This window comes from Halomonas sp. WWR20, assembly GCF_054602495.1.
The window spans coordinates 57,672-288,357 of the sequence record NZ_JBTRHR010000006.1 but is presented as its reverse complement, the minus strand read 5'-3'; the positions used below and the strand labels follow the sequence as shown (position 1 = coordinate 288,357).

Genomic DNA, 230,686 nt, shown 5'->3' with positions numbered 1-230,686 from the left:
AGATCCGCCGACAGGACGGTCAGGCCATTGCCGTCCAGGGCGATGTTTCTCAGCCGGACGCCTGTCGTCACCTGTTCGATGTCGTAGAGGAGACTTTAGGCGGGATCGATATTCTGGTGGCGAATGCCGGCATTCAACGCGATGCGGCGTTCACCGAGCTGAGTCTGGACGATTGGCGCAAGGTGATCGATGTCAATCTGACCGGGCAGTTTCTGTGCGCCCAGGAAGCGGTACGCAGATTTCGCCGCCAGGGTCTGGATGTTCAGCGCTCCACGGCGCTGGGGAAGATCATCTTTACCAGTTCGGTGCATCAGGCGATTCCCTGGGGCGGGCACGTCAACTATGCCAGTGCCAAGGGCGGGCTGAAGATGCTGATGGAAACCATGGCTCAGGAGGTGGCGGCAGAGAAAGTCCGCGTCAACGCGGTAGCACCCGGGGCCATCAAGACGGAGATCAATCGTGAGGCGTGGGAGAGCGGTGACGCCGCCGAAAGCCTGCGTCAACTGATTCCCTACGGACGTATCGGTGAGCCCGAGGACGTGGCGAAAGCGGCCACTTGGCTAGCCTCCGACGATTCGGACTATGTGGTGGGTACCACGCTGTTCGTGGATGGCGGCATGATGCTGTATCCCGCCTTCCGTGAAGGCGGGTGACGCTCAACAGCCTGACACGGCTTGGCGAATCGAGGCGATGATACATGCCACTGCCTGGATGGCATGCGGATCAAGAGCAGCAGCGTGCCTGGCGACGTCGCTGCCACTGCCGGACATACCAGACGGCGCACATGGCGGCCAGCACAATGGCGGCCAGCAGGCTAAGCCAACCTGGCAGAATCTCGGCGCTAGCGGCGATTTCACCACGTATGTTCACCCCCCAAGCCGTGACCAAGGCGTTGGTCAGATAGCCGAAACCGATACTGACGCCGATGACACTGCCCAGATAGATCGCCAACGCGGCCCCTCCCAGCTCGCGACGCACGATGCCCAGCGTGGCGATGTTGGTGGCGGGCCCCGCCAGCATGAAGACCAGCACTGCGCCGGGTGAGACACCCGCCAGCAACAGGCCGGCCGCCACGGGTGTGGAGGCCGACGCGCAGATGTACATGGGCACGCCAATCAATGCCATTATCAGCATGGCGGGCAGGCCCTCGCTGAAACGAGTCAGAAAATCCTCGGGCACGTAAGCGACCACCAGGGCCGCGAACAGCAGCCCCACCAGCAACCAGTTGACCAGGTCGCCGAAGAGATCGTTGAAGGCCGTCTTCTGGCCGGCGACAAGACGTCGACGCAGGGACGCTTGCTTGCCATCGACAGGGGGACTCGACGGCTGAGCGCCCGAACATGAGGTTGAGCCAGAAGAGCCGCAGCCAGTCTCTCGCTGGGCAGGGCTAGTGCCCGCGTCGCGCGGAGAACAGCAGCTTGCCGCCCGGGGGGCAGCCGTGGAGCCATCGGGCACTGAGCCACAGCCAGTGGTTGCCATGGCCGGCGGCGAACAGCAATCCGCGGTGTACGCCGATACGTCAGCGGCAGGGGAGGCGGGCTTCGAGGCGCAGCAACTCGAGGTTGGCGGCGCGGGCGATGCCGGCTGACGAGGCGCGGATGTCGGCGAGGGTTCGCGGGTAAAGGCCGTCAGCGCTCCCGCGGTAACGGCGGTGACCACGGCGGCGACGGGGCGCATGACCGCCAGGAATGGCCCGAGCAGGGCATAGGAGATGGCGATGGAATCGACGCCGGTCTCCGGAGTGGCGATTAGGAAGGAGGAGGTCGCTCCCCGTGAGGCCCCGGCCCGCCTTAAGCCCACCGCGGCGGGAATCACACCGCACGAGCACAAGGGCAGTGGCGCGCCCAGCAGGGCTGCCTTGACCGCCGGCCATATTCCCTCGCCTCCCAGATGCCTGGCCAGTTGCCCGCTGGGGATCAGCGCCTGCATCAGGCCCGCGACGATTAACCCCAGAATCAGCCACGGGGCGGCGTCCAGCCACAGGTGCCAGAACTCACTGACAAGGGTATTCATGCATCGGTCCTCTTGTGACGGGACGATTGGCAGGCGTCGGCCTCCTGATGCTGAGGGTCGTGATGCTCCTGGCGTACCTCACCTTCGGCGAGCGCCGTCAGAATGGTGCAATCTGTCACGGCATGCGGGCCGCCGCAGCAAGCCACGGTGATGGTGGAGAGGGCCTGACGCATGCGCTGCAGTTCGGTCAGCTTGGCATCGATCTCGGCCAGCTTGGTTTCGGCTAGAGCCTTGACTTCAGTGCAGGTATGCGCATCGGCCTCGACCTGCAGCGATAACAGGTCGCGTATATCGGCCAGACTGAATCCCAGCGCCTTGGCACGTAGAATGAAGTTCACCCGATCGATATTGTCGGTAGCGTAGTAGCGGTAGCCATTGATGCCACGGTGTGGCGAGGGCAATAACGCCGCTTTCTCGTAGTAACGCAAGGTTTCCACACTGACGCCGCTGCGCTCGGCGAGCTCACCGATCTTTAGCATCTGTCATTCCAGTTGGACCATGTATCTTAAGCTTAAACCCTGAAGTGGGCTTCAGGGTCAAGCCGTTGGCGCGCTGAAACGATGGTGGCGCTTCCTATACCGCCACCATGACAGAAGCCCGAGCCTCGAGCGTTACGGCGTCGTCTCCGTATCGTTGGCGGGAGCTTCGACGGCGCCGCGCCGCTGTAGCCAGCGCGCGACCAGCCAGCATAGCGCCGCCCAGCTTGCGCCTGCCGTCCAGCCTGCCAGGACGTCGGTGGGCCAGTGCACTCCCAGATAGACCCGACTCACGCCCACCAGCACGGTAATGAAAACCGCCGTCAGCAGCAGGTAGGCTTTCAGACGCCGCTCGGGCTGGACACGAATCAGTAGCGCCGCAAGGGTCAGGTAGGTCACGGCGGACATCATCGAGTGGCCGCTGGGGAAGCTGGCGGTGTAGACGATGGAGCCATGGGGCACCAGGTCGGGACGAGGACGTTCGAAGCCCATTTTAAGCAGGGTGCTGATGATCCAGCCCCCCGACACCGATACCAGGGTGAAAACCGCAGCCCGAAAACGTTCGGAGAGTAGCAAGTAGGCGAGCACGCCCAAGGTGATGAGCGTCAGCACGCCGACTCCGCCAAGGGCGGTAAAGTCACGCCCCATCTCCTCGGCCCAGCCGGGACCGAGCGGATCGGAAAGGTCGTTCGCATTGCGAAAGGCGAGCAGAATGGCTTCGTCCAATCCACGCGTGTCGCCTTCCATGACTTCGCCGGCCAGGGCAACAAAGCCCCAGATGCCTCCTGAGGCGATGACGATACACAAGAGTATTCCCAGCTCGTGACGGCCCAGCCACGTCAGCCAGGAATAGGTGTTGCGACTCAATTGTCGGGGTTTTGATAAACGGTGCATCGAGCTCTCCCTGCTTAATATCGGCGCCTGAAAGGTATGCCAGGTGCCGGTTTCCATACTTCGTCATAACCTGCGCGCTGGCGACCCATCGTTCGGATCGGCGCTTTGGTCTACGCATGCGATGGACAAACGTCGTATTACGCCAGATGCAAGGCCTGGGCGAAAGCTTTTCCGGCAGCGGGCCAGTCTCGCAGGCGTTCCCTGGCCTGCCTGGCCCCGCTGGCGAACCGGCGGCGTGCGTCGTGGTCGGTCAACATTTTGCGTAACGCCGCGCTCAAGGCCGCGCTATCTCCGGGAGCCACCTTGAGTCCGGCCTCTTCGGGAAGCGTATAGGCCAGGGCGCCGCCATTGGTGGTGACGACCGGCAGACCGTGGGCCAGTGCCTCGGTAATCACCATACCGTAACCCTCGTAGTGTGAGGGCAGGATGAAGAGATCGGCGCTCTGATAGTACTCCGAGAGCGTTTCGGGCGGGCGCGACCCCAGCAGGCGAATGCGTTCGCCAAGGGCGTGACGATCGATCCGCGCCTGGACCTCTCGGGCATGGGCCGGATCATGCTCGAGCCCACCGATGCAGTCGCACACCCAAGATTGATCGGTGAGCTGGGCCAAGGCTTCGACCAGCACGTCGTGGCCCTTGCGGGGGGTCAGCGTGGCGACACACAGCAGGCGTGGCGTCGCGTTGTGTCCGGCGGCCAGCGGGGCGCGTGCGACACCGGGCTCGATGACACGGATGCGCTCGGCCGGGACATTGAAATCGGCAAGACGCCTGGCCGTGAAGGCGCTGGTAGCGATGACATTCTTGACGGCGGCCAGAGCGCGGGTCTCGCTGATCAGGAAGCGCTGGCGCTGAGGTTCGCCCAGGCCGGTTTCATCGGCCAGCGGGTGGTGAATCAGCGCTGTCAGGGCGAGCCGCTCATGATGTGCCTCGACGATCTCGGGGAGACCGCCGAAGGCGAGGCCGTCGATGACGACGTGGCTGCCTGCGGGCCGCTCTTGCAGTGCATCATCCAGCGAGCGGGCGGCCAGGGCGTCCGGCTCGGGAAAGCGGCCTTCGAGCCCGATGACCGATACCTGCCAGCCGGCATCGCGCAGTGCGTCGACCATACGGGCATCGTATATATAGCTTCCCGCCAGCTTGGCGGGGTCACCCGCAACGATAAAAGTCACTTCATTCATAGGTTTCCCTCGTAACCGGCCCCGGCGATATATGATTCATGCAGTATGCCACTCATTGCCGTCAAGCCGCGTCCGGCCTGCCCGAGAAGATCGAAAATCGCCTTGGCCATAAACTCCGCTGTCGTGTTTGCGCCCTTGGAACTGCGGATTGTCGTCAAGAGTCTGGAAGTCGAGCTTGGCAAGTGTCTTGGACAATGCCTGCGAGGCCAAGCCTATGCCTACCATCCGTTCCCTCTCATCGAGTTCTGGGCGCATGGGTGCTAGCGCCGGCAGGATAAGCGTAGCTGATGGGTGCCTGTCCGTGCCGCTTGCCACGCGCTGAGCGACAGGGGTCGTCATCGCGGGCGGATACAGGTATAAAGGAAACACTGTTCTATTGTTTGGATGTTGCAGATGGCTCGTGCCCCCTTCGAACTTGCCGGCACGCGTGTCGCGCCGGGTTCCCGCTCACTGATCGATGTTCCCGTCGCCAAGCTTTATACCCATGCCCCGCTGCATATTCCGGTCGAGGTGGTGCATGGCCGTCAACCCGGCCCGGTATTGCTGGTATGCGGAGCCATTCATGGCGATGAAATCAATGGTGTCGAGATCGTGCGCCGCGTGTTGCGCCTGTCATCGTTGAGCCGGTTGCGTGGCACGCTGATCGCGGTGCCCATCGTCAACGTGTTCGGTTTCGTGCAGCACAGCCGCTACCTGCCGGATCGGCGGGATCTCAACCGCTGCTTTCCGGGCAGCGAGGCGGGGTCGTTGGGCTCGCGTGTCGCGGCGCTGTTTCGTGAGCAGATCGCCGATCAGGCGACCCATATCATCGACTTGCATACCGGGGCCATTCACCGTACCAACCTGCCGCAGATTCGTGCCCAGCTCAAAGGCAACTCGGTGACTCGAGACATGGCCGAGGCGTTTAGCGTTCCGGTGATCCTCAACGCCGAGCTACGCGAGGGCAGCCTGCGTGAATATGCCCAGAACCGGGGAGTCCCGGTATTGACCTACGAGGCTGGCGAGGCGCTGCGCTTCGATGAGTGGGCCATCGCGCCGGGAGTACGCGGAGTGCAGCGGGTCATGCGCATGCTGGGCATGCTGTCCTCCGATCGGCGTCGCAGCGCGCCGCGACCGGCCGAAATATCCAATGGCTCCAGTTGGGCACGTTCCCCCATCGATGGCATTCTGCGCCAGAAGGTGCGTCTTGGGGCACGCGTGGCCAAGGGTGAAGTGCTGGGGCTGGTGGCGGACCCTTTCGGCAACGCGGAAAGCGAAGTGACGGCAGTGGCCGACGGCATCGTGATTGGCATGAGCAACCTGCCGCTGGCCAACGAGGGCGAAGCGTTGTTCCATGTCGCCCGGTTTCACGAGATCGATGAAGTCGAGAGCGCGGTGGAGTCATTCCAGTCGGATTTTGATCCACGCCCCGAACTCTCCTGAGGCCTGCCGCGCCCTTTCCTCATGAAACCGGTCTTGAATGCTTGAATTGCACCGAGAGTGGGTGAGAGGGCTTCACGCCGATTGAAGCGTCGTTTCCGGAACTCTATCCAGTGCGGCATCGAAGACCTCGAGTCCGGCACCTTCGCGGTGGGCATTCTCGGAAAGATGGCGACGGAATTGACGTCCTCCCGGACAGCCCTGAAACAGCCCGAGCAGATGGCGCGTCACGTGGTTGAGTCGCGCACCTTCGGCCAGACGCGTCGCGATGTAGGGACGAAAAGCCCGGGCCGCGGCATGACGGCTGGTGGCCGGCCCCGTCTCGCCGTAAAGGCTTTCATCTACCGCTGCCAGCAGCCACGGGTTCTGGTAGGCCTCGCGACCGAGCATGACGCTATCGACTCGTGACAGGTGATCATGACACTCCGTCAGAGTTTTCAGTCCGCCGTTGATACCGATATGCAACTCGGGATGCTGGGCCTTGAGACGATATACGCGTGGATAATTGAGCGGCGGCACGTCACGATTCTCCTTGGGAGAGAGACCGTCGAGCCAGGCCTTGCGGGCATGAACGATGAACGTGTCGCAACCGGCTCCCGCGACGCTGTCGATAAAGCGCTCGAGGTCGGCGTCTTCATCCTGTTCATCGATACCGATGCGGCACTTTACCGTCACCGGGATGGATACGGCGTTGCGCATGGCGGTAACGCATTGCGCCACACGCTGGGGATGGCCCATCAGACAAGCACCGATCAGATTGTTCTGTACCCGGTCGCTGGGGCAGCCGACGTTGAGGTTGACCTCGTCATAGCCCCATTCCTCGGCTATCACCGCACACTCCGCGAGCGCCACCGGATCGCTGCCGCCCAGCTGCAGCGCGATGGGATGTTCGATGTCGCTATACCCCAGAAAGCGCTCTCGCGGGTGACCGTGCAGTATCGCGCCGGTGGTAACCATTTCGGTATAGAGTAGCGCCCGACGCGTCAGGCAGCGGGCAAAGGCTCGGTAGTCCCGGGTTGTCCAATCCATCATCGGCGCGACGGAAAACGTCCTGTCCAGCGCGGGCCTCGGATTCTCAGCATTCATGCGGTTTGTGGCGGTTGCCATATCATTCATATCTGTTCATGTTTCAGTGATTTGGCCCTGTTTCACGTCATGTGTGGGTACGAATTTGGCACACAGGGCTTCAGCGATTTGGTATGTCGCGGAGGTTTCGCTTGGCGACGCTTAGGAGCTTGGAAGGCCTCGCCGAAAGAACGGCAGTTTCTCATACTTGGTTTGAATCCGCACCGCGATCTCTTCTGGACCCGCTGCTACCTAGGATATTCAGCCAAGCCGGCGTCAGGCTTCGCGGTGAACTCTCTTCTGCTTCTCCACTTTTCCCCTCTGCATTGAGCGTCATTTAGCGTCTGGTAGGCAGGACGTGGCGAAATAGCACCGTCAAGTATTGTTATTTTGAGTCTTGAAATATGAATTGTTCATTTAGCATCGGTCATATTGAGCACTCGAGATGCAGTATTTCCTATCACCGGGGTAGGGTTTTATATGTTGAGTTGAATAGTAAAGATGTGTAATCTTCCATGCTTTGGTTAACTTTAATTAGGAAACCTGAATGAACGAGCTCATTTACGAGGTGGGTGTGCAGCAGGTGCAGGGGGCGTTGCAGGGTTGGGAAGTACACGCACCGGACCTGCCTGAGTTCCGGGTGCTGGGCATGGGATATAGCGATGCGCTGAACAAGGCACGCGAAGCCATCGTCTTGCATTTGGCTTCGCTGCTGGCGCGGAATAAAGAGCTGCCTACGCCTGCGCCGATGATGATGCACATGCACAATGATGCACCGTTTTCACGGACAAGCTGGCATTACTTGAAAATACAGATGGGGCCTCTGCCTGAGGGCAAGCGGCGCGTGGTGGATGTGTTGCCGGACGCTGAGGGCTATATCGTAGTGGAAAAAAGAGAGTAAGCATCGTGCAGGTTTTGTGATGTTGGGGCCTGCTCATAAGCCTCCCCAACCCAGTGGCCTCAGAGCGCTCCTGTCATACAAGCGTTTCGTCGAAGAGTTTCCAACGAGCCTCAATGCATCCCAACAGGCGAAAGGAGAGTTGCTTTTCCGTCTCGATCACGTAGGTCTTCTTCCCTTCCTCTCGAATGCGTACACGCCCCGATGAGAGGCGTTCGATATGCCTGATTTCCAGCTTGCCGAGGCGTTCTATGACGTATAGGCCGTTATGCTGTAAGTCGCTGATAGGGCAGACGGCGGCAATATCCCCTTCTCCAAGAAAGTCAAATTGCTCGCCGGGGGCTGGCGTTACGAAATAACAGTGGCGTAGCAGCTCTCCTACCCTTGGAATGCTGCGAACAGCCTTACGCAGCCTGATGCTATTCGCCCCCCCAAGCCCTTGGTCCTGTATGGCATCGGAGGTATAGCCATCCATACCGTCAAGCTTGGGCGCTGTATGTCCATTCAGCCAAGGAGCAGGCTCTTGCGTACTCAAGTGAAGCAGAAACTGAGAGTTATCCGGAGATAGACTTTCCGGAGCGGGAATCACCTGAGCGGCGCTCGTGCTGTCGAGCAGGTTTTTTAGCGGGCATTCGAGTGCCTCGGACAACGCTATCAAGCGCTCATGACCAATCTGTTTGATCGTGCCCGATTCCCAGTAGGAAATGGTCACATCGGATACCCCGACTCGCCTGGCCAAGGCGGCCTTGCTTAAGCCGGCTTCCACTCTTAGCTGCTTGATTCGGTTTCCCAATGCATTCATCTGCGCATCTCGCCGTAACGTAAACGCGTTAGCATATCCAGCCAGCGCCAAAGTATGTTTCGGGTTGAACTCCGTTACCAGAACGGACTAAAAACACGAAAGATGTTCTGATATCTTATCGTCCTTTATATATTTAGAGGTGTCTTATATTCGAAAGAGAATCTACGTTAGACAAGAATTAACTCTCATATATAGACCAGTTTTCGTTTAGAAAGCCGGCGAATTATGAGGCATTCATGTCGGTGGTGCTTACGGGTATTAGCATAAGGTTAAATCGCTTCTGACGCCTTAACCTAGGTAATGAGGTGAGCTTAAAATAGAGAAAAGCGCGCCAGCTGCCTGTAGAGGCAGCTAAGAGGCGCATAAGCATGTTGCACTGAAGGCGTCATCCAGGCTTGGACGAACACATTATCGCCTAAGCCTGATGGCGGTTACACCGTCATGCCTTGCTGTTACGGTTGACGGCACACACCTGAAAGCCTCGGTTAGCTTCACCGAGCTTGAGGTGAAGCAACAGTATAGAATGCCACGTGAAGCCAAATAAGAGGTGTAATCGAAAACCAGTATTTCCATAATGGAAACAATGTTCATCTGGAATAAACAAAATGGCAACACTCGATGCGCTGCGTGTTTTCGTCGAGGTGGTCCGCGCCGGTAGCTTTACTGCTGCGGCCCGCCGCCTGGGAATTTCCAAGTCGCTGGCCTCCAAGCGTGTCGCGGCATTGGAAGAGGAACTGGGGGTAGGGCTGCTCAACCGCTCGACACGATCGTTGCGTCTCTCCGAGGCAGGGCAGATCTACTATGAACATGGGTTGCGGGTGCTCGAAGAGCTGCAATCTGCAGAAGCACAGATGCAGTCGGTCACTGCACGTCCGCGCGGTCAACTCAAGATCAGTGCTCAGGTCAGTTTCGGCTTCATGTATCTGGCGGCGCCCACCACTGCCTTCATGCGCCGTTACCCCGATGTGGCGGTAGAAATCCTCCTCGAAGATCAGCGTTTCGAGCCGATCGACGATTCGGTCGACCTGGCAATTCGTATGGGGCCTTTACCCCCTTCGAGCCTAGTGTCGCGCCCGTTATGCAAGGTGGTCTACGGGCTTTACGCAGCTCCCGAATACTTGGCGCGAGTCAATTGCCCCCTGCACCCTCAGGATATTCCTCATTACGATACGGTGTTCTACGGCAATTATGATCTTGGCGCGCATTGGCGATTTTCATTGCACGGTCAGCCACTGGATATCGAGCCGCAATCGCGCCTGGTCATCAACAATCTGCTCGGCGTCGTCGAGGCGGCCAAGGCTGGGTTTGGCCTGGCGTATCTACCCACGTTTGCCGCGCGTTCGGCCGTCGCCGCAGGGCTGCTGGTCCCGTTGTTGCAGCCCTACTGGAACGAGCATGGCAGTATGCTGGTGCTGTTTCGGTCACGTAAATATCTCCCCGACAAGACTCGCGCCTACCTGGACTTCGTGACGGAGTGGTTCCGCGAACATCTGACACTTTGATCCCGGACTGGAGGGGGCGAGGTGCATGCGTATAATGCGCGTAACGCCATCCAGCCAACGGATCAGGATATTATGACTGTTCGTACTCGTATTGCACCGTCTCCCACCGGTGACCCGCATGTTGGCACCGCCTACATCGCCTTGTTCAATCTCTGTTTCGCTCGTCAGCATGGCGGACAGTTCGTGTTGCGTATCGAGGATACGGACCGGGTGCGTTCGACGCCTGAATCCGAGCAGATGATTCTCGACTCGCTGCGTTGGCTGGGGCTGGAATGGGACGAGGGGCCCGATGTTGGTGGTCCCCACGGCCCTTATCGGCAGAGCGAGCGCGGCGAGATCTATGCCGAGCACGCACGTCAACTGCTCGACGCGGGACATGCCTTCAAGTGCTACCGTACCAGCGAAGAACTCGATGAGCTGCGCGAGACGCGTAAGGCCGAGGGACGGCAACTGGCGTTGAAACCGGCGGATCTGGCGCTTCCCGAGGAGGAGGCGGCCCGGCGCGAAGCCGAGGGTTGGCCCTATGTGGTGCGGATGCAGGTTCCCAGCGAAGGAACCTGTGTCGTGGAAGATATGCTGCGCGGCACGATCGAGGTGGATTGGGAGCAAGTCGACGCCCAGATTCTGCTTAAGTCCGACGGTATGCCCACCTATCATTTGGCTAACGTCGTCGACGATCATCTGATGGGAATTACCCATGTGTTGCGCGGTGAGGAGTGGATCAACTCCGCCCCTAAGCACAAGCTGCTCTATGATTATTTCGGATGGCAGATGCCTCAGCTCTGCCACATGCCGTTGCTGCGCAATCCCGACAAGTCGAAGTTGTCCAAGCGCAAGAACCCGACCTCTATTAACTACTACCGCCGTATGGGCTATCTGCCGCAGGCGGTGACCAACTATCTGGGACGTATGGGATGGTCGATGCCTGACGAGCGTGAGAAGTTCACGCTTGACGAAATGATGACGCACTTCGATATCCGGCGCGTTTCGTTGGGCGGTCCGGTCTTCGACCTGGAAAAGCTGACCTGGCTCAACGGCGTCTACATTCGTGAGGATCTCGATGATGCGGCGCTGCTCCGCGCGTTGCGCGAATGGGCATTCAATGAAGAGTATGTCGGAGAAATCCTGCCGCAGGTAAGGCCGCGTGTCGAGACGCTTTCGGACGTGATGCCGCTGGCGGGACACTTTTTTGCAGGGTTGCCCAATCTACAGGAGCGCGACTTCGAGAACCTCAAGCTCGAGCGTGAAGAGCTACTCCGTTTACTGCAGTTTTTGGTCTGGCGTCTGGAAGGGGTGCGCAGCTGGGACAAGGATGCGCTGCTCGGCGAAGTCAAACGACTGAGCGCGCATTTCGATCTCAAGATGAAGGATTTTCTGGCCCCGGTCTTTATCGCTATTACCGGCTCGGCGACCTCGACATCGGTAATGGATGCCATGGTCATTCTGGGGTCCGACATGACCCGGGCGCGTCTGCGTCATGCGGTGGCTCTTCTGGGTGGGGTCTCCAAGAAGCAGGCCAAGCGCTTCGAAAAGGAATTCCGCGACCTTTAGGCCCGATAATGACGGGACGGTGTCTGATGCAGCCCAAGGCTGGGTTGCATCAAAAAAACGTTGACGTTTCAGCCTTCTACTCATAAGATGTGCCCCGTCTTCACGAGATGCGGGGCCTTAGCTCAGCTGGGAGAGCGCGACGCTGGCAGCGTCGAGGTCACCGGTTCGATCCCGGTAGGCTCCACCACCTTCTCGTCGTCATATGCGTCCCATTCGTCTAGTGGTCTAGGACACCGCCCTTTCACGGCGGTAACAGGGGTTCGAACCCCCTATGGGACGCCATCTCCTTTCGTATATTTCCCAAGGCGCCTAGCGTCTTTTTTTGTGTCCTCTCCTCATAAATCTGCGGCTTCCGGCTTGACAATTCTGCAAGTTGTCCACGTCTTTCGGCTTGTCGGCATGGCTTGTGCACAACTTTCAGTTTGATGTTCCGTATCGTTTCCTTTGTATAAAAACTTCTTTAATTTCAGTAAGTTAAATATGGTTAAAATTTGACCAATTTAAGCGTAACCCTGCTGTCATGGGATTTTGACGCGGTTGTAGAAAGGTTTTTAACAAGGTTATCCACAGAAAGTGTGGACAACGTTCCTACGGGTTGCGTCGGGGCAGCAGCGTAACGAAGCGAATGCGCACTGATGACAGGCAAACGTGAGTACAGGGGGGACGTCTGGCGCAGTTCCGTGACACCGCACCAGCAAAAACAGTAAGGCCGCCCTGGTCAGGGGCGGCCAATAGATACGTGAAGCGGTTTGCAGCGATCTTACTTGGCAGGATAGTCGCGCTGGGGGTGGCCAACGTACAACTGACGCGGACGGCTGATCCGGTAGCTGTTGCTGATCATTTCGTTCCAGTGGGAAATCCAGCCGATCGTACGGGCCAAGGCGAAGATGACAGTGAACATGTTGGTGGGGATGCCGATCGCCTTGAGGATGATGCCGGAATAGAAATCGACGTTGGGGTAGAGCTTGCGCTCGATGAAGTACTCATCTTCCAGGGCGATCTGCTCGAGGCGCTTGGCAATCTTGAGTTGCGGATCATCGGCCATGCCCAGCTCGCGCAGGACTTCGTCGCAAGTCTCCTTCATGACCTTGGCCCGCGGATCGAAGTTACGATATACGCGATGTCCAAAGCCCATCAGGCGGAACGGATCGTCCTTGTCCTTGGCCTTGTCGACGAAGCGCTGGATGTTCTCCTCGGAATCGTCGCCGATTTCGTCGAGCATGTTGAGTACAGCCTCGTTGGCACCGCCATGTGCCGGCCCCCATAGTGCGGCGATACCGGCACTGATACAGGCGAAGGGGTTAGCGCCGGTGGAGCCGGCCAAGCGTACCGTAGAGGTGGAGGCATTCTGCTCATGATCGGCATGCAGCATGAAGATGCGATCCATGGCTTTGGCGAACACTGGGTTGACCTGATAGTTCTCGCAAGGATTGCCGAACATCATGAACAGGAAATTCTCCGCGTAGTTCAGGTCGTTACGCGGATACATGAAGGGCTGGCCGATATTGTACTTGTAGCACATCGCCGCCAGAGTCGGCATCTTGGCAATCAGGCGAATGGCGCTGACACGGCGCTCTTCGTACTTGGTGATGTCCAGGTTGTCATGATAGAAGGCCGCCAGGCCCCCTACGACACCGCAGAGGATCGCCATGGGATGGGCGTCGCGGCGAAATCCCTTGTAAAAATTGACGATCTGCTCGTGAACCATGGTGTGGTTGTTGATCGTCCGCTCGAACTGCTTATATTCCTCATCGGAAGGCAGTTCGCCGAACATCAATAGATAGCAGAGCTCCACATAGTTGGAGTTCTGGGCCAACTGATCGATGGGGTAGCCGCGATGAAGCAGGATGCCTTGAGCGCCATCGATGTAGGTAATGCCGGATTCGCAAGACGCGGTAGAGACGAAGCCAGGATCGTAAGTGAAGAGGCCTTCGCTGGTCAGGCTGCGAACGTCGATGACATCCGGTCCGGCAGAGCCGGAGTAGACAGGGAATTCAATGACCTTGTCTGATCCTTCTACCGTCAACTGCGCTTTTCTGTCAGCCATTATGGCCTCCTTTTCACATAAGTCTTTGTCTTGCTTGCCAGGCCGGCGAAATCAGTTCGCCCACTATAGGTCCACGGAAACGATTGTCAATTAGCGCTAAGGGCACTCTCCGGGGCTGAATGGCCCGTCTGGAGCCCTTGGCATCGCTCGTATTGGCGGGGCCATACATCAGCATATACCAGCTCATGCAAGTGCTTGCGGTAACTTATCGACCGCTATCGATTTGTCATCCCCCCCCCCAGTCCCTATAATCATCCCCCGCGCGACTGGCAGGATTCAGGCTTGGTCGTGCCGCTTGGCTTGCGACCGAGACCCTTCCTCAAACCACCGCCCGTTCGGGCTCAGCCCGAAACAGGGCCAAGAGAGTGTGTAAAGAGCCGTGAATAGCAAACGACCCGTAAATCTCGATCTTTCCACCATAAGATTCCCACTTTCTGCGCTGACATCCATTACTCACCGTGTGACCGGTATCATCCTGTTTATCGGTTTGATCTTCGGCTTCTGGGCACTCGATGCTTCGCTGTCCTCCCCCGAAGGTTTTGAGGCGGTACGTGACACTTTGGCTCATAACTTCCTGGCCAAGCTGGTCGCCTGGGGGCTGCTGTCTGCACTCGGATTTCATTTCGTGGCCGGCATCAAGCACCTGTTGATGGACGTCAACATCGGCCTTGATCTCAAGAGCAGTGAGCAGAAGACGCAGATCACCGTGGTGCTTAGTGCAATTCTAGTGATCCTTTCAGGAGTCTGGGTATGGTAACCAACATCACGAACTTTAGTCGTAGCGGTGTGTCCGATTGGCTGATCCAGCGTGTCTCCGCCATCATCTTGTCGATCTACACCGTTTTCATGGTGGGTTACCTGCTGCTTCACCCGGGACTGGACTACTTTACCTGGAGCCACCTGTTTTCGCAGACGTGGATGCGCATCTTCTCTCTGCTGGCGTTCATTTCGCTGGCGGCACACGCCTGGATTGGCCTGTGGACCGTGTCTACGGACTATCTCAAGCAGACCGGAGTCCGCTTCGGCTTTCAAGTCGTCGTAATCCTGGCCCTTTTCGTCTTTCTGGTTTGGGGCATTCAAGTCCTGTGGGGAGCCTGATCCATGTCCAATATGCGTAGCCTGACATTTGACGCAATCATCATCGGTGGCGGTGGCTCCGGTCTGCGTGCCGCGCTCGAGCTGGCCAAGTCCGGCAAGAAAACGGCGGTGTTGTCCAAGGTTTTCCCCACTCGCTCCCACACGGTATCCGCGCAAGGCGGGATTACCTGTGCCATTGCCTCGGCGGACCCCAATGACGACTGGCGCTGGCATATGTACGACACCGTCAAGGGTGGCGATTACATTACCGACCAGGACGCCGCGGAATACATGTGTTCCGAAGGTCCCAAGGCGGTGTTCGAACTCGAGCACATGGGCCTGCCGTTCTCGCGCTTCGACAATGGCCGTATCTATCAGCGCCCGTTTGGCGGTCAGTCCAAGGATTTCGGTAAAGGGGGGCAGGCGGCGCGTACCTGCGCAGCTGCCGACCGTACCGGTCATGCCCTGTTGCATACGCTGTATCAGAACAATCTGAAGAACAACACCGTTTTCCTCGACGAATGGTACGCCATCGATCTGGTCAAGAATGCCAATGGCGACGTGGTCGGTTGTATCGCGCTGTGCATCGAGACGGGCGAAGTGGTGCACGTCAAGTCGAAAGCCACCGTGCTGGCCACGGGAGGCGCGGGCCGTATCTATGCCTCGACGACCAATGCCCTGATCAATACCGGGGACGGCATCGGCATGGCACTGCGTGCCGGCTTCCCGATGCAGGACATGGAAATGTGGCAGTTCCACCCGACCGGTATCGCCGGCGCCGGCGTTCTGGTGACCGAGGGGTGTCGCGGGGAAGGGGGCTACCTGATCAACAAGGATGGCGAACGCTTCATGGAGCGCTATGCGCCCAATGCCAAGGATCTCGCCGGCCGCGATGTGGTCGCGCGTTCCATGGTCATGGAGATTCTCGAAGGACGTGGGGCCGGCGAGAAGGGCGACCACGTGTTCCTCAAGCTCGACCATCTGGGCGAGGAAGTGCTTGGCAAGCGTCTGCCGGGCATCGTCGAGCTGGCCAAGACCTTCGCGCATGTCGATCCGGCCAAGGAGCCGATTCCGGTGGTCCCGACCTGCCACTACATGATGGGCGGCATTCCGACCAACGTCCATGGCCAGGCGATCATGCAGGATGACGACGGCAACGACCGTGTCATCAATGGTCTGTTCGCCTGTGGCGAAGCGGCCTGTGTCTCGGTGCACGGCGCCAACCGCTTGGGGGGCAATTCACTGCTCGACCTGGTGGTGTTCGGACGTGCCGCCGGCATCTACATCGAAGGTGCGCTCAACGAGGGGATCGAATACCTCGATGCTTCGCAGTCCGACATCGACAGCGCCATGGCGCGTCTCGCACGCTGGGAAGAGTCCAGTGGTGGAGAAACCGTTCCTGAGCTGCGTGCCGAGCTGCAGAGCATCATGCAGAACGCCTTCGGCGTGTTCCGCCAGGAAGACAACATGCAGGAAGGCGTCAAGCAGCTGGCGGAACTGCGTGAGCGGATCGCCAAGGCGCATCTGGGCGACAAGTCCCATGCCTTCAATACCGCGCGCGTCGAGGCGCTCGAACTCGACAACCTGCTCGAAGTGGCCGAGGCTACCGCCATCTCGGCGCTGGAGCGCAAGGAGAGCCGTGGCGCCCATTCCCGCTATGACTATCCGGATCGCGACGACGTCAACTGGCTGAAGCACTCCATCTACTTCCCGCTCGAGAAGAAGCTCGGCAAGCGCGATGTGAACTTCACACCCAAGACTGTCGACACCTTCGAGCCGAAAGTCCGTACTTATTAAGGGGGTTGTCCTCAATGCTTCAGGTATCCGTTTACCGTTACAACCCGGAATCCGACTCTGCGCCTTACATGCAGGAGTTCCAGGTCGACACCCAGGGCCGTGATCTGATGGTCCTCAATGTGCTGGAAATCATCAAGGAGCAGGACAGCTCCATGGCCTACCGCCGCAGCTGTCGCGAAGGCGTCTGCGGTTCGGACGGCATGAACATGAACGGCAAGAATGGCCTGGCCTGCATCACCGCACTTTCCGACGTGGTCAAGGACAACAAGCTGGTGCTGCGTCCGCTGCCCGGCCTGCCGGTCATGCGGGATCTGGTGGTCGACATGGGGCTGTTCTACAAGCAATACGAACGCATCCAGCCCTACCTGCAGAACGATACCGCACCGCCGGCCATCGAGCGTCTGCAGTCACCCGAAGAGCGCGACAAGCTCGACGGCCTGTATGAATGCATCCTTTGCGCCTGCTGCTCGACGTCCTGTCCGTCGTTCTGGTGGAATCCCGACAAGTTCGTGGGACCGGCGGGGTTGCTTCAAGCTTATCGCTTCCTGGCCGATAGTCGTGATACCGCGACACGTGATCGGCTTTCCGAACTGGAAGACCCGTTCAGCCTATTCCGTTGTCGCGGCATCATGAATTGCGTGGCGGTATGTCCCAAGGGGCTGAATCCGACCCGTGCCATCGGCAAGATTCGTGAGATGTTGCTGTCGAATGCCACTTAAATCGCAGCGCATAGCTTGCTATGATTGGTGTTTAGCTTACGTCTGCGGTCAAATGCCGCAGGCGAAGCCGGCCTAAGTGTCAAAGCCGGTGCCATGCGCACCGGCTTTTGCCGATCATAAGGGCTGATGTCGTTCCGATGAACGCTACCCTGCCATTGGTGGCAGGGCCAGAGTGACGCCGGCGCGGTCCGGCCGTGTCAGGCGCCGACACCACCCCATCAGTGCAGGGTGACCGAGAATGCAAGAAGGCATAATGGAGTTGATGTGGCGCTCTTCCCATGTCAGTGGTGGGAATGCCCACTATGTGGAAGCGCTCTACGAGCAGTACCTCGTCGATCCTAATGCTGTCCCCGACGAATGGCGCAACTACTTCGATCAGTTGCCGCGTCCGGAAGGCAGTCCCGCCCAAGATGTGCCCCTGAACCCGATTCGCGAGCAGTTCTACCAACTGGGTCAGAGTCGGCGTCCCGCGCAAGCGTCCGGCGCCGCCGACAGCAGCGAGAACAAGAAGCAGGTCAAGGTGCTTCAGCTGATCAATGCCTACCGTTTCCGGGGGCATCAGAAGGCTGAGATCGACCCGCTTGGGCTGCGTAACCCGGCGCCGGTGCCGGATCTGGATCTGTCCTTTCACCAGTTGTCCAAGGCCGACCTGGATATCGAATTTCAGACCGGCTCGTTATTTCTGGGCAAGGATCAGGCACCGCTCAAGGAAATCCTCGACGCGCTGGAGCAGACCTATTGCCGCGCTATCGGCTGCGAGTTCATGCATATCGTCAATACCGAGGAGAAGCGCTGGCTGCAACAGCGTTTCGAATCGGTACGCTCGAAGCCGAACTACAGCGCTGACGTGCGCAAGCATGTGCTGGAGCGTCTTACCGCGGCAGAGGGGCTCGAGAACTACCTCGCTTCCAAGTATCCCGGAACCAAACGCTTCGGCCTGGAGGGGGGGGAATCCTTCATTCCGATGATGGATGAAATCATCCAGCGTGCCGGCAATTACGGCACCAAGGAAGTCGTCATCGGTATGGCCCACCGTGGCCGCCTGAACCTGTTGGTCAATATTCTCGGCAAGAGTCCTTCCGAGCTGATCGACGAGTTCGATGGCAAGAAGGTCATCGAGAAGGGCTCCGGCGACGTCAAGTATCACCAAGGGTTCAGTTCCAACGTGATGACGCCGGGCGGTGAAGTGCATCTGGCGCTGGCCTTCAATCCTTCACACCTGGAAATCGTCTCTCCGGTGGTCGAGGGTTCCGTGCGGGCACGCCAGGATCGCCGCGAGGATTCCGAGGGCAACACGGTGCTACCGATTTCGGTGCATGGCGATGCCGCTTTTGCCGGCCAGGGCGTGGTCATGGAGACATTCCAGATGTCCCAGACCCGCGGCTACAAGACCGGCGGCACGCTGCACATCGTCATCAACAACCAGGTAGGCTTTACCACCTCGCGGCCCGAGGACGCCCGCTCGTCCGAATACGCGACCGACATTGCCAAGATGGTCCAGGCGCCGATCTTCCACGTCAACGGCGACGATCCCGATGCGGTGCTGCATGCCACGCAGGTCGCCATCGATTATCGTCAGCAGTTCAACAAGGACGTGGTGCTCGATCTGGTGTGCTATCGCCGCCGGGGCCACAACGAGGCTGATGAGCCCTCCGGCACCCAGCCGTTGATGTATCATAAGATCAAGACCCACAAGAGCTCGCGGGAGATCTATGTCAACCGTCTGGTCGACGAAGGGGTGATTTCCGAGGATGACGCCAAGGCGCTGATCGAGAAGTACCGCGACGACCTGGTGGCCGGCAATCATGTCGCCAATGCGCTGGTCAAGGAGCCGAACAAGAACCTGTTCGTCGACTGGACACCGTACCTTGGCCATGAGTGGAGCGGCGACGCCGACACCTCATTCGACATGAAGCGGATGCAACTGCTCGCGCAGAAGATGTGCGAGATTCCCGATGGGATCCAGGTGCAGCGTCAGGTCGCCAAGATTTATGAAGACCGGCGCAAGATGCTGGCCGGGGGGATGGCGCTCAACTGGGGGTTTGCCGAGACGCTGGCTTACGCCACGCTGCTCGACCAGGGCCATCCGATCCGTCTCACCGGTCAGGATACGGGGCGCGGCACCTTCTCCCATCGCCATGCGGTGGTGCATAACCAGAAGGACGGACAGACCTGGGTGCCTTTGCAGCATCTCAAGGAGGGACAGCCGCGTTTCACTATCCACGACTCCTTCCTCTCCGAGGAGGCCGTGCTGGGGTTCGAGTACGGTTATGCCACCACGGCGCCCAACTCGCTGATCATCTGGGAAGCCCAGTTCGGTGACTTCGTCAATGGCGCCCAGGTGGTGATCGACCAGTTCATCTCGTCGGGTGAGTCGAAGTGGGGACGCCTGTGCGGACTGACCATGTTGCTGCCGCACGGTTACGAGGGGCAGGGGCCGGAGCACTCCTCCGCACGCCTCGAGCGTTTCCTGCAGCTGTGTGCGGAGCACAACATGCAGGTCTGCGTGCCCACCACGCCGGCACAGATCTATCATCTGCTGCGCCGTCAGGTGATTCGCCCGCTGCGCAAGCCCTTGGTGGTGATGTCGCCGAAGAGCTTGTTGCGCCACAAAGAGGCGACTTCCACCCTGGAGGAGCTGGCGCACGGTAAATTCCAGATGGTGCTGCCGGATGTCGCCAATCTGGAAGCCGAACAGGTCAAGCGCGTCGTGCTCTGCTCCGGCAAGGTGTACTACGATCTGGCGAGCTATCGTGCCGAACACGAGCGTCGCGATACCGCTATCTTGCGTATGGAGCAGCTTTATCCCTTCCCCAAGGAAGAGCTGTACGAAGCGCTCAAGGGCTACACCAATCTTGAGCAGGTCATGTGGTGTCAGGAAGAACCGCTCAATCAGGGCGCCTGGTACCAGAGTCAGCATCATTTGCGAGTCGTTGCTGACATGCTCAAGGAAGGTCTGGGGCATGGCTTGCAGTTTGCGGGGCGTCCGGCTTCAGCGGCGCCCGCGGCGGGCTATATGTCCGTACACGTCGAACAACAGCGCCAGCTGGTGGACGATGCCTTCAATATGTAAAGCGTCCACCTGGACTCGAGAGAGAACACACTAAGGAAACCAAATGGCTACCGAGATCAAAGCGCCCAGCTTTCCAGAATCCGTTGCTGAAGGCACCGTCGCCACCTGGCACAAGAAAGCCGGCGACAGCGTCGAACGCGACGAGCTGATTGTCGAGATCGAGACCGATAAGGTCGTTCTCGAAGTGGTAGCACCGGAAGCTGGTACCCTGACAGAGATCAAGGTCGAAGAGGGTGAAACCTGCGATTCCGAGCAGGTACTGGGACTGCTGGGCGAGGCTCAGGCCGGCGGTTCCGCAAGCAGTGGCGATGAGGAAAAGCGCGACAGCAAGGCCGCAGAAAAGCCCGAGGCCAAGGCCGAGCAGCCCGCTGAAAAGCCGGCAGCGGGCAAGAGCCATGACGTCAAGGCGCCGAGTTTTCCGGAATCCGTCCAGGAAGGAACGGTCTCGACCTGGCACAAGCAGGTAGGCGAGGCGGTCAAGCGTGACGAGGTGCTGGCCGACATCGAAACCGACAAGGTGGTGCTCGAGGTCGTGGCGCCGGCGGATGGTGCGCTGCAGGAGATCAAGGTACAGGAAGGCGAGCAGGTCGAGTCCGAAGCGCTGTTGGCGATCTTCGCCGAAGGTGCGGGTGAAGCCGCCGGCGCTTCTGCCGAGTCTCGCGACGAACCCAGTGAAGCAAGCGCTGCCGATGCGGGCGGCGACGAGGAGATCGGCGACAGGATCCTGGCGCCGGCGGCCCGCAAATTGGTGGCCGAGCATGATCTTGACGTGACCAAGATCAATGGCACCGGCAAGGGCGGGCGCATCCTGAAGGAAGACGTGCAGAAAGCCATCGACGAAGGCAGCGCCAAGAAAGCGGCGGCCAAGCCGGCTGCAGCGCCGCAGAAAGCGGCAGCGGGCGCGCCGGCTTTCGAAGGCGAGCGCCCCGAGAAGCGCGTCCCGATGAGCCGTCTGCGTCAGACCATTGCCAAGCGTCTTGTCCAGGCCCAGCAGACCGCGGCCATGCTGACCACCTACAACGAGGTGGACATGAGCGCGATCATGGCGTTGCGCGCTCAGTACAAGGAAACCTTCCTTAAGGCGCACGACACCAAACTCGGCTTCATGGGCTTCTTCGTCAAAGCCTGCACCGAAGCGCTCAAGCGCTTCCCCGACGTCAATGCCTCCATCGATGGCACCGAGCTCGTCTATCATGGCTACCAGGATATCGGTGTGGCAGTGTCCACGCCGCGGGGCTTGGTCGTGCCGGTGCTGCGTGATACCGACAGCATGAAGCTCGCCGATGTCGAGAAGGGCATTGTCGACTTCGGCAAGCGTGCACGCGACGGTAAGCTGGGCATCGACGAGATGCAGGGCGGCACGTTTACCATCACCAATGGCGGTACGTTCGGCTCGCTGCTTTCCACGCCGATTCTCAATCCGCCGCAGACGGCTATCCTGGGCATGCACAAGATCCAGGAGCGTCCCATGGCTGTCGACGGTAAGGTGGAAATCCGTCCGATGATGTATCTGGCACTGTCCTACGATCACCGCATGATCGATGGCAAGGACGCGGTACAGTTCCTGGTGGCGGTCAAGAGCCTGCTCGAGGATCCGGCGCGCTTCCTGCTGGACGTATAAGCGCAAGCCTCAGCGAAGACATACGACGCCACTGGTTTAATTGAAGCAAACAGGAAGATTTCATGGCCGACAAATTTGATGTAATCGTCATTGGTGCAGGCCCCGGCGGCTACGTCGCTGCCATTCGTGCCGCGCAGATGGGGCTGAAAACAGCCTGCGTCGAAAAGTGGGTCAATAAGGAAGGCAAGACCGTACACGGCGGTACCTGCCTGAATGTGGGCTGCATTCCGTCCAAGGCACTGCTCGAAACGTCGCATAAGTTCGTCGAGGCTCGGGACCACTACGACGAGATCGGCCTCGAAGTCAGCGATATCACGCCCAACGTCTCCAAGATGCTGGCTTTCAAGGATCAGGTCATCGCCAAGAACGTCGGTGGTATCAGCGCCCTGTTCAAGGCCAATGGTGTCACGGCTCTGGAAGGTACCGGCAAGGTGGTCTCCAGCAAGCAGGTCGAGGTGACCGGCCAGGATGGCGAAAAAGCCGTCTATGACGCGGACAATATCGTTGTCGCTTCCGGATCGGTACCGGTCGAGATTCCGCCGACGCCACTGACGGACAACCTGATCGTCAGCTCCACCGGCGCCTTGGAGTTCACTGAAGTTCCTAAGCGCCTCGGGGTCATCGGCGCTGGCGTCATCGGCCTGGAGCTGGGCAGCGTATGGAGTCGCCTGGGCAGTGACGTTACCGTTCTCGAAGCCATGGACAGTTTCCTGCCGATGGTCGATCAGGCGGTCGCCAAGGAGACTCAGAAGCTGCTCAAGAAGCAGGGGCTGGACATCAAGCTAGGTGCTCGTGTCACCGGCGCCGACATTGGCGAAAGCGAAGTGACCGTCAAGTACACCGATGCCGCAGGCGAGCAGGAACAAGTCTTCGACAAGCTGATCGTGTGTGTCGGACGACGTCCCTATACACAGAACCTGCTTGAAGAGAATGTCGGCGTTAAACTCGACGAACGCGGCTTTATCTTCGTTGACGATCAATGCCGTACCAGCGTGCCGGGCATCTTCGCCATCGGTGATGTCGTCCGAGGCCCGATGCTGGCGCACAAGGCGTCCGAAGAGGGCGTGATGGTGGCCGATATCATCGCTGGTCATAAGGCCGAGATGAACTACGATGCCATTCCCAGTGTCATCTACACGTCTCCGGAAGTTGCCTGGGTGGGCATGAACGAGCAGGAGGCCAAGGCCGCCGGTATCGAAGTCAAGACCGGCTCCTTCCCGTTTTCCGCCAACGGCCGGGCCTTGGCCAACAATGCTTCCGAGGGTATGGCTAAGGTCATCGCCGATGCGCAGACCGATCGTATCCTTGGGGTGCATATCGTGGGTCAGCATGCCGGCGAATTGATCGCCCAGGGCGTCATCGCCATGGAGTTTGGCTCCAGTGCCGAAGATCTGGCATTGACCTGCTACGCTCACCCCACGACCTCCGAAGCGATTCATGAGGCCGCATTGGCGGTGGAAGGGCATGCCATCCACATGGCCAACCGCAAAAAGCGTAAGTAAGCATTTTCAAGGTTTTAACTGACGCGTCTGAATGACCCTGACGCGTCGCGTCCGGCGGGATGCCGGACGCGAACGGGGGTGGCACGGCATTATCCGTTGCAGCGAGTCGTTGCAGCGCGCCGCAGCCACCGTTCGAGTCACATGCAACCAATGGCATGACACGATGAACCTTCACGAGTATCAGGGCAAACAGCTGTTTGCCGATTATGGTCTGCCGGTGTCCAAGGGCTTTGCCGTGGACACTCCCGAGGAAGCTGCCGAAGCCTGCAGGAAAATCGGCGGCAACATGTGGGTCGTCAAGGCCCAGGTTCATGCCGGTGGCCGCGGTAAGGCCGGTGGCGTCAAGCTGGTCAAAAGCGCGGAAGAGGCCAAGGCCTTCGCCGAGCAGTGGCTAGGCAAACACCTGGTGACTTTCCAGACTGACGAGAAAGGCCAGCCGGTTGCCAAGATTCTGGTCGAAACCTGCACCGATATTGCCAACGAGCTGTATCTGGGCGCAGTAGTCGATCGCGCCTCGCGTCGCGTAGTTTTCATGGCCTCTACCGAAGGTGGCGTGGAAATCGAGACGGTCGCCGAGGAAACGCCTGAGAAGATTCTCAAGGCCGAGATCGATCCGCTGGTCGGCGCGCAGCCCTATCAGGCGCGTGAGCTGGCGTTCGCACTGGGTCTCAAGGGCGATCAGATCAAGCAGTTCACCAAGATATTCCTGGGCCTGTCCAAGATGTTCCATGACAAGGACCTGGCGCTACTCGAGATCAATCCGCTGGTCATTACCGAGCAGGGCAATCTGCACTGTCTCGATGCCAAGATCGGCCTCGACGGCAACGCCCTGTACCGTCATCCGGATCTCCAGGCCATGCGTGACCCCTCCCAGGAAGACGAGCGTGAAGCGCATGCTCAGGAATGGGAGCTCAACTATGTGGCGCTGGAAGGCAACATCGGCTGCATGGTCAACGGCGCGGGACTGGCCATGGGTACCATGGACATCATCAAGCTCAACGGCGGCCAGCCGGCTAACTTCCTCGATGTCGGGGGTGGTGCGACCAAGGAGCGCGTGGCGGAAGCTTTCAAGATCATCCTCTCCGACACCTCCGTGAAAGCGGTTCTGGTCAATATCTTCGGCGGCATCGTGCGTTGTGACATGATTGCCGAAGGCATCATCGGCGCTGTCGAACAAGTTGGCGTCAACGTACCGGTCGTGGTCCGTCTGGAAGGCAACAACGCCGAGCTGGGGGCTGAAAAACTGGCGTCCAGCGGTCTGAACATCATCGCGGCTACCAGCCTGACTGATGCGGCACAGCAGGTGGTTAAAGCGGCGGAGGGCAAGTAATGAGTATCCTGATCGACAAGAACACCAAGGTCATCTGCCAGGGCTTTACCGGTGGCCAAGGGACTTTCCACTCCGAACAGGCAATCGCCTACGGTACGCAGATGGTCGGTGGTGTGACGCCGGGCAAAGGCGGCCAGGAGCATCTGGGCCTGCCGGTATTCAATACCGTCAAGGAAGCCGTCGAGAAAACCGGCGCCCAAGCCTCGGTCATCTACGTGCCGGCAGCGTTCTGCAAGGATTCGATCCTTGAGGCGGCCAACGCGGGCATCAAACTGATCGTCTGCATCACCGAAGGCATTCCGACCCTGGATATGCTTGACGTCAAGGTCAAGTGCGATGAGTTGGGTGTACGCTTGATCGGCCCCAACTGCCCGGGCGTCATCACGCCGGGTGAGACCAAGATCGGCATCATGCCGGGGCACATCCACAAGCCGGGCAAGGTCGGTATTGTCTCTCGCTCCGGGACGTTGACCTATGAAGCGGTTAAGCAGACCACCGATCATGGCTTCGGGCAGTCTACCTGTGTGGGGATTGGCGGGGATCCGATTCCGGGCTCCACCTTCATCGACATCCTCGAGATGTTCGAGAAGGATCCTAAGACCGAAGCGATCGTCATGATCGGTGAAATTGGCGGGACTGCGGAAGAAGAAGCCGCAGCCTACATCAAGGCCAGCGTCACCAAGCCCGTCGTCTCTTACATTGCCGGTGTCACTGCGCCTCCTGGCAAGCGTATGGGCCATGCCGGCGCCATCATCGCGGGTGGCAAGGGTACTGCCGACGAGAAGTTCGCCGCACTTGAAGCGGCTGGCGTCAAGACTGTGCGTTCGCTTGCACAGATCGGCGATGCGCTGAAGGAAGTTACCGGCTGGTAAGCCTCTGACAACTTTCACTGAAGCAAGTAAGGGCACCTTCGGGTGCCTTTTTTATTTTCTGTAAAACTGATTCGGTTAAAGTTCCTAATAACCTCTGGACTCTTCAGGGCGCGTGCATAGCTATAAGCGCTGGCAAGTGTCGGTATGGCTTCGACATTAAGCCGCGAACTTGCATAACTTATCAAGCTTAGAATAAGCGCTTTTATGGATTGTCAGAGCCTTGAATAGAAGCGTTTGTTCTTCCTGAGGGAAATATTCAGGAGCCTAGAAGCCGCAATGGGTATCTTAACGATACCTGATGGTTCGCAACATGGTGAACCTGGTAAGCTTTGGTTGCCTAAGATTTGTCGGATTATGTAGATTTTTAATATCAATAGCATTATTCGATTAATGCATTAGTCCATTAATTGAATTGTTTTCACTGTTTTTTCGGTATTAGCAGCCAAGTTAAAAGGTCTTTTTTGGGTAAATCTACCTGCAATATAGTTAAAGAAAGCGTAGCCTAGCTGAAGTGAATGGGCATGGGGAGAAGTCCTTAGTGCGATGTTCTATTTACATATGGATTTTTTCAAAGGCTTCGGGGAATGCCATTGCAACCTCGGGGCGGTAGCGTGTTTTCAGAATAAATTTGCTTGATTATAGATAGCTAGGGAGCCAGAAAAATAACTATATGGGTAAAGGCTAAAAATGTAGACAGTACTGATAGATATGAAAGTTTATAAAGCCGCCAAGTATATGTTTAGCTAAGTTCATGGGCTTTTCTACTTGGCAGATTAGGGTAAAGTTGCTAAAGCAATTCGAGATATATGTAACATGAGAGATATTGCTGGTTTGTGTTTCTCGCTAGCCGATAAATAAATATTTGAATAAATTCCTATTTTAAAATTCGCTTTAGGTATTCTTATGTCCAAGATTCCGCCCTTACCCCGTGATGCTCAGGATAGCGATGACATGGCTCTCGGTCGTTTGTTTCGGTTAATGGAAAACCGTGTTCCGCAGAATACCCCAGCGCCGCGAGTTAGCCAAGATGACAATGGCATTGATATCGGCCGCCTATTCGGGATATTACTAGATTATAAATGGGTAATTGCAGCAATTACATTATTATTCATGATTGCGGGTATTATCTATGCCTTGTTGGCAACACCCATTTATCGTGCTGACGCCTTAGTACAGGTCGAGAGTGCGGCACCTTCGGCAAATCCCCTCTCTGAAGTCACTACCTTGCTTGGACAGGATCCTCCCTCTCAGTCGGAAATCGAGATTATTCGTTCACGTATGGTACTGGGTCGTGCAGTAGATATTCTTAATCTCGATCTACAAGTCGAGCCGGTCCGGTTACCTGTCATTGGCAACTTTCTGAGCCGTATCGGTATTGAACGCCCCGTTCTCAGCGCTAGCTGGGATGATACTTGGGCAGGAAACATGCTACAGAGCTACGCCTGGGCAGACGAAGCGATTCATGTCGAGGCGATGCCTGTCACTGACGCCTACCTTGATAAAGCCTTTACCCTCGAAGTGCTCGGTGATCAACGCTATGCCTTGAGCTATCAAGGAGACCGACTAGGCGATGGGCGTGTTGGGGAAGCTGCAGAATTTCTAGACGGAAATGTGAGCCTGACGATCGATAGCCTAGAGGCTCCTCTAGGGGCTACGTTCAAGCTCACCCATGCCCGGCGCCTGAAGACAATTACCGATCTGAGAGAAAACCTAAGCATCAGTGAACAAGGCCAGGACACGGGGATTCTCAACTGGGGCTTGACGAGTCCGATACCAGAGCTCGCGGAAACCACACTGGCTACCATTGCCGATATCTATGTGGCGCAGAATATCCAACGTCAATCAGAAGAGGCCCGCAACAGTTTGGAATTTCTGAATAGTCAGGTACCGGCTATTCAGGACGAATTACGCGGAGCGGAAACTCGACTCAATGCCTATCGGACGGATCGCGATAGCGTCGACCTCTCTCTTGAAACTCAATCCATTCTAGAGCGTGTCGTCAACCTCGAGGCTCAGCTCAACGAACTGGAATTCTCAGAAGCAGAAATTTCACGGCGCTTCACTCCTAGCCACCCTACATATGCAGCTCTGTTGGAAAAAAAGGCCCAGCTTCAGAAGGAACGAGCCAATCTTGAGGCCAAGATCAATGATCTTCCTGAGACGCAGCAGGAAATCCTGCGTCTACAACGTGATGTCTCTGTGACTCAGGAAGTTTATGTACAGCTACGCAACAAGGTTCAGGAGATGCAAATCGCTGAAGCTAGCACAGTAGGTAATGTGCGCGTGCTGGACGACGCCGAGGTTTTCCCTGAGCCGGTCGAACCCAACAAGAAACTCGTGGTGGTAATAGCGACTTTATTGGGTGGGATGGTGGCAGTAGGGCTGGTGCTGTTGCGTGCCATCTTCAACCGCGGTGTAGAAACACCCGAGCAGCTTGAAGCGTTGGGACTCCCTGTCTATGCCACTGTTCCGCGTTCCGAAGAGCAGGACAAACTCAATCGTCGTATAAAATGGGGAGGGAAAGGCCATACAGTCATTACCGGCTTACTGGCGGCACGGAGCCCCACTGATACTTCTATAGAGGCGTTGCGTGGGCTTCGTACTAGCCTGCACTTCGCTATGCTAGAAAGTGATGATAATCGCTTAATGATCACCGGCCCCAGCCCAAGCATAGGAAAAAGCTTCATTACTATTAATTTAGGGGCTGTATGTGCGCAGACGGGCCAACGTGTATTAGTTATCGATGGGGATATGCGAAAAGGGCATATCCATAATGTATTTGGTGAGCGCTCAGAAGGAGGGCTTAGCGAAATCCTCTCAGGACGCCAGGTAGCGGAGGATATGATCCGTCCAGTCAAGGGCATGGAGAATTTACATTATTTATCAAGGGGTATTGCTCCTCCAAATCCTGCCGAATTACTTGCCTCTTCGCGCTTTACGGAGTTTCTTGATAATATAAGTCAAGGTTATGATCTGGTTATTATCGATTCACCACCGGTGCTTGCCGTGACTGATGCCGCGATCATCGGTAAGCAGGTGGGCACATCTCTGATGGTTGCACGCTTTCAGCTAAATGCACCTAAGGAAATTGAGTTAGCCGTACGCCGTTTGGAAACCGCTGGGGTAACGGTCAAAGGCGCAATACTTAATGCACTTGAACGCAAAGCAGCTATGGCATACGGTTACGGGTATTATAATTATTCATATAAATAATCCTAAGTTCGAACCATAGAGCTGATTAGAGTTATTTTTTATCCAAATGCAACCTTGCCTAATGAGTTGTTGGCAAGGTGCATTTTTCACCTTGCACGTGCAACAGAAAAAATTAAGCGGTATAACATAGCATTTTTTAGGTACAGTATGATTTATGAGCGTTAAGAAATTTATAAAAGAAGCCGCCAATAATAAATTTTTTAGAAATGTAGCGATTGTTGCTTCAGGTGCTGCAGGGGCTCAAGTAATAACGCTGATTTCAGCTCCCTTAATTACTCGCCTTTATGGTCCTGAGGCGTTTGGGATTTTGGGGGTTTTTATGTCTGTATTGAACATTTTGGTCCCTATAGCAGCGTTAACTTACCCAATAGCAATTGTGCTGCCTAAGGAGGAAAAAGATGCTGAGGGAATAGCCTGTTTATCATTTTTTGTTGCATTAAGTATGAGTGGGCTAGCAACCGTAATATTATCGTTATATGGGAATTATTTTATAGAATTGTTAGGCATGCAGAAAGCGGGGGGATATTTGTATTTTATCCCTGTTGGTATGCTTGCATTTGCATTTTTACAAGTTGCACAGCAATGGCTAATAAGGAAAAAAGAATTTCTGCTTAATGCTAGAGTGAGCATAGTCCAAGCGGTAATTATAAACATAACAAAAATCAGTGCCGGATTTATCTATCCAGCTGCTTCCATTCTTATTGTTATATCGGTATTTGGCGCAGCTCTTAATTTCTTAATGCTAATGGTAGGTGTTAGGAATAAAAATATTAAAAGTTTTTCGATAACTTCATTTAGCCAACCAAAAAGCATCATAAAAGTAGGAAAAGCCCATAAAGATTTTCCCTTATATCGTGCACCGCAAATGTTAATTAATGAGATTTCACAAAACTTCCCGGTGTTGATATTATCTATGCTTTTTGGACCAGCTTACGCAGGCTTTTTCACTCTCAGTAAAACTGTCATGATACTACCAGTAAGTTTAATAGGTAAGTCGGTTGGAGATGTACTGTACCCGCGTATTAATGAGGCTGCCCATAAAAGAGAAAGTATTAGTCTTCTTTTAAGGAAAGCTACTTCGGTCTTAGTGCTGGTTGGAGTCCTTCCTTTTACAATAGTTATAATTTTTGGGCCCCAAATATTTTCTATAGCTTTTGGCAGTGATTGGGATGTTGCAGGCCAATACGCGCAATGGTTAGCATTATGGATGTTTTTTATGCTTATAGTAAACCCTAGCGTTAAAGCCATGCCTATATTAAAAGCACAACGGTTCCATCTTGTTTATACTTGTTTGTTAACTATCATACGCATATTGGCGATGCTGGTTGGATACTATTTATATTCAAGTGATCTATACGCAGTTGCTTTGTATTCTCTCTGTGCTGTTGTGGGAAATATGCTGTTGATATTTATTATAGATAGAAAAGCCATACAGTATGATATTAGTAACAGGCTTTCGCAGCCAGATTAATATCCAGATAACTCATGGTTTACAGAGAAGTAGTCAGCCATTGTGTATAGCGTAATCTAATATGGGGCAGGAAGTTATGATGGAAACAGATATTGAAGATTTATTTGTTTCAGTAGTTATTCCCACATATCATGATTGGGATCGCTTGAAATTATGCCTAAACGCCTTGGCTAGGCAAACTTACCCGGAAAACAAATTTGAAATAATTGTAGTAAACAATGATCCGGAAGATGCTCCGCCTGAGTTATTAGAGAAGTGCTTGTTAATAAATGAACATAAGCCAGGATCATACGCTGCAAGAAACACTGGAATTGGCCTAGCCAAGGGCGATGTTATAGCTTTCACTGATTCAGATTGTATTCCTGACAAGGACTGGCTAGCACGGGCAATAGCACAGTTAAAAGAAAGTAACGTAGAGCGAGTTGCGGGTCATGTAGAAATTTTCTTTTCTAATGAAAAAGCTAATGCTACTGAGCTATATGAAAAGGTGGTGGCTTTCGATCAGAAAAATAATGTTAGAAATGGTGTGTCCGTAACAGCAAATCTCATTGTTTACCGGCGGGAATTCTTCAACATAGGGTTTTTTAACGAAAACCTAATGTCTGGAGGGGATTTCGAATGGAACCACAAAGCAACACAAGCGGGATTAAGTATTGCCTATGGTGAGAAATGTATAGTCCTTCATCCAGCTAGGAGTTCTCTCAGAGAATTAAAAAGGAAGATCAAACGTGTTACATGTAGCACGGTAGCCTATAATAAAAGGCCGAAATTTTTCCTCTTACGTGCATTCGCCCCTCCTATAAATGATTTTTTAAATATATGGAAAAAGAATGGCATGAATGTAAAGGAAAAAGCCTTAGCTAGCTATATCGCCTATCATATCAAATTATATCGCTGCTTTGTCAGAGTAAAGTTTCAATTAGGGTTAGAAAAGTCTTCGCGAGTTTAATGATTAATAGGTGAAATGTGAAAAAAGTAAGCGTTTACATCCCGACTCACAACAGACCTAACTTTCTAAAAAGAGCTCTAGACTCTTTGGCAAGTCAGGATTACAAGGAATTTCAAGTCCTTGTCTGCGACGACGGATCAAGAAAGGAGAATAAAAAAAAAGTAATCTCTATTATTAAAGAATACAAAGATAAATTTGATGACTTGGTTTTCTTTGACGAGTTAGAACCAAAGGGAGCATGCCATGCAAGAAATATTATGATTAATGCTGCAGATGGTGAATATATTACAGGATTAGATGATGATGATGAGTTTGCATCGGATCGTCTGCGTATGTTTATAGAAAGTGATCTGATCCATAACTATGCATATTTAAGTTCAGGAAGGATAGTCAACGATGGTAAGGCACCCTTCAAATCTATAGAGATAAAAGGTGAGATTAGTTTGGAGGATATGCTATATGCAAACGTTGCAGGAACTCAAATATTCACTAGGACAGAATATTTGAGAAAGATTGGAGGATTCGATATAAGCTTCCCTTCGTGGCAAGACTATGACATATGGTTAAGATTAACCAAAGAAATAGGAGGTGGCTATAAAATACCAGAATACAATTATATTCTAAATATAGACCATGAAATGGGAAGAATCACTAACTCCCAGAAGGTAACGGAAGGCTATTTAAAATTTATTGAGAAACACAGCGCGATTTTAGAAAGAAAACATTTAAAGTCACTGACTGTACAGAACATAATAAACAGCATGTCGCCCTTAACGGTTAAGGACATAACAAAAAACTTAGATACTAATACGCTTAACCCAATATTCAAATATTGGATTAAAGAGCATTGGCCATCTCTATTTGTTTTCATAAGAAGTTTAGCTAGGCCTATAAATTCTCGGCCTTGATGGAAAATTCAATACAAAATTATGATGCACAAGAATTAATTATTAATAATGTGTTCTGTTGTGATGTGAATTATTTATACTTTGCGAGTGATGTAACATTGCCTTGGCCGCATGCTGAATGTGGCGTGCTCATCTATTAACATGACGGCAAACTTATGTTTCACGAAAAAGATTTTCAAGAAAAATACTTTAGGAAGTCGATGATTGTAATATTGATCTCTTTCATTTTTGGGATCATATATTATTTATTGTTACCAATTATTTTCGCTGAATTTTTCCATCGGCAAGGTTATCCGTTTAGTGGAAATTTAGTTTCGTATGTTGCCAGTGTGGATTTAAGCTCATATTTTTTATTTATTGCTTTATCCTTTATATTCCTTTTTTTTGGGCTGTGCAGTTCCAGATTTATCTACATTAAACCCAGCACTAACAGAATTATGAACCCTGGTGGTGGATTTATCTTAATAACTGCTTTGTTAGTTTTTTTGCAAATATATTCTATGTACGAGCTTAAAGAAGGGGCGTTTAAAGGTTATGGTGTAGTGAACTGGAATGACAGGAACAATGCTAAGAGTGTTATGTCGGGGCTGAATTTAGTTTTCTTGTTTTTCTCCATGTATTTTTTTCTAGGAATGAGTCTAGATCGCAGTTTAAAAAAATATTACTTGTTTTATACGCTTTTGTTGGTAATCAACTCCATATTTCTTTTGGGGCTTGGAGGAAGGCTCTACGTTTTGCCAGTGTTTATTGCTTATATGTATCTTTTCTTGCTTAATTCCAAAAGCGGATTTTTTTCACCACGCTTAGTAATTTGTGTTTTACTGTTTTTTGGCATCGCTATCATCATGCTATGGATTGGTGTAGTTAGGCTTGGTAACAATTCCAGTGCAGGTAGGATGGTTTATGTTCTGCTAGGTGAATCGCTATATAATTGGTTAGGAGCTGGCAGCTTCTTGATTTATAATAAGATGCCTTTTTTTGAAATACCATTTGGGGTATTAACGGCTTTTATTGGCTTTGTTCCGACAATGCTTTGGCCTGCGAAACATGAATTCCTAGCAACTTTACCTAGTGAATACTATATACGTTCCGAGCTTGGTGGCCAGTCTTTAGTTTACAGTATGGTGACTAACTTTGGTCTCATAGGTATGCTTATAGCGTTCTACCTAATTGGGTTTGTCTTGTTCCTCTTAGCCAAGAAAGGACAAAGTAGTTATTTATGGAAAACTTATTTTATACTATTGTTGAGCCTGGTTCCCTTTATGCTGTTTCGTGACCCATTTGTTGTGTTCTTCAAGAACGCGATATTCAATGCTCTTATCATGCCAGGTGCTATTATATTTCTTTCTAGGTTTCGGTTTGTCTCTCCTCGAATTACATCTGTAAAAAGAAGTTTAATGTGATAGTTGCTTTTGCATGTTTGAACATGTGTATGCCAACTTTTTTAGGTGCAAGTGTATTTAAATATTAATAGCTTGCGCGCTGTCGGCTAGTGTTCGCGCTAGTTTTTAAGTTTTGCTAACGTACAAATAAGCTAACCGCATGTTTAAGTTTGAGTTAATGGTCTAATGCTACGGGGGGAGGTATGATAGTATATGATAATATTATTTCAACGATAAATAGAAAGGGTGGTATAAAAGTAGGGGGGGTTTCAATCCTTTTTAATGAGATCATAAAAAGGTTGGGAGAAAAATCAATAGATTTTAAAATTATTGATTTTGAGGATGGCTCCACCAAAAGATTGTTTGAGCGCTATCGCGATTGTCGGGTCCCATCAAGCCTGCTTAGTCCTAAGACCATCTTTCATTCCACGTACTACCGTCTTCCTAAGGAAGCGTTGAAAACCATTACTACCGTACATGATTTTACTTACGAAAAGACAATTACTGGTCTGCGGAAGAGAGTGCATTCCATACAGAAAAATCATGCTATACGGAATAGTGAAAAAATCATATGCGTATCTGAAAATACAAAGAATGATCTTTTATATTATTTGCCTGACATTTCTGAGTCGAATGTTCATGTGGTTTATAATGGTGCGTCAAAAGGATTTTATCCTATAGCGCAGCGTCAGTACCGAGACTCAGTTGTTTACGTAGGACGGCGTGGAAGATTTAAAAATTTTGATTCCGTTGTGCATGCGCTTTCTTTAATGAAGACCGTAAGATTAGAATGCGTAGGAGGAGGGGATCTAACTAAAGAAGAAATTAATTTTTTAGATAAAATGATTCCCAGACGCTATGAGCATTTGGGGTCGATCAGTGAGACAGCGCTAAATGAGACATATAACAGATCGATCTGTTTGGTTTATCCGTCTCTCTATGAAGGTTTTGGTATCCCTATAGTGGAAGCAATGCGTGCCGGTTGTCCTGTTATCGCCACTAACTCATCATCAATCCCAGAAGTAGCCGGCGACGCAGCCATTTTGTTAGAGAAATCAGACCCATATGAGATAAAAGAAGCCATTGAAACACTAATAAATAATGAAAGACGTAGCTTGTTAATAGCGCGTGGGTTAGAGCAGGCTAAAAAATTTGATTGGGATATAACCTTCGAGAAAACAATTAATGTTTATGAGGAAATGCTTGATGAGGAAATATCCGCTACTAAAAATTGATTAATGTATATAACTGAAAATTATTATTGATATTTTTGTTTTAAATATTAATTTACAAAGGTGTTGGGTAATGTCTAAACGAGCTCTAATTACGGGTGTCACCGGGCAAGATGGTTCCTATCTCGCTGAATTATTGTTAGAGAAAGGCTATGAAGTGCACGGTATAAAACGGCGTGCTTCTGCCTTTAATACACAACGAGTTGACCATATCTATCAAGATCCACATGTGATTGACCAGAATTTTGTTTTGCACTATGGGGACCTTTCAGACAGTTCTAATTTAACGCGAATTATCCAACAGATACAGCCGGACGAAGTTTATAATTTAGGTGCTCAGTCTCATGTTGCAGTAAGCTTCGAGGCACCGGAGTATACGGCCGATGTAGATGCAATGGGGACTTTGCGTATATTAGAAGCGATTCGCCTTCTTGGCCTAGAAAGGAAGACGCGTTTTTATCAGGCATCAACTTCGGAATTGTACGGTTTAGTTCAAGAAACTCCCCAGAAAGAAACGACGCCTTTCTACCCGCGTTCCCCCTATGCTGTAGCCAAGTTATATGCTTATTGGATCACGGTAAACTACCGAGAATCTTATGGCATGTATGCTTGCAATGGAATTTTATTCAATCATGAATCCCCTAGGAGAGGGGAAACATTTGTTACCCGTAAAATTACGCGAGGTCTATCTAATATCTCCCAAGGTCTAGAAGAATGTCTTTACATGGGTAATATAGATGCGTTACGCGATTGGGGGCATGCTAAAGATTACGTGCGTATGCAGTGGATGATGTTGCAGCAGGAGCAGCCGGAAGATTTTGTCATCGCGACTGGAGTTCAGTATTCAGTACGGGATTTTATTCGGTGGTCAGCCGCTGAGTTAGGAATCGAGTTGCGTTTCGAAGGCGAGGGCATAAAGGAGCGGGCCGTCGTAAATAGTATTATTGGAAATAAAGCCCCCGCTGTAAAAGTTGGCGATGTTATTGTACGTGTAGATCCCCGTTACTTCCGGCCTGCAGAGGTGGAGACACTTTTAGGTGACCCAGCTAAGGCTAAACAGAATTTAGGCTGGGTTCCGGAAATTAGTGCGCAGGAAATGTGCGCTGAGATGGTAAGGGAAGATCTTAAAATAGCGCAACGTCACGCATTACTTAAACAACATGGACATTATATACCTGTAGCAGTGGAGGGGTAAATATGGCAAACAATCTCGACAGGACTGTTTTCATCGCTGGCCACCGTGGCATGGTAGGATCAGCGATTTTGCGCCGGTTGGAAGTGCTGGGCTATCGCAAGATAATAACTGCGGGGCGAGAGGAAGTAGATTTTTTGGATCAGAAGGCCGTACAGAGTTTTTTTGAGAAAAATAAAATTGATCTTGTCTACTTGGCAGCAGCCAAGGTTGGAGGGATCCATGCTAATAATACATACCCAGCAAGTTTTATTTACGAAAACTTGATGATCGAAGCCAATGTTATACACGCTGCGCATATTAACAACGTTCAGAAACTATTGTTTTTAGGGTCTTCTTGTATTTATCCTAAAAATGCTGAACAGCCAATGGATGAAGAGAAGTTACTTACCGGGACTCTTGAGCCGACCAATGAACCATATGCGATAGCTAAGATAGCGGGGATAAAGTTATGTGAGAGCTATAATCGCCAGTTTGGACGTGATTATAGAAGCGTAATGCCTACTAATTTATATGGCCCCAACGATAATTTTCATCCTGAAAATTCTCATGTCATCCCGGCATTAATACGTCGATTCCATGAGGCAGCGGAGCGTAAGCAGCATGAAGTGATCATCTGGGGTACTGGCAAGCCCAAGCGTGAGTTTCTACACGTGGATGACATGGCTGCAGCAAGCGTATATGTCATGGAGCTGGATGAAGCTGTTTATCATGCAAACACACAGGCTATGCTTTCACATATTAATGTCGGTACAGGAATAGACTGTTCTATTAATGAGTTGGCCAGTACTATTGCCAAGGTCACCGGTTTTACGGGGAAATTGAGTTTTGACACGAGCAAGCCGGATGGAGCTCCACGTAAGTTAATGGACGTTTCACGGCTTAAGGCGCTTGGCTGGCAGGCCAATATTCGTTTAGAGGACGGGCTCCGGGATACCTATAGCTGGTATACTAATAATATACTTAACGCAAAATGTGGTTGATCTGTTCAGATTTAGTCAACGTAATTTATTAGGCATGCAGATTGCTAATTCGGATAATTGATGATTCGTTTTTTGGAATATTAAAGCAAGCTTGCACCAATATTTATTGCTAACTGCCACCTAGCGCATAGATTAAATTTATTGCCAGAGGGAGGCGTGCTCTGCTCATTTGAGTTTTGCGCGATACTAGATGAAGATCTTAGTTTACGGCATTAATTATAGTCCGGAACTTACAGGGATAGGCAAATACAGTGGTGAGATGGCACGGTGGTTAGCTACTCAAGGCCATGAAGTTAAAGTAATAACGGCGCCGCCTTATTATCCAGAGTGGAAAATAAAGGAAGGCTTTCACCGGTATGGTTTCAGTAAAAGCGTGGAAGATGCTGTAACGGTTATCCGTTGTCCTCTGTATGTTCCCGTAAGGCTGACCGCGCTAAAGCGCTTACTTCACTTGGCTAGTTTTTCATTGACCTCAACATTTGCTATTGTAAAACAATGGCGTTGGAAGCCGAAGTTAATTATTTTGGTAGTGCCCACGCTATTCTGTGCGCCTCAGGCTTTACTGTTAGCCAAGGCTACCGGAGCAAGGACTGTCTTACATGTACAAGACTACGAAGTTGATGCGCTTTTTGGTTTAGGCCTCGCAAAGAATGAATTTCTTAAGAATTGTGCTTTCGCTATAGAAAGAAAAATTCTACAGATGTTTGATAAAATATCAACGATCTCGCCGAGTATGCTAAAAAGAGCTAGGCAGAAAGGAGTGAAAGAAGAAAAATTGTTATTTTTTCCCAACTGGTCGGAAACGGCGCGTTTCAGAAACGTCTCTCGATCCCCTTCACTATTGCAACGGTTAGGGGTAGATCCAACCAAAAAAATTTTGCTGTACTCAGGCAATATAGGAGAAAAGCAAGGACTTGAAAGTCTGATTGAAGCGGCCAAGCGCCTAGAAGATTATAAAGAAGTGGTTTTCCTTGTCGTGGGTGAAGGCGCGGGAAAGGCACGTTTGGTAGAGCTTAGCCGGAAATATAGTTTAACAAATATAGTTTTTGCACCTTTGCAACCATATGAAGATCTGCCTATGCTTCTTGCCTCGGCCGACTGTCATTTAGTCATCCAACGACGAGGTGCCGCAGATGCTGTGTTACCCTCAAAGCTTACTAATATTCTTGCTGTAGGCGGTAATGCAGTAATCACTGCGGATCCTGATACAAGCCTCGGCTTGCTCTGTAGTGAATATCCGGGTATTGCCATATGTGTTGAGCCAGAGTCTATAAGTGCTTTGATCAAAGGCATAAATTACGCATTGGATATGCCCGAAAAAAATAATATCGCTACCGGCTATGCTAATGAGTTCCTTGATAAAGAAAAAATTCTCTCTCGATTTATTTCAGAAGTTTAATATGTGGTTAGAAGATGATACATACCGCACTGTAATAGATTCGACGCCATTAGTGTCGATTGATTTCATTGTACAAAATGCGCAAGGAAAAATTTTACTGGGGAAAAGGCTAAACCGTCCCGCACAAGGGTACTGGTTTGTTCCTGGCGGGCGTGTCCTTAAGAATGAAACCCTCGATAGGGCTTTCCAAAGGCTCTCTTTAAATGAACTGGGGATAACCTTTTCTCGTAAGCAAGCTAAGATGTTAGGCGTATATGAACATTTTTATGAGGATAACGTATTTCACTCTTCGTCAAAGGGGGCAAGTACGCATTATATTGTTCTTGGATATTGGTTGATACTGCCTCACGAGCAGGAGCTAGCTCCTCCACTATCTCAGCATGGAGAATATCATTGGTGGGCTCCGGAAGAAATGAAAGGTTCTAAAGTGATCCATGAAAACACACATGCCTATATAAAAGAGTTACCATGCAGATGAGTTTCATAGTTAATTAACCGAATGGATATTAAACACTGCTTATCGCGGCCTGGCTTCTTATCGTTAATGCTTCTACTCCTTTTCATGATTGGAGCATTAATCCCCGGGGAGTTGCGTGCCTCTTTCGAAGCCTGGATGGGGCTACCATTTTCCGTCCCTCCCGTTGCGCATATGCTGCTCTTTGTTGGGATGTCTTTCTGCATTCTCTGGGCCTACCCCCGTGCTCGGTCATGGCTGGTGCTGACCGCCATGCTAGGGCTTGGCGCGCTTGTGGAAATCATTCAGTTCTGGATACCTGGGCGCGAGCCCGATCTGCATGACCTGGAGTTGGATATGGTGGGAGCCGTGACGGGTATCCTGATCTATAAAGCTATTGTTTATTTACGTTTCCAGCATTCCTGATTGTGGGCAGGCTTGTGGATGCATGGCTTATCGTAACCTGGCCGGGGCTGACGGGATGAGAGCGATCCCTATCAGGACTGTCATCGTAAAGTAGGGTGGGTGTGGTTATTTCAAAATGATTAATTTTTTATTTCAACATGGAGAAGGCTTTGTTACTTTGATGAAGATGAAGGAGAACAAACTCGAATAACGTTGCGCCGCTTGAGTGAAGCATACCGCATGTGCGGCGCTGTCCGGCACACTATTGGGGCGGCGATGAAAAGTCAGACAAAATTAGCTGGATGGCAGAAAGAGCCATTCTTTTATCTGCTTCCTTTATTAGTTTCCTTGGTAGTTGTCAGCGTTGTTTATGGCATTCATCTTTACAAAGATGTTCCTGTCGAACTAATGATGCAGGATCCTAGCGCTGCAGCTGGGGTGCCTGTCTATATTGGTTTCATGTCCCAGTTGGGTATTTTTTTCTGGGTAGCTGCGGCAACTTCCTGTCTGTTCAGTGGGCTGGTCCTGCTCAGACAAAAAGGCGAGCGCAGGATATACCGTTTCATGCTGGTGTCGGGCATGTTTTGTTTGATGCTGGCTGCCGACGATATCTTCATGCTTCATGAACATGTCATACCTCGAGCGGGTGTCCCAGAGACGGCTGTTTTTTCGTTCTATGCATTGGCCATGCTCACCTATTTGGTCGGTTTCTTTCCTCTATTAATCAATACAAGATTCTGGCTGCTAGGGATTTCCCTCTCATTTTCGGCCGTTTCCATTGTGATGGATCTGTTATTCGAGATCGGAGCCGGGGAGGATATCGCAAAGTTTGCGGCTCTTTGTTACTGGCTGGCGTATTTTTCATTGACTGCTCTGCAGGCCGTGGAAGGGCGTTTGGATCATACTTTGCGCAGAGAAGTGACAATAAGTGCGATGCTAGGACGTTTACTGGAATCGGGCAGCATTCTGTTCAGCTTTAATCGGTTGAAATGAACACGGTTACAAGGCCCCGCATGTCTCAATCTCGCTAGGCACAAAAGCCCACCATCAGGTGGGCTTTACGTTTAACTGCTTGGGAGGACGGTTTCTGCCTAGATAAAGGAATCGAGAGCACTGAGGCCTAGCAGCTCGACATCAATATCGTTGCTGCCCCCATCGCTAATCGTCATGGAATCCAGCAGCTCATTTCCTGACGTCTCCGCTTTGAACAGAAACGACTGGCTTGAACCGGCAGCAAAATTATCATCAAGTTCGAAAGTGTAAGTATCATCATCCTGCGAAACCAGCGATGCTCCCTTGAGACGTGAGATATTGGCATCAAGTTCGAAGCTGACAAGCGCATCGTCCATGTCTTCGTCAGAAGCATTGGCAATCTCGACGGACATGACATAACCCGATTGCCAGTGACTCAGCGTCTCCAGATGCGCCGTGATTTCCAGCGAGGCGCTGTCATCTTGTGATGACGCGTCGCTATCGGAGGAGTTTTCTTCGGTTTCGTTATCCTCTGACGACTTTGCGGACGCTTTCTCCGATTTTTCTTCCGACTTCATGCTGGCTAGCTTGGCCGAACTCTGCTCATCCTCATCCTCGTCATCATCCTTGCTTTTATCATCGCTCGATGAAGAAGAGCCTTTCACGAACGCACTATCTTCGCTGTCAATGATCTCGGATGCCTTGGGTATCTGAAGCTTCTTGCCATGCGAGGTGTCACGCGAATCCACATCCAGCACGGTCCCATCGCCGAAGACGACCTGTTCGACATCGTCAAGCGTATCCTTGCCGGATGATTTCTCGACGATGACCTTGCCGTTCTTGAAGCTCACGTCATCCTTGTCGTAGTCCTGCTGATATAGCGCCGTATCGTCGCCATCCCCGCCATCGATCGTGTCATCCCCCCAGTCACCTTCCGGGCCGCCTTGCAGGATGTCGTCTCCGTCACCGCCGCGCAGGATGTCGTCACCCAGGCCACCATTAAGATAGACCCCGTTATCGGCGCCCTGGATTTCATCATCTCGGCGTGAGCCGACGACATATTCGAAGGTCACGTCGTTGGCATCGTTACCGGTAATCGCGCCGAAGCTTTCTCCGCCCAGATTGATCCATAGCGAGGGTGACATCTTGTCGGCTTCGGCGTCGCGAACCGACTGCTCGACCCGGACGGTATTGTCGTGGTCCTGTCCGCCATGGAAGTTGATATCGCGATCGGTCGAGGTGACCTGGATATCGTTGCCTACCGAGGAGCGCCAGGAGGCAAACAGCACGCCATGGCGCATGCCCGAGTCTTCCAACTGGGTGAAGGTGCCGTCGTAGCTCTCGCGTAATTCGTAGCCATAGCCGTTACCGCCGCTGCCCTTGTTGAAGGAGCCGTGAGCGCCCAATTCATCGGCTTCAATGTCCAGGGAGAGCGCTATCTCGAAAGCGACGGAAGGCCCATTGATGACCTGAACGTCGGAGATTTCACTATCGACCGTGCCGTTGAATTCCACCGCGTGGTAATCCTTCAGCCCGGAGCGTGTGTTGCTGAAGTCAGCGCTGTCTGGCGTGCCGAGCTCATATTCCACCGTGAAGCCTTCTAGGGTGACATTCTCCACGGCATCGATACGTTCGACCTTGGCTTCACCGCCTTCGAAATCGAAGTGCACGCCCCGGTCGAGGGTAACTTCATTGCCATGGACAGATTCAACCTGGGCCATGCTCGTACGCAGAGGGGCGTTGTCTTTCTGCCATGATCTATCGCCGATCAAATCGAAGAAGTCTCGATCGTTGTCCTGCCAGATACGCACCGTGTCGCCAACCTCAAGTTCATGGCTGCCTTTCAGCGACAGGGTACGGTCATTATCATCGGCATCGTTTTTCAAAGAGCCGACAAAGTGCGCATCCTCACCCTGAACATAGAGGCCATGGTCATTATCATTGTCGAGTGCCTCGTCAGTGAAGGTGATCGTGGTCGCATCAGAACCGGCTCCCGCGAGCGATACGTCGGAGCGCGTAATGGTAATGGAGTCATCAAAAACGTAATCACCCGCAGCCAGCTTCACCGTAGCCCCTGAAGGAGCCTCGTTAAGCATTTTTTCAAGTTTGGCGGCAGTAATCTCGGTTTTGGCGGTGAGGGTCTTGCTGGAACCTGAACTCATACAATATCTCTATAAGACAATGCTAATATTATTGGGCGTGAATTATTACTTTCTCGCCGGGCTATGCCACTTCGCTGGGAAGACGCTCGTAAGAGAGGCGGCGTCCAATCAATGACTGAGGCTTGTTTAGTCCTGCGTACGATGCGAATACCGGGTTCCATTGCGCAGTATTCGAAGTGGGCACTTGGCCCTCAAGCTCATGTTCTTTATTAGCCAGCACTTGGCAACGAAGCGGATGCTACTGAGGCAGCGGAGCGGGGGCAAGGTAGATTACGTATTGGAGACGACAAGCCTAAAAAACGTTACTTGACGGATTTTTTAAAAATTCTTTTATTTTTCAATTGGTTATCGAATAAAGCAGAGCTGGAGCAAAAGTGTGACGTCAGAAATGCCAATGTTGACCGCAGGTTAGGGGGTTTGAAGGCTAAGTGTTAGCTTGCTAGGTAATGCGGTGTGTAAAAATAATGAAGTTTTTTGTCACAAATATGTTTACCATGCGCCTGAGGGGACGGCATGCACTTGAAGGCGCGGCAGGCACCTGAGGGCAAGCCAAGCGCCGCTTGGGCTTTTATGCCTATTCGCGCCATCAGACACTGATTCTGACGTAATGAATCTGATACCCTTGGCAACCGATTGGGTACGTCGGGCATTGACCGCCGCCCTGTTCCCCGTTTTACCCAGGTCCGCTCTGTAGATTGCGGCGAAGCTGAAACCGGTGAAGAACAGTCAGCCACTGAATTTATTAAAATAAATCAGTGACTTATTCGGGATGGAGCCCGAGGCTGTTACAAAGCCGTTTCCGCAAGCGTCGATCTGATCAGACAGACTGTAACCGATTTGATAGTGAGCACCTCCATGGCCACTCCTAAGAACGCCACTGACCTGCAGCTCGCGCTGAAAGCCTGTAAAAGCTCGTTTCTTACGGTGGGGTTTTTCAGCATGTTCATCAATTTGCTGATGCTGGTTCCCCCTCTTTATATGTTACAGGTCTATGACCGAGTCATCTCCTCGCGCAGTGAAGACACACTGCTGATGTTGACGCTGGTGGTGGTGTTCCTGTTTGCAGTCATGGGCTGTCTGGAAATGGTCCGCTCACGCATCCTGATCCGGGTGGGCAATCGTCTGGATACCCTGGTCAACCAACGGCTTTACAGCGCCATGTTTCGCAAGAGCCTGGCGGTGCCCGGCCAGCAGACCGCGCAGCCTCTGAGCGATCTGACCAACCTGCGCCAATTTCTCACCGGCAATGGCCTGTTCGCCTTCTTCGACGCCCCCTGGGTGCCGATCTATATTGGCGTGCTGTTCCTGTTCGACTTCTGGTTCGGCGTGTTTGCCATCTTCGCGGGCATCGTGTTGCTGAGCCTGGCCATCGCCAACGAGAAGGCCACCAAGAAATTGCTGGCCGAGGCCAATGCCGAGCACATCAAGGCCCAGGATCTGGCCAACAGCAACCTGCGCAATGCCGAAGTGCTGCATGCCATGGGCATGCTACCCGGCATCATGGGACGTTGGGCAGCCAAGCATCACGTGTTCCTGTCTCGGCAGTCCCAGGCCAGCGATCGCGCCGGAGTGCTGACCAACACCTCCAAGGTGTTGCGCATGATGTTCCAGTCGCTAATCCTGGGGCTAGGGGCACTGCTGGTACTCCAGGGCGACCTGACGCCGGGCATGATGATTGCCGGCTCCATCCTCATGGGCCGGGCGCTGGCGCCTATCGATCAGATGATCGGCAGCTGGAAGGGCTTCGTCAGCTCACGCGGCGCCTATCAGCGGCTCAACGAACTGTTCACCCAGATTCCCGCCGAACAGCAGCGCATGTCGTTGCCCGCGCCACGCGGCGAGATCAGCATCGAAGGCGTCGCCGCCGCGCCACCGGGGGCCAAGCTGGCTGCCATTCGCGGCATCAATTTCGATGTCGCCAAGGGCGAGCACATCGGCATCATCGGGCCCAGTGCGGCGGGCAAATCCACGCTGGCGCGCGTGCTGTTGGGCATCTGGCCCTCGCAAGTGGGTAAGGTGCGTCTGGACGGTGCCGACATCAGTCAGTGGAACCGCGATGAGCTAGGCCCGCATATCGGCTACCTGCCGCAGGATATCGAGCTGTTCGACGGCACCATCAGCGAGAACATCGCCCGTTTCGGCGAGGTGGATGCCGAGAAGGTCGTCGCAGCCGCCCAGAAAGCGGGCGTACATGACATGATTCTGCGCCTGCCCAATGGCTACGACACTTATATCACCGCCGCCAGCGGTGCCTTGTCCGGCGGGCAGCGTCAGCGCGTAGGGCTGGCGCGGGCCCTGTACGGTAACCCGGTACTGGTGGTGCTCGACGAGCCCAACGCCAACCTTGACGACAGCGGCGAACGCGCCCTGGGCCAAGCTCTGCTGCAGCTCAAGAAAGAAGGCACCACGCTGTTCGTCATCAGCCATCGCACTAGCGTCCTCAAGAGCGTCGACAAGTTGCTGGTGCTCAAGGATGGCCAGGTGAGCATGTTCGGCCCGCGCGACCAGGTCGCTGCGCAGTTTGCCAAACCCTCCGGTCAGGCGGGCAAGCAGCCCGGCCTGGCGTCGCAGCCGGCCAGAGCGGCCGGCAAGCAGCGGCTCTCCGCCATTAACGGTGGAAGTTCTTCGACGGATACCTCGCAGGAGCAGAACTGATGGCTGGAAATGAGCATCTCCCCAGCATCGACGTGACGCCGCAGCCCGCCAAGCGGCAGGACGTCATCGAAGACTCATCCGGCACCAAGCTGCCGATCAGTGACAAGAAATATCGGCGTCTGGGGTTCATTGTCCTGCTGGTCGCCTTCGGCGGCTTCGGCGGCTGGGCGCTGGCGGCCAACCTGGCCGTGGCCGTCGTCGCGCCGGGCGCCGTCTCGGTCGAGTCGTTCAAGAAGACCATTCAGCATTTCGAAGGCGGTATCGTCAGCCAGATCCGGGTCAGTGACGGTGACCACGTCGAAGCAGGTGATACCCTCGTCGTGCTCGACAATACCCAGGCCCTGTCGCAACTGCAGATTGCCCAGTCGCAGTACAACATCAACCGTGCCAGTGAAGTGCGCCTGATGGCGGAGCAGGGCGGCGCCGAGACCCTGACCTTCCCCGACGAGTTGCTCGACAGCAACACGCCGCGGGTCAAGGAAGTGCTTGCCGTGCAGCGCGGCCTGTTCGTTGCCCGGCGCCAGGCGTTGCAGGGCACCCTGGATGCGCTTGACCAGCAGATCGTCCAGATGAAAGAACAGATCGAGGGACTCCAGGCGCAGATCGGCATTAACAAGAAGCGCGTGGCTTCGCTACGCGACGAGGCGGCTGACTTTCGATCGTTGTTCAAGGAAGGGCTCGGCGACAACCAGCGTTTGCGCGAGCTGGAACGGCAGATTCTTCAGTACCAAGGCGAAATCGCTCAGCATCAGTCCGAAATCGCCCGCCTGAAATCGCAGATCAGCGAGAACGAGGTGCAAAAGCAGGTACGTCTGCAGGAATTTCAGAAAGAGATCGGCGAGCAGCTGCGCCAGGCGCAGGCGCAGATCGCCGACGCCGAGGAGCGCATCACCGCGCTCAGCGACCAGGTTCAGCGCACGACGGTGAGCGCGCCGGTCTCTGGGATCGTGGTGGGCCTCAAGGTGCATACCATCGGTGCCGTGGTGCGGGCGGGAGACCCGATCATGGATATCGTGCCTTCGGGTGACGGCTTCGTCGTCGAAGCGCGTGTTCCCGATCGCGACATCGATAACATCTACCCCGGCCAGTTCGCCGAGATTCGCTTCAGCGCCTTCAATCAGCGCCTGAGTAATGTGATCGAAGGGGAGGTCGTCAACGTCTCCGCGGACAGTTTCGAAGATGAAGCCACTGGCGCGCGCTACTACAAGGCACGGGTCAAGGTGACCGAGGAAGGCAAGCGGAAAATGACCGAAAACATGCAGTTGCTCGCCGGCATGCCGGCGGAAGTGATGATCCGCACCGGTGAGCGTACCTTTGCCAGCTATATCGCCAAGCCGATTACCGACATGCTGGCTCGCGCGATGCGGGAGGAATGATGCGTCCCCGCAATACACTGGAAGGCCTTTATCGCTGGTTGGGCGGTGCATTATTGATTGCGGGCGTGGGTGTGGCCCATGCCCAGCCCACGGAAGTGGCAAGCGGGGCCGTGCCCAGCGATGTTTCGGCGCCGCTGCCGGCAGGCGGCCAGACAGACGCCGCGCCACGGGCGTTGCCCTCCTTGCCGCGGCTGTTCGCTCTGGCGCTGGAAAACGATGCCGATCTCTCGCGACAGCGCTTCGAAATGCAGGCCACCGGCCAGGAAATCCCCAAGGCCTGGGCCGGCCTCAAGCCCCAGGTGGATGCCAGCTACTCCTATATCTATCAGGACTCGAGCAACATTTATACCGAGAACCCCGAGAACTACGCCCAGAACGATCTTTACGACGAGCGTGTCTCCGGAGAGCTCACCGAGGATTACTGGCAGGTGCAGCTCACCCAGCCATTGTTCAGCCTGGAGCGCTGGCGCCAGGTCGGCAAGGCCAAAGCGCAGGTGACGGCGGCGGAGTTGCGCTTTGCCGTGGTCGAGCGCGATCTCGCCCTGCAGGTGATCGAGGCCTATCTCGACGCCTACCTGGCCTCGCGCAAGCTCGGCCTGCTCGATTCCAAGCGTGAAGCGCTGGCGTTGCAGAGCCGGCAGGCACAACGCGCCTTCGACCTCGGCGTGGGGGATCGCATCAATCTGCTGGAATCCCAATCGCGGCTGGATCAGGCGGTGGCCGATCAGGTGCGTGCCGAGAACGAGCTCGACAACGCCCTGAGCGTGCTCGAACGCCTCACCGGCGTGCTGCCGGATTTCAGGGGATATACGCTGCATAACTTGCAGGATGTCGCCATCGACACCGACTGGGGCAGTCCCGACGCCTGGCTGCAGCGTACGGCGGACAATGTGCAGGTGAGGCTGGCCGAGCAACAGCAGCAGGTTGCCGAGGCCGACGCCGACGTGCGCCGCGCCGGATATTACCCTGAAGTCAATCTCAACCTCAGCTACTCCGACCGCAACAGCCCCGATGAACTGCGGGCCAGCGAGGACGCCCGTGCCAGCGTCGAGGTACGCCTGCCGATCTACCGCGGCGGCTATACGTCCGCCAACGTCCGCCAGAGCGAGCTCTCCGTCGATGCCGGCCGCGCCGCCGTTAACAACGAACGCAATCTCGCCCAGCAGGAAGTTCGTCAGCGCCTGCGCGGCCTCAGTGGCGATGTCCGTCAGCTACAGGCGCTCAAGCGTTCCATCGAATCCAGCGACCTGTTCCTCGAGGCCGCCGAGAAGGGCGAGCAGCTCGGCCTGCGCGATCTCGTCGACGTACTCGACGCCCGCGCCGACCTGTTCGATCTGCGTATCCAGTTCGTCGAAGTCATCCGTCAGTATCTGCTCGACAAGCTGAGTCTGGAAGCCGCGGCAGGCGGACTCGAGACCCAGGACCTGCAGGAAGCCATGCTGCTGCTGGCCAGCATTACCGATGGGACGGAGGACGCGGGTGGGGCAGTAAGTCAGCGGGTAGCGGCTCCGTAAGCATCCCGATATGTTCTTTTACACACTAACAACTGGTCATTGAGGTTCGCTCTCAGGATAATGTCGCTCACGGTTATGCAGGGTTTGTCATTGGCAAACCCCAATGCTTGGAGCTTTCATGATTCTTCCTGTAATACTGTCTGGTGGGTCCGGTTCACGTTTGTGGCCGGTCTCGCGCGAACATTACCCAAAGCAATTTCTCAAACTCAACTCCGACTCGTTGACTCTGCTACAAGAGGCCGTAAAGAGAACCGAAAGTATTGAGCATTGCTTACCCCCCATGATGGTGTGCAACGAGCAGCATCGATTCCTGGTCGCTGAACAATTGCAGGAAATAGGCGTTACACCTTCACGAATATTGCTTGAACCTGAAGGGCGTAACACCGCGCCGGCATTGGCCCTGGCAACCATGGCTTCGCTGGAAGTAGGGGAAGACGTACAGCTATTGGTTATGCCGGCCGATCACGTCATCGAGCGGCCTGACGCGTTCATCGCAGCGGTTGAACAGGGGGGCGTGCTGGTCGAGGCGGGAAACTTGGTCACCTTCGGTATCACGCCTCATGCTCCCAATACGGGTTACGGTTATATTCGCAAGGGCGAGGCATTAAACGACGGCTACCGGGTCGATGCCTTCGTCGAGAAACCGAGCCTGGAGCGGGCCGAGCAATACCTGGCAAGTGGCGATTATCTGTGGAACAGCGGCATCTTCCTGTTTGGAGCTCGGCAATACTTGACCGAACTGGCCGAGCATGCACCGGACATTCTTCAGCATTGCGAGGCCGCTTATGCCGAGCGTCAGGAGGATCTGGATTTTCTGCGCATCGGTTCAGAGCACTTCAAGGCCTGCCGAAGCGACTCCATCGACTACGCCGTCATGGAGCATACGCGCCACGCCACTGTCATCCCCATGGACCCCGGTTGGAGCGATATCGGCGCTTGGGATGCCATTTATGCGCTTCGCGCACCTCAGTCCGATGCCGAGGGCAATGCTACCCAGGGAGATGTCCTGCTACACAACGCACGCAATAACCTTGTGCGCAGTGAATCACGCCTCGTAGCCGCGGTAGGTGTAGATGACTTGATCATCATCGAAACCGACGATGCGGTCCTGGTGACTGATCGCCATAACGCTCAAGATACCAAGCAGATCGTCAATACGCTCAAGTCGCAAAAACGCAGCGAATACCACACGCACCAGCGTGTTTACCGTCCTTGGGGACACTATCGCACTATGGTGATCAGCGAGGGCTTCCAGGTGAAGGAAATCCTTGTCAATCCTGGCCACACGCTTTCCTTGCAAATGCACTATCACCGTGCCGAGCACTGGATTGTCGTCCAAGGAACGGCGCGCGTGACTCAAGGCCGAGGGCATGGCAATACCGAGCCCTTGGAGAGCTTCCTGCTCTCAGAAGATGAGTCTACCTACATTTCACTGGGCACCGTTCATCGGCTGGAGAATCCCGGCAAGATTCCTTTGCGGCTAATCGAGGTGCAAACGGGGAATTATCTAGCCGAAGACGATATTGTCCGATTCGATGATGTCTATGGTCGGGTGGAAGCTTAAAAAGGACCGTTATCCCGACTTGGTAGCTATTAAGTTCTGCCTGATAAAACAACGAGCGATGCTTCGCCTGAGTGAGCGCAGACATTTTCAGGCAGGACGTAGCGAGCTACTCTGGCGGAGTAGCTCGCTCGCTTCGCTCGAAGGAGGAGGGTTCCCTTTATGTGTTCCTACCTGGTTACCGGCTCATTCGGCTAGCGGCTTCAGAATGCTGACTAAAGTGTCAGCCGATTGTTCCCAGCTATATCGACGAGCCTGAGAGGGGCCTAGCGCAGCCAACTCGTTGCGCCTTGGCTCGTTTTCCAGCGCCTCTCGTAAAGTGTCCCGGATGTTATCGATATCAAAGGGATCGACATAAAAAGCACGCTCGCCTGCGATTTCCTCCATCGCACTATCCCGGCTGGTCATTACCGGAACGCCACAGGCCATCGCCTCGGCGACGGGCATTCCAAACCCCTCGTAGACGGAAACATAGGCCATCAGCCCTGCCGCTGCGACAATCTTGGGCAGGTCGGCCTGATCGACATACCCTAACCTGATCAGCTCACCCCGCCTCTCCAAGTAGGCAATATCGGCATTAAGGTTAGTATCGTTCCAGCCCTTGCCTCCGATGCATACCAGCGGCCATTCATGGCGAAGCTTGTCGGGTAAACCTTCATAGGCCTTCAGCAAGCGTGACAGGTTCTTGCGGGGTTCGAGAGTCCCGACAGAAAGAATGTATTTTTCAGGCAGGCTGAACCGTTGGCGTACATGCCTGGCCTCTTCGGCACTGATAGGCTGGAACTCCTTGTCTGCAGCAGGCGAGACGATAGACATCTGGGAAGCCGGGACGCCTAGTTCCGTTCTGACGGCGTCGAAAGTGAAGCGCGACACTACGATGATATGCGATGCCCTTTCGATGGAGGGGCCGAGACGCGTAGTGATGTAACTCAAGCGAGTTGGAGGGTGAAGCTCAGGATGGACCAGGAAGGAGATATCATGAATCGTCAATGCACTGGGGCCTGAAAACGGCTTGAGCACGAAGTTGGGTTCCCAGTACACATGATTTTGAAGTTTTTCGGTTATTTTCGAATAGCGATAACTCTTCCAGCGATTCACGACTGCGCGTGCCGCCGGAGCATTTCTCAGCAACGGAAGTAACCGCTGTGCCAACTGATAACCTGGGACGGACGATGACTTGCCCATATCGATGTCTTTCTGCATGTCCGTTTCTAGCAGGCCCCTGATCTGCGAAGACGTCAACTCATTGGTATACATAAGCGCCGTCAAGGACTCGACATCATCATGCCTCAATAAGTATTTGCCGATCTGGCGTGTGTAGTGCCCTATGCCAGTCACGGGAGGGGTCAGGCTATCCAGGTCAATAAGAATTTTCATAACGGGTCTTTAGTGGCATGGGCGATCCATCGCAGGCGACTTAGCGAGTTCGCTAGTCTAACCAAGATAGGGCTGGAAGGGGAATCGTAGTGGTGGGCTAATCCTGCAGACGAGGCTATTCCTGGTGTGTGGGTAAACGGTTTTAAGTAAGCAGAAGGTATCCCGTTGTTAACCTCAAAGCATACCTACATGTTTTCAGGCCTATCGTATAGCCGGGCTGGCCCTATCGAAGCAATGTACCTGTATAATGCCCGCCCTTGGCATCAAGGGGATGGCTGTGCCTGAGAGAAAAGGCATGAGCGGCCTGAATTCTTTTTTCACTCCCAGGCCGGGGAGCAATAGGACATGCATATCATATGACTGCGTTACCTTTCCTTCGCCGAACTCGTGCGGCGTTCCGCACCGAGCTGCCTTTGATCCTGTATCTCGCGCGCCAGGATCTCGTCGATCGCCATTCCGGCTCCTTGCTCGGCGCCACTTGGACCTTCATCGCGCCGTTGGTCAATATCCTTGTCTTCGTGCTGGTATTTTCAAGAATCATGGGAGCCAAGCTAGAGGGCTACGGCGCCGAAATCGATCAATACGCCTACAGTATTTATCTGATCAGTGGTGTCCTGGCCTGGACAGCCTTTGCCAATGGCCTGGGCCGTATCACCAATCTCTACCGGGACCAGAGCCACCTGGTCACCAAAGTCAACGTCTCGTTGTTGGCGCTCCCTTTCTCAGTGCTGCTGGCAGAAGCGATCGTCTATGCCATTAGCATGGGTTTCTTCGTCGGCTTCCTGTTGTTGATCGACTTCCCGCTGTCAGCCTATTGGGGGCTGGTCCCCTTTGTCTTCGCCTTGCAGTGCCTGTTCGTTTACGCCGTGGGGCTGGGGCTGGCCGTCATGGCAGTCTATCTCAAGGACATCAAGGAAGTGGTCGCGGTCGTGCTGCAGGTCTGGTTCTGGATCACGCCGGTTGTCTATGTCGTCGATATCTTGCCATCTTGGGCGGTCGGATGGATGAAGCTCAATCCTTTCTTTACGTTGGTCGGCGCCTATCGCGATCTGATCATGTATCAGCGTCTGCCCGACATGCTACCCATCTCGCTTTTTGTCGTTATATCCGTCGGCATACTGTGCCTGTCACTGTGGCTGTTGAACAGAACCGAGCGCGACCTGCGAGACTGTCTATAGGAGGGGGCGATTCATGATCGACATTCAAGGTCTCAACAAGACATTCAAACTGTTTCACCGGCCTCTTGATCGTTTCCTGGAAGCCGTCACCAACAAGCGTCGCCATACCAGTTATCACGCCTTAAAGGATATTTCCTTTCAGGTGGCGCCTGGTGAAGTGCTTGGTGTCCTTGGCCGTAACGGGGCCGGCAAGTCGACTCTGCTCAAGTTGCTGACAGGCGTGTTACTGCCAGACAGCGGAACGATCCATATCGACGGGCGCGTCACGGGGCTTCTGGAGTTGGGTACCGGCTTCAACCCGGAACTCACCGGCCTGCAGAATATCACCGCTAACGGTTTGATGTTGGGCATGACCCATGAAGAGGTCGAAGCCAAGCGCGACGCGATTGTGGAATTCTCCGAGCTTGGTGAGTATATCCATGAACCGTTGCGGACCTACTCCTCAGGCATGACCATGCGCCTGGCGTTCTCCGTAGCCATTCATGCCGACCCGCGTTGTTTTCTGGTAGATGAAGCTCTTTCCGTAGGGGATGGCTACTTTCAGCAAAAGTGCATGAAACGCATACGCGAATTCAAAGAGAATGGCGGCTCGATCCTGTTCGTTTCCCACGATCTCAACGCGGTCAAGATGCTATGTGACCGAGCTCTGGTCATTGAGGGCGGTCATGTCATCTTCGATGGCAACGCCGACGATGCGGTCAACCGCTATAACCGAATCATGGCCAGGCAGGCCGAGGAGGAGGAAGGGCGGCACATCGAGCGTCAGCATGGTGCCTATGGTAGTGGCGAGATCCGTGTCACTGATGGCGAACTGCTCGGCGACGATAGCCGGAGCGCGACCGTATCCAGCGGAGAAACAATCAATGTAAGCCTGATTCTTGAAGCGACACAAGATATCAGCGATGCAACATTGGGCTTGCTGGTACGCGACCGTTTTGGTCAGGACATCTTTGGCGTCAATACCTTCCAACTGGGACAGAGCATCTCTATGCAGGCAGGTGAACGCCGTCAAGCTCGGTTACGGTTCAAGGCCGATATCGCGCCTGGTAAGTACACCGTCACTGTCGCCCTGCATAGCCGTGAACACCATCTCGAGGATTGCTATTGGTGGTATGACAGTTATCTACAGTTTGAAGTCGCCGGTTTCAAAAAACATTTATTTTCCGGGGTTTGCCGACTGCCGATGGAAATCCAGATGCTCCCGGTTGAAGCGAGCAGCGTAGCGGATCAGGAACGCTAGAAATATTAGGAAATACTCTCATGCCACAGTCATTCGATGACATCGATAGTCTTATCGGTCGATTAAAGGCCGTAGCGCGTCAGGTGGACACGGAAAACATCAGTGTCGAGCCTCCCTCTTTCGCTTATCGGAGCCGTCTGAATGAGCTATTAAAGGAAGGCGGCGACCCGTTGACTGTCAGTAATGCCCATTGTCCCCGCTTCGAGGAACTCATCGCACCGCTGCATAACGATGAAATCTTCCTACAGCGTGCCTATCGGGTAGTGATGGGACGCAATGCCGATCGTGACGGGCTACGCCAATACCTTGCCGAGCTTCCCCGAGCCGGGCGTCTTTATGTCGTTGCCGATCTGCTTTGCTCCGATGAGTCACGTGCCTATCTTGATCGAAACGGCGTAGTTATTCCCCGGCGTGGAGCGCTTACGCTACCGCTTCGAATGGCAGGGCGGCTCGGGCCTCTCAAGCGCTTGGCCCGGCCAGGGTTACGTCTCGCGTATCGGCTGGCGGGCATCATGCTGCGCTCCCGGCTGCAATTGATGGAGCGTGTTTCCGTACTTGAGAAAGCTCGGGGGCGGCAGGATAGCCTGATGCGCGACGTGCTTCTCGAGTTTGATGGAGAACTGCAACGACAGCAGGCGGTTTTCGAGCGAGAGGTCGAAGTTGGCAGCGCGCGAGACGAGCACCTGCAGCAACATGATCAGCGCTTCGATCGCAGTGAGCAACGCTTGAATGAAGTGGAGCGCCACCAGCCGGCTTTGTGGAGTGCTCTACAACACCAGCGTCGTACCGTTGAAAGGCTCGTGGAGTTGCCAAAGGAAAGGCTGGCGCAAGTCGACGGGGGAAGCCTATCCAGTGATCTCATCGATGCTTATTACCTAGCCTTCGAAGATGCCTGCCGAGGCAGCGAAGCGGCGATTACGGCGCATCTACTTCAATACCAGCCTCAGTTGGATGTAGCCATCAGCGTAGGTAGGCGGGCATTGGATCTGGGTTGCGGGCGCGGGGAATGGCTGGCATTGCTTGCCAAACAAGGCTTCGAACCTCGCGGTATCGACTTGAATATCGCCATGATCGAACATTGCCGTGATGCCGGTTTTGAAGTTGAACATGACGATATCGTCAATGGTTTGCGACGTCTGCCCGATAACAGTCATGCGCTGATTAGTGCCTTTCATATTGCCGAACACCTGCCGTTTGACGTGCTCTATGCCATGGTCGATGAAGCGCAGCGTGTGTTGGCACCCGGTGGCGTGCTGATTCTCGAAACGCCCAATCCGGAGAACGTACTGGTGGGCAGCCATACGTTCTATCACGATTTCACGCATCGCAATCCGCTCACACCCACCTCGATGACGTTCCTGCTGACCTATCATGGTTTCGCTGACGTCCAGGTTCGGCGTTTCAATCCTTATCCCGAGGAAGCCAAGGTGCCCGGCAATGATCCTCTGACCGAGCGCGTCAATGGGCACCTCTGCGGCCCACAGGACTTCGCGGTGATTGGCGCCAAGGCCGCACCTGCCGATACGCTTGAGGAACAGGAACAGGAACAGGAACAGGAACAGGAACAGGAACAGGAACAGGAACAGGAACAGGAACAGGAACAGGAGCCGAAGGCGAAGACGCGTCGTAAAGCGCCGAAGCGGCAGGGCCAGGAGGCAGACAAGTGAAAGTACTGGTAACTGCCAACCTGGTGCCGTTCATGCGCGGTGGCGCCGATTATCACATCGAGGGCGTGGCCAACGCCCTGCGCGAAAGCGGGCACGAAGTCGAGCTGCTGCGGTTTCCGTTTCGTTTCCAGCCCGAAGCCGACATCCAGCACCTGATGGATTACATCGAGACGCTGGACGTGACGGCCCCCAACGGGGTGCATATTGACAAGACCATCAGCCTGCAGTTTCCCGCCTATGGCGTGACGCATCCCGACCAGACTGTCTGGGTCATGCATCAGCATCGTGCCATGTACGAGCTATGGGAAGAAGCAACGGCCAACGAGGAACAGCGCAAGCTGCGCGACAGCATCCAAGCCTTCGACAACCGCCATCTGGCGCGTGCCAACCGGCTCTTCGCCAATTCACGACGGGTGGCAGAACGACTGCAGACCTACAACGGGCTCACCGCCGCGCCGCTTTATCATCCGCCGTTCCATGCCGAACGGTTCTACTGCGACGACGACTGGGGATACGTGTTCTGTCCCAGCCGTCTGGAAAGCCTCAAGCGTCAGGATCTACTGATCGAGGCGGCACGCCATCTTACCACTCCGGTACATATCCTGATCGCTGGCGAAGGCGGCCAACGGGGGCGTTATCAGGCACTCATCGAGCGTTACCGCCTGCAAGACCGGGTGCGTCTCACCGGGCGCTTCAGCGAGGCGGAAAAGCTGGCTTGGTACGCTCATAGCCTGGCGGTGTTTTTCGGCCCGCGCGACGAGGATTACGGCTATATCACTCTGGAGGCGATGCTCTCCGGCAAACCCGTCATCACCTGCGAAGATAGCGGCGGCCCGGGCGAGTTTGTCGAGCATGGCGACACCGGCTGGATTTTACCGCCGCAGCCCGAAGCGATCGCCGCCGCCATCGATGAGGCCTGGAATAACCGTGCGCGCACGGCGGAAATGGGGCGCAGTGGCCAAGCTGCCTATCACCGCGCCGGAATCAGCTGGCAGCAGGTGGTGGAACGCTTGCTGGGAGGGCCGGCATGAAGATAGCCCTCATCGCACCCAGTGCCGTTCCCTTCACCGTCGGTGGCGCGGAAAAACTCTGGTGGGGGCTGCTGCACCACGCCAATCAGCTCAGCGACCATCAGATGGAACTGATCAAGCTTCCCAGTCCTGAGCGCAACTTTCCCGAGTTGATCAGTAGTTACCAGCGTTTCGCCGAGCTGGACCTGAGCCACTTCGATCGGGTGATATCCACCAAATACCCAGCCTGGATGGTTCACCACCCGCAGCATCACCTCTATCTGCAACATACGCTGCGCGGCCTGTACGACACGTATCCCTGGCCGCAACACGCAGCTCACGACGCTTTCACTCCCGAGGCTTGGCCCGGCGAGAAGGCGCGCCAGGGAATCCGATTGCTGCGTCGTCATCCCAAGGTGAAAGGTCTGCAGCGGCTCCTTGAGGCGACGCCGGAGCGGGCCCAACTCCCTGAGCTATTCGAACGCATCCAGGCATTGCTGATTGACAACTCGCTTCCCGGCAGCGTCCGCGACGGTCTGTTCGCCTTTCCCGGCCCGTTGACCCGCGCCATCATCCACCACCTGGATGCCATCGCACTGGCCCCGGGCAACATCTCTCGTTATGCGGCGATTTCACGCAACGTCACCCGGCGTGCCGACTACTTCCCGCGTGGCGTGCCCATCCATGTCATTCATCACCCTTCCGACCTTCCGGTGTTTGAAGGGCGTAACAGTGACTATCTCTTCACGGTTAGCCGGCTCGATGGCCCCAAGCGCATCGATCTGCTGCTGCGCGCCTTCCTGCAAACCGATATCGATATCGAATTGCGTATCGCCGGTACCGGCCCCATGGAGGCCGAGCTCAAGGCCATGGCCGCCGATGATTCGCGGGTGCGCTTTCTCGGCTTCGTCCGCGACGCCGACATCGTCACGCAGTATCGCGATGCGCTAGCCGTACCGTTTCTGCCTTATGATGAAGACTATGGCCTGATCACCGTCGAGGCGATGAGCGCCGGCAAGGCCGTGATCACCTGCGCCGATGCTGGCGGCGTCAACGAATTCGTCGAACATGGCGTCACCGGCTGGAGCGTGCCGCCCAACGCCGGCGCGCTCGCTGCGGCACTCACCGAAGCCGTGGAAGATCGCGAGCGCACTCAGCGCATGGGAGAGCTTGCCCGCGAGCGTGTAGCGCATGTCATCTGGGCCGATACCGTGCGTGAACTGCTCGGCGACACGCCGGCGCCCGAGGGCGCCGACCCCCGTTTTCCCGTCGTCAAGGGGATAGGCGAGGGCATCCATTGGCTGGTGCTCAACACCTATTCCGTTTACCCGCCGATGGGCGGGGGCCAGAACCGCATGTACCACCTCTACCGGCATGTGGCCCGTGAACTTGGCATTCGCGTGACACTGCTGGTGTTGGCGCCGCCTGGCACTGAGGAAGGCCGACGGGAGATCGCCCCCGGCCTGACAGAGCACCGCGTTCCTCTGAACCGTGCTCAGATCGAAAGGCAACAAACGTTGGGCCACGCGCTGCAGGCCTCCGTTGACGACATCGCAGCGATTCGCGGTTGGGAGGAAAACCCTGACTTCATCCGGGCACTGCAGGAGTACGCGCAAACCGCGACGCTGGCAGTGTGCGCCCATCCTTATCTTGTTCACGCCCTGCAGGCTTACTATAACGGCCCCTGGGTCTACGAATCCCACAACGTGGAATCCGATCTCAAGCGGGCCATTCTGGCCAAGGCGCTGCAAGAAGGCATTCCCGAGGCGCAAACTGCCTTGGACGAAGTCGACGCTGCCGAGCGGCTGGCCTGCGAAGCTAGCCAAACCGTGCTGGCCTGCGCCGAAGGCGATCTTGAAACGTTTCGTCAACGCTATGAGTTACCCGAGGACAAGGGCGTCGTTGTCGCCAATTGTGCGGATCTGGAGCGGCTGCCCTTTATCGATATGGCTGCCCGGCGGCGTTGGCAGCTGCGCTTGGGTCAGCACTCTCCGGTGACGCTGTTCCTGGGCAGTTGGCATGGCCCCAATCTGGAAGCTGCCGACTTTATCTGTCAGCGCCTGGCGCCGGCGCATCCGGGCGTCATCTTCTTTCTGGCTGGCAGCCTGTGCCAGCATCCGGACTTTCAATACTTGCCACCCAACGTGCGCAGCCTCGGCCGGGTCAGCGATGCCGAGCTACGCGTGTTGCTGGCCAGCGTCGATGTGGCGCTCAATCCCATGTTCAGCGGCTCCGGCAGCAACTTGAAGATGCTCGACTACACCGCCAGTGGCGTGCCGGTACTGACCACCCCCTTCGGCAATCGCGGGCTCGATTTCCCTGATGAGGCCGTCTGGATGGCCGAGAAGAACGACTTCTCATCTGCCCTGCAAGCCTTATTGGCCAGCGAAGACGTCCACCTTCAGGCCCATGTCAGCCTGGCCCGGCAGCGTACGGAAAGCTGTTTCGCTTGGCCGAATGTCGTTCGGCCGTTGGCTTCGCTTCTCGCATGCTGATTTACTGACAGGTTTCGCTTAAGCCTATCTCAACTCGAGGCCAGTGCCGTAAGGTACTGGCTTTTTTTATTGCCAAAATGCGCTTTTTTGCTTTGCTAACCAGTCCCATATGATCTATTGGATATGTAATAAAAAATAACCATTGATCTTGATCAACATAAAAGCTTTCTTCTATTGATTGTTACAGAAATGTGTCCATTACCAAGGTAGGGTTGGCATATTTAAAAAAATAGACTACGCATTGAAGTGGTGACTCGCTGATTTTGAGCTTCGATAGGCCTTGGCCAGCCACGTTCAGATACGGGATGATGAAAACTCATTCTCAAAAATAGGAAAAACGCACCTAAACGGCACTATTTCGCGAAGAGTTAGCCGATCGCGAGGGGTGAAATGGTTTTTTGTTTTTTAAATCAGTAAGTTAAATGTTAAGCCAAAAGGGTTACTAGAGTAAGCATTTACTCTCGCCAAGCTCGCTCATTTAGGCTAACCTCAGCCCTGTCAGCGTAAGCCCTGCCAGTGGGTAACGCAGGCAAGGCCTCGGTGGGGAGGGGAATGAGATGATTTTATTCCCGGCTTTGCATGAATTTTCGCATTGACTTGACTGTAAATTCGCAATTACATTAGCCACTAACCGCGCCCTGTTGCAGTGGCCTATGTGAAGCGTATTGCTGATACAATTCGCAACAAGATCGCTGTAGGGGTGTGGCTCACTGAGCCGGGCTCGAGCGCTCAAGCAGTGAAGATGGCCGGCGTTACTAGGCCGCCGGCTTTGAAAAATCAAGGAGACTATAGTCCCATGGCTACACAAGCATCTGAGAATTTCGTACAACAGCTTTACGTTGCATATTATGGCCGTCCGGCTGACAGTGCGGGCCTACAGTACTGGGCGGAGCGTGCTGACGAGCAGGGACAAGGTGCGATTGTCAACGCTTTCGGTGAGTCACAGGAATTCCAGGAAGAGTTCGGCGATCTCTCCAACGAAGCGCTGGTCAACAACCTGTATCAGCAGCTGTTCAGCCGTGATGCAGACGAATCCGGCTTGGCCTACTACACCGGCGTGCTGGAGTCTGGCGAGAAGAGCCTGTCTGAAATCGCGCTGACTATCAGCAATGCGGCTCAGGGTTCCGATATGGAAGTCCGTGACGCACGCGTTGAAGCGGCAGACGCCTACACCGCTAAAGCCGGTGACAACTACGATGTCGACGTTGCCCAAAATCTGCTCCAGGGCATCGATGCCACCGATACCCAGGCCGATCTAGAAGCGGCACTGGCGCAGGTCGAGAACCTGCCGACGCAGTCCGGCGGCGACGGCCAGACCTTCACGCTCACTGCAGGTGCCGATCAGCTGACCGGTACTGCGGGCGACGATACCTTCCTGGCAACTGGCCTGTCCCTGTCTTCACTGGATACCATTGATGGTGGTGCTGGTGTCGATACCCTGCGTATTGAAGCAAATGCTGTTGGTAATACTGGTTATCCGGAACTTACCAGCATCGAGGCCGTTGAAATTGTCGGTGCTAGCGCTGGATCTCTCAACAACGTTAACGTCAACGAGTTGTCTGCTGACCTCGAAACGCTCAACTTCACTCGCGTAGACGAAGGTGCACCTCTGACCGTTTCTGGTTTGACTGAAGCGCAAACCGTTAACGTTACGCAGCGCGACACAGACGGTAACGGCACGCTTGCTACAAGCACTGTCACTACCAATGTGGCCAATGGCTCTACTGTCAAGCTGGGCGTCAATGCTAGCAATGTCGCTCTGACTACTGCTGTTGCGGCTTCTAACAGTGCCGATGCGGTCGACACGCTGAACCTGACCACTACTGGTGAGTCCACGGTTGCCGTTACTAACGCAGCCGATCTCCGCACTGTCACTGTCAACGCTTCCGATGAGCTTGATCTGACCCTGGCCAACTTGGGCGATACTGGTTCTGTGGAGGAAGACGGTGCAGTGACAGTAGACGCATCCGCTTCAACTGGCGACATTGATCTGGACCTTGCTGGTTCCGATCAAGTTTCCAGCGTTACTCTGGGTGCCGGCGACGACACCCTCAGCGCTGCTGATGTTGACCTGAGCGATGGCGATGTGACTCTGGCCGGTGGCGAAGGTCGCGACACGTTGACGCTGGCTAGCACACAGGACGTAACTAACCTGTACAACGCCAATTCAGCGACTGTTAGCGGTTTCGAAGTCCTGGATATTTCGGGCCTCTCTGGCACGCTGAACAACGGCACTCTGACTAACGCTGGTTTTGAAGCACTGGAAATTTCTGACGCAGATGGCGGCACTGTTGAAGGGCTTACAGAAGAAACTAGTGTGACGCTGCAGGACTCAGATTTTAAAGCGGGCGTTACTGCCGATCCGTCTGCTACTCCGCCGGTTGTAGGGGTTGCTGAATCAGGCCGTGACACCATCACCCTGGACGTGAACGGTGCTGCTGATGATGATGACGCCAGCTTCGGCTTCACCGTCATGGGCCGCGATGGTGCGAACGCTGGTTATGATGTCACTGTCGATGAGGTTGAAAACGTTTCCGTTCAGACTGTCGATGCCGACGCCGACACTTACCAGATGACCGATCTGGACCTGAGCGCTGACGCGGTGAAAACCCTGTCGATCTCTGGTGCCGAAGCTGTTTCTTTCAATGGCAGTAGCCTGACTACTCTCGAGTCTATCGACTTGAGCGGTGTCACCGCTGACTCGGATGCTGACGCTGGCGAATACGCTTCTGAAATCCTCGGTCTAGAAGATGGCGTTTCTGTGACTGGCTCTGCGAACGCTGACAAGATCAGTGCCGCCATTGATGGTGAAGTTGAAGCCGGTGCCGGTGACGACTATATCAACGTCGATAACTCAGCTACCGTCACTGGTGGTGAAGGCGACGATACCTTCAATCTTTCTACCTACACCAATGACGTGTCCGCGACCAACTTCGCCACCATCACTGATTTCGAGGAAGGTGATGTGATCGACTTTGGCACGGCTGTAGACGGTTTCGAAGAGACCACTGTGACTACCGCTCCGGGCGTAACTGCTACTTTCCAAGACTACTTGGATGAAGCCGCGTCAGGTTCAACAGTAGGACAGGTGAATTACTTCGAGTTCGACGGTAACAGCTATCTTGTTCAGGATAACGCTGCCGGTGCTACCTTTAGCGCCACAGACGGCGATCTGCTCGTCGAACTGACTGGTAGCGTTGATCTGACCGGTCTGCAAGCTGTCAGCAACGGCAGTTCACAGGTCGAAATCGCCTAATCCACTCCCACGGATTGGATGCATTCCCCGGCTCGCCGGGGAGTGTCAAAGCGAGAAGTAATACCGAACCCCGTCTCATTGAGGCGGGGTTTTTTGCTTAAGGGCTATTCGGTGACGGATAAAGCCACCGGTATTCTGCAAGCAATTGACCAGTAACTATTTCATTCCCGCTAAGCTGTGTGTTCACTATCAGTGTCAGTTGAGCCATCCCAGCTACGAGGTAAATTCATGGGCGATTGGACCGACGGTTACGTCTCGGATATCGAATATACCTACGGCTATTTTCACGAGCTCAATCCGCTACGCATCAAGCTGGCCTTCCTGAATGCCGGACTGGCGTTTCCCGAGGTGGGCACCGCCTGCGAATTGGCTTTCGGGCAGGGCATGAGCATCAATAGCCATGCCGCCGCGACCGTGGTCGACTGGTACGGTACCGACTTCAACCCCTCCCAGGTAAGTTTCGCGCAGGAGCTTGCTGCCCAGGCCGGATCCGGCGCACAGCTCTTCGATCAGGCGTTCGAGGAGTTCTGTCAGCGCCCCGATCTGCCGGACTTCGATGTCATCGCCCTGCACGGTATCTGGAGTTGGGTGTCCGATGCCAACCGCAGCGTTATCGTCGACTTCATTCGCCGCACGCTGAAACCCGGCGGGGTGGTCTACGTCAGCTACAACACTCAGCCCGGCTGGGCGGCCTTTGGCCCCATGCAGCACCTGCTTAGGCAGCACGGTGATACCCTGGCCGCCCCGGGGTACGGCTCGGTATCCCGGGTGGGTGACGCCCTGGCGTTCGCCGAGCGCCTGATGGCCGTCAACCCGGCCTACGCCAAGGCCAACCCACAGGTCAAGGAGCGCCTGGATAACCTCAAGGGCAAGAACCGCCAGTACCTGGCCCATGAGTACTTCAACCGGGATTGGCACCCGATGCACTTCTCGACCACCGCCGAGTGGTTGGCACCCGCCAAGCTGAGCTACGCCTGCTCGGCGCACTTGCCTGACCATGTCGACGCGATCAACCTCACCCAGGAGCAGCAGGCGCTGCTCAAGCAGATTCCCGATTCGGCATTCCGCGAGGACGTGCGCGACTTTATCGTCAACAAGCAGTTCCGGCGCGACTACTGGGTCAAGGGCCTGCGGCAGTTATCCGCCCTGGAACAGGCGGAAGGGCTGCGAGAGCAACGTGTCATGCTCACCACGCCGCGCAGCCAGGTCGCTCTCAAGGTCAAGGGCGCGCTGGGCGAGGCCGACCTGAGCACCGCCGTTTACACGCCGCTTCTCGACCTGCTGGCTGATCACCAACCCCAAAGCCTGCAACAGATCGAGCAAGCCCTGCAGGGCACGATCAACCTGGCCCAGCTCCGTCAGGCTGTCATGCTGCTCACCGGGGCCGGGCATCTGTCCCCCGTGCAGGACGAGGACACCGCTAGCCGCGCCAAGCCACGTACCGATCGCCTTAACGAACAACTAATGAAACGTGCCCGGGCCAGTGCCGATATCGCCTATCTTGTCAGCCCCGTTACCGGGGGCGGTGTCGCGGTGCCCCGCTTCCAGCAATTGTTCTTGCTGGCCCTGTCGCAAGGTCACGAACAGCCCGAGCACTGGGCGCAGTTCGTCTGGCAGCTACTCGCCGCTCAGGGGCAACGGGTCGTCAAGGAGGGCAAGCCACTGGAAAGCGCCGAGCAAAACCTCGCCGAACTCACCGCCCAGGCCCAGGATTTCGACGCGCATCGCTTGTCCCTCTTGAAAGCCTTGCAGATCGCCTGAACACAGACCCCTACAGAGTGCCCAACGCCAAACACCTGCACTTTAATCTTACCAGGAGACACAATGAGTCAATGGACCGCGGTATCCCGCACTCAACACGCTGAAACGAATTTCTGGCCTCGCCAGGGCTACGGCTTCGCCGCCCAGGAACAGGTCGTGCCGATTCTGGACGTCATCCTTATTGAGATCGATGCGGATTAGCAGCGGATTTTCAGACAAAAAAACATTAAAAGAAGGGAACGGTAAATGAGAATTAGTGAAGGGGTGGTTTTTGCTGCTGCGGTGATGGTATCCATCGATACCTATGCTTTTGATGAAGCCGATGCTTCTCGTCTTGTGCAACGGTTTAGCGAAACGGTTGCCTGCCAGATCCCGAACTCGGCAGAAAGCACGCCGCTGCAATACAAGGCCGTACAGGTCAGGCAGGGGATGGATGAGGTGGACGGGTTCGGCGCCCAGTATATCGTTTACTGGGAAGGGGATTATGGCTGCTACGGCGGTAATGGAACGCAGCGCCCCAATTTTACGGTCGTCGAGCGGAGTGGGTTTGGTTCTGCCGATCCTGTCGTCAAAACTGAATACACGATGCCTGAACTGGATCTTGTCCGCGTTACGGATTTTCATGTGGGCGAGAGCGAGGGGGGCGTACACATCGAAGGGGTGGCGTACGGCCCTGACGACCGTCAACACGATCCGAGCAAACCCGTTGTGTATGATGTCGAGCTAGGGTTCAGTGGCTTCGAAGCTGTCTCGAAGGGCAATTGATCCCGGTAATCGGGTGAACGTCACCTCACTCGTGAATGGCTTTCCGTGAGGGCCTGGGAAACACCGTGCGTGACAACACCGGCGAGAATCGAGGCCGCTTCTCCGAGCATGACGAGGAACCGGCCTTCGATTTCTGGGAGCGGTCCCGTAGCCTCGATGGCTTGTACACCCGCGAGAGTGCAGGTGCGGTCAAAGCCAAAGCTCTGAAAATCGGATCAATATCGATGGTGGCGAATACAGCCTGTATGAGCGTCCCGAGAGTGCTCGTGAACAGGTCGCCAAACTGCCGACCGCTCAGGAATCACTCGTCTGCAGCACTAGCTGGCGGCTGCGGAGAGGGCACGCACCGTCTATACGCGCTGGGCGGAGAGCCGCTCAAGTAGATGCATCGATAACATGTTCATACCTTTAAAGGCATAAATCGCTCATGATGAAGTTCAGTCGCTTGGCCGTTGTGCTGTTGGCCGTAATACCATTACAAGCTTTAGGAGAGCCTGCTTTTTCAGCCGATGAAGGGGTTGGTACGAATCCCGAGTTGGATGAAGCGACTAGGCAGTTCCTCATGAAGGAGGCGGAGGTTCGGCGCGAGTGCCAGCTTGCCGTCGAGTTATGGCGATCAGACTGGGAAAGCGGTATTGGTCGATGGAATGATGGGGTTCAAAGGCCATGGGGGAAGGATGTGGCGGTTTTAGTGGAACCATTGGGAGAGCATATCCGTCAAGTTGCTGACCCAACCCTGCAGGCTCGGTTGCTCGATGGACTGGAGGATCTGGCAAAAGAACATTGCTTTGCCCAAAAAACGATACTGGACTTGCTGATGTCGCAACTAAAAAATATTGATAAGCGACATTGATCCTTTTAATTTCGCTCCACTGGTCGAGAATGGTGATGCACGATGCAACCTGACAGTTCAGATTGGGGGAATGGTGAGTTGGTGCCGGAAGATCTTAACGGCAATCAGAGATTTTCTATTGATTTCTCAACGGCAGGACAGCTCATGTCGGCCGCATTGGCCGGCGATGAGTCAGCGCCGGCTTATTGCTCTGCCATTGTCGGGCACCGATGAAAGCGATATGGGCCGGGTAGCGATAATCGTAGCTGCATGACAGGGGAAGCGCGGCAGAGCGGGCGACGGCAAACGGGTCTGTTCGCTGGAGCGTGACTGGTACAATCGGTCATCGTTTTCCAACCTTTTCCTCCCTGATGGAGTTCTCGATGGCGAAATGGACCGCGGTATCCCGCACTCAACACGCTGAAACGAATTTCTGGCCCCGTCAGGGCTATAATTTTGCTGCCCAGGAACAGGTCGTGCCGATCCTGATCGCCGAGCTGACCAAGCTATTGCAGCACTATACGCTGGGCTTCATCCAGCAGGGCGAAGGCGTTCACTCAAGTTACCAGCCCGTGGCGCTGACCGGGTTGGGTGGCGAGCGTAACCTCTACGTGCATTCTGACGGTCGCTGGCTGGCGAGCTACGTGCCGTCGATTCTGCGCGGTCATCCCTTCCGTATGGCCAAGGCCGATAACGACCAGCAGGTATTGGCGGCCGAGCAGGACAGCCTGACCGATGAGCCCTCCGCCCAGCCACTGTTCGATGACGACGGCAACCTCACCGAGAAGGTCCAGCAGACGCTGAACTTCCTCACCCAATGCGACAAGAACCGTCAGGTAACCGCCAAGGCCAGTCTGCTACTGGGCGAGACCGGGCTGATCGAGCCCTGGCCGCTCAAGATCGAACGCGGGGAAGGGCAGGAACCGATCACCGTGCAAGGGCTTTATCGCATCAACGAGAAGGCGCTCAACGACCTAGCCGCTGAAGCCTTTGCCGATCTGCGCAAGCACGGCGCCCTGGCGTTGGCCTACGCCCAGCTGTTCTCGATGAGCCAGCTCTCGCAGTTCACCGAGCGGGCCAAGTTTCACGAAAAGTATCATGCCAAGCAGGCCGGCCAATCAGCCAGCCGGGACATCGATAGCCTGCTGGATGGCGATGAGGACGATCTCACGTTCGATTTCGGGGACTGATTCCGTACCCTAGGTGGTTCAATTTTCAGGCAGATAGGGAGCTTTTACCCCATGGCCGATACCGATACCCAAGCAAACCAGACCGTGACCATCGACGGTACCGAATACAACGTGGCGGACCTGTCCGAGAATGCCCGTAGCCAGGTCACCAACCTGCGCGTCACCGACCAGGAGATCGCCCGCTTGCAGCAACAGCTGGCGATCAACCAGACGGCACGTACCGCCTATGCGCGGGCGCTGAGCGAAGAACTGTCCCATAAGGAGACCCATTGATCATGATGCGATTGATTGCAGTGGCCGCCACCGGACTCCTGCTGGGTGGCTGCGTGCCGTTTGTGCCAATTATTTGATGGCACTCAACAATGGGTTTTGGCTGCGCTGGGATACAGGCAGGGTGCTGAGAGGAGAGTAAATGAGTCAAGACGTATTTGAAGCGCAAGTCACGAAGCTCCTGCACCTGCATGCACCGGTAAAGGCTCGCCAGTTAGCGACCATCCTGGGGGATGAGTTCGGCCTGCATGTTGATCGAAGCGGCGTCAATACGCTGCTATACCGTCTACGCACGGAAGGCAAGGCAGAGATCGATGCCTCATACCGCTGGCGTCTGGCAGGGGCCGCCACCCAGGCGGGCGACGGCGCCGACACTAGTGTTGCGTCCGTGCCTGCTGAACCTGCTCAGCCGACCATTGCATTTACCGATGAGCAGCAGGCGGTGATCGACCTCGATCCTTCTCAGCACTTGCTGGTTCGTGGCCAGGCGGGCAGCGGAAAAACCACCGTGCTGGCCGCCAGGGCGGGCAGGCTGCTCTCGGCCATGGCCAAGGGGTCGCTGCTGTTTCTGACCTACAACTCGGCCCTGTGTGCCTACGTCAAGAAAGCGTTTCGCCAGGCGGGGATGAAAGGTGATGTGGACGTTAGAACCTTCCATGACTGGTCACGCAGCACGGCCAAAGCAATGGGATTCGAATTCACCGGCTGGGTCGATGGCAAGGCGCGTGGCGAACAGCTCAAGCGGCTGGTCAAGGAGGCAGAAGAAGAGGTTGGCAGGCATCGGCTCTTCGATCTGAAGGAAGCGCCGGATCTGCTGGGCTGGTGGGGCGACGAAATCGCCTGGCTGTTCGGTCAGCACGTCACACGGCTCGAAGACTACCTAGCGGTTGAGCGCACGGGGCGGGGCACCGCGGTGCGGGTCACGCAGGAGGATCGACGCTTCATCTGGTGCGTCTACGAGCTGTATCAGGAGTGGCTCGAGGAAACCCGCCAGGAAGACTACGACAATCCGGCCGGCCTGTTATTGCGCGTCCTGATGGAACGGGGCGGGGATCTCCCTGATGAATACCGCTATGACCATGTCATGATCGACGAGGTGCAGGACTTCGATAAGAGCTGGTTGTTGGTGGCCGCGAAGATTCCGCGTGTATCGCTCAGTATGGCCGGAGACATGGCCCAGAAGATCTATCGACGCAGCTTTACCTGGACATCGGTCGGTATTCAGGTGCAGGGCGGTCGTTCCCGGCGTCTATCCGCCAGCCATCGCACTACGCGACAGATCATGGACGTGGCCGAGCATCTATTGGCGGACAATGATGTGGCCGAGAACACCGATTATACGGCGCCGGTACGCCCGGATAAAAATGGTGAACGCGTCAGGCTGCTTCTTGCTGCCGATGCGAAACAGGCCTACGACAAGGGCTACGATTACGTGGCCAGCGAGTTCAAGCGGGTGCGCACGACGTCAGTGGCGGTGGTGCTGCCGTTCTCTCGTCAGCTCTATCCCGCTCAGAAGGCATTGGAAAAGCGCGGCGTAAAGGTCAAGAAGGTCAAGGGCGCAGGACTTGGCGGCTTTACAGGCGGGGTGGCCGTCACCACCTATCACCAGCTGAAGGGTCTCGAGTTCGACCATGTGGTCGTCATGGGCCTGCACGATGCTCAGTATCCCGGCCGCATTCTCGACAGTATCGCCCGAGAAGATATGGAACAGGAGGCCAGCCTGTTACGGCGTGTGCTGTACGTTGCCATGACACGTGCCAAGCAGAGCGTCACCCTGGTCGGGTCCCTGCCGTTCTGCCGGTTCTTCGAAGACGTGCCGGAAGAGCTGTTTGAAAGCCTTTGATGGGCAGGGCGGTTTCTTGCTGTTCGGAAGCCTGACCAGCCGCTGACAGTGTGGGTTACTGTTTCGTGCGGTTGGCCCGGCGCGGGCACCGGCTGAACATCGCCGCGTACGACGCGCATCGCCAACCCTAGTACGCTTATGCATGGGCGCTGACGAAGAGCCACCCAAGCAAGAGCACTGAGCCGATCAAACAAAGAGCTGAATGAGCTGACATGCCATTACAGAACCGAGTCGACCCCTCTGGTAGCCTGCAGGCTGTAAGTGCGCGGGGCAGTTTGCTGGGGAATCGAGGCATACTGCACGATGACGAGCGGAATATTATCCGTCCCTGGAAAACGAAAGCCTGGGTGACCTGCGTGCTGGACTATCCCGGCTACGAGCGGCCTGTCTTCGAGCCCGATAAATATTCACAGCTGTTCTTCTTCGATGAGGCCACGGCCTTTGCGGCAGGGCATCGCCCCTGTGGCTCATGTCGCAGTCAGCGCTTCCGTGAGTTCAAATCGCACTGGCTGACCGCCAATCCCGGCGCGGTGGCGGGTGACAAGCCGTCGATTGGCGCTATAGACAAGGTATTGCACACCGAGCGGACCCTACGAGGCGGAGCTAAGGTCACCTTTGAGGCGCCGATTGAAACGCTACCGTTCGGTACCTTCATCGAAAAGGCAGACGCTGCTTATCTGGTCACCGATACGGCACTGCTCCCCTGGTCGTTTCATGGCTACAGCCAAGCGCGACCGCTTCCTGAGCCGGGTACGAGCGTGACCGTTCTCACCCCGGCTTCGATCGTTCAGCTGTTCCGGCACGGCTTTCGGCCCCAGGTGGATGCGTCTGCCAGCTTAAATGAGTGACGGTGATGCGCCGGTCACTGCCCTGGGGTGGGCCCTGCATCCGTTTACCGTTCGTGCCGATTATCTGCCGTTCCCTGCCGCTCTGTGCGGCGTTTTATGCCTTCAGCCGACCATCTTGCCACCTCGCGATGTTAACGCGCCTGTGGCCCCGTTGTGCTGCTATCATGGCGGCATGACCGACTCCCCCGACGCCCAAGGCCCTGACGAGGCCCCGATCCCTTCCGAGACCCGCACAGCTCTCCTGGCCACGCTGGAAAGCTACGAGCACCTGCTGTTCGAGTCGATGGGCCAGGCGGACTATGACGCTCTGCGTGCCCTGTACGCCGACTGGGTCGAGCGTTTGGGCGACTCGCCGGAAGCCATCGCGATCTGCGATGGCCTGGATGATTTCATCGACGCCAATGTTGAAGAGGGCGACGCGGAGCGGGCCTACTTCGACCTGGTGGCCACGCTGCAGCAGGGTGGGGCATAAATGCTGTTGTCGCCGTCATTCCATAGTGCGCACAGGGCAACGTAGCGCTCGGTGAGATTCGCCTTGGCAACATGGCCCAGGTTGCGAAAGATCTATCGGTACGGTGGACCACAGCGAGGGGTTCCAGGCCGCTGGTCAGGCCTTATGCCATACAACGACCGTTACCCTGTCCCACCCGCACGAGACGCCAGTCTCTGTAGCAACATCACTACCGGCCCGGCCTAGAGCAGCGGCGTCTGGTTCCTGAGAAAAGATACCTTGATGATGAACCAGTGGCGCTGCATGGAGATGCGGTCGATCAGGAGGGTCTGCTGACTCGAATGCTGCGTATGGTAATCTTTATTAGGCCTACGAGGCGGTGATCTCCAGTAAAACAAGAGGCAGGGAATGGCGAATAACGGGCACAGTAACGACGGTCAACCTTCAAAACCGATGTTAAGTCCCACAGTGATTTCCGACATGCAGCAGCGCATGCAGGAAATGGCAAAAAGTACTCTTTCGGGTGACGATGAAGACGAGCAGGAGGATAACCAGGCGTCGCTTGATGACACGCCACCGCTGCCTCCCGAAGAAGAGTCGAGGGTTGCCTCATCCAAGTTTTACTATCCTTCGCCTGCTGCGTCACAGACCATTTCTAACAGTCCCGGTCTCTATGCACCGCCTTCTGACCTTACGCCTCCCATGCCGCCTAACCTTCCTTCAGATAATGGGCCTTATAATGGCAATATAGCTTCCTCTCACCCTACCCAGGAGTCCGGCCGCCCCCGTCGTGATAAGCAAGTGGAATACGTTATCGGCCTGCTGAATGCACAGTTCCGGTTGACACGAAATGAAACGAAAAGCGTGCTATTGGCAGATCGATTCACGGGTCAATTGTTGCCGCTAATGGATGATGTGGTTGTCGAGCTCGTGAAAGGGATGTGTTGGCGTTCGACGGCACCGAGGCGACAGGACGTGTCGAATGGTGTCATTAAATCCGCATTAAGTATCTTTGGCGATAGTGCCTTCTCTGAACTTGTATTGCCCTTCTATGGGCGTGCAGGATACGACCTTCGCGAAGGAAAACGCTATCTTGACACGGGGTATCAGTGCGTGTCCTTTTCGCCTGGTTTGCCCACCTACCAAACCGTGACTGGTATTCCGCATATCAGGCCCCGTGACAGCTTGCCGATGAACTTTCCTGAGGGAATCGGCAACATCCATCCCCAAGACGTAACCGTCTTGTTCGACATCACGGCGCTACCAGGCGAGAGTGACGTGCTGGTCATTGCATGGATGGTATTGGCCTGGAGACCGGATAGCTCACAGGTCATGCTTGAGCTATTGGGCGAGCCCCATGTCACGCTTGAAAAGGCACAACAGCTACTCAAGCGCGTACTGGATCCGGCAACCTATAACCTGGAGAGCCAAGTCCCCAAGACGCTCAAGCAGCTGGATGACTATGCACAGCGTCAATACCTGTTGAGCTTTACTCGGGTTGAAGCGTTATCAGGGACGCAGCAGAAAGGGCTTTTCAGCCTCATGCAAGGGAAGCCGGTGGCATGGAGGTCAAAAGGAAAGCGTTCGGATGTGGAGATTAAAGTCCAATGTCCGGTCATGCTCAACAGCGCAGAAAGTGTGGTGACGTACACACCGCTAGCGGATGCGACGCTCAGCGTTGAGCTTGTAAATGATGAAGAACCGCTGTCAAGAGACACTGCAGTGAAAGATCCAGCGCTCGCAGAAGTCACTATCATTTATGGTTTGCTTCAGGTGTTTGGTTACGTCAACCGCTATTGGCCGCATGTCGAGAGCGACCGACGATTTGAGCGATACGGTGGCTTACAGGATTTATGCCGTATCGGCGAGCTGGTCGCCGTCTGTCTTGGCCGTGAGCCCAACGATTTCTGGCAGCAGTTTAACGCCAACCAGCAAAGCCGCCGTGAGTATGAATTGGAAGAAAGCCCCGTTGCTCTGGCCGTGAAGCGCTGTCTTGAAAAGGAGCCGGAAGGCGTCATCGAGGCCGCCGTCAAAGATTGGCTCGTTCGCCTGGAGGCCTACCGTCCAGCGCGCGATCCCACGAAGAGTTGGCCCGACACCGCGCGTGGGTTGGCGGCGAAGTTCAAGCAAAGCCGCTCACTGCTCGAATCGTTTGGTATATGCCTTTACCCCTTGGAACAGCGTGGTCCCTATGGACGGTGGCGGGCCGAGCGCATTGCTGAGGCAGTGCCGAGTTAAGCGGCTTCTGTGTGTCGCTGGACAAGCATGGGCATGACATTGTGACTTTAAAGCAGAGAAAAACGCTGTAACGGACCGTGGAATGACCGTTTTCTGGCATAAAGAACACTTTTAATGTCTAGTTCTCGTCACTGTGTGACGCCATGCGCCTCTTGCTCGCCTCTGACTACAGAGGCTTAGCCGGGTATGCCGGAGCACATGGCGCAGCAGCGCAATCCGGCCTTACAGGATTTTCTACCTCGATGGCTTACGCCAGGCGTCAAGGGCCAAGTTCCTTGAGCCCCCGTTCCAGCAGGGTCCGGGCGGGGCCCGAGGGACGGCGTCGCCCCTGTTCCCACTCCTGCCAGGTGCGCACGTTAATCCCTAAGCGATAGGCAAAGGCGGCCTGGGTGTCTCCTCGCGCCCGACGCAGGCTGATTGCAGCTTGGAGTAGGGCCTGAATATCCTGGGAACGGCGCGTCTCGCTCTGCGTTGAAGATGCCGAGATGGGACAATGAGAGGTGGTTTCTGGGGCCGGCCTGCTTTCAAAGGGCGGTAAGTCCGGACTGAATGTTGTACGTGGGGCCTGGTGATAAGCGGCTACGGTTTGGGGATTTTCGGCTTCGAACTGACGTACCCAGCGATCGGCAAGGCTTTCCATGGGAGCTCTCCTGAGAATGGAAAAAGGCACGGCAGTGCCGTGCCATATCATGCGTTAGATGCGACTCGTGCCAAACACATGCACGCCTTGATTGAAGGGTTTGCTGTGCGCCTTGCACAGGTAGCTTAGGTTGAAAACAGCGTCTTCCTGACCCATAAAGTCATCGCGATGCAGGCAAGCGACGTAGGGATATTGCGTGATAGGGTTCTTGCCGACATGCACCAGGCCCTCAATGTCGCAGGGCAGGTAATCCAACGCCTTGGCCCAAGCGCGTGCAAACTGGTGATACAGGCCTCGTCCTTCATACCCGCCGCCCTCCGAGGGCTTCAGGCGGCCCAGTTGATGGTAGGCGTCGTAGTTCACGTACACCATGAGATGGTAATGCGGCTTATCGCTGCTTTCCTGCTCCCGGCACCATACATAGCGAATCACCGTCGAGTATTTGGTATCGGCCTTGGCGATCTCTTCGTTCAAATGGCGATAGAAGGCGCTGAGCCGTGTGTTGTCATTCGTTAAATCGATGGCAGGCATCCACTCTGGAAAGCGTAGATCAATACGGAAAGCCAGTACCCGGGTGTAATGATTAAGCGCTCGGTTTTGCGTAAGGAGTCCTCTCTCCAGGTGGTTCTCGATCAAGGGCGCCTCTGCATGCTGATTGACTTCGAAACCCCGATAATACGGATTATAGAAACAGTTCAGTTTGGTGTTCATTGGATGACGCTTGGGCTGTGATTCAAACATGTTGTGATTCCTTGTGACGTGCAGGATTAAGCGCCAAGCGCATGGCGCTGACGCGATAGGCGGTCAATGTGTGGAATGGATTAATGCCCTCAGGGGGGAGGGCTGGAACTTGAGAGCGTGTCATCGGCAATACCCAATGACGCGCCTGTAATGGCTCGCTCAATTCCCTGGCAGGGATTGAGTTGTTAAGGCGTTATTGATTAGGTTGTTAGCCCTCTTGTTAAGTGACTATAGCCAGTTGGTTATGTGTATACTACTAACCCGTCATGGAAGCTGATCAATACGTCCCGGAAAGACTGGGGATAACGAATCCAAAGCCCGGGGCGTACCGGGGTTTGTTCATTGGCCCATTTTTTAAAAACTTTCCATTGGGTGAACGCTACGATTGCAATGCTTCTCATGGGATGCGGACGGTCTGTCAAAGAATACGTGAGTGCCGTAGTTGACCTTTGGACGGGCATATCCCTAGCATTTTCCGTCAGTCACGGACCGGCCCTGACGGATAGCGGAAACGATTTAAAAGAATTTCAGCCCTGTATTACCTCCATGAAGCGTCCAGAAGAACGCTTCGATTGATGTACTTAACTCATCTTTCAGGAGGTAAGCCGATGTCGATTACGTGTCCGAACTGCGGTTCGCATCGCATCCGCCCGCGTCATCGAGGACGACAAGTCGGCGGCAGTATCGGGTGTGCGGCGGGAACGGCCAGCGGCGCGGCCGGGGCACTCAGCGGGGCCGAGACCGGTGCCCTGGCGGGTGCCTGGGCCGGGCCGGTGGGGATCACCGTCGGCAGTCTTGCCGGGGCGGTCTTCGGCGGTCTGGTGGGCGGCACGGCCGGGGGTGTCGCCGGTGCGCGTCTCGGCAAGCAACTGGATACCCAGGTGCTCGATAACTACGCCTGCCATGGCTGTGGCCGCACCTTTCGTCCCCACGCTGTGTGACCCGCCACGACAACGCCCCCACTGCCTACCGTCTTTCATTCCCTTTCATCTCATTCACGGCCCAGCCCGCTTCCTTCGAGGGAGCGGGCCGTTATGCCGTGTCCGATAGACCGTGTCCGACAGACCGTGTCCGACAGACCGTGTCTGCCATTCAGGAGATTGACCATGAGCCACAATACCCACTCTCACAGCCCGTCGTTCCCTGCGTCTGCCGAGCCGGTGAAGCGCACCGTGTTGTTTCCGCTTGATCAGACGGAGCAGGACGCCTCCGACGCCGAGTCGGCGACCATCCCCCTCTCCGCCAAGGCCAAACCCGGCAGCGTGACCGCCTCGGTCTTGGACGCCATCGAGCAGAGTGGCATGCCCGCGCCAGTCAGCCGTGATGCGCGCGTCAAGCGTCCTCTGGCCCCTCAGCGCCGTTACCGCGACCAGGCCCGGCGTCTGGTCGATACCCGAGCCCTGGATCGCAAGGCCTGGCTGGCGATCCGCCAGAGCGGGATCGGCAGCTCCGATGCCGCCGCGGCGGTGGGCCTCAACCCTTACAAGTCCCAACTCGAACTATGGATGGAGAAGACCGAGCGGACCGACACCCACCGGGAACCATCGGCGGAAGACAGCCTGACCAGTCCGCTGCATTGGGGCCAGGTGCTCGAACCCTTGGTCGCCGATCACTACGCCCGGCACACCGGTTATCGGGTCCAGCGCGTCAATGCCATCCTGCAGCACGTCGAGCACCCCTGGATGCTCGCCAACCTGGATCGCGAAGTCGTGGGTAATGACGACGTACAAGTACTCGAGTGCAAGACCGCCGGGCTATTCGGTGCCCGGCTATGGAAGGAGGGGGTGCCCGAGTACGTCCAGCTGCAGGTGATGCACCAGTTGGCCGTCACCGGCCAGCAGGCGGCCGATGTGGCCGTGCTGTTGGGCGGCCATGAGTTGCAGATCCACCGCATCGAACGTGATGAGGCGATGATCGAACAGCTGATCGCCCTGGAACGCCAGTTCTGGGACTACGTCGAGAGCGACACGCCGCCCCCGGCGGATGGCAGTGACTCGGCCGACCGGGCACTGCGGGCGCTGTTTCCGCAGGATAATGGGGAGACCGTCGATCTGAGCCATGACGTGATGCTCAGCCAGGCGTTCGTCGACCTGCAGCAGGTGCGCCAGACCCTGGACGACGCCAAGAAGGCGGAATTGCGCCTCAAGCACCGCCTGCAGCAGGCCATGGGCACCGCGACATTAGCGACGTTTCCCTCGGGTAGCCTGAGCTGGAAGCAGACCGCGCCGGTCAAGCGGCTCGATACCAAAGCACTGCAGCAAGACCATCCCGGCCTGTGCGCGACCTACCTTCGCTCGCATCCCGGTTCACGGCGCTTCGTGGTACGTCAGTAATCGGATCATATCCCAACCCCTTACCTCAGTCGACGCAACGCCTCAGAGCGCCTTCACAGGCCATCTGGGGCGTTTTGCGTTATGAGCCACCCGACACGTCATCAAGGAGGTTCCCATGCTCAAGGGACTCGCCATCACCCCACCGATTCTGGGGCGGATCACCATCGGCAAGGTGGTGGAGCAGGGCGGCAAGCGCCTGCCCCAGAAGGACGACCAGTTCACGCTCACCTCACAGCTCCAGACCCAGGAGGGCTGGATACGCCACCCGCTGGACGAGCAGCTGCGCAGCGAGCAGGAGGGCAAGCTGCGTCGACTCCCCATCCGGCTGCTGTTCAACGACCCCGATCTCAACCTGCGTGCCGAGTATGCGCTGTTCGATCGCCAGACCGCCCGGCCCTTGTGCGTGGGCGACGGCGAGCAGTGCAAGCGGCGTACCCGCGACGGCATGGAGACGCTGGAGTGTCCTTCCCCCGACGGCTGCCCACTGGCCCAGGGCGGGGCCTGCAAGCCCTATGGCCGCTTGAACGTGCTGATCGGCGATGACGACCCGCTGGGCAGCTTCATCTTCCGCACCACCGGCTTCAACTCGATTCGCACGCTCGCCGCGCGACTCGCCTACTTCAAGGCGATCTCCGGCAACCGCCTGGCCTGTTTACCGTTGGAGCTTCGGCTGCGCGGCAAGTCCACCCGTCAGAGTCGGGGCACCGCGATCTTCTATGTCGACATCACCCTGCGCGAGGGCTGGACGCTGGAAGAAACGCTTTCAGAGGCGCAACGCCTGGATGGCGAGCGTCAGCAGAGCGGCTTCGACCAGAAGGCCCTGGATCGGGCCGCCAAGGCCGGCTTCGCCAATGGCGCGTTCGAGGATAGCGCCGAGGAATCCGCCGAGGTCGTGGAGGAGTTCTACCCCGACGCGCCCCAACACCCACCGGGCGGACAGGACGCCAACGCCCCGCTGACCCTGACCGACAAGCTGCAGGCCAAGAGCCAGCAGCAGCCCCAAGGTAGTACCGACCCCAAGGCTTCCCTCGGAGAGGCTGATACCTCGCAAAGCAACGATGTCCAGCAATCCCAACCCCGCCAGGCCAAACGGGCCTGACTTCTGACGATGGCCGTTTCACCGTGCAACGCGGGATTTTGCTCTCAACCATTCCCGACTTACCCACGCTTTCGATTCACCCCCGTTTCGAATCACCCCCACGCCACCGCACCGACGACGCCCGCTGCCCTTGAAGGCGCGGGCCGTTATGCCGTGGCTGACGACAAGGAGACTCACCATGCGCATTCTCACTCACGACCAGCTGCATCGCGCAGCGCCCGCCATCTTCGCCAACCAGCCCGATCAAGCCGTGTCCGAGCGCTACGGCTTCGTGCCCACCATCAACGTGGTCGATGCCCTGCAGCAGGAAGGCTGGTACCCGGTGCGGGCCCAGCAGACCAATGTTCGCCAGGCCGAGCGCCAGAGCGTGGCCCGGCACCTGATCCGCTTTCGGCAAGACCCCGACCGTCAGATCGCCGTGGGGGACAGCGTTACCGAACTGGTGCTGACCAACAGCCACGATCGCACCGCGGCCTTTCAGCTCGATCTGGGTCTGTTCCGGCTGATCTGCCTCAACGGCATGGTCACGCCGGTCGGTGACGTGGGCGGTATCCGCGTGCGCCACGGCAAGCAGATCGTTGACGCGATCCTTGAGGGCTCGCTCCAGCTCAGTCAGCAGGTACCGCGGATTGCCGAGGGCGTCGAGGCGTTCCAGTCCACGCTGGTCAGCCAGGGCGAAGCCCAGCTGTTTGCCGAAGCCGCGCTGTCGCTGCGTTACGGCGATGACTGGCACCAATCGAGCCCCGTGCAGCCAGGGGACATTCTCGAAGCCAGACGCAGCGAGGATGCCAACGGCTCGCTGTGGAGTGTCTTCAACCGCACCCAGGAAAACCTCTTCAAGGGTGGGCTGCGCGGGCGCTCCCAGTCCGGCCGGGCCACCCGCACACGCCCCATCAACAGCGTCACCGAGGACGTGCGTCTCAACCGCGCGCTGTGGACGCTCACCGAGCGCTTTGCCGAACTCAAGGGCGCGACGGCCGCCGCCTGAATCCCGATAACCGACGAGGAGACCCATCATGACCTCAGCGACAACATGCCTACCTGACTCGGGATTTCCCCAATTAAGGGCCGGGGAGGAGCCCGGCACCTACCGCGTCAATGGCGACATCACCGACACCCAGCTGCTAAACCTGGCCAAGCTGATTGCCCAGAAACGACTGCGCAAGGGCAACCCGCTCGGTCGTCCCGAGGAAGTCCACCGCTGCCTGCAGACCCTGATGCTCGACTACCCCCATGAGGTGTTCGGCATCCTCTGCCTGGACACCCAGCACCGGCTGATCGCCTTCGATGAGCTGTTCCGAGGCACGATTGATTCAGCCAGCGTCTATCCCCGTGAAGTGATCAAGCACGCCATCGCGCGCAACGCGGCGGCCGTGATCTTGGTGCACAACCACCCCAGCGGCGACCCCGAGCCCAGCGATGCCGACCGGCGCATCACCCAGCGGCTCAAGGAAGCGCTGGGCCTGGTGGATATCCGCGTCCTGGATCATGTAGTGGTCGGTCATGAAGGGTTTGTGTCCTTCGCTGAACGGGGGTGGCTGTAGGGCCCTTGTCCAGACTCCCTGCCTCACGGCTGCCCCGACCGGCGCCGTGGGGTGGGGCACCTTGACGGGCGCTATTTTTATTTACGTAGCTGGGGGATGGAATGAGGGGAAAAGCGTTTGAAAAGTGAGGGATATGGTAAAATGTTCAACCTGAGACAGGAGAGCGCATGGCCAGTAATCATCACGACACGGGGTACAAAGAACTCTTCAGCTACCCCGAGTTTGTCCAGCAGCTGATCGAGGGCTTCGCGCCTGGCGAGATCGCCGAGCTGATGGACTTCTCGACCCTCAAGAACCACAGCGGCAACTACATCACGCCGCTGTTCGAGGAAAAATTCGAGGACGTGGTGTGGTCGGTGGAGGTCACCTGGCAGGGCGTCACCCAGCGGGTGTTCCTGTACATTCTGCTGGAGTTCCAGTCCTCGGTGGATCGCACTATGCCGATCCGGCTGATGCACTACGTGGCCTGCTTCTATGATCACCTGCTCAAGACCCAGGTCACCACGCCGGGCAATGGTCTGCCGCCAGTGCTGCCGATCGTGCTCTACAACGGCTCGGAACGGTGGACCGCCCAGCAGGACGTATATGACATGGTGCAGCCGGAACCCCCAACGTTCCTGCGGGTCTATCAGCCACACCTGCGTTACTATCTAATTGACGAAGGGCGCTACACTGACGAAGAACTGGGGCTGCGCCAGACACCGCTGAGTGGGGTGTTCAGCATCGAGAAAGCGTCTACGGACAGGAAAGGGCTGCAGCAGGCCGTGGATCGGATCGTGGCGATCATCCAGGCCGACCCCAACAAGGACCGCATCGACGCGATCATTACTCGCTGGCTAAAGCGTCATCTGCAGCGGCTCGGGGCCGAGGTCAACCTGGATCAGCTCAACAGTTTGGTGGAGGATAGAGATATGTTGGCAGAGAACTTGGAAAACTGGGCGCAGAAAGAGCGAGCTGAGGGGCGTGTTGAAACTCAGCGTGAAACGGCTCATAACCTGATTGCGCGGACAGAGATGGATGACCGGATGATCTCAGAGATCACTGGGTTGCCCATTCAAGACGTTGCCCGACTCCGGCGAGAGTCGCAGCACTGAAGCCACCATACATGCTGGCAGAGAACTTGGAAAACTGGGCGAGGCGTGAGCAGCAGCAAGGTGAGACTCGCCTACTCATCAAGCAGATCAAAATGAAGTTTGGTGAGCTACCGGAGTGGGCACAGAGACGGTTGGAGCACGCCAGCGCTGACCAACTAGATGAATGGTCTATGCGTATTCTGACCGCCAGTTCCCTTGACGAGCTATTCAAGCAGTAACAGGCTTTTCCTTCAATCTCCTCAACTGACGCACAAAAAGGGCAGCCCTCGTGGCTGCCCTTGCTGTATCTAGCTGATTTTCTTTTTATTTTGATGGCTTTCCGTCCGGTGGTTCCCCGCTGGGAGGCGGTGATACCGTCAGACCGGGCGGGGCATCGCGTGGCAGTGCCCGCAGCCGAGCCGGGCGTTCGGTGCTAGTCCCCAGCAAGGCCTTCTCCTTCTCACCGGCTTCCCGCGCCTCACGGTCCCACGGCACCGCACTGGCGGCTGTGTCCGCCGCCGACAGCAGCGAGTCGTGGCTCAGGTGGGCATAGCGCTGGGTGGTCTTCACTTGGGTATGCCCCAGTAGCTTCTGCACTTCATACAACGAGCGGCCCGCATTGATTACATAGCTGGCGAAGCTATGACGCAGATCGTGAATGCGCACGTCTCCCAGCCCCGCCTTTTTCCGCGCCGTGTCCCAGCTATGGAAGATGCTCACGAACGGCTTGCCGGTCTTGGGGTTGGGAAACAGATACCCGTTGCCCGCCATGCGCGGCAGCTTCTCCAGCAGCGTCATCATCCCCTGCGACAGCGGTACATGCCGCGTGCGTCCGGTCTTGTTGAACTCGATACGCCACAAGCGCTGATCCCGATCCAGGTCCGACCATTGCGCGTCCAGCACTTCGCGCTTGCGCGCCCCGGTCAGCAACAGCATGGCGATAATGTAGGGCAGCAGCGGATTGGGCGAGGCTTCCAGGGCCTCGAACAGCCGCAGCGTCTCGTCGTCCTTCAGGTAGCGCTCCCGTTTGTTGTTCTCCGGATACAGCGGAATCCCCGCCGTGGGGTTGCGGCTGATGCCCTCCACCTCCCATTTCAGCGCGCAGTTGAAGATATAGCGACACAGGATGATCACCCGGTTCGTGGAGCCCGGTTGATGCTTGGCGCGGTGAGCGCTGAACACCTCGATCAGGTGCTGTCGCTTGATCTCGTCCAGGTACAGCTTGCCGAGCTTGGGCAGCACATGGTTACGCAGCAGACACTCATCGGTCGACCAGCTGCGCTTGTAGCCCTTGATGTGCGGCATGTAGGCCGATTCGACGAAGTCGGCGAACGTCGGCACGCGCTTGAGTGTGCGCCGCGTCTCGAAGGGATCGCTCCCCATCGCTACCTGGGCCAGGACATCGTTCGCCGCCTTGCGTGCCTCGCTGAGCTTCATCACCGCCGTGTTGCCCAGTTTGCGCTCCACCAGCGTGCCTCGAGCATCGCGGTAGCGGATATAGAACGCCTTGTGGCCGGAAGCCAGCACCTTGAGCGATAACCCCACCACCTTGTCATCGTAGTAATCGTTACGCGCCTTCCCGGCGGGGCAGACGGCGGTATGCTCGACAAAGTGCTGACTGAGCGTGGCTTTAGGCATTATGATCTCCATCGGTTGTTAAGTGGGCGTTTATGTCACAAAAACAATCTATCGATATCTTTAGTGGCATATTAGCCTAATCGATCCTGGAGTCAAGACACCATGTACGAAACGACCCGCTTGGCCATCGCCCTGCGCATGGCGCGTGCGGCCTGCCAGCTAACGCAACAAGAGCTGGCTTCCGCGTTGGGGGTGACCAAAACCGTGATCGCTCGCAACGAAAAACCCGACATGGCGATGCGTGCCGACACCTTGGTGCGGCTTATTTACGTGATGCGCGAGCAGGGGGTCGAGATCGATGTGTTCAGCACCCTGGACAGCGTGAGGCTCTACACCACCGGGGAACATCTGGATGCCACGGCCATGCGAGTCGCCCGTGCCGCGCTCAACCTGAACCAACAGGCGTTTGCCGATACCCTGGGGCTGACCAAACCGATTGTCACCCGCGGCGAGCGTCCCACCAGCATCATGCGCTCCGATGTCATGGTCACGATGCACGATGCGCTGTATCAGCGCGGCATCAAGATCGATTGGACGCCTATCGTTCAGGATTTGACGGTGACGGTGCATCCGCGCGCGGTGGAAGCCATCGACGCCCTGCAACAAGGGGACCCGCTACCCGGCGAACCGAACGAGGAACTGGTCCCGACCACACTGGCCGAAAAGCTCCGTGGTGAGACTACGGCGAGCCATCGTGTCGAAAAGCGCAAAAAAGACACTGATAGAGGATAAGTGTGACTTTTGGCGGGAATGGACCGCATGCGGCCCAGTGGAAATGTGATGGAACGGTGGAAAGTGATAGGAATTGAATAAAAACAGCCGGTTAGGACCAAATAGCGGTCTCGATAGGGAGGCGAGATGGCGGAGAAAAGTGGAAATATGATGGGAACGGCCTGATATGGCCGTTAAAGTAGGGGAAAAAGCTAATTAAAACAGCATGTTGCTTAAAGCCGATGCTAGGACGCTCACTGAAGATACCGACGTTCTGAACGGTACTGCTGGCGATGACACCTTCCTGGCCCCGGATGGTGCGCTGAATACCTTCGACCAAATTGATGGTGGTGCCGGTCGCGATACCCTGCGTACTGAAGCTGCTGGCGACTTTACTGGTGATATTTCCAGTGTCGAGGTGGTTCGTGTCGAAGGTGACACTGCCGCAACCGTTGACTTCAATGCGTCGAATGTGGACGGTCTTGAGCAAGTTTGGTTCGTAGGCAACGAAACTGGTGCTAACGTAACTAACCTGTCTGCAAGCCAGACCGTTGGCCTGCAGAATTCTACAGGCGAGTATGGCGTTGAAACACAAGCTGGTGTTACTACCGCAAATATTGCTGTTAACAACAGCCAAGGCCAGTCCGCTATTGTGAACTTGGACACTGCTGGCACCGGTACTGTATCGACCCTGAATGTTGCTTCTCAGGGCACTGATACCCTCGTTATCGGCACTGGCAACTCTGACCTTCGCACTGTGAATGTCAATGCTGCTACGCGTTTGACTCTTTCACAAGAAGGCGCGTTCACCCTTGGCACTGGTGGTCAGAGCTTCGTATTCAGCGCTGCTGGTTCAAATGGTGACATCATCGTTGGTGATGATAACCTGCTGGAAAACGCAACTTCCGTAACGGGTGGTGCTGGCGATGACCAACTGGGCAACCTGCGTTACGTTACCGATATCGACACTGGTGCAGGAGACGACCAGTTCGATCTTTCCGACCGCCTGGCAGATGAAGCTGTAACAGCCAATGCTGGTGCTGGTGATGACGTCGTTAATGTCGGTGGCACTGATAACCTGACCCTGTCTGATAGCGTTGACGGCGGTGAAGGCTTCGATACTGTCCAACTCGTTGGTACTGACTTTACTGACCTTGGTCAGGAACAGCTGGATATTATCAACGGCTTCGCGAACTTCGAAGCGCTTCAGCTCGTTGGTACTGAGGCTGTCGCCGACGATCCGGCTACAGATGGTGTAGATGAATCCGCACCGGCAAGTCTGGCTATTAATGTGGATGCATCTGACTTCGATTACAGCAACCTTCAGTTTGGTTCTCAGCTGGAAGCTGCTGGCGCCGGTGCACTTGACGCCTCGGTAACTAATCTGAGTGCTGAGCAAACCGTAACTGCACAGCAGGCCGGTGCACTTGCTATCGACGCCGCTTCCGAAACCGTCAACGTGGCTACTGACTTCGGTACGGACCAAGAAGGCGAAGTGCTGGACACCAATGCTCTGGTCCTCACTGCTACTGTTGACGCTGCCAACGCCGTTGCCGATGCAGATGAAGTGGACGGTGGTACACTGAACCTGTCTGGAAATGGTGCGGTTACCTTCAATAACTCAACTGGCCGCGCTTTCGAGACTGTAGACGCTTCTGCGCTTGAAGGTGACCTGACTTACACTAACGTAAGCGACGTTGAAGAAACCGTTGCTTTGGGTTCTGGAAGCGACACCCTGAATGTTGTAAACGGTTCTACTTACGGCAGCATGGACGTCATCCAGAATTTCGATAGCGTTCAGGCCAACGACGAAGATGCGGTAGACACAATTACTGGCATTTTCAATGACGGTGCTGGTCTGGATCAGGTGAATACTGCTGACGCAACAAGCTTGAATGCCGCGTTCTCTTCCGCTGCACAGGCTTCTAACGGCGCTGCTGACTATGTGTTCTTCCAGTTCGAAGAGAACACCTATGTCTATGCGTCTGCTGATGACCAGTATGACGCTGGCGACTTCGCTCTGCAGATCAATGGCGTCCATGACCTGTCTGCTGAAAACGAAGTGTACGCCGCCTAAGCTATCTATTAGCTAATTGGCATATAAACCCCCAGCTTCGGCTGGGGGTTTTCTTTTTGGGCTTGCCTAGCGAAAATTCTGAGTATTCATCCCAAGTGAAACTAAAGGAAACCGCATGGCTCAATGGATCGCGGTATCCCGCACCGAACATGCCGACAACTATTTCTGGCCCCGCCAAGGTTATTTATTCGCCGCCAAGGATCAGGTTGTCCCGGTACTGATCGCGGAACTGACCAGACTGCTGCCGCACTATGCGCTGGGTTTCATCCGGCAGGGCGAAAACTATCGGCCCGTGGCCCTGACCGGCTTGGGTGGGGAACGTAACCTGTACGTGCATACCGATGGTCGCTGGTTGGCGAGTTACGTGCCTTCGGTGCTGCGGGGGTATCCCTTCCGCATGGCCAACACTGACAACGGCCAACAAGTCTTGGCGATTGAACAGGACAGCTTGACCGATGAACCGTCCGCCCAGCCGATGTTCGACGAGGAAGGCAATCTGACAAGCCGTGTCCAGCAGACGGTAGATTTCCTTACCCAATGCGATAAAAACCGTCAGGCAACCGCTGCGGCCTGTCAGGCATTATCTCAAGCGGATGTCATCGAAGAATGGCCGCTCAAGATCGAACGTGGGGAAGGGCAGGAACCGATCACCGTGCAAGGGCTCTATCGCATCAACGAGAAGGCGATGAACGAGCTTGCCGCTGAAGCCTTTGCCGGTCTGCGCAAGCACGGTGCCTTGGCGTTGGCCTATGCCCAGCTGTTCTCGATGAGCCAGCTCTCGCAGCTCATCGAGCGGGCCAAATTCCACGAGAAGCTCCATGCCAAGCAGGCCGACCAGTCAGCCAGCCGGGACATCGATAGCCTGCTGGATGGCGATGAGGACGATCTAACCTTCGATTTTGGCGACTGACCCCATGCTGAGCGACCTGGGCATTCATGGTAGGCTAGGGCATCCTGAATACGGTGGGCTTTGATGTTCTGTCAGCGATTCGGCTTGGAAGTACACGTTACGCGCCATGCACGTGAACGGATGGTGCAACGGGGGATTACGGAAGCGTTGCTAGGCGAGCTTCTGGAAACTGGCCAGACGCGCTATAAGGACGATATCCGGCTATGGATCGCCAAGGCGATGGAAGGGCGTAATGACAATCTGGTCTGTGCCGCCGTGGTACTTGAAGATAAGCTGATCGTCAAAACTGTCATGCATCACTTCCAGTGGGAGGACTGACCATGCGCACCACATACGATGAAGCTGACGATATTCTGGTCGTGCATCTTTCCGAGAAGGCCATCGCCAAGGAAGCTTCGCAGGATTGGAATACGCATATCAGCTATGCGGAAGATGGGACTATCGTGGAAATCGTGATCCTGGAAGCTTCCAAGCAGGGTGCATGGCCATTGTTGCGTAGTCATGCGGCCTAACAGGTTGTGATAAGCCAGGATGGCGACGACGATGATCTGGCCTTGGATTTCGGGGGTTGGTCCCGTACCCCATGGCGGTTCACTTCACTCCTGCTGATAAGACCACTGTCCATGGCCGATACCGCTACCCAGGCAAGTCAGACCGTGACCATCGACGGCACCGAGTACAACCTGGCGGACCTGTTCGAGACTGCCCATAGCCAAGTGGCCAACCTGCGCGTGACCGGTCCGGCACGGCTCCGGCCTCAAGTAGACGAGTCGGCAAATCTTTCTGACCAATGATTGAGAAGTAAGGAAGAGGATACGGCCTGGCATGACCCGTTCGGTTGGCTACACTGGGGTTGTCGGAATTCACTTAACTTTCCGATAGTTGAGGTCAACGCATGTCGTGGCTGCAGGCCACGGCGCTCAGGATGATCGATGATGCGATGCCCGTCGGCCAGTGTCGGGGCCGTATCGTCGAGCAAGTGAAAGGATCCCATGCCATGCCAGCTCAGCCATTCTTTGCGTATACCCCGCTGTTCCATCCCTTCCGTGATCTGGCTTTTGATGTACCTGACGTTATCGAGACACGTCTGACGGAACTGAGAAACGTCATCGAGAGCTTCATTACCGATATCCGCGAGGCATTCGAGAGAGACGGCGCCGATGGCAATGCAAACGATGACGAGCCCGGTACGCTGGTCATCGACGAGTCAGGAACGCTGGACGCTTCCACCTTCGAAGGTCGGCTCGAGAGTGTCGATACGCTGCGCTTCACCAGCAACGTGACGGCCGATGCCGAACACTTCGCCGATGTCAGCGATATCCTCCTCGAGAACGGTGCAACGCTGATCAACCTGGGTAACGAGCAGACCGTTACGGCTCTTAATGGGAGCGTCGATGGACAGGGCGAACCTCTTATCCTCGAAGAGGCGGGAGACGAGGTCAATATCATCACGGACTTTGCCGGGCGCGGCAGGCATATCGACTCGCAGGAAACCCTCGAGCTGGTCGTCGAGCCGACCAGCGAGGAACTCGAGGCGCCTTATCAGTACGAGTTCGGCACCCTGACGCTCTCGGGCGATGGCGCCGTGAACTACGAAGATACCGGGCGAGGCTTCAAGGAAATCGATGCTTCGTCGCTGTCGGGCGGCCTGACATTCTCGGGCAACACCTACGTCTGGGAGCAGGTCACCCTGGGGGAAGGCGCCGATACGCTGAACATGGCGGGGCGTTCCAACTACCATTCCGCTGACTACATCACGGGATTCGATGCCAACGAGGATACGCTGGACGTGATCAGTGGCGAGTACGGTAGGGTCGAGGTGATCGAGCCCGAGGTGGAAAATTGGGATACCGGCGCGCTGATCGATGCCGAGCAGCAGGCGATAACGGTCTCGGCGGAGCATGACGGCGCCTATGTCGCTTTCGAGACGGACGACAGCACCTATATCCTGGCGGATACCGAGGGGCGGATTCCCGGCCAAATCAGCGATGGCGACTTCGAAATCAAGCTGGTCGGCACCACGGGATTGACGGAGACCCTGGCCGCCGAAGGGGCTCTCTAGCAACTGCCAACGAAGACGATGCCGCCTGGCTCTCTCTGGGCGGCTGTGTGCCGTTCGCGCCGCATCTGAACACACATCCCGCCGAAGGTTTCAATCCGCCTTGTCCAGGGCTATTCAAAAAAGCGGGTAATTAATCACCCGGGATCCGACACCTAACAAGATATGGTCAGCCAACTGATCGAGATGGCGAAAGCGGATTTTTTCGAGTCCTGACTTGAAATCCATGTTTACGTTATGTCTAGCGCCTGAAAGGTATAAGTATTGCTTCCTTCTCAGGTTAGCCATTCAATGGGATACAGCTACCTAGCTGTCGTTATGCATTGTTCTGAAGTCCTTAAATACTGCATATATTCTAGCCAATAGGCATGGCGATTCATGAATGGGTGAAAATCGACCCTATTGTTCGGGTCTACCTTTGAGGCCAAGATGTCTAGTTGTGAACTTGATGTGTTCTCTTCGCAGGCGAATTGACGGGCATTATCCCAGGCCTGTGATTTCATCTTCATGTCGTTGGCCATCAGTTGATTACCGGCATAGTTCAAGGCTGCCATGCAGCTAAGCACTAAGGCAACGAGCGCCAACAGGCATTTGCGTGATCTTTCCGACTTGAAAACAAGGGAAAGCGCCGTGACAAGGCATAAGAACAGAATACCAATACCCAGGTAAGACGTTCGGCTATCAAGGTACCCGCAGCTACCTCCCTCCAGGCACCATGTTTGGTACTTGCTGGTCGCTGCCAGTGGCAGCGTTACATACAGCATTAAGAGTAGAGAAAATACTGATAGCACCACGATCTTGCGTAAGGAGAAACGTGGCAAGCGCAAAAGCAAAGGCCAGCAGCAGGCTAGTGTGACTACACCCACGAGGATGGACTCCGCCCATGTCGTGACTGATACCTGAGTGACGTCTAATTTTGGAATTTGATAGAAAGCCGTGCCCGAAAAAGCGTGCAGTATCGCGGTGGTAAGGAAACGACCAATATTGGACAGACCATCCGGTGTATTGCCATCGTACTCTGAAGGAAACACAACTCTGAATGCTATATTGATCACCAATACGATCAGAGTCAGTAGGCTATCCTCCAGTAACCGCCGAGCCCGGATGGGAATAGGGCCTAGATAGTACTGGCGGGTTTCTCTTTGCGGGCTGGCAGCATTGGCGAAGTGTTCGGCTGCTATCAACGCCGTAGCGAAAAGAAATACGTATTCGCTAACTATCATGGACAAAGCCATCACTATATAAAGTATGCCCTGCAACAATTCAGGACTCTGCGGTCGAAACCATAAATATAAACGTAGACTTATAAAAATAAAAAAGGGCAGGGTATTCTGGAGCGGGTAGGATGTGGGTGGCATATGCTCATAAACGAGCGGATGCAGGCTCAATAGGCAGAGGAATATCAATGCTGTTGTTGCAAACTTCTCCTTAGCAATGAGTTGACTAGCATACACGGAAAACAAGGCCATTATGCCATAATAACCGGCTACCATGATGCCGCGCGTAACAATGTTGCCAGCGAGGAGCGAGCCCAATGCATTGAGAGGAGTCATAAAATACTGTGCGACACGTCCATCATGGATTGCAGTTGTATCGGCTGCTTGCCAGACTTGATCCCACCCTTGCCACGCGTATTGTAGAAAAAGTGCGCCATCGGCTGTTAGCCGATACCCCTGTATGAATTGAGTGAACTGCAAAGCAAATAAAAAAATCAGACCCACCATGAGAAGCCAGTTAACGTGCCTTGTACTTTCGCGCTCTTGGTAAACGATTTGCTGTTCTGCGATCATTATCTCTAGCATCTATGTTTTTAGGTAATGTTAAAATAATCCGTCGAATAAGTATTCTGCTGACGATGAGTTCTTTAAGGGGGGCAGTGAGGTACAGCCAGCCGTCCCAAGGTGTTTTGATATTCATCGGGCATGCTCCCTTCTTGCTATCCTGCTCGGATACATGGCGTTTTGTTAGGCAAGGGAGGACGGGAGGGCTGGGCCGTGTTTGAAAAGGCGGCATTGTATCCTACTCCCACCCACCAGGACAGTGCAGCGTGATACGCCTGATAACCAAACTGGCCCAGCTGCTTTGATGTGTCAGCTATCGCACGTGACCGATCGCCAAGCTCCGGGTCTACCAATTGTCGTAGTCCAATCGCCACACCAACCGGGGTCTCGATAGCCTGCTGGAAGACAACGATGACGATTTTACCTTCGATTTCGGCGGCTGATCCCGTACCCTTGGCAGTGCATTTCTTTCATATTGATTAGGGAGCCTTATCAATGGCAGACACCGATATTCAAGCGAACCAGACCGTGACTATCGACGGCACCGAATACAATCTGGCGGACCTGTCCGAGAATGCCCGCAGCCAGGTTACCAACCTGCGTGTGACTGATCAGGAAATCACCCGCCTGCAGCAGCAACTGGCCATTGCTCAGACGGCGCGTACAGCGTATGCGCGGGCATTGAGTGAAGAGTTGCCCAAAAAAGAGCACTGATACGTGATGTGCTGGTTACCGCCCTGGGATTTGACTTGGGCGGTTGCTGTCGTTCGTGCCGCTTAATTTCTGGTGTAAACGTCAACAGCCCCTTGGCCCATGATAGACTCCCGCGGTCGAATCAATGCTGAACGGGTCTGAAATGCTCCAGCGCTTTTCTCGTTACCTTGGCGTGGGGGTGATCAACACGCTGATCCATTGGGCCGTGTTCCTGCTGCTGCATATGGCGTGGGGATTTGATCAGGCGGCAAGCAATGTGATGGCTTTTGCCGTGGCGGTCACCTTTTCCTTCTTCGCCAATGCGGCGTTCACCTTCCAGGTCCGGGCGACCTCGGTGCGTTACGCCTTATTCGTCATCTTTATGGGAGGGGTGAGTCTGGGGGTCGGCTGGCTTGCGGACAGGCTGATGCTTTCCCCGTGGGTAACGCTGGTGGCGTTTTCCGCGCTCAGCCTGGTATTGGGCTTTATCTATTCGCATTACATCGTATTTCGGAGACCTGCATGAAGCTCTCGCTCGTGGTGCCCGTCTATAACGAAGAGGCCGCCATCAGTCTGTTCCACGAGGCCGTGCGGGAGAGCCAGGCGCTGTCGGCCTATACGGTGGAAATCGTCTTCGTCAACGATGGCAGCCGGGATGCAACCGGGCAGATCGCTAAAACCTTGGCGTGCCGGGACCCGAATGTAGTGGTGGTCAACTTTTCGCGTAATTTCGGCAAGGAGCCCGCATTATTCGCCGGGCTGGAACACGCCACCGGTGATGCCGTGATCCCCATTGATGTCGACCTTCAAGATCCTATCGATGTGATTCCCAAACTGGTCGAGCGCTGGCGGCAGGGCGCCGAGGTCGTGCTGGCCAAGCGCATCGATCGTAGCAGTGATGGGTATTTCAAGCGGCGCACGGCGGAGCTTTTCTACCGTTTGCATAACTACATCAGCGAACCGAAGATCGAAGAGAATGTGGGAGACTTCCGCCTCATGTCACGACAGGTGGTGGATGCCATTCTGACCCTGCCTGAGCGTAAGCTGTTCATGAAAGGCGTGCTTTCCTGGGTGGGCTTCACTACGGATGTCGTCGAGTACACGCGTGCCGAACGCGTGGCGGGAGCCACCAAGTTCAATGGTTGGAAGCTGTGGAATCTCGCCTGGGAAGGCGTGACATCTTTCAGTACCTTTCCGCTGCGCATCTGGACCTATCTTGGCTTCGCTGTAGCGCTTCTGGCCTTATGCTACGCCGCGTTTCTCATCATCGATAAGCTGATATGGGGCAACCCGGTGCCTGGCTATCCGTCACTGATGACGGCGATTCTTTTCCTGGGCGGCGTCCAACTGATCGGCATTGGTGTGCTGGGTGAGTATATCGGCCGCATTTATATAGAAAGCAAGCGGCGTCCGCGTTATATCGTACGTAGTGTGGTGGGGCAGTCCACGCCAGAAACCCAACGTGCAGCGGAAAGTGAACGCCGCCATCTAGTCGAGTAAGTGCGGCTTCTTATGCCGGAGATGAACCTTGCCAACAAAAACAGGCATTTGGCCTGGTATGCTTCCGTCTGCCTAGCCGCCCTGCTTGGGGCAATGCAGGCGCTATGGCTGTATGGGGCAGCGCTGGATCCTCGCCACGTAATTTGGCTGCTCTCCGAGGGGGATAGCTTTCAACACTTCATCGGCTGGGATATGTTCCGGCGCGATGATTGGCGTTGGCCGCTGGGGATCAATCCCACCTTGGGATATGCCATAGACAGCTCCGTGGTCTTCAGCGATTCAATTCCTCTGATCGCCATACCGCTAAAGTTGTTGCATGCCTGGCTTCCCGATCCCTTTCAGTACGTGGGGTTGACCATGTTGCTGAATCTGATGCTTAACGGAGCAACAAGTGCTGGGCTGGCTCAACGCTTGGGAGCAACACCTCTCGTCGCGTTGCTTTTCGCAACGCTGCTGCTGGGAATGTCGGTGGCGACAATGCGGGGGCCGGGCGCGCTGGGGCATGAGGCCTTGTCAGCGCACTGGTTGATCGTGCTGGGGTTATGGTTGTCTTTGTCTTCCCCGAGCGCCTCGACGTGGCGTCGTTGGGCGCTGCTACTGAGTGGGGCGGTACTGATTCACTTCTATCTCTTCTTCATGGTGGGCGTGTTATGGAGTGCCTGGTGTTTGCAGGTGCTCTGGGTCGGTCGGCATCAGCCGCGTTATCTATGGCAAGTCATAAGCAGGGCCAGCCTGATAGTAGCTGGAGTTCTTTTGCTGATGTGGCTTGCCGGTTATTTCCGCTTTGGCGTGGATATCGAGGGAAATACCGGCTTTGGTCTGTACAGTGCAGAGTTGCTGACGTTCTTCAATCCGGGAACGGCAGGACTTTTTTTTACTGATGAGGCATTTTCGGGGGCATCTTGGTTTTTTTCCGGATGGCACTCACCGGTCGCAGGGCAGTATGAAGGGTTTGCCTATGCGGGCATCGGAGTGCTGATGCTATGGATATCGGCACTAGTCGTGGCGATCATAAGGCCTGGAACCGTTGCGCCTGCCAAGAAGAGGGCGGCTCTGGTGCTCGCAGTATCGTTGCTTTTTCTGTTCGCGCTGGGAGACCGCTTGGTGATCGGAACTTGGGCCTTCGGCCTACCGTATCCGGATATTCTGGCACCGATAACGCAGTACCTGCGCTCCAGTGGAAGAATGGCCTGGCCCTTGCTCTACGCAGTGACGTTCCTATCGCTTGCCGTGCTGCTCAAGCGTCTGCCTCATGCCGCCCTGGGAATGCTGCTTGGCCTGTGCGTGATAATGCAGTGGTGGGACAGCGTATCTTGGTTTCACTATGTCCGCGATAATGTGCGGGCGGTAACGAATACCGATACCTCCCGGCCGCTGGCGTTTCCCTGGGTTGCTCGGAAGGATGTGAATCGCCTTGCCGAGGGCCGCGCGTCGATCCGTTACCTGCCTGGTGATGACATGCATCATCTGAAGGCGGCAGCATGGCTGGCAGCGCGCCATGGCCTTGCCATTAATGTCGCCTACTATGCACGGGTCAACCCGGGGGTGCTTTACCAAGCGGCAAGCCAAGAACGGAGAGAGGCAGAGCGGGGCGAGACTTCTTCCGATGCACTTTATGTGCTGACGAGCGAAACGTTGGCGAACGTATTATGTCAGCAGGCGGATATGCGGTGCCTGTCCGTGGAAGAAAACGTTACCCTGGCCGTTAAACGCGCCGGGAAGACCCCGGCTCTGCGTAGCCATAGCCAACAGTCAACAGCCAATAACTGAATGAATGATATGCATATTACCCCGGGTCGTTCACGGCTGATTGCTGTTGTTTGTGCCACTTTTCTAGGCGTTTTAATGGGGTTCTGGCTGTATGGTTGGGATGTCATCAATCCGACAAACGTCGATTGGCTACTGCTGGAAGGTGACCCCTTTCAGCATTTCATTGGATGGGATGCTTTTCGCCGTGATGAGTGGCGTCTGCCGTTGGGGGCTATTCCCCGATTGGGAACGTTGATCGACGCGAGCATTGTCTTTACCGACTCGGTGCCGTTGCTGGCGCTTCCGTTAAAAATTTTTCATGAGTGGCTGCCGGATCCTTTCCAGTACCAGGGGCTTATCATGCTACTCAACCTGGTACTCAATGCCGTTGTCAGTTGCCTCGTGGCGCAGCGCCTAGGCGCTAGCGCGTTACCTTCCTTGCTATTTGCTGCCTTGGTGCTGCTTTCTCCAATCGTCTTGATGCGTGGGCTGGGTGCGCATGGACATGAAGCGTTAACGGCGCATTGGTTGATCATCGCGGCATTAGGCATGGCGCTGACATTTCACGATAGCTTGAAAGCATGTCTCGCCTGGTTGGCCTTACTGTTGGTAGCGGTCATGGTGCATTTCTACCTGTTCTTTATGGTCGGGGCCATTTGGGGAGCATGGTGGAGTGTGGCGATGTTCCGTCAGGCCAACGATGTACGACGCGAAGGGATGATACGGCTGGTGGTTTTTGCGGTGCTGAATATCCTGGCGGCCCTGAGTGTGATGTGGCTATTGGGATATTTTCAATATGGCCTTGATGTTGGCCGGGAGACGGGATTCGGTTATTTTTCCGCCGAGGCGCTAACGTACTTGAACCCTCTTTCTCAAGCTTGGTTTTTCAATGGAACAGGGTTGCATGGGGCGTCTCGTGTACTGCCGGGTTGGCAGTCACCCATTGCGGGCCAATACGAAGGGCAGGCGTATGCTGGCCTGGGGATGTTGTCTTTTGTGATGGTAGCGCTCTGTGTTGCCATCAGATATGTGAACGTCAGGGATTTCTCCATGATCGGGCTGGAGCGCTGGATGGTTGCACTCATCCTGCTGGGGCTATTCTTATTTGCGCTGGCGGATCGTTGGGTAATAGGCAAGCTTGTTTGGGATATTCCCTATCCTGACGGGGCGGTGTATATCACTCAATATCTTCGCTCTAGCGGGCGCCTGGTCTGGCCCCTTTTTTATGGAATACTTCTTCTTGGAGTCGCCTATCTGGCCCACCGTATCAGAACCAGGAACTTGGCCTTTATCCTGGGCGTGGCGCTGATAATACAGTGGGCCGATATGAAGCCTCTTAACCATTTCATTCGTAAGGGGCTAGCGGAGCGTGTTGCTGCGACAAGGGATGCTTTTCCTTATCAGGTCATTACTGATGCGCGTATGGCTGCGTTGCTTGAGTCGCATGAGGAAATCCGTTATTTGCCTGGGGATGACATGGGCAGGCTTAAACCTTATCTATGGTTAGCTACGCGACACGATGTACTAATTAATGTCGCCTATTTCGCTCGCGTCAACTCAGAGGCGCTATTACGAGCCACGAGAAGTGAAGTGGCGGAAATAAGCGAGGGCAAGCTTGATCCAAAAAGCGTTTATGTCCTGACGAACTCTTCTTTGGCTCATGAGACTTGCGAGAAGGAGCATGTTACTTGTTTTTCGCTCGATAGCGCTACCATTGCATCTCTCGAATGATTGAGCTGGCCACCAAGCTTCTCGTGAAGCTGGCGGCCAAATAATATTATGCAGCTTAAACGTTTTACCTAAGCAACGGACAGATTATGCGAAGTCACCCTTTTTTATCTAAGAATATTACTGTGCCCAGCTCTAGCCAGATTGTATCGCCTCTTACAGGTTATATATTGGCTTTGGTACTTGGATGTCTGGCTTACTGGTTGATTTGTGGTAATCCTGTCGATGCTCTGTCGGGCGGATTAATGATCGACACCGATTATCCCAATGCAGCTGCTGCGTACGAGATATTTGTTAGAGATAGCTGGCACTGGCCATTAGGCGAAAGCCCCCACTTTGGTGGAGTCAATATTTTTTTTAGCGACGGCGCTCCTTGGCTGGCCTTGCTTTCCAAGATGGTCCTTGATCTGACGGGAATTTTTATCAATTTTCATTGGCTGACGATAATTAACATCGTCATGTTTTCCCTTATGGCTCGCCGCCTTGCCTGCTACGTGACGAGAAGTGAATGGACTCGCTGGCTGATTACCTTATGTCTTGTGTTCAGCCTAATCATGCCGGTCAGGATGATTGGCGCGCAGCATATTGCCCTGAGCAGTTATTGGGTGGTGCTTTGGGGAATGTGTTGTGTGCCCCTCAAGGCAGGGCAGGACCTTCCCTGGTGGCGGCGCTGGGAATATCTACTGGCGGTTACAATCGCTATTCTGAGCCATGCTTATTTAGGGGCTATGGCGATCGTAATGATGGGAGCATTACTGCTTTCAGAAAAAAGATGGTTTGCTACTTTACTTCTTTTGATTACTCCTCTGTTTCTTCTATATATTATCGGCGTCTTTCATGGTGAGCACTCTGTGACTGAAGGTGCCAAAGCCTATGCTCTAGATTTGATGGCTTTTGCCGAGTCGCTCGGGTGGGCTATAGTGCCTAACCTTTACACTATTAATGAGCCGCCCCAAAGCGATGCTATTCTGTATTTGGGAACGGGGGCGTGGTTGCTTTTTGCGGCTAGTGTTGTAGTGTTTTTAACGCTTTTATTGGTACGAAAAATAGATGGTAGTGGTTTGAGGCCCAGTCGGCGGTATCTTCTACAGAGTCCCTACGGAAAGCGTGTTTTTACCCTAACGATTGCCTCCTTAATGTTGGTGATATATGGCATGGCTTTTGATGTTCGTATTGCTGGCCATGTATTGTTTTCTGTAGACATACCTTCCCTTTTCCAGCCTCTCTATGAACGTTTCCGCGTGACGGGGAGATTTGCTGCGCCGATGGCCTTCATGCTAATCATTCTTGTTTGCTTGGCTTGGGGATGGCTTTCTCGATTCATCCCCTACGCTCTGGCTTTGAGCGTAGGATGCCTGGCTATTGTCCTGCAAGTAGCTGATGCAAGACATGCCGGTTTGAAAAGCCCGCCTCAGGATTGGCTTGAGGATGCACAAAATCAGCGTGAAGCGATTACTTCTCTTCTGGCAGACAGTGGCTGGACCGGAAGAGTCTTTAAGAGTGTCGGCTATTTCGAGCTTGAACAGCAGCGCTTGATAGATCGGATTCTAGTCGATGAAGGCGCCAGACATTTCGAAGTAGTGCATGGGGCGAGGCTAGATCCTGATGATGTGGAACGTCGTTCGGGCTATGAGGGCGCCAAGCGTGGAGACATAGTGCTGCTGCCGTTAGAAGCTGATAGTCCGTCTTGTCAGGGTAAGGTCGAAGTTAAATCTTTTACGCTATGTTTGGTCGAATGAGGAGATCATGCCAGTGGACAATATAGAGTCATAACATTATTAGATTGAGAATAATTATTTTGCTTTAAAGCACTGACATAATGAAACGCGTTGTCTGCACTGAAGCGTGCATTGGCAGGCCATTGCATAAGCGCTTTCTCATGCATGCATAGCGAATGCGCTTTTGTAACGATGACGCGATGAGCCAGGAAGGGCCTAGCCAAGGAGGTTGGCTACTCCCTGGCGAAAAGTATTGGCAATCATTGCCGACGATGTTGACGGAGATAATGCCCAAGGGGCAGTAGTTGGTATCTGCTTGTGGGCCACAGCGTTACATAGCCATGTCAGACGAGGGGCTGGCATGCTTCTTGAAATCTGTGAGAAGATGCTTGGATTTTACAGTTGCTGTTCTGTAAAACGAACTAATAGTGCTTATGCAAAGTCTGTTGTTCATTTTAAAGAACTTTCCTTATTTATTTTTAGCCAAAGACAGTTTATGGAAAAGAAAAAGTGTTGCTTTGAACAAGACTTTGATGTGATTCATTTGAGTAAGTACTATAAGCCCCATAATGGTGGGGTTGAGTCAGTCGTTTGTGACTTGGCTGAATCTTCAGGGGGCTTTAAAGTAGGTGTCGTGGCAGTGGATGCGAAGCGAGGTTCCTTTGAAATCATTAATGATGTTTCTATCTTTAGGGGGAGCGTGAATGTAAATGTATCTTCCGCGCCATTCTCATTAGGCTATATAAGGAATGTTTTAAGGTTATCTAAGGGGGGCGTTATTCACGTGCACTTGCCTAATCCGCTGGCCAACTTGTCGGTACTAGTAGCTGCGTGGGCCGGGCGAGATATTTCCAAGCTTGTCTTGCATTGGCATAGCGATATAGTAAAGCAGAAAAAAATGCTAGTGCTATATCGTCCCCTTCTGAACTGGTTGTTGAAAAAGGCCACACTTATCATTGTGACCAGCGAAGCGTACTTGTTGATGTCAGAGCAGCTTCGCAATGTTAAGGATAAGTGTAGGGTGGTGCCCATTGGGATTGGCTCCTTGGCCCCAGCGGTTGATATGGAAAAGGTAAAGGAGGTAAAAGATGCCTATCTAAACGAGAGGGTGGTTTTCTCTCTTGGACGGCATATATATTACAAGGGATTTGAGGATTTGATCGCTGCGGCCTCTCAGGTTGAAAACGCCATATTCCTTATCGGAGGTGAAGGGCCTGATACCGCTAAATATCATAAAATAATCCAAGAGATGGAGCTTGATGACAAGGTGAAACTCATCGGTAGGGTGGCCGAAGAGGAACTGCCTTCTTTGTATGCGGCGGCAGACGTTTTCTGCTTGCCGTCTAAAGAAAAATCCGAAGCCTTCGGTGTTGTGCAACTGGAGGCGATGAGTGTTGGCACGCCAGTGGTTTCCACCAATATCCAAGGCAGCGGAGTCCCGTGGGTCAACAAGCACGATGAGTCGGGAATCGTTTGTGAGCCTGGCAGACCGGAAGAGCTGGCTCGTGCTATCACCTATTTACTCGATAATCCCCAGGAGAGGGCGCGCCTAGGAGCGGGTGCCAAGCAGCGATTCGAGGAAGTTTTCGAAAGACAGAAAATGGTTGCTGAGGTGGACAAGATTTACCGGTCCTTGCTGGGTCCTGTAGATGAGGCTGAGATTTAGGGTGAAAGCGTTTTCGACCTTCGAGACTACAAGAAAACATGAACTGAGCCCGTGAGTGGGCGCATCTCCACGCTTTGCCGGCCGGTGACACGGCCTATGCTGGGGCCTTCAATGGAAACCTAGGCATATCGGGATATCGGCGCGTGGCGTCGTTTCTTTAGATAGGCCGTAGCCATCCGGGACCCCGCATGAACCCCTCCACTCTGATCGGCATCGCCGCCAGCATGCTGTTGTTGGCCTGCGTCCTGTTGCTTAGCGCTGAATCGGCGATGAGCTTCGTCAATCTGCCTGGCCTGGCCATCGTCGTCACCGGCACCCTGGCCGCCACCTTCATCAGTTACCCCTTGCGCGAAGTGGTCCGCGTGGTGCGTTTGGTGGGCATCGTCTTTCGCCGCGAGGACAGCTACGTCAATGACGACATCAAGGAGCTGGTCGACATGTCGCGGCTGTGGTTCAAGGGCAACGTGCGTGCCGTGGAGCAGGCGCTGAAAAGTGCCCGCAACCCCTTCCTGCGGACCGGTGTGCAGTTGGTGATCGATCACACCAAGGAAGACGAGATCATCGACCTGCTGCGCTGGCGTATCGCCCGGCTCAAGGCCCGCGAGCTGGCCGAGGCGCATATCTTTCGCACCATGGCCAGCTATGCGCCGGCCTTCGGCATGCTGGGCACGCTGGTGGGGCTGGTGAACATGCTCGAGGTGATGGATGCCGGCGACCTCGCCGAGATCGGGCCGCGCATGGCGGTGGCGCTGCTGACCACTTTCTACGGCATCCTGCTCGCCAACCTGGTGTTCAAGCCCATTGCGGTGAAGCTGGAGCGGCGCACCGAGGAGCGCCTGATCGCCATGAACATGGTGCTCGAGGGCGTGGCACTGATGTCCAAGCGGCGCCTGCCGTCATTCATCGAGGAGACGCTGAACTCGTTCATGGCCAGCTACCACGACGAGATCCGCGACGAGGCGCCGAAACCGATCGCCAATACCGGCGAGGCGACGACCCATGCTTGAACAGCACCGCTCGGCTTCACGCCATGAAGCGTTGCTGGCCATCCATGCGGATGAGCGTGACGGTGAAGCCTGGATGGTCAGCTACATCGATATCCTGACCTTGCTGGTGGCGCTGTTCGTGCTGCTGCTGGCGGTCTCGGGGCAGGCCGGCAGCCTGGGCGACGTGTTGCGCCAGGAGGCACCGGCATCGGCGCGGACGGCCGCGATGCCGGCGCCGTTTGTCACGCCGGTGGCGCAACGAATGGCGCTGGATGTCTCGAGGCTTGTCGGCAGGCCGGCCCCGGCACCGCTCGACCCGGCGGCGATATCCTCGGCGGTCGCTCTTGCCGGAAGCAGCACCATCACGCCGCAGGCCCGGATGGCGGCGATAAGCGTTGCCGCCGCACCGGCGATCAGCGAAGCGGCGAAGCGTGTGGCCCTGCAGGTCGCGAAACCGCCAACCCTCGAGCCGCAGGCACTGGCCGTCGCGCTTGAAGTGGCCGAGGCGGCGAGAAAGGCCATGGAGTTGCCCCGCATCGATGGCGTCGAGGTCTCGCGTATCCAGGAGGGCATCAACCTGCGCATTCAGGATCATCTGCTGTTCGATTCCGCCGATGCCGCGCTGACCGACTCGGGACGTGAGGTAATCCAGCGCCTGGTGGCCATGCTCAATGAACTCGACGGCACGATTTCGGTGGAAGGGCATTCGGATAGCCGGCCCATCAGTACGCCGCGCTTTCCGTCGAACTGGGAGCTGTCGAGCATGCGCGCCACGGCGATACTGCGCTACCTGAGCGATGCGGGGATCGATTCTTCGCGCATGCGTGCCATCGGCTATGCCGATACCCAGCCGATTGCCAGTAACGACACGCTACAGGGGCGGGCCGCCAACCGCCGCGTGGAAGTGATCATTCACGAGACGCGTTAGACGCTGTATCGGCCTTCAGGACTTTGAAACTGGGCTGGAGGGCTGTGAGCTCGACGCGTGGAATACCGCAAAGGCGCCGGTTAAGGCATATTGAGCATGGCAGGTATTGCCCTGGGAAGGCCTGTTGCCGTGCTATCATGTCGGTTTCGTATGTGTCGGAGCTTTCATGGCCCACCACGATAACAGCTACAAGCTCCTGTTCTCGCACAAGCGAATGGTGCGCGATCTACTGACGGGGTTCGTCAAGGCAGAATGGGTCGATCAGCTCGATCTCGACTCCCTGGAAAAAGCCAGCGGCTCCTATGTGACCGACGAGCTACGTGATCGCGAGGACGATATTATCTGGCGGGTGCGTTGGGGCAATGACTGGCTTTATGTCTATCTGCTTCTTGAGTTCCAGAGTTCTGTCGATCGGTTCATGGCGGTGAGGATCATGAGCTATCTTGGCTTGCTCTATCAGGATCTGATTCGTCAGAAAGCGCTCACGCCCAGTGGCAAACTGCCCCCGGTGCTGCCAATGGTGCTCTATAATGGCGAGAGGCCCTGGAACGCGACACAAAATATCGCCGACATGGTCGAACCGGTAAGTGGAGGATTGGAGTGTTATACCCCTGATTTCCGCTACTTGTTGCTTGATGAAAAAGCGATAGTCAACGATCCGAGTTGGCCAGATGAAACACGCAACATGGTAGCTGCATTGTTCAATCTAGAGCACTATCGTGGCGTTGGCGAGGCGCTGGAAGTGTTGGGGAGATTGGTCGAATGGCTTTATGTCGATGAACAAAATGAGCTGCGTCGTGCCTTCACCCTCTGGCTCAAGCAAGTCTGGGCGAGACGCCAGGCGCCGGAGCCAGAATGGCAGGAACTGAAACAACTCGAAGACTTAAAGGAGATCTATACCATGCTACAAGAACGTACCAGCCAGTGGCCTCAGCGCTGGAAACAGGAAGGGCGCGAGGAAGGGCGCGAGGAAGGGCGCGAGGCTGCTCGCCTCGAGACTGCCTGTAAGCTGATCGAGAACACTGATCTTGACGACGTTACCATTGCTGGCGCTACGGGGCTGAGCGCAGAGCAAGTACGTGAGCTGCGTCCAACACACTAATTTTCTGGCGGCTCTTACGGTTTGCCTGAAGTATATGCACTTGCCAATATGGCGTTTATATCTATTTACAACATATAAGCTCCGCTATTTCGCCAATTTCTGCCTTATCTGTCCTTCGCTCGTCCATTCTTCAGACGACATCTAATTTTCTGCTAGCTCGTGACGCTTATTCCCCTTGGCTACCCCTTGCAGCGCCCTTGGGCATTCCGGGACACTGAGAGCCCTATGTTTCTGCCGAGGAAAACCATGACGTCTTTTGTTCCCGTTTCTCGTGAACGCCATGCCCAGCAGGGCTGGCTGCTTCAGCGCGGTTATGAATTCGCCGCGCAGCAGGCGGTGGTGCCCATCGTCTTCGCCGAGTTGTCGCAGGCGATCAAGCATTTCCCGCTGGCCCTGGTGCGGCAGGGCGAGCATTTCCAGCTAGTGGCACTGGTGGGGCTGAGCAATGAGCGCAACCTGTACGTCAATCACGATGGGCGCTGGCTGGCCGGCTACGTGCCGGCGGCGCTGCGCGGCCATCCCTTCGCCCTGGGGCGTGGCGATAACGATCAACTGGTGCTGTGCGTCAACGAGGCGATGACGATAAGCGATGCCGGAGAGGGCGAGGCGTTCTTCGATGAGCAGGGCGAGCCCGCCAAGCGGGTGCGGGAGACGTTCGAATTCCTGCAGCAGCGTGAACGTAACCGTCAACTGACCGACCAGGCCTGCCGAATCCTGGGGGAACTGGGCGTGATCGAGCCCTGGCCGTTGAGCGTGGAAACCGCTGATAAGCCGTTGACGATCAATGGGTTGCATCGCATCGATGAGAAGGCGCTCAACGCTCTGGAGGACGAGACCTTTTTGCAGCTACGCAAGGCCGGGGCACTGCCGGTGGCTTACGCTCAGCTGCTTTCCATGCAACAGCTATCGCAATTGACCGAGCGCGCCAAATACTTGGCCAAGCATGAATCCGCCCAGGATACGGATTTCAGCTTCGGTGAAAGCGATGATGAGATGAGTTTCAATTTCGACGGTTAAATACCGAGGCCGGGTCGTAATGTTTATGAATGAATAAAACCAGATGGCAGCATGTGTTGACTTGATCGATGTTAAGGGAGGCGGTGGTGCGGGGCGAGTAGAATTCTCGTCCTTATCAAGATCAATCCGGTAGGTAACCTATATGGCCAGCATCCCCACCTCCTTTTCCCGCCAGGCCAACTACCAGGTGCTGCCTGGCGATGGTCTGGATGGCGTCGTGAAAGTCAGTGCCGGCGGCTATTACGGGACCGGAACGCTGCTACCGACCGGACGACACATCCTGACGGCCGCGCACCTGTTCGAACGCACGTCGCAGACGGCAGGCCCGGTAGACATCATCGTCACCTTCGACCTGCCCCAGGGAACGCAGCGCCTGGCAGGCACACTCCTGCCCTTGCCCGCCGGATACCGTCAGGGCGAGGTCAATGATGATCTGGCGCTGGTTGTGCTGGATACCCCGGCACCGCTGGCTGCGGAGCGCTATTCGCTATACCGCGATACGGACGAGGTGGAGCAGACCGTTCAACTGGTGGGCTATGGCCAGGCTGCAACCGGCGATACCGGTAAGCTCGACATCGCTGGGGCGCCGGTCAAGCGTGCGGGTCTCAATACCTTCGATGCCTTGGGCGAAACCCTGGATTCCATCACCCGGCCCCAGGGGTGGACGACGGAGCCGGGCAGCCAGCTATTGATGGATTTCGATAACGGGACTCCCGAGCAGGATGCCCTGGGGCGCTTGTTCGGTATCAACGATCCGGGACTGGGCGAGAACGAAGTCTTCATCAGCAGCGGCGATAGTGGCGGGCCGGCGTTCATCGATGAACGGATCGCGGGCGTGGCGACCTATGCCGCCTCGCTGCAAAAGGGAAGCGTCGCGCCGGATATCAATCTGAGCGTCGACAGCAGTTTCGGTGAGGTCGCCGGGTTTCAGCGGGTGTCGCATCATACGCAGTGGATCGACACGACGGTGCGGGACAGCCTGCCTCAGGCCCCCAGTCGCCCCGAAGAGGTGGAACTGCGCATCGTCGAAGGCAATGCCGCCACGACCCTGGCCTATTTCCTAGTGCAGTTGCCCAATCCGCCGGCCCAGGGGGCCAGCGTCGGCTATCGCACCGTGGATGGTACGGCAGTGGCGGGTGAGGATTATTTCTCCGTAGCGGACACCTTGGTGCTCTACCCGGGAGAATCGCACGCGGTGGTACCCGTCGAGATTATCGGTGACACGCTGATCGAAGGCGACGAGACGTTTGCGCTGGAAATTTTCAATCCGCGCGGGGGACGTTTCGCCAATGGTCAGGAGGTCCTGCGGGCCGAGCGGACCATCGTGGACGACGATGGGGTGGAACTGATGGGCAATGCCGAAAGCCAGGAGTCCTGGTTCGCCTGATACCGCTTAATCAATGAAGCCGAACTTTAATGGATCTAGGGGTGCCGCCGCCGCGAGCGCAGCATATACAGCAGCGAGCGTCCGGCGAAAGCGAGAAATACCGGGCCGCCTGCCAGCAGGTAGAAGTAATAGGTGACGAAGCGCCAGATCAGAATGGCGGCGGCAGCGCTCTGCTTGCCGATCACCGGCGCGAGCAGTGCCGAGGATGTCAGCTCGGCGCCGCCTGCGCCGCCCGGCAGCAAGCTGAGCTGGCCGGCCGCCATCGACAGCATCTGTACCAGAAACGTCCAGGCCCAGTCGATGCTCTGCCCCAGCCCGGTGACCGCCAGGTAGAGCACGCTATAGCGCAGCAGCCAGTGGCCCGCGCTGAGCAGAAACACCAGCAATAGCGTGCGTCGCGGCAAGCGCAGGGTTTCGATCAGCGAGTTGCGAAAGTGCAGCAGCCGGCGGGCGAGCCCGAAGCGGGTCTTGTGGCGGACCTTGAGCCGGCGCAGCCAGTGCCCCGTCACTTTCAGCAGGCGTGAGTAGTGGCGCAACATCAGGCCGAGAAACACCAGCCCGCTGAGCAGCAGCAGTACGGGCAGTCCCACCAGCCAGCCGATTCGCAGGTCGATGGCCTCGATGATCACGTACAGCGCGACGCCGGTCAGTGCCGACAGGAAAAACAGCAGGTCGGTGAGCTGGTCGACGGCGAACACTCCCGAGGCCTGGGCGGGACGCACCCCGTGCCGGGCCAGCAGGCTCAGCAGCACCACCGGCCCGCCCGTGCCGCCGGGGGTCGCGCAGTAGGCGAATTCGGTAGACATCACGATGCCCAGTGCTCTGGGCTGACCGAGCCTGCCGGCCCGGCCCGCAAGCAGTAGGCGCAGGCGCAGAGCATTGATGTTCCAGCAGATCAGGATCAGTCCCAGCATGAACAGCAACTGATCCAGCGGGAACGTGCGTAGCTGAGCCAGCAGACCGTGCCCACCCAGCAGCAGCGGAATGGACAGCGCCGCGATCAGCCCCACGCCCAGGAGCAGTAAGGTACGTTTCATGCCGTGGCGCGTTCCTTGAGCTGCCGCGTCCCTTGCTGATGTTCCAGCCAGTCGATCTTGGTGATCGGCTGGCGGCCTTCGGCGATCAATCGGGCCAGGGTCTTCAGCCAGTAGTCGCGCACCTGGGCATGACGCATGTCGATAGGATGCAAGCCCAGCCGTAGCAGAGGGGCCGTGCGCTGCCGGCGACGGCGGCTCTCGTTGACCAGGTGGGACATGCCGCGCCGCCAGGCGCTGCGCGCACTCCATACCAGTCCCGGGGCATCGATGCGGGTGAAGTCGGGAAGCTGGTACAGATGCTGGAGATCGCTGGTGTAGCGAAAGGGCCGCTGGGCGAGGGCACGCCGGGTGCCGGGGCTCATCAGCCAGGCCGGGGCCACGAAACCGGACAGCGGCCAGCCATGATCGCGGAACATCTCGATGCCGGCATCCAGGCGCGTCAGTGCCGCGGCCTCGTCGAGGGCGTAGAACTCGCCCTCGACGGTATACAGGCGGCGCATGAAGACGTCGCGTGGCGTGCGCGGCGGCGGGGCGTCATCGCAATGATAGTAGCCATGTAGCACCAACTCGTCGCCGGCAGCCAGACGCGCATCAAGCCGGGCGCGGAAGGCGCTGTCCTGGCGACAGTCGTGCTGGTGGTGGAATTCGGGCACCACCAGCCAGGTCAGCGGAATCGGCCCCACCTGCCGGGCCAGGGCGTCGACATCACGCACGAAGTCGCGGTAATCGGCCCAGGTCGCCGGCGTGACGTCGTGCAGCACCAGGGCCAGGAAGCGTTCAGCCATGGGCGGCCTCCATACTCGCGATCCGGCCCGTCAGTTCCCGGTAATGGCCGAGCAGACCTTCGACGACCACCTGCCAGTCATAGTGGCGCTCGACATGGCGCCGGGCCTGAGAGCGCATCGCCGCGATATCGCCGGCGAACAGTTCACGCACTGCCTGGGCCATGGCCTCGGGGCGGTGCGGCTCGCACAACAGGCCGCATGCGTGTGGAACGTTCTCGGCCAGCGCACCGGCGCGTGCCGCGACGACCGGTATGCCGCTGGCCATGGCCTCCAATGCCACCAGGCCGAAGGTTTCCTCGGTGCCGGCATGCAATAGGGCGTCGCTGCTGGCCAGCCAGCGCGCGACATTGGCGGCCGGGGTGTAATCGAATACGGTCACGTTGCCTGGGACGCGGGTCGGCATCTGCGGGCCGATCAGCAGCAGATGATAGCCTTCGCCGAGCCGGCGCGCGGTCTCGAGCAATTCCTGAATGTTCTTCTCGGGGCCGGCGCGCCCGACAAAGATCAACAGTCGGGTGCCCTCCGCGAGGTTCAGGCTGTCCCGCAGGGCGGGATCGCGATGGCGGGGATGAAAGGTCTCGAGATCCACCCCGAGCGGCTGTACCGATACCTGCTCGAGCCCCAAGCGATGCAAGTCATCGGCCATGATTCGGCTGGGTGCCAGGATGCGGTCGAAGCGGCTGTACAAGCGTCTGACATAGCCCTCGGCACGCGGCGTAGCCCAGGCGCCGAAAAACTTCCCCATCAGGCGGGGAAGATCGGAGTGATAGAAGCCCACCACCGGGACGCCGAGGCGCTGGCCGGCATCCAGCGCGGCCCAGGCGGTCACGTAGGGATCGCCGGCCTCGATGATATCCGGATGCAGCTGTTCCAGCTTTTGCCGCCAGGCCCGGCGGTGCAGTGGAAAGCGATAGCCGTGTCCGAAGGGCAGCGGGGGGGAGGGAATGCCATGCACATGCCCCTCACGGCGCGATTCCCGGTCTGGAACCAACAAGTCGTAGGTAACGTCGGGGTATCCCGCGAGGCGGCGCTGTTTGGCCTCGAGATAGGTTCGCACACCGCCGCTGGCGGGCGCGTAGAACATGGTGACATCGGCAATATGCAACGTGCCGCTCCTTGCCTGAGAGCCTGCTCAAGTTCGCCTGAGTTTCAAACCCAACCCTCCTCCGCCAAGAGGCGGAGGAGGGTTGGGCAACCTCAGACGGCGGGACGTGCGACCAGCGAACGCGTGGCTTCGCGGGCTTCGGTCAGGATCACCTGGGTGGTATCGCCGAGCTTGTAGCGCAACTCGCCTTCGATCTGGATGCGGCCTTCCTTGTCGTCGATGGCGACCTTGTCGCGGTCGCTGTGCAACAGGGGGGCGGGAACGAAGGCTGTCGCGCCGTTGGCGGTCAGGCGTACGCGCATGCCACCACGCCGGATATCGATGATCTCGGCCTCGAATGTCTGGCCTTCCGTGGCGGCGGGCGTCAGATAGCGCACATACAGCCAGTCCTTGACGTCGCGCTCGGCCATGCGATTGAGGCGGCGACGCTCGGTGAGCTGTTCGGTCAGCGCGGCGCTGGCCTCGGCGGGGGCGCTTTCCTGCTTGAGCACGCGCTTGATCAAGCGATGGTTGACCATATCGCCGTACTTGCGGATCGGCGAAGTCCAGGTGGCATAGGCCGCCAGTCCCAGGCCGAAATGCGGCCCCGGCTGCGCAGACATGTTGGTATAGCCCTGGAAACGCCGCAGACGCGCGTCCAGCCAGGCGTCCTGGCGCTCGTCGAGAGAGCGGCGCAGGTCGCGGTAGCGCTCGAGCTCCAGCAGCTGCTCGCGCTCGGCGACGATCTCCTGAGTGGCCAGAAACTCCAGCGCCTGGTCGGCTTTCTCGGGCTCGAAGGCGCGGTGCACGTTGAAGATGCCGTGACCGATCCGCTCGGCGAGCAAATCCGCGCAGCAGGCATTGGCCGCGATCATCGATTCCTCGATCATGCGCTGGGCGACGCGACGCTCCTCGGTGCGAATGGCCAGTACGTTGCCGGCATCATCGAGGTCGAAGACATAATCCGGACGATCCTTGAATACCAGGGCATGCGCCTCGCGCCAGCGGGAGCGGGCCTCGGTCAACTCCGCCAAGGCCTTGAGTTGATCGCCGATATCCTCGCTGGGCGGCTGCCACTCGCCCTGGCCTTCCAGCCAGTCGGAAACATCGTCATATATCAGCCGCGCATGCGAGCGTACGGTGGCGGCGAAAAAGCGGTACTCGCCGAGGCTGCCATCGGCGCCGATGTCCAGGGTACAGGCCAGTGCCGGACGTTCGGCGCCTTCTTTCAGCGAGCACAGATCGTCGGCAAGGATTTCCGGCAGCATGGTGACGTTCTGACCGGGCAGATAGACGGTAAACGCCCGCGTGCGCGCCTCGAGATCCGCCGCATCCCCTTCTTCGACATAGGCGGTGGGGTCGGCGATCGCGACGCTCAGGCGCCAGCCTCCCTCCGCGCGGGACTCGACGCGCAGGGCGTCGTCCATGTCGCGGGTCTTGGGCCCGTCGATGGTGAAGAACGGCGCCTCGGTCAGGTCTTCGCGCTCGAGTCCCTCGTCACGCAGCGGCCAGTCGTCGCCGGCTTGGGGAGAGGCCTGTTCGAGGGCGTGCCGCGCCAATGTCACGCGCCACGGCACCGCCGGGTCGTCGGACTTGGCGACAAGCTCATCGATCTGGGTGAAGAAGCCGCGGTCGTCGGGCTTGAGCGGATGGCGTACCAGACGCGCCACGACCCAGTCGCCATCATTGATGCTGTCCTCCTCGAGGCTGCGCTTGATGCGGGCCTTGAGGACATTGTTGATCAAGGGATGATCGGGCACCACGGCGAGTCGGCCTTCGCGTTTCTGGACGCGGGCGACGAAGCGTTCGAGACCGGCTTCGAGAAGCGTTTCGGGTTCTACGGATTTTTTCTCGCCTTCCTCCTTGAGCACGGCTTCGACGCGGTCGCCATGCAGCACCTGCTTCATGGCGGGCGGGGGGACGAAATAGGAAGCGCCATCCTCGGTCTCGAGGAAGCCGAAGCCTTTATCGGTGCCCTTGATGACACCTTGGACCCGCGGGATCGTCTCGCGAATCTGTTGCTTGAGCTGAGCAAGCAGCGCGTTGTTCTGCAGCATGAGGATAATTTTGGTGGCGGGAGATAGAGTGCCACTATACGGATTCAGGCAGGGCGCGCCAACAGCCAGGAAGCAACCCGACACGCCCTGCGCGACGAGATCAGCTCAGCGCATCGGCCAGGGTGTATTTGCCCTCGAGCAGGCCGAATTCCCGGTTATGCAGTGCGCGTGCCTGAGCCAGGTGGAGCAGGGCATGGGCGACATTGCCCCGCGAGACCCGATTGTCGTCCGCATCCTCCAGACGTGTGGCGACGCGCAGGCTCGCCGGCTCGTCGGTCAACCGGCCGGGCTTGAGGATGACATGCGGCACACGCGCCTGGCGCAGGTGGGCATCGGCGGCGAACTTGGCGGCCATGTAAGGACGCATCTTGGGCGGGGCCGCCAACGGATCCTCGGCGCGTAACGCGCTGACCATGATAAAGCGTGCAATGCTCAGTTGCTCCGCCAGATCGATGGCGCGTATCGCGCCGTGCAGATCGATCAGCAAGGTCTTGCCGGGGCCGGTGTGAGGGCCGGAACCCGCGGCGAAGATGACCTGATCGCAGCCGTAGAACGCGTGACGCAGGCGTCCCTCGAGATCGGCTATCACGGTTTCGATGCCTCGCTCGGCAAACCAGGCCTGCTGGGAGCTGTCGCGAATCATGGCGCGGATCGGCAGGCCCGCCTGATGGGCGATTTCGCAGAACTGACGGCCGATCTGACCGTTGGCGCCGATGACCAGCGTTTTCATGACGGTCTCCTTGAGGTGAGCATTTTACAGGGTGGCTTTTGTGCTTTCCCTTGCATGCGGCCCGCGGGGCCAGGAATCAAGAGAGAAGGCCGGATGCCCGGGTGACGCGCGGGTGTTCAATGCCGGTCGCTGTCGAGCAGTTCGGCGAAGGTGCAGATCTCGCCGCAGTGATCCGGTGCGTAGCCTGGTAGCTTGTCGATCTTCGCCAGAAACTCCCTCGAGGCCACCAGCGCAAGCAACTGACGGATGTTTTGCTGCGGGAGACGATCCTTGTGACACACCAGCAGATAGTGCTCGGTGGTCAGGTCGAGAAATTCAAGGCCGAACTGGGCGGCGGCGGCCTCGACGCCGAAACCGGCATCGGCCATCCCGGCGGCGACATAGGCGGCTACCGCGGTGTGGGTGAACTCCTCGTATTCGGCACCGCGGATCTGGCGCTCGGCGATGCCGTGCTCATCGAGCAGCAGGTTGAACAGGATGCGTGTCCCCGAGTGCCGGTTACGGTTGATGAAACGAACGTCGCCGCCGGTCAGGTCCTCGAGACGGGTAATCGCCTGTTGAGCGTCGCGACGAAGGATCAGCCCCTGCTTGCGGGTGACGAAGCGGATCACCCGCAAATTCTCGAGGTCGAGTTGATGCTGGTAGATCGCCATGACTTGTGACGCCAATCGCGGGCAGGCCGGGAGATGGAAGCTGGCAAGGTCGGATTCGCCCGAAGCCAGCGCGCTCAAGGCATCCGCTGGATTGGTATATTGCAGATCCAGTTCGACCCGGTCGGAGAAATCCGCCAGTAGCGCCACCGCATAGCCGTGGCTGGCATGCAGGCGCAGCACCGGATGAGCGCCGGTGAACAGTTGCTGGAGTTGAATGTTGAGTTCGGAGGCCATGCTGTCGATTTGTGGCCCCAGGCGCGCCTTGATTCGTTGCTCGGACCATAACAGCGTCTCTCCGAGGGGCGAGAGCTGGGTGCCGTGACCCTTGCGCATTACCACCAGCGGCAGGCCGAAGAAGTCATGGCCGCGCTTGAAGAGGTTCCAGGCATGGCGGTAGGAAATTTGTGCCTGCTGTGCAGCCAACGTCAGTTTCCCGCAATCGCGCACGCCTTTAAGCAAGTGAAAGAGAGCGGGATCGAATAGCTCGCCGGTCTCGGTCTTGAATCGCCAGGCGGGGGATATCTGCAGTTTCTTGCTATGCATTATTGTTCATATTTGTGGGGCTTTTAAGGCGTGCTATTTTCAATAAATAGCCTATTGAGCCCCTGACAATTAAGCAAGCTTGTTCATAGGTTGCGAAGCACAGGTACAGTCGCTCAGCGACATGCGCACGCCGCGATGGGTGATTCGCGCAGGCCTTGGGCGATGTTTACTTGAATGACAATAATCAGCTTGATGAGAGCCTAGCCATGACGCCTTCCGGCATACGCCAGCCGCAGGCGTGGACCCACGAGTCGCTTCAGCGGGAAGTCGATGCGCTGAAGAACGAGCCCGGGGCCATGCTGCCGATACTCCACGCGATCCAGGACCGCTTCGGCTACATTCCCGATGCTGCCGTGCCGATCATTGCCGAAACGTTGCGCCATACCCGCGCCGAGGTTCACGGCATCATCAGTTTCTATCATCACTTCCGCAGACATCCGGTAGGCAGCCATGTGGTGCAGGTGTGTCGTGCCGAAGCCTGTCAGTCCATGGGCAGCCGTCAGCTCGAAGCCCACGTCAAGCAGCAGCTGGGCGTGGATTACCACCAGACCAGCCGTGACAACGAATTCACCCTCGAGCCGGTATATTGCCTGGGCAACTGCGCCTGCGGCCCGTCCATCCGCGTGGATGACCATGTCCATGGCCGAATGACCGCCGCGAAATTCGACCGCCTGGTGGACCGGCTCACCACCTCGGTTCTGGAGGTGCAGTGATGCCCGTGACGGTTTATGTGCCCCGTGATACCACTGCCCTGGCCATGGGCGCCGACGAGGTGGCCGCGCTGATCGAGCAGGCGGCGAAGCGCCGCAATCGGGATATCAAGTTGATCCGCAACGGCTCGCGTGGCCTGTTGTGGCTGGAGCCAATGGTCGAGGTCGAGACGGCGGAAGGCCGTGTCGCCTATGGCCCGGTGGAGCCGGACGATGTCGCCGGCCTGGTCGAAGCGGGCCTGTTCGATGGCAGGGCGGAACATCCGCTGGCCCAGGGGCTGACCGATGAAATTCCCTACCTGAAGCGCCAGCAACGTCTGACCTTCTCGCGCATCGGCCTCACGGATCCGCTGTCCCTCGACGACTACCGGGCCCACCGCGGTTTCGCCGGGCTGGAAAAAGCCCTGAAGATGCAGCCCCAGGCGATCGTCGAGGAGGTTAAAGGCTCCGGCCTGCGTGGGCGCGGCGGCGCCGCCTTTCCCACCGGTATCAAGTGGCAGACCGTCCACGACGAGCCTGAAGGCCAGAAATATATCGTCTGCAACGCGGACGAGGGCGACTCCGGCACGTTCGCCGACCGGCTGGTGATGGAATGCGACCCGTACATGCTGATCGAGGGCATGACCATTGCCGGATTGGCGGTGGGTGCCACGCAGGGTTACATCTATCTGCGCTCGGAATATCCGCTCGCCCATCGAATCTTCAATGTAGCCCTCAAGCGCGCCTACGAGGCCGGTTACCTGGGTAACGACATCCGCGGCAGCGGCAAGCATTTCGATCTGGAAGTGCGCCTCGGTGCCGGCGCCTATATCTGCGGCGAAGAGACCTCCCTGCTGGACAGTCTCGAAGGCAGGCGCGGCATGGTGCGCGCCAAGCCGCCGCTTCCCGCGATCAAGGGCCTGTTCGGCCGGCCGACGGTGGTCAACAACGTGCTGTCCCTGGCCGCTATCCCGTTCATCCTCGACCAGGGCGCGCAGGCCTACGCCGACTATGGCATGGGCAGGTCGCGCGGCACGCTGGCTCTCCAATTGGCGGGCAACGTCAAACGCGGCGGGCTGGTGGAGCTGGCGTTCGGCACTACCTTACGCGAACTGATGGAAGACTTCGGCGGCGGCACCTTGAGCGGCCGACCATTGAAAGCCGTCCAGGTCGGTGGTCCGCTGGGCGCCTATCTGCCCGACAGCCAGTGGGACAGCCCCATCGACTACGAGGCCTTCGCATCCTTCGGCGGCGTGGTCGGCCATGGCGGCGTGGTGATGTTCGACGACAGCGCGGACATGGGCGAGCAGGCCCGCTTCGCCATGGAGTTCTGCAGCGTCGAATCCTGCGGCAAGTGCACGCCTTGTCGCGTCGGCGCCGTGCGCGGCGTGGAGGTGATCGATCGTATCCTCGCCGACCGTATCCACGCCGACAGCGACCCTGAAGCCAATCTCGAACTTCTGTCCGATCTCTGCGAAACCATGGTGGACGGCTCGCTGTGCGCCATGGGCGGGATGACGCCTTTCCCCGTGCAGAGCGTGATGAAGCATTTCCCGGACGACCTGACACACCGGCAAGCCGGACCCCGTGGAGGCACGCCATGTTGAGCTATTTCGATCCCCAGCAGTTCGACCCCAGCCAGAACCGCATCGAGCCCAATCCGACGCATTTCGACCGGGGCCATTTCGACCGCGACCTGGGCACACCGGCCCGGCTCGCCGAAAAACGTGTCGCCATGACGGTCGATGGAGTGGACATCAGCGTGCCGGAAGGGACGTCGGTCATGCGCGCGGCGGCCCTGGCGGGCATTACCATTCCCAAGCTGTGTGCCTCCGATAACCTGGAAGCCTTCGGCTCCTGCCGTCTGTGCGCCGTTGAGATCGAGGGGCGTCGCGGCTATCCCGCGTCCTGTACCACGCCGGTAGCCGAAGGCATGGCAGTGACTACCCAGACCGGCAAGCTGGCCAAGCTGCGACGCAACATCATGGAGCTGTATATCTCCGACCATCCGCTGGATTGCCTGACCTGTCCCGCCAATGGCGACTGCGAGCTACAGGACATGGCGGGTGCGGTGGGCCTGCGGGAAGTGCGTTACGGCTTCGATGGCGCCAATCATCTGGCCGCGGAAACCGACGACTCCAATCCCTATTTCAGCTTCGACCCCAGCAAGTGCATCGTCTGCTCCCGCTGCGTGCGGGCCTGTGCAGAGGTCCAGGGCACCTTTGCCCTGACCATCGACGGGCGCGGTTTCGACTCCAAGGTTGCCGCCGGTCAGGACGAGGCCTTCATGGACTCCGAGTGCGTGTCCTGCGGTGCCTGCGTGCAGGCCTGTCCCACCTCGACGCTGATGGAAAAGAGCGTGATCGAGGTCGGCGTGCCGGAGCACAGCGTGGTGACCACCTGCGCCTACTGCGGCGTGGGCTGCTCCTTCAAGGCGGAGATGAAAGGCGACCAACTGGTGCGGATGGTGCCGTACAAGGGCGGCGATGCCAATCACGGCCACTCCTGCGTGAAGGGGCGCTTCGCATTCGGCTACGCCACCCACAAGGACCGCATCAAGGCGCCGATGATCCGCGAGTCCATCGACCAGCCCTGGCGTACCGTGTCGTGGGAAGAAGCCATCGAATTTTCCGCCAGACGCCTCCGGGAGACCCAGGCGAAGCACGGTCGCGAGAGCATCGGCGGCATCACCTCGTCGCGCTGCACCAACGAAGAGACCTATCTGGTCCAGAAGCTGATCCGCGCCGCCTTCGGCAACAACAACACCGATACCTGCGCGCGGGTGTGCCACTCGCCCACCGGCTACGGCCTCAAGACCACCCTGGGCGAGTCCGCCGGCACCCAGACCTTCGACTCGGTGATGAAGGCCGACACCATTCTGGTGATCGGCGCCAACCCCACCGACGCCCACCCAGTGTTCGCCTCGCAGATGAAGCGCCGCCTGCGCCAGGGCGCCACGCTGATCGTCGCCGACCCGCGGCGGATCGACCTGCTCAAGACGCCCCACGGCGGCAGGAGCCTGCACCTGCCGCTCAAGCCGGGTACCAACGTGGCGCTGGTGAATTCGCTGGCCCATGTGGTGGTGACCGAAGGGCTGGAAGACGCCGACTTCATCGCGAAACGCTGCGACAGCGACGCCTACCAGCGCTGGCGTGACTTCATCCAGGAAACCCAGAACTCCCCGGAAGCCCTCGAGACCGTGACCGGCGTGCCTGCCGTGCAGGTCCGCGAGGCGGCCCGCGCCTACGCCAACGCCGCCAACGGGGCGATCTACTATGGCCTGGGCGTCACCGAGCACAGCCAGGGTTCGACCATGGTGATGGGCATCGCCAACCTCGCCATGGCCACCGGCAACATCGGCCGCGAGGGTGTCGGGGTCAATCCGCTGCGCGGCCAGAACAACGTCCAGGGCTCCTGCGACATGGGCTCGTTTCCCCACGAACTGCCGGGCTACCAGCACGTCGCCGATCCCGCTGTGCGCGAGAAGTTCGAGACGCTCTGGCACACCACCATCGACGACGAACCGGGGCTGCGCATTCCCAACATGTTCGACGCCGCCATCGCCGGCACCTTCAAGGGGCTCTACGTCCAGGGCGAGGACATCGCCCAGTCCGATCCCAACACCCAGCATGTCGAGGCGGCGCTGACCGCGCTGGACTGCCTGATCGTGCAGGACATCTTCCTCAACGAGACCGCCAAGTACGCCCATGTGCTGCTGCCCGGCTCCACGTTCCTGGAGAAGAACGGCACCTTCACCAATGCCGAGCGGCGCATCAACCGCGTGCGCAAGGTGATGCCGCCGGTGGCCGGCAAGGAGGACTGGGAGGTCACCCAGGCGCTGTCCAACGCGCTGGGCTACCCGATGCACTATACCCACCCCTCCGAGATCATGGATGAAATCGCCCAGTTGACACCGACCTTCACCGGCGTCAGCTATGCCAGGCTCGAGGAGCTGGGCAGCATCCAGTGGCCGTGCAACGACGCCTTCCCCGACGGCACCCCGACCATGCACGCGCTGGACTTCCCCATCGGCAAGGGCAACTTCGCCATCACCGAATACGTCGCCACCGAGGAGCGCGCCAGCCGACGCTATCCACTGCTGCTGACCACCGGGCGCATCCTCAGCCAGTACAACGTCGGCGCTCAGACGCGACGCACCCACAACAGCCTGTGGCACCACGAAGACGTGCTGGAGATCCACCCGAGCGATGCGGAACTGCGCGGTGTCCGCGATGGCGACTGGCTGGGAATCGCCAGCCGCGTGGGCCAGACTGTGCTGCGCTGCAAGATCAGTGAGCGCATGCAACCGGGCGTGGTCTACACGACATTCCACCATCCGGGCAGCGGCGCCAACGTGATCACCACCGACAACTCCGACTGGGCCACCAATTGTCCCGAGTACAAGGTGACCGCCGTGCAGGTGGAGAAAGTCACCCAGCCCTCGCAGTGGCAGAAGCAGTTCCGGCACTTCGACGAGCGCCAGCAGGCCCATCTCGGACAGTTCGCAGAGGCTTCCGTCACCGCGCTCAAGTGATCACCTAGAAATCATATCGCCGGGGGACTACCTGATGAGCGATCAGCAATTGCAGAACTTGGTCAAGATGGTCAATCAGATCGCCGCCCACCAGCACGGTGATGAAACGCAGTCTGCGCAGCGCGTGGCGACACACCTGCAGAAATTCTGGGCGCGCAGCATGAAGGCGCAGATCATCGCTTACCTGGACGACGACGGCTCGGACCTGTCGCCGTTAGCGCGGGAGGCCGTGGTACATCTGAGAGAGATACGCCTGAGAGAACGCCCGAAAGAGGCACGCCAGGCGGGCTGAAGCAGGCCCGGCGCAGCGAGCGTCCGGGCCGAATGCAACCAATCGGGCACGAGCGTTCTTGGTCAACTGGCAGGCGGCTTCGAGCGTCGTGAAAGCGTTCCCTTCAGCCTGGCTGTCGATAGCGCCCCCGTTGCGATTACGCTCAAGGCGATGCGGATCGATCGCCGTCGCCGGAGGTTTCCAGCCGGCGCAGTTGCTGCCACAACTCGCGACGCAGGTCCCCGATACGCGGCGCCTCGTCACTGGCAAAGGGTAATGGCCGAGTCATGCGCAGGGTGCGCAACCCCAGGCGCGCGGTGAGCAGGCCGGCACCCAGCCCTTGTCCTGCCCGGGAGGAGAGCTTGCCGGCCAGGTTCATCGAAAGAAGGTCCATGCCGGCGTCGCTGGCCATCTCGCTGGCACCGGCAAACGCCATGTTGCGTAGCACGGCGCGAAACAACTTGAGGCGACTGGTGTAGCCGAGCTCCAGGCCATACAGCGCGGCAAGCCGGTCGATCAATGCAATGTTGCGCCAGGCCACCAGCAGCATGTCCACCAGGGTCAGCGGGCTGACCGCAACCATTACCGCGGTTTCGCCGGCCATGCGCGTCACCAGCCGGCGCGCTTGCCGATCACGAGGGGCGAGCAAGTGGTGGGCCAGTAGGGTCCGGGTCTCCTGGGCATCGTGATGCGGCTGATGGGCCGCTAGAAAGGCCTGCCAGTGCGGATGATCCGAGTCGAGCCCCATCTGCTGGCGCAATTGCTCGGCCAGGGACATTGCGGCCTGATCGGCGTCCGTGTTCTCCAGGCGTTCACGTAACTGCACATGGCGGCGCAGACGGCGCAGGCGCCAGAGTTCGCGCAGCAGCGCGGCGCTACCCAGTCCCACGGCGAACAGGGCGAGGACGCCCCAGGCCCCGGCCAGCCAGTCGCCGCCTAACGCTGATTCGTAGAGGGTGCGCGCCGCCTCGACAGCCCCCAGGGTCAGGCTGCCGCCGAGGAGGAGTGCCAGCCCCCAGCGCCGTTTACGGGGACGGGCGAGCGCCGCGTCGAGTTCGACCTCGGCAGGTACTTCCTCTTCCAGCGGCTTCGAGGCAAGCATGGGAGAAAAAGTCTCGGCCGGGCGCGGATCGGCCCGCACGAAGGTTTCCTCATTCAGCGTAAAGCGTTGGCCCGGGCGGGGATCGCTCATGTCAGTTTATCTCCAATCAGCCAGTCGAGGGCGGCATCCATGCGGATATGCGGCAGGCGATCTTCCTCGGGCAACGGCGGGCGAAAGGCCGTGAAATCGAAACCCTGACGCGCCCAGAAAGCCGGATCGGGGAGACGAGGGGGCACCTCGCCGGGAAACAGCAGCACGTCCTCGCCGGCCAGGGTGGTGCCGCGTAGCGCCGGTGAGCGCTTGCCGTCGATGTTGACTTCGCGTGTCTGCGTAGCCCGTACCGAGGCCAGCGACAGTGCGCGTACCGGCACGTCGGCATAGCGTAAATCCTTGAGCGGCTCGGCGAGCAGCGACTCCAGCAGCGCGACGAGATTGCCATGTTGTTCCGGCGTGACATGGTCGGCCTTGGTGGCGGCAATCGCCAGCCGGTCGATACGCGGGGCGAACATACGATTGAGAAGGCTGCGCTTGCCGTAGTCGAAGCTCTTCATCAGCGTGGCGAGCGCCCGGGAGAGGTCTTCGAAGCGCTCCGGTCCGGCATTCAGGGCGCCGAGCACGTCGACCAGCACGATCTGGCGGTCGAAGCGGCGAAAATGCTCGCGGTAGAAAGGCTTGACGATACGCTGCTGATAATGCGCGAAGCGCCGCGCCAGGGTGCGGTAGACGCTATTCTCGGGCAGCGCCTCGAGTGTTTTTCGTTGCGTCTCGACAGCGCCGGGAAGCGGAAAGAACTGCAGCACCGGGGCGCCTTCCAGTTCGCCCGGCAGCAGGAAACGCCCCGGTTGCAGATCCGCAAAGCCGACTTCGCGGGCGCGTCTGAGGCCCACCGCATAGTGTTCGGCAATCGTCGCCAGCTGATGCTCATCGGCCTCGGCGGCCGGGTCGAGCGCGGCGACGGCGTCCAGCCAGTCTTGCGACAGGGCGCTGCGTTCGGCGCCCAGAGTGTGCTGCTGACGCTCGCTCCAGCTCAGGTAATCGTGTTCGAGCAAGGGCAGGTCGAGCAGCCATTCGCCGGGATAGTCGATCAGGTCCAACGTTAACGTGGCCGTATCGCCCAGCAGCCCTCTGCCACGTCGGGTACGGTGGCGCAGGATGAGACGCAGCTCGCTGATGCCGCGGGTCGGCTCCGGCCAGTGAGGCGGCGTGGCGGAGAGCGAATGCATGGCCGCGTCGTAGGGGAAGCGTGGAATGCCGAGATCCGGCTGGGCGGTTCGCTGCGCACCGAGCAGACGGCCTTCGCGCGCAGCGCGGAACAGGTCGAGTTGGGCCGAAATGCCGGCATGGCGCAGCTGGTAGACGAGCGAGGTCAGAAACGCCGTCTTGCCGGCTCGGGAAAGGCCGGTGACGGCTAGGCGCAGCTGACGGTCGCGGCCGCGCTCGAGCAGGTTGGAGAGTTCCTGGGTCAGGTGACGACGCATTGAAGATTCCACTGAGAGTGCAGGCTTTAATGTGCGGCCAGAAAGCCGAGGAGACAAGGCCGGCGGAGGGAGAGGGCGAAACGGCCCCGCCGGAAGGGCTCCCGGCGGGGTTCATTGGCTGAGGGGAATCAGCCGGCAAAGGCGATATAGATGACGGCGACCATGACCAGCAGTAGTACACCCACGACCTTGGCGCCTTTCCAGGGCGTCAGGTCGACTTCGCCGCTGTCTTCATGCACCCAGGCGGTGGTACGTGGGCGCAGCTTGCCAACGGCCAGCATGAACAGCACCAGCACGACGAACACCCCGGCCACGAAGTGGTACTGATTGGTGAGTTCGAGAATGCCATTGAAGGGCGGCAGGAAATATCCCGCGGCGATCAGCAGGCAACCGCCGATCAGGCCGATCTTGGCGGCGATGGCGGGCACGCGCTTGGTCAGCAGGCCCACCAGCACGACGGCCAGGATGGGGATGAAGTAGATCGCGTTCATGGTCTGCAGGTAGCCGAACAGACTTTCCTGTCCTGCCAGCAACGGGGCGATGATCATGGCGGCGAAGGCCATGATCCAGCCGAATATCTTGCCTACCCGAACGACCTGTTCCTCGCTGGCGTTCTTGTTGAGAGCGCCCTTGTAGAGGCCCAGGCTGAACAGGGTGGTGGTGCTGTTGAGTGCCGAGTTGAACGACGACAGGATGGCGCCGACCATGACCGCGGCAAAGAAGCCGGTGAGATAGGGCGGCAGAACGTTGAATACCAGGTGCCCGTAGGCTTCGTCGGGGCGTACGCCTTCATCGGCATACAGGTGATAGGCGATGATGCCGGGCAGTACCAGGTACAGCGGCCCGAGCAGCTTGAAGAAACCGGTCAGCAGCACGCCTTTCTGGCCTTCGGCGAGATCCTTGGCGGCGAAGGTGCGCTGAATGATCTGCTGGTTGGTGGTCCAGTAGAAGAGGTTGATCAGGAACACTCCGGTGAACAGAGTGGCGAAGGGAACCTGCTGGTCATCCTGACCAATCGAGTTGAGCATCTGCGGCTCGGATTCCTTGAGCGTCTGCCAGCCCGCCATGATGCCGGTATCGCCACTGACCGCTTGCAGCCCGAAGTAGACGATGACGAAGCCGCCGATCAACAGTCCGACGCCGTTGAGTGTGTCGGAGACGGCAACGGTGCGCAGCCCGCCGAACAGGGCGTAGATCGAGCCGATCAGGCCGACGACCCAGACCGTGCCCCAAAGCAGCGTGGTATCCGACTCGATGCCGGTCAGGCCCGGCAGGTCGAGCATGCCCTGCAGGCCCACTGCTCCGGAATAGAGAATGATGGGCAACAGGATGACGGCATAGGCCAGCAGGAAGATGATGTTACAGATCAGTTGAGTGCCGGCATCGAAGCGGATTTGCAACAGCTGCGGCACGGTGGCGATGCCGCTGCGTAAAAAGCGCGGCAGGAAGAACAGCGCCAGTAGCACCAATGCCACTACCGCCACCACTTCCCAGGCCATCACGCTCAGGCCGTCGACGAAGGCCGCGCCGTTCAGGCCGACCATCTGCTCGGTGGACAGATTGGTCATCAGCAGCGAACCGGCGATCAGCGGGAAGGTCAGGCTACGTCCGGCGAGAAAGTAACCCCGGGTGCTGCTGTGGTCGTCGCGGCGGGTGATGATCCAGGTGATCAACGCCACGAGCCCCGTGAAGAAGAAAAACGAGATCAGAGTGAGAGCATGCATATCGTCGAGTCCTTTTGACGTATGGAACTGAGCGATGCGTCAGTCGTTATCGGCGCGGACAGGGAGCTCTCCTGTCGAGCCTTCAGTGCGGTCGTTTGGCGAAACGCCATGCCACGAGGCGGCCGTCCGTACTGGCGGTTTATGTCGGTAACCTAATCAAACAATAGCCAAGTGTAGCCGTTTGGTCCGGTTACGCTACTTTGTCGGACTTAACGTTGACAATGTATGTGTAAGTCCCGATGGCGCTCATGGTAAACCGTTTGGCTTCGATAATCGAACGTCTGAATGTCTGGACAGGAGGGCGATTGCATTGGCATTGGCACGCCTCGAAAACGTTGGAGCCGTCCGCGGCGCGATACTGATAGCAGCGGGGGTTATCGGTCGGTTTCAACGTGTAGTGCCAATAACGGGCCCACTATGTTGTGTCTTCCTGCCTGAAATTATCTATATAGAGTATTAGTCAGGCGATGATTTCTTGACGTGGGAGGGGGTTCGCTCCTGTCATGTCAGGCTAGTATGTCGCGTCTTTTCAAGGTGGTTATCCTGATAGGGCCACCGCTTGTCTTCCTTGTCCGGGAGGTTCTGCAATGAGGCTTCCGGGCCTGTTTTTCGAGAAATTTCCGGAGACCCCGCATGAGCGCTCCCGCCGAAGCCGTCAAGATGTCGAATCAAGTGCCGCTGCAGGCGCCATCCCGCGATATCTGGGATGCCAAGTACCGTCTCAAGGATCGTCATCGGCATCCGGTCGATCAGGATTTGCAGGCGACCTTCGATCGCGTGGCGCGGGCGTTGGCCGAGGTCGAGGGGGACCAGGCTGGTGTCTGGCTGCCCAAGTTCCGCTGGGCGCTGGAGAACGGTGCCATTCCCGCCGGGCGTATCCTCTCGAATGCCGGAGCCGACGCCTACAAGCCGGCGGTGAGCCTGATCAACTGCACGGTCTCGCGGGCGATCCACGACTCGATGCAGGACATTCTAAGCTCGGTGGTGGATGCCGGCATGACGCTCAAGGCGGGCTGTGGCATCGGCTACGATTTTTCCACGCTGCGGCACAAGGGGGCTTTCGTGTTCGGTGCCGGGGCCGGTACCAACGGTCCGCTGGCCTTCATGGATATTTTCGACAAGATGTGCTTCACCGTGGCCTCGGCGGGCGGGCGCCGTGGCGCGCAGATGGGGACTTTCGACATCGGTCATCCCGATGTCGAGGCGTTCATCAAGGCCAAGCGTGAACCCGGACGCTTGCGCCAGTTCAACCTGAGCCTGCTGATCACCGACGAGTTCATGGAGGCGGTGAAGAACGACACCGACTGGCCGCTGGCTTTCCCGCTGCATGCAGGAGAAAAGGACGATGTGCAACCCGAGGATCTCGTCTACCGCGACTGGCCGGTAATCGAGGACGGCTACACGCTTGACGACCAGGGCCGCGTGGCCTGCCGGATCGTCGAGGTGATCAAGGCGCGCGAGCTGTGGGACACCATCATGAGTTCCACCTACGACTTCGCCGAGCCGGGTTTCATCCTGATCGACCAGGTCAACCGCATGAATAACAACTGGTTCTGCGAGGATATCCGCGCCACCAATCCATGCGGTGAGCAACCACTTCCGCCAGAAGGTGCTTGCCTGCTGGGTTCGGTGAACCTGACTCGTTTCGTCATCGAGCCGTTTAGCGACAACGCGCGCTTCGATTGGGAGCGCTATCGCCAGGTGGTGGCGATCTTTACCCGCATGCTCGATAACGTCGTCGAGATCAGCGGATTGCCGCTGCCCGGCCAGCGTAAGGAACTGGCAGCCAAACGCCGTCACGGCATGGGCTTTCTGGGGCTGGGCTCGACCCTGACGATGCTCAGGATTCCCTATGGCTCGCAGGAGTCGCTGACGTTTACCGACGAAGTCAGTCAGGTTCTGGCCATCGAAGGCTGGAAACAGGCCCTCGAACTCGCCCGTGAAAAGGGCATGGCGCCGATTCTCGCCGAGGCGTTCGAGATCACGCCCAAGATGCTACGCGAGCGTCCCGAGCTGGCCCGCGACGGCTATGAAGTGGGCGACACGCTGCCCGGGCGACTCCTGCACGCGCGTTACAGCCGCTATATGCAGAAGATCGCCGAGGTGGAGCCCGAGCTGGTGACGGCACTCGCCGAGCATGGCGCGCGCTTCACTCATCATTCGTCGATCGCCCCCACCGGCACCATTAGCTTGTCGTTGGGCAATAATGCCTCCAACGGCATCGAGCCGTCGTTCTCGCACCGCTATTTCCGTAACGTCATCCAGGCAGGCAAGAAGACCAAGGCACAGGTGGAGGTGGTCTCCTTCGAATTGGCGGCCTATCGCCATTTCATCGCCGCCGACGCGGTGGAGAGCGATCTGCCGGACTACTTCATCACTGCCGACGCGGTGACCCCGGAGCAGCACGTGGCGGTACAGGCCGCGGCCCAGGCGTGGATCGACTCGGCCATTTCCAAGACCGTCAACGTCCCCACCGATTTTGCGTTCGAGCAGTTCAAGGACCTCTACCAGCGGGCCTACGATAGTCGCCTCAAGGGGTGCACCACCTTCCGCTTCAATCCCGAGGCCTTCCAGGGCGTGCTGGTGCGCGAGGAGGATCTCAAGAACACGATTTACGTCTTCGAGTTGGAGAATGGCGAAACGCTGGAACTCAAGGGGGACGAGAAAGTGATCTACGAGGGCGAGGAGCACACCGCGGCCAACCTTTACGATGGCCTCAAGGAGGGAACCTATGGCAAGTGGTGACCGACTGTACATGCCGAACGACGTCGCCCCTCATACCACTGGAGAACACCGCTGATGGCCATCGCAATCGATTCCAGGATCGTCTCCCTGAGCATCAAGAAAGACGTACGCGAAGCGTTGCCGCTTGCCGATGAGAATCCGCTCACGCTGCGGATTCCCTCGCGCCCGGAGGGTACGCTGGAAGCGGTATCCGAGAAAATCTCCTACGTGGGCGCCGAAGGGCGCAAGAAGGTCTACCTGCTGGTCTCGTTCATGCCGGTGGAAGGTGTGCTGAACGGCAAGCGAGTGGTGATCGAGCGCCCGGTGGAATTCTTCTTTCCCTCCGGGCAGCTTTCCAGCGAGCATCAATGGATTACCGCCACCATGCGGAGCCTGTCGCTGGCCGCGCGTGGAGGCTATGTCACCCAGGCGGTGGCCGATCTGCGCAAGGTGGCCTGGGACAAGGGACTGGTGCGCTGCGGCATGAACCGCTGGGGCAAGCCGATGTTTCATGACTCCGAGGTGGCGGCCATCGCCTGGTCGATCCAGCAGATTCTCTATCGCCGTGGCTTCCTTGATATCGACGGCAATCAGGTGCCGGTGGAAGACTTGATCAGTCGCTATGCGCATCGTCTGGCTCACGGTCATCCCTGGCAACCGCCGGAGCCCGAGAAGGCGCCTGCGGCGTACGAGGCAGCCAAAAGTGGCGAGACGCTGACGGTAGTGGGCCATTGCCCCGAGTGCCGGGGCGAGTTGATCATGATGGACGGCTGTCCAACGTGCTATGCGGGCTGCGGCTGGTCGAAGTGCGGATAGGCGCCGCTCGGCCCGTTTGATTTTGGCTTGCTAGCGGATGACCACCAGGGTGCCGATGTTCAGCCAGCGATCCAGGGCCTGAATCTCACTGTTGGTCACCGCAATGCAGCCTTGAGTCCAGTCGATGATGCGATGAATGCTGGCGGGCCTGGCACCCAATCCGTGAATGCCGATATGGCCCCCGAGCGGTGTGCTGGCCGGTGGGACACCATGCTGCCGGCGATAACGCAGGTAATCGCGGTAGTCATAATCGCTCAAGATGCCATTTTGCCAGGCTTCGCGTGCAATCTGCGGGGTAGGGTAGTCGATGCCGAAAAATAGAGTGAAGCGGCTCTGCCGATTGATCCTGTCGATGCGAAAACTTCCCGTGGGCGTCTGGCTGCTACCGCGTAAGCGGATGCGCTTGGCGCCGGCGGTACCGATGGCCAGGTAAGGAATCGTCAGCATGCAGCGTTCGCCCTGATATACCGCCAGCTTGCGCTCCTCGAGATCGATACTGACCCATATCTCGTCAGCAGCCACTGCGGGCAGGGCAAGGGCGTCCAGCTCATGCCAAAGCGTCACCGCGGCGGTGCCGGGCTGGGGCGTCGCTGAAGTTAAGGTGTCTTTCAGGGCGGCATGTGCTGTGGTCGCGGTGAGCAAGACGATAATCGCCAGTGCTCTCAAGCAGTGCGTGGCCATGCAAAACTCCCATTTGCCGTTAGCTCACGCCTATTGTCATGGATGCCCGCGTCTGGCTATCGCGCGTATTGCTGGGTTTTTGGGGCCTATTTCAGTGTTTGGCATGATCGAAAAAGCCGCTGTCCGGGTGACATTTGCCGGTCAAAAAATGACAGGGGTCACGCTCTTGGGTGCGCTTATGATTTAATTGGTCACCACTTTAGGCTAAGTTGCCTCAGCGTATTTTACGGAAATGGCCATGAATGCCGGCTATGTAAAGTTCCATAGACAACCGGTGCTATCATGAAGCGGCCTTTTGGCTTGCGTATCTGGAGTGATGGGGAGTGAAGCGCCACATCGCGCTGATCGTCTCGGCAGGAAAAAATAGAAGCGCTGACGGTGGGCATTGAGTGCCGGACAGCGACAGCATGATCGGGTAATGCAGAATGAAAACGGATCCCAGGGTAAAAGCTGGGGTCGGTTGCCGCAGGGATCGGGTCGAATACAAGCAGTAATTCAAAGGAGATTGCCTTCGGTTGGCGGTGTGACTAGCGCTGCGCCGAAGCATAATTGCATTGTGAGATACCGGGTCTGGTGCAGTCCCGGGAACATGGCAAAGGAGTAATAAGGTGAGTGCATCGAACCGACGACATGCGGTAATACATTGCTGGCGCCGCGCAGCTCTGCCGCTGGCGGGGATCGTGGGCCTATGGTGGGGCGTCATTGCTCCGGCGTGTTTTGCGTTCGGCTTTGAAGATGTGGCCCAGAAAGCCCAGCAGCTTGCTCAGCAGGGTTATCAAGCGCCCGAAACCAACCTGCCCGACGCTTTGCGCGAACTCGATTACGCCGACTACGCCCAGATTCAGTTCAAACCCGAGAAATCCCTGTGGCGAAACGAGAATCTCCCCTTTGATCTGAGCTTTTTTCATGAAGGCATGCATTACGATACGGCCGTGACCCTGCATACCGTGGACGGCGATCAGATCAACGACATTACCTTCAATCCCGAGGATTTCGATTACGGCGATCTGGATATTCCGCCCGAGGCGCTTGAATCTCTGGGCATGGCGGGCTTTCGGGTCAATTACCCCATCAACTCCGAGACCAAGCAGGAAGTCATGGTCTTTCAAGGGGCCAGTTATTTCCGTGTCGTGGGGCGTAACCAGGTCTATGGCTTGTCCGGGCGCGGCCTGGCGGTCGATACGGCTTTGCCGTCAGGCGAGGAATTTCCCCGCTTCGACGAATTCTGGATCGTCAAGCCCAATGCCGATAGCCAGTATCTGACCATTTTCGCTCTTCTTGATTCGCCCAGCGTCACGGGGGCTTACCGTTTCGTATTGCGCCCCGGTGACGACAGCATCGTCGATGTCCAGTCGCGTCTGTTCCTGCGTCGCCCGGTCGAGAAGCTGGGAATCGCGCCGCTGACCAGCATGTACCTTTACAGCCCCAGTCAGCCCGCCGAGGCGCTCAATTATCGGCCCGCGATTCACGACTCCAACGGGTTGCTGGTACACGGCTCTCAGGTCGGCTGGATCTGGCGGCCATTGGTCAATCCCGCCAAGCTGATGGTGGATACCCGCAAGATCGATGCCTTGCGCGGATACGGGCTGTTGCAGCGTAGTCACGCCTTCCGTGACTACGAGGATCTCGTTGACCGCTATGACAAGCGCCCGAGTGCCTGGATCGAGCCGCAGGGCAATTGGGGGCCGGGCCAGGTCGAACTGGTTCAGATACCCACCCCCGATGAAACCAACGACAACATCGTGTCTTTCTGGACGCCGCAGCAGGTCGCGGAGCCGGGCACGCCGATCGATTACAACTATCGCATCTACTGGACGCTGAACGAGGACAAGTTCCATGACCCCAACCTGTCCTGGGCGAGTCAGACGCTGCGTTCCAGAGGCGAGGTTCGTCAGAACAACCTGATTCGCGAGCCGGACGGTTCGCTGGCGTTCGTGATCGACTTCAAGGGACCGGCCCTGCAGGCGCTCAAGTCCGATGCAGCGCTCACCGTCGAGGCCAGCGTCGGAGACAACGGCGAGCTGGTCGAGAGCCGCGCGGTACCGAATACCGCCGAGGGCGGCTGGCGTCTGTTCGTGCGCGTCAAGCGCAGCAATAACAGCCAGCCGATGGATATCCGGGCGTTTCTCAAGGAGGGTGAGCGTCGTGTCTCTGAAACCTGGTTCTATCGACTACCTGCCGATGCCTGAGTCACCGGCCTCCGAGGGGGCCGGCGACTATCTTGAACGTTTGGCGCAGGAGAGCGCCTCGCGGGATGAGCGTCGCGCACTGCTGGCCAGCGACCTTGATGCCGAAGGGCTTGCGTCACTGCATGCCACTCTCGGCGGGCGCCCCGCGCCTGCCGAGGACCCGGCATCGGTGTCCGTGGCCAGACGCTTGTCGCTGGCCTATGGCGAACATCCGCCATTGGCGCCTGCACCCATCCTGAGTACCGACGAACGGGGGGTTACGCAGCTTAAAACGGCGCCGCCGCTCAAGCGTACGCCGCTGTCCCCCGAAGCCTGGTCGACCAACCCTTTCGTGCGCTTTGCTCAATGGTCACGCCGTTGGGCGGCGCGCGGCTATCGGCGTCGTCACGACAAGAGCACCTTGAAGCAGACGTCGCCGCGCTGGCAGCATGTCGCTTCGCTGCGCCGCTGGATACTGTTGATACTGGTCTTCGGCCAGAGCCTGGTGGCCGCCCGCTACATGAGTACCGTACTGCCATACGGCGGACAGGGCGTACTGGAAATCGCTATCCTGGCACTGTTCGTGCTGTTGTTCTGCTGGGTTTCCGCGGGTTTCTGGACGGCGTTGATGGGGTTTTTCCAGCTGCTGCGCGGCCGTGATCGTTATGCCATCGACTCCGGCGATATCGCGGACACGCCGATTCCTGAGCAAGCGCGTACGGCGCTGCTGGTGCCGATCAGTAACGAGGATGTGCCGCGAGTCTTCGCCGGCGTACGGGCGACTCTCGAATCGCTGCGTGATACCGGCCAGGGCGAGCACTTCGATCTGTTCATTCTCAGCGACAGTTCCGATCCCGATATCGCCATCGCTGAGACTCAGGCCTGGCTGACGCTGTGTCGCGAGCTCGATGCTTTCGGTCAGGTGTTCTATCGCCGACGCCAACGGCGGGTGAAGCGCAAGAGCGGCAACCTCGATGACTTCTGTCGTCGCTGGGGCGCGCAGTACCGCTATATGGTGGTGCTGGATGCCGACAGCGTGATGAGTGGCGATTGCCTGACGCACCTGGTGCGTATGATGGAGGCCAACGCCGAGGCGGGCATTATCCAGACCGCACCACGCGCTTCGGGGCGGCTCAATCTCTATGCGCGCATGCAGCAGTTCGCCACGCGAGTCTACGGTCCGCTGTTTACTGCGGGACTGCACTTCTGGCAGCTCGGCGAATCGCACTACTGGGGACACAATGCAATCATTCGTGTGGCCCCGTTCATGCGTCACTGCATGCTGGCGCCGCTGCCCGGCAAGGGCTCGATGTCCGGCGAGATTCTGTCGCACGATTTCGTCGAAGCGGCATTGATGCGGCGCGCCGGATGGGGGGTATGGATCGCCTACAGTCTGCCCGGCAGCTACGAGGAGATGCCCCCCAATCTACTCGACGAGCTCAACCGCGACCGACGCTGGTGCCACGGCAACCTGATGAACTTCAGGCTATTTTTGGCCAAGGGGTTTCATCCGGTGCATCGCGCGGTGTTCCTCACCGGGGTGATGTCCTATCTCTCGGCACCGCTGTGGTGCCTGTTCCTGATCCTGTCGACGGCGCTGCTGGCGGTCCACACCTTGAGCACGCCGGAATACTTTCCGGAGCCGGGCATGATGTTTCCGGTCTGGCCGCAGTGGAATCCGGGGTTGGCGGTGGGATTGTTCTCGGCGACGGCGACCTTGCTGTTTCTGCCCAAGATACTCAGTGTGCTGCTGGTCATTCTGCAGGGGGCGCGCGACTTTGGGGGCGGGGTACGGTTGTTTCTGAGCATGGTGCTGGAATCACTGTTCTCGATGCTGCTGGCGCCGGTGCGCATGTTGTTTCATACGCGTTTCGTGGTAACGGCCCTGCTGGGGCGAGCCATCCAGTGGCGTTCTCCGTCACGTGACAATAGCGATACTTCCTGGGGTGACGCGATCCGCAATCATGGGGGGCAGACATTGCTAGGGGCCGTCTGGGCGACGGGAGTCTATCTCATGGAGCCGACGTTCTTGTGGTGGATGTCGCCTATCGTTGGGGCATTGATGGTGTCGATTCCGGTCTCGGTGTTTTCCAGCCGGGTCTCGCTGGGCCGTCGCTGCCAGCATGCCAGGTTGTTCCGCATTCCCGAGGAAACGCATCCGCCACGGGTCCTGCGGCGGATGGTTCGCCATCTGCACCGTATGCGTCGCGCGCGCGCGCCGTCCTTCGTGCAGGTGGTGGTGGATCCGGTGGCCAATGCCTTGGGATGCGCGCTGGCCACGTCGCGTCACGGTGTCTCCGAGCTGCTCGTCAGGCGCCGCCGGGAACGGGTCGCAGCCGCCTCGTTGGGGGGCCCCGATGGGCTGGATAACAAGGCACGTCTGGCCTTTCTCGACGATCCGGTCCTGCTCTCGAAGCTGCATTATCAGGTGTGGGCGGACCCTGAGGCGCATCCCGCCTGGCGCTTCAGAGGCGTACCGCAGATTCCATCGCTGCGTGTTCCCCTCTGAAGCGCTTTGCTCCGCCACTCTATGAATGGACATAGCCATCGTGGAGAGATAAACGCATAGCAAGAGGTGCGCATGCTGTCACTGCTTCCCGAGGACGTGCTGCAATTCTGGTTCGAGGCGTTGAAACCGCGCCAGTGGTTTATCCGGGATGACGCGCTGGATAGCGAGATCACGCGACGCTTTGGCGATCTGCTCGCGGCTGCCGGACGCGCTGAATTATGGCGTTGGCGCCGGTCCGACGCGGGGCGCCTTGCCGAGATCGTGGTGCTCGATCAGTTTTCGCGCAATGTCTATCGCGACACGCCCGCGGCCTTCGGCAATGACCCGCTGGCGCTGGCGTTGGCCCAGGAAGCGGTGGCGGCAGGCGTCGATAGCCGTCTCGACACTCTCCGTCGGTCTTTTGTCTACATGCCGTTCATGCACAGCGAGTCGCTGCTGATCCATGAGCAGGCGATGCAGCTTTTCGATCAGCCGGGTCTGGAAGACAGCCTGGATTTCGAGCGGCGTCATCACGATATTCTGCTGCGTTTCGGGCGCTATCCCCATCGCAACGCCATTTTAGGACGTACCAGCAGCGAGGAAGAGCAGGCCTTTCTCAAGACGCCCGGTTCCTCATTCTGAGTGCCGGCGTGACACATGGCATGAGGCGTCTATCCTGAACGTGGCGCTGCGTACTGCTAAAGAGTCTCGAGTCTTGGGGCATGGACCGGATCATCGATAACGCGCACTGATACAGTGGCATGGCGCGTTAAGTCTCCCGTGGGGATTCGGTTCGGGGTTCTAGACGGGGGTCGCTGGCGTCGTCATGGGTCAAGGACGCCAATTCATTGAAGTCAACAAGGAGACGTAAGCATGGGTTTCATCATGTGGCTGATTATCGGCGGTATCGCGGGTTGGATCGCCGGCAAGGTAATGCGGGGCGGCGGTTTCGGAGTGCTCGGCAATATCGGGGTGGGCATCGTCGGTGCGCTAGTGGGGGGCTTTCTGTTCAGCCTGCTGGGGCTTTCTTCGAATAATCTGATCGGTTCGCTGGTGGTGGCGACGGTGGGGTCGATCATTTTGTTGTGGATTGCGGCCAAGGTTCGCAAGAGCTGACGGCGAAACTGACGTTTCATCCCGCCTAACGTGAAAGAGCGGCGAGCGGCACTTGCGCGTTCGCCGCTGGGCTAACTACCTTGAGGAGGATAAAAACGAAAGAGTGCCGGGCACAGCGGCATGCCGCGAAAGGAAAGCTTTTGCGCGGCATGACCGTGACAGGCGCTCCGGGGTGTCAGGGCCGAAACCAGTAGATAGGGAGTAGTTGATACATGGTGAAGAAAACGCATACCACCAACACCGATGGCGCCCACGATACGGATTTCAAGACCCATGAGAACAGTAAGGTAGACGGCCTTAACCAGTATCGTAGCGATGCGACCGGTCACGACCTGCGCACCAACCAGGGCGTGCGTATCGCGGATAATCAGAACTCGCTGAAAGCCGGTGCGCGTGGCCCTACGCTGTTGGAAGATTTCATCTTCCGCGAAAAGCTCAATCACTTCGACCATGAACGCATTCCGGAGCGTATCGTTCATGCGCGTGGCTCCGGTGCCCACGGCTATTTCCAGCCCTACAAGAATGCAGCGCAGTATTCCAAGGCCGGCCTGTTCCAGGACCCCAACAAGAAGACGCCTACCTTCGTGCGTTTTTCCACCGTGCAGGGGCCGCGCGGCTCCAACGACACGGTGCGCGACGTGCGCGGTTTCGCGACCAAGTTCTACACCGATGAAGGCAACTGGGATCTGGTCGCCAACAACATGCCGGTGTTCTTCATCCAGGATGCGATCAAGTTTCCCGATTTCGTGCATGCCGTAAAGCCCGAGCCGCACAACGAGATTCCGCAAGGCCAGTCCGCTCACGATACGTTCTGGGACTTCGTGTCGCTGGTACCCGAATCTACGCACATGGTGCTATGGACCATGTCCGACCGCGCCTTTCCGCGCAGCTACCGTTCGATGGAAGGCTTCGGCGTGCATACCTTCCGCATGATCGACAAGCAAGGCAAGTCGCGTTTCGTCAAGTTCCACTGGAAACCGCTTAGCGGGACCTATTCGCTGCTGTGGGACGAGGCCCACAAGCTGTGGGGCGATCCCGACTACAATCGCCGCGATCTATGGAACGACATCGAGAATGGCGATTTTCCGGAATTCGAGTTCGGCATTCAGGTTATCGAGGAGGAGGACGAGCACAGCTTCGATTTCGATATTCTCGATCCGACCAAGATCATCCCCGAGGAGCAGGTGCCGGTGATTCCGATCGGCAAGATGGTGCTCAACCGCAATCCGGACAATTTCTTCGCCGAAACCGAGCAGGTGGCGTTCTGCCCCGCGCATATCGTGCCGGGTATCGACTTTACCAACGACCCACTGCTGCAGGGGCGGCTGTTCTCCTACAACGATACGCAGATGCTGCGCCTGGGGGGGCCCAACTTCCACGAGATCCCCATCAACCAGCCGGTATGCCCGACACACAACAATCAGCGTGACGCCCTGCATCGGCAGACGATCAATACCGGCCAGGCGTCCTATGAGCCCAACTCCATCGACGACGGCTGGCCGCGCGAGACGCCGTCCGCTCCCGAGAATGGCGGATTCGAGTCGCATTACGAGCGGGTCGACGCCCACAAGGTACGCGAGCGCAGCGATTCCTTCATGGATCATTTCTCCCAGGCGACGCTGTTCTGGAACAGCCAGTCGGAGGTCGAGAAGGAACACATTATCGAGGCGTACACCTTCGAGCTGTCCAAGGTGATGCGGCCCTGGATCCGCGAGCGCGTGGTTCAGCAGATTCTGGTCAATATCCACCCCGAACTGGCGCGTCGCGTCGGCGAAAATCATGGCATCGAGGTGCCGGATCAACCCACCGCCACCGCGGAGCAGCTGGGCAGAAGTTCCTGTCAGGATTCGCCCGCGCTCAGTCTGATTCGCGCGCGCAAGCCCAACGGCATCAAGTCGCGCAAGGTGGCGATCCTGATTGCCGAGGGCGTCGATGCCGACCACGTGGAAGCCATCCAGCGCAAGCTGAAGGCGGAGGGTGCGATGGGGATGCTGATCGCGCCGTCGATGGCGCCGGTCAAGACGCCCAGTGGCACGATGCTGACGCCGGATGAGATGCTCGAAGGGCAACCGTCGTTCACCATGGACGCGGTCATCGTGCCGGGCGGTGCCCAGGGGGTGAAGGCACTCTGCGATTCCGGCCAGGGGCGACACTACGTGCTCGAGGCCTACAAGCATCTCAAGGTGATCGGTACGCTGGGGGAAGGCCAGGATCTGCTGGCGGCGGCGAATCTGCCGACATCGGAGGAGGGCGTTATTAACGGGGCCCGGCCGGACGACATGTTTGCCGGCTTCGTGAATGCTTTATCCGAGCATCGCATTTGGTCGCGCAGTCCCAAGGTCGCGTCCATTCCCGCCTGATACGCCAACCTGCTCCCGTCTTCTGGGCGGGGGCTTTATACACCCTTTGCAATGGCTGACATGGTGTAGACGCGTACTCTCGGTAATAATGGCAAGACGTCGAGAAGAGAGCCGGGCAGGAGCTCCGCTTTATCAAGGTCGTTTATTTGCCGCTAAGAGATGCGCTGTCATGGATGCCAGTAAAGAACGTTTCATCGGATTGGAATGGCTGAGATTCCTGCTCGGCTTGTATATCGTTGTTTTCCACACGCTGCATGCGTATCCATCGATCCGTCACTGGTCGCATTACATTACCGATATCGGATTTTTTTCGACCAGTGCCTTCTTCGTGCTTTCCGGTTTCCTGCTGGCACACGTCTATCTGGACAGCCACCGGCGCCTGCGCGAACCTGCCAGAAGCTTCTGGGTGAAACGCTTCTCCAATCTGTATCCGATTCATATCGGGGCGTTGCTGCTGGCGATGGGCCTGGCGACGTTGATCGGCTATCTCCAGATCACTCCCGAGGATGCCGATGCGTCGATCCGTTTCGTGATCTACGACGTCAACAACGATACGGGCCAGACCGCCCCCGGTAGTCTGCGTCACTTCATGGACAATACCGAGCTGGCCACCAACCTTTTCCTCAATATCACCCTGCTGCACGCCTGGAACCCGTACTATCTGACCTTCAATCCTCCGTCCTGGTCGATCTCGGCGCTGTTCTTCTTCTATCTGCTGTTCCCGTGGATTGCACCGCGGCTGTTTCGTGTGCGTCGGCGGTTCCGGGCCTTGGCGTTGACCAACCTCTGCTATCTGCTGCCGCCCTTGTGGGTGATCGCCTTCACCGACTACGGCATGCCTGAAACGGGGATATTGCATCGCAATCCGATCATTCGCCTGCCTGAGTTCATCGCCGGTATCCTGCTGTGCTCACTGTACTGGCACTATCGGCGTCGGGGCGTGGGATTGAGTCGCAAGCTCGGCTGGGGATTGGCACTGTTCATCGCCGTTTCGGTCGTTATCGCCGGGCAGCTGTTGGAAGAAGGGCATGCATGGTATTACCTGATGCATAACGGCTTGCTACTCCCCGCCCAACTGGCCCTGATCTTCCTGGCGGCGCACTGGCGCGCCCCTCAGCGACAAGGACTCAAGCGCCTGGCGGCCAGGCTGGGCGGGGCGTCGCTACCCATGTTTGCCCTGCATGTGCCGTTATTCGTGATCTTCACGCGCGTGGAAAGGGTGCTGGCCGGAGAGCCGGCGACCTGCCTGAGCAGCGTCTCGCGATGTTTCGCCGCGGCGGGTGACATCTCCTTGGCGTTCTATCCGCTTTTCCTGGTGCTGACCGTTATCTTCTGCATTTATTTTCAGGAAATATTCGTGCTGCGCATACGGCGCCTGTTGCAAAGGATGCTGTTATCGCAGACGCCCGCCTCGCATGTCGACAAGGTGGCTTCAAGCTAAGCTAGGCGCGGATGCCGTTGCCATTGCGCCGCGTTTCCCGGCGGGGCTTTCGGTAACCTTTTGTCTGGATGGCATCGGCGTGAACAAGGCTTTCCTATACACTATGGCGCGGTATGGTGACGATGCCCTCGGCATCTGTTCTGGTCAGTGTGATGAGGTGAGTCTTGGTCGATCCTCTTAAAGCGTGGTGCGCGCAGCAGCTGGTGCTGTGCGGCTGGGCATTCGAACCCGATCCGACAGCGGTGGACGCCGACCTGGCAGTGGCGCGGTTGCGCCTGCTTGAGGTGCGTGATCGGGGCGAACTGGGATGGCGGTTACTCGAGGCGTGCGGACCGGGACGTCCCGAGCCGCTATGCCTGCTGCAGGCGTTGGAGTTGGTGACATTGGCCGGCGCCGCCGACTGGCTGGCTGCCGAACGTACCGATGCCTGGCGGATCTCACTGCTCCGGCTGATTCATGCCCAATACTCCTCTCTGGAAGACTGGTTGCAGGATGTGCGGCATGCACGCGGCGAACAGGGCTGGATTCAGGGCGATGATGGCTTCTTCGAGGCGTGCGAAGCGTTGCTGCAACTGGAGCGTGACGGGGAGGGCGTCACCTGGGAGCAGTTGGGAAGTTATCTGCCCGGCTCCTCGCGTCGCGTAGAGATGGCGCTATGGCCGCAAGGCCCCGCGCAAGCGATCTGGCGGGCGCGCGCCTCGTTCGCGCCGGTCTTGGCGCTTCCGGTAGAGCAATCCCGCGACTGGCCCGAAGTGGCTGGCTGGCTGGAGGAGGTCTGGTCGGTGCGCGACCGGGAAGAACTCATCCGCGTGATGCTGTGGCTGGCCAGTCAGGGTCACCGCTATGGCTGGGACCTGGATGCCTCGCGCTTGCTCGCACGAGGGCTTGAGGCTCGCGAGGACTGGTTGGCCGATCTCGGTGAGGAGCGCCTCTACGGTGAGGTGTTGCTGGGATTTCTGCGGCAGGGCGAGCCCTTGGAATGGGCGGCCTGGGATTGGCTGCGCCTGGTGGATCTGGCGTATGCCGGGCTCGCGGCCGGCTGGCTTGAGGCGGAAGAGGCCCAGCATTTTGCGGCCCACGGCATCGATCTCCTGACACGACGCTACAGCGACTGGCGGGCGCTGGCTCAGGCCTATCAGCGTGGACGCAGCCTTTTCGAGGGGCGCGACCATCTCAAGAGTTTCAATGCGGACTGGGCCTTGCTGCTGCATTCGCCGGTCAGCCCCTGGCAACGGCCTCTGGCCGAGCTGCTCGACGATTCCGTCCGCGATGCGTCTCGACAGGCCATGCGCGCCTGGCGTGCCGATCCTTGGCACTGGGTGCTGGCGCTGGCCTCGATTCGCGAGCCTGACCTGCTCTATCGTCAGGGCGTGCCGCCGGCACTCGACAACGAGCGTCGCGAGGACGCATGCCGATATCTCGATGACATCCTCGGGCTGGATCCGGGCTCCCAGGGCGAGGCCCTGGCGCGGTGCTGGCTTCCGGCCCAGGCTCACCATCTCAATCAATTGGCGGCGGATGCTGCGCATGGCGCGTTACCCGACACCACGACGCTGTTCGGGCGTCCCCCGCCGGGCGCCTTGCTGATTCGCGATGCCTTGAAGACCTGTGCCCGGCATGCGGCGACGATCTACATGGCTGAAAAATACGCCTTCCACCTGTTGATGGCGGCGGACAGCGGCATCGTTGAGTCTCAGGCTTCGGCGGCTCTGGCCGAGGCGTTGCGCGACGCTCTGGGACACTTCTACACCGACCCGCGCCGCCTGCTCGAGGCCTGGAGTGCCTGGGAAGCTGCGCTTCCCGAAAGTGAAGGGGAAGGCGACTCCCTGGCATACGAAATTCGCTGGCATCTCGAGGACATGGGCAGCCTTTTCCACTGGTTGGACTGGCGCCACGGCGCCTGGAAAGAGCCGGGCGAGCGTATGTCACTGCCACGCTTCACTGCATTGTCGTTGGCGGGGCCACTCAATGCCGCGATATGGAGCGAGCCACAGCCGGAATCGGGGCGCGAATGCGATGAGATCCGTTATTGGCTGGACACGCATTATGGCCTGCATTCACCGGAATCGCTGACCGACTTTCTGGATTTTCTTCTCGAGGCCGGCGATCGCCAGGAGTATCAGGTCAACTACGCTCCCTATACCTTGAACTCGGCACGTCTGGCCGAGGAGATCGCCATTCTCGAGTCCGATGATTGCGATGAGGAGGCCCGCATCCACCTGGTCCGTCTGCAACGGGTACGAGATAATGACGCGGGATGCAACGACCATGACATGACCGCCTGGGACGTGGCCCAGGTGGTCGATCTGGCGACCGCCGGGCGTCAGGTGGGCTGGTTGTCGAAAGAGCGCTTTGAGGCCTATCTGGAGACTTCGGTGAGTCTGGTGCAGGTGCATTATGGTGATTGGCGCGACTATGCTCGCGGACTCTACACCGGGTACGCCTTCTTCATGGGCGAAACGTCGGAGCGGGAGGATTTCCTGGCCAGCTTCCGCGACGCCCTGGTGGGATGGCTGACGGGGGCACCGCCGCTCTCCGGGCCGTGGTCGAGTCTCGACTTTCCCGGGGCACGCCCACGCCACTGGGCACCGGTGCATATCGATACTCTGCCGGGAGATGCCCGTACCCTGCACTGAGACAGGCTTGGGGCGCGTCACCGGCTAAGTGCGCCTGCGCTCGCCGAAACTTTGGTGAGCGTGTATCACCGCGTTGACAGCAACGCTAGCCGTTATGGTAGTCAATGACTATCATGCGTTTTTGCATGGCGTCTGACGCCGTTTCGTTTCGAATTCGTGATCGATGAATAGGCCGCTTTGGCGGTGGCGCCGGGCGTGTCACTCCCACAGCGACCCTCTCTCGCTTTATGCCGTCTGGCGCGCATTGACGTCGACGGCATTGGCGTGCGGTGAAGACGCTGACTGGCGCATTCCGGGCACGCATGGCGAGGCCACACTGAAGCGCGAGGTCGCGTCATATGCTTCGACGGCTGGCGTTTAGCCTGATGCTTGCCACTCTGGTTGCCGGATGTTCGACGGTATCGCCCTCCAATGGTGTGCAGGATGTTGCCGAGGGCTCCGGCTACTATTCGCTGGCCTTGCCTTCGCTGCCGGCATCTGCGCCTGCCAATGCCTGGGCCGCGGCTCGCTGGCAGGACGCCACCCCTCACCAAGCCTCTCCCGCCATGATTCGCGAGGTACTGCTCGCCGAGCATCAGCGCTGGGTGGGGACCCCCTATGTCCTGGGAGGCGACAGTCGGCGTGGTATCGATTGTTCTGCTCTGGTTCAGCGGGTCTATCGCGAGGCCTTCCGGTTCGACCTGCCGCGTACCACCGAGGAGCAGCGTTACACCGGCAAGCGCATCGAGCGCCACGATCTGCAGTCGGGCGATCTAGTCTTCTTCCGTTCCCCGGGCCGTTACCATCATGTGGGGATTTATGTCGGACAAGGCTTTTTCCTGCATGCCTCCACGTCAAGGGGGGTTAAACTGTCCCGTCTCGATAACGTTTACTGGCGCCAGCATTACTGGCAGGCTCGACGCCCGATGGAGCCTACCGAGCTGGCGCAGCGGGCCATCCGGGCCAATAACGGCTGAGTTATAGAAGTATCGCGACTCGTCCATCACGCTTGTGGCGAAGCATTGGCGGCGTCGGGAAATGGACTGTAATCCAGCACGAAATCGACGAAGGCTTGTTCGGCTCGTGATAGATAGCCGCCGCGGGTCCAGGCCAGGGCCAGTTCGAGCCAGGCGGGGGGATCGAAGGGCACGGCGGCCAGGGCAGGCTCATCCACGACCCGGCGCAGAAAGGTGGTAATGCCGAATCCTTGACGGACAATCGCCTTGGTCAGCGGGATCAGGTTGGACTGAAAGGCGATATGCGGTGTCCGGCCGAGTTGCAGGCTCAAGCGATCGATGAACTCCCGGTGAAAGTAACCGTCCTGAAACACCACCAGTTCTTCGCCGAAGAAGGCCTCTGGCGTAACGGACTGGCGCTTGGCAAAGGCGTGCTCGCAAGGGACGCAAACGACCATCTCCTCGCGCAGAAAAGGCCGCGTTTCCAGGCGTTCGCCACGGCCATCCCCCACGACGACGCCCAGGTCCAGCTCGCCTGACAGGATCATTTCCTGCAGATGGCGCGTACCCGCTTCGACGACCGTCAGGCGTATGCCGGGATGACGTGTCTTGAAGCCCATCAGCAGGGGAGGAAAGTAATAGGAGCCCAGCATCGAGGGGATGCCGATGCGCACTTCGCCCTTGACCAGCCCATGCAGCTCACGCATCGCCAGATGCGCTGCCTCGGCACGTTCAAGCAGGGCTCGGGCATGGCCGAGCAGGGTCTCGCCTTCGGGCGTCAGGGCGATACGCCGCTCATGGCGATGGAACAGGGTCAGCTCCAGGCGGGCTTCAAGGGTGGCGATGGTCTGGCTGACGGCGGACTGAGCAATATGCAGCTCACGCGACGCAGCGGTAAACCCGCCGTGATCGGCAACGGCAAGAAAGCAGCGCAAGGTGCGCAGGTCGAAGGGCAGCGCCATAAGCAAATCCGATAGTGAGTATCTTTATGTTCTATTTGGCTTATTTTACGTGATGCTCAATCATACTGCCTTTCCGAAGCAGGAGACGCGTAATGATCGAGGCTCATAGCCGCGCCTGGTGGCGTGCAACCCTGGCGCTGTGTCTGGGATCCTTCATTACCTTTGTCAATCTCTACGTTGCACAGCCGCTACTGCCGGAGCTGCGGACCGAGTTCGACATATCGACCCTGGCGGCAGGCAGCGCAGTCTCGGTCTCGACCTTGACCCTGGCGGCGGCCCTGATGCTGTTCGGGCCGTTATCCGATGCCATCGGCCGGGCCATGATCATGCGCGTGACGTTGGTGCTGGCCACTGGCTGCTCACTGGCGCTGGCGTTCAGCCCCGACTTCGCCACCTTTCTGTCACTGCGTGCCGTACAGGGATTCGTGCTCGGAGGGTTGCCAGCCGTCGCCATCGCCTGGATGGGCGATGAGTTCGACAAACGGGCGCTGATGCTGGCGGTGGGGCTGTACATCAGCGCCAACTCGCTGGGCGGTATCGGGGGGCGCGTCATCGGGGGGCTTGTCGCCGAGCACTGGGGATGGCAGGCGAGTTTCGTCGCAGTGGCGGTTCTCAGCGCCGTGTGTGTCGCGGTGTTCTGGTGGGCACTGCCACCGGCACGGCAGTTCTCGCCGTCAAGGCCCCATGCCGGCCAGGCGCTACGCGATCTGGCTGCGCACTTGAGTAATCCCTATCTGGTCGCAGCCTACCTGATTGGCGGCTTCAATTTCTTTATCTTCATCAACCAGTACAGCTATATCACGTTTCGCCTCAACGCGGCCCCATTCTCGCTATCCTCGCAGTGGCTGGGACTGATCTTTCTGACGTACCTCGGCGGAACGCTGGGATCGGCGATGTCGGGGCGAGTCGCGCAGCGCCTTTCCCAGCCGATGTGCATGATGCTGGGCATCGGGATACTGATGCTGGGTTCTCTCGTCACGCTGGGGTCCTCGCTGGCGATGATCGTCGGGGGGCTCATCGTCAATGCCTTCGGCTTCTTCCTTGCCCACTCGATGGCCTCCAGTTGGGTCAGCCGCCACGCCGAGCGCGCCCGAGGCAGTGCCTCGGCGCTGTACCTGGTGTTCTACTATCTGGGGGCGAGTTGCGGGGGGCTATATCTTGAACCGTTCTGGAACGCCTGGGGCTGGAACGGTGTCATTGCCGGCTCCTGGCTGATCTTAGCGGGGACGCTAGCCACTGCATTCTGGTTATGGCGACGCAGCTATTCGGTCAGATAATAGGGTGGCCGGCCATCAATGGCCGGCCTCGTTACCCCAGATCTCTTCCAGACGCTCATCGCGTCCGCAGCCGGCGCGATAGAAGCGATAACGCACCGGATTCTTCTGGTAGAAGTCCTGATGGTAGTCCTCGGCTTCCCAGAATTCTCCGGCAGGTTCGATCTGGGTCGCGATGTCGCGACCGAAGCGTTGTTCGAAGGCAGTCTTGCTCTGTTCGGCCAGGCGACGCTGCTCTTCGTCGTGAGTGAAAATGGCGCTGCGATACTGGCTGCCGGCATCGCAGAACTGCCGATTCTCGGCGAAGGGATCGATATTGTGCCAGAACACCTCAAGTAGCGTGGCGTAGTCGATCACTTGTGGGTCGTAGACGACTTTTACCGCTTCGGTGTGCCCGGTGTTACCGGCGCTGACCTGTTCATAGCGGGGATTGTCGACGCCCCCTCCGGTGTAGCCCGATATCGTCGATTTGACGCCGTCGAGCTTGTCGTAGGGCGGTTCCATGCACCAGAAACACCCGCCGGCGAAGGTGGCGACGGCTTCGTCGGCGCTCACCGGCGCCGATAGGCCGAGCAGAGAACATGTCACCATTACCGCTGTCAGCGCTGAACGCATCGCGACCTCCCGAGTGAAATCATTCCCGCCATCAAGTCCTGTCTGAAAAATGCCAGCGCTCGTCGCCTTTTTAGATTAGGGCCTGTTGACGTTTCATGCACGGCCGCGCCGGAGCCCGTTCTTGTGCGGGGCAAATGGCACCATGCGGCGTTGCGGGATTTGACAAGGGAACCACCCTTCCCTGCATCCCGCGCCTTGCCTGGCGCCATTTGGCGCAGCAACGCGGTTCGCGCGGAAACGTCAACAGGCCCTAGTTGAGTATGGATGCATCAGATGCCCTGAGGTTCCCGGTCAGGAGAAATATATGCGGTGCTATAGGGGCGCGACGTTTGCCGTTACACTGGCATGCAGCCTCTTCGAAGGCGCGGGCGGAAGTCGCTGCCACGACAGCGAGACAAGGTCTCGATACTCGAATCGCGGCAGCGTGATGGGGTGGCCGGGGGCAGGGAGGCGGAATTGAGCGCGAGGCGGAAGGTATGGCTGGCGGCGGGAATCGCAATGTCGGTGGCATTGTATTTCGCCACTGGTGCCGATGACTGGTTTACGCTGGCGACGCTCCAGGCCGAGCAGGCCCGGCTGCAGGATTGGCTGTTGGCTGAGCCGCTGTGGGGCGCGGGAGGGTTCTTTCTCGTCTATGTCGCCATGGCGGCCCTGTCACTGCCGGGCGCGCTACTGTTGACGTTGCTGGCCGGCGCTCTGTTCGGCTTTGCCTGGGGAGTGGTGCTGGTGTCTTTCGCCAGCGCTATTGGCGCGACATTGGCGTTTTTGCTGGCGCGCTGGCTATTGCGCGGGGTCGTCGAGCGACGCTTCCGGCGCCAACTCGTCCATGTCGATCGCGGCATCGCCCGTGAGGGCGCTTTCTATCTGTTCTCGCTGCGCCTGATTCCTGTGTTGCCGTTCTTCGTGATCAATCTGGTCATGGGCCTGACCCGGATGAAGGTCGGAACGTTCTACTGGGTCAGCCAACTGGGCATGTTGCCGGGTACGTTGGTCTACGTGAATGCTGGGCGGCAGTTGCGCCAGCTCGACTCGCTTGCGGATATCCTTTCACCCTCGCTGGTGGTGTCCTTTGCGTTGCTGGGAATATTTCCACTGCTGGCACGGCGTGCCCTTCGGCTACTGCGTCGCCAGCGTGCGGCACGGCATCATCGTCGGCCACGCAGTTTCGATTACGATATCGTGGTCATCGGTGCCGGTTCGGCGGGGCTGGTCGCCAGCTATATCGCCGCCACGCTCAGGGCGCGCGTGGCGCTGGTGGAACGCGCGCAGATGGGCGGCGAATGCCTGAATACCGGCTGTGTCCCTTCCAAGGCGCTGCTGCGTGCGGCGCGCAGCGCTCACGAGGTGCGTAATGCCGAACGTTTCGGCATTCATGTAGGGCCGGTGCATGTCGATTTCATGGCAGTCATGGCGCATGTGAAAGACTCGATACGCCGTGTGGCGCCTCATGACAGTCGCGAGCGCTATACAGCGCTGGGCGTCGAGGTGATCGAAGAACAGGCCTTTTTGCACTCGCCCTGGAGAGTGCAGGCCGGTGACCGCGAGCTGTCGACCCGTCAGATCATCATCGCGACCGGTGGGCGTCCCCGGCTGCCCGATCTGCCGGGGCTCGAGCATATCGAGGTGCTGACCTCGGAGAATATCTGGCAGCTCGAGTCATTGCCCGGGCGGTTGGTGATTCTCGGGGCGGGGGCCATCGGCTGTGAGTTGGGTCAAGCCTTTGCCCGCTTGGGCAGTAAAGTGACTCTGGTCGGCCATGCCGGGCAGGTTCTGCCCCGTGAAGATGCCGATGTCGCCGAGGTGCTACAGCAGCAGCTCGAAACCGAAGGAGTGACGCTGCGCCTGGGCTGGAAGGCTGTACGTGTCGATTCCGGCCGCCAGGCGATCGGCGGCGGGCCGGAGCAGGACCATGCCTTGGTCATTGAGCGTGACGGCACGCAGGCGACGCTTGGCTTCGACCGCCTGCTGATCGCGATCGGGCGTACCGCCAATGTCGACGGTCTAGGGCTCGAGGCACTGGGTATTCCACTGCGTGAGGATGGCACTCTGGAAGTGGACGAGACATTGCGCAGCCTGCAGCCCAACATCTGGGCGTGCGGTGACGTGACCGGCCCCTACCAGTTGACCCACGCCGGTAGCCATCAGGCCTGGCATGCCACGGTCAATGCCTTGTTCGGCGCGTTCAAGACCTTTCGCGTCGATTATCGCAGCATGCCGGTGGTGACTTACACCCAGCCGGAAGTGGCACGGGCCGGCCTGAACGAGGATGAGGCGCGGCGTCAGGACATTGCGTTCGAAACGACCCGCTACGATTTTGCTGAGCTCGATCGGGCCATCGCCGAGGGCGCCACCCAGGGTTTCGTCAAAGTGCTGACCGAACCGGGCAAGGGCCGTATTCTGGGGGTGACGCTGGTAGGGGAACATGCCGGCGAGCTACTGACGCCTTTTCTGCTGGCCATGCAACACAATCTCGGGCTGGGCAAGCTTCTGGGAACGCTGCTGCCTTATCCGACGCTGTCGGAGTCGAGCAAGGCCGTGGCAGGCGTCTGGCGACAGGCGCACAAACCCGAGCGTGTACTGGCCTGGCTGGGGCGTTACTTTGCCTGGCGCCGGGGTCAGGGCAAGGGCGGTAAACGCGCCTGACGGGGACATGCCCGGATCACGATACGCGCCATGGTAAGGGGACCTGCGACATGATTGTGCCATTTCATCTTTCTCGACTGGCCCGCCGGGTTGTCAGTGGTTGCTTGATGCTGGGGACCGTATGCTTGTCGACACACACCCTCGCGGCGCCAGACGGTGAGCTGTTGTCGGCGGATTGGGCTGAGATTCGTGCCCAGGCCGTTGGTCAGGATGTGTATTTTCATGCCTGGGGCGGTAGTGGGCCCATCAATGCCTACCTGCGGGATCAGGCCCGCCTGGCGGAGCGGGAGGATAGCATCCAGGTGCATCACGTGCGGGTCGAGGATATCGCCGAGAGCGTGGGCTCCTTGCTGGCAACCGAAACCGCCGGCCGCGAGGCGGGCGCCATCGATGTCCTGTGGCTTAACGGCGAGAATTTCCGGGCGCTGAAGGCGCATGATTTGCTATGGGGGCCTTTCGTGGCGATCTTGCCCAACGCCAAGTTTATCGAGGATGGGCTCGGCGAGGTCGATTTCACGGTGCCGGTCGAAGGGCTGGAAGCGCCCTGGGGGCGGGCTCAACTGACTCTGATGGCGGATACGGCGCTGGTCGAGTCTGCGCCGCGCTCGATGCAGGCACTGCGGGCATTCGCCGAGGCGCATCCCGGGCGTGTGACCTATCCCCAGCCGCCCAATTTTCATGGCACGACCTTCCTCAAGCAGGCGCTGATGGAGTTGAGTGCAACCCCCGAACTTCTCGCCTCGCCGGTACCCGATCGAGCCACGTTCGAGCGAGTCACCGCGCCTCTTTGGGAGTATCTGCAGGCGCTGCATCCGTTGATGTGGGCCCAGGGCAAGCGTCAGCCCGACAGTGCCCAGGCGATGGAGCGGATGCTGGCCAATCGCGAAATATGGCTGGCGTTGACCTTCAATCCCAATGAGGTGGCCAATGCGCGGCTTGCGGGGCGCCTACCGGCGACTGTCGAACCTTACCAGCCGACGGCGGGAAGTGTCGGCAATGTCCATTTTCTGGCAATTCCACGTAGTGCTCCGCACAAGGCCGGCGCGCTGGTCTGGATCAATCGACTATTGTCGCCACAGGCTCAGTTGAAAAAGGCCGATCCGCATGTCTGGGGAGATCCGACGGTGCTCGACATTGAAAAGCTGCCTGCGGCTATCCGGGAGGCCTTTGCGACGCTCGGCGATGTGCCGGGTTACCTGGCTGAGTCGCAACGTGCGCCACTGCTACCCGAGCCCCACCCCGACTGGAGCGATGCGCTGGAGGCTGAGTGGCAGCGCCGCTACCGACAATAACCCCGGCGCGGCTGGGGTTATGGGGGGCGCTGGGATTATTGCTGATACCGGCTTTAGTGGGAATGATGGGCCTTGTACTCCCGGCCGCCGGTGTTCTGCCGGTGTTGGGGTTCGAGTCGCCAACGCTTGCGGCCTGGCGTGCCTGGTGGGCGCTGCCGGGCATCGCGATGTCCTTGCGAGTCACGTTGATCAGCGGTATCGGTGCCACCCTGTTGGCGCTGGGTCTGATGCTGGCCTGGCTGGTGGGCAGCGCGGGCACCCGTGCGGGACGACGAGTCGAGCGCATGCTGTTACCGCTACTGGCGATGCCGCATCTCGCCTTGGCGGTAGGGCTGATGTTGATGCTGGCGCCCAGTGGGTTGTTGATGCGGTTGCTGGCGCAGGCGTTGGGGTGGGCGGCGCCACCGCTGTCAGGCCTGCCGGACCGCCATGGAGTGACTCTGGCAGTGGCGCTGTCCCTTAAGGAGGCTCCGTTTCTGATACTCATGGCGCAGGCCGGGCTGGCTCGTTTGCCGCTTGACAGCTATCTGGAAAACGGCCGCGCTCTGGGGTACTCATCTCCTCAGATCATGTGGCGAATCGTCTGGCCCTTGCTGGCTCCAGGCTTGAAGCTGCCGCTGGCGGCGGTGCTGGTCTACTCGCTTTCGGTGGTCGATGTCGCCCAGATTCTCGGGCCCAGCCTGACATCGACTTTGGCGGTACGTCTGGTGGAGCTGTGGGGCTCCCCCGATTTGGCGGCGCATTTGCCCGCCAGCGTAGGGGCCCTGCTGCTGGCGGCGCTGGCGGGGGTGTGCCTGTTGCTCGGCTCCATGCTTGGGCGAATGCTGTACCCGCCGATACAACATCAGCGTCTTGATGGCCGGCGCCGTTCGGGACGCATCGGCCGCTGGGTCTGGCGAGGTGTCGGTGCGGTATTGGGACTGGCGCTTGTGTCGGTATCGCTGCTGCCGCTACGAGTGTTTGCCGAGCAGTGGTTCTTTCCGGCGGTGTGGCCTCAACAGTGGGGCTTAGGGTTTTGGCAACTGAGCGACGCCGGGTTATGGCCGGCCCTGCTGAATACGTTAATACTAGGAGCGGTGGCGGCAAGCGTGGCACTGGGGTTGGCCATTGCCTGTCTGGAACGTGAGCGTGAGCGGTCGTTGCCCCGCGGTTTCATGTTCTGCATCTATGTACCGTTGTTGTTGCCCCAGGCCGGTTTTCTCTTCGGGGTACAGGTGGGGTTGCTGGGCGTGGGCGCAGCGCCGGGGTGGCCTGGGGTATTGCTCGGGCATTTGCTGTTCTGTCTGCCCTATGCTTGGCTAACCTTGGCCGGTCCGTGGCGGCGTTTCGATGCACGACTCGAGCAGGGCGCCCGCCTGCTTGGACGTACACGCTGGCAAGCCCTGGCTTTCATCCGTTTGCGCCTGTTGGCCGGTCCGCTGGCGATCTCCTGGGCGGTAGCCTTCGCCGTCAGCGTGGCTCAGTACGTGCCGACGGTAGTGCTGGGCGGTGGGCGGATCACGACCCTGACCACCGAAACCCTGGCATTGGCAGGGGGCGCCGATCCACGCCTGACGGCTGCCGGGGCCTGCTTGCAAGCGGCATTACCGCTCGGTGTCTTCATGCTGGCATTGCGCATCAAATATGTGGGGTAATGGCAAGAGACCATAGGAGCAACGCATGCTGGACAGATGGACTTCTGAATGGGTACAGCCACCGCTGAAAAAAATGGCACGGTGCCTTGCACGTCACAACATTACACCCGTTGAGGTGACCTTGGCGGGATTTCTGGTCGGAATGGCCGCCGTACCATTATTGGCCTTTGAAATGTATGGACTGGCCCTGGTAGCGATTCTTGTCAACCGGTTATGCGACGGCCTGGACGGTGCCCTGGCCCGATACACCCATCAGTCCAGCGATGCCGGGGGGTTTCTCGATATAGGCCTGGATTTTGTCTTCTATGCCGGTGTGGTGCTGGGCTTTGCGTTGGCAGATCCTGCGCGTAATGCTCTGTCTGCCGCATTATTACTGTTCGCCTTTATAGGAACGGGCAGCTCTTTTCTCGCCTTTGCCATCATGGCAACCAAGCATCAATTGGCACGACCCCACTTTCAGCATAAGGCGTTCTACTACTTGGAGGGCCTGACCGAGGGGACCGAAACGATTATTGCCTTTGTGGCTTTCTGCCTCTGGCCGCAGGCCTTTTTCGGGTTGGCGGTGACGTTCGCTGCAGCATGCCTGCTAACAACGGCGACGCGTCTATGGGGGGGGTATCGCACTCTTAAGCGGTTCTCCCTTATCTGACCTGCTTATTGCTTGTCTGAAGGACAACAATGCTTACCTCAACGAAATTACGCAAGCTTCTCAAAAACTGTTGCTTATGCGTTTAATGCCCGCAGGGCTAGGTGTTTTTCTCATGATGACGCAAGATCCTGGTTAAAAATCATTAGGCGCGGTTTAATGATTTTCTATATGAGATTAATTATTTGGTTGGTTTTTTTAAAAAATCCATCTGGAACATATCTGCGAAGAAGATAACATTAATCCTGTTAAGGTTTAACGTTGATTGGTTTTGTATACAAAGTTAACAATGTTCCTCTGAGTTTGTCACAAAGACGGGGCACTGATGCTGTAGGGTGAGCGCCGGAATGATGGCTTGGCATTCCATGGCGGTAGCGTGGTTAGGTGGCGCATTGTGTGCGTGATATTTTTACATAGAGCCTCACGATAGGTTATAGACAAAGAAATTTAACAACCCGTAATGCTGGGCCTTTGCTCGGTGTGTCAATCACTATGCATATTTCAGGTTATGCACGTATACGTTGTGGTTCGAGCCGACGAAGCCAAGAATGCCGGGTTGCTGCCAGCGTCATAAGGAGATAAGGGATGCCTGGGCTAACTGAAAGAAAGAAAGAGTTCCATGCTTTAGAAACAGGCTCACACCTGGATTCAATTTTTTTTTTATAAAACGTTATTTCCGAAAGATTTACAAGGGAGTGGTGCGTAGAATTCCTGACAAGTATTATATATACATGGTATATTGGCGCGCGTTTGGTGTGTTCCCTAACCTTAAACACCCTAGAACGTTTAATGATAAAATATGCTATCGAAGGCTTTATCCAGAAACGAATTTTTCTATACTAAGCGATAAAATAAAGGTTAGAGGGTATATCGCAGAAAAAATAGGCGAACAATATCTGATACCCCATTATGCCGTTTGTGACAGTTTGACGCTTGACGTTTATGAAAACCTGCCCAGCAGTTTTGTCATGAAAGCAAACCACGGGTGTGGTTACAATCTTCTCGTGAAAGAGAAGGGACGTTATCCATTCACATATTTGCGCGAAATAAGTGAAAAATGGCTGGCCAGCAATTTTTATTATAGTAGTCGGGAGTTGCATTACAAGTACATAAAGCCAAAGCTTTTCTTTGAAAAGCTATTGTTGGATGAAAAAGGGAATATACCCAAGGATTTCAAGTTTTATTGCTTCAGGAAAGAAGGTAGCCCTCCGGTGGTTTTTATTGAGGTCACCCATGATCGTTTTAGTAACTACAAGGTGGATTATTATAATTGTAGCTGGGAATTGGTCGAGGTGGTAGAAGACCGTTTCACGACAGGAATAAAAATAGAGAAACCTGCGAATATGGATAAAGCCATAAGCCTTGCTTTAGAGTTGTCAGAAGGCTTCTCTTTTGTACGGGTAGACTTTTATCTGATGCGCGATGCCATCTACTTCGGGGAAATGACTTTCACGCCGACTGCCGGACTGAAGAATTTTAAATCCGCAGATATCAATGAACAATGGGGGCGGCTTTTTGATAATTAGTCTTGTGCCTGAGAGCGGATTTTATTTGAAATAAACATGCACTTGATGATTCGTGTCGGGAAAAATCAGCGGCATGTGGTGTTACGTGTATAATCGATATTATTTGAGTGAAGTGTAAGGCCACCTTGAAAATAAAATACCCACCAACTGGTGGGTATTATCTCGCTGATTATCCGGACAAGGCCTAGTGCTGATGGCCACCTTCACCATGAACATGGCCGTGTTCAGCCTCTTCCGCTGATGCTTCACGGACATCAGTGATTTCGACATCAAAGTTCAGAGTCTCACCTGCCAGCGGATGATTGCCGTCAACGGTAACCGTATCTCCCTCGACTTTGGTCACGGTGACCATCAATGGCCCGCCCTGGGTCTGTGCTTGGAACTGCATGCCGGGCTGCACATCGTCAACGCCTTGAAAAGCGTCACGCGGGACTTCCTGAACCAGAGCCGGTTGGTTTTCACCGTAACCTTCTTCGGGCGTAACGGTGACTTGCAATTTTTCGCCGCTCGCACGACCTTCCAGTTCCTTCTCCAGGCCCGGAACAATATTGCCGGCGCCATGCAGGTAAGTCAGTGGTTCGCGGCCCTCTGAACTGTCCAGCACCTCACCCGCGTCGTTGGTCAACGTATAGTGGAAGGCGACTACGGAATTCTGGGCTATCTGCATTATCAAGAACCTTTCGGTGTGTGCATGTCCTATCAATGGTAACGCGCAGATGCGGCCCTGTCAGGGGCGGCGGGTTTTTTTTCATGTATCGAAGCGATTGCATGACGTGCATTCAACCTTGCGAGGGCTATCAGCCCTCCATCAGCGCCATCCATACCAGGCGTAGAGCGAGTAACGTCAGGATCGTTTTGAACAACCAGTCAAAGCGCTGATCGCTAAGCCGGGCAAGAAAATGCAGCCCCAACCAGGTTCCCATCACCCCGGCGACAACCATCAGGACCACCAGCCCTAGCCAATCATGGAACGCGAAACCCGCAGCCCCGAAAACGAAGGCTTTGGTTAGATGTTGCAGTGTCATGGCAGTGGAGAAGGTGGCGACATGCCGCATGCGCTCGGCATGTGCTTGCTTGATGAAGGCTGCCACTAGTGGACCGCTGGCGCCCACGAAACTGGATATAAAAGTCGTTGCCAGACCGACGATCGCAGTACCTCCGCGGCCTACCGAGCGCGCAGGCAACGGGGGACCCCAGCACATCAGCAAAACGAACACGGCAATGGTAAGCTCCAACACCGCGGCAGGTAGGCGAATCAGCAGCCAGGTGGCGAACACGGCGCCGAGCAGTGCGCCAGGAATGAACGCCGCAATGCGGGGCCAGTCGATATAGCGCCACGTCATGCCGGCACGACCCAAATTAGATCCCAACTGAACCATCCCGTGAACGGGAATCAATGCCGCAGCCGGCATCAGCTGCGCCATGCTGATGATCAGCAGGGTGCCACCTCCGATGCCCATGGCGGCGGAAAGCCACGATGTCAGCGCCGCCAGCATGACAAGGCCGAGATTGGCGGTGCCCGAGAGAGGGGATATCAGGTTCAGCCAAGCTATCGGGCTTTCCACCATGAACTCCTTGTTAGGCAGGTTGCGTGGTGTTCGGGGGGCGGGTAATCTGCCCCTGGCGATACCGGAGCTTCGTGGCATTATGCCGTGCATTGGCTGCCGGCCATAGCCATGCCGATTATTTGCTAGGTAGTGTCTCCGCTGTGTCCTGTCGTTTTCAGCGCGCTGCCCAGCATATGGTGAAGGGACGCGGCTGAGTCGAGCGATGATGGCGCTTGGCGCTAGGCCGGCTTCCTTGTGACTTGATTAGCGCGTTGGGCCGAGCCTGACGCGGAAAGATATAAGCTTTACCCCTTATCAGGAGATCGATACATGACCGTGACGCTTATCTGGCTGATCGCCTTCGCACTGATTCTGTTTCTGGCCTTGCGCGCCTGGGAGGGTCCGTTGGGGCGCTTTGTCAATCGCAGCGTTCCCAAGATTCTGCAGCACGGAGCGGATGATCGCTGGGTCTGGTGCGGGGCATTGGCCATCTTGGGTGCAACTTTCATCATCAATCCGGTATCGATGCTGTTGACCTTGATCCTGCTTGCTCTAATGGTGTGGCTCGGTGTGCGCCTGGTGCGCTGGGGAATGAACAAGGCCAAGATGCATTGAGCATGACATGACGTAAAGAACCCCGCGAGCTGTCTCGCGGGGTTTTTTACGGCGCTGTTACAGCCAGGTAGATAGGGTCAGCGAGCCGAACTGATCATGCTCGCGCTGGGTTTCGAACTCATGCGTGCGCCACACGGTGGTGTAGGCCAGTTGCCACTGGTTCCAGGTAAGCGCAATACCCGCCTGGGCGTCTCCTACCCACTCACGGCGGTCTACCGAATGGCTATCCTCGAAGGTGTTGCCGTCGAGCAGCAGATTGTGCGCCATGTAACGTCCTTCCAGGTTGGCAAAAGCATACCAACCAAACCCCTGGCCAGCCTGAAAATACATTCGACCGCCATGCGAGGGTGCCACGGCAGGGATACCGAAGCTGCGGTCGAGACCCTCTCCGATGCGTAATCCCAGGCCGCTGGACGCGTAGGTGTAAAGGTTGCCCAGCGAGAATCCCAGGCTCGGGCCATACTCTAGCTCCAGGCCGGCAAGGCGCTGCTGGAGCCACCAATGGCGCTTGTAAGCCACGTTGAGGACAGGCTCGTTTTCCAGCTGATGATCCCAACCTTCGGGTTTCTCGCTGCCGATGAGATGGTGAAAGTTGCGCTGTACTTTCTCACCACCCGACGCCGGTCCGACGACGCCGATATCCATATGGAGGCTACTGGCCTGACGCCAGCCGCCATGTTGCACATCGTCAAACAACGATACTCCGCCGAGCAACAGACCCGCGTAGGGGCGGTCGTCCTCGATCAGGCGCTGCGTGTCGATATTGTTGGGGGTATAGATCTGCTGTCCGAAACGGTATACGACATTGTCGAGGCCGTCCGCCGTCCAGCCGGGAAGGGCTGCAGCGAGATGGCGGGTCCAATGGTCGGCGCCGGGTTCGAACGACCACATCATCTCCACACCATTGGTGTAGTGGCCATCGTCGCCGCTGGCGAAGAGGTCGTTCTCGACTTTTAAAGATAGCAGCCCTGCGGCGGAAGCCGGAGCGGCCAACGTACTGAGAAGAAATGCGAGAGCGAGATGTTGCGATTGGCGTTCTGTATCCATGAACCATCCTGTCCTTGTGCGAGCGTACCCTACATACAATAGCGTATGTAAATGGGCGAGGATAGACTCGAGGCCAGGAAGCCGAGAATTCACCCAACAACGGCGCCTCATGGCGCCGTTGTTGGGTATAGATGACAGAAAGTTCGAATGCTCTAGATCAGCATTTTCAATAAGGCGCAACGCTCAGGTTAGCGCCGCTACCTACTAGGCGTACTCGCTGGCCGACTTGCCAATCGCGGTCGGCGCGTTGCACGACGATGACGTTGTCTCCGCTATCACGCCGGATTTCCATTTCCCAGGCGGTAGTGCGGTTGGCGGCATCTTCTGTCTTGCGACCGGCGACGCTTCCCCCGATGGCCCCCACGGCGGTGGCAATGGTCCGTCCGGAACCGCCGCCGACCTGGTTGCCCAGTAGGCCGCCTACCACGGCACCCCCGAGTCCGCCCAGCACGCCACCACTTTCATCATTGGCCTGAATCTGTACCTGACGCAGAGAGACGATCGTGCCGTAGGTCACGGTCTGGCCGGTCTTGGCCTGGTTGCCGGTGTACACATCTCCCGAATAGGGCGCAGTATTGGCGCAGCCTGCAAGAGTCAATACGCTCAAGGCGAGGATGGGGAGGTAACGCTTCATGGGAACTCCTTGCGATTTTATGCCGGGCTTTCCTGCCAGCATAATATAAAAACACTGTTCGAAAAATAGTTTGACCTGCTTGGTACACTTCGACCACCCTCTTGGCAAAAAGTGTCCCCGGCAGTCATGGAAATTATGCAGCGCCTGTTCAGCATGAACGAAAGATAGAGCAGACAACAAGAACAGCTTAGGAAGGAAATGTAAAAAAGGGAGGCCAAGCCTCCCAGATGCAATTTTTATTCTAAGGTCGTTCGTTTGGCTTATGGCGTGTTATCGAATTTGTCCGCCAAACCTCGTCTGGCGGCTATCAGCCGAACTGATTCATGGTGTTGTCCTTGCCGCCGGCCTTCAAGGCGCCTTCGCCGGAGAAGTACTCCTTGTGATCGTCTCCCAGGTTGGAGCCAGCCATATCCTGGTGCTTGACGCTGGCCAAGCCCTTGCGAAGCTCCTGACGCTGTACACCCGCCACATACGCCAGCATGCCTTCGTCACCGAAGTAGCCCTTGGCCAAGTCGTCGGTGGACAGCGCCGCAGTGTGGTAGGTCGGCAGGGTGATCAAGTGGTGGAAGATACCGGCATCGCGCGAGCCGTCGCGCTGGAAGTTGCGCGTCCACTCGTCGGCGACCGAGGCCAGTTCGGTATCGTCGTATTCGGCGCTCATCAGCTTGGCGCGATCGTAAGCCGAGACGTCCTTGCCTTCCTGCTGCCAAGCGTCGAACACCTGTTGACGGAAGTTCAGGGTCCAGTTGAAGGACGGTGAGTTGTTGTAGACCAGCTTGGCGTTCGGGACCGTCTCACGGATGCGGTCGACCATGCTCGCGATCTGACCGACATGGGGTTTCTCGGTCTCGATCCACAACAGGTCGGCGCCGTTCTGCAGGGAAGTGATGCAGTCCAGTACCACACGATCCTCACCACTGCCCTGACGGAACTTATACAGGCCATTGGGCAACCGCACCGGCTTGCGCAGCTGGCCGTCCAGCTTGATGACCATGTCACCTTCGACCACGTCGTCGGCCGAGGCCACCGGAGTGGTGTCGAGGAAACTGTTGTACTGGTAGGCCAGGTCGCCGGGCTCCTGGGAGACCGGCACCTTCTGGGTCAGGCCGGCACCCAGCGAGTCGGTGCGCGCGACGATCACGCCATCCTCGACGCCGAGTTCAAGAAAGGCGTAACGCACGGCATTGATCTTGGCGATGAAGTCCTCGTGGGGCACGGTGACCTTGCCGTCCTGGTGACCGCACTGCTTGGCATCGGAAACCTGGTTCTCTATCTGGATGCAGCAGGCCCCGGCTTCGATCATCTTCTTGGCCAGCAGGTAGGTGGCTTCTTCGTTACCGAAGCCGGCATCGATGTCGGCGATGATCGGCACGACGTGCGTCTCGTAGTTGTCGATCTGGTCCTGGATCTTGCGTGCGCTGACCTCATCGCCCTTGGCGTGGGCGTCGTCCAGGTCGTGGAACAGGTGGCCCAGTTCGCGAGCGTCGGCCTGACGCAGGAAGGTATACAGCTCCTCGATCAGGGCCGGCACGCTGGTCTTCTCGTGCATGGACTGATCGGGCAGCGGGCCGAACTCGGAGCGCATGGCGGCGACCATCCAGCCCGACAGATAGAGGTAACGCTTCTTGGTGGTGCCGTGGTGGCGCTTGACCGCCAGCATCTTCTGCTGACCGATGAAGCCATGCCAGCAGCCCAGAGACTGAGTGTATTGGGAGGTGTCGGCATCATACTCGGCCATGTCCTGACGCATGATCTTGGCGGTATAGCGGGCGATGTCCAGGCCGGTTCTGAAGCGGTTCTGGATCTTCATGCGCGCGGCATATTCGGGATTGATATTGTCCCAGGTGCCACCTTGGGCATCGCGCAGTCGTGCTATGGCGTTGAGATCGTCTTGGTAAGCTGACATGGTGCCATCCTTAATTCATTGAGAAGCGATGTTGCCTGAAGACCTTGGCGACACAGGGTTGAGTCTGGTGGCTTATGACGCTGTGAAGCCTCTCCAGGCTCGACCAGGTCGATGTGGATCGGTCGAAGAAAACGCGGAGAAAACCCTGTCGAATGTTTCACTACAAGCACGGTGAAACGCATGCTTCGACAACTGTTGTTCTCACGTCCTGGCAAGGACTATCACCCAGGATGGCGCGGCCCAACAATTATTACTTAGGGGCAGGAAGCGTTGTAGTTTGACTACAAGACGACTGTTTGAGAGACCATCTTGTAGTCGTGTTCCGCGGGGGCGCGCAAATAGCTATCAGGCGAGTGCCAAGCGCATGCTGCGGTGGGGAATCCCGGCATCGAGGAACTCAGGACCGAAAGCCTCGAAGCCTAGGCGTCGATAGAAAGGCAGGGCGTGGAGTTGAGCGTCGAGCACCACTTCGGCATGGCCGGCGTTCGCGGCGGCTTCGATGGCGGCCTGCATCAATAGCAGACCTAATCCTTGCCCACGGGCCTCATCGAGCACGGCGACGCGTCCGACATGCCCGTCGGGCAGCAGGCGTGCCGTCCCCAGGGGGCGATCATCCCCGAGCAATAGAAAGTGCAGGCAATCCGGATCGCGACCGTCCCACTCTTCCGCTTCTGGCACCCTTTGCTCTTCGATGAACACGCGACGACGAATCTCGCCACACATCGTGCCGAGATCCTGCCAGTCGCCCCTACGAATCTCGACATGTACCGTGGCGCAATTCATGCGCTATTTTCCTCTTCACTGTCGGCATCATCCATCGGCCATGTCAGGCTGCCACGGTTAAGCAGGCTGGCCAGCAGAGTCGAGGCGTCCGGCTCGCGCAGAATCGTGGCATCGATGATATCGCCCGAGGCGAGATGCCGCGCCAGGCGGGAGGAGCAGTCGAGACCATCGCCGTCGACGAACAGCGTAGCGTCAGCGTCAGCGTCATCGAGATCGCGAAACGCAAAGCGCGAGCCCAGCGAACGTTCAAGGCTGCCGCCATCGCGCAACCAGGCTTCGACCTCCTCGGCATCGACCGGCTCCTCAAGCGCTGCCAACTGATCGGCATACTTGGGCTGGGTCATGGTACGCCCGAACCACTGCAGGATCTGAGCGGGATCGTCGAGAGTCGCCAGCAGAAGCGCGCGCACCCGGTCCACCGCTTCGCTGTCGATCTCGCCGATATGAAGTGGCGGGGCGAGATCGGCGTCGCTATAGCGCCATGATTCGGGTAGCTGTTCACCACGATAGTCGGCGTAGGAGGTGACGACTTCATCGGCTGAGGGGGCGCGAAAGCCAACCGAAATCGTCATGCAATCCTCGGACTGGCTGACGCCGTGGTGCGCAAGCCGCGGCGGAAGATAGAGCATATCCCCGGGCTCGAGAATCCAATCTTCGCCGGGAGTGACGTCGAAACGTTCGAGTATCCGCAGATCGATACCTTCGAGAATCGGCGTGTCGTCCTGCGTCATGCCGCCCAGTTGCCAGCGCCGGGTGCCGCTGGCCTGCAACAGAAAGACGTCATAATGATCGACGTGCGGGCCCACGCTGCCACCGGGCGGCGCGTAGCTGACCATGATGTCATCGAGGCGCCAGCTGGGCAGGAAATCGAACTGCTCGAGCAGGGCGGCGACGTCGGGAACGTAGTGGTCCACGGCCTGGACCAGCAGCGTCCAGTCCCGTTCGGGCAGGCGGGCGAAGGTCGCGTCATCGAAGGGGCCGTGGCTGACCTGCCAGGCCTTGTCGGGGCCATGTTCCTCGACCAGGCGTGCCTCGATTCCCTCCTCACAGGCCAGGCCCGCGAGTTCATCGGGTGACAGGGGGCTAGTAAAGTCGGGCAGTGCGCCACGGATCAGTAGCGGCTTCTTCTGCCAGTATTCGGTCAGGAACTGAGCGGCGGAGCGTCCGCCGAGCAGGGTCAGGGGCGTATTGGCGGGCATCTCATTCTCTCTCGCTGCAATGTGTTCACCAGCGTAGATGAAAGACAGGCACCGGGAGCTTTCTCTGACGCCGGTGCCGGATTCACGCTGGGGTAATAAAATTACAGGGCTCGGGCCTGAACGGTGGCATTGCCGATATAGGTTGCCGGCGTCAGCGCCTTGAGCTCGACCTTGACCTCGTCGGGGAGTGCCAGCGTATCGATGAAGGCGGCAAAGCCGGCCTGATCGATACGCTTGCCGCGAGTCAGTTCCTTGAGCTTCTCGTAGGGCTTTTCGATGCCGTAGCGACGCATGACGGTCTGAATCGGCTCGGCGAGCACTTCCCAACTGTTGTCGAGATCCTGTGCCAGGCGCGCCGGATTGGCTTCCAGCTTGGAAACGCCCTTGAGCGTAGCCTGGTAGGCAATCAGGCCGTAGGCCAGTCCCACGCCCAGATTGCGCAGCACCGTGGAGTCGGTGAGATCGCGCTGCCAACGGGAAATCGGCAGCTTCTGGGCCAGATGGCCAAGGATCGCATTGGCGAGTCCCAGGTTACCCTCGGAGTTTTCGAAATCGATGGGATTGACCTTGTGCGGCATGGTCGAGGAGCCGATTTCGCCCTCGACGGTACGCTGCTTGAAGTAGCCCAGCGAAATGTAGCCCCACACGTCTCGGTCGAAGTCGATCAGGATCGTATTGAAGCGACACACGGCATCGAACAGCTCGGCAATGTAATCGTGAGGTTCGATCTGGGTCGTGTAGGGGTTGAAGCTCAATCCCAATTCTTCGACGAAGCGCTGGGCGTTCTCGTCCCAGTCGATCTGCGGATAGGTGGCCAGGTGGGCATTGTAGTTGCCTACTGCGCCGTTGATCTTGCCCAGCAGCTCGACGGATTCGATCTGCTTGAGTTGTCGGCGCAGACGATAGGCGACGTTGGCCATCTCCTTGCCCAGCGTGGTGGGGCTGGCGGTCTGACCATGCGTGCGTGACAGCATCGGCTGCGCGGCGTGCTCATGGGCCAGTTTCTCCACTGCAGTGACGATGTCATGCATCGCCGGCAGCAACACGTCCAGGCCGCCCTTCAACATCAAACCGTGCGAGAGGTTGTTGATATCCTCGCTGGTACAGGCGAAGTGGATGAATTCGGTGACGGCATGCAGCTCGGCGTTATGCGCAATGCGTTCCTTGAGAAAGTATTCCACCGCCTTGACATCGTGATTGGTGGTGCGCTCGATCTCTTTGATGCGCTGGGCATCCGCGACATCGAAGCCGGCAAGCAACGAATCCAGAAACGCCTTGGCCTCGGCAGACAGGGAGGGGACTTCCTGGATCTGCGGATGGGCGGCGAGCCGTTCGAGCCAGCGCACCTCGACGTTGACGCGTGCGCGGATCAGGCCGAATTCGCTGAAATGTTCGCGCAGGGCCTCGGCTTTACTGGCGTAGCGGCCATCGACGGGGGACAGAGCGGTAAGAGAGGAGAGCTGCATGATGGTTTCCGGATTCATGACGATAATGGAATGGACGACGCTCACGGCGACCGGCGATCGCCCGGGTCAGCTTAGGCGAGTGTCGGCGTGAGCGTGCGGTTGCGCCGGGCTCGCCGCCTCTACCTGCAAGACATGCCATGTGTCATATGGCAAACGGATCAGGCCCTAGCGGCGATCCAGTTCATTCAATGCTTTCTTCATGGGACCGCGGGCCATCAGCAATTTCCAGCGCCGGCCGCCTTGCTGATGCCAGAGCAGCGCAAAGCGAATGCCCGCGAGCAATGCCGCCCGCACGCGCTCGGGCATCATCCGCTGCTGGAGCAGGCCGGAGTCGCCTTGCACCACGATCCGATAGCGGAAGGTGGAAAGCGTGTTCTGGTAGAGTTCACCGAGACTGGCGATCACGTTCTCGTGAGTGTCGCCGAAATGCCGAGCCTGGCCCTGAATGCGCCCCAGCCGTTCGCCCAGTGTCGACATCATCTCCGGCTGCTTGCGCAGTTTCTGCATCAGTAGCAGCAACGAGAAACCGTAGCGCATGACTGCCGGGTCGGTACGCTGACGGGTGAGAATCGCCTCGAGAACATCGATGCCCAGGCGCAAATTGTTGTGATGGCCGCCATAGATCGCTTCGAAGCTTTCGGGGTCGGTTTCGGTCGTGGCGCGGATCAAGGTGTTCCAGGCCCGCTCGTCGCACTGTCCGGTACGCGCCAGCGAGTCGACCACGGCGGCGGCCTGAAACACCCCGGCCAAGGCCAGTGCCTGGCGGCCGGTGGGCGTGTCCGGAGCGCTCTGGATCGGCGTGGTATTGGTCATGCGGCGCGCTCCCGGGCGTTCCATGTTTCACGAATCACGCCGCCACCCAGGCAGATATCATCGGCATAGAGCACCAGCGACTGACCGGGCGTCACGGCGCGCTGGGCATCCTCGAACCGCACGTCCACACCCCCATCGGCACGTACCTGCACATGGCAGGGAACATCGCTCTGACGATAGCGGGTCTTGGCGGTGAGACGAACGTCGGCGGCCGGCGGTTCGTGGGACACCCAATCCATGGCTTCGGTCGTCAGGCTGTCGGTATACAACAGCGGATGATGCTTGCCCTGTACGGCGATCAGCACGTTGCGTTCGAGATTCTTGCCGGCAACGTACCAGGGCTCTTCGGGGTAGCCATTGATGCCACCGATACCCAGGCCTTGGCGCTGGCCGAGGGTGTAATACATCAGCCCCATATGTTCACCGATGACATCGCCTTCGGGGGTCTCGATCCGGCCGGGCTGGGCCGGCAGGTACTGCTGTAGAAAGTCACGGAAGCGACGTTCGCCAATGAAGCAGATACCGGTCGAATCCTTCTTGCGCGCGGTGGCCAACCCGTGACGCTCGGCGAGTTCGCGCACGACGGGCTTCTCTAGCTCGCCGACCGGGAACAATGTGCGAGCGATGGCGGCTTCGGGTACGGCATGCAGGAAGTAACTCTGATCCTTGTTGGCATCGAGCCCCTTGAGCAGGCGCGGCCGGCCATCCCGCTCACCGCGGCGCACGTAGTGCCCGGTGGCGATCCGCTCGGCGCCGAGCATCTCGGCATATTCCAGGAAGACCTTGAACTTGATCTCCCGGTTGCACAGGATGTCCGGGTTCGGTGTGCGGCCGGCGCGATATTCGGCCAGGAAGTGCTCGAAGACGTTGTCCCAGTATTCGGCCGCGAAGTTGGCGGTATGCAACGCAATGCCCAGCCTGTCGCACACGGCCTGGGCGTCAGCCAGATCCTCCTTGGCGGTGCAGTACTCGGTGCCGTCGTCCTCGTCCCAGTTCTTCATGAACAGACCTTCGACTTGGTAACCCTGTTCGAGCAACAGCAGCGCGGAAACGGAGGAATCGACACCGCCGGACATGCCGACGATGACCTTGTCCGAGGCTTGAGATCCCGTGGGTTGAGACATAGTCATTCTCGGAATTGTCGCTCCCGGATGGGAAAGGTGGAAATAGAATGCGGGATTATACCTGAAGTCGGCATGTCGCTTCGAGCATCAGCGCTCCCGGATGACGTCGAGGGGGAACTGGCGTCCCCTGCGCAGGTCGTGCAGGCGTTGCATGACCAGGGCGCTGCGCAGGCGCCCGGCGCGATGCAGGTCGTCGATTTCGTCCAATGTCAGCCAGTGGGCCGCGACGATATCGGTATCCAAAGGCGTATCGAGGTGTGCCAGCGGCAGGCCGACGAATGTATGGCTATGAAAGACCAGACCCTCGGGGGCAGTAAAAATATACAGCCCCAGATAATGGGTAATCGCCACCTGCCAAGCGGATTCCTCACGGACTTCACGCTCCGCGGCGTGTATCAGCCGCTCGTTGGGCTCGAGATGTCCGGCCGGCTGGTTGAAGAGACTGAAGGGCCCGCCCTTGTCTTCTTCGACCATCAGGTAGCGGCCGGCGCGCTCGACCACGGAAGCTACGGTGACTCGGGGTGTCCAGCGTTTCATTGGCGTCTTCGCTCCTGGGGCGGACGGGATGACGAGGCGCGTCGGGACGAGCGCTTCGTGGGCGTCTTGGGTGCATGCAGGGTTTCGGCACGCCATTCTCCCGGGGCCAGCTCATCGAGGCGCCAGGGGCCGATGGCCATGCGGATCAGGCGTAGCGTGGGATGCCCGACATGCGCGGTCATGCGCCTGACCTGACGGTTGCGACCTTCGCTGATTGTCAGTTCCAGCCAGGCGGTGGGGACATTGTCTCGGCTGCGAATGGGTGGGTCACGCTCGGGCAGGCCCGCAGCGGCGATCCGCTTCACCTTGGCGGGTCGGGTCGGGCCGTCGTTGAGCGTCACGCCGCGGCGCAGCTCGAGCAGGGCTTTCTCGTCCGGAACGCCCTCCACTTGCACCCAGTAGGTCTTGGGCTGCTTGTGGTCGGGGTGGCTGATGCGATGGGCCAGGGCGCCGTCATCGGTAAGCAGCAGCAAGCCCTCGGAGTCGTAATCGAGGCGTCCCGCAGGGTAGGCGCCAGGCACGCAAAACATGTCGGCGAGGGTGGCGCGGCCCCGGCTGTCGGTAAACTGCGAGAGCATGCGATAAGGCTTGTTCAGCAGATAGAGGGTGCTCATCTAGGGTGCCGTTTGGATCCATTGAGGCCGAAATCACGACCGTGTCGTCGGGTTACCGGGAAAGCCTGCTCCGGTCGGGGGTCGCGAGGCTATCTGCCATGTCGGCTGCAGCGCGGCAGGTGCCGTGAACAGAAGCGGCCCAGGCCACCCTCGATCGCTACTTTACGCGATAAGATACCCGTAATGCTTCCCTGGCATTATCCACCAGAACAGCCGCTGTATGTGCGCATGAACTGCTGCACTGATATACTCCGGGCGATCATTGTACTGCTGCCACACTGGGCCCACTGAATTCAATCCCTGCATGAAACCTGGGCGCTTTCATGTCGCTGGGCGAGCCGGACTGCCGAATATCCGGTACGGGCTTCCTGGTATTCCAGATCCAACCCCCACCGCTCAAGATTCATGCAATTGCTGTGATAAGAGAGGTTAACGCAAAGATGTCCAAAACGCCGAAGATCATCTATACGCTCACCGACGAGGCTCCCGCGCTGGCGACCTATTCGCTGCTGCCGATTATCGATGCCTTTACCGATACCGCCGGCATCGAGGTGGAAACCCGGGATATCTCGCTGGCCGGCCGGATCATCTCCAAGTTTCCCGATTACCTGAGCGAAGACCAGCAACTCGGCGATCACCTGGCCGAACTCGGCGAACTGGCCACCACGCCGGAAGCCAACATCATCAAGCTGCCCAACATCAGCGCCTCGACTCCCCAGCTCAAGGCCGCCATCCGGGAATTGCAGCAGCAGGGCTACAAGCTGCCAAACTACCCCGAAGAGCCCCAGAACGCCCAGGAGAAGGACGTCAAGGCGCGCTACGACAAGGTCAAGGGCAGCGCGGTCAACCCGGTACTGAGGGAAGGCAACTCCGATCGTCGGGCGCCGCTGTCCGTCAAGAATTATGCCCGCAAGTATCCGCACCGCATGGGCGAGTGGAGCGGTGATTCCAAATCCCACGTCGCTCACATGAGCGAAGGGGATTTCTACGGCAGTGAAAAGTCCGCGTTGATCGAGGCCGAAGGCAGCCTGAAGATCGAGCTGGTGAGTGAGGATGGCAGCAGTACCGTCCTCAAGGAAAAAACGCCCGTACTCGCCGGTGAGGTGGTCGACGGCGCCGTGATGAGCTGCAATGCTCTGCGCAGCTTCGTCGCCGATGAAATCAATGATGCCAAGGCCAAGGATGTGCTGTTCTCGCTGCATCTCAAGGCGACCATGATGAAGGTCTCCGACCCGATCATGTTCGGCATGGTGGTCAGCGAATTCTACCAGGACGTGCTGACCAAGCACGCCGAGGCGCTGGAGCAGGTCGGGTTCGATCCGACTAACGGTATCGGTGATCTTTACGCGACGATCAAGTCGCTGCCCGACGATAAGCAGGCCGCGATCGAGGCCGACATCCAGGCGCTGTATGCCGAACGTCCGCCGCTGGCCATGGTCAACTCCCATAAGGGCATCACCAACCTGCATGTGCCCAGTGATGTGATCGTCGATGCCTCGATGCCGGCCATGATTCGCGACTCCGGCAAGATGTGGGGAGCCGACGACCAGTTGCACGACACCAAGGCGGTGATTCCGGATCGCAGCTATGCCGGTATCTATCAGGCCGTCATCGAGGACTGCAAGAAGAATGGCGCTTTCGATCCGACCACCATGGGTAGCGTACCCAACGTCGGTCTGATGGCGCAGAAGGCGGAAGAGTACGGCTCCCACGACAAGACCTTCCAGATCCCGACCGAGGGTACCGTGCGCGTCACCGACGCAAGCGGCAATGTCCTGCTCGAGCATCGCGTCGAGAAGGGAGATATCTGGCGCATGTGTCAGACCAAGGACGCGCCCATTCAGGACTGGGTCAAGCTGGCAGTCAACCGTGCCCGCGAGAGCGGCGTGCCTGCGATATTCTGGCTGGATGCCAATCGTGCTCACGACGCCCAATTGATCCAGAAGGTCGAGCGCTATCTGAAGGCCCATGATACCGATGGCCTGGATATTCGCATCATGGCCCCCGAAGAGGCCATGCGCTTCTCGCTGGAGCGCACCCGCGCCGGTAAGGACACCATTTCCGTCACCGGTAACGTGTTGCGCGACTACCTGACCGACCTGTTCCCGATCATGGAGCTGGGAACCAGTGCCAAGATGCTGTCCATCGTACCGCTGATGAACGGTGGGGGTCTGTTCGAGACCGGGGCCGGCGGCAGTGCGCCCAAGCACGTCCAGCAGTTCCTTGAGGAGAATCATCTGCGCTGGGACTCGCTGGGCGAATTCCTCGCGCTATCCGCCTCTCTCGAGCATTTGGGCAGTACCTTCGGTAATCCCAAGGCCAAGGTGCTGGCCAAAACGCTGGATGAGGCCAACGGCAAGTTCCTCGATAGCAACAAGTCGCCCTCTCGTAAGGTCGGTGAGCTTGATAATCGTGGCAGTCATTTCTACTTGGCGTTCTACTGGGCCCAGGCCTTGGCTGCGCAGAACGAGGATGCCGAGCTGCAGGCGCAGTTTGCCGACCTGGCCAACACCCTGGAAGCTCAGGAGGCGACCATCGTAGGTGAGCTCAATGCGGTACAGGGTCAGCCGGTGGATATCGGTGGTTACTTCCATCCGAATGGCGAACGGGCCAGTCAGGCCATGCGCCCGAGCGAAACTCTCAACGCGGCGTTGATGAAGCTTTCCAAGGGCTGATCGCCTGAAGCGCAGGCAACCCTGTCGGGGTCAATCAGGGGGTTGCCTGGCGGGGATGACGCGCCGTTAACGAAACAGGCCCATGTCCTACATGGGCCTGTTTGCGTTTTTCGCGGGTGGGCGGACGAGGCTTTTTGCGTCAGGGCCTTGCATCCGCCCGGTACCGGCGCCATCTTCAAGGAACCCAGGCGTCAAAGAAACGTCTAAGCTGGGCAGGAGGGGAGCCGCTGTGATGCCCTTCGTTGCAGTTGTTTTTCGTTGTGCCTGGCATGAATTTATGGATTCAGCCACTTATGTTCGAAACAGACTATGATTTCTTGAGTCGCTTGACGATGTCAGCAATGAAGGCTGGCATGACTCGCCCGCCCGACCCCGACGGGGACGAGCAGGGCGATGTGGCGGTTAGGCCCAGCGATCCTGCACTGGCCCCACCGCCGATGTACAAGGTCGTGCTGCACAATGACGACTTTACGCCTATGGAGTTTGTCGTCGAGGTGCTGCAAACTTTTTTTGCCATGGAGAGCGAGAAGGCGGTACAGATCATGTTGGCCGTCCATACTCAAGGTAAGGCGACCTGCGGCATCTTTACCCGCGATATCGCGGAAACCAAGTGCCATCAGGTCAATCAATACGCCCGGGAGTGCCAGCATCCTCTGCTGTGCGATATCGACAGGGCCGATTGAAGCGTGGCGTGACGCGTTTGTTGCGCGTGCCACTTGCGTATCTTCTGTTTGTGCCCGATTGTGAAAGTGCCGATTGATGCCCGAGGCGGCTAAAAGGGGACTGCCATGCTGAGCAAAGAACTTGAACTCACCCTGAACACGGCTTTCACCGTGGCGCGTTCCAAGCGACACGAGTTCATGACCGTGGAGCACCTGCTGCTGGCCCTGCTGGACAACGCCTCTGCTGCTGATGTGTTGCGTGCATGTGGTGCCAACCTGGAAAAGTTGCGTGCTGATCTTCAGGATTTCATCAATTCCACTACACCGCTGATTCCCGATGAGCAGGAAGACCGCGAAACCCAGCCGACCCTGGGTTTCCAGCGCGTACTGCAACGTGCCGTCTTCCATGTGCAATCATCCGGCAAGTCCGAAGTGACCGGCGCCAACGTGCTGGTGGCGATCTTCTCCGAACAGGAAAGTCAGGCGGTTTACTTCCTCAAGCAGCAGAACGTGGCGCGTGTCGATGCGGTCAACTACATCGCGCATGGTATCTCCAAGGTGGCCGGTCATGGCCAGCCATCCTCCGCGTCTCAAGAGTCGGAAGAGGCGGAGGAAGGCGTCACGGAGGGCAATGCTCATCCGCTGAACGGGTATGCCACTAACCTCAACGAGCAGGCTCGGTTGGGTAAGATCGATCCGCTGATCGGTCGTGACCATGAGCTGGAGCGCGTAGTACAGATCCTGGCCCGGCGGCGCAAGAATAATCCGTTGCTGGTAGGAGAGGCCGGCGTCGGCAAGACGGCCATCGCCGAGGGCCTGGCCAAGCGGATCGTGGAAGAAGACGTGCCCGATGTCATTGCCGATGCGGTGGTCTACTCGCTCGACATGGGGGCCTTGCTGGCCGGAACCAAGTATCGTGGCGACTTCGAGAAGCGCCTGAAAAGTCTGCTTTCCGAACTGCGCAAGGTGCCGAACTCGATCTTGTTCATCGATGAGATCCATACCGTCATTGGCGCCGGTGCGGCGTCCGGCGGGGTGATGGATGCGTCCAACCTGCTCAAGCCGCTGCTTTCCTCCGGTGAGCTGCGCTGTATCGGTTCGACCACGTTCCAGGAGTTTCGCGGTATCTTTGAGAAGGACCGTGCCCTGGCACGCCGCTTCCAGAAAGTCGATGTGCCCGAGCCGTCCGTCGATGACACCATCCGTATCCTCAAGGGGCTGCGCGGTCGTTTCGAAGAGCATCACGCACTGAAATACACCGATGCGGCGCTCGAAAGTGCCGTGCGCCTGGCCGATCGCTACATCAACGATCGCCACCTGCCAGACAAGGCCATCGATGTGATCGATGAGGCGGGGGCGCATCAGCGGCTGTTACCGCCTGAAATGCGCATTTCGACCATCGATGTCGAGCAGGTCGAGGCAGTGGTGGCATCCATTGCACGGATACCGCCGAAGAGTGTCAGTAGCTCCGATCGCAAATTGCTGTCGAATCTGGAGCGTGATCTGAAGATGTTGGTCTTCGGTCAGGATGAAGCGATCGTGAGTCTGTCGGCGGCAATCAAGCTGTCACGTGCCGGTCTCAAGGCGCCCGACAAGCCGGTGGGCAGCTTCCTGTTCGCCGGACCGACCGGGGTGGGCAAGACCGAAGTGGCCAAGCAGCTGTCCCAGTTGATGGGCATCGAGCTGGTGCGCTTCGATATGTCCGAATATATGGAACGGCATACCGTGTCGCGTCTGATCGGTGCGCCTCCGGGCTATGTCGGGTATGACCAGGGGGGCTTGCTGACCGAGGCGATCACCAAGCAGCCGCACTGCGTTCTGCTGCTCGATGAGATCGAGAAGGCGCATCCCGAGGTCTTCAATCTGCTGCTGCAGGTCATGGATCACGGCCGCCTGACCGACAACAATGGGCGCGAGGCGGATTTCCGGCATGTCATCATCATCATGACGTCAAACGCCGGGGCCGAGCAGATGGCTCGCCGTTCCATCGGTTTCAAGACCCAGGATCACTCCACCGATGGTATGGAGATCATCCGCAAGACCTTCTCGCCGGAGTTCCGCAACCGTCTGGACAGCATCATCCAGTTCCACGGTCTGGCGCCTGGCGTGGTGCGCAACGTGGTCGACAAGTTCCTGGTCGAACTGCAGGCCCAACTCGACGAGAAGCGCGTCCAGTTGGATGTCGACGAAGAGGCGCGCGCCTGGCTGGCGGAGAAGGGCTACGATCCTGAAATGGGGGCTCGTCCGATGGCGCGCGTAATCCAGGAGAAGCTCAAGAAGCCGCTGGCGGAGTTGATCCTGTTTGGCGAACTGGCCGACCATGGCGGGGTAGTGCATGTCAGCGTAGAAGATGGCGAGCTACATCTGGCTACGGAGGCAGAACTGGCCTAAACCTGCCTCCCTTTCTGCTGCACAACGACGCCCTGTCATTTGACGGGGCGTTTTTTTACGTCGATATCACGTCAATGACAGAGCCGCAGTGTGGTTGTCGTCCGGGGCTGCCGCTTGCGGTTAACGCGAACGGTAAACGATACGTCCCTTGGAAAGGTCGTACGGCGTCAGCTCGACCTTGACCTTGTCACCGGTCAGGATACGGATATAGTTCTTGCGCATCTTGCCCGAAATGTGGGCTGTCACGACGTGGCCATTCTCCAGCTCGACGCGAAACATGGTGTTGGGAAGGGTGTCGACGATGACGCCTTCCATTTCGATATGGTCTTCACGTGCCATATAGGCGTTTCCTCATGTGTCCGTTAGGTATCGCATTCAGACGGAATGCGAATCTTCAAGTGTTCGAATTTACGCTGCCGAAGGGGCTTGCCATGCGAAGGCATGTCAGCATCGGCTTTGAAGATAGCCCGATATTGTGCCGCATGCCGCGCGTCAAGGCAAAGAACGTCAGAGGAAGTGAGGAATCTGACGTCGCCAGCGACGACCGTTCAAGTATTCAAGCGGCTGAAAAGTATGTTTGTAGTTCATTTTCGGGGATTGCTGTATCCAGTAGCCTAGATAGACATGCGGCAGGCCCTGGCGGCGAGCCACCTCGATCTGGTAGAGAATCGCATAGCTGCCCAGCGAACGCCGGTCAAGATCCGCGGCAGGATCGTAGTAGGTATAAATGGCGGAGAGGCCGTGACCGAGCACGTCGGTGGCGGCCACGGCCAACAGCTCACCGTCGAGGCGGAATTCGATCAGCCGAGCGTAAGGGTGGTCGAGCGTCAGGAAGGTCCGATACTGCTCGCGGCTGGGCGGGTGCATATCGCCATCGGCATGGCGCGCCCGAATGTAGCGGGCATAAAGGGCGTAATGCTCGTCATCGTACTCGGCGAGTCGAATACGCTTTTCGATGTCGCGGTTGCGGTTGATCAGCTTACGCTGGGTACGGCTGGGGACGAAGTCCTCCACCGGGATGCGCACCGAAACACAGGCGCGGCAACCCTCGCAATGCGGACGATAAAGATGACGTCCACTACGGCGAAAGCCTAGCAGGGCCAACGCATCATAGACGCCCTGTCCCGGAGACTCCTGAGGATCCAGAAACAGGGTGGTGGCTTCACGCTCGGGCAGGTAACTGCAGCCGTGAGGTACGGTCAGGAAGAAGCGCAGATCCCGCTCGGGTTGGTGCGGGGCATTACTGCTCACGTTGAGACGGGCTCCCATGATCGCTGAAAACATGGCCGCACCAGAGCCCCGTCGGCGGCTCCTGATGCGCATGCCTTTCAAGATAGTCGATGAAAGTGGCGCGGGCGATATCGCGTGCCCCAAGGCTGGCAAGGTGCGTAGTGTGAACCTGGCAATCGATCAGCTCGACGCCGTGGGCGCCAAGATGGCGGGTCAGGTGCACCAGGGCTACCTTGGAGGCGTCGCGCATGAGACTAAACATCGATTCACCGAAGAAGATCCGTCCCAGGGAGATACCATACAGACCGCCGACCAGGCGTCCTTCATGCCAGGTTTCCACCGAATGAGCGTATCCCTTGTCATGCAAGGCGCAGTAGGCCGCTTCCATTTCGGGGGTGATCCAGGTGCCGTCCGTCTCGGCGCGGATCGTGGCACACGCATGCATGACCTCGGCAAAGGCGTTGTCGAATGTCACGCGAAATCCACCGTTGCGTACCCGTTTGGCTAGGCTGCGGCGCACCTTGAGTTCCTGGGGGAACAGGACCAGGCGTGGATCAGGGCTCCACCACAGGATGGGCTGGCCTTCGGAAAACCATGGAAAGATGCCGCGCCGGTACGCCGCCAGCAGCCAGGCGGGGGTCAGCGAACCTCCGGCGGCGAGCAGGCCGTCGGGCTCGTCCAGGGCGTGGGAAACATCGGGAAACTGCACGGGGTGTGCGGGTAACCAGGGGAGCATAAGGAAACGATCACCATGTCGATAACAGAGCCTGACAGCCGCCGGCCAGCGACGCGCCTGGCGATTGCCTACTTCTTTGCGCTTAACGGGCTAGCCTTGACCAGCTGGGCGGTACGCCTGCCCGACCTGCGCGAGACGTTATCGCTGGGTCAGGCGGAAATCGGCCTGCTGCTGCTGTGTCCTGTCGTGGGTACTTTCAGTTTGACGCTGTTTTCCGGTTACCTCAATGGGCGTTACGGTAGCCGTCGGATGACGATCATCGCCAGCCTCGCCACGCTCGTTTCGCTCTTGCTGATCGGGCTTGCTTCCAGTCGTTTCATGTTGGGGCTGGGGCTGGTGGTTTTCGGCGCCGGCGAGGGCCTGCTCAACGTGGCCATGAACGACCAGGCGGCGAGCCTGGAGCGTCGTTATCGCCGCTCGATCATGTCATCGTTTCATGGCATGTTCAGCCTGGGCGGTATGGCGGGCGCCCTGATTGGGGGAGGCTTTGCGGCACTGGAACTGTCTCCCGGTATCCATCTGCCGTTGCTGGCCGCTCTGGCATTGGTTGGCGTAGCCATGCTGGGCCGGCACTTGCTGCCGCTTGAGCCGCGGGCCAATCCGGCGAGCGAGCCGCTGATCGTGCGTCCTCGCGGGCAGGTCTGGTTGCTGGGAGCGCTGGCCAGCTGCACCGTGTTCATCGAGGGCGCCATGACCGACTGGTCGGCTATCTACATGACCGAGCTGGGTGCGCCAGGAGGGCGCGCCGCGCTGGGGCTGGCACTGTTTGCCGCGCTCATGGCCGGTGGGCGGCTGGTGGGGGACCGCTGGCTGGACGCCGTCTCGAGCGTGATGGTATTGCGTATCGGCGCGGCGTTGGCGATTGCTGGGCTGGGGCTGGCGATAGGCGTGGCGACGCCGATGGCGGCGATCACCGGCTTCGCCATGACCGGGCTGGGACTCTCCACGGTATATCCATGTCTGATCGGCTGCGCCGGGCGCAGCGGTGTCATGTCGCCGGCAGGAGGCATTGCCGCCGTTACAATGCTCGGCTACGTGAGTTTGCTGGGCGGGCCGCCGATGATCGGATTATTGGCTGAAATGATCGGGTTGCGGGGCGCGTTAGTAGCCCTGGTGCTGGCGGGTGGCGTCATCATGGCGTTGGCCCAGCGAGCCACGCATGGGTTACCCCCGCGCGGTGACATGCGCCTATGAATGCCACCGGAGAGAAGCCGAGGTTGCACGCCATGTTCTGTGCACCGTGAGGCAACTCTTCTAGCAACTCTTTTAAATGTCTCGCTGGACAACAAATCGGGTCTTTCTCGAGGAGGCGCGACATACTGCCTGCCCCTATAATGCCGGGCGCGGGCTCGGTATGATGATGAGCTTGGGTGCCGGCGCTATCTGCCAGTGTGTGGCACGTCTTCAGGCGGAGTGCGTAAAACGGGGTATAACCCGTGTCTCTGCGGCAGACAGTGGACCGGCCACTAATATAAGCTCCCAGGCATCCATTCGCCTCGGGGCCGCTTGGCATTGTTGCAGGATTGGAAAGACGCCCTTCGTGGCGCAAGGGGGATGGCCACTTGAGTGTCAAGAAAAAGACCGCCGGTCGCCGTCGGACGACGACCCAGGCCAGAGAGCGGGCGCGGCGCTTCGGGGTTCGCCTGCAGGGCGCGACGCGCGAAGGCGTGGTTATCGTGTTGTTGGCGCTTTGTGTGTTTCTCCTGCTGGCGCTGTTCAGTTACACGCCGGGGGATCCCGGCTGGTCGCATAGCGGCCCGGAACAGGAGGTGTCCAATTGGATGGGCACCTTGGGAGCCTGGCTATCCGACGTGCTGTATTCGCTATTGGGGGCCAGTGCCCTATGGTGGCCGGGCATGTTGGGTTTCGCGGCCTGGCGGCTGATGCGCTCCCGCCAGGTGGACTACGAATGGGATCCCACGGTGCTGGCAATCAAGACCGGAGGACTGGTACTGCTGATCCTCAGCACCACTACCCTGGGCGACCTGCACTTCTACCAGCCGGACAGCGACCTGCCTTACGCCGCGGGCGGTATCCTGGGCCGGGGGCTGTCGGGGACGCTGCAGGCACTGGTTGACGTGCGTGGTGCCACGCTGCTGGCGCTGGCGGCGTTCATGAGCGGATTTACATTGTTCACCGGCATGTCCTGGCTGACCGTGATGGATGAGCTGGGATGCAGCGCGCAACGGCTAGTAGGCTGGGGTAAAGAGCGCTTGGGTCGCCTGCGTGATAAGCGCACTCAGCGTCAGACCAAGAGCGAGCCGACAACGCCCCCGGCGCAGGTAAACGCCGAGGCCTCAACGTATGACGACGAGGACGATCAGTTGGCGCGGCCATCGTGGTGGCAGCGTCTGATGCCCGGGCGGCGCAGATCGCAAACCCGCTATCTGCAGCGGGAGCCCGAGTTGGCCGGGGGACCGCGTGTCGAACCCTCGTTGCAGGAGGCATTCGCGCAGGAAGGTGACGAGACGCAGGATCCGGCATGGGCGGCCTGGCGCAATGATGGAAAAAGCGATATTCCCTGGGATGTTCCCGAGCGCACACCCTCGGCCAAACAACCCGAGGCCGCCTACAGCGCGCGTCAGGCCCAGCAGGAGCAGGGCTCGCGACCCGTCCAGGCCCGGCAAGGGGATGACCCACGAGCAACGGATTCCGTCGCGGATCCTGCCACGGCGGTGGCGTCATCTTCCGCTGCACCACCTACGCCAGAAGACAGCGTATCCCGCACGGTCAGGGAGGGTGAGGCTCCCCGTGTCGATGGGCCGGACACCAACAGCGACCGGCGTCACGACGTGACCCGTCGGCGTTTTCCGGAAACCGTGCCCGAGCCCATGCTGGCGGATGATGACGACGACGATGTCACTCCGCAGTGGTCGGCCCCGATCCAGGCGCGACGCGATGAGGCGCTACCCGAATCGCAGCGCGTGGAGACTCGCTTCTCGGCAGCGGCGACGCCGCCACGCCAGGATAGCGGCGCTACCATGCGTGCCTCGGCCGATGGCGAGGATGAAGTTGCGTCAGCGGCGATCAGTCCGCAGGCTTCCGCGCGGGAGCCGATTTCCGCCTCCCGCGAGGCCGAGCCAATGGCGTCCTGGCAGGAGGGGGCGGCGATTGCCGCGGCAAGAGCGCATGAGCCGCAAGCGGCCGATATCTCACCGGCCCATCCGGAGCCAGAGCCGGCACCTCGACCGCGCCCCAAGGTCAGTTGGGACGATGCCGAGAGTGACACCCCGGCTCCCCAGACAGCATCACCAAGCGCTGGTTCGGCGCCTGCGGCGCGTGTGTCGCAGCCCCGCGCGCCGGAGCCCGCAGCACATGAGCCGCGTGAGGAAAATCCAGTATCTGAAAGCGTGGAAGAGCCGCCGCAGCCCGGGCGTATGGCCAGTGCCGAGCAGGCGCGGGCGGCGGCTGACGATCCCGAGGGTCCAACGCTATGGACGGTCCAGCATCTGCAGAATCAGCGCCCCGTGCCCGACAATCTGCCGGAGCCGGATGGCGAGTTGCCTTCGTTGCAGCTGCTGACACCGGCGGATCCCCATCAGCCCAATTACACGCCGGAACAGCTGTCGGACATGGCCGAGCTGCTCGAGACGCGCCTGCGCGAATACGGCGTCAAGGCCGAGGTGGTCGAAACCTGGCCGGGGCCGGTCATCACGCGTTTCGAAATCAAGCCGGCGGCCGGGGTCAAGGTTTCCAAGATCAGCAACCTGGCCAAGGACCTGGCACGCTCGCTGATGGTCAAGAGCGTGCGGGTGGTGGAAATCATTCCCGGACGGCCCACGGTGGGCATCGAGATTCCCAATCCCAACCGGGCCATGATCCGTCTGCGCGAAGTCATCGACTCCGATGCCTACCAGCAGGCGGCTTCACCGCTGACCCTGGCGCTCGGTCATGACATCGGCGGTGGGCCGGTCGTCGCCAATCTCGGCAAGATGCCGCATCTACTGGTGGCGGGCACCACCGGGTCGGGCAAATCGGTGGGCGTCAATGGCATGCTCATTTCGATGCTGCTCAAGGCCACGCCCGAGGACGTGCGCATGATCATGGTTGATCCCAAGATGCTCGAGCTGTCGGTCTACGATGGCATTCCTCATCTGCTGGCGCCGGTGGTGACCGACATGAAGGAGGCGGCCAATGGTCTGCGCTGGTGCGTCGCCGAAATGGAGCGGCGCTACAAGCTGATGGCGGCGATGGGCGTACGCAACATCGCCGGTTTCAACGCCAAACTCGGCGAGGCGGAGCGCGCCGGAGCCCAGGTGGCGGACCCCTTGTGGGAGCCGCAGCCCTGGCAGATGCACGAGCAGCCGCCGGTGCTGGAGAAGCTGCCCTACATCGTGGTGGTCATCGACGAGTTCGCCGACATGTTCATGATCGTCGGCAAGAAGGTCGAGGAGCTCATCGCGCGCCTGGCACAGAAGGCGCGTGCGGCGGGTATTCACCTGATTCTGGCCACCCAGCGGCCGTCGGTGGATGTAGTGACGGGACTGATCAAGGCCAACATTCCCACGCGGATGGCGTTCCAGGTATCGTCCAAGGTCGATTCGCGCACCATTCTCGATCAGGGCGGTGCCGAGGCCCTGCTGGGACACGGCGACATGCTCTACCTGCCCGCCGGTGCCGGCATGCCGACACGTGTGCACGGGGCCTTCGTCGATGACGATGAGGTGCACCGGGTGGTCGAGGACTGGAAACGTCGCGGCGAGCCGGAATATATCGAGGAGATCCTTTCGGGGGGCGTGTCCGCCGAAGCGCTGACCGGCCTCGAGGCCGAGGGGGGCGATGCGGACGATGCCGAACAGGACGCCATCTACGACGAAGCGGTGCAGTTCGTCACCGAGTCGCGTCGGGCATCGATCTCCGCCGTGCAGCGGCGTTTCAAGATCGGCTATAACCGTGCCGCGCGGCTGGTGGAGTCGATGGAAATGGCCGGGGTCGTGTCGTCGATGGGAACCAATGGCAGCCGGGAGGTTCTGGCTCCGCCGCCGGTCGGCGATTGAGGTCTCGCGTGATCATCGCCAATCATGCACGCAATAAGGAAAACCGTGCGGGTCTGCAACCGTTTGCCGTCCCGCCAGTCTATATGTCGGCACACTCACTGTTAGCTGGCCGACTCAAGGAGACGGAATGAAACTGTGGAAAACATTGGTGATCCTTTCGGTGGCCATGCTGCTGCCAGCAGCGGCTCTTGCCGATGAGCAGGCGACCAGTCGCTTGACGCGTCTGCTCAAGCCGTTGACGACCTTTTCCGCTGACTTCGAGCAGCAGATACTCGATGGTTCCGGTGCACGCCTTCAGCAGGCGCAGGGGCACATGTGGTTATCGCGCCCGGGAAAGGTTCGCTGGGAAGTCGAGGCGCCGTATCGGCAGACGGTGGTCTCCGATGGCGACAAGGTCTATCTGTACGATCCCGATCTGGAGCAGGTGACCGTACAGCCGCTGGATACGCGGGTGACTCACACGCCGGCACTCTTGCTGTCGGGCAGCGCCGACGCCTTGGCGAAGAACTATGACGTGACTCGCCAGCAGCAGGGCGCTACCGAAACCTTCACCCTCGTCCCCAGTGCCAACGATACCCTGTTCGAACAGCTCAAGCTGACCTTTTATGGCGAGCAGCTCGAGGCGCTGCAAATGACCGACAGCACGGGCCAGCGCACGGCGATTGCATTCGACAATGCCGAGACCAACACCGACATCGATAGCCAGCGCTTTACTTTCGAGATTCCCGACGGGGTCGATGTGATCCGCGAAGCATCCTGAAACCGGTTCATCCGTCACGTGAAACGCCGACCCGGTGAACTGCCCCCGACGCTGGACACTCAAGCCAGCTTTTGGGAGCAGTTCAATGTCGCGGGTGTTTTCGTGGATACCTCTCGCATAACCGCCACCGCGAGGCACACGCGCTGACGGTCATTGCTCCCGGTCGGCCTGGGCGTCGAGTTCGGCCCGCCAGGCCTGCATCTGGCCAAAACGCTTTTCCTGCCCATACTCGCTGGGAGTGAAAAAGGTCTGACGGGGCAACGCTTGCGGCCAGCAGTCGTGGGCACTGCCGGCGGGGTAGCCGTGCGGCTCGCTATGGGCATAGCGATAGCCTTCTCCGTGTCCCAGCGAGGCCATTAGCTTGGTGGGCGCGTTGCGCAGGTAAGTAGGCACTTCCAGCCCGGGGTGCTCGGCGGCGAAGGCCTTGGCGCCTTTCCAGGCGCGGTCGACGGCGTTGCTCTTGGGGGCGACGGCCAAGTGGATTGCGGCGTGGGCGATGGCGCGCTGGCCTTCGTAATCGCCCAAGCGCAGGTAGGCATCCCAAGCCGCCATGACCAGGGGAAGGGCGCGGGGCTCGGCATTGCCGACATCTTCCGAGGCAATGGCGGCCAGGCGGCGAATGACATCCAGCGGGTCTCCGCCTCCCTGCATGAACTGCGCCATGTACAACAGTGCGGCATCGGGGCGCGAGGAGCGCACCGACTTATGGATCGCCGAGAGCAGGTCGTAGTAGTGATCGCCCTGCTTGTCGAAGGCGCTGGCCCGATGACCGATCACTTCCTGAAGTGCATCACGCTCCAGCCGTTCGCCATTCGCGCCGGGAAGCGTGAAGTCGCAGGCCGTTTCGAGCAGCCCCAAGGCGCGGCGTGCATCGCCGTCGGCTGCACGGGCCAGAATCGCCAGCACCTCGTCCTCGGCCTGGATGCAGCGCTTGCCCAGGCCGTGCTCGGTATCCTCGAGCGCGCGGCGCATCACCTGGATCAGGTCGTCGGTGTCGAGCTTCTTGAGAACATAAACCCGAGCCCGCGACAACAGCGCAGAATTGACCTCGAAGGAAGGGTTCTCGGTGGTCGCGCCGATTAGCGTCAACAGTCCCGATTCCACATGGGGCAGCAGGGCATCTTGCTGACTCTTGTTGAGGCGATGGATCTCGTCGAGAAAGAGCAAGGTGCGACGCTCGCCGAGCTGCGCATGGTGGGCGCGCTCCACGGTGGCACGGATATCCTTGACGCCGGCCATGACCGCGGAAAGCTGCTCGAGTGTCGCATCGCAGGCCTCGGCCAGAATCTCGGCCAGGGTGGTCTTGCCTACGCCTGGCGGCCCCCACAGGATCATCGAACGCAGGGTGCCGGTTTCGGCCATGCGGCGCAGCGGCTTGTCGGCGCCTACCAGCGCTTTCTGGCCGATGTAATCCTCAAGGCGTCGCGGGCGCATGCGGTAGGCTAGCGGTGCATTGTCGTGCGAAGCGTGCTGATTGAAGAGGTCCATGATGTCGCTGCAGTTGTGGTGAATGAATAATCTGTCGTTAGCTTGAGTTCTCGCTAGGGTTCTACGACCTTTGACGTAAGGGCAGAATGCTTTCTACCCGCTAGGGTAAGCATTCAAGTCCAAGGCGGGTTGCGCTTGCGCGACAACGCCAGCACGGCAGGGTCGCTCGTCGCGAGACGCTGACCCAATGCAGCATGAGAAATCGACACAAGCCATCATCAGCGCTAGGCAGATCTCATGGCTATCGATTTTTTCATCGTATCTGGACTCGTGTTCCGGCTTTTCTGAAGTCGCTAGTGAATGAACGCCACGGCGGTGAGTCAACTCTTCACCGTTCATGCCCGCCAGCAGAGGAGGCCCTCCCATGCCCATGCTGACCCAACTGCGCCAGGATCATGCCAATATGGCGCGTCTGCTGCACGTGCTTCAGCTGAAGCACAAGACGCTAGCCAGTGGTGAACGTCCCGACTTTCAATTGGTTCGTGAGGTGGTGGATTACATCCTCGATTATATGCATGGATTCACCATGCCGCTCGAACGCATCTGTGGCGAGCAACTGGCAGCGCGCGTTCCGCAAGCCGCCGAGCTGACCTGTCAGCTGTCCGAGGACTATCGCGGCTTGCATGAGCGGCTCATGCGTCTGTCTCAGGATATCGACATGATCCTGATGGACGCCGTGGTTCCAATCGATCGTTTTGCCGAGGATCTCGGCGCCTATCTGGAGGCACACCGCGCCTATCTGCGTGCCGAGCGCGAAGAGCTGTTTCCGCTGATACGCGAACACTTCGACGAGCAGGATCTCGCCCGCCTGGCCGATGCGATGCCGGAAGGGGCCGAGGCGGAACTGGCCCGCTTGCAGCAGGCCTACCCCGAACTCTATGCGGAGTTTCGTACCGCACCTTCGCCCGTGGCGTAAAAAGCGTACAAGAGTATGCGAGATGAAAGCGCTGCGTCCATGAGCTAATCGCAAGCGTCGCTCCGGTTCGGCGCACAGGGCATGGAGTATTGCTTGCCGAAGGAACGTACGAGCCCGTACGGGCCGAGCGTACTGCAACATTCTGCGGTCTCGGCCCGCCTGCAAAATCAGGTAGAATGCGTCCTATTGGGTGTTTGAGGACGGGACATGGATCGGTTGCAGGCGATGCAGATCTTTCGTGCAGTGGTCGAGGCAGGTAGCTTCGCCAATGGCGCACGTAGGCTTGGATTGTCCAATGCCATGGTCAGCAAGCAAATTGCGCGGCTCGAGGCGCTGCTTGGCGCGCGTTTGCTGACGCGCACCTCTCGTCATCTTCAGTTGACCGCCGAGGGCGAGCGCTATCTTGTCGGCGTGGTGCGTCTGCTCGATGAGCTGGACGAACTGGAGGCTGAACTGAGGGAACAGCAGGGCGAGATCCGCGGAAGGCTGCGCTTATCGGCGCCGCTGGATTTTGGCGTGCGCGTGCTGATGCCGGCCTTACAGACTTTCGAGCAGCAGCATCCGGCCGTGGCGCTTGACGTGGTGCTGGAAGACCGCCGCGTCGACCCTCTCGCCGAAGATTTCGATGTGGTGGTGCGCATCGGCGAACTCGAGGACTCCAATCTGATTGCCCGGCGCCTGGCAACGACGGCGGTACATGTCTACGCGTCCCCGGACTACCTCGACCGTTACGGCGTGCCTGGCCACCCCTTTGAGCTGAGTCGCCATCGTTGCCTGCATTACAGCCTGCAACGCGAAGGTCCCGGCTGGCAGTTTCGTATCGAGGGCACCCTGCAGCGGGTGCGCTTTACCCCGGTGATGTCCTGCAACAATGGGCGTGCCCTGACCGAAGCTGCCGTAGGAGGAATGGGGCTGATTCAGAAGCCCGCGTTTCTCGGCGAGACGGAGGTGAAAAAAGGCCGACTGGTGCGGGTGCTTGAGGCCTTCGATCCCGAACCGCTGGCGATATCGCTGTTGTATTGCGAGCGCCAGTACCTGCCGGCCCGGCAGCGCGCCTTGATCGATGGGCTGGTCGCGCATTTTGCCGAGAATGCTCGATGAATGCGCCGATCCTGATTTTCGATTCCGGCGTCGGCGGGCTATCGGTGGTGGAAGCGCTACGTGCGCAGCTTCCCCGCTCCAGTCTGGCCTATGCGTGCGACAATGCAGCGCTACCTTACGGAACCAAGCCCGATGCCTGGCTGGTGACGCGCATCGTCGATGTGTGCCTGGCGGCGATCGAGGCCAGCGGGGCGAGCGCGCTGGTGGTGGCCTGCAATACGGCCAGCACCCTGGCGCTGGCGACGCTGCGGGCGCGCCTGGACATTCCGGTCGTCGGTACCGTGCCGGCCATCAAGCCCGCCGCCGCCCTCTCGCGCAGTGGCACCTTCGGCCTGCTGGCGACCACGGCCACCGTGCGGCGTCCCTATACCGACGCCCTGATTCGCGATCACGCCGCGCACTGCCGCGTAGTGCGCGTGGCCGCCGATCCGCTCGTGGCGCAAGCCGAACGCCAACTGGCCGGGCAGCCGTTGGATCACGCGTTGATCAAGGACTGCCTGGCGCCGTTGTGGGCGGAGACGGCGCTGGACAGCGTGGTGCTGGGCTGCACCCATTTCCCGCTGTTGCGCGAGGCCATGGTGAGGCATGCACCGCGAGAAATCGCCTGGATCGATTCCGGCGTCGCTATCGCCCGGCGCGTGGCTCAGATCATGCGTGTGCCGACGGGCGAGGGGCTTGGGCCCAGTTGGGCGAGCGCACCGTCTCAGGCCGGGTTGACCGCAGCGCTAGCCGATTTTGGATTTGCCCCCCCTGAGCCCCTTGCCGTCGCCCGCGTATCTCTCTGTTAGGCCCTCTCACGCTTTGATGTCATTTATCCCCCACCACTTAAGGAGGCTTCGTGGCCGTACCCGTTGTCGAGCCCGAGCGCTACGCCGAGCAACTCGCCGCCAAGCGTGAGCGGATTGCCGCGCAGTTTGCGCACCTCAATCCGCCTGGGCTGGAAGTGTTTGCTTCGCCCCCCAGTCATTACCGCATGCGCTGCGAATTCCGTGTGTGGCATGAAGGGAGTGATCTCTTCTACGCCATGTTCGAGGTCGATCCCGGCGATCCCAAGAAGAAGTCCGTGATCCGGCTGGATCAGTATCCGGTGGCCAGCCGGCGTATCAACGAACTGATGCTGGCGCTGCGCGAGGCATTGCTGGATAGCCCGGTGCTGAGGCGCAAGCTATTTCAGGCGGAATTTCTCACGACGCTCACGGGCGAGGCTCTGATCACCTTGATCTACCATCGGCCGCTGGAAGCGGACTGGGAGGCCGAGGCGCGCGAGTTGCAGCGGCGCCTGGATGCTTCGGTCATCGGGCGCTCGCGCAAGCAGCGTCTGGTACTCGAGCGCGACCATGTCTGGGAGCGCCTCGAGGTGGACGGGCGGACCTTCGTCTATCAGCAGGTCGAAAACAGCTTCACGCAGCCCAATGCCGAGATCAGTCGTGCCATGCTAGGCTGGACACGTGACGTGACGCGGGGCAGCCAGGAAAGCGACCTGGTCGAGCTGTATTGCGGCAACGGCAACTTTACCGTGGCCCTGGCGGAAAACTTCCGCCGCGTGGTGGCCACGGAAATTTCGCGGACATCGGTGGCTTCGGCCAACGTCAATCTTGCCGCCAATGGCGTGGCAAATGCCGTCGTGGCGCGGATGTCCGCCGAAGAGTTCGCCCAGGCCCTGCGCGGCGACAAGGGCGGGCGGCGAGTCGCGGCCCTGGCGCTGGAGGATCACGCCTTTTCCACCGTGCTGGTCGACCCGCCGCGTGCCGGACTTGACGAGCAGAGTTGCGATCAGCTCAAGGCCTATTCCCGAATCGTCTATATTTCCTGTAACCCCGACACGCTGGAGCGCAATCTCGAGCAACTCTCAGCGACACACGTGGTGACCCGCTTTGCGTTGTTCGATCAGTTTCCCTGGACCCCACACTGCGAATGCGGCGTATTGTTGGAGCGCCGCGAGCCGAACTGAACGTCAGGGCGCAAGGGGACGCGGCCAATGCTTAAACGACATGCGTCATGTCAAAGCTTCACTATGATGGGGTGGAACGAGTCGCTGGAGTAAGCTCTCAGACAAGGCGCGGCAGTGGACCGTGCCGGACATCTTTCGGTCGCTGGGTTCTGCACGCAGGCAGCGTCTGCCGTGTGGTTCCTTTGTGGCCTGTGCAGCCGAGGTGATTGATGCAACACGTTGCGATCGAGGGCAAGGCGGAATTCCTTGCCCAGCTCAAGGAACAGCTGACGAAACGTCTGCCCGAGGAGAAGGTGAAGCCGATCATTGTCTTCGCCGAAGCCTTGTATGCCAACGCGCCTTTCGAGGAGGCCGCCGACCGGCGCCTCGAGGACATCTACGGTGCGACGCTGGCGGCCTGGCATTTCATCCAGTCCAATGATCCCAATGTGGCCAAGGTGCGCGTGTTCAATGCCGATTTCGAGGAGCATGGCTGGCAGTCACCGCATACCGTCGTTGCCGTATTGCATGAAGATATGCCGTTTCTGGTCGACTCGGTACGCATCGAGATCAATCGTCGCGGGTTGATGGTCCATGCCATGCACAACTCGGTATTGGCCGTGGAGCGCGACGCCAATCATCAACTCAAACGCGTTACGTCGATCGAGGCCGCAGATGCACCCGCCGGGCGCGAGTCGCTGATTCTCATCGAAGTGGATCGACACTCCGATGCCGAGGTGCTCGATGAGTTGGAATGCAGCCTGCGCGACGTATTGCTTGATGTGCGGGTTGCGGTAGAGGATTTCGAGCCGATGCGCGACCAGGTATATGCCGCACTCGAAGAGATCCGGACGACGCGTCCCGAGCCAATCGAGGCGGACGATCATGCCGAGGCCGCAGCCTTTCTCGAGTGGTTGCTCAAGGATCATTTCACCTTCCTCGGCTATGACGAATACGAGGTGGTGGAAGAGAACGGCCAGGAGCAGCTGCGCCAGATCAAGGGTAGCGAGCTTGGAGTGTTCAAACTCGACCAGCCCCGCTATCACGAGCGCATCCATGGACCGCAGGATATCGAGAGCGACCAGTACGTGCTGGTTCCCGAGCTGATCTCGTTTGCCAAGAGCGCCTATCATGCGCGCGTGCATCGCCCGGCCTATCCCGACTACATTTCCGTCGATCGCTACGATGCCGGTGGTCGGTTGATCGGTGAACGGCGCTTCTTTGGACTGTACACCTCGACGGTATACAACGAGACGCCCCGTCACGTGCCAGTGCTGCGCAAGAAGATCAATGCGGTGATCGAGGCGGCGGGCGTCAGTCCCAACGGTCATAACGGCAAGCAACTGCTGCAGATTCTCGAAGTCTACCCGCGCGATGATCTGTTCCAGATCACCACCGAGGAATTGGCACGAACCGCCTTCGCGATTCTCAATCTCCGCGAACGCCGTCGTGTACGTTTGTTCGTGCGCGAGGATCGGTTCGGCAAGTTCTACTCCTGTCTGGTCTTTGTGCCGCGCGACGTGTTCTCCACCGATTTGCGCGTGCGTATCCAGAATCTACTGTGCGAGGAACTCGACGCCACCTTCGGTGATTTCAACACCTACCTCTCCGAGTCGGTGCTGGCACGCATCCAGTTGATCCTGCGCTTCAATGGCGATGTGCCGGCGGACTACGATGTGCGGCGTCTCGAGCACAAGATCGCGCAGATCGCCCGTAGCTGGCGCGACGAACTGCAGACCGCCATGCTCGAAGGTTTTGGCGAGGAGCAGGCCAACCGGCTAATGAACATCTACCGTGAGGCGTTTCCCGGCAGCTACCGCGACGACTTCACGGCACGTACCGCCGTCTACGATATCCAGCACATCCATGAGATAGAAGAGGGCGAACCGATCAGCCTGAGCCTGTATCGGCTGGTCGAGAATGACGACGAGGGGGTCAATCTCAAGCTGTTCCACCGTGACCACCCGGTACCGCTGTCGGATATTCTGCCGGTCATGGAAAATCTTGGGCTGCGAGTGATCAGTGAACGGCCCTACGAAATCCAACGCGCCGATGGCAGCTTCTGGATTCATGATTTCGATCTCGAGCACCGCAGCCGCGAAGTGGTCAATCTGCAGAAGATGCGCGACATCTTCATCGAGGCTTTCAAGCGTATCTGGATCGGGGAGGCGGAGAACGATCCCTTCAATCGGCTGGTCATCGGCGCCAACCTGGGCTGGCGCGAAGTGGCCATGCTGCGTGCCTATGCCCGCTATCTGAAACAGGTCCGCATTGGCCTTTCCCAGCGGTATATCGCCACCACGCTGACGGCCTATCCCGACATTACCCGGGAGCTGGTGACACTGTTCGCCCTGCGTTTCGACCCTGAACGCCAGGACGATGGCAGCGGTGATGGCGAGAGCGCCGTGGAGCAATGTATCGCCAAGCTCAATGGTTTGCTCGATCAGGTCGCCAGCCTCAACGACGACCTGCTCATTCGTCGCTATATCGACCTCATTCAGGCCACGCTACGTACCAACTATTACCAGCCACGCGAGGATGGACAGGCCAAGGATTACATTGCCTTCAAACTGGAGCCGGGCAAGATTCCGGACATGCCCAAGCCGCGTCCGCTATTCGAGATCTTCGTCTACTCGCCGCGTGTCGAAGGCGTACATCTGCGCGGTGGCCGTGTCGCACGCGGCGGGTTGCGCTGGTCGGATCGGCACGAGGATTTCCGCACCGAGGTTCTCGGCCTGGTCAAGGCGCAGCAGGTCAAGAATTCCGTCATCGTGCCGGTCGGCGCCAAGGGCGGCTTCATCTGCAAGCGCATGCCCGATACGGCGAACCGTGACGCCATCCAGCAGGAGGCCATCGCCTGTTACCAGATTTTCATTCGTGCCCTGCTCGACATTACCGACAACCTGTCGGGCGGCGAGGTGGTGCCGCCGCGCTCGGTCATTCGACATGACAGCGACGACCCCTATCTGGTAGTGGCGGCCGACAAGGGCACGGCGAGCTTTTCCGATATCGCCAATGCCATCTCGCTGGAATACGGCTTCTGGCTGGGGGATGCCTTCGCCTCCGGCGGGGCGCATGGTTACGATCACAAGAAGATGGCGATTACCGCACGGGGCGCCTGGGAGTCGGTCAAGCGACATTTCCGCGAGATGGGGCTCAACACCCAGGAAGACGAATTCAGCGTGGTGGGTGTCGGCGACATGGCGGGAGACGTGTTCGGCAACGGCATGTTGTTGTCCGACAAGATTCGTCTGGTGGGGGCCTTCAACCATCTGCATATCTTCATCGATCCCAACCCGGATGTGGCCAAATCCTTTGCCGAGCGCAAGCGACTGTTCGAGCAGCCGCGCTCCAGCTGGGAGGATTACGATGCGCAACTTATCTCCGAAGGGGGCGGCATCTTCAAGCGCAGCGCCAAGTCGATTCCCATTTCGGCGCAGATGAGGGAGGCGTTCGGCATCACGGCCCACAAGTTGGCCCCCAACGAGTTGATCCGCGCCATGCTGCAGGCGCATGTCGATCTGCTGTGGAATGGCGGAATCGGCACTTACGTCAAAGGACATACCGAGTCGCATGGCGATGTTGGCGACAAGGCCAACGATGCCCTGCGTGTCGATGGACGCGACCTCAACTGCCGGGTCGTCGGCGAGGGCGGCAACCTGGGCCTGACCCAGCGTGGACGCATGGAAGCCGCCAGGCAAGGCGTCCGGGTCAATACCGACTTCATCGATAACGTCGGTGGCGTGAACTGCTCCGACCATGAGGTCAACATCAAGATCCTGCTCGACGATATCGTCAAGTGCGGCGACATGACCGACAAACAGCGCAATCGGATCCTTGCCGAGATGACCGAGGAGGTCGCCGAGCTGGTCATTCTCGACAGTTATCGTCAGACCCAGGCACTGTCACTGTCGGAAATCCTGGCGCAGGAGGGGATGGGGCCCTATCGGCGCTTCATCAACGAGCTGGAAGCCGCCGGTAGCCTGGATCGTGAACTGGAGTTCCTGCCCAGCGACGAGGAACTCATCGAGCGCTCCAACGCTGGCGAAGGGCTGACATTGCCCGAGCTTTCGGTGCTGATCTCCTACGCCAAAAGCACCCTGAAAAGCGATCTGATCTCTTCCGAGGTGCCCGACGATACCTATATCCAGCAGTACATGGCGCGAGCCTTCCCGCGTTCGTTGGTCGAGCGTTTCCCGACGGAGATGTACCAGCACCGCCTGAAACGCGAAATCGTCGCGACCCAGGTCTCCAATGATCTGGTCGATCATATGGGTGTGGCGTTCGTGCGTCGTCTGCGCGATGCCGCCAACGGGTCGCGAGTCGATGTCGCTCGGGCCTATATCGTCGCTCGCGACAGCTTCAATCTGCCGGACTTGTGGAACCGTATCGAAACACTGGACTATCGCGTCGCAAGCCAGGTGCAGTACCGCATGATGCTGGATCTGATGCGCCTGCTGCGCCGGGCCACGCGCTGGTTCTTGCGCCATCGGACCGGCATGTCGACTCAGGACAGCATTACTCACTTCGCGCCCCGTCTGATCCAACTGCAGGAGAATGTCGGTCAGCTGTTACGCGGCGAAGAGCGCCAGGACTGGGAAGCGCGGCGTGACGAGCTTGTCGAAGCGGGGGTCCCTGACGACTTGGCAAGTATCACCGCCGCCGCCGGGAATCTCTATGCCGGACTGGGGATCATCGAGGCGGCCAAGGCTACCGGGGAAAATATCGAGCGCGTCGCCGAGGTGTATTATGAAATCGGCCACCGTCTGGAACTGCCGTGGATGACCGCGCAGGTCAATGCCTTGGTTGTGCAGGACAGTTGGCAGGCTCAGGCCCGCGAGACGTTCCGTGACGATCTCGACCGCCAGCAATTGGCATTGACGGTCAGCGTGTTGCACATGGATGGCGATTCGCAGGAAGCGCAGGCTCAGGTGGCGCAGTGGCTGGAGCGCCACGCCAATCTGGTCGAGCGCTGGTGCGCGCTGCTCAATGAAGTGCGCTCCGGGGCGCAGTCGAGCTTTCCGCTATTTGCCGTGGCGGTACGCGAACTGGTCGACCTGGCGGAGAGCAACGGCGGCAGTTGAGAAGACCCATCGCAGGGTAGCCAGCCGCCACAAAGCCCCGCTCGGCGGGGTTTTGTGGCTTCACGGCCTGGATCGGCAAGGCAGGTTGATGCCTTGTCCCAGTGGTGTGAATAACCCGATAAGGCGTGACGGCGGAGCTGTCTGGTATGCTGTTCCCCGTTTCCGGTTCGCAGTCATTGAGAGAGGCCCCATGAAGCATCGTGCGTTCTGCATTGTCACCCTGAGCCTGGGATTGGCGAGTGTCTCGTCGCTGTCCCTGGCGGATGAAAGTCCCGCCCTGCAACGTGCGCGCGAAGCCGCGAAGCAGACCGATATGACCCGGTTCTTTACGTCGCGCAGCGATGCGCGCAGCCAGAGCTTTCTGTTTGGCGGCACCCAGGAGCATCCTTTCAGCGTGGAAAAGGCTGGCCGCTACGTCTTTGAAAGCACCACGCTGCCCGGCGACTCCAATGACTACCATATCGAAGCCACGCTTCTGGATGATCAGGGCGAGGTCATCGCCACCGAGGAGGGGCTCGGCCAAAGCGGTGGCCTGCATCTCGAGCAATCGTTGGAGCCGGGCGATTACGTTTTACGGGTGAAGGCCAACAAGTTCGGCACTTCCAGCAGGCAAGGCAATTCCTATGTCATCGAAGTGGCAGGTCTCGATGATCGCGGCGAGCGCTTGTCCACCGAACAGAGCGGTATCGAGGGCGGCGGCAGTGGCATCATGTTCGGTGGGCCGGGACGCGATGGCCGGACCACTGCCTTTGTCGACCATAGCGACGAGGTGGCAACGATTGCCGCGCCACGTCACGCCGGCGATACCGCAAGCAACGCCGAAGCCTCGACGAATACGGCGGCCACGGCATCGGGGGCTGTAGCAGGTGCCTCGACGGCGATGGAAGGTGGCGCGCAAGGCCAAGGTACGGCGCAAACGGCGGGCGAGACCCCCAAAGCCCAGACAGAGTCACCATTACCCAGCGCCTTTGATGAAATCGTCGCCGATATCAGGATTCGCGAGCAGGGTGAAGTGTTGAGTTTCGACGTGGCTGAGGCCGGCACGGTGTCCATCGCCAGTTCGACCTTCCCTGGCAATGAGGGCACCTATCGGCTCGAAGCGCGCGTGCTGGACGCCGATGGCAATGTCGTTGCCAGTGACAAGGGCGAAGGCTTCTCGGGTAACTTCGATATCGAGACCGAGTTACAGCCTGGGCGTTATCGCGTCTGGGTCAGTGGTCAGAAGTTCGGCTCCGCGATGACCGGGGTCAACAACTACACGCTGCGGGTCCAGCAGCTCGATACGACGCCCTGAGATACACGTCGCATGCCGCCCCGGCCGTAGGCATCGTCGCCTGCGGCCGGTTGCGCTATACTCCTTCGCCGATTGTCCCGCCGCCGAGAATTTCATGTACACGCTTGCCCGCTCGATTCTGTTCCGCCTCGATCCCGAAACGGCCCATGGGACGACGCTGACAGCGCTCGATCTTGCGCATCGGCTTGGCGTGGCCAAGGCCCTGGCGGGTGGGGCAAGCAGCGATCCGGTCGAGCTGATGGGATTGCGTTTCCCCAATCGGGTCGGGCTCGCCGCCGGGCTCGACAAGAATGCCGACCACCTCGATGCCCTGGGGGCGCTGGGATTCGGCTTTGTGGAGGTAGGTACCGTGACGCCTCGGCCCCAGGCCGGCAATCCCCGGCCTCGGCTGTTCCGATTGCCCGAGCGCCACGCCATCATTAACCGCATGGGCTTCAACAATGCCGGTGTCGATCATCTGGTTGCCAACGTGCAGAAAAGCCGCTATGCGGGGATCGTCGGTATCAATATCGGCAAGAATCTGACCACGTCGGTCGAGCGGGCAGTCGATGACTACCTGACCTGTCTGAGCAAGGTGCACGCCCATGCCGGCTATATTGCGGTCAACATCTCTTCGCCCAATACGCCGGGATTGCGCAACCTGCAATTCGGCGACCATCTCGATGCTCTACTTGGCGCGCTGAAACAGGAAAGCGAGCGACTGGATCGCATCGCAGGCCGGCACGTGCCACTGGCGGTAAAGATTGCCCCCGATATGAGCCTGGAGGAGGTCGGGCTGGTATCACGCACACTTGCGGCCAACGCCATCGATGCGGTCATCGCCACCAATACCACCGTCTCCCGTGAGGCGGTGGCGGGCTTGAGGCATGCCGAGGAGGCGGGCGGACTCTCGGGGGCACCGCTGTTCGAGGATTCCACTCGCGTCGTGCAAGAACTGCGTCGGTTGTTGCCCGATATGCCGATCATCGGCGTCGGGGGCATCGACAGCGGTGAGGCGGCCCGGACCAAGCGGGATGCCGGTGCTGACCTGATCCAGCTGTATTCGGGATTCATCTATCGCGGTCCCGCGCTGGTGGGCGAATGTATTCGTGCCTTGGCGAGGTAGGAGGAGATGCTAGACGGCGCGACCATAAAAAGGCCCGCCATAGCGGGCCTTGGAGTCTTTCGCGGGGGATGGCCCCCGATGAATCGTGGTGATCGCATTACATCAATGTCGTGGGGTTCTTGTGAATGCCGGAAACACCTGTCAGCCCGGCCCATTGATCCCCGCGTCCTTCGCGCCAACCGCTCATCCAGTATTCGCGAAGATTGATTTCCTGACTGGGGCAGTCATCCCGGGAGCGGCCGGTAACGCCTGCTTTGTAGCCATGCACAAAAGCACGTTGGAAGCGATCACGTTTCTGTCGTTTCATCGGAAGAATGACCTCTTTGAAGATCCGAGTTGGGAACGAATGTCTCTCCATACCCTCAGAAGCCATTTGGCCTCGTCAGGCATGTCACAATGTCCGGACAGAAAACGCATGCGTATACAGTAGCTACCCTATATATCTTTAGCCCAACGCTAGCCAGCCTGTCGACCAACGATTTGGCATAAGCGCTATAACAAATAGACATTACAGGAATATGTCCGACGTATGACGCCGGGATGAAGCTGCATGAATGATACCCAAGCGATTGAAAAGTTAAGCTTATTCGTTACCTGCCCGCGTGGAATCGAGATGCTGTTGGCCGATGAGCTGGCGGCGCTGGGGGCAGACGTTTCCGGCACTACGGTGGCAGGAGTCCATGCCTCGGGAACGCGTGAGGTGGCCTACCGCGCCTGTATGTGGTCGCGCCTGGCCAATCGGGTCATCCTGTGCCTGACCCGCGCGGAGGGCATCGAACGTCCTGAAGCCCTGCAGGCCCAGACGCGGGCCATCGAGTGGGCCACGCACTTGCCTGAAGGCAAAACCCTGGCGGTGGACTTCCACGGCCAGTCCGAACATATCCGCCATACCCGCTTCGGGGCGCAGACCGTCAAGGACGGTGTGGTTGACGCCTTGCGTGAGGCGGGCCGTGGGCGCCCCAACGTCGATCTGCGCGAGCCGGATGTCCGCCTCTATGCTCACCTGCACCGGGGACGGCTAACGCTGGGTATCGATCTTTCGGGGGCCAGCCTGCATCAGCGTGGCTACCGGCGTGACCCTGGCCACGCACCGCTCAAGGAGAATCTGGCGGCGGCACTGCTGGTGCGGGCCGGCTGGCCGGAGCGGGCCAAGCGCGGCGAGCCGCTGGTCGATCCCTTGTGCGGCTCGGGAACGCTATTGATCGAGGCGGCACTGATGGCTGCCGATATTGCGCCGCAGCTGTCGCGGGAGCGTTTCGGGTTCGAGTCCTGGGCCGGACATGACCCACAGATGCTGCAGGAGCTCAAGCGCGAAGCTGAAGCGCGGGCCGGCTTCGGCCGGCGCCGGGTTCGGTCCCGGCTGTTCGGCTACGATCAAAGCCCCCAGGCGATCGCTGCCGCCAAGGCCAATGCCATGCGCGCCGGTATTCCGGCAATGATCGAATTCACGGGAGCGTCGCTCAGCCAGTTGCGTCTACCGCTGGAGATGCAAGGCGCCGAGCCGGGGCTGGTGATCACCAACCCACCCTACGGTGAGCGGCTGGGCGAGCTGCCCGAGCTGGTACCGCTTTATGCCGATTTGGGTGCCCGGCTGCGCGAGGGGTTTCCCGGTTGGCAGTTGGCGTTGTTCACCGGCAATCCCGATCTGGGCCATCGCACCGGCTTGCGCGCCGAAAAGCAGTATGCCTTCAAGAACGGTCCGTTGGACTGCAAGCTGTTGTTGATCGCCGTGCCCAAGACCGAGGACGGCGCTGCGTCGACTGCGCCGGCGCGGCATAGCGAAGGCGCGCAGATGTTTGCCAATCGATTGGAGAAGAACCGCAAGAGGCTCAGGAAGTGGCTGAAGCAGTCCGGCGAAAGCTGTTATCGGCTCTACGATGCCGATATGCCGGAGTATGCGCTGGCGGTGGATGTCTACGGCAACCGGGTACATGTTCAGGAGTATGCGCCGCCCAAGTCGGTGAATCCGAATCAGGCCCAGCGGCGTCTGCTCGACGCTCTGGCGGTGATTCCCGAGGTGCTCGGCGTACGTCCCGAGGATGTGCATTACAAGCAGCGAGAGCGTCAGAGCGGCAAGTCGCAATACTCGCGTCAGGACACCAGCGGCGAGCGTTTCGAGGTTCGTGAGGGGCCGGCGCGGCTGTGGGTCAATCTACGCGACTATCTGGATACCGGGCTGTTTCTCGATCATCGTCCGGTGCGCCGTCTGCTTGGCGAGATGGCGTCGGGTAAGCGCTTTCTCAATCTGTTCTGCTATACGGCCACTGCCACGGTGCATGCCGCGCTGGGCGGCGCCACGGACAGCGTCAGTGTGGATCTTTCCAACACCTACCTCGACTGGGCGCGGGACAATTTTGCGCTGAACCGCCTCGATCCCCGTCGGCATCGCGTGGTGCGCGACGACTGTCTGCGCTGGCTGGAAACCGCCGGGAGCCATTTCGACCTGATTTTCATGGATCCACCGACCTTCTCCAACTCGAAGAAAATGGAGTCCACGCTGGACGTGCAGCGCGACCATGGCCGCCTGGTGCGCCTGGCCATGTCACGTCTGGCGCCGCAGGGCACGCTGGTGTTCTCCAACAATCAGCGCCGCTTCACGCTGGACCGTGATCTCGGTGAGCATTACGCGGTGGAGGATATTTCGGCGCGGACCTTCGATCCCGATTTCGCGCGCCGTTCAGATATTCATCATTGTTTCCTGATTCGCCATAAGGCGCGCACATGAGTTCCTTGACGCTTTACACCACCTTGGGGTGTCATCTCTGCGAGCAGCTCGAGGCGCATCTCGCCGAGCATGGCAAGCCTGAGATAAGCGTGGAGAAAGTCGAAATCAGTGAAGATCCGGCGCTTGTCGCGCGCTATGGCGAGCGGATTCCGGTGCTGGCCGACCGCGCGGGTCATGAGCTTGAACGAGGGTTCGAACATCAACGATTGACCCCCTGGCTGGCGGCACGCGGACTATTGCGCGATGCAGGGGACGAGCGGCATTCCGGCGAAGCGACACGGCCGGCCATGGGCCATCATCTGCGCCGCGGCCGGCGTTATTTGAAGTAGGGGCTCGCGCGTCAGTAGCCGAGCAGCGATAGCTGACGCATGGCGTCGCGGGCCTCGGGGGCGTCGTCCTGGGTTTCGAGGACCTTGCAAAAGCCTCGCGAGGCCTGGATGTGGTTGACGTCCTCGACCCACATCATGGCCTGCTCGAAGCTGTCGGCGAGCTGGTGCTTGAGCCCGCCGAATTGGGTGCCGATCTGCCCCCAGGCGCGGCTGAATATCCAGTCGCCGAACATGTCCTGATGGACATGGATCAGCACGTAGTCATGCTCACTTTCCCAGCGGACGATCACGGTAGCTCCTGCGTGAGAGTGGATAAAGTATCCGCAACCATGCCGCCTTGGCGGCCATGGCTTCAAAAGGCTCGTAGCCCCCTTGTACACTGCGGTGGACTCGCCAAGCCTGACTGGAGGTAACGGTCGGCTTCGCCAGAGCTGCCGCCTCGGCTAACGTGGGGCGTAGCGTGCGCGGTGGCTTGTCAAAACGAACGCCATTTTAACTGCCTCCGGCAGTTGAACAAGGAGAGATGACGTCATCATGCGCATCTTGGTGGATGAAAACATACCCTTGGCCGAGGAATTCTTCGGTGAGCTGGGGGAGATTACCCGCCTGCCTGGCCGGGCGATCACGGCGGATGCCGTACACCCGTATGACGTACTGCTTGTACGCTCCATCACGCGGGTCGATGCGGCACTATTGCACGGCTCCCGGGTACGCTTCGTGGGGACTTGCACCATCGGCACCGACCACATCGATACAGCGTATCTGGCACAGCAGCGCATCGGGTTCGCCAGTGCCCCGGGGTGCAATGCCGACTCGGTGGTCGACTACGTCTTGTCGAGCTTGCTACTGCTGGCCGAGGAGGAGGGATTTTCGTTATCCGGCAAGACGGTAGGTATCGTCGGCGTGGGTAACGTAGGCCAGCGGCTTCATGCACGCCTCGACGAACTCGACGTCAACTGTCTGCTCTGCGATCCGCCACGTGCCGAAAACGAAGGTGCGCAGGGTTTTGCCGACCTCGACAGCGTGATCGAGCGCGCCGATATCCTGTGCCTGCATACGCCGTTGATCGAGAGTGGACCGCATGCGACCTATCATCTGATGAACCGCGAACGCATCCAGGCGTTGAAGCCCGGCTGCGTGCTGATCAACGCCGGACGTGGCGCTTGTCTCGACAACGCCGCACTGCGCGAGCGTCTGCAGGCGCATAACGATCTACGCACCGTGCTCGACGTCTGGGAGTGCGAGCCGGACATCGACGAGACGCTGTATACGCTGGTGGATATCGCCACGCCGCATATCGCCGGTTACAGCATGGATGGCAAGATGCGTGGCACCGAGATGGTTTACCAGGCGGCGATGCGTTACTTCGGCCTGCCGGCCCGCAAGAAGCTCGGCCAGCTCAAGCCTGAACCCTGGCTGCGCAAGATCGTGCTCAACAACTGGGCGCCGCCGCTGGAGGCGCTATCGCTATGCGCTCGGGCCTGCTACGACGTGCGCCGCGACATGCTGGCGTTCGATCATTATCGCCGACGTATGGGCATGGCCGCCGGTTTCGACGCTTACCGTGCCGAGTACCCAACGCGCCGTGAGTTTTTCACGCTGCGGGTGGAACTCACCAAGAATGCGGCGGATCTGCGCGAGGCGCTCGAGGGTTTCGGCTTCAACCTCAAGTTGGCCAGCAAGTAGCGCTTACTCACCGCTACCGCTATCGCTACCGCGTAGAAAAACAAGACCCGCCGAATGGCGGGTCTTGGCGTTAAGGCAGTGGCCGTCTGACGTTACTGACGGTAGGCGGACTCCTTGAGCGCACGGATGCGATCGTCCAGCGGCGGGTGACTGGCGAATAGTCGCTCCATGATCTTGCGGGTCTGGCCGGTAGTGATCGCGAAAGCCGTCAAGGTATCCGGCATCTGATCGGGTAACTGGGTTTCGGCCTTGAGCCGCGCCAAGGCGTTGATCATGGCGCCGCTGCCGGCGAGCTTGGCACCGGCGGCATCGGCGCGATACTCGCGAAAGCGCGAGAACCAGGCGACGATGATCGAGGCGACTAGGCCGAAGACGATCTCGGCGACGATGACCACCGCAAAATACCCCATGAAGCCCAGGCCGCCGCCATTCTCATCGCGACGCAGAAAGCTATCGAGCAACTGGGCGACCACTCGCGCGAAGAACATCACAAAGGTATTGAGCACGCCCTGAATCAGCGCCAGGGTGACCATGTCACCGTTGGAGACGTGGCCGATCTCATGCGCCAGTACCGCGCGGATCTCCTCCGGCCGCATGCGGTTGAGCAGCCCGGCGGAGACCGCGACCAGGGCATCGTTCTTGTTCCAGCCGGTGGCGAAGGCGTTGGACTGCTGAGCGGGGAAGATGGCCACCTGGGGCATACGGATACCCGCGTCACGCGACAGTTCGCCCACGGTATCGAGCAGCCACTGTTCGGTGGCGTCGCGCGGCTGTTCGATGACCTGCGCCCGCGTGCTCATCTTGGCCATGGGCTTCGACAGGAACAGCGAGACCAGCGAGCCGGCCATGCCGAATACGAAACAGAAGATCAGCAGGCTGTTCATGTTCAGCCCGTTGGCGTTGAGATACGGCTCAACCCCCAGCAGACGCAGGGTAATGCTGGCTACCAGCACCACGGCGAGGTTAGTCGCCAAAAACAGGATGATTCGCATCATCGAAGGAATCCCTCGGTCGTCAGGAAATAGATCGGTTTGTTGGGCTCTTAGATACGTGCAGAGCCGTTAGGTTTCAAGCGGGCCATGACGACGAGCGTTTAAATGGCCCGCTTGACAGCGTGGCGGGATTATTGGCGATAGCGTGACAAAAACCGCGCGAAGCGATCCAGCGCATCCTCAAGCTGTTCGGCCCAGGGTAGGGTGACGATACGCACGTGATCGGGTTCCGGCCAGTTGAAGGCCGTGCCCTGGACCAGCAGAATCTTCTCCTGCAGGAGAAGATCGAGCACCAGTTTCTGATCATCCTGAATGTTGTAAACCTTGGGGTCGAGCCGCGGAAAGGCATACAGCGCGCCCTGAGGCTTGGTACAGGAAACCCCGGGAATCGCATTGAGCTTCTCGAAGGTAATGTCGCGTTGGGCGAGCAGCCGGCCCCCCGGCAGTACCAGATCGTTGATCGACTGATAGCCGCCGAGTGCGGTCTGGATGGCATGCTGAGCCGGGACATTGGCGCACAGGCGCATCGAGGCCAGCATGGTAAGACCCTGAATGAAATCGGCAGCGCGCTGCTTGCCGACATTGCCCGAGAGAATCATCCAGCCGGAACGAAAACCGGCGCAACGATAGCTCTTCGACAGGCCGTTCATGGTCACCACTAGCTGATCCTCGTCGGCCAGCGCCCCGGTGGAGGCGTGTTCGATACCGTCGTAGAGGATCTTGTCGTAGATTTCGTCGGAAAACACCACCAGGTCGTGCTGGCGGGCGATCGCCAGCAGTTCCTTGACCACTTCGGGGGGGTAGACCGCCCCGGTGGGGTTGTTGGGGTTGATCAGCACGATTGCCTTGGTGTGGCTGGTGATCTTGTCGCGGATATCGGCGAGGTCCGGTGCCCAGCCGGCCTGCTCGTCGCACATGTAATGTACGGGGTGGCCACCGGCGAGGTTGGCGGCGGCGGTCCATAGCGGATAGTCGGGAGCGGGAATCAGCAATTCGTCGCCGTCGTTGAGCAGCGCCTGCATGGCCATGACGATCAGCTCGGAAACGCCGTTACCGATATAGATATCCTCAACGCCGACACCGGGAATGCTCTTGCGCTGACACTCTTGCATGATCGCCTTGCGCGCCGAGTACAGCCCCTTGGAATCGCAGTAGCCCTGGGCCGTCGGCAAGTTGCGCATGACATCCTGCAGAATCTCCTCCGGGGCTTCGAAGCCGAAGGGTGCGGGGTTGCCGATGTTGAGCTTGAGAATGCGCTGACCCTCGTCCTCGAGGCGCTTGGCATGATCGAGTACCGGGCCGCGGATGTCGTAACAGACATTGTCGAGCTTGTGCGATTTCCTGATCGGAGTGTCCATGGAGTTTCCGTATGCTGCGCAGCCGTATGGGAAGTGACGCGTTGTGTCTCAAACGTTGTCGGGGCGGGCTGCACGCCGTCCATCAGAATACCTTGGCATAGGCGGCGTGCAAGAGCGGAACGGTGTGGCGCAAAGATTTATTCTCCGCTGACGTTTTCTCCGGCTCGCGGCGTATCGTTTTCCGCGTCTTGCGGCTCGGACACGGGAATATCCTGCGGTGTCTCCAACGTCAGGCGGCCGAGCTTGCCGTCGCGCATCTCGTGCAGCAGGACTTCGGCACCGCGATGCAGGTCGGGTTCGCCGCCCGGGCGCAGCCCGCCGCGCTTGCGCGCTACTTCCTTGACGATCGCCTGACCATCGAAGCCGGCCAGTGCCAGCAGATCCACCCGCTGGGGGCCGTCGGCTTCGACCTTGTCGGCCTCGGCGTGAGGCGTGTAGGGCGGTAGCTCGCTGAGCTTGTAGCGGGTCTGGAGCGCGTCGGGATAGCGCTTGGCCAGTTCGGCGGCGGCCACCATGGCGACATCGAGATAATCGATAGCGGTGTCGCGGATCGCGCCGCTGGCTGCCAGGCGGTAGGCGCTGGCCTGATTCTCGATCTTCGGCCACAGTACGCCGGGGGTGTCGGTCAGGGCGATGCGGCCCTCGAGGCGGATCTTCTGCTGGCGCTTGGTCACCGCCGGCTCGTTGCCGGTCTTGGCGATCTTCCTGCCGGCCAAACCGTTGATGAGCGTCGATTTGCCGACATTGGGAATGCCCATCACCATGACCCGGACGTCACGATCGGCGCGCACCTGTCCGGCCAGTTCATGACAGAGCTTGGGGATGCGCTTGAGTTCGCGGGCATCGGTAGTCGTCACCGCCAGCGCGCGCGTGCCGGGCTGGGCGTCGAAATACGCGACCCACGCCTCGGTCAGTGCTGGGTCGGCCAGGTCGGCGCGCGAAAGGATCTTGAGCACCGGCTTATGCTCGGTCAGCTCGGCGAGCATGGGGTTGGCGCTGGAGTAGGGCAGGCGTGCGTCGAGCACCTCGAGCACTACGTCGATCTCCGGCAATGCCTCCTTAATCTGGCGGCGCGCCTTGTTCATGTGTCCTGGATACCAACCTAACATGCCGCTTCCCTCTGCCTATGCGAACGGCCGGCCATTCTAACAGAAGCCTGGCCGGCCGATGCAGGTCATTGCTGGGGCAGGGTTACTCCGCGGGACGAAAATCCAGCGCCACGGAATTGATGCAGTAGCGTAGACCGGTCGACTCGTGAGGGCCGTCGGGAAATACATGCCCCAGGTGGGCATCACAGCGACGGCAGGTCACCTCGATACGCCGCATGCCATGAGTCGTGTCGAGGTGTTCTTCCACGCTGGCATCCGCCAGGGGGCGATCGAAACTTGGCCAGCCACAGCTGGACTCGAATTTATGTTCGTTCTCGAATAATGGCGCACCGCAACATACGCAGTGGTAGAGCCCCTGTTCCTTGCTGACCTGATAATCCCCGGTAAACGGACGCTCGGTGCCTTTCTCGCGGGTCACATGATACTGCTCGGGGGTGAGCTGCTCGCGCCATTGGGCATCGCTTTTCTCGATCTTGCTCATACTTCCTCCTAATACCGCCACGCGGTAGATTCACGGCCTCATTGACGGTTACACTCTTGTGGTGACGTTAGCCCATAAAATCCTCCGAGGCCATGGGCTTCCAAGACTTGCCCTGTCAGGGGCAAGCAAGGGTGGCGAGTATCGACACGACTCGGTGCTTGACAGCAAAAGCCGCGCTCAGTACCATACGCGCCACCTTGATGAGGCAAGCGGCATTGCGTCCCATTCGTCTAGTGGCCTAGGACACCGCCCTTTCACGGCGGTAACAGGGGTTCGAACCCCCTATGGGACGCCACCTCACCTTATCGGGTACCGGAGTGCGGGAATAGCTCAGTGGTAGAGCACAACCTTGCCAAGGTTGGGGTCGCGAGTTCGAATCTCGTTTCCCGCTCCATATATCGTTTGGCAGTGGTAGGGCAGGCAATGAGGGTCGCGAGCTGGAACGCCAGCCCGGTCGGATCACGTTTTCCGCTCCAATGCGTCCCATTCGTCTAGTGGTCTAGGACACCGCCCTTTCACGGCGGTAACAGGGGTTCGAACCCCCTATGGGACGCCACTTTCCGGTAAGTCAGGTTGTATGCCAGAATATGGCAAGTACTGCGGGAATAGCTCAGTGGTAGAGCACAACCTTGCCAAGGTTGGGGTCGCGAGTTCGAATCTCGTTTCCCGCTCCATATATTGTTTGGCAGCGGTTAGGGTAGGCAATGAGGGTCGCGAGCTGGATCGCCAGCCCGGTCGAATCTCGTTTCCCGCTCCATGCGTCCCATTCGTCTAGTGGCCTAGGACACCGCCCTTTCACGGCGGTAACAGGGGTTCGAACCCCCTATGGGACGCCACTTCGTCATGTTTTTCAGCGCAAGCTGAACGAGTCTCTGAACTCGATCTCTCTTCGTGATGCGGGAATAGCTCAGTGGTAGAGCACAACCTTGCCAAGGTTGGGGTCGCGAGTTCGAATCTCGTTTCCCGCTCCATGCACCGCTTGGCAGCGGCAGAGTAGGCAGCGAAGGTCGCGAGCTGGAACGCCAGCCCGGTCGGATCTCGTTTCCCGCTCCATGCACCGCTTGGCAGCGGCAGAGTAGGCAGCGAAGGTCGCGAGCTGGAACGCCAGCCCGGTCGAATCTCGTTTCCCGCTCCATCCCTCCAGTCCGCTCTGACAAATGCATTTCGCTACGGCAATCTCTGCTCCTTCGCTACGTCAATCGGTGATTCCGCGGGCTTGCAGCAAACTCGGCGTTGATTTTTTCGTATTTGCCCGCATCATCTATGTCCTTTCGTATTGCTTATTTGGCTAACGGTCCTTTCTGAGGAAACGGCTCCTTAAAATGGCCAGTGGCTTCTTCGGCTGATAAATAGGTGCGCTTGATGGCGGAACCGGCACTCTCCATTCGTGGACTGACCAAGGTCTACGGTAATGGCTTTCATGCTCTTAAGGGCATTGATCTCGATGTCGCCCAGGGCGACTTTTTTGCGCTGCTTGGCCCCAACGGGGCAGGCAAATCCACCACGCTGGGTATCGTGTGCTCGCTAGTCCAGAAAACGGCGGGCCAGGTCAAGATTTTCGGACTCGATATCGACCGGGAGTTTGCCAAGGCGAAGTATCATCTGGGCGTGGTCCCTCAAGAATTCAATTTCAATCAGTTCGAGAAAGTCGAGGATATCGTCCTCACCCAGGCGGGCTATTACGGCATGCCGATGAAGGAAGCCAAGCCCCGCGCCAAGCAGCTGCTGACCGACCTCGGATTATGGGACAAGCGCAAGGGGGGTGCCCGGATGCTTTCCGGCGGCATGAAGCGACGTCTGATGATCGCGCGGGCGCTGATCCACCGGCCCCGATTGCTGATTCTCGACGAGCCCACCGCGGGGGTCGATATCGAGTTGCGACGCAGCATGTGGGAATTCATGCGCCGCATCAATCAGGAAGGCACCACCATTATCCTGACCACACACTACCTCGAAGAAGCCGAAAGTCTGTGTCGCAACATCGCCATCATCAACCATGGCGATATTGTGCAGAACACCAGCGTGCGGGAGCTGTTGGCCAAGCTCGATACCGAGACCTTTCTGCTCGATCTGGCTCGCCCGGTACACGAAGCGCCCATGCTCGACGGATTCGAGGTCAGTAAGGTCGACGATGCCCAGCTTGCCCTGGCGGTAAAGCGCGGCCAGCAGCTCAACGATGCTTTTGCCCAGCTGTCCGCGCAGGGCTTCACGGTGACGTCCATGCGTAACCGCGCCAACCGCCTGGAGGAAATGTTCGTATCGATGGTCGAGAACGCCAACATCGAGAGCGGTAGAACCGCCCAGGTCGCGGAGGTACGTTCATGAACGCCTGGCAGACCTGGATTGCGCTGTGGACGATGATCACCAAGGAAGTGCGCCGCTTTACGCGTATCTGGCCGCAGACTCTGCTGCCGCCCTCGATCACCATGGCGATGTACTTCATCATCTTCGGTAACCTGATCGGTTCGCGTATCGGCGAGATGGATGGCATCAGCTACATGGACTACATCGTTCCCGGCCTGATCATGATGTCGGTGATCACCAACAGCTACTCCAACGTGGCCTCGTCATTCTTCTCCAACAAGTTCCAGCGCAGCGTGGAGGAGATGATGGTGTCGCCGATGCCCAACTGGGTCATCCTGGCCGGATTCGTCATCGGCGGCATGGCTCGCGGTCTGGGGGTCGGCATCATCGTCACCGTGGTATCGATGTTCTTCACCGATCTGTCGATTCATCACCCGCTGGTCACCCTGAGTGTGGTACTGATGACTGCGGCATTGTTTTCGATCGGCGGCTTCATCAACGCGCTGGTGGCGCACAAGTTCGACGATATTTCCATCGTGCCGATCTTCGTGTTGACACCGTTGACCTATCTGGGCGGGGTATTCTACTCGATCAACATGCTGCCGGAGTTCTGGCAAGGCGTGTCGATGGCCAACCCCATCCTGTACATGGTCAACGCATTTCGCTACGGCATCCTCGGCGTGTCCGATATCGCCGTGGGCGGTGCGCTGGTGACGATCGCCGCCTTTATCGTCGTGTTGTTCGCTATCGCCTTGTGGATGCTGGACCGCGGCAAGGGGATCAGGAGCTAGACATGAGCCATCGACCCGAGACACTACTGGATGCGCCGCTGGGCCGGGAGTCCGCCTACCCCGAGCGTTACGATGCGGGCTTGCTTTATCCGATCCCGCGCGCTGCCAACCGAGCGCCGCTGGGGCTTGTCGATCATGAGCTGCCGTTCATCGGTGAGGACGAATGGCACGCCTTCGAACTCTCCTGGCTCGACCCCAAGGGCAAGCCGGTGGTGGCGGTAGCGCGTTTTCGCCTGCCGGCGGCCTCGCCCAATCTGATCGAGTCCAAGTCGTGGAAGCTCTATCTCAACAGCTTCAATCAATCGCACTTTTCCAGCCGCGAACAGGTCGCCGAGACGCTGCAGCGCGATCTCTCCGCCGCTGCCGGCGCGAGGCTGGATATCGCCCTGTTCGATGTCGACGACGAGGCGCTGATGCCGCGCCGTCTGCCCGGCGAGTGTCTGGATCATCTCGATATCGAGATGCGCGACTACGCCCCCGACCCTGGTCTGATCCGTGTGGGTGAGGAGGTCGTCGAGGAAACGCTCTACTCGCATTTGCTCAAGTCCAATTGCCCGGTCACCGGCCAGCCCGATTGGGGCAGCGTGATGATTCGTTATCGCGGCCCCAGGCTCGAGCGTGAAGGCCTGTTGAAGTATCTGGTCTCCTACCGCCAACACCAGGACTTTCACGAGCACTGCGTGGAGCATCTGTTCGTCGACCTGATGGACCGCGCCAGGCCCGAGCGCTTGTTGGTGCTGGCCCGTTACGTGCGTCGAGGCGGGCTGGATATCAGCCCCTGGCGCGCCACGCCCGGTGAACGTCCTCCCGAGCCGATGCGTCTGGCGCGGCAGTGATGTCTATCTGCGCTGTTGCCTGGGCAGGCGGCGACAGCGCAGTGAACGTGTTAGAGTGAGAAGGATTCTCGATTAAGTTTGAGCAGGAAAGGAGATCTCTCTTGGACGCAATGACGCTACTGCACGAACGCAGCTCGATGGGTAAGCTATCAGGACCGCCCCCCGATGCCGAGCAGCTCGACGCCATGTACCGCGCCGCCCTGCGTGCGCCGGACCACAAGGAACTCACGCCGTGGCGCTTCATCGAGTTTAGTGGGGAAGGGCTGGATCGTTTGGGCGACCTGTTCGCCGAGGCGGAGCGCAACAAGGATCCTCAAGCGGACGAAAAAGCGCTCGACTCGGTGCGCAAGAAGCCCAAGCGGGCGCCGATGATCATCGCGGTGATCGCCAAGGTAGTGCCGGACCTTCCCAAGGTACCCCCGATAGAGCAGGTCCTTTCGGCAGGATGTGCTGCCCAGAACATCCTGCTGGCCGCCCAGGCGCTCGGACTTGGCGGTATGTGGCGTACCGGTACCTTTGCCTTCGACGAGACCGTGCGCACCGGGCTAGGGCTCGACAGGGACGATGAAATCGTCGGCTTCCTCTATCTCGGCCATCTCGGCGGGCGGCATAAGCCGGTACCGAGCCGTGACCCCAGCGACTATGTCGAACGCTGGACCTGATCCCATGCGCGCGGGCCGGCGGAGTACCAGACACCGATGAGACAGCCGGGTGTTGCCTATCCACGCTTGGCGCTGCCCCCGGCGGGGCAGGAGGAAGACCTTGTTGCGTTTGGCGACTGGCTCGAACAGGCGATTCCGCTTGTCGGTCAGCTCGGGTTGAACGGCATGTGCTGGGAGAAGGACACCTTGGTTTGGGATCTTTCCCTAACCCCGAATCTCAACGACAAGGGGACGGGATTCGGCGGTGCGCTGACGGCGCAAACCACTCTGATCGGCTGGGCCTGGACCACGCTCTGGCTGCGTGCTCATGGGCGCGTTCAGGATGTGGTCGTCGCCGAGGCGCGCCAACGCTTCCTCGCACCGGTGACGGCTGACTATCGCTTGGCTTGTAGCCCCGTGGAGACTGCTGCCGCGATGCGTCTTATGGAAAGCCTCACGGCCAAAAACCGGGGACGTATCGTGCTGATGCAACGTGTGTACTGCGGGCACCAGCTCTGTCTGGAAGCCGAAGGCAGCTATGCGGTACTGCCTGTCAGAGATAATGCCTGAAACAGGAAAATGGCTTGCAAACCGCAGCTTAGCTCGTTACCATTTGCGCCGTTCTGAAGGGCAAGCAGCACGCGAGCCGGCAGAGCGAGAATGCGGAGAGGTGTCCGAGTGGTCGAAGGAGCACGCCTGGAAAGTGTGTAAGTCGAAAGGCTTCGAGGGTTCGAATCCCTCCCTCTCCGCCAAGAATTCCGAAGGGGAATCAAGCATTTAGCTTGGTTCCCCTTCTTCGTATCTGGCTGTAGGGGACGATTCTGGGAATATATCTGCGAAAGCCTATAGGTCGAGCAGCTTCTCAATCGTCTGCGGAACGTCCTGTCCATTGGCTTAAACCATTTTCATCGCACTGCTGGGTCATGTCGGCCTTAGTGGCGCCGCTTCTCGGGGCTGCGTATACGAACGCATCGCCCTGGGTCTCGGTGAGTCTGCAGGTCATCCATCCACGGAGTAGCTGATGTAATGCGCTGCCTGGGGCGTATATGGGCGTTCGTATCAAAGAGATCCAATGCAGTTCAAGCACGATGCGCTCGAGCGTGGCGCTGAGCTTACAAGAACTTGTTTGAATGCGCCGATAGGCGGACCTTCCGCCAAGCGATAGCCTGCTGCTGATACGCCCGCTAGCTGCAGTACGCCGGGTAATGGTGAGCCAGGCGCGGCGGGCCCGCATCGCGTTATATTTTTAGTTCTTGAGCTTATCTTCCTGCCGAGAATGCCGATAGGGATGCTTGGGTGCCGGTGATCAGCCGCACGAAACTTAGCATTCAGGGCGAGAAATGAGCATGACGAATCTATCGGTCAAGAAGAGCCTAACCTTGGCTCTGGCCGTTTTGGTTTTGATGATCGCAGCAATCAGCGGGTTGGGATTCTACTCCAACCATATAAGCGCGAAAGTGGTCAATGAACTATCGGAGATCAACTTCGTCCAGAGCAATACCATTAACCGTACGCAGGTCAATCTGCTTCGTGCGCGCGTCATGCTGGATAAATATGCCACCTATATTCGCCAAGGGCAGGCTGACGCGGCTGATAAAGCGCTGCAACGTGCCAGAGGTGCGCTCAAACAAGCGGAACAACGCTATAATCGCTTCAAGCAAGTACCCGTAAGCGACGATAGCCGCCGTGATCCCTACGTCGATAAAATCGACTCGGCCTATACTGCAATAGTTGTCGACACGCTGCGTCCGCTGATGGAGAAAAACGACCTTGACGAAGTCGCTCGCCAAGAGGAACGCATCAATGAGTTATATCTCTCGTTCGATGCTGCTGTAGAAAGCTTCATCCACTATGTAGAGGAGCGTGGCGATCTACTGCTCGCCGAAGATGCCCAATCCAGTAGTGTGGTCGAGGTCATTGGCATCGCACTGCTTATTCTGGCATTGGCTACGGCAATCGTGGTTCGGATGGGAATGATCCGTACAGTCGTGAAGCCGCTTGACAAGGCCGTCGAACATTTCAAACAAATCGCCCAAGGCAATCTAACGGCGAAGATCGAAGATCGTGGTACTAACGAAATGGGGCAATTGTTTAGTGCCTTGAAGGAAATGCAGATCAAACTCAGCGATTTGGTTCGTTCACTGCGTAGCAGCAGCGATAGTGTATTCACCGGGGCAGGTAATATTGCTACCGGCAGCCAGGATCTATCGTCGCGCACCGAAGAACAGGCCTCGGCCTTGCAGGAAACAGCTTCCAGCATGGAGCAGATGGCTTCAGCCGTCCGACAGAATACGGACTCTGCAATGGAAGCCGATCGACTCTCAGCCAGCGCTTCTGAAGCGGCCGAGGCGGGGGGAGCGGATGTGCAGCGTACAGTCGAGCTGATGCAAGCGATTGCAACGAGCTCCCGAAAAATCAATGAGGTTGTGGAAGTCATTGACTCGATCGCCTTTCAAACCAATATTCTGGCACTCAATGCCTCAGTCGAAGCTGCTCGAGCAGGAGAGCAGGGGCGTGGCTTCGCGGTGGTGGCAAGTGAGGTGCGGTCATTGGCGAGCCGCAGTGCAGAATCGGCCAAGGAAATTCGTACGATGATCGAGTCGACGACATCTCAGATCATCAGCGGAGCTGAGCAGGCAGAGCGTAGCGGCCAGACGATTAGCCGGACCGTGGAGTCGATTCGTCAGGTGTCGAAACTGATGAAGGAGATTTCGACCGCAACGCGGGAACAAAATAGTGGCATTGAACAGATCAATGTGGCTCTGGTGCAGATGGATTCAGTAACCCAACAGAATGCCTCCTTGGTGGGACAGACAAGCACCGCTGCCGCCTCTCTCGAAGACCAGGCGAAGCATCTGGCTGAACTGATTGCGGCCTTCCGAACTGATGATCTGAGTATTTCTACCTCAGTGGCTCGGGGCAATACGACAGTGGCGTCCAATTATCGGCTATCTTCGCCAATGGCTTCGAGAAAAACCGCTGCTAAAGTCGAAGCAACGCAAGAATGGGCCGAGTTTTAAGCGAGTCCAGCCAGACAGCGAGCAGCATGAATTATGGTAAGCCCGGCGTTAAAAGCTGGGCTTCTTTTGGCGAACCCGGCTTTATTCAAAACTTAAGTTCTCTATAAAAGATGCTCTATGTGACAATCGCGAGGGAGACGCTCAGACATGGCAAGAGTCGGTGAAAGTAAAGACGTTTAACGCCGCATGGGTGAGTGTAGGTATTCTAGACAGAGAATATTAGTTTGCATTGCGGGGAGCACAATGAGCGTGACGAATAAAGACAAAACTCATGTAACCGCCATTACAGTAGCCCAGTTTAATTAAGGCTTTTCTTTTTTGCAGGCAGTAGCAGAGGGAGCGGAGCGCGAATTCCTTATAAAGGGATTTGGCAATATGCCCGGCATGAATGAATGTTCAACTTCTATTCGAGCCAGCCGATAACAAGCGTAACGATTAATCCTGTTGGAGGATTCATTTATGTTGTCTCGTTTTAGGATTGGCACTCGACTTAGTATGGCCTTCGGGGTCATTTCGCTACTTCTCATTGGTGTTTTAGGCGCAGGCTTGCTTGGCCTCCAGGCGGTCGAGAATACCGCCAAGACGGCTTTGGAGGTGGATGCTAAATTAGTTTCTAACGCTGCATTAGTGCAACAGCTGGCCTTGGAAGAGCGCCGCTATGAAAAAGATACTTTTATCAATATAGGCGATGCGGAAAAGGTCCTGTCATATCAGAAGAAATGGGAGAACTCTCGCCAGCGCTTAATTGATACTCTCCAGACTGGGGCTGCCTTGTCCCCCTCCGAGAAGCTGGACAAGCTCTACCTAGAGGCTGAAGGTGCTCTCCAAGATTATGCTGAAGGCTTCATGACGGTTTATCAGCAGATTCAAGGCGGTAGCATCACCGATACGGTGCAGGCCAATAAAGCACTGGGTGTTTATAAAAACGATATTTACCATTTGGAAAAGCTGGCGGAAGCCATCAACGAAACTGCTGCACAGAATCTTGCTGTGGCTGAAAGGGTGATCGACAAGCAGTTTTCAAGCTCTCTATGGACGTTACTTACCTTCGCTATCATTGCGTTGATTCTAGCTTTTGTACTCGCCTATACCATTACGCGTAGTATCGTCGTTCCTCTGCATCGAGCCCTGGAGGTGGCTAGACGGGTTGCCGAAGGGGATCTGCGTCAAGAAGTCCTCGTGACAGGAAAGGACGAAACGGCTGATTTGCTGCAAGCGATGGCAGAGATGAGCCGTTCGCTCACTCGCCTTGTCACTTCGTTGCGACAGTCGAGTGAGACGGTTCTGACCGGCGCCAACGAGATTGCGCAGGGCAGTCAGGAATTGGCGGCACGAACCGAGCAACAGGCCGCCGCTATACAGGAAACGGCTTCCAGCATGGAAGAAATGACGGCGACGGTAAGGCAAAATACCGAGTCCGTCAGGGAGGCGGATACGCTGGCGACCGATGCCTCTAGCCGGGCGCAGAGCAGCGGGGAGGAGATAAAGCGGAGTGCTGCGCTGATGCAGGAGGTGGCAGCGGCTTCACATCGTATGCACTCGATCGTAGAAACGATCGACTCTATCGCATTCCAGACGAATATCCTGGCCTTGAACGCTTCGGTAGAGGCGGCCCGTGCTGGGGATAAAGGACGCGGATTTGCGGTGGTCGCCTCGGAGGTGCGGGCACTCGCCAGTCGTAGTGCCGAGTCCGCGAAGGAGATTCGAGGCATGCTGGGCGATACACGTACCAAGATCGACACTTGTGCTTTGCAAGCTGAGCGTGGCGGTCAAACCATAAGCGAAACGGAAGCCGTCATTTACAGGCTGGCATCGTTGATGAGCGAGGTTTCTACAGCGACACGCGAACAGAGTAGCGGTATCGAGCAGATCAATAATGCCATTACCGAAATGGACTCCACCACGCAGCAGAACAGTACTCTAGTGCAACAGTCCAGCGCTGCGGCTTCCACTCTCGAGGAGCAGGCTGCTCGATTGAGGGAATTAGTCGCCGCTTTCCATGTCAATGCTTCCGCCGAATTGCAGGAGTTGGCGATAAGCCGGCCGAGTGGGGCAGGAAACAAGGAGACTGTAGAGTTCGCTGAGCTGAAGCGCCCCACGCTAAGGTATACAGAGACAGCGTAACGCGTGCGACGGGGTTAAGTATGACTCACGCAGCCGTGTAGTGAATCCGTAACGGTACGCAGGATAAAGAGAAAAGAACAGCGGCGCGACCCGAAAAGGTAAGTGGGAGCCGGCCGCTGTATTGGGTACTGTCCATGTGGAGGTGACGTCCTGTCGGCACGAGTCCCTATGTGCCCCATACTGCAATATTCCTGACTGCAGTCGCAAAGCATCCAATGCTACTGGTCGGCATCCTGCCGATGTACTTCCGGGTACGCTGCTTATAGCCTCCTTGCTATTATTGGCAAGATTAAACTTTTAAAAGAAAGTGTGGATTAACAAAGATTAATTTTTTAATGATATTACTTTATTTTACGATGGACATCTTGTTGGTTATTATTTTTACAAAATGTAAAAATAATAATTACTTGTGTGATTTTTTGGCCTGAAATTGTCAAGGCCCTGAGCCAAACCTCCTTGTACAATAAGGGAGCTGTCAAAGTGAGGTTGTGTCACGACTGGCCAGATAGGAGGAACCGGAAGGGCTGCTCTTCTTGCTTCATGCGCTTGTCTAAAGTCTAAAGGTCGCGCGCTAAACTGGGGTCTGCCCGTTCCAGATGCAGGTAAGTCGACTCGAATTCGGAAAATGACTTCAGTGTTTCCCAGCCGTTTATGGTGAGATGTTTCTGCTTGATAGTCACCAAGCCTTCACTGCGCAGCTTCTGGATGACCCTGTTGGTATGCACGATGGTGATTCCCATCGCTTCTCCCAACTCCGCCTGGGTCAAAGGCAAGTAAAAGCTGTGGTCTTCAGTCAAGCCAGCCGCCCGGGAACGCACCAGCAATTCGCAAAATAGATGGGCCAGACGCTTGTCGGCAGGCCGGGCACCTAGATTGAGTAACCACATGCGCAATATCGATTCGTCAACGAGGGCTGACCAGAAGAGCGAACGGGCAAGGCGAGGATGATTGTCAATGATATGCTCTATCTTCTTGCGCGGCATGGATGCAACTTTTGCACGTGTAAGGGTGCGGATCGAGTGGTCCATCATGCGATTAAGCAGAGTGACATGCACGTCACAGAGATCGCCGGGCAGAAGATAGGCCATAATCTGGGCTTTGCCCTGTCGAGTGACCGAGTAGCGGCATGCCCATCCTTTGAGCAAAAGCTGAACATCGTCAGGCCTCTCTCGCTCGCTGAGGATATCGACTCCTTTTTCAACATCGACGGCGCCGGTAACGGCGTCCTCCAGAATCTCTATTTCCTCCGCGGTGTGCTTCTGAAAATTATCCATTTTCTGAATAAAACGGGTAAGCAAGCTATTCTCCTAGGCAAAAAGAAGCTGTCTGCTTACGGCGGGGAAGCAGCTGATTGAGGGCGAAGATAAAGCGGTGCGGTGCTTGGCTCTATAACATAATTGAATTTTTCATTAATTTCCGTTACTTGCGTTCAGATTGGCCCTTCGTCGGCGGAGGCTTCGCAGAAAAACAGGGCAGGGCTGGACACTCGCCAGCCGGGGTCAGCGAGGCTTGCTAAGTTATGTCTGAAAACGCCTGCGCTCACTCATGCAGCGTTGAAAATCAGTTCATTTACCCCTTCTAGACTCGAATGCGAGCCCAGTCCGTTTATCGCCGATTTTTCAGACAGTACGTAAGCCCGAGCCGCGAGGGAAGAGGGAAGGACAGCCAGTGGTCTCGATAAGCATATCAAACTATTTGTTTAATGAGTCTGAATGTTAAAAAGGAGGGGGAATAATATCGAGACCTGACCCTATGTTTCAGGCAGGCGAGGTGATTGAGTTGTATCGAAGGTACACAAGAATATTAACTTTTAGCAGACCTGGAAAAATGGATTAAACTAAAATCGTTAATAAGAGCAGCGGCACGGCCCGATAATCACATGAGAGCCGGCCGCTGCATGGGACACTCATCCATGTGTTGAGGACATCCTGTCGGCACGAGTCCTTCGTGCTATCTGCGGTTTCCTACCGCAGTCGCTTAAAGCTTCCGTTGCTGCCGGCATCCTGCCGGAGTACATCCCAGTACGTGGCTAATGGCTTCCTGTCATTAATGAAAGCATAACGCCCTGCAGAAGCCAAAGAGATAACAGAAGTTAATTTGATGTGATTTCTAACATAATTTTACAAATTCAGCGTTTTGTTCTCCCTGGTGTTTGGAAAGTAAACTGCCGATGTACTTGAGGCCCGTCGCACTTGGCCTGCCATGTTCATGTTCTGATTTATATTGACTGGTTAACGAAGCGAGACGCCTGGCCGTCACTCGAGATGGAGCGTCAAAACTCGATATTGGGTTGATTACAATGAATATCAGATCCTTAAGGCGGTTACTCCTCGCCACGGGATTGCGCGGGTCCTTTCTTCCCTGTCTGGCCACGGCTAAGATTGTGCGCACTGTTGATAAGTCCTACATGAGAGAAAGCTTGAGGAAAGTTACCCAATTGATAGCCATGAACAGGATGGTATTCCTCGGCTAGCAGCCCCAAGTCGTTGCGAATAGACAATAATCTGTTAAATATTGCGCGCGCTTCGTCAATGCGGTCGAGTAGAATCAGGGCATCGACCAGCCAGAAGCTACAGATCACGAAGGCGCCTTCTCCCTCGGTAAGGTGATGCTCTTTTTTTCGATCAGCGAAACGATAAACGAAGCCATCATGTACCAGTTCCTTTTGGATGGCCTCGACCGTGCCTTTTACTCGGGGATCCTCGGCGGGCAGGAAGCCGACCTGGGGAATCAGTAGCAAGGCCGCATCCAGAGCGTCTGAATCATAGCTCTGTACGAAAGTATTGCGTTGCTTATGAAACCCCTTTTCGCACACTTCGTCATGAATGCGCTGACGCAATTCCCGCCAGCGTTCGATATCACCTTCGAGGCCGAAATTCTCGACGCCCTTGATAGCGCGATCTACCGCTACCCAGGCCATGATCTTGGAATGGGTGTAATGCGCTTCATGGCTGCGCCGCTCCCACAGGCTGGAGCCCTTTTCCTGCCAATGTGCCTCGAGATATTCGAGCAGTTGGCACTGCACGCTCCAGATATCCTCATTGGGCTCGATGTGGTTGATGCGGCCCAAATGCAGGCCGTCCATGACCTCACCATAGATATCAAGCTGGCGCTGTAGGTAGGCGCTGTTGCCGATACGCACTGGCTGGCTGCCATTGAACCCTGCTAACCAATCTAGCTCATGCTCGGGGAGGCGGCGCTCACCGGCAATACCATAGATCGGCTGCAGCTTGTCGGGATCACCGGCGACTGCACGCAGGAGCCATTGACGCCAGGCACAGGCTTCTTCCCGATACCCCGAGGCCAGCAGGGCGTAGAGCGTAAAGGTCGCATCGCGCAACCAGGTGTAGCGGTAATCCCAGTTAAGTTTACCCCCCGTCTCTTCAGGCAGAGACGCCGTAGCGGCACCGATGATGCCTCCAGTCTCGATATGAGTCAGCGCCTTGAGAGTGATCAATGAGCGGACCACCGGCTCACGGTACTCGTCGTCAATTTGGCATTTACTGCTCCACTCGAGCCACCACTGGCACGTATTCTTCAAGGCCTGTTCGGCATCTTGGGGCGGCGGCGGCGTGCAGTACGAGCGGAACCAGGTCAGCACGAAGGGGACGCGCTCGTCGGCCTTGACCGTGAACGTGCCTTGAATGATGTGATTTTCGTTATGCAGGGTGACCGGTGTCTCCAGGCGTAGACCGTCCGGGCCGGCGACGGCATTGAAACCCTTCTTGTGGCAATGCGACCAAGGAGCGACGTGCCCGTATCCGAAGCGGAAAGCGGCGTTGGATTGCATTTCCACTTCGCCCTGGCGGCCTTCGACGAGGCGTACCACGTCGACGACGGAATCGTTCTCAGAAGAGAGCGGCATAAAATCGATGACGGCTACGCTCCCGGTCTCGGTTTCGAAAAGCGTTTCCAGAATCAGGGTCTCGCCGCGGTAACGGCGGCTTTGCGAACGAATCCCGCCGGTGGGGGATAGCTGCCAGTAACCATTCTCACGGTTGCCGACGAGGGCCGCGAAACAGGCATCAGAATCGAAGCGGGGCAAGCACAGCCATTCCATCGAGGCGTGGCGATCGATCAAGGCTGCCGTACGCATGTTACTGATAAATCCGTAATCTTCGATTCGCTTCCGCTGGTCCATCATCACTGTCCCTGTTCCGGTGAATAAGGTGCCGTTGAGGAATTCAGGCAAAATTTATTTATTATTTAAATCCGTTTCTTATCATTGTTAAGTCATACCTGCTTTTATTTTGAATTGGCTGTGAGCGTGTGGTTGCCAATCACCATTTTGGCTGCCCGGAGGGTTGATTTTCTTGTTTAAGTGTAACGGATGATAACGGAGTTTGAACTTCTCCTAATGTGAGAAAACCGCCGCCCACTGGAAGGAGTGCATATACAGCATGTTCGTTAAGTTTTCTTGAATTAAATCAGTCTATTGAACTCAATAGTTGGTGAGGGTGACATAGGGCATATTTTATAAGCGAAACGATACGGGGTGAAGGGAATTAGCCTCTGCTGTTATGAGGGTCTATATTTTTATCGGTTTATATCAAGTCGCATGTTTAACATGGTTGATCAAGCATGCGGGCCATCCTTGGCATGGAGGCACGTTATGAGCGAACTCGTAGGAGATTTTTTACTCAAGCGCTTATCCGAATGGAACGTAAAGCGAATTTACGGCTATCCCGGCGATGGCAGCAACGGCATCATGGGGGCGTTGAACCGTGCCGGCGACCAATTCGAATTCATCCAGACCCGCCATGAGGAAATGGCGGCGTTTATGGCATGTGCTCATGCCAAGTTTACCGGTGAGGTGGGGGTGTGCACCGCTACCTCCGGCCCAGGAGCGATTCATCTGCTCAACGGGCTGTACGATGCCAAGAAGGACCATCAGCCAGTGGTGGCGATTGTCGGACAGCAGGCGCAGGCTGCCATGGGTGGCGACTATCAGCAGGAGGTCGATCTCGTCTCGCTGTTCAAGGATGTCGCCCATGAGTATGTACACATGGCGACCAGCCCGGGGCAGATTCGCCATTTGATCGACCGAGCGATACGCATTGCCCTGGCCGAGCGGACGGTCACGGTGATCATCATCCCTAACGACTTGCAATCCCAGCCGGCCGTCGAGACGCCGCCGCATGCTCATGGCACGGTGCACTCCGGTGTCGGCTATTCCAAGCCGCGTACCGTGCCGCATGAGGAAGACCTCATGCGTGCGGCGGCGGTGCTCAACGAAGGTGAGCGTGTGGCGATACTGGTCGGCGCGGGGGCGCTCAATGCCACCGATGAGGTTATCCAGGTCGCGGAAAAGCTTGGCGCCGGGGTGGCCAAGGCGCTGCTGGGTCGTGCGGCGCTGCCCGATGATCTGCCGTTCGTGACCGGGTCTATCGGCCTGTTGGGCACTAATCCCAGTTGGGAAATGATGTCGAACTGCGACACGCTGCTGATGATCGGTTCCACCTTCCCCTATTCCGAATTCCTGCCCGAAGAGGGCCAGGCGCGCGGCGTGCAGGTTGACATCGACGGGCGCATGGTAAGCATGCGCTATCCTATGGAGGTCAATCTGGTCGGCGATAGCGCGGCTACTTTGCAGGCGTTATTGCCTCATCTCAAGCAGAAGACCGACCGTTCCTGGCGCGAGCATATCGAAAAGAGCGTTGCCCAGTGGTGGGATGTGCTTGAAGAACGTGCCATGGCCGATGCCGATCCGGTCAATCCACAGCGTGTATTCTGGGAACTGTCACCGAAGCTGCCCGATAACTGCATCCTGACCAGCGATTCCGGTTCTGCCGCCAACTGGTATGCACGCGATCTCAAGCTGCGTCGCGGCATGATGGCTTCGCTCTCCGGCGGGCTGGCGACCATGGGCAACGGCGTACCCTATGCCATCGCCGCCAAGTTCGCCTATCCCGAGCGGGTCGCCATCGCCCTGGTCGGCGACGGTGCCATGCAGATGAACGGCAACTCGGAACTGGTGACCATCGCCAAGTACTGGCAGCGCTGGTCCAATCCGAACCTGATCATCATGGTACTCAACAATCAGGACCTCAATCAGGTGACCTGGGAAATGCGCGTCATGGAAGGTGACCCCAAATATGCGGCGTCGCAGGATATTCCCGATTTCCCCTATGCCGAATATGCCGAATTGATTGGTCTCAAGGGTATCAAGGTCACTGAGCCCGAGGCTTTGGCGGGGGCCTGGGATCGAGCATTGAGCGCGGATCGTCCGGTGGTGCTGGAAGTCATGGCCGATCCCAACATTCCGCCGATTCCCCCACATATTAAGCCTGAACAGGCGAAAGCCTACATGTCGGCGCTGATGCATGGCGATCCGGATGCGCTGGGTATCGTCAAGGCCTCGTTCAAGCAGTTCGCCCGGGAATTCATTCCCAAGGGGCGCAAGCACTGACACGGGATGAGAGGATGATCCATCAGCATATTCCGATCGAAACGCTTGAAGTGTCGGCGTACAGGGTGCCCACCGACGCGCCGGAATCGGACGGCACCCTGGCGTGGGATTCCACCACTATGGTGCTGGTCGTACTCAAGGCGGCCGGCAAGACCGGGATCGGCTATACCTACGCTCACCAGGCGTGTGCCTCGCTGATTCAGGACAAGCTTGCCAAAATCGTCGCAGGGCATAACGCCTTGGCGGTCCGTGAAGGTTGGCTGAAGATGGTCGAGGCGATTCGCAACCTGGGCCGACCGGGACTTAGTTCGATGGCGATCGCCGCCGTCGATGTGGCGATGTGGGATCTCAAGGCGCGTCTGCTCGATCTGCCGCTGGTGTCGCTGTTGGGTGCGGTGCGCCCAGCAGTGCCGGTGTACGGCAGTGGTGGGTTCACGTCTTATACAAACGAACGATTGCAGGGCCAGTTAGGTCACTGGGTTGAGAGTGGCATCTCGCGCGTCAAGATGAAAATCGGTCGTGAGCCGTCGCATGATCTCGAACGTGTTCGTCTGGCCCGTGAGGCCATCGGTCCCGCTGCCGAGCTGTACGTGGATGCCAACGGGGCCTATGCCCGCAAGCAGGCGCTGACCATGGCCGAGGCTTTTCAAGCCTGCAACGTGACTTGGTACGAGGAGCCGGTGTCGTCGGATGACCTGAGCGGCTTGCGACTGTTGCGTGACCGGGTGCCGGGGAGTGTCGAGATCTCAGCGGGGGAGTACGGCTTCGATCTGGCGTATTTCCGTTGCATGCTTGAAGCCGGTGCGGTGGACGTGTTGCAGGCCGACCTGACGCGCTGCGCCGGGATTACCGGCTTTCTCGACGTGGCGGTGCTATGTGACGCCCATCAGATTCCGCTGTCGTCACATACCGCGCCGGCGCTGCACATGCACCCCGGTTGTTGTGCAACGCCGGTGCGTCACCTGGAGTACTTTCACGATCATGCGCGTATCGAGTCGATGCTGTTCGACGGCAGAGTCGGCCCCGATGGGCAGGGCAATATGAGCCCCGACCTTTCGCGGCCTGGCTTGGGACTGACGTTCAAGGATAAAGAGGCAGAACGTTTCAAGCTTTAAGTTTCCCAATTCCAACCACAGGAACTGGCGATGAACGATCTGACTAGCACGTCTCGCTCGATGGCCCGAGACGGGGCGCAGGATGCCCACCAGCCCCATTATCGCAACCTGGCCGAGGCGCTCGCCGGGGCGATCGAGGGGGAAGTGCGCTTCGACACGGGGAGCCGAGCATTGTATGCCAATGACGCCTCGAACTACCGCCAACCGCCGATCGGCGTCACTATCCCCAGGACGGTGGAAGACATCATTGCCATTCACCGCATCTGCCATGCGCATGGCGTGCCGATCCTGTCGCGCGGGGCCGGCACCAGCCTGTCGGGGGAGACCGTCAACCACGCGGTGGTGATGGACCATTCCAAATACCTGCATCACATCATCGATATCGACACCGAGCGCAAATACGTGACCGTGCAGGGCGGGGCGGTCAACGACAAGGTCAACCAGGCGCTGGGCCCCTACAACCTGGTGTTTCCGCCCGACCCCTCCACCCACGAGTGGTGCACCATCGGCGGCAACCTCGGCAACAATTCCTGCGGCGTTCACTCGGTGCAGGCGCAGTGCTACGGTCATGGGCCGCGCACCTGCGACAACGTCCACTCGCTGGATGTTCTCACCTACGACGGCGTGCGCATGACGCTCAAGGATGGCTACAGCGAGGCGGAAATCGACGCCATCATCGCCCAGGGCGGACGCCAAGGCGATATCTTTGCCAAGTTGAAAGCCCTGCGCGACAAGTATGCCGAGCGGATTCGCCAATGCTATCCACAGATAAGACATATGCCGCGCCGCGTATCGGGCTACAACCTCGACGACCTGTTGCCGGAGCGCGGCTTCAACCTCGCCAGTGCCCTATGCGGCACCGAGGGCACCTGCATGACGGTGCTGCATGCCACTCTCAAGCTGACCGACAACGTCCAACACCGCACCCTAATGGTGGTGGGCTTCAATAATGTCGAGGAAGCCGGCGATCATGTGCCGCTGATCATCGAAGCGAGACCGATCGCGCTGGAAGCCATTGACAAGCGGTTGTTCGACAATGAAGCCCAGCAACACATGCATGAAGAGACCCTCGGTCAGTTGCCGAAAGGCGGTGCATTCTTATTGGTCGAGTTTGGCGGCGAGGACGCCGAGGACACCTGCGCCCAGGCCGAACGCCTGATCGAGAAACTCAAGCGGGCCAATAGTGCCCTGGTCGATTACGACATTATCGACGACAAGGAGAAGGCCGGCAGCATCTGGGCGGTGCGCAAGGCCGGGTTGGGGGCGACGGCGTTCCCGCCGCCCACTCAGAAGCCGCACTGGCCCGGCTGGGAGGATTCCGCGGTGCCGCCCGACAAGGTCGGCGAGTACGTACGCGATCTGAAAGGCCTCTACAAGAAATACGACTATGTCGGCTCCATGTACGGGCACTTCGGTCAGGGCTGCATCCACTCACGTATCAATTTCGACCTGGAGTCGCACGAGGGCGTCGAGAAGTATCGTCGCTTTGCGAAAGAGGCCGCCGATCTGGTGGTGTCCTATGGCGGTTCGCTATCCGGCGAACATGGCGACGGCCAGGCGCGGGGCGAGCTGTTGGAGCGCATGTACGGCGCGGAACTGATCGAGGCTTTCCGCGAATTCAAGCGTATCTGGGACCCGCAGTGGAAGATGAACCCGGGTAAAGTCGTCGATCCTTACCGGCTCGATGAGAACCTGCGCCTGATTCACTATGAGCCGCACCAGGTCGAAACCACTTTCAAGTTTCCCGACGATAAGCGCAGCTTCGCCCGAGTCGCGTTTCGCTGTGTGGGGGTCGGCAAATGCCGCAGCGATAGCGGTACCATGTGTCCCAGTTACATGGTGACGCGCGAGGAGAAGCACACTACGCGAGGCCGGGCGCGACTGCTGTTCGAGATGATGAACGGCGATACGATTACCGACGGCTGGCAGTCGGAGGAGGTGCGCGAGTCGCTCGATCTGTGTCTGGCCTGCAAGGGCTGCAAGAACGACTGTCCGGTCAACGTCGATATGGCCACCTACAAGGCCGAGTTCCTGTCGCACTATTATAAGCCTGGCGCGCACCGGCGGCCGCTGTTTCACTATGCCTTCGGCTTCATCGACCGCTGGTCGCGGCTGGCCTCGAGAATGCCGGCGGTAACCAACTTCGTCACCCAGGCGCCACTGCTCAGTACGTTGACCAAGGGCCTTACCTCCATGCCCCAGCAGCGTCAGGCCCCGACCTACGCCCCCGAGACGTTCAAGGCCTGGTTTGCCCAGCGCCCCATCGTCAATGCGCAGGCCGCGCCGGTCATGCTGTGGGCGGATACCTTCAGCAACCACTTCTACCCTGAGACTGCCCGGGCCGCCACCGAGGTGCTCGAGGCGGCGGGTTATCGCGTGATGATCCCGCCCGAGGGGATGTGCTGTGGGCGGCCGTTATACGACTTCGGGCTGCTCGACCATGCCAAGCAATACCTCGAACAGGTGATGAGCCGCCTGGATGACGTGATCAAGCAAGGCATACCGCTCATCGGCCTGGAACCGTCGTGTATCTCGGTGTTCCGCGACGAGTTGCCCAACCTGTTTCCTGACGATGCCCGCGTTAAACGGCTGCACGATAACAGCATGATGCTCAGCGATTTCCTGGTTCGGCGGGCCAAGAGCTATCGACCGCCGCAATTCAAGCGCAAGGCGCTGGTGCATGGCCATTGTCACCATAAGGCGATCATGCACCTGGATGCCGAACAGGCCCTGATGCAGAAGATGGGGTTGGAGTACGAGGTGCTCGACTCCGGTTGTTGCGGCATGTCCGGTTCGTTCGGCTTCGAGCGCGACAAGTACGACGTGTCGATCGGGGCTGGTGAGCGGGTGCTGCTGCCGCGAGTGCGCGACGCCGATGAAGACACCTTGATCATCACCAACGGCTTCAGTTGCCGGGAGCAGATCGCGCAGACCACGCCGCGTCGCGCGTTGCATATCGCCGAAGTCCTGCGCATGGCCATGGATAGCGCAAAGGGGCCGCAAGCTGGACCGCCGGAGCAGGGGATCGTCGAGCGGCGCGCCCAGGCGCAGCGCCAGTCCAATCGGCGCGCTGCGACAATGGCCGGTATAGCCGTTGCCGCAGGTGTGTGGCTATGGACGCTGCAGCACCGCCATCAACGCGATAGACACTGATAGCCGAGAGCGTAAGCATTTGCAGAGCATTCACACAGGAGGCATAACGACATGGAAAAGCGTCATGAGGTAGTGGTGATTACCGGCGCCGGCGCCGGCCTGGCACGCGCCACGGCGCGCGAATTCGCCCGTCACGGCGCCCACCTGGGGCTAATTTCACGCGATCCGGGGCGCCTTGAGGCGGTAAAAAGCGAAGTCGAAGCGCTAGGTGGACGGGCGGTGACGGTCAGCGCCGATGTTTCCGATGCCGCCCAGGTCGAGCAGGCTGCTGAGCTGATCGAGGCGCAGCTGGGGCCCATCGATATCTGGGTCAACGGTGCCATGACCACGGTATTCTCGCCGTTGCACGCCATGAGCCCCGAGGAGTTTCGGCGGGTTACCGAGGTGACCTATCTGGGCTTCGTACATGGCACCATGGCAGCGCTGAAGCGCATGCGGGCCCGCAACCACGGCACCATCGTGCAGATCGGCTCGGCTTTGGCGTATCGGCCGATACCGCTGCAGACCGCCTACTGCGGTGCCAAGCATGCCATCAAGGGCATGACCGAAGGGCTACGTTGCGAGCTGATGAACGAGGGCAGCAGCGTACATGTGACTCTCGTCGAAATGCCCGGACTCAATACGCCGCAGTTCGACTGGTGCAAGAGCCACCTGCCTAGGCGGGCACGCCCCGTCGCCCCTGTCTACCAGCCAGAAGTGGGGGCGCGGGCCGTCTACTGGTCCGCTCACCACCGTCGGCGTCAGCTGTATGTGGGGCTCTCGTCGGTCCTGACCATCTGGGGCAACAAACTGGCGCCGGGGCTGATGGATCGTTTCATGGCGAAAACGGCGGTAAGCGGGCAGCAGACGTCTGAACCACAGGACTCCGCGCGTCCCGACAATCTATGGCAGCCGGTCAAGGGAGAGGTCGGCGCACGCGGGCGTTTCGGGCATGAGGCTCACGACCGCAGCGTACAGCAGTGGGTGACCACTCACCGCCGCCAGATCGGTCTGGCCGCAGGCGCCGCCTTGCTGGTGGGAGCCGCGGCGTGCGGTGCCCGGCATCGCCAGCGCGACCGGCGCCATCAGGAGGTGACGCGATTGAGTAACCAGGCACTGGCCCGGGATATCCAGGTAAATACCGAAGGCGTCATCTCGTAACGTGGTGTTCGCCATAACGACGAACCCTCCAGAACTGCGGATCAGAGGAGCCATCGCATGCCAATCGATGTCGGTCGATTATATTGGGCCATTGCCGAGGGGCATATTCCCGGTGACAGTCACGGCCCCGAGCCCCAGATGACCAGCCACGAAACCGTCTGCATTCTCAATGCCTCGCCTCGCGAGGCACATGTCAGCATCATGCTCTACTTTACCGATCGCGAACCGGTGGGGCCTTATGAAATTCATGTGCCTGCCCGGCGTACGCGCCACGTGCGCTTCAATGACCTCGAGGATCCCCAGCCGATTCCTCGCGATACCGATTTTGCCAGCGTCATCGAATCCGACGTACCGATCGTCGTGCAACATACCCGGCTCGACTCACGCCAGAGCGAGTTGGCGCTGCTGAGCACCATGGCGTTTCCGGTGAGTTGAGCCAAGCAGCGTTCAGTCACCCACGACCGTCACGGTATTGGAGCGGGGCATGTTCTTGAGTGACTGCGCCTGGGCCAGCAACTGAGAGACGACCGTCAGCACCTGACCGGATTGGCCGCCCTCGGGGCCCGTGGGAATGGCGTAACGCGTACCGTCGAATTCGGTCGCCACGAGGACGTGTTCCAGCCCCGACGCCGGCATGACCCGGAGCAGCGGCTGCCATCCTTGGGCGGTGTGAATCTTCAGGGGGTGTTCATGCGTCTGCTGGGCCCGGATGACGCCGCCCAAGTAGTCCAGCACTTCGGCGAGCGAGCGGGTGTACAGTTCGATCGTGCCCTGCTCCGATACGAAACTGATTCGCGCCCGGCCGGTGCTGCCGAAGAAGAGCGGATCGGTGGCGGCGTACTGGTGACCTACGCCGAAGTCGCAATAGGCTTGGGCGAACAGAGGCTCCTGGGCATGGCTAAAGCAGAAGCGGGCGGCTTCACGCACCCGGACGAGCTGGTAGTGATGGGCGTCGTCGGTCTGCTGCAGGGCCAGGCCCCGCTGATGCACGGACAGTAGATCGTCGAGGTTGGGCGGTTGTGTCATGTGGAGCGAAGGGCCGACCTGGTTAACCAGGCCGATCGTTTCCAGCGTGAGACCTTGACTAACGAAGCGCCGCACGATCCCCTGGAAGTCCTGATACTGGTCCGGCCGGTCCGGCGCGTTCACTGCCTGGATGTCGCGATCCGGTGTATGGACGTGGATGCGTTCGAGAAACAGGGTCAGCAGCAGTTCGAGGGGAAAGTTCTGCTGCACGTAATCGTTAAGACGCGTCGTGCTGATCGGGGTCAGATAGCGGCGGTAGAACTCTTGATTATCCAGTAGCGCAACCTCGAACCAAGGTCCCTGTTCGATGGATACCTGCGGGTTGAAGGTGAACTGCGATGGGGCGTCCGCGCCGAATGGTACGCTGAGGTTGGCACCGGCATTGATACGGCTGCGCCCGCGGATCGTCGAGAGTGAGGTGAAATGGGCGGGACGTGATGCACTGCGTCTAAGAATGTTGAGCAGTAACGCCTCGTCTTGGAGTTCGCCGTACTCCTGATTGATCGTCGCCATGGAGACCGACAGGCGCTCTCCACCCACGCACCCGGAGAGCAGGACGGCGAACGCCAGGAGCGCTCCAAGGCCGATAGAGTCTTTCATTGAATGGTAGGACCTCCTGTCCCTGACAACCGTTCGCTGGCGTAAACCAAGCGCTGTCTGAAAAATGGATCATGGGCGCCAATGTGAGATGACGTTTTGAACAGCACCTGGGAATTGCGTCTCGGGGCGGTTCATACGGCGTGGTCGAAGGTTCAGGGCATGGGGGTCTGACGCACCCAGTCGGCTGCGGCGTCTTTCTGGGTGGTAGGAAAGACTCTGACGTCCATGGCGGTGAGCAAGCGGTTTTCCCACTCGACCATGTGCTTGATCCAGCTGCGGTCGGTGATCACCGCGATACGATAGAAGCGCGACAACTGACGTAGCTGGCTCAGGCCATAGCCCATGTCCTTGAGAATCGCAGCGATGCTCATGGCGTTCATGGTGTCGATCTCGGCATAGACGCTGATGCGGCTCTCGTCGCGTTTCTTTTTCTCGATGCTATCGATCGCCTGCTCAAGCTCGGACTCGCTGAATTTGCCGCTGACCCGCATGGCGACCACGTGGGGGGCGATGGGCACTAGGAATTCGATCATGGACCTGCTCCGCTGAGATGTGTTTTTTTAGCGTAGCAGGCCGTGGCTAGCGTGGCGCCTGCGGCGTCTCCTGCATCTCCCGCGCCAGCCGGCGGCTGACATCTCCCGGCGAGCCGGTGCGGCGCGCCAGCAGATCGTAGGCGACAGGAACGACCAGCAGAGTAAACAGTGTCGCCGCCGCCACCCCGCAGAAGATCACCGTACCGATGACGATGCGTGTCTCGGCGCCGGGACCGCTGGCGAGAATCAACGGCACGGCGCCGGCGATGGTGGTCACGGCGGTCATCAGGATCGGACGCAGCCGGACCACGGAGGCTTCTATCAGCGCGTCGCGAAACGCCTGGCCCTCGTCCCGCAGTTGATTGGCGAACTCGACGATGAGGATGCCGTTCTTGGCGGCGAGCCCCACCAGCATCACCAACCCCACCTGGCTGTAGATGTTCAGCGTCTGACCGGTGAGCCACAAGCCGAACAGGGCACCGCTCATCGCCAGCGGCACGGTAAGCATGATCACCAGCGGATGGATGAAGCTCTCGAACTGCGCGGCCAGCACCAGAAACACCACCAGTACGCCGAGAATCAGCAGGAACGATGTCGCACCGCTGGCCTGCTGATAGTCGCGTGACGGCCCCTTGTAGTCGAGGATCGCCTCGGCAGGCAGAATCTCGCTGGCGGTGTGCTGGAGATACTCCAGCGCCTCGCCCAGGGTCGTGCCATCGGCGAGATCGGCTTCCAGGGTAATCGCTCGTACGCGGTTGAAGCGGTGGAGTTCGCTGGCCCCGGCATAGTCGCTGAGCGTGACCAGGCTCGCCAGCGGAATCAACTCGCCGGTGCGTTGCGAGCGGACCTGGATGTTATCCAGCGAGCGTGGACTGCGCTGATGATCACGGGCGCCCTCGACGATGACATCGTATTCCTCGCCGTTGTCGACGTAGCGGGTCACGCTGCGCCCGCCGAGCAGGGTTTCCAGCGTGCGGCCGATCTGGCTTACGGTGACACCCAACGAGGCGGCGCGATCGTAATCGATATCGATGCGCAGCTGCGGCTGGGTCTCCTTGTAGTCGCTGTCGACATCGATCAGGCCGGAATCGTCCTGACGAATGCGTGCGAACATGGCGTCACGCCACTCGGCCAGCTGTTCGTAAGTGCCACCGCCAAGCACGAATTGCACCGGCTTCTGCACCCGACCGCCGAAACCCTGGCGCATCACCGGGGCCGCGGTGACGCCGGGCAAGCTGGCGAGCCGTTGGCGCACATCGGCCATGATTTCCCAGGCGGAGCGGCGCGTACCCCAATCGCTGAGGCTGATGATAGCCATGCCGCTATTGAAAGTTTCGATGTTGCCGTAGCCGCGCGGGGCGCGTATCGCGATGCGCTCGATCTCGCCGTTGTCGACCAGCGGCAGCAGGCGGTTCTCGATCTCGTCCATGTAATCCTGCATGTAGGAGAACGTCGCCCCTTGTGGCCCGTTGACCACTAGGAAGAAACTGCCACGATCCTCCTGGGGGGTGTATTCGTTGGGAATCTGCACGAACAGCCAAGCGGCGGCGGCGATCAGCACGACGAACACCATTACTGTCAGGATGCGCAGTTGCAACAGCTTCTCCAAAAGCCGGCGGTAGAGGCGCTGCGTTGCATCGAGCAGAACATGCACGCCACGGCTGATGCGGCTCTCGTGCATGCGCGGATCGAGTATCTTCGAGCACAGCATGGGCGCCAGCGACAGCGCCAGCAGACTCGACAGCGCCACGGCGGAGGCCAGCGTCAGCGCGAACTCGGCGAACAGCCGGCCGACATCGCCCTGTAGAAAGCTCAGCGGTACGAAGACCGCGATCAGCACCAGTGTGGTGGCAATCACCGCGAAGCCGATCTGACGGGTGCCGCGATAGGCAGCCACCAGCGGCGTTTCGCCGTACACCTGCATGCGTCGGTGAACGTTCTCGAGCACCACGATGGCATCATCCACCACCAGCCCGATCGACAGCACCAGCGCCAGTAGCGTCAGCAGGTTGAGTGTGAAGCCGAAGACGGCCAGGGCGATGAAGGTGCCTATCACTGCCACTGGTACCGTCACCGCCGGCACCAGCGTGGTGCGCAGGTTGCCAAGAAACAGGAAGATCACCACCACCACCAGCGCCATGGCGATAAACAGCGTCGAGACGACCTCGTCCAAGGCTCCGGCGACGAACACCGACGAGTCGAAACTCAGCCGCAGTTGCATGCCTTCGGGCAGGGTCGGGGCCAGGCGTTCCATCTCGGCCTGTACGCCCCGCGAGACCTCCAGTACGTTGGCGGTGGATTGCTTCATCATGCCCAGCCCAACCATGGGCGCCGCGTTGCCGCGAAACAGCGAACGCTCCTCCACCGAGCCGACTTCTACCTGGGCGACGTCCGCCAGGCGCACCAGATAGCCATCATTGCCCTGCGCCAACACCAGGGCGCGGAAACTCTCGGGGCTGGCGAAGCTACGCGGCAGGCGCAGCGTGAACTGACGGTCGCGGGACTCCAGGAAGCCTGCCGGCAATTCGACGTTTTCCGCGCGCAGGGCGTCTTCCACATCGCCCACCGTCAGGTTGCGTGCCGCCAGGGCATTGCGATCGAGCCACACGCGCATGGCGTATTCCTTGCCGCCGCCCACGCGCACCCGAGCCACCCCGGATTGCGTGGAGAAGCGATCCACCAGGTAGCGGTTGGCATAGTCGGTGAGCTCGGCGATGCTGTAGCCCTCGCCGGAAAGGCTCAGCCACATCACCACGTCTTCGTTGCTGTCGGCCTTTTCGACTTCGGGAGGGTCGGCCTCGTCAGGCAGATTGTTGGCAGCTCCCGAGATACGGTCGCGAATGTCGTTGGCGGCGGCTTCGATGTCCCGATCCAGCGAGAAGGTCACGGTGATCTCGGACTCGCCATCCTCGCTGCTGGACTCGATCAGCTCGATGCCTTCGATACCGGCAATACGATCCTCAAGCACTTGGGTGATGCGGGTTTCCACCACGTCTGCCGAGGCGCCTGGATAACCGGTATCGATACTCACCACGGGGGGATCGATGGCCGGATACTCTTGTAGCGGCAGCCGCTCGAGCGCCAGCAGTCCGAAGGCAACCAACAGCAGCGACAGAACGGTGGCCAGTACCGGACGCTGGATAGAGAGGTCCGACAGACGCATCAGTCACTGTCTCCGGCGTTGGCGGGGCGGTTGGCCTTAAGGATCTCCGCGATGTCCCGGCTGCCATCATCGATGGCGAGCAGCTCGACCCGGTCCCCCTCGCGGACCTTGAGCAAGCCATGGCTGACGACCAACTCGCCTGCGGCAAGGCCGGCAACGATTTCGACCTCGCCGGCACGCCGCTCGCCGATCTCGACCTCGCGCTGCGTCACGCGGTTGTCGTCGGCTGGGTCGATCGCCATCACGTACTGGCGCTCGCCATTGGGAATCAGTACCGATTCCGGCACCACCAGCGCCTGGCGCGGGCGGCGTTCGAGCACGATCTCCATCAGCATGCCGGGGCGTAGCTCACGCTGGGGGTTGGGCAGCAGGGCACGCACGCTGACGCTGCGCGTGATCGGGTCGATGCGCGTCCCGACATGGCCCACCTCGCCCGAGAAAACCCGCTCGGGATAGCTGGGCGTCGTCGCCGACAGTGTCAGGCCAGGACGCAGTACCGACAGGAAGGTCGCCGGGACGGTAAAGTCGAGCTTCATGACGTCGAGCTTGTCCAGCGTGGCAAGCTCGGTGCCGGGGGTGACCAGCGTGCCCACGCTGACGTTGCGCAAACCGATCGTTCCGGCAAAGGGTGCGCGCAGGCGGCGATCGGCGAGACGCGCTTGAATGGCGTCGATATCGGCTTGGACCTGGCGCAGTTGCGAACGGGTATCCTCGACGTTGGCGCGCGCTCCGAGGTTGCGTTCCTGCAACTGGCGGGCACGGTTCAGGGCATTCTGGCGTTCATCGCGTAGTGCCTGGGCGGCACGCAGTTGTGCCTGAGTCTCGGCATCATCGAGACGAATCAGCACCTTCCCCGCGCTGACTTCGTCGCCACTGTCGAAGTTCAGTTCGGCGATGGTGCCGGTTACGGTGGCGGACAGTGTGACGCTCTCGTCGGCACTCAGCGTTCCCAGCGCTTCCAGCGGATCGCTCCAGGTCGACAGGCTGGCGCGGGCGGCGATGACCTGGGTGCGATTCTCGGGAACGTCGGCCTGTCCCCAGGCCGGGATTATGCCGGATATCCCCGCCATGATGCTGAGCAGCATTACGCAGAGTCGCATGACAACGCCGTGGCGGCGCCGGGCGGTATCTCGAAAAGGCAGCAGGCTGAGTGATGTCATGAGAGCTCGTTATCGGGCTGGTCGTGGCGGCTCCGCAGGTCACCGGAACGCGCCGGCAGGAGGACGGTCATGGCGTACAGTTTGCCATAACATGGCTGGCATAAGCGTGAGCGTTACGCAAAGTGGCGTTCGCTATTGCTGCGATCCCAGGGCGTCCAATTCTGTTAGAATACGCGGTTTTTACGTGACGGGTGACAGGGATATCAGTGCATGGCGCAGACATATGACGTGATCGTCATCGGTGCGGGAGCGGCAGGGCTGATGTGTGCCCTGACGGCAGGCTATCAGGGGCGCCGCGTGCTGGTGATCGATCACGCCAACAAGGCCGGCAAGAAGATTCTCATGTCGGGCGGCGGACGCTGCAACTTCACCAATCTGGCGACTTCACCGGCACACTTCTTCTCCGGCAACCCGCATTTCTGCATTTCGGCACTCAAGCGTTACACGCCGGGCCACTTCGTCGAACTGGTCGAGCGCCACGGCGTCGAGTATGTCGAAAAGGCGCCGGGCCAGCTATTCTGCGCCGAGTCTGCCAAGGATATCGTTAATCTGCTGCTCACCGAATGCGAGTGGGCCGGCGTCGAGGTGCGCCTCAAGACGGGGGTGGAACGCATCGAGCGCCAGGGGGAGGGCATGCGCTTGACGACCTCGATGGGCCGGCTCGAGGCAGGCGTCGTGGTCGTGGCCAGCGGGGGGTTGTCGATTCCCACCCTGGGCGCCAGCGGCTTCGGCTATGAGGTGGCGCGCCAGTTCGGTCTCGGCGTGACCGATACGCGACCGGCGCTAGTGCCGTTCACCCTGACCTCTCAATGGAAGGCACGTGCCGCCGAACTCTCCGGTATCGCCTGCGAGGTGGCGGTGCAGTGTGGTGACGGGCATTACCGCGAGCCGTTGCTGTTTACCCACCGTGGCCTGTCGGGTCCGGCAATGTTGCAAGCCTCCAGCCACTGGCAGCCGGGCGAGACGCTGACGATCGATCTGTTGCCCGGCGTGGACGTCGCCGGCGCGTTGAAACGCCTACGACAGGATGCGCCCCGGCGTCAGCTTGCCACCTGGTTGAGCGAGCAACTGCCCAAGCGTCTGGCTCAGGCATTGTGCGAGTGGTGGGGATTCTCTGGCGTACTGGCCGACTATTCCAATGCTCGGCTCGAGCAAGTGCACATCCGGCTCAAGGCGTGGCAACTCAAGCCGGCGGGCACCGAGGGCTGGCGTACTGCGGAAGTCACCCTGGGCGGCGTGGATACCCGGGCCATATCGTCGAAGACCTTTGCCGTCAACGAATTGCCCCAACTGCGTTTCATCGGCGAGGTGCTCGATATCACCGGTCAACTGGGCGGCTTCAACTTTCAGTGGGCCTGGGCTTCGGGGGTAGCCTGCGGCCTGGAGGTGTGAGGCGAAAGGGGCAAACGGTACCGTGGAAGGCACCACGCCGCCGAAGTTAAAGTGCCGGCTCGTGAGGCTGCGGTGAGCGGCGAGGCTCGGCAGATGACATGGTGCTAACCCAGCGGATGACAGAAGCGCTTCAGCCTAGCAGCACGAAGCGAAGCGTCAGAGCATCTTCGGAATTCCGGCAAGAAAGGTATTGAGGCTGAAACCTAGACCTAGACGCCGGTTGTTGTGATCGTAATCGATCAGGCTTTCGCCGTAGCCGTGATAGTACTGGACGTAGCCACGTACCTTGCCGAACAGTGGAAAGGAGTAATCAAGCTGGGTGCCGTAGTGCCCCTTACCCGGATTGCCGCGGACCAGCAGGGAAACCTCCTTGTCATCGAAGGCCTTGGCCACGGTGATATCGCCGTAGCCGACGTAGTTTTCCAGGTGGGGATTGTCGTCGTCACTGTCGCTCTCAGGAATACGCCAATGGGGCGCGACGCTGATCGCCCACTCGCCGCGCTGCAGGACGACGTCGGCATACACCCGATTCCAGCTGCGTGACAGCGGCGCCGCTCGGCCATTGGATTGATGTACGAAACCCACCCGATTGAGCGTGTTGGTCCAGCCTAACAATGTCCAGTTATTATCGAAGCTGAGGAAGGCCTCGGGTTCGTAGTTGGTTTCTCGGAAAGGGGCCGAGTCGTCGGAATTGTAGGCCTGCCACCAGCTGCGCTGCGTGTAGGCGAAGTACAGATCGCCTTTGCCGTCGAAAATATCCTCGACCAGATTGACCTTGAAGCTGAGCTGAAACTTGACCTCGGCGTTACCGATCTCTCCACCGTTGCTGAGCTCGCGAAAAGCCGCTTGGTTAGGGTTGGTGTTATAGGTCCAGGGCAGCAGGTAATTGCGCCGATAGGTGGTGATGGCCAGGGGGTTGCGCGAGGACTCGCGCTCCAGGTCGCGGCGCACTTCAGCCTGTGCGGTGGCGGCTTCGGTTCCTTCGTCTGCATGGACCACATGAGAAGTAAAACCCAGCATGAGGAGCCCGCAAAGGCTGAGTGACCTGATCGACGTCATGGAGCTTTTTCCTGTGGTCGCTAATGCAATAAGAGGGTGTTTCTACCATGGCCACAGCACAAGTCAATCGCCATGTTGCTGCACATTGTTGCGCGTATTCGGCCTGGTGCGGCGTCGCCCGTTAATAGCGGGAGGTAACTATATGTTAATTCTCGAATCCTACAAAATTAGCCAGCTTGATTGCCAAGCGAGGCAAGGCCATCGACAATCGTGCGTCTTGATTTTTGCTCATCTTTCGAGGTTATAGCATGGCGCGTTTCGATGCCTGCAGAATCCAGTTACGGTCTTGCTGCCTTGCGCTGAGTGGTCTGCACCGCTTGGTGGCTGGGGCATGTGCCGTGCTGCTGTGGTGCCTGATGCTCGGTGTGGGGGCGGCCGCCGAGCTGCCCTCACAAAGCGCCCTGCAACAGCGCCTGGAATCATTGCAGGGTATCGAAAATCCTGGCGATAGCCAGAAGCAGGAGATGGAGAATATTCGAGCTGCCCTTGATGCCTTGAGGCGGCTCGAGACGCTCGATAGCGAATTCGAGGCGCTTGAAGACAAGGTGGCACGCGCACCCCAGGAGACCCAGCGGTTGGCGCGAGAACTCGAAAACCTGGACGAGACAGGCGAGATCCCCCGCACGGAAGATCTCGAGGATATGCCGCTCGAAGAGGTCGGACAGCAGACCCGCTCGACGCTCGATACGCTCGAGGAACTTCAGACTCAACTGGCCGACGTCAAGGCCCAGCTGATCAGCGCCCAGACCCTGCCCGAACGCGCCCAGGCTGCGATTTCCGAGGCCATGAAGCGCGCCGAGGAGTACCGCGACAAGCTCGAAGCGCTCCCCAGTGGCGATGAAAGTGCCGTGATCGAGGCGCAGCGCGATGTCTACGTCACGGCCCAGGCCCTGGCCCAGCGTCAGGCGCAACTTCACCAGCGCGAACTGACCCACAATACTCGTCTCAGGGAGCTGGCTCTGCAACGTCGCGATCTGCTGGAGCGACGTATCGAGATCGAGCAGAACCGGCTCTCGGTGTTGCAAACTGTACTCGATCGCAAGCGCCGGTTGGCCTCGGAACGTGCGATTGCCGATGCCGGCCGCGAGGATGCCGAAGCGATTTCCGGCCATCCGGTGCTGAGTAAAGTACAGGAAGTCAATCGCCAACTGAGTCGCGAGCTACTGCAGGTTACCGACCGTACCAACGGCTTGATCCGCGACAGTATCGGCACTCGCACGCAACTGGACCGGGTGCGCCAGGTTCAGCGGACGCTCGAAGAGCAGATCGAGGCGATTCGTGGCAGCCTGTTGCTGTCGCGTATCCTGCGCGAACAGCGCAAGGCGCTGCCCAGTGTGGATGCGCGCAGTGGCTTGCAGGATGAAATCGCCGATTTGCGGTTGCGCCAGTTCGATCTTTCCCAGCAGAGCGATACGTTGCGCAAGCCCGGACAGCTGGCCAAGGAGAGTCTGGCGAATGTCGATATCGAGGTGACGCCCGCCTTGCGTGACGCCTTGATCCGGCTATTTCAGTCGCGTCGCGAGCTGGTCGATCAACTCGAGCAGGAGTATGGCCGGTTACTGACCGTGGCCATCGACTTGCAGCTCAACCAGCAGCAGCTGTTACAGATCAGCGATTCCCTGCGGGCCACGATCGAGGAGCAGCTGTTCTGGGTGGCCAACGGACGTCCGTTGGATCTGGCGTGGTTGAAGCAGTTTCCTGGCGCGTTGATGCAGCAGATCACCCACGGTGAGTGGCAGTCGGCGCTGGTGAGCCTATGGCAGGGGCCCAAGCCCAAGGCGGCGTGGATGCTGCCGCTGGTGGTGCTGGCCGGCGTGCTGCTGCTGCGTCGTCGCCGGATCAAACTGCAACTGCTGGCGCTGCATGAACAGATCGGACGCCTCAAGCGCGACACCCAAATGCATACACCGCGGGCCATTGCCTATAACGCCCTACTGGCGGCGCATGGCCCGCTGCTGCTGGCGGCGGTTGGCGGGGCATTGCGCAGCGGCGAGGCCTTCGCGGCGGTGCTGGGTGATGCATTGTTGCAATTGTCGCTGGCCTGGGGGGTGTTTGCACTAGCCCGGCGCCTACTGGTGCCCGACGGGGTCGCCTCGCGTCACTTCCACTGGAGCGCCGGTTACGTGGCGCAGCTACGGCGGTTGTTGCTGTGGTTGGGCATTGCCCTGATTCCGGTGATTCTGATCAGCAACATGGCGCAGTACACCGAGGCCCGTCTGGCCGAGCGGCCTTTATCGCTGCTGTTACTGATCGCCGGGCTGGTGGCGATGAGCATCCTGCTGGCGCGCGTGATCCTGGCGCACATTCCCGTCTTCGGCCTCAAGCTGTTCCGGCTGCTGCTGGGCCTGGCGCTGGCCGGGGTGCCGTTAGTGCTGGCCGGTCTGATCGTGCTCGGCTATGAATATACCGCGCTGCGTCTGATCGGGCGTTCCATCACCACCATCTACATTCTGGGCCTGTGGATTCTCGTCGAGGCGGCGGTGGTGCGTGGCCTGGCGGTGGCGGCCCGGCGCCTGGCCTACCGGCGAGCCGTGGCGCGTCGGCGCGCTCAGGTTCAGGAAGGCGCGGAAGGCGGGCTTGAAGTGGTCGAAGAGCCCCCGTTGGACATGGATCAGGTCAACCAGCAGTCGCTGCGCCTGTCCAAGCTGATCCTGTTTCTGCTCTTCACGCTAGTGCTGTATCTGGTCTGGGCCGATCTGCTCACGGTGCTTTCCTATCTCGACAATGTCACCGTCTGGCAGATCGAGCGTGGCGCGGGCGAGGCGCTCACCACCAGCCCGGTGACCGTGGCCGACGTGGTGACGGCGTTGACGTTCGTGGCGTTGACTATGGTCATGGCCCGCAACCTGCCCGGTCTGCTGGAGGTGATGGTGCTGTCGCGTCTGAATCTTCAGCAAGGCAGCGCCTATGCCATCTCCTCGCTGCTCTCCTATTTCATCATCGGGACCGGTATCGTCGTCTCGCTGAGTACGCTGGGAGTGTCCTGGGACAAGCTGCAGTGGCTAGTGGCCGCCTTGGGCGTGGGGCTGGGCTTCGGGCTGCAGGAGATATTCGCCAACTTCATTTCGGGCCTGATTATCCTCTTCGAGCGCCCGGTGCGCATTGGCGATACCATCACGCTGGGCAATCTGCATGGCACGGTGAGCCGCATCCGCATTCGCGCCACCACGATGACCGATTTCGATCGCAAGGAAATCATCATCCCCAACAAGACCTTCGTCACCGATCAACTGATCAACTGGTCGCTGTCGGACAACATTACCCGGGTGGTGCTCACCTATGGCGTGGCGCATGGCTCGGATCTCAGTACCGTCCATCGCCTGCTGCGCCAGGCCGCCGACGAGAACAAGCGTGTGCTCAAGGACCCGGAGCCGCAGGTATTCTGTGTCAGCTATGGCCCTACGGCCTTCAATTTCGAGCTGCGCATCTTCGTCAACGACCTGATGGACCGACTCTATGCCGCCGACGAGATCAATCGTCGTCTCGATAACCTGTTCCGGGAACACGATATTCGCATCGCTTTCAACCAGATGGATGTCTGGCTGCACAGCCCTGACGGCCGGAAAGCCCAAGTCAGTTCGTCGCGCTCCACGCCGTCGGATGTGAGCGACGTGCAGCAGCAGGGCCGGGCGCGGGATCCCGGCTTCGATAGCTTGGGCTATGCCGGCGACGCCGGGGGAGGTGGCGGCGGCGAGGGGCGTTGATCAGTTGACGACGCGCTCGGCATGCAGCAGAAATTCACGGTTGCCGTCGCCGCCGAGAATCGGGCTGTCCTGCCAATGATGAATGGTTAGGCCCTGGGCGTGGCAGCAGGCGCGGATTCGCCGCTCGACCTCGGCATACAGCGTCGGGTCGCGCACGATGCCGTGACTGTCGACCTTGCCGGGACCGACCTCGAATTGCGGCTTGACCAATGACAGGAGCTGGCTTCCCGTCGTCATGATCGCGGTCAGTTCGGGCAGGATCAGCGTCTGCGAAATGAACGAGACATCCATGACCGCCAGGTGAATGCCTTCGGGGGCAAGCTCTGCCAGCCGCTGTCGGGGAAGCTGGCGGGCATTGATTCCCTCCAGGCAGACGACGCGGGAGTCACCGCGCAGTTCGGCATCGAGCTGGCCATGGCCGACCTCGATACCAATTACGCGGGCAGCGCCGAAGCGCAATGCGCAATCGGTGAAGCCACCGGTCGACTGGCCCACATCGAGCACTGTCAGGCCTTCCATGCGCAGGTCAAGCTGGGTGAGCATCGCCTCGAGCTTGAGGCCGGCCCGGGAAACGTAGCGCTCCTCGGCGTCTTCGCTGATTTCGAAACGGCTGTCGGCGGGGAGCTTCTCGCCGGGTTTGGTCAATACCCGAGTACTCCCGTCACGGATCAGTGCCACCTTGCCGTGTCGGATCAACCGTTGTGCCCGCGTGCGCGAACGGACCAGGCCTTGGGCGACCAATAACTGATCGAGTCGTGTCATGGCGTGTCTTTTGCTGACGGATGATGCGGCTGAGGCCGCGATGGGTTCGGTGATGGACTCGCTAGTGGTGCTGCGTCGTCGGGGCGGGTAAAGCGTGTGAATTCCCGCTGCCAACGCTCCAGCAGGCTCTCCCGCTTGAGATTGTCCAGTGTGGCCAGCAGCCCCGGGCCGATCCGAATCGGACGCAGCGCGTCGCCTAATCGCTCGCTCAAGGCCTGGGCGCTATCGGCGGCTGACAGCTGTGGATGGACGGCCCCCAGCGGGGTACGTTCGGCGATGATCCGTTGCCCGGGCAGCCCCAGCAGATAGTCGAGGAAGCGCTGCGCGGCTTCCAGATGGCGAGCATGCCGCGGGATCAGGGCCAGGCGCTGCGTGACCAGGGCATAGTCGTTCGGCACCTCGACCACCAGCTCGGGATGCTGTTCGGCATAGCGACTGGCATAGGAGCCGAGCAGATTGTAGCCGATCAGGTAGCGACCGCTAGCCAACCCCTCAAGCATGGCTCCAGTGGTGCCGAGCAGTTCGGCATCGACCCCGCCGAGCGCGGCTACCAGGTCCCAATAGCGCGGTGAGACCTGGGCATCCTCGATGGCGTAGGTATAGCCGACGCC

General features: G+C 58.5%; 179 protein-coding genes and 9 tRNA genes (2 of these 188 only partly in view). 132 read left to right on the top strand and 56 right to left on the bottom strand.

Translation table 11 applies throughout. The annotated features are described in order from the left end of the window. Positions 1–653 carry the 3' portion of a glucose 1-dehydrogenase gene (locus ACW4DH_RS13405; protein ID WP_459636895.1) on the top strand. Its footprint begins 154 nt before the window's first position, so the window shows 653 of its 807 coding nt (coding positions 155–807); the start codon falls outside the window, past its left edge; it ends in the stop codon at positions 651–653. 70 nt (positions 654–723) lie between these two features. Here the strand turns inward: ACW4DH_RS13405 and ACW4DH_RS13400 are convergent, their stop codons facing one another. From ACW4DH_RS13400 to ACW4DH_RS13385, 4 genes are all read right to left on the bottom strand, one after another. Continuing rightward, on the bottom strand, positions 724–2,013 hold the full coding sequence (locus tag ACW4DH_RS13400; protein ID WP_459636894.1) for an SO_0444 family Cu/Zn efflux transporter: 1,290 nt from the start codon (positions 2,011–2,013) through the stop codon (positions 724–726). Next, positions 2,010–2,492: a Zn(2+)-responsive transcriptional regulator gene (gene zntR / locus ACW4DH_RS13395; RefSeq protein ID WP_459636893.1), complete on the bottom strand. Its 483-nt coding sequence runs from the start codon at positions 2,490–2,492 to the stop codon at positions 2,010–2,012. Before zntR ends, ACW4DH_RS13400 begins: the two co-directional genes overlap by 4 nt. Positions 2,493–2,624: 132 nt before the next feature. Then, complete coding sequence (locus tag ACW4DH_RS13390) at positions 2,625–3,383, bottom strand: phosphatase PAP2 family protein (protein ID WP_459636892.1); 759 nt, start codon at positions 3,381–3,383, stop codon at positions 2,625–2,627. 137 nt (positions 3,384–3,520) lie between these two features. Next, positions 3,521–4,561: a glycosyltransferase family 4 protein gene (locus tag ACW4DH_RS13385; protein WP_459636891.1), complete on the bottom strand. Its 1,041-nt coding sequence runs from the start codon at positions 4,559–4,561 to the stop codon at positions 3,521–3,523. Between the two features lie 393 nt (positions 4,562–4,954). On the opposite strand from ACW4DH_RS13385, the gene ACW4DH_RS13380 reads away from it, so the two are divergent. Then, positions 4,955–5,983 (top strand): succinylglutamate desuccinylase/aspartoacylase family protein, encoded by a 1,029-nt coding sequence (locus tag ACW4DH_RS13380; protein WP_459636890.1) that lies wholly within the window; start codon positions 4,955–4,957, stop codon positions 5,981–5,983. 72 nt (positions 5,984–6,055) lie between these two features. Here the strand turns inward: ACW4DH_RS13380 and dusA are convergent, their stop codons facing one another. Further along, positions 6,056–7,096, bottom strand: a complete 1,041-nt coding sequence (dusA, locus tag ACW4DH_RS13375) for a tRNA dihydrouridine(20/20a) synthase DusA (RefSeq protein ID WP_459636889.1) — start codon at positions 7,094–7,096, stop codon at positions 6,056–6,058. A gap of 496 nt (positions 7,097–7,592) precedes the next feature. Between dusA and ACW4DH_RS13370 the strand changes: the two genes are divergently transcribed. After that, entirely contained in the window at positions 7,593–7,946 is a 354-nt protein-coding gene (locus tag ACW4DH_RS13370) for a type II toxin-antitoxin system HicB family antitoxin (RefSeq protein ID WP_459636888.1), read from the top strand. A gap of 73 nt (positions 7,947–8,019) precedes the next feature. On the opposite strand, the gene ACW4DH_RS13365 is transcribed toward ACW4DH_RS13370, so the two are convergent. Next, on the bottom strand, positions 8,020–8,745 hold the full coding sequence (locus tag ACW4DH_RS13365) for a helix-turn-helix domain-containing protein (RefSeq protein ID WP_459636887.1): 726 nt from the start codon (positions 8,743–8,745) through the stop codon (positions 8,020–8,022). A 605-nt stretch (positions 8,746–9,350) separates the two neighbouring features. On the opposite strand from ACW4DH_RS13365, the gene ACW4DH_RS13360 reads away from it, so the two are divergent. From ACW4DH_RS13360 to ACW4DH_RS13345, 4 genes are all read left to right on the top strand, one after another. Beyond that, on the top strand, positions 9,351–10,247 hold the full coding sequence (locus tag ACW4DH_RS13360; RefSeq protein ID WP_459636886.1) for a LysR family transcriptional regulator: 897 nt from the start codon (positions 9,351–9,353) through the stop codon (positions 10,245–10,247). Positions 10,248–10,319: 72 nt separating this feature from the next. Continuing rightward, positions 10,320–11,798: a glutamate--tRNA ligase gene (gene gltX / locus ACW4DH_RS13355; protein ID WP_459636885.1), complete on the top strand. Its 1,479-nt coding sequence runs from the start codon at positions 10,320–10,322 to the stop codon at positions 11,796–11,798. A gap of 111 nt (positions 11,799–11,909) precedes the next feature. Beyond that, positions 11,910–11,985 (top strand) — tRNA-Ala (locus tag ACW4DH_RS13350). A 19-nt stretch (positions 11,986–12,004) separates the two neighbouring features. Beyond that, positions 12,005–12,080: transfer RNA gene (locus tag ACW4DH_RS13345), tRNA-Glu, on the top strand. 478 nt (positions 12,081–12,558) lie between these two features. Here the strand turns inward: ACW4DH_RS13345 and gltA are convergent. Further along, positions 12,559–13,845 (bottom strand): citrate synthase, encoded by a 1,287-nt coding sequence (gene gltA, locus ACW4DH_RS13340; protein ID WP_459636884.1) that lies wholly within the window; start codon positions 13,843–13,845, stop codon positions 12,559–12,561. 379 nt (positions 13,846–14,224) lie between these two features. Here gltA and sdhC point away from each other — a divergent pair, with 379 nt between their 5' ends. The 21 genes from sdhC to ACW4DH_RS13235 all read left to right on the top strand — a co-directional run bounded on the left by sdhC (position 14,225) and on the right by ACW4DH_RS13235 (position 40,417). Further along, positions 14,225–14,602, top strand: a complete 378-nt coding sequence (gene sdhC, locus ACW4DH_RS13335; protein ID WP_459636883.1) for a succinate dehydrogenase, cytochrome b556 subunit — start codon at positions 14,225–14,227, stop codon at positions 14,600–14,602. Continuing rightward, positions 14,596–14,943, top strand: a complete 348-nt coding sequence (gene sdhD, locus ACW4DH_RS13330; protein WP_459636882.1) for a succinate dehydrogenase, hydrophobic membrane anchor protein — start codon at positions 14,596–14,598, stop codon at positions 14,941–14,943. Before sdhC ends, sdhD begins: the two co-directional genes overlap by 7 nt. A 3-nt stretch (positions 14,944–14,946) precedes the next feature. Beyond that, positions 14,947–16,719 (top strand): succinate dehydrogenase flavoprotein subunit, encoded by a 1,773-nt coding sequence (gene sdhA / locus ACW4DH_RS13325; RefSeq protein WP_459636881.1) that lies wholly within the window; start codon positions 14,947–14,949, stop codon positions 16,717–16,719. Positions 16,720–16,733: 14 nt separating this feature from the next. Further along, on the top strand, positions 16,734–17,438 hold the full coding sequence (locus tag ACW4DH_RS13320) for a succinate dehydrogenase iron-sulfur subunit (protein WP_459636880.1): 705 nt from the start codon (positions 16,734–16,736) through the stop codon (positions 17,436–17,438). 238 nt (positions 17,439–17,676) lie between these two features. Next, positions 17,677–20,511, top strand: a complete 2,835-nt coding sequence (locus tag ACW4DH_RS13315) for a 2-oxoglutarate dehydrogenase E1 component (protein ID WP_459636879.1) — start codon at positions 17,677–17,679, stop codon at positions 20,509–20,511. Positions 20,512–20,554: 43 nt separating this feature from the next. Beyond that, positions 20,555–22,132, top strand: a complete 1,578-nt coding sequence (gene odhB, locus ACW4DH_RS13310) for a 2-oxoglutarate dehydrogenase complex dihydrolipoyllysine-residue succinyltransferase (RefSeq protein WP_459636878.1) — start codon at positions 20,555–20,557, stop codon at positions 22,130–22,132. 62 nt (positions 22,133–22,194) lie between these two features. Further along, on the top strand, positions 22,195–23,634 hold the full coding sequence (gene lpdA / locus ACW4DH_RS13305) for a dihydrolipoyl dehydrogenase (RefSeq protein ID WP_459636877.1): 1,440 nt from the start codon (positions 22,195–22,197) through the stop codon (positions 23,632–23,634). A 163-nt stretch (positions 23,635–23,797) separates the two neighbouring features. Then, positions 23,798–24,964, top strand: a complete 1,167-nt coding sequence (gene sucC / locus ACW4DH_RS13300) for an ADP-forming succinate--CoA ligase subunit beta (protein ID WP_459636930.1) — start codon at positions 23,798–23,800, stop codon at positions 24,962–24,964. After that, positions 24,964–25,836 carry a succinate--CoA ligase subunit alpha gene (gene sucD / locus ACW4DH_RS13295; protein WP_459636876.1) on the top strand — a complete coding sequence of 291 codons (873 nt, stop codon included), beginning with the start codon at positions 24,964–24,966 and terminating at the stop codon, positions 25,834–25,836. The genes sucC and sucD overlap by 1 nt, the downstream gene beginning before the upstream one ends. Before the next feature lie 978 nt (positions 25,837–26,814). After that, complete coding sequence (locus tag ACW4DH_RS13290) at positions 26,815–29,049, top strand: polysaccharide biosynthesis tyrosine autokinase (RefSeq protein WP_459636929.1); 2,235 nt, start codon at positions 26,815–26,817, stop codon at positions 29,047–29,049. Between the two features lie 154 nt (positions 29,050–29,203). Further along, positions 29,204–30,520, top strand: a complete 1,317-nt coding sequence (locus ACW4DH_RS13285) for a lipopolysaccharide biosynthesis protein (protein ID WP_459636875.1) — start codon at positions 29,204–29,206, stop codon at positions 30,518–30,520. Between the two features lie 79 nt (positions 30,521–30,599). After that, positions 30,600–31,469 (top strand): glycosyltransferase family 2 protein, encoded by an 870-nt coding sequence (locus ACW4DH_RS13280; RefSeq protein ID WP_459636874.1) that lies wholly within the window; start codon positions 30,600–30,602, stop codon positions 31,467–31,469. 17 nt (positions 31,470–31,486) lie between these two features. Then, positions 31,487–32,377 carry a glycosyltransferase gene (locus ACW4DH_RS13275; protein ID WP_459636873.1) on the top strand — a complete coding sequence of 297 codons (891 nt, stop codon included), beginning with the start codon at positions 31,487–31,489 and terminating at the stop codon, positions 32,375–32,377. Between the two features lie 155 nt (positions 32,378–32,532). Then, on the top strand, positions 32,533–33,780 hold the full coding sequence (locus tag ACW4DH_RS13270) for an O-antigen polymerase (RefSeq protein ID WP_459636872.1): 1,248 nt from the start codon (positions 32,533–32,535) through the stop codon (positions 33,778–33,780). A gap of 182 nt (positions 33,781–33,962) precedes the next feature. After that, the gene (locus ACW4DH_RS13265) at positions 33,963–34,994 is read left to right on the top strand and encodes a glycosyltransferase family 4 protein (protein ID WP_459636871.1); all 1,032 of its coding nucleotides are present in this window, start codon (positions 33,963–33,965) and stop codon (positions 34,992–34,994) included. A gap of 70 nt (positions 34,995–35,064) precedes the next feature. Continuing rightward, entirely contained in the window at positions 35,065–36,186 is a 1,122-nt protein-coding gene (gmd, locus tag ACW4DH_RS13260; protein ID WP_459636870.1) for a GDP-mannose 4,6-dehydratase, read from the top strand. A 2-nt stretch (positions 36,187–36,188) separates the two neighbouring features. After that, entirely contained in the window at positions 36,189–37,166 is a 978-nt protein-coding gene (gene fcl / locus ACW4DH_RS13255; protein ID WP_459636869.1) for a GDP-L-fucose synthase, read from the top strand. A gap of 190 nt (positions 37,167–37,356) precedes the next feature. Next, positions 37,357–38,565 (top strand): WcaI family glycosyltransferase, encoded by a 1,209-nt coding sequence (locus ACW4DH_RS13250; RefSeq protein ID WP_459636868.1) that lies wholly within the window; start codon positions 37,357–37,359, stop codon positions 38,563–38,565. A 1-nt stretch (position 38,566) separates the two neighbouring features. Next, positions 38,567–39,043 (top strand): GDP-mannose mannosyl hydrolase, encoded by a 477-nt coding sequence (locus ACW4DH_RS13245; RefSeq protein ID WP_459636867.1) that lies wholly within the window; start codon positions 38,567–38,569, stop codon positions 39,041–39,043. Positions 39,044–39,064: 21 nt separating this feature from the next. After that, positions 39,065–39,445 carry a VanZ family protein gene (locus ACW4DH_RS13240; protein WP_459636866.1) on the top strand — a complete coding sequence of 127 codons (381 nt, stop codon included), beginning with the start codon at positions 39,065–39,067 and terminating at the stop codon, positions 39,443–39,445. A gap of 201 nt (positions 39,446–39,646) precedes the next feature. Beyond that, on the top strand, positions 39,647–40,417 hold the full coding sequence (locus tag ACW4DH_RS13235) for a hypothetical protein (protein WP_459636865.1): 771 nt from the start codon (positions 39,647–39,649) through the stop codon (positions 40,415–40,417). A 98-nt stretch (positions 40,418–40,515) separates the two neighbouring features. Here the strand turns inward: ACW4DH_RS13235 and ACW4DH_RS13230 are convergent, their stop codons facing one another. Beyond that, positions 40,516–42,558, bottom strand: coding sequence for an alginate biosynthesis protein (locus ACW4DH_RS13230; protein ID WP_459636864.1), 2,043 nt, complete (start codon positions 42,556–42,558; stop codon positions 40,516–40,518). Between the two features lie 855 nt (positions 42,559–43,413). On the opposite strand from ACW4DH_RS13230, the gene ACW4DH_RS13225 reads away from it, so the two are divergent. From ACW4DH_RS13225 to ACW4DH_RS13210, 4 genes are all read left to right on the top strand, one after another. Continuing rightward, the gene (locus ACW4DH_RS13225) at positions 43,414–45,213 is read left to right on the top strand and encodes a type I secretion system permease/ATPase (protein ID WP_459636863.1); all 1,800 of its coding nucleotides are present in this window, start codon (positions 43,414–43,416) and stop codon (positions 45,211–45,213) included. Further along, positions 45,213–46,589 (top strand): HlyD family type I secretion periplasmic adaptor subunit, encoded by a 1,377-nt coding sequence (locus tag ACW4DH_RS13220; protein WP_459636862.1) that lies wholly within the window; start codon positions 45,213–45,215, stop codon positions 46,587–46,589. The genes ACW4DH_RS13225 and ACW4DH_RS13220 overlap by 1 nt, the downstream gene beginning before the upstream one ends. Next, complete coding sequence (locus ACW4DH_RS13215) at positions 46,589–48,103, top strand: TolC family outer membrane protein (protein WP_459636861.1); 1,515 nt, start codon at positions 46,589–46,591, stop codon at positions 48,101–48,103. The genes ACW4DH_RS13220 and ACW4DH_RS13215 overlap by 1 nt, the downstream gene beginning before the upstream one ends. A gap of 103 nt (positions 48,104–48,206) precedes the next feature. Next, positions 48,207–49,667 (top strand): mannose-1-phosphate guanylyltransferase/mannose-6-phosphate isomerase, encoded by a 1,461-nt coding sequence (locus ACW4DH_RS13210; RefSeq protein ID WP_459636860.1) that lies wholly within the window; start codon positions 48,207–48,209, stop codon positions 49,665–49,667. A gap of 183 nt (positions 49,668–49,850) precedes the next feature. Here the strand turns inward: ACW4DH_RS13210 and ACW4DH_RS13205 are convergent, their stop codons facing one another. Further along, on the bottom strand, positions 49,851–51,041 hold the full coding sequence (locus tag ACW4DH_RS13205) for a glycosyltransferase family 4 protein (RefSeq protein ID WP_459636859.1): 1,191 nt from the start codon (positions 51,039–51,041) through the stop codon (positions 49,851–49,853). A 356-nt stretch (positions 51,042–51,397) separates the two neighbouring features. Between ACW4DH_RS13205 and ACW4DH_RS13200 the strand changes: the two genes are divergently transcribed. From ACW4DH_RS13200 to ACW4DH_RS13125, 16 genes are all read left to right on the top strand, one after another. Further along, positions 51,398–52,219, top strand: coding sequence for an ABC transporter permease (locus ACW4DH_RS13200; protein ID WP_459636858.1), 822 nt, complete (start codon positions 51,398–51,400; stop codon positions 52,217–52,219). A 13-nt stretch (positions 52,220–52,232) separates the two neighbouring features. Continuing rightward, positions 52,233–53,459 (top strand): ABC transporter ATP-binding protein, encoded by a 1,227-nt coding sequence (locus ACW4DH_RS13195; protein ID WP_459636857.1) that lies wholly within the window; start codon positions 52,233–52,235, stop codon positions 53,457–53,459. A gap of 20 nt (positions 53,460–53,479) precedes the next feature. Continuing rightward, positions 53,480–55,126, top strand: coding sequence for a methyltransferase domain-containing protein (locus ACW4DH_RS13190; RefSeq protein ID WP_459636856.1), 1,647 nt, complete (start codon positions 53,480–53,482; stop codon positions 55,124–55,126). Beyond that, positions 55,123–56,157 carry a glycosyltransferase family 4 protein gene (locus ACW4DH_RS13185; RefSeq protein WP_459636855.1) on the top strand — a complete coding sequence of 345 codons (1,035 nt, stop codon included), beginning with the start codon at positions 55,123–55,125 and terminating at the stop codon, positions 56,155–56,157. Before ACW4DH_RS13190 ends, ACW4DH_RS13185 begins: the two co-directional genes overlap by 4 nt. Next, positions 56,154–58,631, top strand: a complete 2,478-nt coding sequence (locus ACW4DH_RS13180) for a glycosyltransferase family 4 protein (protein ID WP_459636854.1) — start codon at positions 56,154–56,156, stop codon at positions 58,629–58,631. The genes ACW4DH_RS13185 and ACW4DH_RS13180 overlap by 4 nt, the downstream gene beginning before the upstream one ends. Before the next feature lie 796 nt (positions 58,632–59,427). Continuing rightward, positions 59,428–61,887 carry a DUF4214 domain-containing protein gene (locus ACW4DH_RS13175; RefSeq protein ID WP_459636853.1) on the top strand — a complete coding sequence of 820 codons (2,460 nt, stop codon included), beginning with the start codon at positions 59,428–59,430 and terminating at the stop codon, positions 61,885–61,887. 228 nt (positions 61,888–62,115) lie between these two features. Continuing rightward, positions 62,116–63,648 (top strand): methyltransferase regulatory domain-containing protein, encoded by a 1,533-nt coding sequence (locus ACW4DH_RS13170; RefSeq protein WP_459636852.1) that lies wholly within the window; start codon positions 62,116–62,118, stop codon positions 63,646–63,648. A gap of 63 nt (positions 63,649–63,711) precedes the next feature. After that, positions 63,712–63,849: a hypothetical protein gene (locus ACW4DH_RS13165; protein WP_459636851.1), complete on the top strand. Its 138-nt coding sequence runs from the start codon at positions 63,712–63,714 to the stop codon at positions 63,847–63,849. Positions 63,850–63,894: 45 nt separating this feature from the next. After that, positions 63,895–64,413, top strand: coding sequence for a hypothetical protein (locus tag ACW4DH_RS13160; RefSeq protein ID WP_459636850.1), 519 nt, complete (start codon positions 63,895–63,897; stop codon positions 64,411–64,413). 427 nt (positions 64,414–64,840) lie between these two features. After that, on the top strand, positions 64,841–65,266 hold the full coding sequence (locus ACW4DH_RS13155; RefSeq protein WP_459636849.1) for a hypothetical protein: 426 nt from the start codon (positions 64,841–64,843) through the stop codon (positions 65,264–65,266). Positions 65,267–65,628: 362 nt separating this feature from the next. Further along, complete coding sequence (locus ACW4DH_RS13150; protein WP_459636848.1) at positions 65,629–66,435, top strand: SapC family protein; 807 nt, start codon at positions 65,629–65,631, stop codon at positions 66,433–66,435. Between the two features lie 51 nt (positions 66,436–66,486). Beyond that, positions 66,487–66,708 (top strand): DUF6447 family protein, encoded by a 222-nt coding sequence (locus ACW4DH_RS13145; RefSeq protein ID WP_459636847.1) that lies wholly within the window; start codon positions 66,487–66,489, stop codon positions 66,706–66,708. Between the two features lie 139 nt (positions 66,709–66,847). Next, the gene (locus ACW4DH_RS13140; protein ID WP_459636846.1) at positions 66,848–68,548 is read left to right on the top strand and encodes a 3'-5' exonuclease; all 1,701 of its coding nucleotides are present in this window, start codon (positions 66,848–66,850) and stop codon (positions 68,546–68,548) included. A 212-nt stretch (positions 68,549–68,760) separates the two neighbouring features. Further along, complete coding sequence (locus ACW4DH_RS13135; protein WP_459636845.1) at positions 68,761–69,396, top strand: hypothetical protein; 636 nt, start codon at positions 68,761–68,763, stop codon at positions 69,394–69,396. Beyond that, complete coding sequence (locus ACW4DH_RS13130; protein ID WP_459636844.1) at positions 69,389–69,868, top strand: hypothetical protein; 480 nt, start codon at positions 69,389–69,391, stop codon at positions 69,866–69,868. Before ACW4DH_RS13135 ends, ACW4DH_RS13130 begins: the two co-directional genes overlap by 8 nt. Positions 69,869–70,255: 387 nt before the next feature. Beyond that, positions 70,256–72,085: a hypothetical protein gene (locus ACW4DH_RS13125; protein WP_459636843.1), complete on the top strand. Its 1,830-nt coding sequence runs from the start codon at positions 70,256–70,258 to the stop codon at positions 72,083–72,085. A gap of 259 nt (positions 72,086–72,344) precedes the next feature. On the opposite strand, the gene ACW4DH_RS13120 is transcribed toward ACW4DH_RS13125, so the two are convergent. Continuing rightward, positions 72,345–72,725: a helix-turn-helix domain-containing protein gene (locus tag ACW4DH_RS13120; RefSeq protein WP_459636842.1), complete on the bottom strand. Its 381-nt coding sequence runs from the start codon at positions 72,723–72,725 to the stop codon at positions 72,345–72,347. A gap of 54 nt (positions 72,726–72,779) precedes the next feature. Then, the gene (locus ACW4DH_RS13115) at positions 72,780–73,466 is read right to left on the bottom strand and encodes a YagK/YfjJ domain-containing protein (protein ID WP_459636841.1); all 687 of its coding nucleotides are present in this window, start codon (positions 73,464–73,466) and stop codon (positions 72,780–72,782) included. Positions 73,467–74,074: 608 nt separating this feature from the next. Between ACW4DH_RS13115 and ACW4DH_RS13110 the strand changes: the two genes are divergently transcribed. From ACW4DH_RS13110 to ACW4DH_RS13080, 7 genes are all read left to right on the top strand, one after another. Then, entirely contained in the window at positions 74,075–74,407 is a 333-nt protein-coding gene (locus ACW4DH_RS13110) for a hypothetical protein (protein WP_459636840.1), read from the top strand. Between the two features lie 165 nt (positions 74,408–74,572). Beyond that, a complete protein-coding gene (locus tag ACW4DH_RS13105; RefSeq protein ID WP_459636839.1) occupies positions 74,573–75,799 on the top strand; it encodes a YqaJ viral recombinase family nuclease in 1,227 nt (408 codons plus the stop codon). 115 nt (positions 75,800–75,914) lie between these two features. After that, entirely contained in the window at positions 75,915–76,898 is a 984-nt protein-coding gene (locus ACW4DH_RS13100) for a recombination directionality factor (protein ID WP_459636838.1), read from the top strand. Between the two features lie 178 nt (positions 76,899–77,076). Further along, on the top strand, positions 77,077–77,886 hold the full coding sequence (locus ACW4DH_RS13095; RefSeq protein ID WP_459636837.1) for a DUF932 domain-containing protein: 810 nt from the start codon (positions 77,077–77,079) through the stop codon (positions 77,884–77,886). Positions 77,887–77,914: 28 nt separating this feature from the next. Next, on the top strand, positions 77,915–78,442 hold the full coding sequence (radC, locus tag ACW4DH_RS13090; RefSeq protein ID WP_459636836.1) for a RadC family protein: 528 nt from the start codon (positions 77,915–77,917) through the stop codon (positions 78,440–78,442). 167 nt (positions 78,443–78,609) lie between these two features. After that, positions 78,610–79,536: an Rpn family recombination-promoting nuclease/putative transposase gene (locus tag ACW4DH_RS13085; RefSeq protein WP_459636835.1), complete on the top strand. Its 927-nt coding sequence runs from the start codon at positions 78,610–78,612 to the stop codon at positions 79,534–79,536. An 11-nt stretch (positions 79,537–79,547) separates the two neighbouring features. Continuing rightward, the gene (locus ACW4DH_RS13080; protein ID WP_459636834.1) at positions 79,548–79,754 is read left to right on the top strand and encodes a DUF4351 domain-containing protein; all 207 of its coding nucleotides are present in this window, start codon (positions 79,548–79,550) and stop codon (positions 79,752–79,754) included. Positions 79,755–79,839: 85 nt separating this feature from the next. Here the strand turns inward: ACW4DH_RS13080 and ACW4DH_RS13075 are convergent, their stop codons facing one another. Further along, entirely contained in the window at positions 79,840–81,153 is a 1,314-nt protein-coding gene (locus ACW4DH_RS13075; RefSeq protein ID WP_459636833.1) for a tyrosine-type recombinase/integrase, read from the bottom strand. A gap of 102 nt (positions 81,154–81,255) precedes the next feature. Here ACW4DH_RS13075 and ACW4DH_RS13070 point away from each other — a divergent pair, with 102 nt between their 5' ends. From ACW4DH_RS13070 to ACW4DH_RS13040, 7 genes are all read left to right on the top strand, one after another. Next, positions 81,256–81,885, top strand: coding sequence for a hypothetical protein (locus tag ACW4DH_RS13070; protein WP_459636832.1), 630 nt, complete (start codon positions 81,256–81,258; stop codon positions 81,883–81,885). 205 nt (positions 81,886–82,090) lie between these two features. Continuing rightward, positions 82,091–83,941: a beta strand repeat-containing protein gene (locus ACW4DH_RS13065; protein WP_459636831.1), complete on the top strand. Its 1,851-nt coding sequence runs from the start codon at positions 82,091–82,093 to the stop codon at positions 83,939–83,941. Positions 83,942–84,056: 115 nt separating this feature from the next. After that, positions 84,057–84,851 carry a SapC family protein gene (locus ACW4DH_RS13060; RefSeq protein ID WP_459636830.1) on the top strand — a complete coding sequence of 265 codons (795 nt, stop codon included), beginning with the start codon at positions 84,057–84,059 and terminating at the stop codon, positions 84,849–84,851. A gap of 84 nt (positions 84,852–84,935) precedes the next feature. After that, positions 84,936–85,169 carry a DUF4258 domain-containing protein gene (locus ACW4DH_RS13055; protein ID WP_459636829.1) on the top strand — a complete coding sequence of 78 codons (234 nt, stop codon included), beginning with the start codon at positions 84,936–84,938 and terminating at the stop codon, positions 85,167–85,169. A 2-nt stretch (positions 85,170–85,171) separates the two neighbouring features. Beyond that, positions 85,172–85,363, top strand: a complete 192-nt coding sequence (locus tag ACW4DH_RS13050; protein WP_459636828.1) for a DUF2283 domain-containing protein — start codon at positions 85,172–85,174, stop codon at positions 85,361–85,363. A 111-nt stretch (positions 85,364–85,474) separates the two neighbouring features. After that, entirely contained in the window at positions 85,475–85,645 is a 171-nt protein-coding gene (locus ACW4DH_RS13045) for a hypothetical protein (protein ID WP_459636827.1), read from the top strand. A gap of 101 nt (positions 85,646–85,746) precedes the next feature. After that, positions 85,747–86,913: a hypothetical protein gene (locus tag ACW4DH_RS13040; RefSeq protein WP_459636826.1), complete on the top strand. Its 1,167-nt coding sequence runs from the start codon at positions 85,747–85,749 to the stop codon at positions 86,911–86,913. A gap of 299 nt (positions 86,914–87,212) precedes the next feature. Here ACW4DH_RS13040 and ACW4DH_RS13035 read toward each other — a convergent pair whose 3' ends face one another. Further along, positions 87,213–88,700, bottom strand: a complete 1,488-nt coding sequence (locus ACW4DH_RS13035; protein ID WP_459636825.1) for a hypothetical protein — start codon at positions 88,698–88,700, stop codon at positions 87,213–87,215. A 486-nt stretch (positions 88,701–89,186) separates the two neighbouring features. Between ACW4DH_RS13035 and ACW4DH_RS13030 the strand changes: the two genes are divergently transcribed. The 12 genes from ACW4DH_RS13030 to ACW4DH_RS12975 all read left to right on the top strand — a co-directional run bounded on the left by ACW4DH_RS13030 (position 89,187) and on the right by ACW4DH_RS12975 (position 103,165). Further along, a complete protein-coding gene (locus ACW4DH_RS13030) occupies positions 89,187–89,405 on the top strand; it encodes a DUF6447 family protein (protein ID WP_459636824.1) in 219 nt (72 codons plus the stop codon). Positions 89,406–89,529: 124 nt separating this feature from the next. Beyond that, entirely contained in the window at positions 89,530–89,910 is a 381-nt protein-coding gene (locus ACW4DH_RS13025; protein WP_459636823.1) for a GtrA family protein, read from the top strand. Next, positions 89,907–90,884: a glycosyltransferase family 2 protein gene (locus ACW4DH_RS13020; protein ID WP_459636822.1), complete on the top strand. Its 978-nt coding sequence runs from the start codon at positions 89,907–89,909 to the stop codon at positions 90,882–90,884. The genes ACW4DH_RS13025 and ACW4DH_RS13020 overlap by 4 nt, the downstream gene beginning before the upstream one ends. Before the next feature lie 12 nt (positions 90,885–90,896). Next, positions 90,897–92,654 carry a DUF6311 domain-containing protein gene (locus ACW4DH_RS13015; protein WP_459636821.1) on the top strand — a complete coding sequence of 586 codons (1,758 nt, stop codon included), beginning with the start codon at positions 90,897–90,899 and terminating at the stop codon, positions 92,652–92,654. A 9-nt stretch (positions 92,655–92,663) separates the two neighbouring features. Further along, complete coding sequence (locus ACW4DH_RS13010; RefSeq protein WP_459636820.1) at positions 92,664–94,364, top strand: DUF6311 domain-containing protein; 1,701 nt, start codon at positions 92,664–92,666, stop codon at positions 94,362–94,364. 86 nt (positions 94,365–94,450) lie between these two features. Next, complete coding sequence (locus ACW4DH_RS13005) at positions 94,451–96,100, top strand: hypothetical protein (protein ID WP_459636819.1); 1,650 nt, start codon at positions 94,451–94,453, stop codon at positions 96,098–96,100. 340 nt (positions 96,101–96,440) lie between these two features. After that, a complete protein-coding gene (locus ACW4DH_RS13000) occupies positions 96,441–97,745 on the top strand; it encodes a glycosyltransferase (RefSeq protein WP_459636818.1) in 1,305 nt (434 codons plus the stop codon). Between the two features lie 188 nt (positions 97,746–97,933). Next, complete coding sequence (locus ACW4DH_RS12995) at positions 97,934–98,752, top strand: motility protein A (protein ID WP_459636817.1); 819 nt, start codon at positions 97,934–97,936, stop codon at positions 98,750–98,752. Next, the gene (locus tag ACW4DH_RS12990; protein WP_459636816.1) at positions 98,745–99,659 is read left to right on the top strand and encodes an OmpA/MotB family protein; all 915 of its coding nucleotides are present in this window, start codon (positions 98,745–98,747) and stop codon (positions 99,657–99,659) included. Before ACW4DH_RS12995 ends, ACW4DH_RS12990 begins: the two co-directional genes overlap by 8 nt. A gap of 166 nt (positions 99,660–99,825) precedes the next feature. Then, the gene (locus tag ACW4DH_RS12985; RefSeq protein WP_459636815.1) at positions 99,826–100,761 is read left to right on the top strand and encodes an Rpn family recombination-promoting nuclease/putative transposase; all 936 of its coding nucleotides are present in this window, start codon (positions 99,826–99,828) and stop codon (positions 100,759–100,761) included. Positions 100,762–101,007: 246 nt separating this feature from the next. Next, entirely contained in the window at positions 101,008–101,778 is a 771-nt protein-coding gene (locus ACW4DH_RS12980) for a SapC family protein (RefSeq protein ID WP_459636814.1), read from the top strand. A 142-nt stretch (positions 101,779–101,920) separates the two neighbouring features. After that, the gene (locus tag ACW4DH_RS12975) at positions 101,921–103,165 is read left to right on the top strand and encodes a Calx-beta domain-containing protein (RefSeq protein ID WP_459636813.1); all 1,245 of its coding nucleotides are present in this window, start codon (positions 101,921–101,923) and stop codon (positions 103,163–103,165) included. A gap of 35 nt (positions 103,166–103,200) precedes the next feature. Here ACW4DH_RS12975 and ACW4DH_RS12970 read toward each other — a convergent pair whose 3' ends face one another. The 6 genes from ACW4DH_RS12970 to ACW4DH_RS12945 form a co-directional block, all read right to left on the bottom strand. After that, a complete protein-coding gene (locus ACW4DH_RS12970; protein ID WP_459636812.1) occupies positions 103,201–104,202 on the bottom strand; it encodes a lysylphosphatidylglycerol synthase transmembrane domain-containing protein in 1,002 nt (333 codons plus the stop codon). Further along, positions 104,199–104,987 (bottom strand): DUF2334 domain-containing protein, encoded by a 789-nt coding sequence (locus ACW4DH_RS12965; protein ID WP_459636811.1) that lies wholly within the window; start codon positions 104,985–104,987, stop codon positions 104,199–104,201. Before ACW4DH_RS12965 ends, ACW4DH_RS12970 begins: the two co-directional genes overlap by 4 nt. Then, a complete protein-coding gene (locus tag ACW4DH_RS12960) occupies positions 104,980–106,092 on the bottom strand; it encodes a glycosyltransferase family 4 protein (protein WP_459636810.1) in 1,113 nt (370 codons plus the stop codon). The genes ACW4DH_RS12965 and ACW4DH_RS12960 overlap by 8 nt, the downstream gene beginning before the upstream one ends. A 92-nt stretch (positions 106,093–106,184) precedes the next feature. Then, complete coding sequence (locus ACW4DH_RS12955; protein WP_459636809.1) at positions 106,185–108,128, bottom strand: exoribonuclease II; 1,944 nt, start codon at positions 108,126–108,128, stop codon at positions 106,185–106,187. A gap of 100 nt (positions 108,129–108,228) precedes the next feature. After that, positions 108,229–108,858, bottom strand: coding sequence for an SDR family oxidoreductase (locus tag ACW4DH_RS12950; protein WP_459636808.1), 630 nt, complete (start codon positions 108,856–108,858; stop codon positions 108,229–108,231). Positions 108,859–108,974: 116 nt separating this feature from the next. Beyond that, on the bottom strand, positions 108,975–110,054 hold the full coding sequence (locus ACW4DH_RS12945) for a substrate-binding domain-containing protein (RefSeq protein WP_459636807.1): 1,080 nt from the start codon (positions 110,052–110,054) through the stop codon (positions 108,975–108,977). A gap of 206 nt (positions 110,055–110,260) precedes the next feature. Here ACW4DH_RS12945 and ACW4DH_RS12940 point away from each other — a divergent pair, with 206 nt between their 5' ends. Genes ACW4DH_RS12940 through ACW4DH_RS12925 form a run of 4 tightly spaced genes read left to right on the top strand, consistent with a single transcriptional unit; the run spans position 110,261 to position 115,569 of the window. Then, positions 110,261–110,767 (top strand): formate dehydrogenase subunit gamma, encoded by a 507-nt coding sequence (locus tag ACW4DH_RS12940; protein WP_459636806.1) that lies wholly within the window; start codon positions 110,261–110,263, stop codon positions 110,765–110,767. Next, entirely contained in the window at positions 110,767–112,350 is a 1,584-nt protein-coding gene (locus ACW4DH_RS12935) for a formate dehydrogenase beta subunit (RefSeq protein WP_459636805.1), read from the top strand. Before ACW4DH_RS12940 ends, ACW4DH_RS12935 begins: the two co-directional genes overlap by 1 nt. Beyond that, complete coding sequence (gene fdhF / locus ACW4DH_RS12930; RefSeq protein WP_459636804.1) at positions 112,344–115,277, top strand: formate dehydrogenase subunit alpha; 2,934 nt, start codon at positions 112,344–112,346, stop codon at positions 115,275–115,277. Before ACW4DH_RS12935 ends, fdhF begins: the two co-directional genes overlap by 7 nt. A 34-nt stretch (positions 115,278–115,311) precedes the next feature. After that, a complete protein-coding gene (locus tag ACW4DH_RS12925; protein WP_459636803.1) occupies positions 115,312–115,569 on the top strand; it encodes a formate dehydrogenase subunit delta in 258 nt (85 codons plus the stop codon). 142 nt (positions 115,570–115,711) lie between these two features. Here ACW4DH_RS12925 and ACW4DH_RS12920 read toward each other — a convergent pair whose 3' ends face one another. The 3 genes from ACW4DH_RS12920 to ACW4DH_RS12910 all read right to left on the bottom strand — a co-directional run bounded on the left by ACW4DH_RS12920 (position 115,712) and on the right by ACW4DH_RS12910 (position 119,852). Next, a complete protein-coding gene (locus ACW4DH_RS12920) occupies positions 115,712–116,740 on the bottom strand; it encodes a YcjF family protein (RefSeq protein ID WP_459636802.1) in 1,029 nt (342 codons plus the stop codon). Further along, complete coding sequence (locus tag ACW4DH_RS12915; RefSeq protein ID WP_459636801.1) at positions 116,737–118,128, bottom strand: YcjX family GTP-binding protein; 1,392 nt, start codon at positions 118,126–118,128, stop codon at positions 116,737–116,739. The genes ACW4DH_RS12920 and ACW4DH_RS12915 overlap by 4 nt, the downstream gene beginning before the upstream one ends. Positions 118,129–118,256: 128 nt before the next feature. Further along, on the bottom strand, positions 118,257–119,852 hold the full coding sequence (locus ACW4DH_RS12910; protein ID WP_459636800.1) for a solute:sodium symporter family transporter: 1,596 nt from the start codon (positions 119,850–119,852) through the stop codon (positions 118,257–118,259). Between the two features lie 633 nt (positions 119,853–120,485). Here ACW4DH_RS12910 and ACW4DH_RS12905 point away from each other — a divergent pair. Next, positions 120,486–122,597 carry an adenosylcobalamin-dependent ribonucleoside-diphosphate reductase gene (locus tag ACW4DH_RS12905; RefSeq protein ID WP_459636799.1) on the top strand — a complete coding sequence of 704 codons (2,112 nt, stop codon included), beginning with the start codon at positions 120,486–120,488 and terminating at the stop codon, positions 122,595–122,597. A gap of 54 nt (positions 122,598–122,651) precedes the next feature. Continuing rightward, positions 122,652–123,392, top strand: a complete 741-nt coding sequence (locus ACW4DH_RS12900; protein ID WP_459636798.1) for a ribonucleoside-diphosphate reductase — start codon at positions 122,652–122,654, stop codon at positions 123,390–123,392. A gap of 30 nt (positions 123,393–123,422) precedes the next feature. Here the strand turns inward: ACW4DH_RS12900 and ACW4DH_RS12895 are convergent, their stop codons facing one another. Continuing rightward, positions 123,423–124,073, bottom strand: coding sequence for a L,D-transpeptidase family protein (locus ACW4DH_RS12895; protein ID WP_459636797.1), 651 nt, complete (start codon positions 124,071–124,073; stop codon positions 123,423–123,425). A gap of 608 nt (positions 124,074–124,681) precedes the next feature. Between ACW4DH_RS12895 and ACW4DH_RS12890 the strand changes: the two genes are divergently transcribed. The 8 genes from ACW4DH_RS12890 (at position 124,682) to ACW4DH_RS12855 (ending at position 137,238) form a co-directional block, all read left to right on the top strand. Beyond that, positions 124,682–126,262 (top strand): glucan biosynthesis protein G, encoded by a 1,581-nt coding sequence (locus tag ACW4DH_RS12890; RefSeq protein ID WP_459636796.1) that lies wholly within the window; start codon positions 124,682–124,684, stop codon positions 126,260–126,262. Next, positions 126,219–128,750: a glucans biosynthesis glucosyltransferase MdoH gene (gene mdoH / locus ACW4DH_RS12885; protein WP_459636795.1), complete on the top strand. Its 2,532-nt coding sequence runs from the start codon at positions 126,219–126,221 to the stop codon at positions 128,748–128,750. The genes ACW4DH_RS12890 and mdoH overlap by 44 nt, the downstream gene beginning before the upstream one ends. Positions 128,751–128,822: 72 nt before the next feature. Continuing rightward, the gene (locus ACW4DH_RS12880; protein WP_459636794.1) at positions 128,823–129,371 is read left to right on the top strand and encodes a DUF924 family protein; all 549 of its coding nucleotides are present in this window, start codon (positions 128,823–128,825) and stop codon (positions 129,369–129,371) included. A gap of 231 nt (positions 129,372–129,602) precedes the next feature. Continuing rightward, a complete protein-coding gene (locus tag ACW4DH_RS12875; protein WP_459636793.1) occupies positions 129,603–129,845 on the top strand; it encodes a GlsB/YeaQ/YmgE family stress response membrane protein in 243 nt (80 codons plus the stop codon). A 212-nt stretch (positions 129,846–130,057) separates the two neighbouring features. Beyond that, the gene (gene katE, locus ACW4DH_RS12870; RefSeq protein ID WP_459636792.1) at positions 130,058–132,205 is read left to right on the top strand and encodes a catalase HPII; all 2,148 of its coding nucleotides are present in this window, start codon (positions 130,058–130,060) and stop codon (positions 132,203–132,205) included. 169 nt (positions 132,206–132,374) lie between these two features. Further along, positions 132,375–133,646, top strand: a complete 1,272-nt coding sequence (locus ACW4DH_RS12865; RefSeq protein WP_459636791.1) for an acyltransferase family protein — start codon at positions 132,375–132,377, stop codon at positions 133,644–133,646. A 164-nt stretch (positions 133,647–133,810) separates the two neighbouring features. Then, a complete protein-coding gene (locus ACW4DH_RS12860) occupies positions 133,811–136,282 on the top strand; it encodes a DUF1266 domain-containing protein (RefSeq protein WP_459636790.1) in 2,472 nt (823 codons plus the stop codon). A 338-nt stretch (positions 136,283–136,620) separates the two neighbouring features. After that, positions 136,621–137,238, top strand: coding sequence for a C40 family peptidase (locus ACW4DH_RS12855; RefSeq protein WP_459636789.1), 618 nt, complete (start codon positions 136,621–136,623; stop codon positions 137,236–137,238). A 26-nt stretch (positions 137,239–137,264) separates the two neighbouring features. Here ACW4DH_RS12855 and ACW4DH_RS12850 read toward each other — a convergent pair whose 3' ends face one another. Further along, positions 137,265–138,179 carry a LysR family transcriptional regulator gene (locus ACW4DH_RS12850; protein ID WP_459636788.1) on the bottom strand — a complete coding sequence of 305 codons (915 nt, stop codon included), beginning with the start codon at positions 138,177–138,179 and terminating at the stop codon, positions 137,265–137,267. Positions 138,180–138,271: 92 nt separating this feature from the next. On the opposite strand from ACW4DH_RS12850, the gene ACW4DH_RS12845 reads away from it, so the two are divergent. Continuing rightward, positions 138,272–139,456 carry an MFS transporter gene (locus ACW4DH_RS12845; RefSeq protein ID WP_459636787.1) on the top strand — a complete coding sequence of 395 codons (1,185 nt, stop codon included), beginning with the start codon at positions 138,272–138,274 and terminating at the stop codon, positions 139,454–139,456. A gap of 15 nt (positions 139,457–139,471) precedes the next feature. Here the strand turns inward: ACW4DH_RS12845 and msrA are convergent, their stop codons facing one another. Then, complete coding sequence (msrA, locus tag ACW4DH_RS12840; protein WP_459636786.1) at positions 139,472–140,068, bottom strand: peptide-methionine (S)-S-oxide reductase MsrA; 597 nt, start codon at positions 140,066–140,068, stop codon at positions 139,472–139,474. Between the two features lie 498 nt (positions 140,069–140,566). On the opposite strand from msrA, the gene ACW4DH_RS12835 reads away from it, so the two are divergent. The 5 genes from ACW4DH_RS12835 to ACW4DH_RS12815 all read left to right on the top strand — a co-directional run bounded on the left by ACW4DH_RS12835 (position 140,567) and on the right by ACW4DH_RS12815 (position 147,809). Continuing rightward, complete coding sequence (locus ACW4DH_RS12835; protein ID WP_459636928.1) at positions 140,567–142,711, top strand: FAD-dependent oxidoreductase; 2,145 nt, start codon at positions 140,567–140,569, stop codon at positions 142,709–142,711. A gap of 125 nt (positions 142,712–142,836) precedes the next feature. Next, positions 142,837–144,003 carry an ABC transporter substrate-binding protein gene (locus ACW4DH_RS12830; protein ID WP_459636785.1) on the top strand — a complete coding sequence of 389 codons (1,167 nt, stop codon included), beginning with the start codon at positions 142,837–142,839 and terminating at the stop codon, positions 144,001–144,003. Beyond that, positions 143,979–145,637: an ABC transporter permease gene (locus ACW4DH_RS12825; RefSeq protein ID WP_459636784.1), complete on the top strand. Its 1,659-nt coding sequence runs from the start codon at positions 143,979–143,981 to the stop codon at positions 145,635–145,637. Before ACW4DH_RS12830 ends, ACW4DH_RS12825 begins: the two co-directional genes overlap by 25 nt. Positions 145,638–145,662: 25 nt before the next feature. Beyond that, on the top strand, positions 145,663–146,286 hold the full coding sequence (locus ACW4DH_RS12820; protein WP_459636783.1) for a CDP-alcohol phosphatidyltransferase family protein: 624 nt from the start codon (positions 145,663–145,665) through the stop codon (positions 146,284–146,286). Positions 146,287–147,014: 728 nt separating this feature from the next. Beyond that, complete coding sequence (locus tag ACW4DH_RS12815) at positions 147,015–147,809, top strand: ATP-grasp fold amidoligase family protein (RefSeq protein WP_459636782.1); 795 nt, start codon at positions 147,015–147,017, stop codon at positions 147,807–147,809. 184 nt (positions 147,810–147,993) lie between these two features. Here the strand turns inward: ACW4DH_RS12815 and ACW4DH_RS12810 are convergent, their stop codons facing one another. After that, a complete protein-coding gene (locus tag ACW4DH_RS12810; RefSeq protein WP_459636781.1) occupies positions 147,994–148,476 on the bottom strand; it encodes an FKBP-type peptidyl-prolyl cis-trans isomerase in 483 nt (160 codons plus the stop codon). A gap of 130 nt (positions 148,477–148,606) precedes the next feature. Continuing rightward, on the bottom strand, positions 148,607–149,374 hold the full coding sequence (locus ACW4DH_RS12805) for a sulfite exporter TauE/SafE family protein (protein ID WP_459636780.1): 768 nt from the start codon (positions 149,372–149,374) through the stop codon (positions 148,607–148,609). 312 nt (positions 149,375–149,686) lie between these two features. Between ACW4DH_RS12805 and ACW4DH_RS12800 the strand changes: the two genes are divergently transcribed. Further along, positions 149,687–149,971, top strand: a complete 285-nt coding sequence (locus ACW4DH_RS12800; protein WP_459636779.1) for a hypothetical protein — start codon at positions 149,687–149,689, stop codon at positions 149,969–149,971. Between the two features lie 57 nt (positions 149,972–150,028). On the opposite strand, the gene ACW4DH_RS12795 is transcribed toward ACW4DH_RS12800, so the two are convergent. The 10 genes from ACW4DH_RS12795 to ACW4DH_RS12750 all read right to left on the bottom strand — a co-directional run bounded on the left by ACW4DH_RS12795 (position 150,029) and on the right by ACW4DH_RS12750 (position 160,094). Then, entirely contained in the window at positions 150,029–151,018 is a 990-nt protein-coding gene (locus ACW4DH_RS12795; protein WP_459636778.1) for a lipid A deacylase LpxR family protein, read from the bottom strand. Between the two features lie 166 nt (positions 151,019–151,184). Beyond that, entirely contained in the window at positions 151,185–151,652 is a 468-nt protein-coding gene (locus ACW4DH_RS12790; RefSeq protein ID WP_459636777.1) for an outer membrane lipoprotein, read from the bottom strand. A 307-nt stretch (positions 151,653–151,959) separates the two neighbouring features. Then, complete coding sequence (locus tag ACW4DH_RS12785) at positions 151,960–153,558, bottom strand: isocitrate lyase (protein WP_459636776.1); 1,599 nt, start codon at positions 153,556–153,558, stop codon at positions 151,960–151,962. A gap of 345 nt (positions 153,559–153,903) precedes the next feature. Beyond that, positions 153,904–154,341, bottom strand: coding sequence for a GNAT family N-acetyltransferase (locus ACW4DH_RS12780; protein ID WP_459636775.1), 438 nt, complete (start codon positions 154,339–154,341; stop codon positions 153,904–153,906). Then, positions 154,338–155,540 (bottom strand): JmjC domain-containing protein, encoded by a 1,203-nt coding sequence (locus ACW4DH_RS12775; RefSeq protein WP_459636774.1) that lies wholly within the window; start codon positions 155,538–155,540, stop codon positions 154,338–154,340. The genes ACW4DH_RS12780 and ACW4DH_RS12775 overlap by 4 nt, the downstream gene beginning before the upstream one ends. A gap of 101 nt (positions 155,541–155,641) precedes the next feature. Next, the gene (purB, locus tag ACW4DH_RS12770) at positions 155,642–157,006 is read right to left on the bottom strand and encodes an adenylosuccinate lyase (RefSeq protein WP_459636773.1); all 1,365 of its coding nucleotides are present in this window, start codon (positions 157,004–157,006) and stop codon (positions 155,642–155,644) included. Between the two features lie 165 nt (positions 157,007–157,171). Further along, the gene (gene hflD, locus ACW4DH_RS12765) at positions 157,172–157,819 is read right to left on the bottom strand and encodes a high frequency lysogenization protein HflD (protein ID WP_459636772.1); all 648 of its coding nucleotides are present in this window, start codon (positions 157,817–157,819) and stop codon (positions 157,172–157,174) included. Next, complete coding sequence (gene mnmA / locus ACW4DH_RS12760) at positions 157,816–158,943, bottom strand: tRNA 2-thiouridine(34) synthase MnmA (protein ID WP_459636771.1); 1,128 nt, start codon at positions 158,941–158,943, stop codon at positions 157,816–157,818. Before mnmA ends, hflD begins: the two co-directional genes overlap by 4 nt. Positions 158,944–159,030: 87 nt before the next feature. Then, the gene (locus tag ACW4DH_RS12755) at positions 159,031–159,480 is read right to left on the bottom strand and encodes an NUDIX domain-containing protein (protein WP_459636770.1); all 450 of its coding nucleotides are present in this window, start codon (positions 159,478–159,480) and stop codon (positions 159,031–159,033) included. Continuing rightward, a complete protein-coding gene (locus ACW4DH_RS12750; RefSeq protein ID WP_459636769.1) occupies positions 159,477–160,094 on the bottom strand; it encodes a pseudouridine synthase in 618 nt (205 codons plus the stop codon). Before ACW4DH_RS12750 ends, ACW4DH_RS12755 begins: the two co-directional genes overlap by 4 nt. A gap of 440 nt (positions 160,095–160,534) precedes the next feature. On the opposite strand from ACW4DH_RS12750, the gene ACW4DH_RS12745 reads away from it, so the two are divergent. The 3 genes from ACW4DH_RS12745 to clpA all read left to right on the top strand — a co-directional run bounded on the left by ACW4DH_RS12745 (position 160,535) and on the right by clpA (position 165,822). Beyond that, positions 160,535–162,769, top strand: coding sequence for an NADP-dependent isocitrate dehydrogenase (locus tag ACW4DH_RS12745; protein WP_459636768.1), 2,235 nt, complete (start codon positions 160,535–160,537; stop codon positions 162,767–162,769). A 353-nt stretch (positions 162,770–163,122) separates the two neighbouring features. Next, positions 163,123–163,452, top strand: a complete 330-nt coding sequence (clpS, locus tag ACW4DH_RS12740) for an ATP-dependent Clp protease adapter ClpS (RefSeq protein ID WP_459636767.1) — start codon at positions 163,123–163,125, stop codon at positions 163,450–163,452. A 105-nt stretch (positions 163,453–163,557) separates the two neighbouring features. Continuing rightward, entirely contained in the window at positions 163,558–165,822 is a 2,265-nt protein-coding gene (clpA, locus tag ACW4DH_RS12735; RefSeq protein WP_459636766.1) for an ATP-dependent Clp protease ATP-binding subunit ClpA, read from the top strand. 120 nt (positions 165,823–165,942) lie between these two features. On the opposite strand, the gene infA is transcribed toward clpA, so the two are convergent. The 3 genes from infA to aat form a co-directional block, all read right to left on the bottom strand. Continuing rightward, positions 165,943–166,161, bottom strand: coding sequence for a translation initiation factor IF-1 (infA, locus tag ACW4DH_RS12730; RefSeq protein ID WP_007111068.1), 219 nt, complete (start codon positions 166,159–166,161; stop codon positions 165,943–165,945). Between the two features lie 168 nt (positions 166,162–166,329). Then, entirely contained in the window at positions 166,330–167,073 is a 744-nt protein-coding gene (locus ACW4DH_RS12725) for an arginyltransferase (protein ID WP_459636765.1), read from the bottom strand. Further along, positions 167,063–167,788, bottom strand: a complete 726-nt coding sequence (gene aat / locus ACW4DH_RS12720) for a leucyl/phenylalanyl-tRNA--protein transferase (protein ID WP_459636764.1) — start codon at positions 167,786–167,788, stop codon at positions 167,063–167,065. The genes ACW4DH_RS12725 and aat overlap by 11 nt, the downstream gene beginning before the upstream one ends. Before the next feature lie 15 nt (positions 167,789–167,803). Between aat and ACW4DH_RS12715 the strand changes: the two genes are divergently transcribed. The 3 genes from ACW4DH_RS12715 (at position 167,804) to lolA (ending at position 173,545) form a co-directional block, all read left to right on the top strand. After that, positions 167,804–168,982 (top strand): MFS transporter, encoded by a 1,179-nt coding sequence (locus tag ACW4DH_RS12715; protein ID WP_459636763.1) that lies wholly within the window; start codon positions 167,804–167,806, stop codon positions 168,980–168,982. 368 nt (positions 168,983–169,350) lie between these two features. Continuing rightward, a complete protein-coding gene (locus ACW4DH_RS12710) occupies positions 169,351–172,785 on the top strand; it encodes a DNA translocase FtsK (RefSeq protein ID WP_459636762.1) in 3,435 nt (1,144 codons plus the stop codon). 127 nt (positions 172,786–172,912) lie between these two features. Further along, positions 172,913–173,545 carry an outer membrane lipoprotein chaperone LolA gene (gene lolA / locus ACW4DH_RS12705; RefSeq protein ID WP_459636761.1) on the top strand — a complete coding sequence of 211 codons (633 nt, stop codon included), beginning with the start codon at positions 172,913–172,915 and terminating at the stop codon, positions 173,543–173,545. A 150-nt stretch (positions 173,546–173,695) separates the two neighbouring features. Here the strand turns inward: lolA and ACW4DH_RS12700 are convergent, their stop codons facing one another. Next, positions 173,696–175,033 (bottom strand): replication-associated recombination protein A, encoded by a 1,338-nt coding sequence (locus tag ACW4DH_RS12700; protein ID WP_459636760.1) that lies wholly within the window; start codon positions 175,031–175,033, stop codon positions 173,696–173,698. A gap of 370 nt (positions 175,034–175,403) precedes the next feature. Between ACW4DH_RS12700 and ACW4DH_RS12695 the strand changes: the two genes are divergently transcribed. The 7 genes from ACW4DH_RS12695 to ACW4DH_RS12665 all read left to right on the top strand — a co-directional run bounded on the left by ACW4DH_RS12695 (position 175,404) and on the right by ACW4DH_RS12665 (position 186,463). Beyond that, positions 175,404–175,949 (top strand): hemerythrin domain-containing protein, encoded by a 546-nt coding sequence (locus ACW4DH_RS12695; protein WP_459636927.1) that lies wholly within the window; start codon positions 175,404–175,406, stop codon positions 175,947–175,949. A 207-nt stretch (positions 175,950–176,156) separates the two neighbouring features. After that, positions 176,157–177,050 carry a LysR family transcriptional regulator gene (locus ACW4DH_RS12690; RefSeq protein ID WP_459636759.1) on the top strand — a complete coding sequence of 298 codons (894 nt, stop codon included), beginning with the start codon at positions 176,157–176,159 and terminating at the stop codon, positions 177,048–177,050. Beyond that, the gene (murI, locus tag ACW4DH_RS12685; RefSeq protein WP_459636758.1) at positions 177,047–177,838 is read left to right on the top strand and encodes a glutamate racemase; all 792 of its coding nucleotides are present in this window, start codon (positions 177,047–177,049) and stop codon (positions 177,836–177,838) included. The genes ACW4DH_RS12690 and murI overlap by 4 nt, the downstream gene beginning before the upstream one ends. 50 nt (positions 177,839–177,888) lie before the next feature. Beyond that, on the top strand, positions 177,889–179,001 hold the full coding sequence (gene trmA / locus ACW4DH_RS12680; RefSeq protein ID WP_459636757.1) for a tRNA (uridine(54)-C5)-methyltransferase TrmA: 1,113 nt from the start codon (positions 177,889–177,891) through the stop codon (positions 178,999–179,001). A gap of 209 nt (positions 179,002–179,210) precedes the next feature. After that, entirely contained in the window at positions 179,211–184,064 is a 4,854-nt protein-coding gene (locus tag ACW4DH_RS12675) for an NAD-glutamate dehydrogenase (RefSeq protein ID WP_459636756.1), read from the top strand. A gap of 190 nt (positions 184,065–184,254) precedes the next feature. After that, positions 184,255–185,358: a hypothetical protein gene (locus ACW4DH_RS12670; protein ID WP_459636755.1), complete on the top strand. Its 1,104-nt coding sequence runs from the start codon at positions 184,255–184,257 to the stop codon at positions 185,356–185,358. A gap of 94 nt (positions 185,359–185,452) precedes the next feature. Continuing rightward, positions 185,453–186,463, top strand: coding sequence for a quinone-dependent dihydroorotate dehydrogenase (locus ACW4DH_RS12665; protein WP_459636754.1), 1,011 nt, complete (start codon positions 185,453–185,455; stop codon positions 186,461–186,463). Between the two features lie 97 nt (positions 186,464–186,560). On the opposite strand, the gene rmf is transcribed toward ACW4DH_RS12665, so the two are convergent. Then, positions 186,561–186,770: a ribosome modulation factor gene (gene rmf / locus ACW4DH_RS12660; RefSeq protein WP_459636926.1), complete on the bottom strand. Its 210-nt coding sequence runs from the start codon at positions 186,768–186,770 to the stop codon at positions 186,561–186,563. A gap of 243 nt (positions 186,771–187,013) precedes the next feature. Between rmf and rlmKL the strand changes: the two genes are divergently transcribed. Both rlmKL and ACW4DH_RS12650 read left to right on the top strand, forming a co-directional pair. Further along, positions 187,014–189,188: a bifunctional 23S rRNA (guanine(2069)-N(7))-methyltransferase RlmK/23S rRNA (guanine(2445)-N(2))-methyltransferase RlmL gene (rlmKL, locus tag ACW4DH_RS12655; RefSeq protein ID WP_459636753.1), complete on the top strand. Its 2,175-nt coding sequence runs from the start codon at positions 187,014–187,016 to the stop codon at positions 189,186–189,188. Next, the gene (locus ACW4DH_RS12650; RefSeq protein WP_459636752.1) at positions 189,185–189,517 is read left to right on the top strand and encodes a glutaredoxin family protein; all 333 of its coding nucleotides are present in this window, start codon (positions 189,185–189,187) and stop codon (positions 189,515–189,517) included. Before rlmKL ends, ACW4DH_RS12650 begins: the two co-directional genes overlap by 4 nt. A gap of 11 nt (positions 189,518–189,528) precedes the next feature. On the opposite strand, the gene ACW4DH_RS12645 is transcribed toward ACW4DH_RS12650, so the two are convergent. Then, a complete protein-coding gene (locus tag ACW4DH_RS12645; protein ID WP_459636751.1) occupies positions 189,529–189,807 on the bottom strand; it encodes a hypothetical protein in 279 nt (92 codons plus the stop codon). A 244-nt stretch (positions 189,808–190,051) separates the two neighbouring features. Between ACW4DH_RS12645 and pdxB the strand changes: the two genes are divergently transcribed. Next, positions 190,052–191,203: a 4-phosphoerythronate dehydrogenase PdxB gene (gene pdxB / locus ACW4DH_RS12640; protein ID WP_459636750.1), complete on the top strand. Its 1,152-nt coding sequence runs from the start codon at positions 190,052–190,054 to the stop codon at positions 191,201–191,203. Between the two features lie 92 nt (positions 191,204–191,295). On the opposite strand, the gene htpX is transcribed toward pdxB, so the two are convergent. The 4 genes from htpX to msrB all read right to left on the bottom strand — a co-directional run bounded on the left by htpX (position 191,296) and on the right by msrB (position 195,143). Further along, positions 191,296–192,198, bottom strand: coding sequence for a protease HtpX (gene htpX / locus ACW4DH_RS12635; protein ID WP_459636749.1), 903 nt, complete (start codon positions 192,196–192,198; stop codon positions 191,296–191,298). A gap of 128 nt (positions 192,199–192,326) precedes the next feature. Next, positions 192,327–193,553 (bottom strand): pyridoxal phosphate-dependent aminotransferase, encoded by a 1,227-nt coding sequence (locus ACW4DH_RS12630; protein ID WP_459636748.1) that lies wholly within the window; start codon positions 193,551–193,553, stop codon positions 192,327–192,329. 137 nt (positions 193,554–193,690) lie between these two features. Next, a complete protein-coding gene (gene ylqF, locus ACW4DH_RS12625) occupies positions 193,691–194,662 on the bottom strand; it encodes a ribosome biogenesis GTPase YlqF (RefSeq protein ID WP_459636747.1) in 972 nt (323 codons plus the stop codon). A gap of 82 nt (positions 194,663–194,744) precedes the next feature. Then, positions 194,745–195,143 carry a peptide-methionine (R)-S-oxide reductase MsrB gene (gene msrB, locus ACW4DH_RS12620; protein WP_459636746.1) on the bottom strand — a complete coding sequence of 133 codons (399 nt, stop codon included), beginning with the start codon at positions 195,141–195,143 and terminating at the stop codon, positions 194,745–194,747. A 219-nt stretch (positions 195,144–195,362) separates the two neighbouring features. Here msrB and ACW4DH_RS12615 point away from each other — a divergent pair. The 14 genes from ACW4DH_RS12615 to ACW4DH_RS12550 all read left to right on the top strand — a co-directional run bounded on the left by ACW4DH_RS12615 (position 195,363) and on the right by ACW4DH_RS12550 (position 204,859). Next, positions 195,363–195,438, top strand: a tRNA-Glu gene (locus ACW4DH_RS12615). 24 nt (positions 195,439–195,462) lie between these two features. Beyond that, positions 195,463–195,537: transfer RNA gene (locus tag ACW4DH_RS12610), tRNA-Gly, on the top strand. Positions 195,538–195,623: 86 nt separating this feature from the next. Next, positions 195,624–195,699: transfer RNA gene (locus tag ACW4DH_RS12605), tRNA-Glu, on the top strand. Positions 195,700–195,742: 43 nt separating this feature from the next. After that, positions 195,743–195,817: transfer RNA gene (locus tag ACW4DH_RS12600), tRNA-Gly, on the top strand. An 86-nt stretch (positions 195,818–195,903) separates the two neighbouring features. Further along, positions 195,904–195,979, top strand: a tRNA-Glu gene (locus ACW4DH_RS12595). Positions 195,980–196,039: 60 nt separating this feature from the next. Then, positions 196,040–196,114 (top strand) — tRNA-Gly (locus tag ACW4DH_RS12590). Positions 196,115–196,505: 391 nt separating this feature from the next. Then, positions 196,506–197,468 (top strand): ABC transporter ATP-binding protein, encoded by a 963-nt coding sequence (locus ACW4DH_RS12585; RefSeq protein ID WP_459636745.1) that lies wholly within the window; start codon positions 196,506–196,508, stop codon positions 197,466–197,468. Then, the gene (locus tag ACW4DH_RS12580) at positions 197,465–198,238 is read left to right on the top strand and encodes an ABC transporter permease (RefSeq protein WP_459636744.1); all 774 of its coding nucleotides are present in this window, start codon (positions 197,465–197,467) and stop codon (positions 198,236–198,238) included. The genes ACW4DH_RS12585 and ACW4DH_RS12580 overlap by 4 nt, the downstream gene beginning before the upstream one ends. A 2-nt stretch (positions 198,239–198,240) precedes the next feature. Then, positions 198,241–199,074: an NADPH-dependent 7-cyano-7-deazaguanine reductase QueF gene (gene queF / locus ACW4DH_RS12575; RefSeq protein ID WP_459636743.1), complete on the top strand. Its 834-nt coding sequence runs from the start codon at positions 198,241–198,243 to the stop codon at positions 199,072–199,074. A gap of 101 nt (positions 199,075–199,175) precedes the next feature. After that, the gene (locus ACW4DH_RS12570) at positions 199,176–199,736 is read left to right on the top strand and encodes a nitroreductase family protein (RefSeq protein ID WP_459636742.1); all 561 of its coding nucleotides are present in this window, start codon (positions 199,176–199,178) and stop codon (positions 199,734–199,736) included. A gap of 36 nt (positions 199,737–199,772) precedes the next feature. After that, entirely contained in the window at positions 199,773–200,285 is a 513-nt protein-coding gene (locus tag ACW4DH_RS12565) for a YiiD C-terminal domain-containing protein (RefSeq protein ID WP_459636741.1), read from the top strand. 94 nt (positions 200,286–200,379) lie between these two features. Next, positions 200,380–200,467 (top strand) — tRNA-Ser (locus ACW4DH_RS12560). Positions 200,468–201,061: 594 nt separating this feature from the next. Further along, complete coding sequence (locus ACW4DH_RS12555; protein WP_459636740.1) at positions 201,062–202,735, top strand: methyl-accepting chemotaxis protein; 1,674 nt, start codon at positions 201,062–201,064, stop codon at positions 202,733–202,735. Between the two features lie 495 nt (positions 202,736–203,230). Next, entirely contained in the window at positions 203,231–204,859 is a 1,629-nt protein-coding gene (locus tag ACW4DH_RS12550) for a methyl-accepting chemotaxis protein (protein ID WP_459636739.1), read from the top strand. A 557-nt stretch (positions 204,860–205,416) separates the two neighbouring features. On the opposite strand, the gene ACW4DH_RS12545 is transcribed toward ACW4DH_RS12550, so the two are convergent. Together ACW4DH_RS12545 and ACW4DH_RS12540 are read right to left on the bottom strand one after the other, a co-directional pair. Beyond that, complete coding sequence (locus tag ACW4DH_RS12545) at positions 205,417–206,157, bottom strand: Crp/Fnr family transcriptional regulator (RefSeq protein WP_459636738.1); 741 nt, start codon at positions 206,155–206,157, stop codon at positions 205,417–205,419. Positions 206,158–207,182: 1,025 nt separating this feature from the next. Then, a complete protein-coding gene (locus ACW4DH_RS12540; protein WP_459636737.1) occupies positions 207,183–209,000 on the bottom strand; it encodes a glycoside hydrolase family 15 protein in 1,818 nt (605 codons plus the stop codon). A gap of 471 nt (positions 209,001–209,471) precedes the next feature. On the opposite strand from ACW4DH_RS12540, the gene ACW4DH_RS12535 reads away from it, so the two are divergent. Genes ACW4DH_RS12535 through ACW4DH_RS12515 form a run of 5 tightly spaced genes read left to right on the top strand, consistent with a single transcriptional unit; the run spans position 209,472 to position 217,111 of the window. Further along, positions 209,472–211,268, top strand: coding sequence for a thiamine pyrophosphate-requiring protein (locus ACW4DH_RS12535; protein WP_459636736.1), 1,797 nt, complete (start codon positions 209,472–209,474; stop codon positions 211,266–211,268). A 14-nt stretch (positions 211,269–211,282) separates the two neighbouring features. Further along, positions 211,283–212,383 (top strand): enolase C-terminal domain-like protein, encoded by a 1,101-nt coding sequence (locus tag ACW4DH_RS12530; protein WP_459636735.1) that lies wholly within the window; start codon positions 211,283–211,285, stop codon positions 212,381–212,383. 30 nt (positions 212,384–212,413) lie between these two features. After that, positions 212,414–215,536, top strand: a complete 3,123-nt coding sequence (locus ACW4DH_RS12525) for an FAD-binding and (Fe-S)-binding domain-containing protein (RefSeq protein WP_459636734.1) — start codon at positions 212,414–212,416, stop codon at positions 215,534–215,536. 51 nt (positions 215,537–215,587) lie between these two features. Continuing rightward, a complete protein-coding gene (locus tag ACW4DH_RS12520; RefSeq protein ID WP_459636733.1) occupies positions 215,588–216,676 on the top strand; it encodes an SDR family oxidoreductase in 1,089 nt (362 codons plus the stop codon). A gap of 57 nt (positions 216,677–216,733) precedes the next feature. Further along, positions 216,734–217,111: a sensory rhodopsin transducer gene (locus ACW4DH_RS12515; RefSeq protein WP_459636732.1), complete on the top strand. Its 378-nt coding sequence runs from the start codon at positions 216,734–216,736 to the stop codon at positions 217,109–217,111. A 12-nt stretch (positions 217,112–217,123) separates the two neighbouring features. Here ACW4DH_RS12515 and ACW4DH_RS12510 read toward each other — a convergent pair whose 3' ends face one another. From ACW4DH_RS12510 to ACW4DH_RS12495, 4 genes are all read right to left on the bottom strand, one after another. Next, on the bottom strand, positions 217,124–218,302 hold the full coding sequence (locus ACW4DH_RS12510) for a hypothetical protein (RefSeq protein WP_459636731.1): 1,179 nt from the start codon (positions 218,300–218,302) through the stop codon (positions 217,124–217,126). Between the two features lie 152 nt (positions 218,303–218,454). Beyond that, positions 218,455–218,835: a SpoIIAA family protein gene (locus ACW4DH_RS12505; RefSeq protein WP_459636730.1), complete on the bottom strand. Its 381-nt coding sequence runs from the start codon at positions 218,833–218,835 to the stop codon at positions 218,455–218,457. 46 nt (positions 218,836–218,881) lie between these two features. After that, positions 218,882–221,998, bottom strand: coding sequence for an efflux RND transporter permease subunit (locus tag ACW4DH_RS12500; RefSeq protein WP_459636729.1), 3,117 nt, complete (start codon positions 221,996–221,998; stop codon positions 218,882–218,884). Next, positions 221,998–223,158, bottom strand: a complete 1,161-nt coding sequence (locus tag ACW4DH_RS12495) for an efflux RND transporter periplasmic adaptor subunit (protein WP_459636728.1) — start codon at positions 223,156–223,158, stop codon at positions 221,998–222,000. The genes ACW4DH_RS12500 and ACW4DH_RS12495 overlap by 1 nt, the downstream gene beginning before the upstream one ends. 210 nt (positions 223,159–223,368) lie before the next feature. On the opposite strand from ACW4DH_RS12495, the gene ACW4DH_RS12490 reads away from it, so the two are divergent. Then, entirely contained in the window at positions 223,369–224,550 is a 1,182-nt protein-coding gene (locus ACW4DH_RS12490) for a BaiN/RdsA family NAD(P)/FAD-dependent oxidoreductase (protein WP_459636727.1), read from the top strand. 156 nt (positions 224,551–224,706) lie between these two features. Here the strand turns inward: ACW4DH_RS12490 and ACW4DH_RS12485 are convergent, their stop codons facing one another. Further along, positions 224,707–225,609: a phospholipase A gene (locus tag ACW4DH_RS12485; protein ID WP_459636726.1), complete on the bottom strand. Its 903-nt coding sequence runs from the start codon at positions 225,607–225,609 to the stop codon at positions 224,707–224,709. A 248-nt stretch (positions 225,610–225,857) separates the two neighbouring features. Between ACW4DH_RS12485 and mscK the strand changes: the two genes are divergently transcribed. After that, complete coding sequence (gene mscK, locus ACW4DH_RS12480; protein ID WP_459636725.1) at positions 225,858–229,313, top strand: mechanosensitive channel MscK; 3,456 nt, start codon at positions 225,858–225,860, stop codon at positions 229,311–229,313. Here the strand turns inward: mscK and ACW4DH_RS12475 are convergent, their stop codons facing one another. Both ACW4DH_RS12475 and ACW4DH_RS12470 read right to left on the bottom strand, forming a co-directional pair. Beyond that, entirely contained in the window at positions 229,314–230,075 is a 762-nt protein-coding gene (locus ACW4DH_RS12475; RefSeq protein ID WP_459636724.1) for a TlyA family RNA methyltransferase, read from the bottom strand. It lies immediately after the preceding gene. Continuing rightward, positions 230,072–230,686, bottom strand: the 3' portion of a protein-coding gene (locus ACW4DH_RS12470) for an ABC transporter substrate-binding protein (RefSeq protein ID WP_459636723.1). The gene runs 603 nt beyond the window's last position; the window shows 615 of its 1,218 coding nt (coding positions 604–1,218); its start codon lies beyond the right edge, outside the window — the gene reads right to left on this strand; its stop codon occupies positions 230,072–230,074. Before ACW4DH_RS12470 ends, ACW4DH_RS12475 begins: the two co-directional genes overlap by 4 nt.

Excerpts from the sequence above, each read along its gene's own strand:
- ACW4DH_RS13400 (WP_459636894.1), bottom strand. The coding sequence starts at position 2,013 with ATGAATACCCTTGTCAGTGAGTTCTGGCACCTGTGGCTGGACGCCGCC.
- zntR (WP_459636893.1), bottom strand. The coding sequence starts at position 2,492 with ATGCTAAAGATCGGTGAGCTCGCCGAGCGCAGCGGCGTCAGTGTGGAA.
- ACW4DH_RS13390 (WP_459636892.1), bottom strand. The coding sequence starts at position 3,383 with ATGCACCGTTTATCAAAACCCCGACAATTGAGTCGCAACACCTATTCC.
- ACW4DH_RS13385 (WP_459636891.1), bottom strand. The coding sequence starts at position 4,561 with ATGAATGAAGTGACTTTTATCGTTGCGGGTGACCCCGCCAAGCTGGCG.
- ACW4DH_RS13380 (WP_459636890.1), top strand. The coding sequence starts at position 4,955 with ATGGCTCGTGCCCCCTTCGAACTTGCCGGCACGCGTGTCGCGCCGGGT.
- dusA (WP_459636889.1), bottom strand. The coding sequence starts at position 7,096 with ATGAATGATATGGCAACCGCCACAAACCGCATGAATGCTGAGAATCCG.
- ACW4DH_RS13370 (WP_459636888.1), top strand. The coding sequence starts at position 7,593 with ATGAACGAGCTCATTTACGAGGTGGGTGTGCAGCAGGTGCAGGGGGCG.
- ACW4DH_RS13365 (WP_459636887.1), bottom strand. The coding sequence starts at position 8,745 with ATGAATGCATTGGGAAACCGAATCAAGCAGCTAAGAGTGGAAGCCGGC.
- ACW4DH_RS13360 (WP_459636886.1), top strand. The coding sequence starts at position 9,351 with ATGGCAACACTCGATGCGCTGCGTGTTTTCGTCGAGGTGGTCCGCGCC.
- gltX (WP_459636885.1), top strand. The coding sequence starts at position 10,320 with ATGACTGTTCGTACTCGTATTGCACCGTCTCCCACCGGTGACCCGCAT.
- gltA (WP_459636884.1), bottom strand. The coding sequence starts at position 13,845 with ATGGCTGACAGAAAAGCGCAGTTGACGGTAGAAGGATCAGACAAGGTC.
- sdhD (WP_459636882.1), top strand. The coding sequence starts at position 14,596 with ATGGTAACCAACATCACGAACTTTAGTCGTAGCGGTGTGTCCGATTGG.
- sdhA (WP_459636881.1), top strand. The coding sequence starts at position 14,947 with ATGTCCAATATGCGTAGCCTGACATTTGACGCAATCATCATCGGTGGC.
- ACW4DH_RS13320 (WP_459636880.1), top strand. The coding sequence starts at position 16,734 with ATGCTTCAGGTATCCGTTTACCGTTACAACCCGGAATCCGACTCTGCG.
- ACW4DH_RS13315 (WP_459636879.1), top strand. The coding sequence starts at position 17,677 with ATGCAAGAAGGCATAATGGAGTTGATGTGGCGCTCTTCCCATGTCAGT.
- odhB (WP_459636878.1), top strand. The coding sequence starts at position 20,555 with ATGGCTACCGAGATCAAAGCGCCCAGCTTTCCAGAATCCGTTGCTGAA.
- lpdA (WP_459636877.1), top strand. The coding sequence starts at position 22,195 with ATGGCCGACAAATTTGATGTAATCGTCATTGGTGCAGGCCCCGGCGGC.
- sucC (WP_459636930.1), top strand. The coding sequence starts at position 23,798 with ATGAACCTTCACGAGTATCAGGGCAAACAGCTGTTTGCCGATTATGGT.
- sucD (WP_459636876.1), top strand. The coding sequence starts at position 24,964 with ATGAGTATCCTGATCGACAAGAACACCAAGGTCATCTGCCAGGGCTTT.
- ACW4DH_RS13290 (WP_459636929.1), top strand. The coding sequence starts at position 26,815 with ATGGAAAACCGTGTTCCGCAGAATACCCCAGCGCCGCGAGTTAGCCAA.
- ACW4DH_RS13285 (WP_459636875.1), top strand. The coding sequence starts at position 29,204 with ATGAGCGTTAAGAAATTTATAAAAGAAGCCGCCAATAATAAATTTTTT.
- ACW4DH_RS13280 (WP_459636874.1), top strand. The coding sequence starts at position 30,600 with ATGGAAACAGATATTGAAGATTTATTTGTTTCAGTAGTTATTCCCACA.
- ACW4DH_RS13270 (WP_459636872.1), top strand. The coding sequence starts at position 32,533 with ATGTTTCACGAAAAAGATTTTCAAGAAAAATACTTTAGGAAGTCGATG.
- ACW4DH_RS13265 (WP_459636871.1), top strand. The coding sequence starts at position 33,963 with ATGATAGTATATGATAATATTATTTCAACGATAAATAGAAAGGGTGGT.
- gmd (WP_459636870.1), top strand. The coding sequence starts at position 35,065 with ATGTCTAAACGAGCTCTAATTACGGGTGTCACCGGGCAAGATGGTTCC.
- fcl (WP_459636869.1), top strand. The coding sequence starts at position 36,189 with ATGGCAAACAATCTCGACAGGACTGTTTTCATCGCTGGCCACCGTGGC.
- ACW4DH_RS13250 (WP_459636868.1), top strand. The coding sequence starts at position 37,357 with ATGAAGATCTTAGTTTACGGCATTAATTATAGTCCGGAACTTACAGGG.
- ACW4DH_RS13245 (WP_459636867.1), top strand. The coding sequence starts at position 38,567 with ATGTGGTTAGAAGATGATACATACCGCACTGTAATAGATTCGACGCCA.
- ACW4DH_RS13240 (WP_459636866.1), top strand. The coding sequence starts at position 39,065 with ATGGATATTAAACACTGCTTATCGCGGCCTGGCTTCTTATCGTTAATG.
- ACW4DH_RS13230 (WP_459636864.1), bottom strand. The coding sequence starts at position 42,558 with ATGAGTTCAGGTTCCAGCAAGACCCTCACCGCCAAAACCGAGATTACT.
- ACW4DH_RS13225 (WP_459636863.1), top strand. The coding sequence starts at position 43,414 with ATGGCCACTCCTAAGAACGCCACTGACCTGCAGCTCGCGCTGAAAGCC.
- ACW4DH_RS13220 (WP_459636862.1), top strand. The coding sequence starts at position 45,213 with ATGGCTGGAAATGAGCATCTCCCCAGCATCGACGTGACGCCGCAGCCC.
- ACW4DH_RS13215 (WP_459636861.1), top strand. The coding sequence starts at position 46,589 with ATGCGTCCCCGCAATACACTGGAAGGCCTTTATCGCTGGTTGGGCGGT.
- ACW4DH_RS13210 (WP_459636860.1), top strand. The coding sequence starts at position 48,207 with ATGCTTGGAGCTTTCATGATTCTTCCTGTAATACTGTCTGGTGGGTCC.
- ACW4DH_RS13205 (WP_459636859.1), bottom strand. The coding sequence starts at position 51,041 with ATGAAAATTCTTATTGACCTGGATAGCCTGACCCCTCCCGTGACTGGC.
- ACW4DH_RS13200 (WP_459636858.1), top strand. The coding sequence starts at position 51,398 with ATGACTGCGTTACCTTTCCTTCGCCGAACTCGTGCGGCGTTCCGCACC.
- ACW4DH_RS13195 (WP_459636857.1), top strand. The coding sequence starts at position 52,233 with ATGATCGACATTCAAGGTCTCAACAAGACATTCAAACTGTTTCACCGG.
- ACW4DH_RS13190 (WP_459636856.1), top strand. The coding sequence starts at position 53,480 with ATGCCACAGTCATTCGATGACATCGATAGTCTTATCGGTCGATTAAAG.
- ACW4DH_RS13180 (WP_459636854.1), top strand. The coding sequence starts at position 56,154 with ATGAAGATAGCCCTCATCGCACCCAGTGCCGTTCCCTTCACCGTCGGT.
- ACW4DH_RS13175 (WP_459636853.1), top strand. The coding sequence starts at position 59,428 with ATGGCTACACAAGCATCTGAGAATTTCGTACAACAGCTTTACGTTGCA.
- ACW4DH_RS13170 (WP_459636852.1), top strand. The coding sequence starts at position 62,116 with ATGGGCGATTGGACCGACGGTTACGTCTCGGATATCGAATATACCTAC.
- ACW4DH_RS13165 (WP_459636851.1), top strand. The coding sequence starts at position 63,712 with ATGAGTCAATGGACCGCGGTATCCCGCACTCAACACGCTGAAACGAAT.
- ACW4DH_RS13160 (WP_459636850.1), top strand. The coding sequence starts at position 63,895 with ATGAGAATTAGTGAAGGGGTGGTTTTTGCTGCTGCGGTGATGGTATCC.
- ACW4DH_RS13155 (WP_459636849.1), top strand. The coding sequence starts at position 64,841 with ATGATGAAGTTCAGTCGCTTGGCCGTTGTGCTGTTGGCCGTAATACCA.
- ACW4DH_RS13150 (WP_459636848.1), top strand. The coding sequence starts at position 65,629 with ATGGCGAAATGGACCGCGGTATCCCGCACTCAACACGCTGAAACGAAT.
- ACW4DH_RS13145 (WP_459636847.1), top strand. The coding sequence starts at position 66,487 with ATGGCCGATACCGATACCCAAGCAAACCAGACCGTGACCATCGACGGT.
- ACW4DH_RS13140 (WP_459636846.1), top strand. The coding sequence starts at position 66,848 with ATGAGTCAAGACGTATTTGAAGCGCAAGTCACGAAGCTCCTGCACCTG.
- ACW4DH_RS13135 (WP_459636845.1), top strand. The coding sequence starts at position 68,761 with ATGCCATTACAGAACCGAGTCGACCCCTCTGGTAGCCTGCAGGCTGTA.
- ACW4DH_RS13130 (WP_459636844.1), top strand. The coding sequence starts at position 69,389 with ATGAGTGACGGTGATGCGCCGGTCACTGCCCTGGGGTGGGCCCTGCAT.
- ACW4DH_RS13125 (WP_459636843.1), top strand. The coding sequence starts at position 70,256 with ATGGCGAATAACGGGCACAGTAACGACGGTCAACCTTCAAAACCGATG.
- ACW4DH_RS13120 (WP_459636842.1), bottom strand. The coding sequence starts at position 72,725 with ATGGAAAGCCTTGCCGATCGCTGGGTACGTCAGTTCGAAGCCGAAAAT.
- ACW4DH_RS13115 (WP_459636841.1), bottom strand. The coding sequence starts at position 73,466 with ATGTTTGAATCACAGCCCAAGCGTCATCCAATGAACACCAAACTGAAC.
- ACW4DH_RS13110 (WP_459636840.1), top strand. The coding sequence starts at position 74,075 with ATGTCGATTACGTGTCCGAACTGCGGTTCGCATCGCATCCGCCCGCGT.
- ACW4DH_RS13105 (WP_459636839.1), top strand. The coding sequence starts at position 74,573 with ATGAGCCACAATACCCACTCTCACAGCCCGTCGTTCCCTGCGTCTGCC.
- ACW4DH_RS13100 (WP_459636838.1), top strand. The coding sequence starts at position 75,915 with ATGCTCAAGGGACTCGCCATCACCCCACCGATTCTGGGGCGGATCACC.
- ACW4DH_RS13095 (WP_459636837.1), top strand. The coding sequence starts at position 77,077 with ATGCGCATTCTCACTCACGACCAGCTGCATCGCGCAGCGCCCGCCATC.
- radC (WP_459636836.1), top strand. The coding sequence starts at position 77,915 with ATGACCTCAGCGACAACATGCCTACCTGACTCGGGATTTCCCCAATTA.
- ACW4DH_RS13085 (WP_459636835.1), top strand. The coding sequence starts at position 78,610 with ATGGCCAGTAATCATCACGACACGGGGTACAAAGAACTCTTCAGCTAC.
- ACW4DH_RS13080 (WP_459636834.1), top strand. The coding sequence starts at position 79,548 with ATGCTGGCAGAGAACTTGGAAAACTGGGCGAGGCGTGAGCAGCAGCAA.
- ACW4DH_RS13075 (WP_459636833.1), bottom strand. The coding sequence starts at position 81,153 with ATGCCTAAAGCCACGCTCAGTCAGCACTTTGTCGAGCATACCGCCGTC.
- ACW4DH_RS13070 (WP_459636832.1), top strand. The coding sequence starts at position 81,256 with ATGTACGAAACGACCCGCTTGGCCATCGCCCTGCGCATGGCGCGTGCG.
- ACW4DH_RS13065 (WP_459636831.1), top strand. The coding sequence starts at position 82,091 with ATGTTGCTTAAAGCCGATGCTAGGACGCTCACTGAAGATACCGACGTT.
- ACW4DH_RS13060 (WP_459636830.1), top strand. The coding sequence starts at position 84,057 with ATGGCTCAATGGATCGCGGTATCCCGCACCGAACATGCCGACAACTAT.
- ACW4DH_RS13050 (WP_459636828.1), top strand. The coding sequence starts at position 85,172 with ATGCGCACCACATACGATGAAGCTGACGATATTCTGGTCGTGCATCTT.
- ACW4DH_RS13045 (WP_459636827.1), top strand. The coding sequence starts at position 85,475 with ATGGCCGATACCGCTACCCAGGCAAGTCAGACCGTGACCATCGACGGC.
- ACW4DH_RS13040 (WP_459636826.1), top strand. The coding sequence starts at position 85,747 with ATGTCGTGGCTGCAGGCCACGGCGCTCAGGATGATCGATGATGCGATG.
- ACW4DH_RS13035 (WP_459636825.1), bottom strand. The coding sequence starts at position 88,700 with ATGATCGCAGAACAGCAAATCGTTTACCAAGAGCGCGAAAGTACAAGG.
- ACW4DH_RS13030 (WP_459636824.1), top strand. The coding sequence starts at position 89,187 with ATGGCAGACACCGATATTCAAGCGAACCAGACCGTGACTATCGACGGC.
- ACW4DH_RS13025 (WP_459636823.1), top strand. The coding sequence starts at position 89,530 with ATGCTGAACGGGTCTGAAATGCTCCAGCGCTTTTCTCGTTACCTTGGC.
- ACW4DH_RS13020 (WP_459636822.1), top strand. The coding sequence starts at position 89,907 with ATGAAGCTCTCGCTCGTGGTGCCCGTCTATAACGAAGAGGCCGCCATC.
- ACW4DH_RS13015 (WP_459636821.1), top strand. The coding sequence starts at position 90,897 with ATGCCGGAGATGAACCTTGCCAACAAAAACAGGCATTTGGCCTGGTAT.
- ACW4DH_RS13010 (WP_459636820.1), top strand. The coding sequence starts at position 92,664 with ATGCATATTACCCCGGGTCGTTCACGGCTGATTGCTGTTGTTTGTGCC.
- ACW4DH_RS13005 (WP_459636819.1), top strand. The coding sequence starts at position 94,451 with ATGCGAAGTCACCCTTTTTTATCTAAGAATATTACTGTGCCCAGCTCT.
- ACW4DH_RS13000 (WP_459636818.1), top strand. The coding sequence starts at position 96,441 with ATGCTTCTTGAAATCTGTGAGAAGATGCTTGGATTTTACAGTTGCTGT.
- ACW4DH_RS12995 (WP_459636817.1), top strand. The coding sequence starts at position 97,934 with ATGAACCCCTCCACTCTGATCGGCATCGCCGCCAGCATGCTGTTGTTG.
- ACW4DH_RS12990 (WP_459636816.1), top strand. The coding sequence starts at position 98,745 with ATGCTTGAACAGCACCGCTCGGCTTCACGCCATGAAGCGTTGCTGGCC.
- ACW4DH_RS12985 (WP_459636815.1), top strand. The coding sequence starts at position 99,826 with ATGGCCCACCACGATAACAGCTACAAGCTCCTGTTCTCGCACAAGCGA.
- ACW4DH_RS12980 (WP_459636814.1), top strand. The coding sequence starts at position 101,008 with ATGACGTCTTTTGTTCCCGTTTCTCGTGAACGCCATGCCCAGCAGGGC.
- ACW4DH_RS12975 (WP_459636813.1), top strand. The coding sequence starts at position 101,921 with ATGGCCAGCATCCCCACCTCCTTTTCCCGCCAGGCCAACTACCAGGTG.
- ACW4DH_RS12970 (WP_459636812.1), bottom strand. The coding sequence starts at position 104,202 with ATGAAACGTACCTTACTGCTCCTGGGCGTGGGGCTGATCGCGGCGCTG.
- ACW4DH_RS12965 (WP_459636811.1), bottom strand. The coding sequence starts at position 104,987 with ATGGCTGAACGCTTCCTGGCCCTGGTGCTGCACGACGTCACGCCGGCG.
- ACW4DH_RS12955 (WP_459636809.1), bottom strand. The coding sequence starts at position 108,128 with ATGCTGCAGAACAACGCGCTGCTTGCTCAGCTCAAGCAACAGATTCGC.
- ACW4DH_RS12950 (WP_459636808.1), bottom strand. The coding sequence starts at position 108,858 with ATGAAAACGCTGGTCATCGGCGCCAACGGTCAGATCGGCCGTCAGTTC.
- ACW4DH_RS12945 (WP_459636807.1), bottom strand. The coding sequence starts at position 110,054 with ATGCATAGCAAGAAACTGCAGATATCCCCCGCCTGGCGATTCAAGACC.
- ACW4DH_RS12940 (WP_459636806.1), top strand. The coding sequence starts at position 110,261 with ATGACGCCTTCCGGCATACGCCAGCCGCAGGCGTGGACCCACGAGTCG.
- ACW4DH_RS12935 (WP_459636805.1), top strand. The coding sequence starts at position 110,767 with ATGCCCGTGACGGTTTATGTGCCCCGTGATACCACTGCCCTGGCCATG.
- fdhF (WP_459636804.1), top strand. The coding sequence starts at position 112,344 with ATGTTGAGCTATTTCGATCCCCAGCAGTTCGACCCCAGCCAGAACCGC.
- ACW4DH_RS12925 (WP_459636803.1), top strand. The coding sequence starts at position 115,312 with ATGAGCGATCAGCAATTGCAGAACTTGGTCAAGATGGTCAATCAGATC.
- ACW4DH_RS12920 (WP_459636802.1), bottom strand. The coding sequence starts at position 116,740 with ATGAGCGATCCCCGCCCGGGCCAACGCTTTACGCTGAATGAGGAAACC.
- ACW4DH_RS12915 (WP_459636801.1), bottom strand. The coding sequence starts at position 118,128 with ATGCGTCGTCACCTGACCCAGGAACTCTCCAACCTGCTCGAGCGCGGC.
- ACW4DH_RS12910 (WP_459636800.1), bottom strand. The coding sequence starts at position 119,852 with ATGCATGCTCTCACTCTGATCTCGTTTTTCTTCTTCACGGGGCTCGTG.
- ACW4DH_RS12905 (WP_459636799.1), top strand. The coding sequence starts at position 120,486 with ATGAGCGCTCCCGCCGAAGCCGTCAAGATGTCGAATCAAGTGCCGCTG.
- ACW4DH_RS12900 (WP_459636798.1), top strand. The coding sequence starts at position 122,652 with ATGGCCATCGCAATCGATTCCAGGATCGTCTCCCTGAGCATCAAGAAA.
- ACW4DH_RS12895 (WP_459636797.1), bottom strand. The coding sequence starts at position 124,073 with ATGGCCACGCACTGCTTGAGAGCACTGGCGATTATCGTCTTGCTCACC.
- ACW4DH_RS12880 (WP_459636794.1), top strand. The coding sequence starts at position 128,823 with ATGCTGTCACTGCTTCCCGAGGACGTGCTGCAATTCTGGTTCGAGGCG.
- ACW4DH_RS12875 (WP_459636793.1), top strand. The coding sequence starts at position 129,603 with ATGGGTTTCATCATGTGGCTGATTATCGGCGGTATCGCGGGTTGGATC.
- katE (WP_459636792.1), top strand. The coding sequence starts at position 130,058 with ATGGTGAAGAAAACGCATACCACCAACACCGATGGCGCCCACGATACG.
- ACW4DH_RS12865 (WP_459636791.1), top strand. The coding sequence starts at position 132,375 with ATGGATGCCAGTAAAGAACGTTTCATCGGATTGGAATGGCTGAGATTC.
- ACW4DH_RS12855 (WP_459636789.1), top strand. The coding sequence starts at position 136,621 with ATGCTTCGACGGCTGGCGTTTAGCCTGATGCTTGCCACTCTGGTTGCC.
- ACW4DH_RS12850 (WP_459636788.1), bottom strand. The coding sequence starts at position 138,179 with ATGGCGCTGCCCTTCGACCTGCGCACCTTGCGCTGCTTTCTTGCCGTT.
- ACW4DH_RS12845 (WP_459636787.1), top strand. The coding sequence starts at position 138,272 with ATGATCGAGGCTCATAGCCGCGCCTGGTGGCGTGCAACCCTGGCGCTG.
- msrA (WP_459636786.1), bottom strand. The coding sequence starts at position 140,068 with ATGCGTTCAGCGCTGACAGCGGTAATGGTGACATGTTCTCTGCTCGGC.
- ACW4DH_RS12835 (WP_459636928.1), top strand. The coding sequence starts at position 140,567 with ATGTCGGTGGCATTGTATTTCGCCACTGGTGCCGATGACTGGTTTACG.
- ACW4DH_RS12820 (WP_459636783.1), top strand. The coding sequence starts at position 145,663 with ATGCTGGACAGATGGACTTCTGAATGGGTACAGCCACCGCTGAAAAAA.
- ACW4DH_RS12815 (WP_459636782.1), top strand. The coding sequence starts at position 147,015 with ATGGTATATTGGCGCGCGTTTGGTGTGTTCCCTAACCTTAAACACCCT.
- ACW4DH_RS12810 (WP_459636781.1), bottom strand. The coding sequence starts at position 148,476 with ATGCAGATAGCCCAGAATTCCGTAGTCGCCTTCCACTATACGTTGACC.
- ACW4DH_RS12800 (WP_459636779.1), top strand. The coding sequence starts at position 149,687 with ATGACCGTGACGCTTATCTGGCTGATCGCCTTCGCACTGATTCTGTTT.
- ACW4DH_RS12795 (WP_459636778.1), bottom strand. The coding sequence starts at position 151,018 with ATGGATACAGAACGCCAATCGCAACATCTCGCTCTCGCATTTCTTCTC.
- ACW4DH_RS12790 (WP_459636777.1), bottom strand. The coding sequence starts at position 151,652 with ATGAAGCGTTACCTCCCCATCCTCGCCTTGAGCGTATTGACTCTTGCA.
- ACW4DH_RS12785 (WP_459636776.1), bottom strand. The coding sequence starts at position 153,558 with ATGTCAGCTTACCAAGACGATCTCAACGCCATAGCACGACTGCGCGAT.
- ACW4DH_RS12780 (WP_459636775.1), bottom strand. The coding sequence starts at position 154,341 with ATGAATTGCGCCACGGTACATGTCGAGATTCGTAGGGGCGACTGGCAG.
- ACW4DH_RS12775 (WP_459636774.1), bottom strand. The coding sequence starts at position 155,540 with ATGCCCGCCAATACGCCCCTGACCCTGCTCGGCGGACGCTCCGCCGCT.
- purB (WP_459636773.1), bottom strand. The coding sequence starts at position 157,006 with ATGCAGCTCTCCTCTCTTACCGCTCTGTCCCCCGTCGATGGCCGCTAC.
- hflD (WP_459636772.1), bottom strand. The coding sequence starts at position 157,819 with ATGACCAATACCACGCCGATCCAGAGCGCTCCGGACACGCCCACCGGC.
- mnmA (WP_459636771.1), bottom strand. The coding sequence starts at position 158,943 with ATGTCTCAACCCACGGGATCTCAAGCCTCGGACAAGGTCATCGTCGGC.
- ACW4DH_RS12755 (WP_459636770.1), bottom strand. The coding sequence starts at position 159,480 with ATGAAACGCTGGACACCCCGAGTCACCGTAGCTTCCGTGGTCGAGCGC.
- ACW4DH_RS12750 (WP_459636769.1), bottom strand. The coding sequence starts at position 160,094 with ATGAGCACCCTCTATCTGCTGAACAAGCCTTATCGCATGCTCTCGCAG.
- ACW4DH_RS12745 (WP_459636768.1), top strand. The coding sequence starts at position 160,535 with ATGTCCAAAACGCCGAAGATCATCTATACGCTCACCGACGAGGCTCCC.
- clpS (WP_459636767.1), top strand. The coding sequence starts at position 163,123 with ATGACTCGCCCGCCCGACCCCGACGGGGACGAGCAGGGCGATGTGGCG.
- clpA (WP_459636766.1), top strand. The coding sequence starts at position 163,558 with ATGCTGAGCAAAGAACTTGAACTCACCCTGAACACGGCTTTCACCGTG.
- infA (WP_007111068.1), bottom strand. The coding sequence starts at position 166,161 with ATGGCACGTGAAGACCATATCGAAATGGAAGGCGTCATCGTCGACACC.
- aat (WP_459636764.1), bottom strand. The coding sequence starts at position 167,788 with ATGCTCCCCTGGTTACCCGCACACCCCGTGCAGTTTCCCGATGTTTCC.
- ACW4DH_RS12715 (WP_459636763.1), top strand. The coding sequence starts at position 167,804 with ATGTCGATAACAGAGCCTGACAGCCGCCGGCCAGCGACGCGCCTGGCG.
- lolA (WP_459636761.1), top strand. The coding sequence starts at position 172,913 with ATGAAACTGTGGAAAACATTGGTGATCCTTTCGGTGGCCATGCTGCTG.
- ACW4DH_RS12700 (WP_459636760.1), bottom strand. The coding sequence starts at position 175,033 with ATGGACCTCTTCAATCAGCACGCTTCGCACGACAATGCACCGCTAGCC.
- ACW4DH_RS12695 (WP_459636927.1), top strand. The coding sequence starts at position 175,404 with ATGCTGACCCAACTGCGCCAGGATCATGCCAATATGGCGCGTCTGCTG.
- ACW4DH_RS12690 (WP_459636759.1), top strand. The coding sequence starts at position 176,157 with ATGGATCGGTTGCAGGCGATGCAGATCTTTCGTGCAGTGGTCGAGGCA.
- murI (WP_459636758.1), top strand. The coding sequence starts at position 177,047 with ATGAATGCGCCGATCCTGATTTTCGATTCCGGCGTCGGCGGGCTATCG.
- ACW4DH_RS12675 (WP_459636756.1), top strand. The coding sequence starts at position 179,211 with ATGCAACACGTTGCGATCGAGGGCAAGGCGGAATTCCTTGCCCAGCTC.
- ACW4DH_RS12670 (WP_459636755.1), top strand. The coding sequence starts at position 184,255 with ATGAAGCATCGTGCGTTCTGCATTGTCACCCTGAGCCTGGGATTGGCG.
- ACW4DH_RS12665 (WP_459636754.1), top strand. The coding sequence starts at position 185,453 with ATGTACACGCTTGCCCGCTCGATTCTGTTCCGCCTCGATCCCGAAACG.
- rmf (WP_459636926.1), bottom strand. The coding sequence starts at position 186,770 with ATGAAACGACAGAAACGTGATCGCTTCCAACGTGCTTTTGTGCATGGC.
- rlmKL (WP_459636753.1), top strand. The coding sequence starts at position 187,014 with ATGAATGATACCCAAGCGATTGAAAAGTTAAGCTTATTCGTTACCTGC.
- ACW4DH_RS12650 (WP_459636752.1), top strand. The coding sequence starts at position 189,185 with ATGAGTTCCTTGACGCTTTACACCACCTTGGGGTGTCATCTCTGCGAG.
- pdxB (WP_459636750.1), top strand. The coding sequence starts at position 190,052 with ATGCGCATCTTGGTGGATGAAAACATACCCTTGGCCGAGGAATTCTTC.
- htpX (WP_459636749.1), bottom strand. The coding sequence starts at position 192,198 with ATGATGCGAATCATCCTGTTTTTGGCGACTAACCTCGCCGTGGTGCTG.
- ACW4DH_RS12630 (WP_459636748.1), bottom strand. The coding sequence starts at position 193,553 with ATGGACACTCCGATCAGGAAATCGCACAAGCTCGACAATGTCTGTTAC.
- ylqF (WP_459636747.1), bottom strand. The coding sequence starts at position 194,662 with ATGTTAGGTTGGTATCCAGGACACATGAACAAGGCGCGCCGCCAGATT.
- msrB (WP_459636746.1), bottom strand. The coding sequence starts at position 195,143 with ATGAGCAAGATCGAGAAAAGCGATGCCCAATGGCGCGAGCAGCTCACC.
- ACW4DH_RS12585 (WP_459636745.1), top strand. The coding sequence starts at position 196,506 with ATGGCGGAACCGGCACTCTCCATTCGTGGACTGACCAAGGTCTACGGT.
- ACW4DH_RS12580 (WP_459636744.1), top strand. The coding sequence starts at position 197,465 with ATGAACGCCTGGCAGACCTGGATTGCGCTGTGGACGATGATCACCAAG.
- queF (WP_459636743.1), top strand. The coding sequence starts at position 198,241 with ATGAGCCATCGACCCGAGACACTACTGGATGCGCCGCTGGGCCGGGAG.
- ACW4DH_RS12565 (WP_459636741.1), top strand. The coding sequence starts at position 199,773 with ATGAGACAGCCGGGTGTTGCCTATCCACGCTTGGCGCTGCCCCCGGCG.
- ACW4DH_RS12555 (WP_459636740.1), top strand. The coding sequence starts at position 201,062 with ATGACGAATCTATCGGTCAAGAAGAGCCTAACCTTGGCTCTGGCCGTT.
- ACW4DH_RS12550 (WP_459636739.1), top strand. The coding sequence starts at position 203,231 with ATGGCCTTCGGGGTCATTTCGCTACTTCTCATTGGTGTTTTAGGCGCA.
- ACW4DH_RS12540 (WP_459636737.1), bottom strand. The coding sequence starts at position 209,000 with ATGGACCAGCGGAAGCGAATCGAAGATTACGGATTTATCAGTAACATG.
- ACW4DH_RS12535 (WP_459636736.1), top strand. The coding sequence starts at position 209,472 with ATGAGCGAACTCGTAGGAGATTTTTTACTCAAGCGCTTATCCGAATGG.
- ACW4DH_RS12530 (WP_459636735.1), top strand. The coding sequence starts at position 211,283 with ATGATCCATCAGCATATTCCGATCGAAACGCTTGAAGTGTCGGCGTAC.
- ACW4DH_RS12525 (WP_459636734.1), top strand. The coding sequence starts at position 212,414 with ATGAACGATCTGACTAGCACGTCTCGCTCGATGGCCCGAGACGGGGCG.
- ACW4DH_RS12520 (WP_459636733.1), top strand. The coding sequence starts at position 215,588 with ATGGAAAAGCGTCATGAGGTAGTGGTGATTACCGGCGCCGGCGCCGGC.
- ACW4DH_RS12515 (WP_459636732.1), top strand. The coding sequence starts at position 216,734 with ATGCCAATCGATGTCGGTCGATTATATTGGGCCATTGCCGAGGGGCAT.
- ACW4DH_RS12510 (WP_459636731.1), bottom strand. The coding sequence starts at position 218,302 with ATGAAAGACTCTATCGGCCTTGGAGCGCTCCTGGCGTTCGCCGTCCTG.
- ACW4DH_RS12505 (WP_459636730.1), bottom strand. The coding sequence starts at position 218,835 with ATGATCGAATTCCTAGTGCCCATCGCCCCCCACGTGGTCGCCATGCGG.
- ACW4DH_RS12500 (WP_459636729.1), bottom strand. The coding sequence starts at position 221,998 with ATGCGTCTGTCGGACCTCTCTATCCAGCGTCCGGTACTGGCCACCGTT.
- ACW4DH_RS12495 (WP_459636728.1), bottom strand. The coding sequence starts at position 223,158 with ATGACATCACTCAGCCTGCTGCCTTTTCGAGATACCGCCCGGCGCCGC.
- ACW4DH_RS12490 (WP_459636727.1), top strand. The coding sequence starts at position 223,369 with ATGGCGCAGACATATGACGTGATCGTCATCGGTGCGGGAGCGGCAGGG.
- ACW4DH_RS12485 (WP_459636726.1), bottom strand. The coding sequence starts at position 225,609 with ATGACGTCGATCAGGTCACTCAGCCTTTGCGGGCTCCTCATGCTGGGT.
- mscK (WP_459636725.1), top strand. The coding sequence starts at position 225,858 with ATGGCGCGTTTCGATGCCTGCAGAATCCAGTTACGGTCTTGCTGCCTT.
- ACW4DH_RS12475 (WP_459636724.1), bottom strand. The coding sequence starts at position 230,075 with ATGACACGACTCGATCAGTTATTGGTCGCCCAAGGCCTGGTCCGTTCG.